This is a genomic window from Pseudomonas sp. Marseille-Q7302, from assembly GCF_965111925.1.
Map to the genome: position 1 here is coordinate 724,718 of NZ_CBCOPK010000001.1, position 226,987 is coordinate 951,704.

Here is a 226,987-nt window from a genome sequence, read left to right on the forward strand (position 1 = left end):
GGCCTGCACCGTAGCGGTGCTGCCCGAGCCCGACGAGCAGCAGGCCATCGAGATCAATCCGGCCGACCTGCGGGTCGACACCTATCGCTCCTCCGGCGCGGGCGGTCAGCACGTCAACAAGACCGACTCGGCAGTGCGCATCACCCACCTGCCCACCGGCATCGTGGTGGAATGCCAGGAAGAGCGCTCGCAGCACAAGAACCGCGCCAAGGCCATGGCCTGGCTGTCGGCCAAGCTCAACGACCAGCAGGATGCGGCGGCGCACAAGGAAATGTCCGACACCCGCCGGCTGCTGGTGGGATCGGGTGACAGATCCGAGCGCATTCGCACCTACAACTTCCCCCAGGGCCGGGTGACCGATCACCGCATCAACCTGACCCTCTATTCCCTGGGCGAGGTGGTCAATGGCGATGTCCAGCAGGTCATAGATCCGCTGTTGCAGGAATACCAGGCCGACCAGCTGGCCGCACTGGGGGACTGACCCATGGCTACCATCGGCGCCCTGTTGCGCGAAAGCCAGCTACCGGACTCCCCCAGCGCCCGCCTCGACGTGGAGCTGCTGCTGGCCGCCGCCCTGGACAAGCCGCGCAGCTACCTGCGCACCTGGCCGGAAAAGCTGGTGCCGCGCGAGGCCCTGGCGCGCTTTCGGACCGACCTCGAGCGGCGCCAGCAGGGTGAGCCGGTAGCCTACATCCTTGGCCAGCAGGGCTTCTGGTCGCTGGATCTGGAAGTGAGCGCCGACACCCTGATTCCCCGGCCCGACACCGAGGTGCTGGTGGAGACTGCCCTGGCACTGCCGCTGTCCGACGAGGTGCGGGTGCTGGATCTGGGCACCGGTACCGGTGCCATCGCCCTGGCCCTGGCTCATGAGCGGCCGCGCTGGCAGGTCAGCGGCGTGGATCGCATCCCGGCGGCGGTGGCGCTGGCCCAGCGCAATGCCGAGCGCCTGCGCCTGGGCAATGTCACCTTTCAGCAGAGTCACTGGTTCGCCGCCCTCGCCGGGCAGCGCTTCGAGCTGATCGTCAGCAACCCCCCCTATATCGCCGGCAGCGATCGCCATCTGGAGGAGGGCGACGTGCGCTTCGAGCCGCGCAGCGCCCTGGTCGCTGGAGTCGATGGCCTGGACGATATCCGCGAGCTGATTTCGGCAGCGCCCGACTACCTGTTTCCCGGTGGCTGGCTGTGGCTGGAACACGGTTTCGAGCAGGCCGGCGCGGTGCGGGAATTGCTGGCCCGCCAGGGCTTCACCGAGGTCGAGAGCCGCCATGATCTGGGCGGCCACGAGCGTATCAGCGGAGGCCGCTGGCTATGCTGAGCGATGGCGAACTGCTGCGTTACAGCCGGCAGATCCTGCTGGCCCAGGTCGATATCGCCGGACAATTGCGGCTGAAAGAAGCCAAGGTGCTCATCGTCGGCCTTGGCGGCCTGGGATCGCCGGCGGCGCTCTATCTGGCGGCAGCCGGCGTTGGTGAATTGCATCTGGCCGACTTCGATCGGGTCGACCTGAGCAATCTGCAACGCCAGGTACTGCACGATGAAACCCTGATCGGCCAGACCAAGGTGGATTCCGCGCTGCAGCGGCTGACGGCGCTCAATCCCGAGGTGCGTCTTGTGCCGCTGCGCGAGGCGCTGGACGCCGACAGCCTGGCGGCTCGGATCGCGGCGGTGGATCTGGTGCTGGACTGCTCGGACAACTTCACCACCCGAGCGGCGGTGAATGCCGCCTGCGTGGCCACGGGGCGTCCGCTGGTCAGCGGCGCGGCCATTCGCCTGGAAGGCCAACTCAGTGTCTTCGATCCACGCCGCGCTGACAGTCCCTGCTACCACTGTCTCTATGGCGAGGGCAGCGAAGCCGAACTCAGTTGCAGCGAGGCCGGGGTGCTCGGGCCCGTGGTAGGGCTGGTCGGCAGTCTGCAGGCGCTCGAAGCGCTCAAGCTGCTGGCCGGCTTCGGCGAACCCCTGATCGGTCGCCTGCTGCTGGTGGACGCGGCGGGCAGTCGCTTCCGTGAATTGCGGGTCAAGCGCGATCCGGGTTGCCCGGTGTGCGGCGCCCGTCATGGCTGACGAGGCACCGGTCGGGGTCTTCGACTCGGGCGTCGGCGGCCTGTCGGTGCTGGCGGAGATCAGGCGGCTATTGCCGGCGGAAACCCTGCATTACGTCGCCGATTGCGGCCATATCCCCTATGGCGAAAAGACTCCGGCCTTTATCCGTGAGCGCTGCCAGCTGATCGCGGCGCGACTGTATGAACAAGGGGCCAAGGCGCTGGTGGTGGCCTGCAATACCGCTACCGTGGCGGCGGTCGCCGATCTGCGCGAGCGCTATCCCCGGTGGCCCATCGTCGGCATGGAGCCGGCGGTAAAGCCCGCCGCGGCGGCCACCCGCAATGGTCGGGTCGGCGTCCTGGCGACCACGGGAACGTTGCAGAGCGCCAAGTTCGCCGCCTTGCTGGACAGATTCGCCCTGGGCATTCAGGTCCTGACCCAGCCCTGTCCGGGGCTGGTGGAGCAAGTCGAGCGTGGCGATCTGCTGGGCCCCGAGACCCGAAGGTTGCTGCAGGGTTTTCTCGAACCGCTGCTGGCGGCGGAGTGCGACACCCTGATCCTGGGCTGCACCCACTATCCCTTCCTGCGGCCCCTGCTGGCCGAGCTGGTGCCGCCAGAGGTCATCCTGGTGGACACCGGTGCCGCCGTGGCGCGCCGTCTGCAAAGTCTCCTTCTGCTGGAGGGGCGTCTGGCAAGCGGGCCGGCCGAGCCGACGCGCCTCTGGACCTCGGGCAGCCCCGCCGAGCTGAGGGCGGTGCTACCGCCGCTGTGGCCGGAAGGGGCCGTAGTACAGGCGTTCGTCTGACGTTTCCACATCCTTTTCACTCGCCAAAGCCCTATTCAGCGACTAGCATTCAGCCCTGTAGGTAAAAAGTCGAAGCCTGTGAACCCCTTCACGACTTCGGGGTCAATGCTGGCGGTTAGAAAAAACTAGAAACATTCACAAGGGCACTCTCATGAACAAATTGCTTTCCTTCGCAGTAGCCACCGCGCTTTCGCTGGGTGGAGTGGCGTCGGTGCAGGCCGTGGAGCTCACTGGTGCGGTCGGGGCAACCAGCCAGAACGGCATGACCTATCGCATCGGGGCCGGCTGGAACTGGGACAAGAGCTGGTGGGAAAGCTCCACTGGCCGCCTGACCGGTTATTGGGACGCCGGTTACACCTACTGGGAAGGCGACAATGGCCGTTCTTCAGATCAGCATTCGCTGTCCTTCGCCCCGGTATTCGTCTACGAGTTCGGCCAGGGTCATGTGAAGCCCTTCGTCGAGGCCGGTATCGGCGTCGCCGTATTCTCCAGCACCAAGGTCGGTGAGCAAGACCTAGGGTCGGCCTTCAACTTCGAAGACCGCATCGGCCTAGGTCTGAAGATCGGCGATACCCAGCGCGTCGGTATCCGTGCAACTCACTATTCCAACGCCGGCATCAAGCAGCCCAACGATGGCATCGAGTCCTATGCGCTGTTCTACAGCCACACGCTCTGATTCCGAGCTGGTATGAAAAAAGCCGGACCTAGTCCGGCTTTTTCGTTTCCGCCTTGCGCGCCATGCCGCGGTATGTGGCTAGCGCCCGTTGGCGGCTTTCGCCCAGATCCACCAGCGGTGGCAGATAGCGCTCCCCCGGGGTGTGCACGGCCTTGCCCCTGAGCCCGGCCAGCTCCGGCACCCAGGTGCGCACATAATCACCGCGTGCATCGATCTTCATGGCCTGGGTATGGGGATTGAACACCCGGAAGTAGGGTACTGAATCGGTACCCGTCGAGGCGCTCCACTGCCAGCCGCCATTGTTGGAGGCTAGGTCGCCATCGATGAGATGACGCATGAACCAGCGCTCGCCCTTGCGCCAGTCGATCAGCAGATTCTTGCAGAGGAACATGGCGGTCAGCATGCGCATGCGATTGTGCATCCAGCCCGTCTGCAGCAGCTGACGCATGGCCGCATCGATGAGGGGAATGCCGGTGCGCCCCTGTTGCCAGGCGGCGAGGCCTTCGGGGTCATCACGCCAGGGCAGGGCGGCAAGGTCCCGATTGAAGGGTTGGTTGCGCGAAACCCAGGGATAGCCCACCAGGACATGGCGATAGAATTCGCGCCACAACAATTCGGTGATCCAGGTAGCCGCACCCTGGCGACCGCCACTGAGCAGGCCGTCGTTGGCGTTGACCGCGGCTTGGAGGCACTGCCGTGGTGTCAGCACTCCTGCATTCAGATAGGCCGACAGCTGACTGGTACCCGGTTCGAACGGGATGTCCCTGGCCTGGTGATAGTCTTCCAGATCGTCCCGGATGAAGGCCTCCAGCCGCTGGAGCGCCGCCTCTTCACCTGCCGGCCACAGCTGTCGTACCTCGGGCGATGTCTCGGCGAAGCCGTCGACCCCGGTGGGCAGCTCATCCGCCTGAATGGTGACGGCCTGCTGCCGGTCCGGCGCCGGCAGGGGCATTGGCAAGCCCGTTTCCAGGCGCGCAAGGCACGTCTTCCTGAATTGCCCGAAGACCTTGAAATAGCCACCGCTCTTGGTCAATACCGTACCGGGGGCGAACAGGGTCTGGTCCAGATAGCGATGGGCAGCGAGGCCTGCCTGCTCGAACGCCTCAGCCACGGCGTCATCCCGGGCGGCTTCGTTCACCCCGTATTCGTCGTTGAAATGCAGGTGTTCGAGACCCTGTTCCCTGGCCAGGTCGAGCAGCACCTGGGGCGCTTGCTCCCAGCGCTCCGCACGCCGGATCAGCAGAGGGATGCCCAGTGTCTTGAGCGTCTCGCGCAGCTTGGCGAGGTTGCGCAACCAGAAATCGACCTTGACCGCGGCCTCGTCATGTTGCCGCCACTGGGCAGGACTCAGCAGAAAGACGGCGACGACCTGTCCCTGTTCAGCGGCAGCATGCAGGGCGGGATGATCATGGGTACGCAGGTCGGTACGAAACCAGACGAGCTGGCTCATGCATAGCGTTCCTGACGCAACAAGCCGGCACTCTGCAGGCGATCGAAGGCCTCACCCGGACCGCGTGCCGGTGCGGCATCGGCGGTAAGGGATTCACCCAGCGCGCCCAGGGTCAGGCAGGGACGGGCGTGGCGATTGGCAAAGGCCTGCAGCTGACGACGCAGCTCGCTGTCGGGGCGACTGTCGCGGCAAAGCACCAGCGCCCTGGGATCGAGCCGTTCGACCAAGCGATCCAGGTTGCCGACGGGAAGCGACCACTCGATGAGTTCGACGGGGCAGTCCGCTGCGCTGATCAGCCAGGCACAGAGCCAGAGCGAGACGTTCATCGGCGTATCGTCGAGATTGAGCAACACCAGTGGCGCCCCTCGCAGGTTGTGCTGGCTGTGATAGATCCGCGCGCCCAGCTTGCTGCGCAGCCAGGATTGGAAGAACACCTGCTGCAGACGGCCATCGTCGGTGGCTTGGCTGAGTCGCTCTAGCTCGCGCAGCAGGGGCGATAGCAACTGGTCCAGCAGTACCCGAGGTGGATAGAGGGAAGCCGCGCGATTGTAGGCTTCGTCCAGGGCGCGTGAGGCGAGTCGGCCAGTGGCGTCCATCATCTCCTGGTGGATGCCCTGCCAGGGCGTGTCGCTGGGCACCACCGCCGGCCGCTGCTCATCGAGCAGGCCCTTGACCTGGCTGACCGCCACGCCTCGGGCGATCCAGGCCAGGATCTGCTGCACCCGGACCACGTGGGCCTCGCTGTACAGCCGATGCCCCTTGGGTGTGCGCTTGGGGACCAGCAGGCCGTAACGCCGCTCCCAGGCTCTCAGGGTCACGGCGTTGACCCCGGTCCGTCGGGCAATTTCCCGGATGGGCAGCCAGCCCTCGTGCAGGGCCGATTGATAGTCCTGCTCTTCATCGCGTGGCGGTGAAGGCAAGGGGGTGGCGCTAGATGGCATTTCGCAGACTCAGACGTTCAGGATGCGGTTGTAGATAGGCCTGCTCGTTCACATAACGATCCGGATGCTGGCGGAAGTGGTGCTTGAGCAAGGTCAGGGGCACCACCAGGGGGACGATGCCCTCATGGTATTGCTCGATCAGCTGCTGCATCTCCTGCTTCTCGCTGTCGCTCAGTGCGCGGCGCAGGTAACCGAAGAGATGGTAGAGCACATTGCAGTGGGTGCCGCGGGTGGCGCACTTCTTCAGTGCAGCCATCAGGCCGCTGAAATACTCCTGGCCCAGCTCGTCCAGATTACGCTGGCCGATACTGCCCACCAGTTGCCCAAGGGCTCGAGCGCGATGAGCATCATGGGCCATGAGCTGGTACTTGTAGCGCGAATGATAGGACAGCAGGGCCCGTGCCGTCAGACCCTGTTGCACCAGCTGCAGCCAGTGAGCATGGGCGAAGACACGGGTGACGAAGTTTTCCCGCAGGACCGGATCGTTCAGGCGACCCGCCTCTTCGACCGGCAGGTCCGGTCGTAGACGCATGATGGCGGCGGCGAACAGGCCACGGCCGTCGGTTTCGCTGCCCTGGCCGTTGGCGTGATAGACCTTGACCCGCTCCATGCCGCAAGAGGGTGACTTTTGCATGAAGATGAAGCCGGACAGGTCAGCGAGTTCGCCCGCCATCTTTTCGCCATAGGCAGTAAGGGCGGCGGTCACGTCCAGGCTCGGATCGAGCGTGCCCACGGCGCGTGGCGCCTGGGAGTCGCCGACCAGACGGATGGGTTCGCGCGGGGTGCCGAGGCCGATGGCCATCTCCGGGCAGACCCGGACGAAATCGAAGTGCTCGGCGAAGGTCTGGCTACAGAGCCGGGATTCCTTGTGTCCACCGTTGTAGCGGACTTCGTCACCCAGCAGGCAGGCACTGATACCCAGGCGCGGACGGGGCAGGCTGGAGGGAGAGGTGTAAGGCATGGAGATCCCCTGTCGTGTATTTTCTTGTACAAGGTTTTTCTATTTGTACAAGTTTCGTGCAACTTTCGACAGGGGCCTACACCAAAAGATTCGCCGCAGGTTACAAACGGCGTGCGCTTCGTCGCTTAGTCCAAACTGCCCAGGAGTTGCTGCGCTGCCTCATGACCACTCAACCAGGCTCCTTCCACCCGACCGCTGGAGCACCAGTCGCCACAGACGAAGACGCCCATGTCGGGATCGGCCAAGGCGCCCCACTGGTGCGGCTGCGCCGGTCGGGCATAGAGCCAGCGATGCGCCAGGGTAAAGCTGGGGGCCGGCAGCGGGCAGCCGATCAGCTCGGCAAAGGCGCCATGCAGGCGTTCGATCACCTCCTCCTTGGAGGCATCGAGGCGCGCCTTGCTCCAGGCGCTGGTGGCGTGCAGCACCCAGGTGTCCAGGGTGGTGTCGCGCTCGGGCTTGCAGCGATTGCGTGCCAGCCAGTCCAGTTCGCTACCCTGCACGAAGCAGCCTTCCACCGGCGTCTGCAACGGCGTGGCGAAGGCCAGGGCCACCGACCAGGTCGGCTCCATGCTCACCCCCGCCACGGTCGCTGCCAGCTTGGGCACGCTGGACAGCAGGGCAGTAGCCTGGGGCGCCGGCATGGCGATGACGACCTGGGCGAAGGGACCGTGGGTCTCGCCGCTGGCATCCAGCAGGTGCCAGTGCTGGGCACCGCGAAAGACCTCGGTGATGCGGCAGTCGAAGCTGACTGGCAGATCGGCCAGCAGGTGACGGGTGATGGCGCTCATGCGCGGTACCCCGACCCAGCGGGGTTGTTCGTCCTGGGACGGACTCAGACGCCCTTCGCGGTACTGGTAGAGCACCGGATTCCATTCGGCCGCGCAGCCGGCCCGCCGCCACTCGTTGAGGGCGTCGATGAAGCGGCGGTCGCGTGCGGTGAAATACTGGGCACCCAGGTCGAGGGCGCCGGCCTCGCTTCTCTTGCTGGCCATGCGGCCGCCGCTGCCGCGGCTCTTGTCGAAGATCTGGACCTGCTGCCCGGCGCGAATCAGCGTTTGAGCAGCGGCAAGTCCGGCTATTCCTGCGCCAACGATGGCGATAGGGGCAGTCATGATGGACCTCGCTTGTCTGACGATGCGCCCTTGTCGAACGTTTGCGCGTGCAAGGGCTCTACGGCTACGACTGGCAACCGTTCTGGATCTTTCGACCCACGACCATACCAAACAATCCTCTTCCCTTCGTTCAGATGCATACGGGCGGCAGGGCAATACGAGAAGGAAGTGACGACATGCATATCCTGCTGACAGGTGGTACCGGACTGATCGGCCGCGCGCTGTGCCGCCAATGGGCCGCCGCCGGCCACCAGCTGACCGTCCTTAGCCGCGACCCCACCCGCGTGGCGCGCGAATGCGGGCCAGAGGTACGCGGCATCGCTCAACTGGAGGTGCTGGACGGCGAACACCTGGATGCGGTGGTCAACCTGGCCGGAGCGCCCATCGCCGACAAGCCCTGGACCCGTAGCCGCAAGGCCGAACTCTGGCGGAGCCGGATCGACACCACCGAGCGCCTTATCGAATGGCTGCGCGGGCGCAGCCAGAAGCCCAGGGTACTGCTGTCGGGCTCGGCCATCGGCTTCTATGGTGACAGTGGCGAGAAGCCGGTAAGTGAAGCTGACAGCGTGGCCGGCCCCGATTTCGCCGGTGAACTGTGCCTGGCCTGGGAGCAGGTGGCCAACGAGGCTGAGAAGCTGGGTATCCGCGTGGTCAATCTGCGCACCGGGCTGGTACTGGCGGCCGACGACGGCTTCCTGCTGCGGCTGTTGCCGCCGTTCCGCTTCGGGCTCGGCGCGCGCCTGGGCAGCGGACGCCAATGGATGCCCTGGATTCATTTACAGGATCAAATCGGGGCCATCGATTTTCTTCTCAACCGAAGCGATGCCCAAGGTCCTTATAATCTCTGTGCCCCCGAGCCAGTGCGCAACCGGGACTTCACCGAGGCGCTGGGACGGGCCTTGCGGCGCCCGGCGCGATTGCTGATTCCCGCCTTCGCCCTGCGCCTGATGGGAGAGCTGTCCATCCTGCTGTTGGGTGGCCAGCGCGCCCGTCCCGAGCGTCTGCTCGCGGACGGATACGTCTTTCGCTATCCCGAGCTGGACACGGCCCTGGCCGACCTGCTCGCTGCCAAGGATTCACGATGACTGCCAACGCTCTGCTGCTCGCCAACCTGGGTTCGCCCGACTCGCCCCACGTTCCCGACGTGAAGCGCTATCTGAACCAGTTCCTGATGGATCCCTACGTGGTCGATCTGCCCTGGCCACTGCGCCGGCTGCTGGTGTCGCTGGTGCTGATCAAGCGGCCAGCGGCCTCGGCCGAGGCCTATGAGTCGATCTGGTGGGACGACGGCTCGCCATTGATCGTGCTCAGCCGCCGCCTGCAGGAAGCCGTACGACCCCTCTGGCGCCATGGCCCGGTCGAGCTGTGCATGAGATACGGCGAGCCTTCGGTGGAGTCGGTGCTCAAGCGACTGGCCAGCCAGGGCATCCGCGAGGTGACCTATGCGCCGCTCTATCCGCAATTCGCCGACAGCACCACCACTACCGCCATCGTCGAGGCACGGCGGGTGATCGAAGCCCACCAGCTGCCATTGACACTGAAGATCCTGCCGCCTTTCTACGATCGCCCGGAATACCAGGCAGCGTTGGCGGCCAGTGTCGAGCCCTATCTCGAGGAGCCCTACGACCACCTGCTGCTGTCCTTCCATGGCCTGCCCGAGCGGCACATCCGCAAGCTGGTCAAGGATCGCACCCATGACCTGCGCGCACCCGACAGCAGCAAGGTCAGCACCAAGGCCCTGGCTGTCTGCTACCGCAGCCAGTGCCAGCGCACCGCCGAGCTGGTGGCCAAGCGCCTGGGCATTCCCGACGGCAAGTGGTCGGTGTCCTTCCAGTCGCGGCTGGGCAAGGACAAGTGGATCGAGCCCTATACCGAGGCGCGGCTGGACGAGCTGGCCAAGGCGGGGGTCAAGCGGCTATTGGTGATGTGCCCGGCCTTCGTCGCCGACTGCATCGAAACGCTGGAGGAGATAGGCGATCGCGGCCGCGAACAGTTCATCGAAGCCGGCGGTCGGGAGCTGGTGCTGATTCCCTGCGTCAACGACGACCCGGCCTGGGCGCAGGCGCTGGTGGAACTGTGCGAGGAGGTGGCGGAGCTGCCGCCGCAGCGCCTGGAGCAACCGCGGATGCCGGCCTAGACCGGCATCCGCCGCAGGGCCGTCAGAGCAGCGGGCGCTCTGGCGGTTCGGCGTCCTTCTTCCAGGCGTTGTGCCCTGGCAGGACCAGGTTGAGGCCGATGGCGATCAGGCCGCACAGGGAGATGCCCTTGAGGCCGATCTCGCCGTTGCCGAAGACGATGCCGCCAATGCCGAACACCAGGGTCACGGACACGATCACCAGGTTGCGCGCCTCGGACAGATCCACCTGGTGGCGGATCAGGATGTTCAGGCCCACCACCGCGATGGAGCCGAACAGCAGGCAGAGAATGCCGCCCATGACCGGCACCGGAATGGTCTGCAGCGCCGCGCCGAACTTGCCGACGAACGCCAGCACCATGGCGAAGCCCGCCGCCCACAGCATGACCCGCGGATTATGGTTCTTGGTCAGCATCACCGCGCCGGTCACCTCGGCATAGGTGGTGTTGGGCGGACCGCCGAACAGGCCGGCGGAGGAGGTGGCCAGGCCGTCACCCAGCAGGGTGCGGTGCAGGCCGGGCTGCTTGAGGTAGTTCTGACCGGTTACCCCGCCCACCGCGATCACCCCGCCGACGTGCTCGATGGCCGGCGCCAGGGCGACCGGGACCATGAACAGGATGGCACCCCAGTGGAATTCCGGCGCGACGAAGGCCGGGATCGCCAGCCAGGGCGCGGCGCCTATCCCCTCGGTATGGACGATGCCGAAGACGAAGGCCAGCGCATAGCCGACGAAGACGCCGGCGAGGATGGGCACCAGGCGGAACATGCCCTTGCCATAGATGGCCACCAGCAGCGTGGTGACCAGCGCCGGCATGGAGATCATCATCGCCGTGGCATAGGGCACCAGCTGGGCACTGCCGTCACCGGCCTTGCCCATGGCCATGTTGGCTGCCACCGGCGACAGGCCCAGGCCGATGGAGATGATCACCGGGGCGATCACCACCGGCGGCAGCAGGCGATCGATGAAGCCCACGCCACGCACCTTCACCGCCAGGCCCAGGAAGGTGTAGACGAAGCCCGCCGCCACTACCCCACCCAGCACCGCCGGCAAGCCGAATTCAGCCTTGGCAGCGATGATCGGAGCGATGAAGGCGAAGCTCGACGCCAGGAACACCGGCACCTGGCGACCGGTGACCAGATGGAACAGCAGGGTGCCGAAGCCTGCGGTGAAGAGGGCGACGTTGGGGTCCATGCCGGTGATCAGCGGCATCAGCACCAGGGCGCCAAAGGCCACGAAGAGCATCTGGGCGCCAACCACGATCTCCCGCCAGAGCGGTTCCCGCGCAGTCACGCTCAGGCGTCCTTCTGCTTGGTGCCGAAGATCTTGTCACCGGCATCGCCCAGGCCCGGAAGGATGTAGCCATGCTCGTTGAGGCGCTCATCGATGGAGGCGGTGTAGAGGCGTACGTCCGGGTGAGCTTCCTCGACCGCGGTGATGCCTTCGGGCGCGGCCACCAGGACCAGGGCGCGAATTTCCTTGGCCCCCGCCTTCTTCAGCAGGTCGATGGTGGCGATCATGGAGCCGCCAGTGGCCAGCATGGGGTCGATGATCATAGCCATCCGCTGGTCCAGTTCACCCACCAGCTTTTCCAGGTAGGTATGGGCCTGCAGGGTGGATTCGTTGCGGGCAAGGCCCACCACGCTGACGCGGGCGCTGGGAATCAGGCTGAGCACGCCGTCGAGCATGCCGATGCCGGCGCGCAGGATGGGCACCACGGTGACCTTCTTGCCAGAGATCTTTTCCACCTGCACGGTGCCGCACCAGCCTTCGATGTCCACCGTTTCCACCGGCAGATCCTTGGTCGCTTCATAGGTGAGCAGGGCGCCGACTTCCTGGGCCAACTCGCGGAAGTTCTTGGTGCTGATGTCGGCACGCCGCATCAGGCCGAGCTTGTGACGGATGAGCGGGTGGCGGATTTCGTGGACGGACATGGGATTCTCCAGAGACGGTAGGGCAGCGGATCGCCGTGAAAAGGGATGGCTTCGGTACGATCGGCAGCCCAAAGGCCTGCCGCAGGATAGGGCAGGCGATCGAAAAACCGCGGTACATTAAAGCATCCGGCCCGAGGTGGGCAGTACCCTGCGACAATAGTAGCCGCCTGGCGGCGCTTGAGATCGGTCCGCGGTGTCTGTACCTTTGCCGCCTTTTATCCGCGCCGTTGGTAAAGCAGGCGCCCCGTCCCCCGGAGAAGCCCCATGCCCGCCGATCTCGCCCATATCCGTCAGGTCATGCAGGAAGCCGATTGCCTCTATGACGAAGCCCAGGTCGAGGCAGCCATCGATCGGATCGCCGCGGCGATCACCACCGATCTCGCCGAGCGCAATCCGGTGGTCTTCTGCGTGATGAATGGCGGCCTGATCCTGACCGGCAAGCTGGCCACCCGGCTGAATTTCCCGCTGGAGATGTCCTACCTGCACGCCACCCGCTATCGCAACGAGACCACCGGCGGCGAGCTGTTCTGGAAGGCCAAGCCCGAGGTCTCCTTCATCGATCGCGATGTGCTGATCGTCGACGACATCTTCGACGAGGGCCATACCCTCAAGGCCATCATCGACTTCTGCCGCCACGCCGGTGCTCGCGAGGTCCATACCGCCGTGCTGATCGACAAGACCCACGACCGCAAGGTCAAGGGCCTGGAAGCGACCTATGTCGGCCTGCCCTGCATCGATCGCTACATCTTCGGCTACGGCATGGATTACAAGGGCTACTGGCGCAACGCCCCCGGCATCTATGCCGTGAAGGGGCTGTGACCGCCCGGCTGTTCGATCAGGACCTGTTCGCCGACCTGCTCCGGCAGGCGGCGAACAGTCCGCGCAGGCGCGCCCATCACAGCCTGCATAGCATGGACGAGCCCTGCCACCGGCTGGTCGTCGGCATGTGCGAGGACAGCTACATCCCGCCCCATCGGCACCTGGATCCGCGCAAGGCCGAGAGTCTGCTGGTGCTGCAGGGTCGGTTGGGACTGCTGACCTTCAATGAGGACGGGCAGGTACTGCTGCGCCGTGAACTGTCCCAGGCCGCCGGTTGCCCGGGCGTCGATCTCGCCCCCGGGCACTACCATGCGCTGGTCGCCTTGGGCGGCGACTGCCTGTTTTTCGAATGCAAGGCCGGGCCCTTCCTGCCCCTGGGTGAAGGCGAGCGCCCTGCCTGGGCGCCACTGGAAGGCGCGGCGGAAGCCGAGCGCTATCGCACCTGGATGCGTGCGCAATTCGATTGAACCTTTGATCGGTGTCGCGGTATTGCCTTGGTTTTGTCACTGGCGGGCGGGCGAAGGGCAGGGTTAGAATCGGCCCTCCTTTTCTCCAAAGAATCCCCCAGCACAGGTAGCCAAAGGATGCGCAAGGATAAAAAGCAGGTCATCGGTGAAGAGATCAGCGACGAGCAGATCAAGCTGTTTCTCGCGGTCGAGCCGGCGGACGATACTCCCGCGTCTCTGCACAAGCTGGTCAAGGCTTATCGCGGCCTGCGCCCGGACGACTTCGAGCGCTTCGTCGGCTTCTTCGTTGAAGCCGGCTACGACCTGGATGCCCGTAACGACCAGGGTGAAGACTTCATCGAGCTGATCCGTAGTCATCGCCAGGCCGAGCCCTACATCGACGCCCTGCGCGCCGCCCACGCCTAAATGGCCGCATAAAAAAGAAACCCCGCCATGGCGGGGTTTCTTTTTGCCTGGTGAACGGACCGCCTGAGCGGCCCGTCGGCCATCAGGCGTCGCGGTTGCGGGTCAGCAGCGCGGGCTTCTCGCTGCGCGGCCGGCTTGGCATCTCTTCCAGCTGCTCCAGGGTCGGCAGGCGATCGGCCCGCGACGGCTTGTGCACGATCTTCGGTTGCGGCTTGTTCGACGCCCGCTCTTCCGTGGCATAGGCGCGCGGCTCGCTGGGCGCGGCTTCATAGGGCCGGGCGGCACGGGGCTGGCCGTTCTGACTACGCCGCTTGCCGGGCTGCTGCTGTTGCTGGCTGCGTGGACCGCGGGCAGCGCCCTGGCCTTGACCCTGACGGGGCTGGCCCTGGCCGCCGCTCGTGGCGGCGCGCGGCGCGCTGCCGCCGTTGCCACTGCGCGGACCCTTGCGGCCCTTGCCCTGGTAGGGGCTCACGTAGTCGACGCTGTTGCCGAAGTTGTCGTAGGCGTCATCCAGAAATTCTTCCGGATCACGATTGCGCGGCTGCTGGGCAACGGCCTGGCCGGGTTGCACGGCGGCCTTTTCCTGGCTGGCGTCATCGCGATCGCGGCGGTCGCGACGATTGCGGGAACGCCCCTTGCGCTCGCCCTGGGGCTGAGCGCCGGACTGCTCGCCACCGGCGGCCTTGCCCGGATTCTGGGCTTGACCCTGACCCTGACCCTGGCCTCTGCCTTCGCTGCGCGCCGGCTTGTCGGCCTTCTTCTGGCGATTTTGCTGCGGCTTGCCGCGAGGCTCGCGCGGGGCGCGCACTTCCGGCTGCTCCGGCGGGACGGACTGGGGATCGAAGCCCTGCATGTCACCGTCCGGGATGCTCTGCTTGGTCAGGCGCTCGATGGCCTTGAGCAGCTTCTCCTCGTCCGGCGCCACCAGCGAGATGGCCTCGCCATTGCGTCCGGCCCGGCCAGTACGGCCGATGCGGTGTACATAGTCTTCCTCGACATTGGGCAGCTCGAAGTTGACCACGTGGGGCAACTGATCGATGTCCAGGCCGCGGGCAGCGATGTCGGTGGCGACCAGCACGCGAATGTCGTTGCTCTTGAAGTCGGCCAGGGCCTTGGTGCGGGCGTTCTGGCTCTTGTTGCCATGGATCGGCGCTGCCGGCAGGCCATGCTTGTTCAGGTACTCGGCCAGGCGATTGGCGCCGTGCTTGGTACGGGTGAACACCAGGACCTGTTCCCAGGCGCCGAGGGTGATCAGGTGGGCGAGCAGGGCACGCTTCTGATTGGCCGGAATGCGGAACAGTCGCTGCTCGATACGCTCGACGGTGGTGTTCGGCGGGGTGACCTCGATCCGCTCGGGATCCTGCAGCAGCTTGCCGGCGAGGTCGGTGATGTCCTTGGAGAAGGTGGCCGAGAACAGCAGGTTCTGGCGCCTCGCTGGCAGACGGGCCAGGACCTTCTTCACGTCATGGATGAAGCCCATGTCGAGCATGCGGTCAGCTTCGTCCAGTACCAGGACTTCGACGGCGGACAGGTCGACGCTCTGCTGACCGGCGAGGTCCAGCAGGCGACCCGGGCAGGCCACGAGAACGTCCACACCCTTGGCCAGGGCGGTGACCTGCGGCTTGAGGCCGACGCCACCGAAGACGCAGGCACTGCGCATGGGCAGGTCGCGGGCATAGACCCTGAAGCTTTCGTGGACCTGAGCCGCCAGTTCGCGAGTGGGGGTCAGAACCAGCACCCGCGGCTGCTTGGCGACATAGCCACGGCCATCGGGATGACCATTGGGGAACAGGCGCTCGAGCACCGGCAGCGCGAAGCCGCCGGTCTTGCCGGTACCGGTCTGGGCAGCCACCATCAGATCGCGACCCTGCAGGACGGCCGGGATGGCACGTTGCTGAACAGGCGTGGGATTCGTATAGCCAGCGTCTTCCACGGCGCGGGCAAGGGCCTCGGAGAGACCGAGGGAAATGAAGGACATGCGGGGTTCCTGTCTCTGTCGGCGTCCCGCCGACGTGGGGGCGCGGTTGCGCTTCCGGTTGACGTCCGAAAGGTTTCAGACGTCTCGCCCACCCTCGTCATCCTGCGCTGGATGAAGAGTCGGGCGATGACCGGTAGCGGTAATCACGATTGGGTGAAGTCGCCGCCAGTTCGCGTGGCCGACTTCAAAAGCCGAGATTTCGCCAGATGGCGATGCAAGGCTCCGCTTGGTTCAGGGTATAGAAGTGCACACCGGGTGCCCCGCCTTCGAGCAGTCGCTCGCAGAGGGCGGTCATGACTTCTTCGCCAAAGGCCTGGATGCTCTGGGTGTCGTCACCGTAGGCTTCCAGTTGCTTCCGCAGCCAGCGAGGCAGTTCAGCGCCACAGGCATCGGAGAAGCGTGCCAACTTGCTGTAGTTGGTGATCGGCATGATGCCAGGGATCACCGGGGATTCGACTCCCAGTTTGCGGACACGTTCCACAAAATGGAAGTAGCAGTCGGCGTTGAAGAAGTACTGGGTGACCGCACGGTCAGCTCCGGCCTCCATTTTGTACACGAAATTGCGCACGTCGTCCGTAAAGCTGCGTGCCTGCGGATGGGTTTCCGGATAGGCGGCGACTTCGATATGGAAGTGATCACCGGTTTCCTCTCGGATGAAGGCGACCAGGTCACTGGCATAGCGCAGCTCGCCACCCCCGGACAGGCCCATGCCGGAGGGCAGGTCGCCGCGCAGGGCGACGATACGGTTGATGCCGGCTTCACGGTATTGCTGCAGCAGTTCGCGCAGCTTGGCCTTGCTGTCGCCGACGCAGGACAGGTGCGGCGCGGTCGGCACCCCGACCTCGTCGTTGAGCTGGCGCACGGTGCGATAGGTGCCGTCACGGGTGGACCCGCCGGCGCCATAGGTGCAGGAGAAGAACTCCGGCCCGTAGCCTGCCAGCTGTCGCGCCGTGGCGATCAGCTTCTCGTGGCCCACTTCGGTCTTGCAGGGAAAGAATTCGAAACTCAGACTGGGTTTCACGGCGTCTCTCTCGTGAGCGGCCCCACCCTTGCGGGCGGGGCTGGCCATCAGTAGCGGTAGCTGTCGGGCTTGAAGGGGCCTTCCTGGGTCACGCCGATGTACTTGGCCTGGGACTCGGTCAGACGGGTGACGACGCCACCGAAGCCCTTCACCATTTCCAGCGCAACCTCTTCGTCCAGCTTCTTGGGCAGGACCATGACGGTGACGTTGGCGGTCTTCTCGGCGACCGGCAGGTCGGCGAACTTCTCCTGGTACAGGTGAATCTGTGCCAGCACCTGGTTGGCGAAGGAGCCGTCCATGATGCGGCTGGGGTGGCCGGTAGCGTTACCCAGGTTCACCAGACGGCCTTCGGCCAGCAGGATCAGGTAGTCGTCGTTGGCGGGATCGACGGTCAGGCCGGTGCGGTGGATCTTGTGCACCTGCGGCTTCACCTCTTCCCAGCCCCAGTGCTGGCGCATGAAGGCGGTGTCGATCTCGTTGTCGAAGTGACCGATGTTGCACACCAGGGCGCGCTTCTTCAGGGCCTTGAGCATGTTGGCGTCACAGACGTTGACGTTGCCGGTGGTGGTGACGATCAGGTCGATCTTGCCCAGCAGAGCGCGATCCACGGAGGCTTCGGTGCCGTCGTTCAGACCGTCGACATAGGGCGAGACCAGCTCGTAGCCGTCCATGCAGGCCTGCATGGCGCAGATCGGGTCGACTTCCGAGACCTTGACGATCATGCCTTCCTGACGGAGCGAGGCCGCCGAGCCCTTGCCCACGTCACCGTAACCGATCACCAGTGCCTGCTTGCCGGACAGCAGGTGGTCGGTGGCGCGCTTGATGGCGTCGTTGAGGCTGTGGCGGCAGCCGTACTTGTTGTCGTTCTTGCTCTTGGTGACCGAGTCGTTGACGTTGATCGCCGGGACCTTGAGGGTACCGTCCTTGAGCATGTCCAGCAGGCGGTGCACGCCGGTGGTGGTCTCTTCGGTGATGCCGTGCACGCGCTCCAGCACCTGCGGGTACTTGTCGTGCAGGATCTGGGTCAGGTCACCGCCGTCGTCCAGCACCATGTTGGCGTCCCAGGGCTGGCCGTCCTTGAGGATGGTCTGCTCGATGCACCACTCGTATTCGGCTTCGGTCTCGCCCTTCCAGGCGAATACCGGGATGCCGGCCGCGGCGATGGCGGCAGCGGCCTGATCCTGGGTGGAGAAGATGTTGCAGCTGGACCAGCGCACTTCGGCACCCAGGGCCACCAGGGTCTCGATGAGCACGGCGGTCTGGATGGTCATGTGGATGCAGCCGAGGATCTTGGCACCAGCCAGGGGTTGTTCACCGGCGTACTTGCGGCGCAGGCCCATCAGGGCAGGCATCTCGGATTCGGCGATGATGACTTCGCGACGACCCCAGTCGGCCAGGGAGATGTCGGCGACCTTGAAATCGTTAAAAGCGGCAGGCGTGAGGACAGCGCTCATTGAAGAGTCTCCATTCGTTAGGTGCGAATGGGCGCCGTTGATGCGTTCTGACAACGCTCCGTTCGAGCCTGACAACGTCTGGCGTCATGCCCGCCGAGGGTCCCGCGCCAGGGGCGGGTCGGCTAGGATGGGATAACGCAGCGTGCTGCAGCGCCCCTCGAACGGAAGGCGGAGCGGCCTGGTGGCCGCGATGCGCGGGCAGTATAACGAGGATCGCGATAAACCCAAAGGGTGGCGCTCTGCCTCATGTCCACCGGAATCTCCCGCCCGCCCCCTGATCTGATGTCCCAACCCCCCTAGACCTTCAAGGAGCCCCGATGAACTTCCATACCCGCAAATGGGTGAAACCCGAGGACCTCAACGCCAATGGCACCCTGTTCGGCGGCAGCCTGCTGAAGTGGATCGACGAAGAGGCGGCGATCTACGCCATCGTGCAGCTGGAAAATCCCAAGGTGGTGACCAAGTACATCTCGGAGATCAACTTCATCAGCGCCTCGCGCCAGGGCGACATCATCGAGCTGGGCATCACCGCCACCGAGTTCGGCCGTACCTCCATCACCCTGAGATGCGAGGTGCGCAACAAGATCACCCGCAAGAGCATCCTCACCATCGACAAGATCGTCTTCGTCAACCTGGACGAGGACGGCAATCCGGCCCCGCACGGCAAGACCGAGATCACCTACGTCAAGGACAGGTTCAAGGATTCGCCTTGAGGCCCGTGCGAGTCACGTCCAGGCGGCGGCGCTCGGCCCAGTAGAGCAGCAGCTCGCGCAGCTGGGAGAGTTCGATGGGCTTGCCCATGTGCCCGTCCATGCCGGCCTCCTGGGCGCGATCCTTGTGCTCGGCGAGGATATGGGCGGTCAGGGCCACCACCGGGGTACGGGAGCGGTGATTCTGCTGTTCCCAGGCACGTAGCCGGCGCGTGGCGCCGAAGCCGTCCAGCAGCGGCATCTCGCAATCCATCAGGATCAGGTCGTAGGTGTTCTGCTGGAGCTTTTCGAAGGCCTCCAGGCCGTTGCCCACGGTGTCGGGTTCCACCCCGAGCTTCTTGAGCATGCCGCGGATCACCTTGACCGAAATGCTGTTGTCCTCGGCCACCAGGACCCGGAAGTCGCCTGGTATGCCGCTCGGCTGCTCCTGAGGCTCGGGCTCGCTCACCCGCTGGCCGCGGCGCGACAGTTCGTCGGCCAGGGTAGCCCTGAGGGTATAGCCGGCCACGGGCTTGGCCAGCACCCGCTTGATGCCGGCGTTGCGGGCGATGACCTTGCTCGGCGCATTGCTCAGGCCGGTCAGCATGATCAGCAGCAAATCATGGTTGAGGTTCTCGTCTTCGTTGATACGTGCCGCCAGCTGCATACCGGTCATGCCCGGCATCTGCTGGTCGAGCAGCACCACGTCGAAGTATTCCCGCAGGTGCGACTGGGTACGCAGCAGGGCCAGGGCCTCGCGCCCGGAGGCGGCGGTGACCGCCTGCATGCCCCAGGCGCTGCACTGCTGCTGCAGCACCTTGCGGCAGAGTTCGTTGTCGTCGACCACCAGTACCCGCACGTCCTGCAGCGGGTAGTCGCTGTCGCCGCGCGAGAGCACCAGGGCCTGAGCCGGGACGGGCAGGCTGATCCAGAAGCTGGAGCCGCCCTCGGCGTTGTTCTGGATGCCGAAGTCGCCCTGCATCAGCAGCACCAGCTGGCGGGCGATGATCAAACCGAAATCCAGGCTCTCGGTGTCGCTGGTGAGGAAGTCGCGGCTGTCGAGATGGGTGGAGAGCAGCTGCCGGCTCAGGGCGGCATCCAGCGGGGTGCCGCTGTCCTGTACCGAGATGCGCAGCCGCGGCGGCTGGCCGGTGGCCTCCTCCAGGGAGATCACCAGGAGGATCTCCCCCTCTTCGGTGCGCTGGAAGGCGTTTTCCAGGAGGTTGAGCAGGATCTGCCGCAGGCGCGTGGGATCGCCGATGAAACGTCGCGGCACCTGGGGCTGGATGAAGCTGAGCAGTTCGACCCGGTGCTCTTCGGCGCGCGGCCGGAAGATGTCCAGGCAGTCGTCGAGCAGGGCATTGAGGTCGAAAGTGACCTCTTCCAGCTCGATCTGGCCGCTTTCCAGGCGAGTGATGTCGATGATCTCGTTGATCAGGTTGAGCAGTTCGGCACCGGCGCTGTGGATGGTCTGCACATAGTCGCGTTGCTTGGCCGACAGCGCCGTGCCCTGCAACAGCTCGGTCATGCCCAGCACTCCGTTCATGGGCGTGCGAATTTCATGGCTGATGCGCGAGAGGAATTCGGCCTTGCCCTTGAGCTCCGCGTGGTTGGCAGCGCGATCGCGAGTCCGGGTGAAATGCTCCTCGCGCAGGTAGCGGCGGCGTTCTTCCAGGGCCAGGGTGAGCAGGATGCCACTGAACATGCAGCTGCTGATCAAGGCGCGGCCCAGCCAGATGGGCGCGTTGGCATAGCCGGCCAGGACCGGTAGCGCGAGCATGCCGGCGACCGCCAACAGGGCGCAGCTCACTACTAGCAGGCGCGCATAGTGGGCGCCCTGGTGCCAGCGTTCCAGGGCGATGCCCAGGCAAACGAGCAGAGCCAGCCCATTGATCGCCATCAGCCAGTCGCCAATGTAGACATCGCCGGCCACGAAGCGGACCGCGGCGCCAAGGCCCACCAGCACCAGCAGGGTACCAATCAGGCGGCGGCTCCAGAGCGGCAGGCGGCGCCAACCAAAGAAGGCACCGATCAGGTTCAGGCCGGCGGCGCTGCAGCCCAGGACCGACAGATCGGTCAGCAGCGGCGCCTGGCTCTTGAAGGCGCCGAGCAGGAATTTGCTCAGCCCGAACAGGTTCAGCGCCACGCAGACCAGCATCACCAGCAGCAGGGTCAAGGCACTGGTGGCACGACTGCGGTGGTAGAGCAGTTGCACACCGTTGTACAGCGCCAGCATGGCCAGGCAGCCGAGCAGCACGCCGAACAGCACCAGGCGGTGCGTCACCTCGGCTTCGGCACTGCTGCTGAGGTTCAGGGAGATGCGCATCGGCTGGGGCGATTCGAATCTCAGGAACAGGTCCAGCGGCTGATCGCTCGCCGGGATCGGAAAGACAAAGTCGCGGCTGACTTGCAATGGATTGAGCAGGGGGCGCGACAAACCATCGCGAATCTCGCTGAGCAGCTGGTCGTCGCGGTAAGCGAAGAAATCCAGGTAGCCCACATTGGGCGAGACGATGCGCAGCAGGCGTTGCTGGGTGTCGGGCTGGATGCGGGTGTGCAACCAGAGTGCGCCTGGGCCAGCCGGGCGATGGGTCTTGGCCGCGGTCAACGGCTTGAAGGCGGAGAGCCGGTCGCGGACCTCGTCGAGGGTGTATTCACCCGTGACGTCTTCGTATTGAGCCCAGCCGGCGTCCGGCGAATTCTCGGCCTGCACGGAGTTGGCCACCAGCAGCAACAGCAGCCAGCCGATCACAAAGCCTATGGCGATCCAGAGCCGGTGCACGAGAGTTCCCTTCGCGGATGCGGACGTCGAGTATAGATCAGCCCGTCACGTCTGTTGACGTAACAGTGTAACAGGCTGATCCCAGGGTGAGCTTCACTGTCGCTCGCGGGCGATGGCGCGGTAGCCGATGTCGCTACGGTAGAAGCAGCCATTCCAGGAGACTTCCTGGGCCAGGGCATAGGCATTCTGCTGGGCGGCGGAGACCGTTTCGCCCAGCGCCGTGGCGCAGAGTACCCGACCGCCGGCTGTCACCACCTGACCATCGCGCAGCGCGGTACCGGCCTGGAACACCTTGCCCGGCAGGGTCGCGGCAGCGTCGAGACCGGCGATGACATCACCCTTGGCGTAGTCACCCGGATACCCGCCCGCGGCGAGGACGATGCCCAGGCTCGGTCGTGGATCCCAGCAAGCCTCGATCTTGTCGAGGGCCTCGGCCAGGGCGGCCTCCACCAGCAGCACCAGGCTGGACTGCAGGCGCAGCATCACCGGCTGGGTCTCGGGATCACCGAAACGGCAGTTGAATTCGATGACCTTGGGTGCACCGCTCTGATCGATCATCAGGCCGGCATAGAGGAAGCCGGTATAGACGTTGCCTTCACTGGCCATGCCGGCCACGGTGGGCTCGATGATCTCGCGCATGACCCGGGCGTGGACCTCGGGGGTGACGACCGGCGCGGGGGAGTAGGCGCCCATGCCGCCGGTGTTGGGACCGCTGTCGCCGTCGCCGACGCGCTTGTGGTCCTGGCTGGTGGCCATGGGCAGCACGTTCTTGCCGTCGACCATGACGATGAAGCTGGCTTCCTCGCCGTCGAGGAACTCCTCGATCACCACCCGCGCACCGGCATCGCCGAAGGCATTGCCGGAAAGCATGTCCCGCACGGCTTCCTCGGCTTCGGCCAGGGTCATGGCGACGATCACGCCCTTGCCGGCAGCCAGGCCGTCGGCCTTGATCACGATGGGCGCACCCTGCTCGCGCAGATAGGCCAGGGCCGGCTCCACCTCGGTGAAGTTGGCATAGGCGGCGGTGGGGATCCGGTGCCGGGCCAGGAAGTCCTTGGTGAAGGCCTTGGAGCCTTCCAGCTGGGCAGCGCCGGCGGTGGGGCCGAAGCAGGGCAGGCCGCGGCTGCGGAACAGGTCGACCACCCCGGCCACCAGCGGCGCCTCGGGGCCGACGATGGTCAGCTCGACATGGGCGGCGGCGAAGTCGGCCAGTTGCTCAAGGGCCAGGACGTCGAGGGCGACGTTCTCGCACTTGGCCTCGGTGGCGGTGCCGGCATTGCCGGGGGCGACGTAGACCTTGGTCACTCGCGTGTCCTGGGCGACTTTCCAGGCCAGGGCGTGTTCGCGGCCACCGCTACCGATGATGAGTACGTTCATGAAGCTTTCCTCTGGGCGGACCGCACGCAGCCGTCCACCCTTGACAGTGGGATCGACGGCCAGGGCGCAGGGCCCGGCCGTGGCGGACCTTAGTGGCGGAAGTGGCGCATGCCGGTGAAGACCATGGCGATGCCCGCTTCGTCCGCGGCGGCGATGACTTCGGCGTCGCGCATGGAGCCGCCCGGCTGGATCACCGCAGTGATGCCATTGGCCGCGGCGTTGTCGATGCCGTCACGGAAGGGGAAGAAGGCGTCCGAAGCCATGACCGCACCCGCCACCGCCAGGCCGGCGTGCTCGGCCTTGATGGCGGCGATACGCGCCGAGTTGACGCGGCTCATCTGGCCGGCGCCGATACCGACGGTCTGCTGGCCCTTGGCGTAGACGATGGCATTGGATTTGACGAACTTGGCCACCTTCCAGGCGAAGATCAGGTCCTGCAGTTCCTGTTGGCTGGGCGCGCGCTGGGTCACCACCTTGAGGTCGTCGGCGGTGATCATGGCGATGTCGCGGCTCTGCACCAGCAGACCACCATTGACGCGCTTGAGGTCCAGGCCGGGCTTGCGCTCGGCGGGCCACTCGCCGCACTCCAGCAGGCGGACGTTGGCCTTGGCCGCTACTACGTCGCGGGCTTCGGCGCTGACGCGCGGCGCGATGATCACCTCGACGAACTGGCGCTCGACGATGGCACGGGCGGTGTCGGCGTCCAGCTCGCGGTTGAAGGCGATGATGCCGCCAAAGGCCGACTCGCTGTCGGTGGCATAGGCCAGTTCATAGGCCTGGCGCAGGTCACCGGCCACGGCCACGCCGCAGGGGTTGGCGTGCTTGACGATGACGCAGGCCGGCTGGTCGTAGCTCTTCACGGTTTCCAGGGCAGCATCGGTGTCGGCGACATTGTTGAAGGAGAGCTCCTTGCCCTGCAGCTGGGTGGCGGTCGCCACGCAGGCTTCGCTGGCGTGCTCGACATAGAAGGCCGCCTGCTGGTGCGGGTTCTCGCCGTATCTCATGTCCTGCGCCTTGATGAACTGGGCGCTGAAGGTGCGCGGGAAGGCGGCACGGCCTTCGGTGGACAGGGTCTCGGCCTGCTGGTCGATGCTACCCAGGTAGTTGGCGATCATGCCGTCGTAGGCGGCGGTGTGTTCGAAGGCCTTAAGCGCGAGGTCGAAGCGCTGGGCGTAGGTCAGGCCGCCGGCCTTGAGGTCGTCGAGGATCGCCGCGTAGTCGCTGGCGTTGACTACGATGGCGACGTCCTTGTGGTTCTTGGCCGCGCTGCGGACCATGGTCGGACCGCCGATATCGATGTTCTCGATGGCATCGGCCAGGCTGCAGCCGGGTTTGGCCACGGTGGCGGCGAAGGGATAGAGGTTGACCGCGACCAGGTCGATCGGGCGAATACCGTGTTCGCTCATGACCTCGTGGTCGACGCCGCGACGACCGAGGATGCCGCCGTGGATCTTCGGGTGCAGGGTCTTGACGCGGCCGTCCATCATTTCCGGGAAGCCGGTGTAGTCGGCGACTTCCAGCGCCGGGATGCCCTCGTCGCGCAAGAGCTTGTAGGTACCGCCGGTGGACAGGATTTCCACACCGATGGCCGCGAGTTCACGGGCGAAGTCGACGACGCCCGTCTTGTCGGACACGCTGATCAGCGCACGGCGGACGGGGAGGCGAGAGGTCTGGTCGGTCATGGTCATGTCCATCAGGAGGAGAAAGACCGCCGGTCAAGCCCTCTGGGCCGCCGGCGAGGAGGCGGATCAGAGCAGGTCGTACTGCTTGAGCTTCTTGCGCAGGGTGCCGCGATTGAGCCCGAGCATCTCCGACGCCTTGGTCTGGTTGCCCTTGACGTAATTCATCACGCTTTCGAGCAAGGGTGCTTCCACTTCGCAGAGCACCATGTTGTAGACGTCGGTCACCGGCTGCCCATCGAGATGGGCGAAGTAGCTGCGCAGCGCCTTTTCCACGCTGTCGCGCAGCGTCTGGCCCTCTTGCAGGGGGGCGGTCAGGTGCTGCTTGAGGTCGCCGTTGTCACTCACGGGCGCTGTTCCAGTCAAAGTCTCGGTCATCGAATTCATGCCACCTGCTTCCCGATCGGGGGCTGCGCGAAAAACGCGCGAATGCTGGCGTGCTGGGCTTGAGTGTCTTGTAGTCGGTTGAACTGGGCGCGCGATTCCGCTGCGCCCGGACGGTCGGCCAGGTACCAGCCGACGTGCTTGCGGGCGATGCGCACGCCCATTTCCGGGCCATAGAAGGCGTGCAGGGCGTCCAGATGCTCCAGCAGGATGGCTGCCACCTCGGCATCGCTGGGCGCTGCCAGGTGTTCACCGGTCGCCAGGTAATGGGCGATCTCGCGAAAGATCCAGGGCCGGCCCTGGGCCGCGCGGCCGATCAGCAGGCCGTCGCAGCGGGTATGCTCGAGCACCGCCCGAGCCTTTTCCGGGCTGTCGATGTCGCCGTTGGCGAACACCGGGATGCCTACCGCCTGCTTGATGGCCGCGATGGTGTCGTACTCGACGGCGCCGAGGAACCTATCGTCCCGGGTGCGGCCATGTACGGCCAGTGCCTGGATGCCGGCCGCCTCGGCCAGCTGCGCGATGCGCAGGCCGTTGCGATTCTCGGGATCCCAGCCGGTACGGATCTTCAGGGTCACGGGTACATGCACCGCGGCCACCACGGCGGCGAGGATCTCGGCCACCAGGGCCTCGTCCTTCATCAGCGCGGAGCCGGCGGCCTTGTTGCAGACCTTCTTCGCCGGGCAGCCCATGTTGATGTCGATGATCTGGGCGCCCAGTTCGACATTGCGCTGCGCCGCCTCGGCCAGCATCGCTGGGTCGCCGCCGGCGATCTGCACCGAGCGTGGCTCCTGCTCGCTGGCATGGATCAGGCGCAGCCGCGACTTGCGGCTGTCATAGAGACGCACGTCACTGGTCACCATTTCCGACACGGCCATGCCGGCGCCGAGCGCGAGGCACAGGCGGCGGAAGGGCAGGTCGGTGACCCCGGCCATGGGCGCGAGAATCAGCGAGTTGGGCAAGGTATAAGGGCCGATGCGTACCATCGACATATCTTTTTCCCTGGCGAATAGGCGCCTGTTCCGCCTGCGCCGGAAACCGGCCGCGGACAGGGGCTGCTGTGCTTGAAAAGGGTTGGGAATGATACCCGCTCGACGCCTCCGGATAAAGCGCGAGTTGGCTAGTTTATGAGCAATTCACCCCGGGCCTACTCTGGCGAGAAGAAGCTCAGACTATAGTTCACCGCCCGCGGACCAGGGTCGAGAATGTCCAGGGCGATGTGGATCGGCGTCTGCGGCGGCATCTCGTCCTGGCCCTTGAGCTCGCCGTTCAGGTACTCGCCCGGCTTGAAACGACGGCTCGCGAGCAGCTGGCCGTTGAGGTCGGCGAAGCGCAATTCGAGCAGCGGGAACGGCTGGGAGAAGGGCGCGCGGTTGTAAAGGATGGCATCGACGCGCAGGGCGCCGGAAAACTGCGGATGGCTGCGTACCACCAGGTTGCTGCTGCGGATCTGCTGGACATCGACCTTGGACGGCACCTTGCAGCCCAGGCTGGCGCAGGCCTGGACGAACAGCGGTCGATAGCTGTCCTGCCGCGCCAGCTCGTCGAAGTGGTAGTAGACATACTGACCAGCCAGCCCGAGCAGTGCCAGCAGGCAGAGCAGCGCCCACAGCAGGCGCCGGCCCCAGTGGGGGCGCTCCTGGCGACTGTCCAGCTGCAGCGGCTCGTCGTGCAGGTCGACCAGAGGGTCGTCCTGCCACTCCGGCTCACTGCGAAGAGCGGTCGCCGACTTGGCCGGCAGCGTCTCGTCTTCGGTATCGCGGTCGGCGCTGAGCGGCTCGGGTGTGGGCTCCTGCCAATCGTCCAGGCGGCCCAGGCCGGGCTCGGCCCGCTCGTCCTCGTCAGCCTCGACCGCGCCGAGTGCCGGCTCCTGGCGTTCGCGAGCGGGCGCGGTTAGGGGAGCGGGCGGCGGTGCCGGTGCGGGTTTCAGCGGCGCCGCCAGAGCCGCGGCAGGCCGTGGGCTGATGACGGGCTCAACGGGTTCGGGCTCCGGGGCCAGCTCTGGTTCTGGTTCTGGCTCGAAGGTCGATGCGGGCACCGACTCGGGTTCCGCGTCGAGCGAGAGATCAGATTCGGCCTGCAGCCTCAAGGGTTCCGGCTCCGGGTCGCGTGCGGTGGACAGCGCGCCGAGCGACGGCAGTTCGAAGGCGTCCTCGTCTTCCTGGGAGCGACGGGCGGCCAGCCCTTGTGCCGGTGCGGGCTCTTCCCGCGGGGCTATCACGGCCGGTGGTGCTGCCGGCGCGACGGGCGTGCGGCGCTGCTCTTCCAGGGCGCTCAGGCGAGCGACCTCGGCATCCAGCTCCAGGTGGCTCAGGTCCAGTTCGTCGTGCGGCCAGGCGGCTTCGCTCGACGTCGGCGTGGGCTCGGCCATCGGGACGGGTGCCACCGGGGCGGCTTCCGGCGCCGTCAGCGGCGCGGCCTGGTTGCTGGCATTGAACACTTCCAGGCAGACGCCACAGCGTACGTCGCCGTCCGCGGCGGCCAGGTGTTCCTGGGTGACGCGGAAGCGGGTATGGCAATGCGGGCACTGGGCGACGAGGGATTCGGTCATGGCGAGGCGACAGCCAGGGAATTTAAGCGCGCTAGTGTACCCGAAGGCCCTGGCGAAAGAAGGGCCTCTACCGGGCCGCCGGTTGAGCGGACCGGTAGAGGCGCAGGCGGTCAGCGGCGACGAGTGCCGCTGATGCGGACCCAGCCATCCAGGGTGGCGGTAGGTTCCAGGTCGAAGCAGCCGGCGTAGGCGGCACGCACGTCCTCGGCTTGCTCGGCGAGGATGCCGGAGAGGGCCAGGCGGCCACCGATGCGGGTCAGGCGGGTGATCTGCTCGGCCAGGCCGACCAGTGGACCGGCGAGGATGTTGGCCACCACCACGTCGGCCTGCTCGCCTGGCAGGTCGGCGGGGAGATAAAGAGGAAAACGCGCCGGGTCGATGCCATTGCGGTTGGCATTCTCCCGCGAGGCTTCCAGGGCCTGGACATCGATGTCGGTGCCCACCGCGCGCTCGGCGCCCAGCAGCAGGGCGGCAATGGCGAGGATGCCCGAGCCGCAGCCGAAATCCAGCACCTGGCGCCCCTCGACCGGCTCGCCGTCCAGCCATTGCAGGCACAGCGAGGTGGTGGGGTGGGTGCCGGTGCCGAAGGCCAGGCCCGGGTCGAGCAGCAGGTTGACCGCCGCCGGCTCCGGCGCCTCGTGCCAGCTGGGCACGATCCACAGCCGCTGGCCGAAGCGCATGGGCTGGAAGTTGTCCATCCAGCTGCGCTCCCATTCCTGGTCTTCCAGGCGCTCCACCTCGTAGACGAGGCCGTTGGCCAGGAGCTGCACGCGCTGTTCCAGCGCCTTGGCGTCGGTATCGCCTTCGAACAGCGCCAGCAGATGGGTCTGGGACCACAGCGGGGTGGTGCCGAGGTCCGGCTCGAAGATCGGCTGGTCCTCGGCGTCCATGAAGGTCACCGAGACGGCACCCAGTTCGAGCATGAGGTCTTCGTAGGTTTCCGCCTGGGCGGGGGTGAGGGCGAGGCGGACTTGCAGCCAGGACATGGTGGGCTACCTGAATCGGGTCAAAGCGGGGAGGGTAAATGAAAACGGGCTGCCCGAGGGCAGCCCGTTCGCTGAATCAAAGGTCGTCATGCACTCAGTGGCGCATGCCGAGCTTCTTCTCCAGATAGTGGATGTTCACCGCGCCCTGGCCGAAGGCCTGGTCGCGGGTCAGCATCCGGTGCAGATCGGCGTTGGTCTTGATGCCGTCGACGATCAGCTCGTCCAGGGCGTTGCGCATCCGGGCCATGGCCTCTTCGCGCGTCTTGCCCCAGGTGATCAGCTTGGCGATCAGCGAATCGTAGTTCGGCGGAACCTTGTAGCCGCTGTACAGGTGCGAATCCACCCGTACGCCGTTGCCGCCCGGCGCATGGAAATGCTTGACCAGGCCCGGGGAGGGCATGAAGGTCTTGGGGTCTTCGGCGTTGATCCGGCACTCGATGGCGTGGCCGGTGATCTTGATGTCTTCCTGCTTGATCGACAGCGGGTTGCCAGCGGCGATGCTGAGCATCTCCTTGACGATGTCGACGCCAGTGATCATCTCGGTCACCGGATGCTCCACCTGTACGCGGGTGTTCATCTCGATGAAGTAGAAGCGACCGTCTTCGTAGAGGAACTCGAAGGTACCCGCGCCACGGTAGCCGATGTCGATGCATGCCTTGACGCAGCGCGCCAGGACTTCCTCGCGAGCCTTTTCGTCGATCTGGGGCGCAGGCGCCTCCTCGATCACCTTCTGGTGACGACGCTGCAGCGAGCAGTCGCGATCGTAGAGGTGCACGGCATTGCCCTGGCCGTCGGAGAGGACCTGGACTTCCACGTGACGCGGATTGCCGAGGAACTTCTCCATGTAGACCATGGAGTTGCCAAAGGCGGCGCCGGCTTCGGTCTGGGTCAGCTTGATCGACTTGATCAGCTCGGCCTCGTCCTCGACCACGCGCATGCCGCGACCACCACCGCCACCGGCGGCCTTGATGATCACCGGATAGCCGACTTCGCGGCCGATGCGCAGGCACTCGGCCTCGTCATCCGGCAGGGCGCCGTCGGAGCCCGGTACGGTGGGCACGCCGGCCTGCTTCATGGCGTTCTTGGCGGATACCTTGTCGCCCATCAGGCGAATCACGTCGGCGGTGGGGCCGACGAAGGCGAAACCGGACTGCTCCACCTGCTCGGCGAAGTCGGCGTTCTCGGCGAGAAAGCCGTAGCCGGGGTGGATGGCAGTGGCACCGGTGACTTCCGCGGCACTGATGATGGCCGGGATGTTCAGGTAGGACAGGGGCGAGGGGGCCGGGCCGATGCACACCGATTCGTCGGCGAGGGACAGATGCATCAGTTCGCGGTCGGCGGTGGAGTGAACCGCCACCGTCTTGATGCCCAGCTCCTTGCAGGCACGCACCACGCGCAGGGCGATTTCTCCGCGGTTGGCGATCAGGACTTTTTCCAGCATCGTGGGCTCCACGGGCTTAGACAATGGTGAACAGCGGCTGGTCGAATTCGACGGGCTGGCCGTTCTCGACCAGCACCTGGCCGATGGTGCCGCTGGCTTCGGCTTCGATGTGGTTCATCATCTTCATGGCTTCGACGATGCACAGGATGTCGCCTTTCTTCACCTGCTGGCCGACTTCGACGAAGGCCGGAGTGGTGGGCGAGGACGCGCGGTAGAAGGTGCCGACCATGGGCGAGCGAGCCACGTTACCAGTCAGTTGCGGAGCGGCAGCTTCGGTCGCAGGGGCGGCAGCGGCCGGAGCGGCAGCCGGAGCCGGCGCGGCGACCGGCGCGGGGGCGGCGGCGTAGACGGTCTGCATGCCCTGGTTGCGGCCGGTGTTGCGGCTGATGCGGACGGACTCTTCGCCTTCGCGGATTTCCAGCTCGTCGATACCGGACTCTTCCAGCAACTCGATCAGTTTCTTGACTTTACGGATGTCCATTGGCGTTGGCTCTCCCCTCGGGTTCAGGTGATGTTCTGGATATTGGGTCGCGCTCAGCCGCGGGCGGCGAGCTGTTCGCAGGCGGCTTCCAGCGCCAGGCGATAGCCACTGGCGCCGAGTCCGCAGATGACACCGACCGCCACATCGGAAAAATAGGAGTGGTGGCGGAAGGCTTCGCGCTTGTGCACGTTCGACAGGTGCACTTCGATGAATGGGATGCTCACCGCGAGCAAGGCGTCACGTAGGGCGACGCTGGTATGGGTGAAGGCAGCCGGATTGATCAGGATGAAATCCACCCCTTCGTCGCGCGCGGCGTGGATGCGCTCGATCAGCAGGTGCTCGGCGTTGCTTTGCAGGTGGTCCAGGCGATGCCCTGCCGCGCTGGCGCGGGCTTCGAGATCGGCGTTGATCTGCGCCAGGGTGGTAGCCCCGTAGACGCCCGGCTCGCGGGTTCCCAGCAGATTCAGGTTGGGCCCGTGCAGTACCAGCAGATGCGCCATAGCCACTTGCCTCGCGATTTCGCAACCAGATTGGCCGCGGACTATGCCGCAACCTGAGGTGACTGTCCAGTCGCTAGACGTTTGCCGGAAATGCCAGCACGTTGGGCGAAATTCTTTTTAATCGCTGGCGATAAACCTTTTCACCTCGCCCAGTCGTGCAAGAAAGCCCGTAGCGTCGATTTCGCCGACGATGCGACCCTTTGCCTGTTCCTGGCCGTTGGCAGCATAGAACAGGATCGCGGGTGGGCCGAACAGGCCTCGCTGTTGCAGCCACTGCCGCTGTTCCCGGGTGCTTTGCGTCATATCGAAGCGGATCAGCTCGAAGTCCCTGAGTTGCGCCTGGACCTCGGGGTTGCCGAATACCTCGCGCTCGATGACCTTGCAGCTGATGCACCAGTCGGCGTAGACGTCCACCAGCACTGGGCGGCCTTGGCCGACGCTGGCAGCCAGGGCCGCCGGATCGCTCAGGCTACGCAGGCCATCCTCGCGTGCGACCACCGCCGGCCGGGCGGACTCGCCCAGGGGGCGCAGCGGATCGCTGGCACCACGCAGGGCCCCGATACCCGCCGCCACGCCGTATACCACCAGTGCCAGGCCGGCCAGTTGCAGCAGGCGTTGGCGAGGGGGCTTGGGTACGAATTCCAGCGCACCAAGAAACAGCCCGCCCCCGGCGGCCAGCAGGCCCCAGGCCGCCAGTGCCAGCGGCCCGGGCAGCAGCCGTTCGAGCAGCCATAGCGCCACGGCCAGCAGGAGCACTCCGAAGGCATTGCGCATGCCCACCAGCCAGCCCCCGCTACGCGGCAACAGGGCCCCGCCGCCGGCAGCGATCAGAATCAGCGGGGTGCCCATGCCCAGGCCCAGGGCGAAGAGGGCCAGTCCGCCGCCAAGCCAGTCGGCGGTGCTGCTGATATAGAGCAGCAGTCCCGCCAGGGGCGCCGAGACGCAGGGCGAGACGATCAGGCTGGACAGCACGCCGAGGGTAGCCGCGCCGCCGAGGGAGCCGCCCCGGGTACCACTGGCCAGGTGCTCCAGGCGATCGCGCAGGACCGCCGGCAGGCGCAGCTCGAAAAGGCCGAACATGGCCAGGGCGAACAGCAGGAACAACAGGGCGAAGGGGACCAGCACCCAGGCCGACTGCAGTTGCGCCTGCAGGTTGAGGCTGGCGCCGAAGACCCCCATGAGCGCGCCCAGGGCGGCGAAACTCAGCGCCATGGGTATCACATAGGCCAGCGCCAGCAACAGGCCACGACCCGGGCGCGCCTTGCCGGCCAGGACCACGGCCGAGACGATGGGCAGCATCGGCAGTACGCAGGGGGTGAAGGTCAGACCGAGGCCAGCCAGGAAGGCCAGCAGGATTCTTTTCCACCACCCCTGGTCGAGAACGGGGGTCTCACCCGCTGGGCTCGCGGCGGGCGAGGCCACGGGGCCGGTAACCTCGAGGGTGCGGGTTTCCGGTGGATAGCAAAGACCGCGATCGGCGCAGCCCTGGTAGGTGACCCTTATCCGACCGCCGCGGTCGGGCGCCAGGGACAGGGGGATGTCGACGCCCGCGTGATAGACCTGGACGTCGCCGAACCATTCGTCGTGCTTGGGCTCGCCGGGCGGTAGGACCACCGGCGTGGTCAGCAGGCCGGGGTCGGCGTCGAAGGCGAAGCGCTGGCGATAGAGGTAGTAGCCCTCGGCGATGGTGAAGCGCACCACGCTGCGGCCGTCGGCGTCACGCCGCTGCTCCAGGCGAAAGGCCTGATCCACCGGCAGGAACTGCTGGTTGGGGCGCTGGCCGCCGAGGCCCAGGTCCGCCGCCGGTCGTGGCGCGTCGAACAGGCCGGCGGTGGCGGGCAGGGTCAGCAGCAGGGTGAGCAGGAACAGCAGGGCACGCATGGTCATCTCGATGATCGGCAGCGGCCGATCATAGCAGAGGCATCCGGCCCGCCAGACTAGCCCTGGCCGTACTGGCGCACGCAGTTGCGTCCGGCATGCTTGGCGGCGTAGAGGGCTTCGTCCGCCTGCTTGGCCAGCAGCGACATCTCCTGATCGGGCTGCAACTGCGCCACGCCAGCGCTGAAGGTGCAGCTGAGTTCCTTGGGCGGCGCCGGGTAGTGGATCTCGGCGAAGCGCTGGCGGATCTCGTCGATCAGGCGGGTGGCGGTGGCCAGGTCGGTGTCGGGCAGGACGATGGCGAATTCCTCGCCGCCATAACGGCCGATGTGGTCGGACTTGCGCAGCCGCTGCTTGAGAAACAGCGCCAGACTCTTGATCACCCGATCGCCCATGGGGTGACCATAGTGGTCGTTGACCTGCTTGAAATGGTCGATGTCTAGCATGGCGAAGGTGATTGGCCGCTGGCTGCGCCGGGCGCGGAAGCAGGCGTCCTCCAGCAGCTGCAGGGTGTGGGTGTGGTTGTACAGGCCGGTAAGGCTGTCCTGGACGATGCGCGCTTGCAGGCTGCGCGCCCTGGCGGCGCGGGTGCGCACCGTGGCGATCAGGTGGCGCGGCTTGATCGGCTTGGTGAGGAAGTCGTCGCCTCCTTCGCTCATGGCATCCAGCTGCTTGTCGAGGTCGTCCTCGGCCGACAGGTAGATGATGGGCACGCTGACGTAGCGCTCGTGCTGGCGGATGACCTTGGCCAGTTCGGTGCCGGTGCACTCGGGCATGTACATGTCGAGGATGATCAGGTCGGGTACGAATTCGGCCAGGTGCGCCATCACCGCGCCGGGCTGCATGAGGGTGCGGGTGACGATGCCGGCGCTATTGAGCGCCATCTCCGTGGCCATGGCCTGGGCGCGGGAGTCGTCCACCACCAGGGCGCGGATCGGATCGTAGTAGACGGTGCGGGTGAGGGTCTCGATCTTTTCCAGCAGGCGCGCCGAGTCCAGGGTGCCGGTGTAGAACTCCTGGCCGCCGGCGCGCACCGCCGCCAGGCGAAAGGGGGTGTCGGCCTCCTGGTGGCTGTAGAACAGCACCGGCAGCTTGCGCTCGAGACCGTTCTGGGCCTCCAGGGCCAACCGGATGCCGACGCCCGGGCCACCGAAGTCCACGTCCATGACGATGACCGCCGGGTGGCGGCTGTCCATCATCGACCGGAAGTCGTCGGCGTTGTGGATGATCTGGATGGTGACGCCGAAGTATTCCATCTGCGGCGCCAGGCGCTCGGCGCGTTCGGTGTCGAGCAGCGCGATGTAGATCGGCTTGCGCAGCGGTGGCAGGTTGGTGGTTTCGAGCTGATCGCCCTGGCGCAGGCCGGTGCGCGACAGGCTCTGCATGGCCTGGCTGAGTTCGGTGATGGCCTGGCTGTTGAGACGCCCGCGATTGGCGGCGACCTGGGCCAGGGTCCCGCCAATGGTTTCGGCGAGATCGGCATGCCCCTGCTGTTCGAAGCGCTTCGCGTATTGCAGGAGGCGGGCATTGGCGTCGCTCAGCTCGGCAAGGCTGCCATTCGTCCATTCGTCCCGTTGCAACCGCTGCCAGATCTCCAGCACCTGGCGCGACTGATGGATGACCCGCTGGGCGAAGTGCAGCTTGAGGCGGTCCCGGTTCGGATCATCTGGTTCGCTCACGAATTGTTCCGTCATTCTTGAGGTGGTGGCCCTATGCTACCAATTGAAACCTGGCAGGGTAGAGGCGATACCCTGGTTAGCGGCGGCTATGCCGCTTGCACGGACACTGTCTGTCGCTTCTGGAGTAGCGTCTGTCGCCTGTTACCCTAGTCTCGGAAGCGGCTGCGCACGCGCATCGTGTCCGCCTTGCCAGCGAGGGCCGCGCAACCGGCGCCGGCGGCAGGGGTCCAAGCGCCAACACCTTTGAAATCATTGCAAGGAATTGCCCATGCGGGAGTGGAACTTGAGATCGGGATGGCTCCGGCTGGTGGCAGTGCTGGTAGCGCTCTACCTGCTGGTCACCCTGGCGATAGGCTGGTACTGGAGTCGCGAGCCGGACTTCTTCCCGGTTCAGCAGCATGCCCAAGAGGCAGCTGCGGCCAGCGGTCGCAAACTGGTGCTCGGCTACACCACGGTCGAGACGCTCAAGCAGGTCGCTGGAACCCTGCTGGACAAGCCGGGCGGTTATCTCTCCAACGACATCTTCCCGCCCGGCCTGTGGCTGGACGACATGCCGTCCTGGGAATACGGCGTACTGGTGCAGACCCGCGACCTGGCCCGCGCCCTGCGCAAGGACTTCGCCCGCTCTCAGTCGCAGTCCACCGAAGACGTCGACCTGGCCCAGGCCGAGCCGCGCTTCAATTTCGACAACCACAGCTGGGCCATGCCCTCGTCGGAATCGGAATACCGCGCCGGCATCGTCTCCCTGGACCGCTACCTGGCGCGCCTGGGTGGCCAGAACACCCAGGGCCAGCAGGCTGCCTACTTCTATTCGCGCTCGGACAACCTGCGCAACTGGCTGGGTGACGTCGAGACCCGTCTGGGCTCGCTGTCCCAGCGGCTTTCCGCCAGCGTCGGTCGCGTGCGCCTCGACGCCGAAGTGCGGCCGAACCAGGACATCCCCGCCGGCCAGGTGCCGGAGGTGCACGAACAGCGCGTCGAGACGCCTTGGCTGCAGATCGACAACGTCTTCTACGAGGCCCGCGGTCAGGCCTGGGCGCTGACGCATATCCTGCGCGCCATCGAAGTGGACTTCGCCGATACCCTGGCCAAGAAGAACGCCACGGTGAACGTGCGCGAGATCATTCGTGAGCTGGAAGCGGCGCAGCAACCGGTCTGGAGTCCGATGATCCTCAACGGCAGCGGCTTCGGCATCCTGGCCAATCACTCGCTGGTGATCGCCAACTACATCTCCCGCGCCAACGCCGCCATCATCGACCTGCGCCAGCTGCTGGAACAGGGCTGATGACGATAGGGGCGCGCGAGGCGGCGCATCGTGCCGCCTCCGACCAAGAGATGGTGCTCTGGGTCGATCGCGACGATCGGATCCAGGGCCAGTTGCCGCGCGCCGAGTTGCGCGCCCGCGGCCTGATCGGGCGCTGCACCTTCATCCTGCTGTTCAACGCCGCTGGTGAGCTGTGCGTGCACCAGCGGACCCTGAGCAAGGCGCTCTATCCGGGCTACTGGGACGTCGCCGCTGGCGGCATGGTGGCGCCGGGCGAGAGCTATGCGGAGTCGGCGGCGCGGGAGCTGGCCGAGGAGCTGGGCGTCAGCGGTATAGCGCTGCGCGAGCACGGCACCTTCTACTTTGAAGAGCCCGGCAATCGACTCTGGGGCGGAGTGTTCAGCGCCTGCTGGAAGGGTCCGCTGCGCTTGCAGCCGGAAGAGGTGCTGGAAGCGCGCTTTCTCCTGCCTGCGATGATTCTCGACGAGGCACGGCGCCTGCCGTACTGTCCTGATTCCCTCGAAGCCCTGCGGCTGGTCCTCAGCCAAACGGATGTCGCATCCCTGCCTTAATTTCTCGCATTCGCGCCTTAGCATCCGGGGGCGATACTGCTACATTGCGCGGCCCCGGAATAGCGCGGCCCGTACTGGCTGGCGCTGCATCCAAGGTTTCCTCCAGGCGCCTGGCGCCTGAACCCGAACTGGGAGGACCACCCCTTGAGCAAGAAAGCCTCGTCCCTGTCGGACCTCAGCCGCCTGGTGTATTCCACCGACGTCGGCCGCATCCGTCCGGAAGAACCCCAGGCGCCGGTACCGGCCGGTGACGGCATCGCCCGGGTCCGGCGTGAAACCAAGGGGCGTGGCGGCAAGACGGTCACCACGGTCAGTGGCGTACCCCTGGGCGAGGAAGAGCTCAAGGACCTGGCCAGTGCGCTCAAGCGCCGCTGTGGGACGGGTGGGGCGCTCAAGGATGGCGTCATCGAGATCCAGGGTGACCATGTCGACCTGCTGCTCGGCGAACTCGAAAAGCGCGGCTTCAAGACCAAGCGCTCCGGCGGCTAGGCCAGGCCTTCCCGCCTCCGCGTACAACTTACCGCCCCTGGCGGCGGTCCATCCAAAGCAAGATTCCCTACAGGAGATTCCCGCGAATGTCCCCACGACGCACGCGCAAAGATGACGGCAGCCAGTGGACCGTGGCGGACAGCCGCAGCGTCTATGGTATTCGCCACTGGGGTGCCGGCTACTTCGCCATCAGCGATGCCGGCAACGTCGAGGTCCGGCCCCACGGCCCGGACGGCCAACCGATCGACCTGCACGTATTGGTCGGCCAGCTACGCGAAGCGGGACTGTCGCTGCCGCTGCTGGTGCGTTTCCCCGACATTCTCCAGGGCCAGGTGCGTCACCTGACGGGCGCCTTCGATCGCAACATCGAGCGCCTCGACTACCAGGGCCGCTACACCGCCCTCTATCCGATCAAGGTCAACCAGCAGGAGGCGGTGGTGGAAAACATCATCGCCACTCGCGACGTCTCCATCGGCCTGGAAGCCGGCTCCAAGCCGGAGCTAATGGCGGTGCTGGCGCTGGCGCCCAAGGGCGGCACCATCGTCTGCAACGGCTACAAGGACCGCGAATTCATCCGTCTGGCGCTGATGGGGCAGAAGCTCGGTCATAGCGTCTTCATCGTCATCGAGAAGGAATCCGAGGTCCCGTTGGTGATCGAGGAGGCGGCCGAGCTCAAGGTCACGCCCCAGGTTGGCCTGCGGGTGCGACTGTCGTCCCTGGCATCGAGCAAATGGGCCGATACCGGTGGCGAGAAGTCCAAGTTCGGCCTCTCCGCCGCCCAGCTGCTGTCGGTGATCGAGCGCTTCCGCGCCGCCGGCCTGGAGCAGGGTGTGCGCCTGCTGCACTTCCACATGGGATCGCAGATCGCCAACCTGGCCGACTATCGCCAGGGCTTCCGCGAGGCCATCCGCTATTACGCCGAGCTGCGTGCCCTGGGCCTGCCGCTGGATCACATCGACGTCGGCGGCGGCCTGGGCGTGGACTACGACGGCACCCATTCGCGCAACGCCAGCTCCATCAACTACGACATGGATGACTACGCCGGTACCGTGGTCGGCATGCTCAAGGAATTCTGCGACCAGCAGGAATTGCCGCATCCGAACATCTTCTCGGAAAGCGGCCGTGCCATGACCGCCCACCACGCCATGCTGGTGATGCAGGTCACCGACGTCGAGCGCCACAACGACAGCGTGCCGGCCAGCGAGCGCTTCGAAGGCAAGGCCGAGGTGGTGCAGTGGCTGGCCGAGCTGCTGGGCGATACCGATCCGGAAATGGTGACCGAGACCTACTGGCGTGCTACCCAGTACGTCAGCGAAGCCGCTGCCCAGTACGCCGCAGGCAGCCTCAGCCTGGGCGACAAGGCCCTGGCCGAACAGTGCTACTTCGCCATCTGCCGTCGCCTGTACAACCAGCTCAAGGCGCGTCAGCGTTCCCATCGCCAGGTGCTCGACGAGCTCAACGACAAGCTGGCCGACAAGTACATCTGCAACTTCTCCGTGTTCCAGAGCTTGCCGGACACCTGGGCCATCGACCAGATCCTGCCCATCGTGCCCCTGACCCGGCTCGACGAGGAGCCGGTGCGCCGCGCCGTGCTGCAGGACCTCACCTGTGACTCCGACGGCAAGATCAAGCAGTACGTCGACGAGCAGAGCATCGAGACCAGCCTGCCGGTGCACGAGGTGCGCGAGGGCGAGGACTACCTGCTGGCGGTGTTCCTGGTAGGTGCCTACCAGGAGATCCTCGGCGACATGCACAACCTGTTCGGCGACACCGACTCGGTGAACGTCTACCAGGATGCCGATGGCAGCGTGCGCCACGGTGGTATCGAGACTCACGACACCATCGAGGACATGCTCAGGTACGTGCACCTCTCGCCGGAAGAGCTGATGACCTACTACCGCGACAAGGTCGCCAGTGCCCGCCTCACCGCGCGCGAGCGTACCCAGTTCCTCGACGCCATGCGCCTGGGGTTGACCCGTTCCTCCTATCTCGCCAGCTGAGAAAGCGAACCCTGACGGCCGGGCGGGCTCTATAGCCTTGCCGTCAGGATGGAGGAGGCAGGTATGAAGTGGCGCATGGCGCTGTTGCTGGTGGGCAGCCTGATACTGGCCGGGTGCGGCAAGGTGACCCAGGAAAACTATTCCCGGCTCAAGGCCGGACAGACCAAGGCCGAGGTGGAGCAGATCCTGGGTGCGCCCACGGAATGCGCGGGCGCCCTGGGCGTCACCACCTGTACCTGGGGTGATCGCGGCTCCTTCATCAGTGTGCAGTATCTCAACGATAAGGTGGCGATGTTCGCCGGGCAGGGTCTGCGATGAAAACCTCTACCAAATTGTTGCTGTTGGCGGGTGCCGCTGGACTGCTCGCGGCCTGCGCCAGCGGTCCGCGTGAAGTCCCGCCGCTCACCGCCGGCAATGTCGATCTGCAGCGTTATCAGGGACACTGGTACGAACTGGCGCGGCTGCCGATGTTCTTCCAGCGCAAGTGCGCCCAGTCCGAAGCCAATTACCACGTCATGTCCGATGGCTCGGTGGCGGTGTTCAATCGCTGCCGCACCCTGAACGGTAAGGTCCAGGAGGCTACCGGTACCGCCACCCCGATCAAGCCGGGTGTGACCGACCGCCTGGAAGTGCGCTTCGACACCTGGTTCAGTGGCGTCCTGCCCAATGTGGCCAAGGGGCCCTACTGGATCCTCTACGTCGATGACGATTACAAGACCGCCCTGGTCGGCAGTCCGGATCGCAAGTACCTCTGGTTACTGGCCCGCAAGCCCGATATCTCCGCGGCGCAGAGCGAGAAGCTGCTGCGCATCGCCCGCGAGAAGGGCTACAACCTCAATCGTCTGGTCTGGCGCGAGACCGACGCCCACATGCCCTAGCCAGGAGGAGCCCGCTCGTGAAACTCTGGACCGACGCCTTTGCCGACAATGGTTTCATGCCCAAGCGCCACGAGTTCGACGTGGCCGACTTCGGCGCCCACGGCGAGAACATTTCGCCCGCCTTGCAGTGGTCCGATCTACCCGCCGATACCAAGAGCCTCGCGCTGACCGTCTATGATCCCGATGCCCCCACCGGTAGCGGTTTCTGGCACTGGGTCGTGGTCAACATCCCGGTCGGCACCCAGGGGCTGGCGGAAGACGCCGGTCGCGCCGATGGTTCGGGCCTGCCCGCGGGTGCGCTGCAACTGATCAACGACTATGGCACCCGCGGCTTTGGTGGCGCTGCGCCGCCCAAGGGCGACAAGCCGCACCGCTACATCTTCCAGCTGCATGCGCTCAAGGTCGAGCAGCTACCGGTGCCGGCCGAGGCGACCAATGCCGTCGGGCGCTTCATGCTCCACCTCAACCAGCTGGCCTCGGCGACCTATACCGGTCTCTACGAGATCAAATAGGCCAGGCGACGGGCGAGCTACAGCTCGTCCGTCGACGCTGCCAGCCGAACACCGGCAGCGCGCATCTCAGCCAGGAAGGCCTCGCCCTGCGCCTCGAAACCGGGCACCGAATGGCTACAGTCGGTCAGCAGCACGAGGTCCTGGCGCCGGTTCGTCGGCCAGAATTCCAGCAGGTCACGCAGGGTGCTGGCCACGCAGTGCGACAGGGCTTCGCCCGCCACCAGCAGCGTGCCAGCCGCCTGTAGCCGGGCGATCAGCCTGGCGTCTACGGCGGTATCCGGGTCGCTCGGATCCACCACCTCGGCGCGCAGTGCCGAATAGTGCTCGGTGTGCGGATTGCCACCCTTGGCGATGAAGTCCACCTGGCGACCCTGCGCTCGGCCCCAGGCATTGAGCGCCTGGTGGACATCCTCCTGCACCCCATGGCCCCAGCCGCCTACTAGGCAGTGTTCCGGCCAGATCACCAGTCGATAACGGCCCCCGGCTTCCAGCGCCCGCACATAGGCCAGCCCGCGGGCGCGCTCGGCCGGATCCCGGGTCTGCCAGCGACCGCTGGCCACCTCGTCCGCGTCGATCTGGGTAAAGGGTGCCGGTGGTTGCCCGTTGGCATCCTGCCACCCATGGGGATGAGCGATGTGCAGCGGCTGGTGGGAATCCAGGGTCACATGCACCCCGGTGAGCCGGGGTCCAAGACGCCCGATCAAAGCGGCGACGCGTTGCAGTCCGGCCACGGCGCCAGGCACCGGCAGGGCGGCGCCCGGCAGGTCGCAGAAGTCGTTCTGCGGATCGATCAGCAACAACTGCAGCGTGGACTCGGACATGCGGGGGCTCCTTGGGCGACAGGCCGATGATGGTGCGGCCAGGTGCGGATGCGAGGCAAGCCCGAGCAGCGTGGAAACCAGGTAAGGTGCAGGTCTATGATGAAGAAGCCGACCCTGCCCTGCGGAGCGCGACATGCTGAATCTGTACCCGGAAATCAAGCCCTATGCCCGCCACGAGCTGGCCGTCGAAGCGCCCCATGTACTCTACGCCGATGAGAGCGGCTCGCCCGACGGCCTGCCGGTGCTGTTCCTTCATGGCGGGCCTGGTTCCGGCTGCGATCGCCTGAGTCGGCGCTTCTTCGATCCCAACCTCTATCGCATCGTCACCTTCGACCAGCGCGGCTGCGGTCGCTCCACGCACTATGCCAGCCTGGAAAACAACACCACCTGGCACCTGGTCGAGGATATCGAGCGACTGCGTGAGCACCTGGGCATCGAGCAATGGGTGCTGTTCGGCGGCTCCTGGGGGTCGACCCTGGCCCTGGCCTATGCGCAGCGGCATCCCGAGCGCGTGCGGGCGCTGATCCTGCGCGGCATCTTTCTCGCGCGGCCGGTGGATCTGCAGTGGTTCTACCAGGAAGGCGCGAGCCGGCTGTTCCCCGACTTCTGGCAGGACTATCTGCACCCCATCGCCGAGGAGGAGCGTGGCAACCTCATCCAGGCCTACTATCGACGCCTGACCGGGCCGGACGAACTGGCGCAGATGTCCGCGGCGCGCGCCTGGTCCTGCTGGGAGGGGCGCACCGTAACCCTGAGGCCCAATCCCGACGTGCTGGAAAAATTCAGCGAGCATGCCCTGGCCATCGCCCGCATCGAATGCCACTACTTCGTCAACGACGCCTTCCTCGAGCCCGACCAGTTGCTGCGCGACATGCCGCGTATCGCCCATCTCCCGGCGGTGATCGTTCATGGCCGCTACGACATGGTCTGTCCCCTGGACAATGCCTGGGCCCTGCACCATGCCTGGCCCGGCAGCGAATTGCAGATCATCCGTGATGCCGGCCATGCGGCGAGCGAGCCTGGCATCTGTGACGCCCTGGTACGGGCGACCGATCAGATCGCCCGCCAGTTGCTCGATCTGCCCCAGGAGGCCGAGTGAAGGCGCTGCTGCAACGGGTCACTCGCGCCAGCGTGGAAGTGGAGGGGGAGACGATAGGCGCCATAGGCCCGGGCCTGCTGGTATTCGTCGGTATCGAGCCCGCGGATGACGAGGCGGCCTGTGGCCGGATGCTCAAGCGGTTGCTGGAGTATCGGGTGTTCGCCGACAGTGAGCAGCGCATGAATCTGTCCCTGCAGGATGTGGCGGGCGGTCTGCTGCTGGTCTCCCAGTTCACCCTGGCCGCCGACACCCGCAGCGGGCGGCGGCCGAGCTTTTCCACTGCCGCCCCACCCGCCCAGGGCGAGCAGCTGTTTAATCACCTGGTGGCTATCGCTCGTGATCTGCATCCCGCGGTGCAGACCGGTCGGTTCGGTGCCGACATGCAGGTTTCCCTGGTCAACGATGGACCAGTGACATTTTTATTGTCGATTTAGTGAGGGCGCCCCTTACAGCGCCCTGCCAAGTGTCTATGATTGCGCAGTTCGAGTTTGAACGGTCGTCCAACTGGGGAATCATTGGCCCCTGAGGGAGTCGGACCACTGCTTATCCGTTTCGCGACCACCTGTTGCCAAACGTATTCGTACGCTGATTTAGGAGGCTGCGTGTTATCTCATTCCAAAGTTAAACCGGGCAAACAGGGCTTCGCCCTTGTCGGGCTCTCCATCGCACTGGGCCTGTTCAGTGCCCAGGCCCTGGCCTTCAGCCTGGACGACGTGGCTGCCAAGGCCAAAGAGCTCTCCGGCCAGAAGTTCGTCGCGCCCAAGAGCAACCTGCCCGCATCCTTCAGCGGCATGAAGTATGCCGATTATCAGCAGATCACCTTCAATCAGGACAAGGCCTACTGGAAGGACGCCAAGACGCCCTTCCGCCTCAACTTCTATCACGAGGGCATGCACTATAGCGTGCCGGTGAAGATCAACGAGGTCACCGCCAACAACGTCGAAGAGATCAAATACGATCCCTCGATGTTCAACTTTGGCAACCTGCAGATCGACCAGGCCCAACTCAAGGATCTCGGCTTCGCCGGTTTCAAGGTGCTCTATCCGCTGAACAAGGCGGACAAGCATGACGAGCTGATGACCATGCTCGGTGCCAGCTATTTCCGCGTGATCGGCAAGAATCAGGTCTATGGCCTGTCTGCCCGCGGTCTGGCCATCGACACGGCGTTGCCGTCCGGCGAGGAATTTCCCCGCTTCACCGAATTCTGGGTCGAACAACCCCAGTCGGATCGCCGCAACCTGGTGATCTATGCCCTGCTCGATTCGCCCCGGGCCACCGGTGCCTATCGCTTCGTGCTGACTCCTGGCAAGGACAGCACCGTCGACGTAGAAGCCAAGGTGTTCCTGCGCGACAACGTCAACAAGCTCGGCATCGCTCCGCTGACCAGCATGTACCTGTTCGGCCCCAACCAGCCGAGCGCCCAGGTCAACTACCGGCCCGCTCTGCACGACTCCAATGGCCTGGCCATCCATGCCGGCAATGGCGAGTGGCTGTGGCGCCCGCTGAACAACCCGCGTCGCCTGTCGGTCAGCACCTACACCATCGAGAATCCGCGCGGTTTCGGCTTGCTGCAACGCGGCCACGAGTTCTACAAATACCAGGATCTGGACGAGCGTTACGACAAGCGCCCAAGCGGCTGGGTCGAGCCCAAGGGCGACTGGGGCAAGGGTCACGTCGAACTGGTGGAAATCCCCACGCCGGACGAGACCAACGACAACATCGTGGCTTTCTGGACGCCGGATACGCTGCCTGAGAAGGGGCAGCCGATCGACGTCAGCTATCGCCTGCACTTCACCACCGACGAACCCAACCTGCACACCAAGGACCTGGCCTGGGTCTCCCAGACTCGCCTGTCCACCGGCGACGTGCGCCAGTCCAACCTGGTTCGTCAGACCGATGGCAGTCTGGCCTACGTCATCGACTTCGAAGGTCCGAACCTCGATGATCTGCCCGAGGATTCGCAGGTCGGCTCCCAGGTCAGCCTGGATGCCAACGGTGAACTGGTCGAGAACTCTGTGCGCTACAACCCGGTTACCAAAGGCTATCGCCTGACCTTGAGACTCAAGGTCAAGGATCAGACCAAGCCGGTGGAAATGCGCGCCAACCTCGCCCAGGGTGACAAACCGCTCAGCGAAACCTGGACTTACCAGCTACCTGCCAATGAATAACACCACCCGCGATACCTCGGTCGCCGCTGCTGGCGACTACCTCGAACACCTGCCGTTGCCCTCCGGGCAGCGGCAGGCGCTGGACCAGACGGCCGACATCGAGTCGCTGCACCGGCAACTGGCCGGTGCCCGCGGCGAGGGCGCCCAGGGCGCCGATGCGGTGATCGCCTCCACCGAAGCGCGCCTCGCCGCCGGTTGGGACGACACCCTGGAAGACGGCGAACTGCTGGGCAGCGATGCTCAGGGCCGGGTTTTCATCAAGGCCACCCCGCCCATGACCCGGTCCATGATGGTGCCCGATCCCTGGCGCACCAACCCCGTGACCCGGAGCTGGAAGCGTCTGCTCGGCCGCAAGGACCACAGCCGCTGGCAGCCCGATCCCGAGGCCGATGCCCACGCGCATTGGCGCAAGGTAGGTTCCTTCCGCCGCTTCATCCTGTTGATCCTGATGCTGGCGCAGACCGGCATCGCGACCTGGTACATGAAGGCGGTGCTGCCCTATCAGGGCTGGGCGCTGGTCGATCTTGGCGAGGTCTATCAACAGGGCTGGGGCGAATCCGTCCGCCAGGTCCTGCCCTATGTGGTGCAGACCAGCATCCTGCTGCTCTTCGCCCTGCTGTTCTGCTGGGTCTCCGCTGGTTTCTGGACCGCCCTGATGGGCTTCTGGCAGCTGCTCAGCGGTCGTGACAAGTACAGCATCTCCGCCAGCTCCACCGGGACCGAGCCGATCGATCCGCAGTCGCGTACCGCCCTGGTGATGCCCATCGCCAACGAGGACGTGCCGCGGGTCTTCGCCGGTCTGCGAGCGACCTACGAGTCGGTCCGTGCCAGTGGCGAGCTGGAGCACTTCGACTTCTTCATCCTCAGCGACAGCAACGATCCGGACAAATGCGTGGCCGAAGAGAAGGCGTGGCTGGAGCTGTGCCGTGAAGTCGGTGGCTTCGGTCATATCTTCTATCGCCGCCGTCGGCGTCGGGTGAAGCGCAAGAGCGGCAACATCGACGACTTCTGCCGTCGCTGGGGCAGCCAATACAAGTACATGGTAGTGCTCGACGCCGACAGCGTGATGAGCGGCGAATGCCTGTCCAGTCTGGTCCGGCTGATGGAAGCCAATCCCCGTGCCGGCATCATTCAGACCGCGCCCAAGGCGTCCGGCATGGATACCCTGTACGCGCGCCTGCAGCAGTTCGCCACCCGGGTGTATGGTCCGCTGTTCACCGCCGGCCTGCACTTCTGGCAGCTGGGTGAATCCCACTACTGGGGCCACAACGCCATTATCCGGGTCAAGCCGTTCATCGATCACTGTGCCCTGGCGCCTTTGCCAGGCACGGGCTCGTTCGCCGGCGCCATCTTGTCCCACGACTTCGTCGAGGCGGCGCTGATGCGGCGTTCCGGCTGGGGCGTGTGGATCGCCTACGACCTGCCAGGCAGCTACGAAGAACTGCCGCCCAACCTGCTGGACGAGCTCAAGCGCGACCGCCGGTGGTGCCATGGCAACCTGATGAACTTCCGGCTGTTCCTGGTCAAGGGCATGCACCCGGTGCACCGTGCGGTGTTCCTGACCGGGGTGATGTCCTACCTGTCGGCGCCGCTGTGGTTCCTCTTCCTGGTGCTGTCCACGGCGCTGCTGGCGATCCACAAGCTGCTGGAGCCCCAGTACTTCTTCCAGCCACGGCAGCTGTTCCCGGTCTGGCCCCAGTGGCATCCGGAGCAGGCTATCGCGCTGTTCTCCACCACCCTGATCCTGCTGTTCCTGCCCAAGCTGCTCAGCGTGGTGCTGATCATCGCCAAGGGCGCCAAGGAATTCGGCGGAGGTCTGCGGCTGTTCCTCTCCATGATGCTGGAAATGCTCTTCTCGGTGCTGCTGGCACCGGTGCGGATGCTGTTCCACACGGTGTTCGTGACCGCTGCCTTCCTTGGCTGGTCGGTGCAGTGGAATTCGCCCCAGCGTGACGACAACGACACGCCCTGGAGCGAAGCCTTCCGCCGTCATGGTTCGCAGATGCTGCTCGGCCTGATCTGGACCGCCGGCGTGGCCTGGCTTGACCCGCGCTTCCTCTGGTGGCTGTCGCCCATCGTGGTGTCGCTGATCCTGTCGGCTCCGGTGTCGGTGATTTCCAGCCGTACCAACCTGGGTCTGGGCAGTCGCCGGCATCATCTGTTCCTGATCCCGGAAGAATACGCACCGCCGCGCGAGCTGGTGGCTACCGACGAGTACCTGCACCTGAACAACCGCAACGCCCTGACCAAGGGCTTCCTGCGCGCCACTGTCGATCCGGTGCTCAATGCCCTGGCCATCGGCATGGCCCGCGGTCGCCACGGCAAGGCGGTGGAGCCGGCCCGTCGGCTGCGCGAAGAACGGGTGGCGCGGGTCCTGGCCGCTGGTCCCGAGAAGACCAAGGGCGACGACCAGTGGCGTCTGCTCAGCGATCCGGACGGCATGGCGCAACTGCACCTGCAGGTCTGGAAAGCCGAAGAGCACCGCAACTGGCGGGACGCCTACGCCACCCTGCGGCCGCGCTCCCACAGCGATTCGGCGGCGGATGCCGCGGCCAGTCCTGCCAGCCTGACCCCGCGACCCGCCTCCTGAGGAGGCGTTCCGCGCATGAAAAAGCCCCGGTGTCGCGAGACGCCGGGGCTTTTTCTTGTCCGTGATCGAGCTAGAACAGGCGGGCGAGCAGGGCGGGTACGGCGTTCTCGACGCGCAGGATGCGCTCACCGAGCTGTACGGGCGCCAGGCCGGCCTCCTGCAACTTCTCCACCTCGTAAGGTATCCAGCCACCCTCGGGACCGATCGCCAGCGTCACGGGCTCGTCGAGGGCACGAGGGCAGGCGGGATAGCTGCCCGGATGGCCGACCAGGCCGCGGGTGCCGGCTGCCAGTGCGGGCAGGCGATCCTCGACGAAGGGCTTGAATCTCTTTTCGATCAGTACCTCCGGCAGCACCGTGTCCCGCGCCTGCTCCAGCCCGAGGCGCAATTGCTCCTCGATGGCCTGGGGTTCCAGGAACGGGGTCTGCCAGAAGCTCTTTTCCACCCGATAGCTGTTGAGCAGCACCAGGCGCGCGACGCCCATGGCGGACACGGTCTGCAACACCCGCCGCAGCATCTTGGGGCGGGGCAGGGCGAGCAGCAGGGTGAGCGGCAGCTTGGCCGGTGGTGATTGGTCGAGGGTGACGTTGAGACAGGCCTGGCCGGCATCGAGGGACTCGATCTGACCGGACCCCATCAGGCCATTCAGCAGGCCGACGCGCATCCGGTCGCCCGCGGCCGCCTGGTGGACCTCGCGCAGATGGGCGAGACGGCGCGGATCGCGCAGCACGACCCGGTCAGCGGCCGTGAAGTCGGCCGCTTCGAGCAGGATCAGATTCACGGGCGTTCGGCGGGCGGCTGGGCTTCGGGACTGGCGTCGTCATCGTTGACCGGGCGCTCGCGCTTCTGCACGAAGCGGCCGAACAGCAGGCCGATCTCGAACAGCAGCCACATGGGCACGGCCAGCATGGTCTGGGAGAAGACATCCGGTGGCGTCAGGATCATGCCGACCACGAAGCAGCCGATGATGACGTAGGGGCGGACCTTCTTCAGGTAGGTCACGTCGACCACGCCCATCCAGATCAGCAGCACGGTGGCCACGGGAATCTCGAAGGCGACGCCAAAGGCGAAGAACAGCGTCAGGATGAAATCCAGATAGGCGTTCAGGTCCGGCATCATCATGGCGCCTTCCGGCGTGATGCTGCTGAAGAAGTGGAAGATGATCGGGAACACCAGGAAGTAGGCGAAGGCCATGCCGGCGTAGAACAGCACGATGCTGGAGATCAGCAGCGGGATGGCGACTTTCTTTTCATGGCGATACAAGCCGGGTGCCACGAACCCCCAGACCTGATGCAGGATCACCGGCATGGCGATGAACAGCGACACCACCAGGGTCAGCTTGAAGGGCGCAAGAAAGGGCGAGGTGACGTCCGTGGAGATCATGGTCGCGCCTTCGGGCAGCACGCGGCGGATCGGCTCGGAAGCGAAGGCGTAGATCTTCTGGGCGAAGTAGAACAGCCCGAGAAAGATCAGAAAGGTCGCCAGTACGCATCTCAGGATGCGCGTACGCAGTTCGGTCAGGTGCGAGACCAGGGGCATTTCCTGGTCATCATGTTCGGAAGGCTTGTCGCTCATGGTGCTCTTGGCGGCGTCTGGGGCGGATCCTGCGGGCGTTCGGCAACCACGTCCTGAGGCATGGGCGGGGCAGCGGCGGTAGGCGGCATCTGGGCTTCCGGGACGGAAGCGGCAGGTTTGGGCCGGTTGTCGCGCTGTTCCATGGACAGGATATGCTCGTTGCGCAGCTGCTGGCGAATTTCGTCAGCGCCGATCTCGCGCTCCACTTCCTGGCGGATGCTGTTGAAGCTGCGCCGCAGCCGACCGATCCACAAGCCTGCGGTGCGCGCCGCGCCTGGCAGGCGCTCCGGACCCAATACCAGCAGGGCGACGAACCCTACCAGCATCATTTCGGGAAAGCTGATTCCGAACATGAGAGGGCCTTAGTCCTTGCGCACCACCGGCTCTTCGACCTTGCGGTGCTCGGCGTCGAAGGTCTGGGGACGGCTCAGGGGGGCGTTCGGATTGGCCGTGCCGGTGGTCGACGGCTGCTCGGCCTTGTCGTCCTCGTCGGTATGCATGGCCTTGCGGAAGCCCTTGATGGCCTCGCCCACATCGGAGCCGAGGTGCTTCAGGCGTTTGGTGCCAAAGACGATCACCACGACGAGCAGGATGACGATCCAGTGTTTCCAGTCGAAGATACCCATGGTTTTTCCTCGTTGCGAAGCTTGGGGTCAGGATTGAGTGCGGGCGGCCTTTTCGGCATGCCCGGAGAGGCCGAAGCGGCGGTCCAGTTCGTCCAGCACGGCCTGGGGATGCTGGCCGAGGGCCGAAAGCATGATCAGGCTGTGGAACCAGAGGTCGGCGGTCTCGTAGATGACGTCGTCGTACTGCTGGCTGATGGCGGCGTCCTTGGCGGCGAGAATGGTCTCGACGCTTTCTTCGCCCACCTTTTCCAGGATCTTGTTCAGGCCCTTATGGTAGAGACTGGCCACATAGGAGGAGTCCGGGGCGGCCTGCTTGCGTTCTTCCAGCACCTGCGCCAGGCGCGCGAGGGTGTCAGTCATGGCCGTGGCCTCCGGCATAGATGGCACTGGGATCCTTGCGGACTGGGTCGACAGTCTCCCACTGGTCATCGCGCAGTACCCGATAGAAGCAGCTTTCCCGGCCGGTGTGGCAGGCGATGCCGCCCAGTTGCTCCACCTGCAGCACTACCACGTCGGCGTCGCAATCCAGGCGCAGTTCCAGGACCCGCTGCACGTGGCCGGATTCCTCGCCCTTGCGCCATAGGCGGTTGCGCGAGCGCGACCAGTAGACCGCGCGGCCTTCGGCGGCGGTCAGGGCCAGGGATTCGCGGTTCATCCAGGCCATCATCAGGATACGCCCCGTGGCGGGGTCCTGGGCAATGGCCGGTACCAGGCCGTCGCTGTTCCAGTGGATCTCGTCTAACCAGTCGCTCATCGGTCTGTTCAGTACTTCGAATTTAGGGTACCAGCCTCGCACAAGACGCAACGTGAATACAGCGGCAGGGCACCAGTGGCTGAGGGCGTGTATTTCGCCCGATAAAAGTGACAGGACGGTTACAGCTTAAGGAGTTCAGCGCCTGATCACCAGAACCAGGCCGCCGACCAACATGGCCCAGGCCGGCCAGGCATGGGGCTGGGGTTCGAGCCCCAGCTGGGCTGCGCCGACCAGCATGACCGCGCCGATCACTCGGACGATCCAGTCGTCGCGGCGGCCTCCCCAGGGATTGGGCGGATCCTTGCGATGCGGCTGGGTGATGCGTTCCAGGGTATCGCGAGCCATCTGCGCCAGATGAGGAATCTGTTCCAGTTGCTGCTGAATGTTGCGGGCGACCTGCGGCGGGCTGAGCCGCTTGCGCATCCACTTTTCCAGATAGGGCTTGGCGGTGGACCAGAGATCCAGGTCCGGATAGAGCTGGCGACCCAGGCCTTCGATATTCAGCAGGGTCTTCTGCAAGAGCACCAGTTGCGGCTGGATCTCCATGTTGAAGCGTCGCGCCACCTGGAACAGCCGCAGCAGCAGCTGGCCGAAGGAGATGTCCTTGAGCGGCTTCTCGAAGATGGGCTCGCAGACGGTGCGGATGGCCCCTTCCAGCTCGTTGACCTGGGTGTTGGCAGGCACCCAGCCAGAGTCGATGTGCAACTGGGCGACCTTGCGGTAGTCGCGCTGGAAGAAGGCCCAGAGGTTGCGCGCCAGGTAGTCCTGGTCTTCGGGGGTCAGGCTGCCGATGATGCCGCAGTCCACGGCGATGTAGAGCGGATCCCAGGGCTTGGCGGTGCTGACGAAGATGTTGCCCGGGTGCATGTCGGCGTGAAAGAAGCTGTCACGAAACACCTGGGTGAAGAAGATCTCCACGCCGCGCTCGGCCAGCAGCTTGAAGTCGGTGCCCTGGTCGCGCAGGGCCGCCAGATCGGTCACCGGGATGCCGTAGATGCGCTCCATGACCAGTACCCGCTCGCGGCACCAGTCCCAGTACACCTGGGGCACATAGAGGCGCTCGGAACCCTCGAAGTTGCGTCTCAGCTGGCTGGAGTTGGCTGCTTCGCGCAAGAGGTCCAGCTCGTCGTAGATGGTCTTCTCGTAGTCGCTGACCACCTCCATCGGGTGCAGGCGACGCGCCTCCGCGGAGAGCTTTTCAGCGGTGCGGGCCAGCAGGAACAACCAGGCGATGTCCTGGCTGATGATGCCTTTGAGACCCGGCCGTACTACCTTGACCACCACTTCTTCGCCGGTGCGCAGCTGGGCGGCATGGACCTGGGCCACCGATGCCGAGGCCAGCGGCTGGTGATCGAAGCGGGCGAAGGCTTGCTTGATGGGCATCCCGAGCTGGGCTTCGATGAGCGCCACGGCCTTTTCGGGCGGGAAGGGCGGTACCTTGTCCTGCAGGAACATCAGTTCGTCGGCGATATCCTCGGGCATGAGGTCGCGACGGGTGGAGAGGATCTGGCCGAACTTGATGAAGACCGGTCCCAGGCCTTCCAGCGCCAGGCGCAGCCGGGCACCGCGCGGTAGCGTCTTGCTCGGCCGCGGCAGCCAGCGCCAGGGCAGCACGTAGCGGGTAGCACGCAGGTACCAGGGCAGCGGCAGGGCGTAGACGATGTCGTCCAGCCGATAGCGGATGATGACGAAGAGGATCCGCAACAGGCGGTTGAGGGCAGCGAACAGCTTCATTCGTCGGGGTTATCCCTGGCGTTGCGGGCGGCGCCCAGGCGGGCAAGACGGGCGTCGAGACGGTCCACGTCCAGGCGCAGGGCATCGATCTCGGCGAAGCGGGCCTCGCCTTCGAGGCGCCCGACCAGTTGGCGGCTCTCCTCGTTCAGCCAGTTGGACAGCGTCATTTGCAAGCTGTCCCGGCTCTGTTCGCCAAGGACCTGACCGCGACGGGCGAGATCGCCCAGCAGTGCTGCCGGCAGGGGGCCAAGCCAGCGACTGACCTCGTGCTGCCAGTCCAGCTCCAGCTTCTGCAGGATGTCGGCCAGTTCGATCAGCAGGGTGCTGTCGCCTTCCAGGCGCACGTCCGGCTGGTGCAGGACCCGCTGCTTGTCGCGGGCCAGAGCCAGCTCGGCCAGACGCGTAACCGGGGCCTTGAGGGTGCAGTCGATATCCCCCTCGTGATGGGCGGCGAAGTGCAGGCCGTCACCCGCTGGCAGGATGTAGAGGCGCAGCGCGGGTTGCCGGGTCTGCACGGCGATCACCCGGCCGGTCAGGGCCGCCAGGCGTGGCAGCGCCACCGGATCGAGCGCCAGCAGTGGATTCAGACCGCGTTCCAGCGCGGCCAGCAACGCCTGGGTGACGAGGGCCATCAGGGCTTGATGCCGCGATGCAGGGCAACCACGCCGCCGGTCATGTTGTGGTAGGAGACCCGGGCGAAACCGGTCTCTTCCATCATGGCCTTGAGGGTCTGCTGGTCGGGATGCATGCGGATGGATTCGGCCAGGTAGCGGTAGCTCTCGGCATCGCCGGCCACCAGCTTGCCCATCAGCGGCAGAAAGCCGAAGGAGTAGGCGTCATAGGCCTTGGACACCAGCGGGTTGGTGGGTTTGGAGAATTCCAGCACCAGCAGCCGGCCACCGGGCTTGAGCACGCGCAGCATGGACGCCAGGGCCTGATCCTTGTGGGTGACGTTGCGCAGGCCGAAGGCGATGGTGATGCAATCGAAATGGTTGTCGGGGAAGGGCAGCTTCTCGGCATCCGCCTGGACGAAACGCACATTGCTGGCGACGCCCTGGTCGAGCAGGCGATCGCGACCGACCCGGAGCATGGAGTCGTTGATGTCGGCGAGGACCACCTCGCCGGTGGGGCCGACCAGGCGGGCGAACTGCTTGGTCAGGTCGCCGGTACCCCCGGCGATGTCCAGCACCCGATTGCCGCGCCGCACGCCGGAGAGCTCGATGGTGAATCTCTTCCACAGCCGGTGGATGCCCGCCGACATCACGTCGTTCATCACATCGTACTTGGCGGCGACCGAGTGGAAGACTTCCGCGACCTTGTAAGCCTTCTGGCTCTCCGGAACGCTCTGGTAGCCGAAGTGGGTCTGGGATTCGGCCTCGGGGCCTTTGCGCGGATCGCTCATGGGGCTACACCTGGGACAGGGACAAGAGGGCATTCTAGCAGGCCGATCACCCGACTTGCCTGGCTAAAACCGGGGCCGACCGCTCGGTTCTCACGATTGGCGACGTGGCGGGCCCTCGCTATAGTCATGGCCCTTTATCCGGAGTTCCCCGATGTCCCAGATCACCATCGAACGCAGCCATTCGCTTGGCTTGGAAGGCGTTCGCCAGAAGGCCGATCAACTGGCCGAAAAACTCACGCGCGACTATGGGGTGGCCTGCGCCTGGGAGGGCGATACCCTGAGATTCACGCGCAGTGGCGTGGATGGGCGGATCGAGGTGGCGGAAGATAAGGTGCGGGTGCTGGCGACCCTGGGGATGATGTTCTCGATGCTCAGCGGCCAGATCGAGAAGGAGATCGAGCGCAAGTTGGACAAGGCCCTGGCAGCCTAGTCCGGGCTAGAGCATCAGCTTGACCGCACTGACATGCGGGTCCCGCGTCTTGCCGGCGCGGGCCAGCTGCTCCAGGTAGTCGGCCCAGAGTTCGTCACGGCGACTGCCCAGTTCGTAGAGATAGTCCCAGCTGAACAGGCCGCTGTCGTGGCCATCGTCGAAGGTCAGCTTGATGGCGTAGCGCCCCGCTGCTTCCACGGCGGTGATCCCGACCTGCTGCTTGCCGAACTGCAGCACCGGATTACCATGTCCCTGCACCTCGGCCGAGGGCGAATGCACCCGCAGGAATTCGGCGGGCAGCTCGAAGGTTTCCGCGCCGTAGCTGACGCTGAGGGTCTTGGAGGCCTTGTGGAGCTGTATGGCGGTGGGGATACGCATGCTGAGGTTCTCTGGACGGCGATTCAGTCTTTGCTTGAGGCCAACGCGGCCTTGGCGGTCCGTCGATGTGGCCGCTTCTACCGGTCGCCGTAGGTTGGGCTGAGCACAGCGAAGCCCAACATGGGCGCAGGGCGCAGGCAATGTTGGGCTTCGACTATAGAGCTGTCTCAACCCAACCTACGGTCTATTGCGGCCATGGCCGCGATCAACCAGGCATCAGGCCTACCGTCACAGTATATAGCGCGACAGGTCTTCGTCCTGGGCCAGTTCGCCCAGATGGCCGTTCACATAGGCCGCGTCGATGACGATGGGCTCGCCATTCTGCTGGCCAGCCAGGTCGGCGGCGCTGAAGGACACCTCTTCCAGCAGGCGCTCCAGCAGGGTGTGCAGGCGACGAGCCCCGATGTTCTCGGTCTTCTCGTTGACCTGCCAGGCGATCTCGGCAATGCGGGTGATGCCATCGGCGGCGAATTCCACGTGCAGCCCCTCGGTCTTGAGCAATTCGCGATACTGCTCGGTGAGGGAGGCGTGCGGCTCGGTGAGGATCCGCTCGAAGTCCTGCGGGGTCAGCGCCTTGAGTTCCACGCGAATCGGCAGGCGACCCTGCAGCTCCGGTACCAGGTCGCTGGGCTTGGACAGGTGGAAGGCGCCCGAGGCGATGAACAGGATGTGGTCGGTCTTGACCATGCCCAGCTTGGTGTTGACGGTGCAGCCCTCGATCAGCGGCAGCAGGTCACGCTGCACCCCCTCACGGGAAACATCGGCACCGCTGGTGCTGCCACGCTTGGCAACCTTGTCGATCTCGTCGATGAAGACGATGCCGTGCTGCTCGACGGCTTCCAGGGCGCGGCCCTTGAGTTCTTCCTCGTTGACCAGGCGGGCGGCTTCTTCGTCGCGCACCAGCTTGAGCGCTTCCTTGACCTTGAGCTTGCGCTGCTTGGTCTTGCCCTTGTGCATGCCGGCGAAGAGATTCTGCAGCTGGCTGGTCATCTCCTCCATGCCGGGCGGGGTCATGATCTCGACGCCAGCCGGCGTGTCAGCCACCTCGATGTCGATTTCCTTGTCGTCCAGCTGGCCTTCGCGCAGACGCTTGCGGAACAGCTGACGAGTGTTGCTATCGGTGGCGGTCGGCTGTGGTTCGTTGCTGAAGCCCACCGAAGGACGCGCCGGCGGCAGCAGGGCATCGAGGATGCGCTCTTCGGCAGCGTCTTCGGCGCGATGGCGGTTAAGCACCATCTCCTGTTCGCGCAGCATCTTCACGGCGGCGTCGGCGAGATCACGGATGATGGACTCGACGTCGCGGCCGACATAGCCGACCTCGGTGAACTTGGTCGCTTCCACCTTGAGGAAGGGCGCATTGGCCAGCTTGGCCAGGCGCCGGGCGATCTCGGTCTTGCCCACGCCGGTCGGGCCTATCATCAGGATGTTCTTGGGCGTGACCTCGGGGCGCAGCTCGGCGGGCAGCTGCATGCGCCGCCAGCGGTTGCGCAGGGCGATGGCCACGGCGCGCTTGGCGTCGTCCTGGCCGATGATATGGCGGTTGAGTTCGTGGACGATTTCGCGGGGGGTCATGGACATGGGCAGTCTCTAAACCGGATCACGCCTGAGGCGCGTCCAGCTCCTCGATGGTCAGGTTGCGGTTGGTGAACACGCAGATGTCACCGGCGATATTCAGGGAGGTCTCGGCGATCTCGCGGGCACTGAGGTCGGTGTGCAGGAGCAGGGCGCGGGCGGCGGCCTGGGCATAGGCACCCCCGGAACCCATGGCGATCAGGCCCTCCTCGGGTTCCACCACGTCGCCGTTGCCGGTGATGATCAGGGAAGCGTCCTTGTTGGCGACCGCCAGCATGGCTTCCAGGCGGCGCAGGGCACGGTCGGTGCGCCAGTCCTTGGCCAGCTCGACGGCGGCACGGACCAGATGGCCCTGATGCTTTTCGAGTTGCGCCTCGAAGCGCTCGAAGAGGGTGAAGGCGTCGGCGGTACCGCCGGCGAAACCGGCCAGCACCTCGCCCCGGTACAGCCGCCGGACTTTCTTGGCATTGCCTTTCATGACGGTGTTGCCCAGGGAAACCTGGCCGTCGCCGCCGATCACGACCTTGCCGTTGCGGCGTACAGAAACGATGGTGGTCAAGGGAATCTCTCCGCGTTGCTTGGGCCGTCGGCCCCGGTTACGCGGAGATATGGGGATGGCCGCGGCGCCCTTCAAGCGTCGCGGCGAGGGGATTCGGCAGGTGAGCGTCTGTTCACGGCCTCGCGAGCTAGAACCAAACAAGACGAAAACGCTCGAGGAAGCGCGGTTTACGCGTGGTAAATGAGCATTCCGGCTGGACCGCCTAGGTGGGGCTGGCGATCCAGAGGGTTTTCAACGCCGTTTGGCCGGCACGTAGCAGGCCGTGGGCAGACTCCTAGTGACCGCGGCGTTGCTGCAGCAACAGATTCTTGAAGCCGCTGCCGGCGAGCTGCTTCTGTGCCTGGGTCAGCTGGTCACGATCGCTATAGGGACCGACCAGCACCCGATACCAGGTGTCGTCCTTGACCTTGCCCGATTCCACGCGCACGTCCTGGCCGAGCATGATGATCTGGGCGCGGACCCGGTCGGCATCGGCCTGGGTGCGGAAGGAGCCGGCCTGGAGGAAGAACAGGGTCACTGGCGGCTGGGCCTTGGTGGTCGCTTCCTTGGGTGGCGTCGCAGCGGGCTGGCCCGGAGCGGTACCTGGCGTGGTCGGGGTCGCGGTGGTCGGCTGGCCGGGCTGCGCCGGCGTCGCCGCGGCATCCGGCTTGGCCGGGGTGGTCGGCTTGGCGGCCGGCGTGCGTGGCACGGCGTCCGGCGGCACGATCACCTCGGATTCGGGCAGCAGGGTATAGAAATCGTACTTGGGCTTGATGGGCGTAGGCGGCGTGCCTTCGGTCTTGCCGGCAGCGGCCGACTTGCCATTGCCCGCCGTGGCGGCCGGGCGACCTTCCTCCGGCTTGGCGCGCTGCACCGACTTGTTGCCCGGTTCGAGCTTCATCAGGAATACGACGAAGGCGCCGATGGCCAGACCCGACGCGAGCCAGACCCAGCCGGGCAGGGGCTGTTTCTTGGGAGCCGAGGTGTTGCGACTGGCGCCGCGCTTGGGTGGGGCTTTCTTGGCCATCAGGCGGTGATCCGTCTCTTACATGCGTTCCAGGGTGTGCAGGCCGAGCAGTTCCAGACCCTGCTTGAGGGTGCGCCCGGTGAGGGCGGCCAGCCGCAGGCGGCTCTGGCGCAACTCGGGATCCTCGGCGGTCAGGATCGGGCAGTTCTCGTAGAAGCTGGAGAACAGCCCGGCCAGGTCGTAGAGGTAGCTGCACAGCAGGTGGGGGGTGCCCTTGTCGGCGACGCTGGCAAGGATCTCGCCGAATTGCGCCAGGCGACCCCCCAGATCCTGCTCCTGCGGGGCGTCCAGGCGGATGCTACCGGCGGGTTCGCTCTGCTCGGCCTTGCGCAGCACGCTGGCGACCCGGGTGTAGGCGTACAGCAGATAGGGCGCGGTGTTGCCCTCGAAGCTGAGCATCTGCTCGAAGCTGAAGCTGTAGTCGCTGGTACGGTGCTTGGACAGGTCGGCGTACTTGACCGAGGCGATGCCTACCACGCGGCCGATATGGCGCAATTCGTCTTCGCTGAAGGGTGCCTCGCCACGCTCGGCGCGACCGGCATTGCGCTCCTTGACCAGCTGATAGGCGCGCTCCTCGGCTTCGTCGAGCAGGTCCACCAGCTTGACGGTGCCGCCGTCGCGGGTCTTGAAGGGGCGGCCATCGGCGCCGTTCATGGTGCCGAAACCCATGTGTTCGAGTTGCATGGCCGGATCGACGAAGCCGGCGCGGCGCGCCACCTCGAAGGCCATCTGGAAGTGCAGGGCCTGGCGCTGGTCGACGAAGTAGAGCGCGCGGTCGGCGTGCAGCTGGCGGCTGCGGTAGCGCATGGCGGCGAGGTCGGTGGTGGAATAGAGATAGCCGCCACCGGCCTTCTGCACGATCACCGGCAGGGGGTTGCCCTCGGCGTTCTTGAGTTCATCGAGGAAGACGCAACGGGCGCCATCGCTCTCGGTGAGCAGGCCGGCGGCGTCCAGATCGGCGACCACCTGGGCCAGGTCGTCGTTGTAGGCGCTCTCGCCCTTGACGTCGGCCGGAGTCAACTTGACGTTGAGGCGGTCATAGACCTCCTGGCAGTGGGACAGGGAGACGGCGTTGAATCGCTCCCAGAGGCGCAGGCAGTGGGCATCGCCCGCCTGCAGCGCCACCACCAGTTCGCGAGCACGGACGGCGAACTCCGGCGAGGCGTCGAAGCGGCCCTTGGCCGCGCGGTAGAACACCTCAAGATCCGCCAGTTCGCCCTCGGCGGCCTGGGGTTGTTCTTCCATGTAGGCCAGCAGCATGCCGAACTGGGTACCCCAGTCACCCACGTGGTTCTGGCGGATCACCTCGTCGCCGAGGAACTCCAGCACCCGCGCCACCGCATCGCCGATGATGGTGGAGCGCAGGTGACCGACGTGCATCTCCTTGGCCAGGTTCGGCGAGGACAGGTCCACCACCACACGCTGGCGTGGGCCGCCCTTGTGCACGCCCAGCTGCGGATCGGCAAAGGCCGCATCCAGCCGCGTGGCCAGTTGCGCGTGGTTCTGAAAGAAGTTGAGGAAGCCGGGGCCGGCGATCTCCACCTTGCTTACCGCCGGGTCGGCGGGGAGGGCGGCCAGCAGCTTCTCGGCCAGTTCGCGTGGCTTGGCGCGGGCCGGCTTGGCCAGCAGCAGGGCGACGTTGCTGGCGAAGTCGCCGTGGCTCTTGTCCTTGGTGTTCTCGACCTGGATGGCCGGCGCCACGTCGGCCGGCAGGGTGCCGTCGGCGATCAGGCGGTCGAGGGCGTGCTGGATGAGCTGGCGGATGCTGTCTTTCATGGTCATTGGCCTTCGGCGTGCGCCGAGCGCGCACTGCGATGAAAACCCGGCATTATCCGTGGCAAGCCCGGCCTTGCCAATGGTAAGCCAGTGCCACTAGAACAGATCGATGGGATCGACGTCCAGGGACCAGCGCACCTGGCGCGCTTCCGGCAGGCTTTCCAGTTGGGCCACCCAGATGCCCAGCAACCGGTGCAGGGGCGCGCGACTGCTGCTCTGCAGCAGCAACTGGGCCCTATGGCGACCGGCACGGCGTTCCATCGGCGCCGGTACCGGGCCGAGCAGCTCTACCTGGGGCAGGGCGAGATTGACCGCCAGGCCTTCCGCGACGTGATAGGCCGCCTCCAGGAAATTTTCCACCTGATCCTGGCGATGGGCATCGGCGCGCAGCAGTGCCAGATAGGCGAAGGGCGGCAGACCCGCGGCGCGGCGCTCCTGCAAGGCCTGGCGGGCGAAGGCTGGATAGCCTTCCTCGGCCAGTTGCACCATCAGCGGGTGATCGGCCAGGTGGGTCTGGATCAGTACCTGCCCGGGCTCCTCGGCGCGGCCCGCACGTCCGGCCACCTGGACGATCTGCTGCGCCATGCGCTCACTGGCGCGGAAGTCGGCGGAAAACAGCCCGCTGTCGGCATCGAGCACGGCCACCAGGGTCACCTTGGGGAAGTGGTGGCCCTTGGCGAGCATCTGGGTGCCGACCAGGATGCAGGGCACCCCGCTATGAATGGTGCGCAAGAGCTTGCCCAGGGCGTCCTTGCGCGCGGTGGTGTCGCGGTCGATGCGCAGCACCGGGATGTCCGGAAAGAGCAGCTGCAGGCGTTCCTCGGCGCGCTCGGTGCCGGCACCCACCGGACGCAGGTCGAGCTTGCCGCAGGAAGGGCAATGACGCGGCGGCGCCTGGCGGTGATCACAGTGATGGCAGCGCAGCTCACCGGAGCCGCGGTGGTAGGTCATGCGCGCATCGCAGCGCGGGCACTGGGCCAGCCAACCGCAGTCGTGGCAGAGCAGGGTAGGGGCGAAACCACGCCGATTGAGGAACACCAGCACCTGCTGCCCGCGCTCCAGGGTCGCGCCCATGGCCTTGAGCAATGGCTGGGACAAACCGCTATCTAGCGGGCGACTGCGCACGTCAAGGCGCTCGAAGCGTGGCGGCTGGGCGCCGCCGGCGCGCAGCGACAGGCGCAGATGGGCGTAGCGTCCTTGGTCGGCGTTGTGCAGGCTCTCCAGCGAAGGGGTGGCCGAGCCCAGCACCACCGGCAGATTCTCGAAGCGTGCGCGGACGACCGCTAGGTCACGGGCGTGGTATCTCAGGCCTTCCTGCTGTTTATAGGAGGCATCGTGTTCTTCGTCGACGATGATCAGCCCGGGGTGCTTGAGCGGGGTGAACAGCGCCGAGCGGGTGCCCACCACGATATCCAGTTCGCCGTCGCGGGCGGCCAGCCAGATGTCCATGCGCTCGCGATCGGTCAGCGCCGAGTGCAGCAGGGCGATGCGGGCATTGAAGCGTTGCTCGAAGCGGCCCAGGGTCTGGGGGCCCAGGTTGATCTCGGGGATCAGCAGCAGCGCCTGGCGTCCCGCTTCCAGGGTGGCCCGGATCAGCTGCAGATAGACCTCGGTCTTGCCGCTGCCGGTCACCCCCTCCAATAGATAGCAATGGAAGCCGCTGCCGCTGCGGATCGCTTCGTAGGCCAGCCGCTGCTCGCTGTTGAGCGGCAATTCGGCCTGGGCGAGCCAGGAGCCCTGGTGCCGGGTCGGCTGGTGATAGCGGGTCTCCACCTGGACCAGGCCCTTGGCCTGCAGGAGATCGAGACTGTCCTTGACCAGGCCGAGCTGGCCGAGCAACTCGTGCAGCACGCCATGGGGGTGCTGGCGCAAGGTCTTGAGCGCCTCGCGCTGGCGCGGTGCCCGGGCCAGGCGCGGGTCTTCCGGGCGGGCGTCGGGCTGGGCGATCCAAAAGCGCTGTAGCCGGCGCTCTGCCGGCTCCCCCTGACGCAAAAGGGCAGGAAGTGCCCAGCTCAGAGTGTCGCCGAGGCTATGCTGATAGTACTGGGCGGACCACTGGCAGAGTTCGAACAGCGCGCTCGGCAGCGGCGGGCGCTCGTCGAGCAGTTGCAGGGCCTTGCGCAGTTTGTCCGGCGGTACCTCGGTTTCCTGGGCGACCTCGATCAGTACCCCGACCACTTCGCGCCGGCCGAACGGCACCCGCAGTCGTACGCCCGGCCGCAACTGTTCCTCGGCCGCCCCCTTGGGCGGCAGGTAGTCGAACAGGCGGCGCAGTGGGGAAGGCAGCGCCAGGCGCAGGATCAGGGGCACGGCAAGGCTCGCAGGCGTAAAGCCCGATGGTAGCAGACAGGCGGTGTGGGGGTTGCTTGCACGTCCTATCCGCTCTGGTATGATTCGCAGCCGCAAATCTGTGCGGTATCCGGCAATGGCGCCGGGTGGCGGCACAGCTAGACCCCGAGGATAGTTCCATGAAAGCTGATATTCATCCGCAGTACGATGCTATCGAAGCCACCTGCAGCTGCGGTAACGTCATCAAGACCCGCTCGACCCTGAGCAAGAACATTCACCTGGACGTCTGCTCCGAATGCCACCCGTTCTATACCGGCAAGCAGAAGGTCCTGGACGCTGGCGGTCGTATCGATCGCTTCAAGCAGCGCTTCGGCGTGTTTGGCAGCAGCAAGTAATGCGCTGCCGTCGACCATCTCCGTATGGCTCGACACTGAAAAAGGCGTCCCTCTGGGGCGCCTTTTTTATTGGTGCTCTCGTTGGCGCACCACTGGTTCTAGGGGCGGAGTGCCCGCTGCTGCCTGGTGGGCAGGAGGTCACGGTGCGCCAGGTGGTGGACGGCGATACCCTGCGCCTGGCCGATGGCCGCGCGGTGCGCCTGATCGGCGTCAATGCTCCGGAGCTGGGCAAGTCCGGCGGTACTCCCCAGCCCTATGCCGAAACCGCGCGCCGTCGCCTGCAGGAACTGGTCGCGGCCAGCGACGAGCGCCTGCGCCTGGTGCCGGGCAGCGAAGAAACCGACCACTATGGCCGTACCCTGGCGCACCTCTATGATCGCCAGGACAGCAACCTGGAAGCCCGGCTGATTGCCGAGGGGCTCGGTTACGCGGTGGCCATCGCCCCCAATACCCGGCTGGCCGCCTGTCAGGCCGCCGCGGAACGCCAGGCGCGCCGGGCGCGATTGGGCATCTGGAAACAGGATCCGACCATCGCCGCCACCCGCGTCGAAGAAGGGGGCTTCGCCGTAGTGCAGGGGCGCCTGCGGGAGGTCGAGCGCAACCGCGGCGGACTCTGGCTGCAGTTGGAAGGAGACCTGGTGGTCAATGTCCCCGATCGCTTCGTAGACGCCTTCGACGAGGTGCCGCTGCAGCAATGGATAGGTCGTGACCTCGAGGTGAGGGGCTGGATTTCCGACCGCAATCGCCGCAGGGAACCTGGCCGGGCGCGTTGGCAGATGACCCTGAACGACCCGCACATGCTGGGTTTGCGGGTTGAATCGTTTTAGCCGAAAGTCGTATTGCGATTGATTTCAGGCATATGGCCGATTGCTTGTGGCACCTTGAGTCTTTGCGTATTCTCGCCCGACCCAAGACCCACACCACGCGGATATACCAATAATGTCTGATCTCAAAACCGCCGCCCTCGAATACCACGCCCAGCCGCGCCCCGGCAAACTCAGCGTCGAACTGACCAAGCCCACCGCCACCGCCCGCGACCTGTCCCTGGCCTACAGCCCCGGCGTCGCCGAGCCGGTCCGCGAGATCGGTCGCGATCCCGAATTGGCCTACCGTTACACCGGCAAGGGCAACCTGGTTGCCGTGATCTCCGACGGTACCGCCATCCTCGGCCTGGGCAACCTCGGCCCGCTGGCCTCCAAGCCGGTGATGGAAGGCAAGGGCGTGCTGTTCAAGCGCTTCGCCGGTGTGGACGTCTTCGACATCGAGGTGGATGCGGAGAGCCCCCAGGCCTTCATCGACACCGTCAAGCGCATCTCCATCACCTTTGGTGGCATCAACCTGGAAGACATCAAGGCGCCCGAGTGCTTCGAGATCGAGCGCGCCCTGATCGAGCAGTGCGACATCCCGGTCTTCCACGATGACCAGCACGGTACCGCCATCGTGACCGCCGCGGGCATGCTCAACGCCCTGGAAATCGCCGGCAAGCGCCTGGAAGATGCCAAGATCGTCTGCCTGGGCGCCGGTGCTGCCGCCATCTCCTGCATGCGCCTGCTGGTGAGCATGGGCGCCAAGGTCGAGAACATCTACATGATCGACCGTCAGGGCGTGGTCCACAGTGGCCGCAACGACCTGAACCAGTACAAGTCGGCCTTCGCCACCGAAACCAGCAAGCGCACCCTGGACGACGCCCTCGAAGGGGCCGACGTCTTCGTGGGTCTGTCCGGTCCGAATCTGCTTTCGGCCGAAGGCCTCAAGCGCATGGCGGCCAACCCCATCGTCTTCGCCTGCTCCAACCCGGATCCGGAAATCACCCCCGAGCTGGCCCACGCCACGCGCGATGACGTGATCATGGCGACCGGTCGTTCCGACTACCCGAACCAGGTCAACAACGTCCTGGGCTTCCCCTTCATCTTCCGTGGTGCCCTGGACGTCCGCGCCCGCGTCATCAACGAAGAGATGAAGATCGCCGCCGCCCTGGCCCTGCGCGACCTGGCCAAGCTGCCGGTGCCCAAGGAAGTCTGCGAGGCCTACAACGTCGACAGCCTGAGCTTTGGTCGCGAGTACATCATTCCCAAGCCCATGGATGCGCGCCTGATCACCCTGGTATCCGATGCCGTGGCCAAGGCCGCCATCGAGACCGGCGTGGCCACGCTGCCCTATCCGGCGAACTACCCGCTGAAGTCGGTGGACGACGTCTTCGCCAAGTAAGTCTTGGCGCAATAAAAAACCCCGCCAAGGCGGGGTTTTTTATTGGCTGGAGATCAGAAGATATCCATGGGCACGTTTTCGCTGGAGGGCAGCGGCGTACCCGGCGCCACGCCCGGCGGCAGCTCGTCCAGGCTCGGCGGGGTGTCCTCGCTCTTGAACAGCTCGAAATAGGCGTTGGGCGTACCGGGTGGCGCGGCGCGACCAGTAGTGGGGTCGACGCGGATGGAGACGATGCCGTCCGGCTCCTTGAGCTGATGCGGCGGCTTGTCCTTGAGCGCGGCACCCATGTATTTCATCCAGATCGGCAGGGCCACGGTGCCGCCGAATTCCTGGCGGCCCAGGGTCTCGGGCTGGTCGAAGCCGGACCATACCGTGGTCACGTAGTCGCCGTTGTAGCCAGAGAACCAGGTGTCCTTGGATTCGTTGGTGGTACCGGTCTTGCCGGCCAGGTCATTGCGACCCAGTTCCAGGGCCTTGCGTCCGGTACCGCGCTTGATCACGTCCTGCAGCATGCTGTTCATGATGAAGGCGTTGCGCGGGTCGATGACCTGGGGCGCGAACACGGGCGCCGGATTGGCCGGGTCGGCGGACGCGGTATCGGCGGCAGGTGTCACCTCGACGCCCGGGGCGGCCTTGGCCTGCTCCTGCTGGGGTACACGCGGCGGTGCGGCGCGATAGACCACCTTGCCATCGCGGTCGGTCACGTGGTCCACCACGTAGGGCGTCACCTTGTAGCCCTCGTTGGCGAACACCGACCAGCCAGTGGCCACCTCCAGCGGTGTCAGACCGGGTGTCCCAAGGGCCAGGGACAGGTTGCGCGGCAACTGGTCCCGCTCGAAGCCGAAGCGGCTGACATAGTCCAGTGCATAGTCGATGCCGATGGCCTGCAACACGCGAATGGACACCAGGTTGCGCGACCGGTAGAGCGCTTCACGCAGGCGGATGGGGCCGAGGAAGGTGTTGTTGTCGTTCTTCGGGCGCCAGGCTTCGTCGGGGTTCTCGTCCATGAAGACGATGGGGGCGTCGTTGACCAGGCTGGCCGCGGTGAAGCCTTTTTCCAGCGCCGCGCTGTAGATGAACGGCTTGAAACTCGAGCCGGGCTGACGGCGGGCCTGGGTCGCACGGTTGTAATTGCTCTGCTCGAAGGAGAAACCGCCGATCAGGGCGCGGATGGCGCCATCTTGGGGGTCCAGCGATACCAGTGCGCTCTGCGCCTTGGGCACCTGCGAGAACTTCAGGCTGCCATCGTCCTGGCGCTCCACCCGCACCAGGTCGCCGACCTTGACCACGTCGGCCGGACCGTTCGGCCGCGGCCCCAAGCTATTGGCGCTGAGGTAGGGACGGGCCCACTTCATCGACTCCCAGGCGACGGCCTCTTCCTTGCCGTCGCGGGTCAGCACGAGGATGCCACTCTTTTCCACCTGGGTGACGACGGCCGGATCCTGGCCGCCGACGATGCGCTGCTTCTGCAGCAGGGCACTCCATTCGGGCTGGCTGCGGTTGGGCCACTGGGCCTCGGGGCCACGGTAGCCATGGCGCTGATCGTAGTCGGTCAGGCCGTCACGCACCGCCTCGAAGGCGTCCGTCTGCAACCGGCTGTCGATGGTGGTGTAGACCTGATAGCCATCGGTATAGGCATCGCCGCCATAGCGACCGACCATTTCCGCCCGCGCCATCTCGGCGATGTAGGGGGCGTTGAGTTCGGGTACGGCGACGTGGTGATAGGCCTCGAGCGGCTCGGCGATCCCGGCCTGGTAGGCCGCCTGATCGATATAACCGAGCTTGAACATGCGTTCGAGAATCCAATTGCGTCTTTCCAGGCTACGCTCAGGATTAGCGACCGGGTTGTAACGCGACGGCGCCTTGGGCAGGCCGGCGATCATCGCCATCTGGGCGACGGTCAGGTCCTTGATGGATTTGCCGTAGTAGACCTGGGCGGCGGCCTCGATACCGTAGGCGCGGTTGCCCAGGTAGATCTTGTTGACATAGAGCTCGAGGATCTCGTCCTTGGTCAGTTGGCGCTCGATTTGCAGTGCCAGGAGGATCTCGGTGAATTTGCGCGAGAAGCTGCGCTCGCTGGTCAGGAAGTAGTTCTTCGCGACCTGCATGGTAATGGTGCTACCGCCGGTCTGGATGTGTCCGGTCCTGACCAGCTGGCTCACCGCACGCGCCAGGCTCTTCACATCCACGCCATAGTGATTGGCGAAGTTGTCATCCTCGGCGGAGAGCAGGGCATGGATGAAGTTGGGCGGTATCTCGTTGAAACGCAGTGGCGAGCGGCGCATTTCCCCGAATTCGGCGATGAGCTTGCCGTCCGCGCTGTACACCCGCAAAGGGATCTGCAGTTGCACGTTACGCAGGGCATCGATGGACGGAAGGCTGGGGCTGAGGTAGAGGAAGGCACCGCTGAGACCCAGCAACAGGCTGCAGACCAGGGCGACCAACGACCACCAGAAAAACTTCAGAACACGCATCAAGAGACTTTTCGAATGGAAAGAAGGAAAGGGCGACAGGTGACGGTCAGCCTACACGGCGTCGCCATTATAGGCGCGTTTGGCGGTTGGCCGCTATTTGCTCGGGTGTCAAGTCTGTTATCTAATGCCCGTCTACGGAATACCACCGTCGCTCATAGGGAACTGATGTGCTAGGGCTATTCAGAAAGAAGGCGAATACGCTGCTGGGTATCGACGTCAGTTCGACATCCGTGAAACTCATCGAGTTGAGCCGTGCAGGCGGTCGCTATCGGGTGGAAGCCTATGCGGTCGAACCCCTCCCGGCCAACGCCGTGGTCGAAAAGAACATCGCCGAACTCGAAGGCGTGGGCCTGGCCATCGGCCGGGTGCTGGTCAAGGCCCGCACTTCCGCGCGTAGCGCCGCCGTGGCTGTTTCTGGCTCGGCAGTGATCGCCAAGACCATCGAGATGGATGCCGGCCTGTCTGATGACGAGCTGGAAAACCAGATCAAGCTGGAAGCCGACCAGTACATTCCCTATCCGCTGGACGAGGTCGCCATCGACTTCGAGGTGCAGGGGCCGTCGCCGCGCAATGCCGAGCGCGTCGAGGTGCTGCTGGCTGCCTGCCGAAAGGAAAACGTCGAGGTCCGCGAGGCGGCCCTGGCGCTGGCCGGCATCTCGGCCAAGGTGGTCGACGTCGAGGCCTATGCGCTGGAGCGGGCCTACCAGCTACTGGCCAATCAGCTGGGCGGGCATGTCGACGACCTGACCGTGGCGGTGGTCGACATCGGCGCCACCATGACCACGCTGAGCGTGTTGCACAACGGCAAGACCATCTACACCCGCGAACAGCTGTTTGGCGGGCGCCAGCTTACCGAGGAGATCCAGCGACGCTATGGTCTGTCGGTGGAAGAGGCCGGTCTGGCCAAGAAACAGGGCGGGCTGCCGGACGACTATCAGAGCGAGGTGCTGACGCCTTTCCGCGAGGCCGTGGTACAGCAGGTGGCCCGTTCGCTGCAGTTTTTCTTCGCGGCTGGGCAATACAATGATGTGGACTACATCTTGCTTGCGGGTGGGACCGCGTCAATTTCCGGACTCGACCGCTTGATCCAGCAGAAAATCGGCACCCCTACCGTCCTGGCCAATCCCTTCGCTGACATGACCGTCAGCAACAAGGTCAATGCGGCGGCCCTGGCCGGCGATGCCCCGGCGCTGATGATCGCCTGCGGCCTGGCCATGAGGAGTTTCGACTAGATGGCCCGCATCAACCTCTTGCCCTGGCGGGAACAGCTGCGCGAAGAAAGGCGCAAGCAGTTCCTGGTGATCTTGGGCGCCATCTTCGTGCTCTCGTGCGGCGCCGTATTTCTCGGGGATCAATACCTGTCCGGCGAAATCGCCCGCCAGGAGGCCCGCAATGCCTTCATCCAGCAGAACATCGCCCAGCTCGACGTGCGCATCAAGGAAATCAGCGAACTCAAGACCCGCCGTCAGCAGCTGCTGGCGCGGATGAAGATCATCCAGGACCTGCAAGGCAATCGGCCGGTCATCGGTCATGTCTTCGACCAGCTGGTGCGGACGCTGCCGGACGGCGTGTATTTCCGCGAGCTGAAGATGCAGGGCGATACCCTGTCGATCAGTGGCGAGGCGGAATCCAACAACCGGGTCTCCAACCTGATGCGTAATCTTGACGCCTCCGACTGGTTCACGTCGCCAACGCTGATCGAGGTGAAGGCGACCACCGCCGGTGCGGTGGATCAGGCCAATACCTTCCAGCTCACCGTCAAGCAGACCCAGCCCGGTGCTCCGGCGACAGCCCCGCTCGCCAAGGGAGGCAAACCATGAGTCTCGCCGATTCCCTGGCCAGCCTGCGCAAGGTCGACATCAACGAGCTCAGCCTGGAGAATCTCGGTTCCTGGCCCAAGCCGGTCAAGGTCATCGCCTGCCTACTGATCGTGCTGGTGGTGATGCTGCTTGGCTATCAGTTCCATCTCAGCGACATGCAGGCGCAGCTGGACAATCAGCGCACCCAGGAAGAAACCCTCAAGCAGCAGTACGCCAGCAAGGCCTTTCAGGCCGCCAACCTGGATGCCTACAAGCAGCAGATGGTCGAGATGGAGGAGTCCTTCGGGGCCCTGCTGCGGCAATTGCCCGGCGATACCGAGGTGCCGGCGCTGCTCGAGGACATCACCCGTACCGGTCTCGGTAGCGGCCTCGAGTTCGAGCAGATCAAGCTGCTGCCGGAAGTCACGCAGCAGTTCTATGTCGAGTTGCCGATCCAGATCACCGTGGTGGGCAACTATCATGACCTGGCGACCTTCGTCAGCAGCGTTTCCAGCCTGCCGCGCATCGTGACTCTGCACGACTTCGATCTCAAACCGGTGGATGACAAGAACGCTAACGGGGGCGGCTCGGTGTCAGGTACCGGCGGCAAGTTGCGCATGAACGTCCTGGCCAAGACCTACCGCTACAATGATAAGGGGCTCAGCAAATGAAGACGCCCCTGTTGCTCTGCCTGTTGACCAGCGTGCTGGTTGGCTGTGGTTCCAGCGATACCAGCGACCTGCAGGCGTTCATGGACGAAACCCGCGCCAAGCCGCGTGGGTCCATCGAGCCACTGCCGCAATTTCGCGCCTACGAACCTTTCACCTATGCCGCCTCGGCGATGCGCAGCCCCTTCCAGGCGCCGGTACGCATCGACCCCACGGTGCGCCAGCGCGGGACCGGCAACATCAAGCCTGACGTGAATCGGCCGAAGCAGTTTCTCGAAGGCTTCAACATCGAGACCTTCAGCATGGTGGGCATCTTGGCCAACGCCAGTGGCCGCTATGCGCTGGTCAACGGCGCCGGGGGCGTGCATCGCGTCAAGGTGGGTGACTACCTGGGGCGTAATGACGGGCGCATCACCAAGATCACTGACGGTGAGATCGACGTGATCGAAATCGTCCCGGATGGCGAGGGTGGCTGGCTGGAGCGGCCGCGCACCATCACCTTGAAGGAAAAGACTTAATGGGCGGGGCAAGTACAGTGAAGACGAATAGCGCAAGACGGCTGGGACTGGGATTGGCCTTGTTGCTGGGCAGCCTGGCCGGCCAGGCCCTGGCAGCCGATCTGCAGGCCTTGAACGTCGCCTCCCTGCCCGGGGATCGCATCGAGCTCAAGCTGACCTTCGATCAGCCGGTCCCGGTACCCAAGGGCTACACCATCGAGCAGCCGGCGCGGATCGCCCTGGATCTGCCCGGCGTCGCCAACAAGCTGGGTACCAAGAGCCGCGAGCTGGGCAATGGCAATGCTCGCAGCGTGACGGTGGTCGAGGCGGGCAACCGGACCCGGCTGATCATCAACCTCACCAACCTGGCCAGCTACGACACCCGGGCCGACGGCCGCAACCTGTTCGTCACCATCGGCGGCACCGCCGGTCGCCAGACTGCCAGCGCCCAGGCCAACCTGACGCCCAACCTGCCGCGCGCCGCCGCGCCGGCCACCGTGACCGCACCTTCGTCCGCCCCCCTGCCTGGCGCGGTCGCCCGCACGCCGCTGCCGCCGACCCAGGCCACTTCCACCGTGGCGGCCATGACCGCGCCGCGGCCGCAACTGCGCGGCAAGGCGATTCGCCATATCGATTTCCAGCGGGGTCCCCAGGGCGAGGGCAACGTGGTCATCGACCTGAGCGAGACTGGCATCAACCCGGACATCCAGGAGCAGGGCGGCAAGATCCGCCTGACCTTCGCCGGTACCCAGCTGCCCGAAGAGCTGCGCGTGCGCCTGGACGTCAAGGACTTCGCCACTCCCGTGCAGTTCGTCAACGCCTCCGCTGACAGCGGCGGGGCGTCCATCGTCATCGAGCCGACCGGGACCTACGACTACCTGGCCTACCAGACCAACAATCGTCTGACCCTGAGCGTCAAGCCGCTCACCACCGAGGAAAAGGAAAAGCGCGCAGCCGATCGCTTCACCTATACCGGTGAAAAACTGTCGCTGAATTTCCAGGACATCGACGTCCGCTCGGTGCTGCAGCTGATCGCCGATTTCACCAATCTCAACCTGGTGGCAAGCGACACCGTGCAGGGCAACATCACCCTGCGCCTGCAGAACGTGCCCTGGGACCAGGCGCTGGATCTGATCCTCAAGACCAAGGGTCTCGACAAGCGCCAGATCGGCAACGTGCTGCTGGTGGCGCCGGCCGACGAGATCGCCGCCCGCGAGCGTCAGGAGCTGGAGTCGCAGAAGCAGATCCAGCAGCTGGCGCCGCTGCGCCGTGATCTGATCCAGGTCAACTACGCCAAGGCCGCTGATATCGCCAAGCTGTTCCAGTCGGTGACCAGTGCTGACAAGACCGCCGACGAGCGCGGCTCCATCTCGGTGGACGAGCGCACCAACAGCATCATTGCCTACCAGACCCAGAATCGCCTGGACGAACTCCGGCGCATCGTCTCGCAGCTGGATATCCCGGTGCGCCAGGTGATGATCGAGGCGCGGCTGGTGGAGGCCAACGTCGACTACAGCAAGCAGCTGGGCGTGCGCTGGGGCGGTAACGCCAGTTCGGGCAACTTCGCGGTCTATGGTAAGGACGGCGCCACCACCGTCGATTCCACGACCGGTCAGGTGTTCCTGCCGGGGACCAGTACCGTAGGCAGCTTCACCTCCGCCAGTGGTGTGGCGCCCACGCCCTTCGTCGACATGGGCGTTTCCGGTAGCACCTCGGGCATCGGCGTCGGCTTCATGGTCGGTGGCAAGATGCTCGACCTGCAGCTGTCCGCGCTGCAATCCAGTGGCAATGGCGAGATCATCTCCCAGCCCAAGGTGGTGACCTCGGACAAGGAGACCGCCAAGATCCTGCGCGGTACCGAGATCCCCTACCAGGAAGCCAGCTCCAGCGGTGCCACCAGCACCAGCTTCAAGCAGGCCGCCCTGTCGCTGGAGGTCACGCCGCAGATCACCCCGGACAATCGCATCATCATGGAGGTCAAGGTCAACAAGGATGCGCCTGACTACCAGAACGCCTTGAATGGTGTGCCGCCGATCAGCAAGAACGAGGTCAATGCCAAGGTGCTGGTGAGCGATGGCGAGACCATCGTGCTGGGTGGGGTGTTCTCCAATACCCAGACCAAGTCCACCACCAAGGTGCCGATGCTGGGGGACATTCCCTATGTCGGCCGGCTGTTCCGCCGGGATTCGGTCACGGACAGCAAAGTCGAGCTGCTGATCTTCCTCACGCCGCGTATCATGAACAACCAGGCGATAGCGGTTGGTCGATGACATAAGTGCGTAATCTGTTTCTCGTAGGACCGATGGGCTCGGGCAAGAGCACCATCGGTCGGCTCCTGGCGAAGGAATTGCGGCTGCCGTTCAAGGATTCCGACAAGGTAATCGAAGAGCGCACCGGTGCCGACATCCCCTGGATCTTCGATGTGGAAGGCGAGCAGGGCTTTCGCGAGCGTGAACACGCCGCGATCGCCGAGCTATGCGCGGAGAACGGTCTGGTGATGGCCACCGGGGGCGGCGCCGTGCTGCGCGAAGACAATCGCCAGGCACTCAAGCATGGCGGGCGGGTCATCTATCTGCATGCCTCCATCGAGCAGCAGATCGAGCGGACCTCGCGGGACCGCAATCGGCCGCTGCTGCAGACTGCCGATCCCGCGGCCGTACTGCGCAATCTCATGGCCATGCGCGATCCGCTGTATCGCGAGATCGCCGACATCATCATCGAGACCGACGAGCGGCCACCGCGGCTGGTTGTGTTGCAGATACTCGACCGTCTGAAAGCCCTGGCACCACATTAAAGCCGCGGGCGTTCTGCGCTATGCTAGGCGCCCTTTGAATCAAGGTGATGGCATGCGGACTCTTCACGTCGAGCTCGGTGAGCGCAGCTACCCGATCTACATCGGCCAGGGCCTTCTGGATCGACCGGAATGCTTCCTGCCCCATCTCGCCGGACGCAAGGTGGCGATCGTCACCAATGACACCATCGCGCCGCTTTATCTGGAGCGCCTGCTGCGCACCCTTGGCGATCGGCAGGTCAGCGCCATCGTGCTGCCCGACGGCGAGGCGCACAAGAACTGGGAAACCCTGCAGCTGATCTTCGATGGTCTGTTGCAGGATCGCCATGACCGCAAGACCACCCTCATCGCCCTGGGCGGCGGGGTGATCGGCGACATGGGCGGCTTTGCCGCGGCCTGCTATCAGCGTGGGGTGGATTTCATCCAGGTACCCACCACGCTCCTGTCCCAGGTGGATTCCTCGGTGGGCGGCAAGACCGGCATCAACCACCCGCTGGGCAAGAACATGGTCGGCGCCTTCTATCAGCCGAAGGCGGTAATCATCGACACCGACAGCCTGGCGACCCTGCCGGCGCGCGAGCTGTCGGCTGGCCTGGCCGAGGTCATCAAGTATGGCCTGATCTGTGACGAACCCTTTCTCGGCTGGCTCGAAGAGCACGTCGAGGCGCTGCTGGCACTGGATCAGACCGCGCTCACCGAAGCCATCGAGCGCTCCTGCGCGGCCAAGGCCCAGGTGGTGGGCAGCGACGAGCGCGAGTCGGGCCTGCGGGCGATCCTCAACCTCGGCCATACCTTCGGACATGCCATCGAGACCCACCAGGGCTATGGCGTCTGGCTGCATGGCGAGGCGGTCTCCGCCGGCATGGTGATGGCGCTGCAGATGTCCCTGCTGCTGGGCTGGTTGAGTCCTGCGCAGCGTGACCGGGCGATCCGCCTGCTGGTCAAGGCCAAGCTGCCCGTGGTGCCCCCGGCCGATATGCAGCCGGCCGATTTCGAACGCCTCATGGCGGTGGACAAGAAGGTCCTGGACGGACAACTACGGCTGGTGCTGCTCAGTGACCTGGGCCAAGCCGTGGTGACCGCTGACTTCGCCCGCGACATTCTCGAGCAGACGCTGCGTACCGATTACCAAGCGCTGACCGCCCAGTAAGGAGAACAAGAGAGTCCCATGTCCAATCTGCATGCCGACGAAGCCTTTCTCGGTCACTATCAGTTCACTCATGACCCGTTCGCTGCCCGCGTTCCCGGTTTCAAATTCTTTCCGGCGCAGCGCAAGCCGGTACTTGGCCAGTTGCATCACCTGGCTCGCTACAGCCAGTTGCTGCTGGTGGTCAGTGGTCCCGAGGGCAGTGGCAAGACCTTGCTGCGCCAGGCGCTGGCGGCCAGCACCAAGAAGGAAGCCGTGCATTGCGTGGTGATTTCCGCGCAGAACGGCGGCGACGTCCGCACCGTGCTGGCCCAGGTAGCCAAAGGCGTGGGCGCTGACAGCCAGACGCCGGCGGCCATTCTCGAACAGGCTGCGGAAGTGCGCCTGGCGGGGCAGGAGGTCTACATCCTGGTGGACGATGCCGAGGCGCTGGCGACCCCCGCGCTGGAAGCCCTGCTGGAGTTGGCTGGCGGCACCGAAAAGGAGCGCCTGCACGTCTTCCTGTTTGGCGAGGCGGAAGTGGTGATGCGCCTGGAAGATATCGCTCAGGGCGAAGAGCGCTATCACGCCATCGAATTGCTGCCCTACAGCGAAAGCGAAGCCGAAGAGTATCTGGCCCAGCGCCTGGAAGGTGCCGGTCAGGGGCTGGAGATCTTCACCGACGAGCAGCTCGCGACCATTCACGAGCGCTCCGGTGGCTGGCCCGGTCGCCTTAACGAAGAGGCTCGCGAGGTCTTGGTGGCGGGTATGAGCGCCCGTCGCAAGAAGGCGGCTGCGCCGGCGAAAGGATCGCGCAACCTGCTGGCGGCCCTGCCGCGCAAGCATCTGATCATCCTGGGCGTTGTGGTGGTGGCGGTAGGTGCCGCGGCCCTGTCGCTCAAGGGTGGCAAGAGCGAAGCACCGACCACCGCGAACGAGCAAAACCTGCCCCTGGGCGGCCAGAGCACAGCCGGCACCAGCCGGGATGCCCAGGGCGCGCCCATCCAGTTCGACGGTTCCTCCAAACCGCTTCCCCTGCCGCTGGTGGGTGATTCGCAACCGGTCATTCGCGAGCCGTTGGCGGAAGCAGCGGGCGGTCGCCAGGCCGGAACCGCGGCGGGCAACGACATGGAAGCCGGCGGAGTGCCGCCTACCGTGAGCACCGAGGCCCCGCCCGTGAGCGATGAGGACGAGCTGCCCAGCCGTACACCGGCCCGCTCCTCCGCGCCCAGCGCCCCAGCGGTGACCGCGCCGACTCCGGCACCGACCAAGCCAGCCCCAGCCGCAGCGCCTGCCCATTCGGCTGGCACGGCGGCAGGTTGGTATGGCAGCCAGTCGGGCAGCAAGTACGCCCTGCAGGTAGTGGGCACCAGTACCGAGAAGGCAGCGCAGGACTTCATCGCCCGCCAGACCGACAGTGGCAGCTTTCACTACTTCAAGAAAAGCTACCAGGGCAAGGCGCTCTATGTAGTGACCTACGGCAGCTTCGCCAATCGTGCGGCAGCCGAGGCGGCGGCCAAGCAGTTGCCGGCCAAGGTGCAGGCCAGCAAGCCCTGGCCACGGACCTTCGCCAGCATCCAGCAGGACATCGCCACCAGCCGTTAATTCTTGCCTGCCGCGAAAGAAAGCCCTGGCGCTATCACGAGAGTGACGCCGGGGCTTTCTATTTTGCGTCATGGAATTTTCATCAGGTGTCATCAGTGTTTGTCGAAGGCGTTTTTTTCGCTACACTGGTCAGCCTTTGACTGTCCGAAAAAAGTTCAAATAAGCGGACAGTTTTGTGATGCCTTCGCAATAACCTGATTGCCGGTGAGAGCGCTATGAAAGCAGGCCTGTTCAATCCCGATAGCTTCAAGGACAACTGCGGCTTCGGCCTGATCGCCCATATGCAGGGCGAGCCCAGCCACGACCTGCTGGAAACGGCCATCGAAGCCCTGACCTGCATGACCCACCGGGGCGGTATCAACGCGGACGGCAAGACCGGCGACGGTTGCGGTCTGCTCATGCAGAAGCCGGATGCCTTCCTGCGCGCCATCGCCCAGGAGCAGTTCGGCGTCGACTTGCCCGAGCAATATGCCGCGGGCGTGGTGTTCTTCAACCAGGACGAAGCCCGTGCCGAACAGGCTCGCGCCAACATGAACCTGGAGATCGAGGCTGCTGGCCTGACCCTGGTCGGTTGGCGCAAGGTGCCCATCGATACTTCCGTGCTGGGTGAACTCGCTCTGGCGCGACTGCCGCGCATCGAGCAGGTGTTCGTCGCTGGTCCCGGTCTCGACGACCAGCAGTTCGCCGTCAAGCTGTTCTCCGCCCGCCGCCGTTCCTCGGTGCGCAATGCCGAGGACGCCGAACACTACATCTGCAGCCTGTCGTCCCGGGTCATCGTCTACAAGGGCCTGATGATGCCGGCGGACCTCGCTGCCTTCTATCCGGACCTCGGCGATCCGCGCCTGGCTACCGCCATCTGTGTATTCCACCAGCGCTTCTCCACCAACACCCTGCCGAAGTGGCCGCTGGCGCAGCCCTTCCGCTATCTCGCCCACAACGGCGAGATCAACACCATCACCGGCAACCGCAACTGGGCCCAGGCGCGGCGGACCAAGTTCGTCAATGAACTGATCCCGGATCTCGACCAGCTCGGTCCGCTGGTCAATCGCGTCGGGTCCGACTCCTCCAGCATGGACAACATGCTGGAGCTGCTGGTGACCGGCGGCATGGACCTGTTCCGGGCCGTGCGCATGATCATTCCGCCGGCCTGGCAGAACGTCGAGACCATGGACGCCGATCTGCGCGCCTTCTACGAATTCAACTCCATGCACATGGAGCCCTGGGACGGTCCGGCCGGCGTGGTGCTGACCGAGGGTCGCTATGCGGTCTGCCTGCTCGATCGCAACGGCCTGCGTCCGGCGCGCTGGGTGACCACCAAGAACGGCTACATCACCCTGGCCTCGGAAGTGGGTGTCTGGAACTATCAGCCCGACGACGTCATCGCCAAGGGCCGGGTCGGCCCGGGCCAGATACTGGCCGTGGACACCGAGACTGGTGAGGTGCTGCAGACCGACGACATCGACAATCGCCTCAAGGCGCGTCATCCCTACAAGCAGTGGCTGCGCAAGAACGCCATGCGCATCCAGGCGACCCTGGACGACAACGATCACGGTTCGGCCTTCTACGACCAGGATCAGTTGCGCCAGTACATGAAGATGTTCCAGGTCACCTTCGAGGAGCGTGACCAGGTCCTGCGCCCGCTGGGCGAGCAGGGTCAGGAAGCCGTGGGTTCCATGGGCGACGACACCCCCATGGCGGTCCTGTCGCGGCGTATCCGTTCGCCCTATGACTACTTCCGCCAGCAGTTCGCTCAGGTCACCAACCCGCCGATCGACCCGCTGCGCGAGTCCATCGTCATGTCCCTGGAGACCTGCCTGGGTGCCGAACGCAACGTCTTCGAGGAAACCGCCGAGCACGCCGATCGCGCCATCCTGAGCAGCCCGGTGGTCTCGCCGGCCAAGTGGCGGACCATCCTCAACATGCCCAAGCCTGGCTTCGAGCATGTCAAGATCGACCTCAACTACCCCGAGTCCATGGGCCTTGAGGCGGCGCTGCGCAACATCGTCGAGCAGGCCGAGGAGGCCGTGCGTGCCGGCAAGGTGCTGCTGGTGCTGACCGACCGTCACATCGAGCCGGGCAAGCTGCCGGTGCATGCGGTGCTGGCCACCGGCGCCGTGCATCACCACTTGGTCAACCTGGGCCTGCGTACCAGCAGCAACATCCTGGTGGAGACCGCCACCGCCCGTGATCCGCACCACTTCGCCGTGCTGCTGGGCTTTGGCGCCACCGCGGTCTATCCGTTCCTGGCCTATGAGGTGCTGGGTGACCTGATCCGCACCGGCGAGGTGCTGGGCGACCTCTACGAGGTGTTCAAGTACTACCGCAAGGGCATCACCAAGGGCCTGCTCAAGGTGATCTCCAAGATGGGCATCTCCACCGTCGCCTCCTATCGCGGCGCCCAGCTGTTCGAGGCCGTGGGCCTGGCGGACGAGGTCACCGACCTTTGCTTCCCCGGTGTCACCAGCCGCATCAAGGGCGCGCGCTTCGTCGACCTGGAAGCCGAGCAGAAGCTGCTGGCCGGCGAGGCCTGGAACAACCGCAAGCCGATCCAGCCGGGTGGCCTGCTCAAGTTCGTCTATGGCGGCGAGTACCACGCCTACAACCCGGACGTGGTCAATCTGCTGCAGGCCGCCGTGCAGCAGGGCGACTACGCCAAGTTCCGCGAATACACCGCGCTGGTGGACCAGCGTCCGGTGGCCATGATCCGCGACCTGCTCAAGGTCAAGACCAGCGACCAGCCCCTGGCGCTGGACGAGATCGAGCCGCTGGCCAACATCTTCACCCGCTTCGATGCGGCCGGCATCTCCCTGGGCGCCCTGTCGCCGGAGGCCCACGAGGCCCTGGCCGAGGCCATGAACCGCCTGGGTGGACGCTCCAACTCCGGTGAGGGCGGCGAGGATCCGGCGCGCTACGGCACCATCAAGAGCTCCAAGATCAAGCAGGTGGCCACCGGCCGCTTCGGCGTCACCCCCGAGTATCTGGTCAATGCAGAGGTCCTGCAGATCAAGGTGGCCCAGGGCGCCAAGCCGGGCGAGGGCGGTCAGCTGCCCGGTGGCAAGGTCAACGGCCTGATCGCCAAGCTGCGCTATGCGGTACCTGGCGTGACCCTGATCTCGCCGCCGCCGCACCACGATATCTATTCCATCGAAGACCTGTCGCAGCTGATCTTCGACCTCAAGCAGGTCAACCCCAAGGCGCTGGTATCGGTCAAACTGGTGTCCGAGCCTGGCGTAGGTACCGTGGCCGCCGGTGTGGCCAAGGCCTATGCCGACCTCATCACCATCTCCGGCTACGACGGCGGTACCGGTGCTTCGCCGGTGACCTCCATCAAGTACGCCGGCTCGCCCTGGGAATTGGGCCTGGCCGAGGCGCACCAGACCCTGCGCGGTAACGATCTGCGCGGCAAGGTGCGGGTGCAGACCGACGGCGGCCTGAAGACCGGCCTGGACGTGATCAAGGCGGCCATCCTCGGCGCCGAGAGCTTTGGCTTCGGCACCGCACCGATGATCGCCCTGGGTTGCAAATACCTGCGCATCTGCCACCTGAACAACTGCGCCACCGGTGTCGCCACCCAGAACGACCGACTGCGCAAGGAGCACTTCATCGGCACGGTGGAAATGGTGATGAATTTCTTCACCTTCATCGCCGAGGAGACCCGCGAATGGCTGGCCAAGCTGGGCGTACGCAGCCTGGGCGAGCTGATCGGCCGTACCGACCTGCTGGAAATCCTGCCGGGCGAGACCGCCAAGCAACAGCACCTGGACCTCACCCCGCTGCTGGGTAGCGACCACATCCCGGCGGAGAAGCCGCAATACTGCCAGGTGGAAAAGAACCCGCCATTCGACCAGGGTCTGCTGGCCGAGGAAATGGTGCGTCTGTCCCTACCGGGCATCGAGCAGCTCGAAGGCGGTGAATTCAGCCTCAGCATCGGCAACTGCGACCGCTCCATCGGGGCCCGCGTCTCTGGCGAAATCGCCCGGCGCCACGGCAACCAGGGCATGGTCAAGGCACCGGTGACCTTCCGCTTCAAGGGCACCGCCGGCCAGAGCTTTGGCGTCTGGAACGCCGGTGGCCTGCATCTGTATCTGGAAGGCGACGCCAACGACTACGTGGGCAAGGGCATGACCGGCGGCAAGCTGGTCATCACCCCGCCCCAGGGCGCGGGCTTCAAGAGCCAGGAGTCGGCCATCATCGGCAACACCTGCCTCTACGGCGCCACCGGCGGCAAGCTGTTCGCCGCTGGCACCGCCGGTGAGCGCTTCGGAGTACGCAACTCCGGGGCCCACACCGTGGTGGAAGGCACCGGTGACCACTGCTGCGAATACATGACCGGTGGTTTCGTCTGCGTCCTGGGCAAGACCGGCTACAACTTCGGCTCGGGCATGACTGGCGGCTTCGCCTATGTGCTGGACCTGGACAACGGCTTCTATGACCGGGTCAACCACGAACTGGTGGAAATCCAGCGCATCAACAGCGAGGCCATGGAGGCTTATCGCAGCCATCTGGAAGGGGTACTGGCCGAATACGTGCGCGAGACCGGCAGTGCCTGGGGCAGCCATCTCCATGAGAACCTGGACGACTACCTGCGCAAGTTCTGGCTGGTGAAGCCCAAGGCCGCGAGCCTGGCTTCGCTGCTGGTCAGCACCCGCGCCCGTCCTGAATAACGACTTCGATGCCGGCTCCCTCAGGCGCCGGTTTCACCGTGATAGCTCGTGGCGCCCATCTGAAGGGGCGTCGCTTCAAGAGGTTTGGAAATGGCTGAACGTCTGAACAACGACTTCCAGTTCATCGAGGTCGGTCGCAAGGATCCGAAGAAGAAGCTGCTGCGCCAGCGCAAGAAGGAATTCGTCGAGATCCACGATCCCTTCAAGCCGCAGCAGGCCGCCGAGCAGGCGCACCGCTGCCTGGGTTGCGGCAACCCCTATTGCGAATGGAAGTGCCCGGTGCACAACTTCATTCCCAACTGGCTCAAGCTGGTGTCCGAAGGCAATATCCTGGCGGCGGCGGAGTTGGCGCACCAGACCAACACCCTGCCCGAAGTCTGTGGTCGCGTCTGCCCGCAGGATCGTCTCTGCGAGGGTGCCTGCACCCTCAACGACGGCTTTGGCGCGGTGACCATCGGCTCGGTGGAGAAGTACATCACCGACACCGCCTTCGCCATGGGCTGGCGTCCGGACATGTCCAAGGTCAAGCCTACCGGCAAGCGTGTCGCCGTGATCGGCGCCGGTCCGGCCGGGCTCGGCTGCGCCGACATCCTGGTGCGTAACGGTGTGACCCCGGTGGTGTTCGACAAGCATCCCGAGATCGGTGGCCTGCTGACCTTCGGCATCCCCGAATTCAAGCTGGAAAAGACCGTGCTCAGTCGCCGTCGCGAAGTCTTCGGCGGCATGGGCGTGGAATTCCGCCTGAACACCGAAGTGGGCAAGGACGTGACCATGGATCAGTTGCTCGAGGAATTCGATGCGGTCTTCCTGGGCATGGGCACCTACACCTACATGAAGGGTGGCTTCCCCGGCGAAGATCTGCCTGGCGTGCACGACGCCCTGGATTTCCTGGTGGCCAACGTCAATCGCAACCTGGGCTTCGAAAAGGATGCGGCCGACTTCGTCGACATGAAGGGCAGGCGTGTGGTGGTCCTGGGGGGTGGTGACACCGCCATGGACTGCAACCGCACCTCCATCCGCCAGGGCGCCAAGAGCGTGACCTGCGCCTATCGCCGCGACGCCGCCAACATGCCCGGCTCGCGCAAGGAAGTGAAGAACGCCAAGGAAGAAGGCGTGAAGTTCCTCTTCAATCGCCAGCCCATCGCCATCATCGGCGAGGACAAGGTGGAAGGCGTCAAGGTGGTGGAGACCCGTCTGGGTGAGCCGGACGCCCGTGGCCGCCGCAGCCCCGAGCCGATCCCCGGCTCCGAGGAGATCCTGCCGGCCGATGCAGTGGTCATCGCCTTTGGTTTCCGCCCAAGTCCCGCGCCCTGGTTCGAGCAGTTCAACATCGACCTCGACAGCCAGGGCCGCGTCGTCGCGCCGGGGCTGCACGAGTTCAAGCACCAGACCAGCAACCCGAAGATCTTTGCCGGTGGCGACATGGTGCGTGGCTCCGACCTGGTGGTGACCGCCATCTTCGAAGGCCGCAACGCCGCCGAGGGCATCCTCGACTACCTGGGCGTCTGAGCCCAGTCCGCTGGACAGGAGCCGACCGGTGCAAGCCGGTCGGCTTTTTTATGCCTGAAGGATTATCGCGCCCATGGGGCGCTTTTACAGGACACCCTGATCCTTTAGGAGGGGCCGCCAGCGATACGTAGGGTGGAAAACCGCACAGCGATTTCCACGCGGCTGCCATTTCGCGAAGACAACTACCACCCCATCACCCCGATAGACAAAAGGCACGACCCCCTGCCGTGCCTTTTGCCAGCCGCTTTGCGACAATGCCGGCACTTTTGCTGCCGGATGTCGCCATGACTGCCCTGAAGAACGACCGTTTCCTGCGTGCCCTGCTCAAGCAGCCGGTGGACGTCACCCCGGTGTGGATGATGCGCCAGGCCGGGCGCTACCTGCCCGAATACCGCGCCAGCCGGGCCCGCGCCGGTGACTTCATGAGCCTGTGCAAGAACCCGCAATTCGCCTGCGAGGTGACCCTGCAGCCGCTGGAGCGCTATCCCCTGGATGCGGCCATCCTCTTCTCCGACATCCTCACCATCCCCGATGCCATGGGCCAGGGGCTCTACTTCGAGACCGGCGAGGGCCCGCGCTTTCGCAAGGTGATCGATACCCCGGCGGACATCGAAGCCTTGCCGATTCCCGATGCGGAATCCGACCTGGGCTACGTGATGGACGCCGTGCGCACCATCCGCACGGCGCTGGACGGCCGGGTACCCCTGATCGGCTTTTCCGGCAGCCCCTGGACCCTCGCCACCTACATGATCGAAGGCGGCTCCAGCAAGGATTTCCGCAAGGCCAAGGCCATGCTCTACGACACCCCCGAGGCCATGCACCTGCTGCTGGACAAGCTGGCCCAGGCGGTCACCGCCTACCTCAACGGCCAGATCCGCGCCGGTGCTCAGGCGGTGCAGATCTTCGATACCTGGGGCGGCAACCTGTCCGCCGCGGCCTACCAGGAATTTTCCCTGGCCTATATGCGCAAGATCGTGGCCGGGCTGATCCGCGAGCATGAAGGACGGCGGGTACCGGTGATCCTCTTCACCAAGAATGGCGGTCTCTGGCTGGAAAGCCTGGCCGACAGCGGTGCCGAGGCCCTGGGCCTGGACTGGACCTGCGACATCGGCGAGGCGCGCCGTCGTGTCGGCGGCAAGGTCGCGCTGCAGGGCAACATGGACCCGAGCGTGCTCTATGCCAAGCCGGCGGCCATCCGTGCCGAGGTGGGGCGCATCCTGGAAAGCTACGGCCAGGGCAGCGGTCACGTCTTCAATTTGGGTCACGGCATCACTCCCGAGGTGGACCCGGCCCATGCCGGCGCCTTTATCGAAGCCGTGCACGAGTTGTCGGGACGCTACCACCAGGGCTGACTGTGCCGGGATCGGCGTGCCCGCTCCCAAGTCGAACGAGCGGGTAGCGGCCGGTTGCGGCATAGTCGGGGTTTTCCCGATGGAGCGCCGCCATGGCCCAGATGACCCCGGAAGAGCTGCAGCAACTGGCCGAGGAGGTGCTCGCGGCCCAGGGTTTCAGTCAGCCACAAGGCGCGGCCATCGCCGCCATGATGGTGGCCGGCCAGCGCGATGACTGTGCCTCCCATGGCATCTACCGACTGCTGGGCATCGTCAAGACGCTGAAGGCCGGCAAGGTGGTGCCGGATGCCGTTCCCCGCGTCGAGGACGTGGCACCGGCCATCGTCCGGGTCGATGCCGGGGGTGGCTTCTCGCCGCTGGCCTTTCACGCCGGTCTGCCACTGCTCGATGCCAAGGCGCGCACCTGCGGCCTGGCGGCCCTGGCGATCAACAACTGCGTGCATTTCTCGGCGCTCTGGGTGGAAATGGAAGCCATCACCGCCCGCGGCCTGGTAGCTCTGGCGTGCAATCCCACCCAGGCCTATGTCGCGCCGGCGGGTGGGCGGCGGCCGCTGTTCGGCACCAATCCCATCGCCTTCGGCTGGCCACGGCCGGAAGGGCAGCCCTTCGTCTTCGACTTCGCCACCAGTGCGGTGGCTCGCGGCGAAATCGAATTGCATCGTCGCGCCGGCAAGGCCCTGCCCGAGGGCTGGGGAGTGGATGCCGAGGGCGCCCCGAGCAACGATGCCCGCACCGTGCTGGAGGAGGGTGCCATGCTGACCTTTGGTGGCCACAAGGGCTCGGCGCTGTCGGCCATGATCGAGTTGCTCGCCGGACCGCTGATCGGCGATCTCACTAGTCCGGAGTCCTCGGCCTTCGACGCCGGAGCGGGCGGATTGCCCTATCACGGCGAACTCATCCTGGCCTTCGATCCCCAGCGGTTTCTCGGCGCGGCGGTGGCCGACTATCAGCAGCGTGCCGAACAGCTGTTCGCCGGCATTGAGGCCCAGGGCGCCCGCTTGCCGTCGCAGCGCCGCTATGCAGCGCGCGCTCTTAATACCACCCGTGGCTGGTTGGAGGTGCCGGACGAAATGCTCGCCGAGGTGCGGGCGCTGCTGCCCGGCTGATCCAGGGCGCGATTCGCATCACCTGGCGGAGACTGCGACAACGCGGTCTCTGAACCCCATGCCAGACGCAGGGTCCACGACTGGCCCCCTTCGTGCCAGCCCTGGGTCTTCATGTACGCCGACGACACCGATCGCCCCCATCACCGCGGCCTGCTGCTGCTGAGCATCACCCTCATGGTGCTGGTGTACTTTCTCGACAATCTCTCCATCGCCCTGGCCAATCGCTATGTCTACGGCGGCCTGGGCATCGACCAGCGCAGCTACAGCCTGGCAACCGCCTGCTACAGTGCCGCCGTCATCGTCACCAGCGCCCCGCACCAGTGGTTCGCCCAGCGCCTGGGCTATCGCAACCTGATCTTCACCGCCGTCGGCATCCACCTGGTCGGCCAGGTGTGCTGCCTGGTCGCGAGCGACCTGCCGACCTTCATCGTCGGTCGGGTACTGATGGGCGCCGGCGCCGCCACCTTCTTTGCCGGGGCGCGGGTACTGGTGCAGATGTATTTCTCCGGTCCCCAGTTGCCGACCGGCATTCGTGCCTTTGCCTCGGGCGTGCCCCTGGGGGGTGCGCTGGCCTCCTTTACCACCGCGGAATTGCTGGAAGGCCATCAGTGGCGCGCCATCTTCTTGGTGCCGGCGCTGGCCTGTGGGTTGGTCGCGCTAGGTGCCTGGCTGTCGCTACCCCGACGCTCCCATCCGCTGGAGAATTCCGGCGCCCCCTCGCTGCTGTCCATGTTGCTGCTGGCCGGTGGCAGCCTGCTGCTGACCACCACCACCCAGCGGCTGGCCTTCGACTTCTTCAGCGACGGCCTATGGCTGGCGCTGGAGCTGCTGTTGGGAGTCGCCATCCTCGGGCTGTACGTCTATTACGAGCGAGGCCTCGCGCGGCCGACTCTGGACTTCAAGCACGCCAGCACCCCCGGGTTTCTCGCCGGCATGCTGTTCATGATGCTCAACTACTTCCTGCTCGGGGCCTACAACTTCATCATCCCCCAGTACGTGGTCAACGGCCTGCAGCTGCCGGTCTATACCGCCGGTGGGGTCATGGCGCTCGGTTGGCTGTGCGGTCTGGCGCCCCTGCTGATGATCACCTCGGTGCGGCTGCGCGAGCGCTTTCCCTGGGGCGGCTTTCGCAAGTACCTGGTGGCGGGCTATCTGCTGCTGGCCGGCTACGGCTTCTGGATGGTGCGGCAGCACGCCGACGTGCCCCTCTATCAGCAACTGGTGCCGGGTCTGATGATGCATGGCACCTACCTGATCGGCACCTTCGCGGTGATCATCATGTACACCTTCATGCGCGTCGAACCGGCCTATTTCAGCCAGGCCTACCAGATCAAGAACATGACCCAGCAGTTGGTGATGCCCATGGGCATCGTCCTGTCCAACGTCTTCCTGCAATGGCGGGATGCCTTCCATGCCTCGGTGCTCAGCGCCTCGGTCAATCCCTACGCCCAGACCTACCAGGCCTATGAGGAACGCTATCGGCAGGCCACCGGTACCGATAGCGCCCTGGCGCAGATCTCCAGCCTGGTCACCCGCCAGAGCCAGGTGCTGGGCTATCTCGACTATTTCTGGCTGGTTGGCTGGATCGGTCTGGCGCTGGCGGTCTACATGGCCGTGCAGCGGCATTTTCGCTAGCGCGCGACGATTGCCTGCCTTTAAGCCGATGTTCAGCTAGCGGCCACCATAATGCGGGCTTTTGCAGGCCGCGCCGTTCCCCCGGACCCTGCGCCGGTCGGCCGCGCCCCGGTCGGTCCGGAGCTTGCATTGCTGGGCTGTCGGGCTTTGTGGAACAATGCGGGCAACGATATTTTTCAAGGGTGGCAGCCGTGATCGACGCTGATGGTTTTCGCCCCAATGTCGGCATCATTCTCGCTAACGATGCCGGCCAAGTACTGTGGGCCCGCCGGATCAACCAGGATGCCTGGCAGTTTCCCCAGGGTGGGATCGATGACCGGGAAACGCCCGAGGAGGCGCTGTACCGGGAGCTGAACGAAGAAGTGGGGCTGAGCCCCGAGGATGTCCGTATCCTGGCCTGTACCCGGGGCTGGCTGAGGTATCGACTGCCGCAGCGTATGGTGCGTACCCACAGCCGTCCGCTGTGCATCGGCCAGAAGCAGAAGTGGTTTCTGTTGCGTCTGACCGCGGAAGAGCAGCGGGTGCGGATGGATGTGACGGGCAAGCCTGAATTCGATGGCTGGCGCTGGGTAAGCTACTGGTACCCCCTGGGCCAGGTGGTGACCTTCAAGCGTGAGGTCTATCGGCGGGCGCTCAAGGAGTTGGCACCCCGCTTGCTGGCCTGATTACCGGTACGGCCGGTGCGAAAGTGGTGAGGAGAAGCTGTGGTCATGCAGGATGAACGACACGTGATGCACGCCGGCGGCTCCGCCGGGCGTCGGCTGCGGAGGCGCTAGATGCTTGCAGTTCTGCGCAAGATCGTCCAAGAGGTCAATGCCGCCAAGGATCTGGGGTCGGCACTGTCCATCATCGTGCAGCGCGTCCGTGCGGCCATGCAGTCGCAGGTCTGCTCCGTCTATCTGCTGGATCCGGATACCAATCGTTTCGTGCTGATGGCCACCGAAGGCCTGAACAAGAAATCCATCGGCCGGGTCAGCATGGCGCCCAACGAAGGCCTGGTCGGCCTGGTCGGGACGCGTGAAGAGCCGCTCAACCTCGAAGACGCCGCCAGCCACCCGCGCTTCCGCTATTTCGCTGAAACCGGTGAGGAACGTTATGCGTCCTTCCTCGGCGCACCCATCATTCACCACCGACGCGTCATGGGCGTGCTGGTGGTGCAGCAGAAGGAACGTCGTCAGTTCGACGAGGGCGAGGAAGCCTTCCTGGTCACCATGAGCGCCCAGCTGTCCGGGGTGATCGCCCATGCCGAGGCCACCGGGACCATTCGTGGCCTGGATCGGCAGGGCAAGGGTATCCAGGAAGCGCGCTTCGTCGGCATTCCCGGCTCGCCCGGGGTCGGCGTCGGCAAGGCGGTGGTGGTCCTGCCGCCAGCCGACCTGGAAGTGGTCCCCGACAAGACCGTGACCGACATCGACGCCGAGCTGCAGCTGTTCCGCACCGCGCTGGAAGGCGTACGGGCGGACATGAAGGCGCTCTCCAAGCGGCTGTCCACCCAGCTGCGCAAGGAAGAGCAGGCGCTGTTCGACGTTTACCTGATGATGCTCGACGACGCCGCCCTCGGTAACGAGGTGACCACCATCATCAAGAGTGGCCAGTGGGCCCAGGGCGCCCTGCGCCAGGTGGTGATGGAGCACGTCCAGCGCTTCGAGCTGATGGACGACGCCTATCTGCGCGAACGGGCCGCCGATGTACGGGACCTGGGCCGCCGGCTGCTCGCCTATCTGCAACAGGCGCACCAGGCCTGCCTGATCTATCCGGAAAACACCATCCTGGTCAGCGAGGAACTCTCGCCGGCCATGCTGGGCGAGGTGCCCGAGGGGCGTCTGGTCGGCCTGATCTCGGTACTGGGTTCGGGCAACTCCCACGTGGCCATCCTGGCGCGCGCCATGGGCGTGCCCACCGTCATGGGCGCGGTGGACCTGCCGTATTCCAAGGTGGACGGCATCGACCTCATCGTCGATGGCTACCACGGCGAGATCTTCACCAACCCTTCGCCGACGCTGATCAAGCAGTATGGCGACGTGGTGGAGGAGGAGCGCCAGCTGACCCAGGGCCTCGACGCCTTGCGCAGCCTGCCCTGCGAGACCCTCGACGGCCATCGCATGCCGCTGTGGGTCAACACCGGCCTGATGGCCGACGTAGCCCGTGCCCAGCAGCGCGGGGCCGAAGGGGTCGGGCTGTATCGCACCGAAGTCCCCTTCATGGTCAACGAGCGTTTTCCCAGCGAGAAGGAGCAGCTCTCGATCTACCGTGAGCAGCTGGCCGCCTTCCATCCGGCGCCGGTGACCATGCGCACCCTGGATGTCGGCGGTGACAAGGCCCTGTCCTATTTCCCGATCAAGGAAGACAACCCCTTCCTGGGCTGGCGCGGTATCCGCGTCACCCTGGATCATCCGGAAATCTTCCTGGTACAGACCCGCGCCATGCTCAAGGCCAGCGAGGGGCTGAACAACCTGCGCATCATGCTGCCGATGATCTCCGGTGTGCACGAGGTAGAGGAATCCCAGCACCTCTTGCACCGCGCCTGGTGCGAAGTACGCGACGAAGGCGTCGACATTCCCATGCCGCCCGTGGGTGTGATGGTCGAGGTGCCCTCGGCGGTCTACCAGGCCCGCGATCTGGCGCGCCAGGTGGATTTCATCTCGGTGGGCTCCAATGACCTGACTCAGTACCTGCTGGCGGTGGACCGTAACAATCCGCGGGTGGCCGATCTCTACGACTACTTCCACCCTGCGGTGCTGCAGGCGCTGCAGCAGGTGGTCGACGGCGCCCATGCCGAAGGGGTGCCGGTGAGCATCTGCGGGGAAATGGCTGGCGATCCGGCGGCAGCGGTGCTGCTCATGGGCATGGGCTTCGACACCCTGTCGATGAACGCCACTAACCTGCCCAAGGTGAAATGGCTGCTGCGCCAGGTCACCCTGGAGAAGGCCCGGGAGCTGGTGCAGCAGATGCGCCAGATCGACAACCCCCAGGTCATCCACAGCGCCTTGCATCTGGCCTTGCGTAACCTCGGACTGGGCCGGGTGATCAACCCGGCGGCCAGCGTCCAGAGCTGAGCGTGCCCGGCGGGAAGGCCGCTTTCCGCCGGGCAGGCAGCGGCGTACCATGCCGCCTCCTGCGCCCGAGGTGATGATGGATCTCTTGCTCTTCCTGGTGCCTGGCGTCTGCGTCGGGTTGCTGGCCGGTCTGATCAGAGGCAATGGCGGCCTGATCATCATGCCGGTGCTGGCCTACCGTTCTACCGCCACGGAACTCGATCCGCACATCCCTGCCCACCTGGCGGTGGGTGCCTCGCTGGCCACCAGCGTCTCCACTTCGCTCCCTTTCGTCTGCGCCCATCATCAGCTCGGCGCCGTGTGCTGGCGGCTGTTCGCTCGGATGGCCCTGGGCAGCGTCTTCGGTAGCGTCCTGGATGGGCTGAACGCCGCGGCTGCTCAAGCATCCACTCGCCTTGCTGTCTGGCGTCGGCCTCAATTTTCTACTCTCATCCCTGTCAAGGAGGCACCATGCTGCCGTATCCGCAAATAGACCCGGTGGCCCTGTCGCTGGGGCCGCTGAAGATCCACTGGTACGGCCTCATGTACCTGGTGGGCATCGGCGGTGCCTGGTGGCTGGCCAAGCGCCGGCTCAATCGCTTCGATCCGCGCTGGACCAGCGAAACCCTGTCGGATCTGGTGTTCTGGGTGGCGCTGGGGGTCATCGCCGGGGGACGGCTCGGCTATGTGCTCTTCTACAACCTGGCGGAGTACATCGCCAATCCGACGCTGATCTTCGAGGTCTGGAAGGGCGGCATGTCCTTCCACGGCGGCCTGCTCGGGGTGATCCTGGCGGTCTGGTGGTTCGGCAAGCGCCACAACAAGGGCTTCTTCGAACTGATGGACTTCATCGCGCCACTGGTGCCCATTGGCCTGGGTGCCGGTCGCATCGGCAACTTCATCAACGCCGAACTCTGGGGCAAGCCTACCGATGTGCCCTGGGCGATGATCTTCCCGCCCTACAGCGACCCGGCCCAGTTGCCGCGGCATCCCTCGCAGCTCTACCAGTTCGCCCTGGAAGGCGTGGCGCTGTTCGTGATCCTCTGGCTGTACTCGCGCAAGCCGCGGCCGACCATGGCCGTGTCCGGCCTGTTCGTACTCTGCTACGGCATTTTCCGCTTCATCGTCGAATTCGTGCGGGTGCCCGATGCCCAGCTCGGCTATCTGGCCTGGGGCTGGCTGACCATGGGCCAGGTGCTCTGCGTGCCCATGGTGCTGGGCGGTATCGCACTCATGGTCTATGCCTACCGCCGCGCACCGCAGCCGGTCGTCCGCGCCGAATGACGTCTGGGGACCGCCCGCATGACAAGTGCGGGCGGCCTGTTATAGTTCAGGGACCACCATCACAACCGCGCAAGGGATCAGCCGTATGAATCCGTTCCGTAGCCTGGCTGCCGTGCTGGCGCTGGCCCTGACGATGCAGGTCCTGCCGGCGCAGGCGCAGCAGACTCAGGGTGACGTCACCGAGTATCAGACCGCCGACCAGGCGTTCGGTGAAGCCCAGGCTCCCGCCGCCTTTTCCATGATCGGTGATCTCCTGATCGCGCGGCCGCTGCTGATCGCCGCCACCGTGATCGGGGCGGGGGTTTTCGTGGTCAGCCTGCCATTCACCGCCGCGGGCGGTAACATCGGCAAGGCCGGCAAGGCCCTGGTGGTCGAGCCTGGCAAGGCGGCCTTCGTGCGCTGCCTCGGCTGCACCCAGAGCGGGTACGGTCGTACCGAATAGGCCCTGGTGCCAGGCCTGGCTGCTTAAGGTTGGCCGCTGATCTTCAGATACTTGTCGTGCAGCTGCTCCTTGGTCTCGACGTGGTTATCGTCGAGAGGGATGCAGTCCACCGGGCAGACCTGCTGGCATTGGGGTTCGTCGTAGTGCCCCACGCACTCGGTGCACAGGTTCGGATCGATCACGTAGATCTCCGTGCCCTGGGAAATGGCGCCGTTCGGGCACTCTGGCTCGCACACGTCGCAGTTGATGCAATCGTCGGTAATGATGAGGGACATCGTCGGCTCCTCGCCACGCGAACGCGCAGCGATCCAAAAGTCAGGCGCGCATTTTGCCCCATCCGCGTGCCGGCTGCACCCGACAGTCCTTGGGGTTAATCAGCTTGCCGGCGCAAAACGCTCCAGCAGTGCCTGATGCACGATGGGATGGACGAACTTGGTCACGTCGCCACCGAGGGCCGCGATCTCCCGCACCAGGGTGGAAGACAGGTAGGAATAATGTTCCGACGGGGTCAGGAACATGCTTTCCGCCTGAGGCGCCAGTACCCGGTTCATGTTGGCCAGCTGGAATTCGAACTCGAAGTCCGACACCGCGCGCAGGCCGCGCAGGATGATGGTCGCCTTCTGCTGTTCCACCAGATTGGCCAGCAGGCAGCTGAAGCCGATCACCTCGACATTGGGCAGGTGCGCGGTTACCGCCTTGGCCAACTCTACCCGCCGCTCCAGCGGAAACAGGGGGTTCTTCTTGGGGCTGGCCGCCACCGCCACCACGACTTCGTCGAACAGCCGCGAGGCGCGCTCCACCAGATCGCCATGGCCCTTGGTGATGGGGTCGAAGGTGCCGGGGTATAGCACTCGGTTCATGACGCTGTCCTGGGGGCAAAGCTATTGGGGCTTGGATGGTAGCTCAGGGGCGGGGTGAGGCCAAGGCGACAGGGGGCGGGATCGCCGACCCGTGGGCGTTTATCGGCCGGATGGCGAGGTCTGCTGGCTGACCAGCCAGTCGGGAATGCGTCTTTCCAGATAGTAATCGGGGTGGCGGAAGGTGCCACCGATGAAACCCACGTGTCCGCCATGGGGCAGGCGCTCGAACAGGGTGCCGGGCGCCAGTTCGGCGCGTGCTGGCAAGGCGTCGGTGCCGATGAAGGGGTCGTCCTCGGCCTGGATCAGCAGGGTGGGGATGCGGATACCACTCAGGTAGTAGCGGCTGGAAGCCTGGCGGTAATAGTCCTGGGCATCGCGAAAGCCGTGCAGCGGCGCGGTGTACTTGTCGTCGAAATCCCAGAAGGTCTTGAGCCCTTCGGGCGGCCCCAGGCGCGCGAGGATCTCGTGCTGCTCGGGGTGGCGCTCCTGATCGAACAGCGCCTGCTTGTCGCGCACGTAGCGCGCCAGTTCATGGATGAAGTGCCGCTGATAGATACGCGAGAAGCCGATGCCGATGCGATCGGCGCAGAGGTCCAGGCGAAAGGGCACCGAGACCGCCGCCGCGGCCCTCAGTCCGCTTTGCGCGCCGTGTTCGCCCAGGTATTTGAGCAGGACATTGCCGCCCAGGGAGAAGCCCACGGCATACAGCGGTGCGTCCGGGCGGCTGATCTGCAGGTGGCGGACCACCGCCGCCAGGTCGTCGCTGACGCCGGAGTGATAGCCGCGCGGCAGGCGGTTGGGCTCGCCGGAGCAGCCACGCCAGTTGAGGCCGACGCTGGCCCAGCCACGGGCGGCGAGGGCGAATTGCAGCCCGAGCACATAGTGGGAGCCGGAGCTGCCGGTGAGCCCATGGGCGATCAGCACCAGCGGCGCCCGTGGGTCCTCGGCGTGGTACCAGTCCAGATCCAGGAAGTCGCCATCCTCCAGCCACAGCCGTTCGCGTGGTCGGGTGATGGGCGGCAGACGCCGCCACAACGAGCCCCAGAGGGTCTGCAGGTGTGGGCCGGGTAGCCAGCGTGCCGGCCGAAAGGGTGCGCCGCTCACGCCTGGCGGTGCCAGAGGGCGTAGTGGACGTTGCCGGTCTTTTTCTCGCGGTGCAGCTGCCAGGTCGCGGGCAGGGTCAGCCGGGAGGGCTGGGTTTCGCTCTCGGTGTAGATCCAGGCGTCTGCGGCGAGCCAGCCCTGGGTTTCCAGCGCCGCGCAGGCCGGCTCCAGCAGGTCCTTGCCAAAGGGCGGGTCGAGAAACACCAGGTCGAAAGGCGTCTCCGCCGGCTTGGCCAGCGCCTGGAGGGCATCGGTCTGGCGTACCTCGGCGTGCGCGCAGCCCAGGGTCTGCAGATGACCGCGCAGGGCATTGACTGCCTGGGCGTTGAGGTCGAAGGCCAGGGCCTGACCGGCGCCGCGGGAGAGGGCTTCTAGCAGCAGCGCACCGCTGCCGGCGAAGGGGTCCAGGACTCGGGCGCCGGGCGTCACCACGGCCAGCCAGTTGAACAGGGTCTCGCGCACCCGATCCGGGGTGGGCCTCAGGCCCAGGGCATCGGGAAAGGCGAAGCGCCGGCTGCGCCAGTCGCCACCGATGATGCGCAGTTGGTTGGCGGGCTTCTGGGCCATGCTAGTGCTCCGGAACGCCGCTGGGCGGCAAGGTGGGAAGGGGGCGAGGCGGCGGCAGCGGTTGCTGGGCGACCCGGGGGCCGGCGGTGACCACCACGAAGTTGGCCGGATCCAGGTGACGCTGCAGGGCGGCATGCACCTGGGCCACCGTTAGGCTGCGGACCTGCTGGAGGAAGTCGTCCAGGTAGCTGCTGGGCAAGTCATAGAAGCCGATATTGCCCAGCTGGGCGACGATGGCGCCGTTGCTGGCATTGGTCAGCGGAAAGCTGCCTTCGATCTGCCGCTTGGCGCGGTCCAGTTCGGCCTGGGTCGGGCCCTGGGCCAGGTAGTCGCGCAGCAGGTCGCGGACCAGCGCCAGGGTGGCATCGCCCAGTTCGGCGCGGGTCTGCAGGCCGATGGTGAAGGGGCCCGGCTGGCGCATCGGTGTAAAGCCCGAGCTGACGCCATAGGTGAGGCCACGGCGTTCACGCAATTCGGTCATCAGGCGACTGCCGAAACCGCCGCCGCCAAGGATCTGGTTGCCGACGAACAGGGCCGCGTAGTCGGGATCACGGCGGGTGATGCCGAGCTGGCCGAGCAGCAGGCGGGTCTGCTGGGCCGGGACCTCCAGCGCCACTTGTGCCGGTACGGTGGGGACCGGCGCGGGCAGCGGCGGCAGCGCGGGGCCGCGGGGCAGGGCACGCGACAGCTGGGCGGCGATCCGTTCGGCCCGGGCGCGATCCAGATCGCCGGTGATGGCGATCACGGCATTGCCGGCGGCATAGGCCCGGCCATGGAAGGCCTGCAGGCTGGCGGCATCGAGGCGTGCCAGGCTGGCTGCCGTACCGAGCGGTGAGTGGGCATAGGGGTGGCTGCCATAGAGGTGCTGCTGCAGGGCCTCGCCGGCAAGGCTCGCCGGTTCACGGCGACTGGTGGCGATCAGGGTCAGCAGCTGGTCGCGGATGCGCTGGATGGCCTCGGCAGGAAAGGTCGGGCGGCCGACCACGTCGGCGAGCAGTGCCAGGGCCGGCTCGCTGTGGGCGGGATCGGCAAGGGTGCGCAGGCCGGCTACGGCCTGGTCGCGATAGGCGCCGTTGCTGAAGTCGGCGCCCAGGCGCTCGAAGCCATCGGCGATGGCGCCGGCATCGCGTCCCGGGGTGCCTTCGTTGAGCAGGCCGTTGGTCAGCATGGCGAGGCCTGGGCTGGCGCCGTCCCGGCTGCTGCCGGCGGCAAAGATCAGGCGCACATCGAACATCGGCAATTCCGGCGCCGGCACGAACAGCACCTGGGCGCCCTCGGCGGTACGCCAGCGCTGGATATCCAGCTGGCGGCCCAGGGGCGGCGCCGCCTTGAGGGTCTTCAGGCTATCCACGGCGGGATAGGCGCGCGCCAGGTCGCCCACCGGCGAAGGGGCCTGGCAGCCCGCGAGCAGGCACAGCGAAAGGCTGAGCAGGCGTTTCATCGACGGGCCTCCGCGGCGGGTTCGGGACGCAGCTGACCCAGGGTCAGGCGCTCGCGGGTGAAGTAGGTGCGGGCCACCCGGCGGAGGTCATCGGGGGTGACCTTGCCCAGCTCATCGAGCAGCAGATCCCCCTGGCGCCAGCCGAGGCCGACGCTTTCCAGCTGACCGATGCTGCTGGCCTGGGCGGTGATGGAGTCGCGGCCATAGACCAGCCCGGCCACCAGCAGGGCACGGACCCGTGCCACCTCCTCGGCGCTGGGTGGTTCGCGCTTGAGGGTGTCCAACTGGTCCCAGAAGGCTGCTTCCAGCTGCTCGAGGGTCTTGCCGCGCTGGGTATTGGGCATGCCGCTGAGCAGGAACAGACTGTCGCCGCGGGTGTAGGCGCCATAGGCGGCGCGCACGCTGCTGGCCACTTTTTGCCCCCGTTCGAGGCGACTGGGCAGACGTGCGCCCGAACCGCCGCTGAGCAGGGCGGCAAGCAGTTGCAGGGCATAGGCGTCGCGCGGCTGGGTGGCGGTGGCCAGGCTGGGCACGTTGAAGCCCATCAGCAGGCTCGGTACCTCGCGGGCCTGCAAGGCCAGGCGGCGCTCACCTGGCGCAGGCAGTTCCAGTGGACGCCTGGGTGCGGGCAGATTGCTGCGGGGGATGGCGCCGAACCAGCGTTGCACCTCGGCGCGGATCGCCGCGGGTTCGACATCGCCCACCACCACCAGGGTGGCGTTATTGGGCGCATACCAGGTGTGGTACCAGCGTCTGAGGTCATCCACGGTCAGGCGCTGCAGGTCCTGGGGCCAGCCGATGGTGGGGTTGCGATAGCCGCTGGCAGGGTAGGCCGCCGCCTTGAAGCGCTCGAAGGACAGTGCCTCCGGGCGGTCATCGGTGCGCAGCCGGCGTTCTTCCTTGATCACTTCCAGTTCCCGGGTGACCTCGTCGGGCGCCAGGCGCAGATGAGCCATGCGATCGGCTTCCAGCTCCAGAGCGACCGGCAGGCGGTCGCGGGCAAGCAGCTGGTAGTAGACGGTGTAGTCGTCGGTGGTGAAGGCGTTTTCCTCGGCGCCCAGGTCGCGCAGCAGGTGCGAGGCTTCGCCCGCGTCCAGCTTGCGGCTGCCCTTGAACATCAGGTGTTCCAGGGCATGGGAGAGCCCGGTCGCGCCGGGCGCCTCCAGGCTCGAACCCACGCGATACCAGAGCTGCACCACGGCGACCGGTGCCCGATGATCTTCGCGGACCACCAGCTTCAGGCCATTGTCGAGGGTGAACTCCTCGGTGCGCTGCTGGCTGGCAGCCGCGAAGGCGAGGGTAGGAAGCAGGCCGAGCAGGGCGACCAGGGTGGTCCGACGGGAGCGGGAGGCGGGCATTGCGAGAGCAGGCCTTGTAGCGCGGTAGGGGACGAAGCGGCTGCGTCCTGGGGACGGTCGCGCGTTTTTCGCCGACGGGGAGGTCTTCCGCCCGGCAGGCTGCTAGGATACGCATCCCTTTTCCCGACGGCCATGCCTGACGGTCGAGCGCCGCCTGGCGGAGCTCCCGCAGCCTGATCGTCCGTTCGATACAGAGCCCCGCATGTTTGGATCCGACGACAAGAAGTCTCCCCCCACGGAGAAGAAAGGCCTGTTCGGCTGGTTCCGCAAGAAGACCGCCGAACCCGTAGAAACGCCTGCCGAAGTGCCCGTAGCCACGCCGGAAGAGCGCTTGCCCGAGCCGCTGGCCAGCGAGCCGGTGCAGCATCCGGAGCCAGTGCCCGAGCCGCCTGAGGCGATTCCCTCGATGTCACCGGTACCGGTGGCCGAAGAGGAGGCGCCGTCGCCGGTCGCCCTGACGGCGCTGGTCGAGCCCCTGGTGGCCGATCCCATCGTGCCGCCGGTCGAACTAGAGCCGTTCGTGGAGCCTGAGCCGGTCGCCGAGCCCGCCCCGGCACCAATTGCACCAATTGCACCAGTTGCACCCGTCACGCCGCTGCCTCCGGTTGTTCCGGAGCCCGTCGCAGAGCCCGCATCTGCGCCAGTCGTGCCCGCTGCCCCGTTGCCCCCGGTTCCCGAACCGGTCGTGGCTTCTGAACCCGAGCCGGAGCCCGAGCCTGCTCCGCACGTGGTCGCGGCAGCCGCCGAACCGGCCAAGCTGGGTTTCTTCGCCCGCCTGCGCCAGGGCTTGTCCAAGACCAGTGCCAGCCTCGGCGAAGGCATGGCCAGCCTGTTCCTTGGCAAGAAGGCTATCGACGACGACCTGCTCGAAGAGCTGGAGACGCGTCTGCTGACCGCCGACGTCGGCGTCGAGGCCACCGGCGTCATCATGCGCAACCTGACGCAAAAGGTGGCGCGCAAGCAGCTGGCCGACAGCGAGGCGCTGTACCAGGCCCTGCAGCAGGAGCTTACCGAGATGCTGCTGCCGGTGGAGCAGCCGCTGGTGATCGATACCTCGCACAAGCCCTACGTCATCCTGGTGGTCGGCGTGAACGGCGCCGGCAAGACCACCACCATCGGCAAGCTGGCCAAGCGCCTGCAGAACGAAGGCAAGAAGGTCATGCTGGCCGCTGGCGACACCTTCCGCGCCGCTGCCGTGGAGCAGCTGCAGGTCTGGGGCGAGCGCAACCGCATCCCGGTGATCGCCCAGCACACCGGCGCCGACTCCGCCTCGGTGATCTTCGACGCCGTGCAAGCCGCCAAGGCCCGGGGCGTCGATGTGCTGATCGCCGACACCGCCGGCCGCCTGCACACCAAGGACAACCTCATGGAAGAGCTGCGCAAGGTACGCCGGGTGATCAGCAAGCTGGATGAGGCAGCGCCCCACGAGACCTTGCTGGTGCTGGATGCCGGTACCGGCCAGAACGCCCTCAACCAGGCCAAGCAGTTCCACAATGCGGTCCCCCTGACCGGTCTGGCGCTGACCAAGCTCGACGGCACCGCCAAGGGCGGGGTGATCTTCGCCCTGGCCAAGCAGAGCGCCCTGCCGATCCGCTATGTCGGCGTCGGCGAAGGCATCGACGACCTGCGGCCCTTCGAGGCGCGTCCCTTCGTCCAGGCCCTGTTCGCGGAGCGTGGCGTCTCATGATCCAGTTCGACCGCGTCTCCAAGCGCTATCCCAACGGTCACGTCGGCCTGCAGGAGCTGAGCTTCCGTGCCGAACGCGGCGAGATCCTCTTCGTCACCGGTCACTCCGGCGCCGGCAAGAGCACCCTGATGCGGCTGATCCTGGCCATGGAGCGCCCCACCGGTGGCAAGCTGACCCTGGCCGGCCAGGACATCTCGCGCATCACCAATGCGCAGATTCCCTTCCTGCGGCGGCAGATCGGCGTGGTCTTCCAGAATCACCAGCTGCTGTACGACCGCACCGTGTTCGACAACGTCGCCCTGCCGCTGCAGATCCTTGGGCTGTCCAAGCCCGAGATCGCCAAGCGTGTGGCCGCCGCCCTGGAGCGGGTCAGCCTCAAGGACAAGCTCGACGACTATCCGGCCGAGCTGTCCACCGGCCAGCAGCAACGGGTCGGCATCGCCCGTGCCGTGGTGCATCGCCCGGCCCTGCTGCTCGCCGATGAACCCACCGGCAACCTCGATCCGCGCCTGGCCTCGGAAATCATGGGTGTCTTCGAAGACATCAACAGCCTGGGCACCACGGTACTGATCGCCAGCCACGACCATGCCCTCATCGCCCGCCTGCACCATCGCATGCTGACCCTGCAGCGCGGCCGCCTGATCGGCGACGAAGAGGAGAGCCAGCCATGAGCGCCACTGAACTGCCCCGTGGCCAGGAGCAGGGCGGCAAGCCCCAGCGTCCGCAGCGCCAGGCCCCGAAGAAACCCAAGAGCGACTGGCGCAGCCCGCTGCACGCCTACCTCGAAGCCCACCGCACCGGCCTGAGGGACAGCCTCAGGCGCATGGTGCAGCAGCCCATAGGTACCTTTCTCACCTGCCTGGTGATGGGCATCGCCCTGGCGCTGCCCATGGGCGTGTCGCTGCTGCTGAAGAACGTCGAGCGCCTGGGTGGCTCCTGGCAGCGCGCGGCACAGATCTCGGTGTTCCTCGACCTGCGCACCGGTCAGGACCAGGCCGAGGTGCTGATGAGTCAGATCAAGGTCCTGCCCGATGTGGCCGAGGCCCGTTGGATCAGTCCGGACGATGCCTTGAAGGAATTGCAGCAGGACGCCGGCCTTGGCGAGGCGCTGCGCGAATTGCCGCAGAACCCGCTGCCTGGCGTCATCGCGGTGACGCCCAAGGAAGTCGACAAGAGCCGCCTCGACATGCTGCGCAGTCAGCTGGCCGAAATGAACGGCGTGCAGCAGGTACAGCTGGACATGCAGTGGGTCGAGCGTCTCACCGCCATCCTCAAGCTGGGCGAGCGCTTCGTCTTCGGCCTGACCGTGGTGCTGGTGATCGCCCTGTTGTTGGTGATCGGCAATACCATCCGCCTGGCCATCGAGAATCGCCGTACCGAGATCGAGGTGGTCAAGCTGGTGGGTGGCACCGACGGCTACGTGCGCCGGCCCTTCCTCTACATGGGCGCGTTGTTCGGCCTGGGCGCCGGCATCGCCGCCTGGGCGCTGCTGGTGTTTGGCCTCAATTGGCTCAACGCCGCGGTGCTGGATCTGGCCGGCCTCTATGGCAGCGATTTCGCCTTGGGCAGCGTTGCCGTCGAAGACGGGCTACAGTTGCTGATCGGCGCCGTGCTGCTCGGCTACATAGGCGCCTGGTTGGCCGTCGCCCGCCATCTGCGCGAGCTCGCTCCACGCTGACGAACGACCGTTTCCGACATCTCCGGAAACGGTCTAAACCCCTGATGAGACAGGCCTTTCAGGGCGGTCTTCAGCTGGGGTTAAGGGAACCTCGGCTAGTCTGGCGCTGTCCAAAAAATCAGTGTTAGACTGTCCAGTGCTTAGTGAATCGGAGGATTCGCATGACCACTTCGTTGCAACCTGTTCCTACATTGGTTCCCGGCGCCAGCCTGGAAGCCTATGTGCATTCGGTGAACAGCATTCCGCTGCTCACTCCGGAGCGGGAGCGTGAACTGGCCGAGCGCCTCTTCTACAAGGAAGACGTCGAGGCCGCCCGCCAGTTGGTGCTCGCGCATCTGCGTTTCGTGGTGCATATCGCCAAGAGCTATTCTGGCTATGGGCTGGCTCAGGCCGACCTGATCCAGGAAGGCAATGTCGGCCTGATGAAGGCCGTGAAACGCTTCAATCCCGAAATGGGTGTACGCCTGGTGTCCTTTGCCGTGCATTGGATCAAGGCCGAAATCCATGAATTCATCCTGCGCAACTGGCGCATCGTCAAGGTGGCCACCACCAAGGCGCAGCGCAAGCTGTTCTTCAACCTGCGCAGCCAGAAGAAGCGGCTGGCCTGGCTGAACAACGACGAGGTCCATCGCGTGGCCGAAACCCTGGGCGTCGAACCCCGGGAAGTGCGCGAGATGGAAAGCCGCCTGACCGGTCAGGACATGGCCTTCGATCCGGCTAGCGATGCCGACGACGACGCGGCCTATCAGTCGCCGGCCCAGTATCTGGAAGACAGCCGTTACGATCCGGCCCGTCAGTTGGAGGAAGCCGACTGGACCGACAGCTCCACGGCCAATCTGCACGAGGCCCTGGAACGCCTGGACGATCGCAGCCGCGACATCCTCTACCAGCGCTGGCTGGCCGAGGAAAAGGCGACGCTGCATGAGTTGGCGGCCAAGTACAACGTTTCGGCGGAGCGTATCCGCCAGCTGGAAAAGAACGCGATGAACAAGCTCAAGGGCAACATCGCTGCCTGATCCGCGCCTTGCTCGAAGAACCGCACCTCAGGGTGCGGTTTTTTTATGTCTGAGAGAAAAGCCGTCGCGGCTATCGCGGTTCGTCGAAGCAGCCAAGTTTGCCGGCCCCACGCTGCTGTAGGAGCGGCCCATGGCCGCGATAAACCGCAGGTAGGGTGGAAAGTCGCGCAACTTTTCTTGCGCCGGTTCGAGAGGGCGCGATCGTCTAGCTCTGTTACCAGCTACATCATGATCGCGGCCATGGGCCGCTCCTACAGGTGCTGGTGAATCCGTAGGAGCGGCCCATGGCCGCGATTAAACGCAGGTAGATGGAAAGCTGCTCAGCGTTTTCCAGGCGTGAGCTTCAGCGTTACCTAGGCAGCTCGCTGGGGCCAGGTATCCCGCTGGAAAAGGCGGCGCCGTCTTCCACCCTGCGGCGCCTGGCGCTACTGCCCGGTCATCCGCCGCAGGTAGTCGCTGCCGCCCAGCTGGCGCTCCTGCTGGCGGATCCAGGCGGCGCGTTCGGCGACGTAGGCGCTCGGACGACTCGGGCTCCATTCGCGTGGATTGGGCAGCACGGCGGCCAGCAAGCTGGCCTGGCGGTCGGACAGGTAGGGCGCGCCTATGCCGAAATGGTGGCGGGCCGCAGCCTCGGCGCCAAAGACGCCATCGTCCCATTCCACGCTGTTGAGATAGACCTCGAGGATGCGCTGCTTGGACCAGAAGGTCTCCAGCAGCACGGTGAACCAGGCTTCGAAGGCCTTGCGCAGGTAGCTGCGCCCGCTCCAGAGAAAGAGATTCTTGGCGGTCTGCTGGCTGATGGTGCTGGCGCCGCGCAGGGAGCCGCCGGCCTCGTTGTGGCTGAAGGCCTGGCGGATCGCCGCCATGTCGAACCCCCAGTGCTCGGCGAAGTGCTGGTCTTCACCCGCGATCACCGCCATCTTGAGATCGTCCGGCAGCTCCTTCCAGGGGCGCCAGTCGCGCTGCAGGTCGATGGGCTTGCCGTCGATCCAGGAGTCGACCTTGCGCTCGACCATCAGCATGCTGCCCGGTGGGGGCACCCAGCGCAGGACCAGCACCAGGGCGGTACTGAGGACGGCGAACCAGAGGGCGATACGCAGGAGACGGCGGAGGAGGGTGAGCAGCATCGGCTTGGTCTTTGGCGGTTAGCGGGCCATTATAACCAGCGCTTCTCTTCCATCGCCCGGTAAAACCCATGTTGCGTCTCTTCCTGCTGTTCGCCGCCCTGGCCGGCTTCACCGGCGTCGGGCTCGGAGCCTTCGCTGCCCACGGTCTCAAGGGGCGACTGTCCGCCGACTACCTGGCCGTGTTCCAGACCGGCGTGCTCTACCAGCTCATCCATGCCCTGGCGCTACTCGGCGTCGCCCTGTTGTCGCTGCACTTCCAGGGCCGGCTGGTAACCTGGGCGGGTGGCTTCTTCATCGCCGGCATCCTGCTGTTTTCCGGCAGTCTGTATCTGCTGACGCTGACCGGCATCTCGCGGCTGGGGATCATCACCCCCTTTGGCGGGTTGTGCTTTCTCGCGGGCTGGGCCTGCCTGGCCATACTGGCCTGGCGCCTGAGTAGCCTCTAACCGAGCGCAGGCCGTCGTTCCCAGCCCGGCGCCGCTGCAATGAACGCCCGACCGGCGTAGAATGCCGGCTCACCCCGCGACGATGCCTTTGCCATGCAGATCCTGTTGAACGGCGAATCCCTTGAATTGCCGGACGGTGCCACCGTCGCCGACCTGCTCGTGCGTCTCGACTTGACCGGACGGCGGGTAGCGGTGGAGCGCAACCTCGACATCGTGCCGCGCAGCCAGCACGCCACCACCGCTCTGGTGGATGGCGACCGGCTGGAAGTGGTCCACGCCATCGGCGGCGGCTAGCCGCGAAAGAGGAATCCAGATGAAAGACACTCCCTTGACCCTGGCCGGGCGCACCTATGAGTCGCGCCTGCTGGTCGGCACCGGCAAGTACCGTGATCTCGAAGAGACCCGGCTGGCCATCGAGGCCTCCGGTGCCGAGATCGTCACCGTGGCGGTGCGCCGCACCAACATCGGCCAGAATCCCGACGAGCCCAACCTGCTCGACGTGATCTCTCCCGAGCGCTACACCATCCTGCCCAACACCGCCGGCTGCTACGACGCGGTGGAAGCGGTGCGCACCTGCCGCCTGGCCCGAGAGCTGCTCGACGGCCACAACCTGGTCAAGCTGGAAGTCCTGGCCGACCAGAAGACCCTGTTCCCCAATGTCATCGAGACCCTCAAGGCGGCCGAGACCCTGGTGGCCGACGGCTTCGACGTCATGGTCTACACCAGCGACGACCCCATCGTCGCCCGCCAGCTGGAAGCCATCGGCTGTATCGCCGTCATGCCGCTGGCCGGTCTGATCGGCTCGGGTCTGGGCATCTGCAATCCCTACAACCTGCGCATCATCCTCGAAGAGGCCAAGGTGCCGGTGCTGGTGGATGCCGGGGTGGGTACCGCCTCCGACGCCACCATCGCCATGGAGCTGGGTTGCGAAGCCGTGCTGATGAACAGCGCCATTGCCCACGCCCGCGAGCCGGTGCTGATGGCCGAAGCCATGAAGCACGCCATCGTCGCCGGCCGCCTGGCCTATCTGGCCGGGCGCATGCCGCGCAAGCTCTATGCGACCGCGTCCTCGCCGCTGGATGGCCTGGTCAACTAAGGCCTGGAGCTATCCTCCATGCGCCCGGCCCCTGCCGGGCGTCTCTTTTTCTCACTATCGATAATGCCATGACCGATCATCAAGACGACCAGACCCCCGACCGCCCCCTGCGCACCATCAAGAGCTTCGTGATGCGCGCAGGCCGCATGACCGAAGGCCAGCAACGTGGCCTTGACCAAGGTTGGCCGCGGTTCGGTCTGGACCTGGCCGACGGCCTCCAGGATTTCGACCAGGTGTTCGGGCGTCAGGCACCGCGCACCTTCGAGATCGGCTTCGGCATGGGCCATTCCACCCTGAAAATGGCCGCCGCCGCACCTGAGCAGGATTTCATCGGCGTCGAGGTGCATCGTCCGGGCGTCGGTGCGCTGCTTAACGGGGCCATGACCCAGGGCCTGACCAATCTGCGGGTCTACAGCTGCGATGCGCTGGAAGTGCTGCGCCAGGGTGTGGCCGATGCCAGTCTGGACCGGGTGCTGCTGTTCTTTCCCGATCCCTGGCACAAGAGTCGCCATCACAAGCGTCGGATCGTCCAGCCGGCCTTCGCCGAGCTGGTGCGGCAGAAGCTCAAGATTGGCGGGGTGCTGCACATGGCCACGGATTGGCAGGCCTATGCCGAACACATGCTCGAGATCATGAACGCCGCCCCGGGTTTCCGTAACCTTGGCGACGCCTCGGGCTACGTGCCGCGACCCGAGGAGAGACCCATCACCAAGTTCGAACGTCGTGGCGAACGACTGGGGCACGGTGTCTGGGATTTGAAGTTCGCACGCCTCGACTGACCGCGTGTCGCTGATGAGCAGTGGTTGAGCCGTCGACAGGCTCTTGGCATGATGGCGTTTTGCCTTGATGGGCCCAGCCTGTCGTAATGTGCATGGACAAGCGAGATGTCAGTCGATAAGCACGAGCTGCCAGGGCTTGGGCGGTGATCCGCCCGTCGGACGGCACGCTGGCCGAAATGGACGCCCTGCGCCAGCTAGAGGTCGAGCGAAGCGCCCGCCAGCGTACCGAGCGCTCGCTGAACCTGATGGCCTCGGCTTTCGCGCTGTGCCGCGATGCCATGGCCGTGCTGAGCGAAAGTGGCCAGATCATCGAGGCCAACGAGGCGCTGTGCAGACTGATGCTCAGCGCTGGCAAGAGTGTGTCCGGTCAGTACCTGTCGCATTACATCAAGCTGCCGGAGGCGGCCATCCAGGCCTTCGAGCGCCATGGCTATGCGCTGTCCGAGGCCAGTTTCCATGTCTCGGCCAAGCGTGCGACGCCGATGGAGATCAGTCTCAGTCGTTTCGCCGGCGAAGGCGGAGCCGAGGGCTATGTCATCGCTAGCCTGCGTGACATCACCGAGCGCAAGCGTGCCGAGCAGGCGCTGGAGCGTCTGGCGCTGAGCGATGGCCTGACCCAGCTGCCCAACCGTTCCGGTTTCTATCGCCGTTTCGAAGACTGCCTGCGCGGCCTGGCGCCGGACCGTAGCCTGGCCGTGCTGTTCATTGACGTGGATGGGTTTAAGGAGGTCAACGACTCCCTGGGCCACGAGACGGGTGATGAGCTACTCAAAACCCTGGGCGCCTCTTTGCAGGACAGTCTGGGGGAGGGCGAACTCCTGGCGCGTTGGGGTGGCGATGAATTCGTCGCCGCCGTCGCGGTGGACGGTCGCAGTCAGGCCCGCCAGATCGCCGAGCGTCTGTTGCAGGTGGTCGGCCGGCCGCAACGTATCACCGAGCACGATATCCGGGTATCCGCCAGCATAGGCCTGAGCTTGAGCCCCGAGGACGGGCAGAACGCCGAGACCCTGCTCAGCAATGCCGATGCCGCCATGTACGCGGCCAAGAGCGCCGGCAAGAGCCGGGCACGCTTCTACGATCCGGAATTCACCGCCGAGGCGTTGCGCAAGGTCACGCTGCTGGCCCACCTGCATGCCGCCATCGAGGCGGAAGAAATCAAGTTCGTCCTGCAACCCAAGTTCGATGCCCAGCGGCGCCTGGTCAGTGCCGAGCTGCTGGCGCGCTGGGAGTGTCCCGGCGTGGGGGTGGTGCTGCCCAGCGTCTTCGTTGCCCTGGCCGAGCAGAATGGCATGGCGTCTTCCCTGGGCCGCCTGGCGATCCGGCGTGCTGCTGCCTATGCCCGTGACTTGCAGCGGGCGGGGGTGAACATTCCGGTGGCGGTGAACATCTCCGCACGTCAGGTGGCGGATGACGAGCTGGGCCTGGTGCTGGAGCGCGCCTGCACCGAGTTTGGCGTGCGGCCGCGGGCCCTGGAGCTGGAGGTGACCGAGTCGGTGTTCCTGCAGCGCGGCACGCCGGAACGGCGCCTAGGCCGGCTGCGCGACCAGGGCTTCCGCGTGGCCATGGATGACTTCGGTACCGGTTACTCGTCGCTGAGCTATCTGCACCGGCTATCGTTCGACACCATCAAGATCGACCGTAGCTTCCTGCTGTCGGTGGATCGTGACGCGCGCTCGCGGCAATTGCTGGCCGGTATCGTCAGCCTGTGCCGGGCGCTCAACATGCAGATCGTCGCCGAGGGCGTGGAGACCCAGGCGCAGTTCGAACTGCTCAAGAGCCTGGGCGTGGATACCTTTCAGGGCTTCCTGCTCGGCCGACCACAGTCGCTGGAAAGTCTGCTGCTGCTGGCTGGCGCCACGGACTATGCGCCGGTGCTCTATTAGCCTCTGCGCTCGGCCAGCACGCCCAGCAGGCAGACGCCGATCAGCAGCACCGGGGCCAGGGCGTAGTTGTTGAACTGCGCGAGTCCCTTGACCACCCAGGGCGTCAGGAAGGTCATGGCAGCGCCATAGAGGGCCAGGCTCGCCAGGGCGAAGGCCGGGACACGGATGGCCGTCGGCAGGCTGCCCAGGCGGGCCTGGATGAAGCCATTGACCTGGCTGCCGAACAGCACCAGCAGGGTGGCGGTGACCGCCAGGGCCACCTCGTCCAGGTGGCTGCGGCTCCAGCGGGAGAGGTCGGCGATATGGTCGAGCACGAAGTCCAAGGCAGAGCTCCTCGTCAGTCAGGTAGAAAGGATTGCAAGAGGTCGTTCAGGAACAGTTGGCCGCGGGCGGTGGGACGCAGACGCTCCGCGTCCTCCGCCAGCAGGCCGGTCCGCCGCGCCGCCGCCAGCGCGGGTGCCAGGCTGTCCAGCGACTGGCCGGTCCGCTGCGGATACCAGGCGGCGGGTACCCCATCCACCAGGCGCAGGGCGTTCATCATGAAATCGAAGGGTAGGTCGGCCGGCTCCAGTCGCTTCGCACCGGCCTGGAAAGCCCTGGCCGGATCGAGATAGTCCTTGGGCAGACGGGTCTTCCAGGTACGCATCAGGCTGCCATCCGGCGCGCTGAGCTTGGCGTGGGCACCGGCGCCGATGCCGAGGAAGTCGCCAAAGCCCCAATAGTTGAGATTGTGCCGCGCCTGGCGCCCGGGCTGGGCATAGGCGGAGGTCTCGTACTGCTGGTAGCCGGCGGCCGCTAGGCGTGCCTGGCCGGCTTCCTGGATGTCCCAGAGGGTGTCGTCTTCGGGCAGCTCGGGCGGCTGGCTCCAGAACACCGTATTGGGCTCCATGGTCAGCTGGTACCAGGACAGGTGCGTGGGCGCCAGGGCGATGGCCTGATCGAGGTCGCCGAGGGCATCGGCGACGCTCTGCTCCGGCAGGCCGTGCATGAGATCCAGATTGAAATTGTCGAAGCCGGCGGCGCGGGCCCGATCGGCGGCGCGGATGGCTTCGTCGCGCCCATGGATGCGCCCCAGGGCCTTGAGCTTGGCGTCCTGGAAACTCTGGATGCCGATGGATAGCCGATTGATGCCCAGCCCACGATAGGCGACGAACTTGGCCTGCTCGAAGGTGCCGGGATTGGCCTCCAGGGTGATCTCGATGTCCGGCGCGAAGGCCAGCCGCCGGGCCACGCCCTCTAGCAGTCGGCCCAGGGCGTCAGCGGAAAACAGACTGGGTGTGCCGCCCCCGAAGAAGATCGAGGTCAGCGGCCGGCCATGGATGTGGATCAGGTCGTTGTCCAGATCCGCCAGCAGGGCGTCGACGTACTCCGTTTCCGGTAGCGTCGGGCCAGCGGCATGGGAGTTGAAGTCGCAATAGGGACACTTGCGCACGCACCAGGGGATATGGACGTAGAGCGCCAGTGGCGGCAGGGCGAAGGTATCGGTCACAGCTGGAGCCGTTGCTTGAGCTGGGCCATGGCGCGGGCGCGATGGCTGCGCTGGTTCTTTTCCGCCGGGGCCAGTTCGGCCGCGGAGACCGCTTCGCCGTCGGGCTGGAACAGCGGGTCGTAGCCGAAGCCGTGTTCGCCCTGGGCCGCGTGCAGGATACGGCCAGGCCAGAGACCTTCGCAGAGGATCGGCAGCGGGTCATCGGCGTGGCGCACCAGGGCCAGTACGCAGACGAACTGGGCGGTGCGCTCGGCGTCGGGGACGTCACGCAGGGTGTCGAGCAACTTGGCGTTGTTGGCCGCGTCGCCCTGACCATCGGCGTAGCGCGCGGAATAGATACCGGGGGCGCCGCCGAGGGCGTCGACCGCCAGCCCCGAATCGTCGGCCAGGGCCGGCAGGCCGGACAGACGCGCCGCGTTGCGCGCCTTGAGGATGGCATTCTCGACAAAGGACAGGCCGGTTTCCTCGGGTTCCACCTGACTGAACTCACCCACCGAGCGCACCCGCACCCGGTCGCCGAGCATGGCCTGGAGTTCCTTGAGCTTGCCGGCGTTGTGGCTGGCGAGGACCAGTTCGGTAAGGTCGGACATGAGGGCACCGTGTCACGTTGGGAAGGGCGGCGTATTGTACGCGAAGCCACGCCCAGGCTGGGCGCGCCACCCATGCCTTACGTCATATGGCGACGTGATGCTCGTGCAGGCGGGGGGCGCTGACCCGGTAGATGCCAATCTCGCCGAGCAGATTGGGCCACAGGCGACTGGCCCAGCCATGGCGATGCAGGCGGTCCACGGCGAGGCGATCCAGTACCCGGGCGCGCTGTTCGCGGCAGAGGCGCTCGAAGTCCTCGAAGGTGCAGAAGTGGATGTTCGGCGTGTTGTACCAGGTGTAGGGCAGGAAGTCCGAGACCGGCATCCGCCCCTTGCCCCCCAGGTACAGCCGGCAACGCCAGTGGCCGAAATTGGGAAAGGTGATGATGCACTGGCGCCCGACCCTGAGCATCTCCTGGAGGATGCGGTCAGGGTACTGCATGGCCTGCAGCGACTGGGTCATCACTACCACGTCGAAGCTGTCGCTGGCGAAGTTGGCCAGGCCGCCGTCGAGGTCCTGCTCGATGACGTTGACGTCCTTGAGCAGGCATTCGGCGATCTTGTCCGGGTCGATCTCCAGGCCGTAGCCAGTGACCTGCTTGTGATCACGCAGCCAGGCGAGCAACTCGCCGGTGCCGCAACCGAGGTCGAGGACCCGGCTGCCAGCGGGGATCCATTCCTGAATGATGTCCAGATCGGCGCGCACGGCAGCTATACCTCGATGCGGGTCATGTAGTGGGAGAAGGCCTGCAGGTAGCGCGGGATGGGAATGAGGAAGGCGTCATGGCCCTGGGGTGCGTCGACCTCCAGGTAGCTGACGTCCTTGCGCGCGGCCATCAGGGCGTTGACGATTTCCTTGGAGCGCGCCGGCGAGAAGCGCCAGTCGGTGGTGAAGGAGACGATCAGGAAGCGCGCCTGCACCCCGGCCAGGGTCTTGGCCAGGTCGCCGCCGTGGGCGTGGGCCGGATCGAAGTAGTCCAGCGCCTTGGTCATCAGCAGGTAGGTGTTGGCGTCGAAGCGGCCGGAGAATTCCTCGCCCTGGTAGCGCAGGTAGCTCTCCACCTGGAATTCGACGCTGTGGAAGTCGTAGTTGAGCTGATCGGTCTTGAGTTCGCGACCGAATTTCGCGCCCATGGCCTCGTCGGACAGGTAGGTGATGTGGCCGACCATGCGTGCCAGCATCAGGCCGCGCTTGGGGATCACGCCCTTTTCCTGGAAGTGGCCCGCATGGAAGTCCGGGTCCGAGAGGATGGCCTGGCGCGCCACCTCGTTGAAGGCGATGTTTTCCGCCGACAGCTTGGACGCCGAGGCGATGGCCAGGCAGTGGCGGATGCGCTCGGGATAGCTGATGGTCCACTGCAGCGCCTGCATGCCGCCCAGGCTACCGCCGATCACCGCCGCCCACTGCCCGATGCCCAGGCGATCGGCCAGCCGCGCCTGGCTGTTAACCCAGTCCTCCACGGTGAGCACCGGGAAGTCCGCGCCGTAGGCCCGGCCGGTCTCGGGATTGGGGCTGCTCGGGCCGGTGGAGCCGTTGCAACCGCCCAGGTTGTTGAGGGCGACCACGAAGAACTTGCGGGTGTCGATGGGCTTGCCGGGGCCGATGCAGCTGTCCCACCAGCCGGGCTTGCGGTCGTCGAGGCTGTGGTAGCCGGCCGCGTGATGGTGACCGGAGAGCGCGTGGCAGATCAGTACGGCATTGCTGCGGCTGGCGTTGAGCTCGCCATAGGTCTCGACCATCAGGTCGTAGGCCGGCAGGGTGCGGCCACAGGCCAGGGCCAGGGGCTCGCTGAAGTGCAGCAGCTCGGGGGTGACCAGGCCGACGGAATCTTCGGGAATGACGCTGGGCATTGACGGCTCGTCCGGGGCGGGGTTCGCCAGTCTAAAGAGCGTCGCCAGGAGCGGCAAGGGCAGGCACGGCGCGGCGGTCAAGGGCCGCGCCATGGGTGTCCGGCAGGGCTAGCCGACCCGCGCCAGCGGCAGCGCGACCACGTTGTCGTGGCGCTGGGAGGGCGCCGGCCGGCTGATCTGCTTGAGCATGTCGCTGACCTCGCTGAGCTGGCGATGCAGAACGTCCTCGTGCACCTGCAGCCGCCGCACCTGCTCCTGGCTGTTGAGGTTCTGCTGGGTCAGCTGCTTGAGCGCCAGCATGCTGGTTTCCAGCAGCTGCTTCTGCTCGCGGGTGTGCTGGACCAGCGGGGTCAGGGCGCCGTCGTTCCAGCGCAGCACCTGGGCATGGGCGCCTTCCTGCAGCGCCTGGACCTCCTGGGCCACGGTGGCGAAGAAGCGACGGGCCAGGGCGCTCTGCTCGGTGAGCAGGGTCTTGACCTGGCGCTGCACCTCCTCGGTCTTGAGTTGCAGCTGGCGCAACTCGCGGACATAGGGGCGGATGCGCAACCGCGGCGCTTCCAGCGGATGCAGGGGGTTCTCCGCATTGTGCCGCTGGTAGACCGCGCCAAGCACCTTGTTGGCCCGGTCCGCCTCGTTGTCCAGGGCCAGCAGGTCATGCTCGACCACGCGAAAGAAGCGGGCGATGGACTGGTTGATGCCGACGGTGGTCAGGCTGCTGCGGAATTCCCGGCGGGCGGTTTCCAGATGGGCGTCCAGGCGATCGGTGGCGACCAGGTCGGTCAGCAGCTTGCGCTGGCCGGCTAGCATGTTCTGGGTGGTGCGCAGGTCCAGCAGGCGGCGGTGGTACAGGTCGTACTCCTGGCGCGTACGGGCGGTCTGCAATTCCAGTCCGGCGCCGGGCAGTTCTTCGTCGGCCAGTTGCGCATACTGCGCACGAATGGCTTCCAGCCGCTGCTCGATGAGCGTCCGGCTGGCACCCAGCAGACCACTGGCCTGCTGCACGATGCGCTGCTGCAGGAGACGCTCGCGGGCGCCGACGATGCGTTCGGCGAGCAGCTGTTCGAGGCTGTCCAGCTGGCTGCGCGCCAGCAGTTCCAGGTCGCCACGGACCTTGCCCAGCAGTGCCTGCTTGGCCGACAGCGGCAGGATGTGATCGGCCGGCAGCGCCAGTTGCCGGGCGCTGGCCTGGCGGACGTTTTCTAGGGACTGGGCGACATGGGCGACGCCGCCGAGGTCGTCCCAGAGGCTGTCGATCTTGTTCATCACCGCGAACAGGCGCTCGGGCGCATCACCCAGGGAGGGCTTGACGCACTGCTCCCAGAGCGCCAGGTCCGATGCGGTTACCCCGGTGTCGGCACCGATGAGAAAGAGCACGGCCTGGGCATGGGGCAGCAGCGACAGGGTCAGCTCGGGTTCGGCGCCCAGGGCGTTGAGGCCGGGGGTATCGAGGATGCGCAGGCCCTGGCGCAGCAAGGGATGATCGATGCTGATGAGGGCATGGCGCCAGGCCGGGACGCTGACCAGGCCGGCGTCATCGATCTGCTCCAGTTGTTCTGGATCGAAACCCAGCTGCACGGCAGTGGCGGTTTCCACCTCGCGCGTCTCGGTGACCTTGGCCAGCAGGGTGGCCATGGCGTCCGGGTGGCGGTCATCCAGGGCGAAACGCTGCCAGGCCTCGGGCGCCTGGCGCCAGGCGCCCAGGCTGCGCTCGTCCAGACGGCTGTCGATGGGCAGCAGCTGCAGATAGGGGCCGTCGGCCTGGGCGTCGAAAAAGATCTCGGTGGGGCACATGGTGGTGCGCCCGGCCTGGGACGGCAGCATGCGCTGGCCGTAGTCGGCGAAGAAGAGGGCGTTGATCAGCTCGGTCTTGCCGCGGGAGAACTCACCGGCGAAGGCCAGGGTGATGCCATCGGTTTGCAGTTCGTTCTGACAGTTGGCCAGGGCGGCGTCCAGGGCAGGGGAGGCCAGACGATTACGCTGCAACCAGTCGCGGTAGCGGCCCAATTGGGTATCGAGTTCGGCTTTCCACGTGGCATAGGCATCGACGTGGCGGAACAGGCGTTCCATAGGGGACTTCCTTGACCTGAACAGCAAAGGCTGGACGGTGCCCCAGCGTCCAGCGGGACGTCAATGCCGTCTCCGCCACGACGCGGCAGGCGGTCGTGGCGGGTGCGCGAGTGGTGCTGCTGTTCTGACGTCAGAGGAAGGGAGCGAGGATCTGCGGCATGCCAGTGGCCGCGGCCAGCTGGCCGATGACGAAGCGATCCAGCAGGTTGATCACGATGAAGGCGAAGATCGGCGACAGATCCAACCCACCCAGGTTCGGCAGCAGACGGCGGAAGGGCGCCAGCAGTGGCTCGCAGATCTGGTTGACCAGCTCGGCGGCGGGGTTGTGGGTCTGGGGCGCGACCCAGGAGAGGATGACGCTGACGATCAGGGCAAAGAAGAACACCTTGAGGAACAGCGACGCCACGCCCAGCAGGGCCCAGATCAGCAGGGCGGGGAACAGGCCGCCGATGCTGGCGCCGAGCAGCACCACCACGACCATCATCAGCGCCAGCTGGACCAGGATCGCCAGTACCAGGGCCGCCAGATCGACGCCACCGAAGCCGGGAATGATGCGCCGCACGGGCTTGAGCAGCGGCTGGGTGGCGCGCACGGTGAATTGCGACAGCGGATTGTAGAAGTCGGCCCGGACCAGCTGCAGGATGAAGCGCAGCAGGATGATCAGCAGATAGAGGCTGCCGAGGGTCTGGATGACGTAGACGAGAGCTTGGGCGAAAGCGGACATGGATACTCCTTATCGATCCGGCAACTGGGCCAGTTCCGCAGCCCGGTCGGCCGCGGCGGTGAGGGCTTCTTCCACCAGGTCCTCGAAGGCCCCGGCTTGGAAGGTTTCGATGGCGCGTTCGGTGGTGCCCTTGGGCGACATCACCGAGCGACGCAATTGTTCGGGGCTGCGCTCGCCCTGGCAGGCCATGGCGGCGGCGCCGCGGGCGGTGTGCAGGGTCAGCTGTTCGGCCACCGCGGCCGGCAGGCCGAGCTTGGTGCCGGCCTGGGTCATGGCTTCCATCAGCAGGAAGAAATAGGCCGGACCGCTGCCGGAAACGGCGGTGACCGCGTCCAGTTGCTGTTCTTCGTCGACCCAGAGGGCCAGGCCGACCGCGGCGAGGATTTCCTGGGCACGGTCGCGTTGCTCCGGGCTGACCTGCTCGTTGGCGAACAGGCCGCTGGCACCCAGGCGCAGCTGCGAGGGCACGTTGGGCATGCAGCGCACCAGCGGCCGCTCGCCCAGCCAGCGCGTCAGGCTGGCGCAGGTGATGCCGGCCGCGACCGAGACGATCAGCTGCTCCGGACGCAGGTGAGGGGCCAGTTCCTGGCAGACCTCGCCCATTACCTGGGGCTTCACGCCCAGCACCACCACGTCGGCGTTGTCGAGCACAGCGCTGTTGCTGGCCTCGACGCGGATGCCGTGGTCCCGGGCCAGCGCCTCGCGCTTGGCCGGGTTGCGATTGCTGGCGCTGAGCTGCCGGGCCGGCACGCCCTGGGCGAGCAGCCCGCCGATGATGGCACCGGCCATGTTGCCGGCACCGATGAAGGCGATGCGGGTATCGTTCATCGAGACTTCCTAGGTTGAAGAGGCGGCGGCGCCATAGTCGCGGGCGCCGAAGAGAGCGGTACCGATGCGGACCCAGGTGGCGCCCTCGGCGATGGCGGCTTCCAGATCCTGGCTCATGCCCATGGACAGGGTGTCCAGGCCCAGGTTCAGCGCCTCGCCCAGGGTGCGCAGCCGGGCGAAGGCGGCGCGCTGGCTGGCAGGGTCGTCGGTGGGTTCGGGAATGGCCATCAGGCCACGCAGACGCAGGTTAGGCAACTGGCTCACCGCGGTGGCCAACGCTGGGAGTTCGTCGGGGTGGCAGCCGGACTTGCTGGCTTCGCCGCTGACGTTGACCTGCAGGCAGATGTTCAGTGGCCCGCGCTCGGGTGGACGCTGTTCGGCGAGGCGCTGGGCGATCTTCAGGCGATCCACCGAATGCACCCAGTCGAAGTGGCTGGCGATGGCGCGGGTCTTGTTGGACTGGATGGGACCGATGAAATGCCACACCAGTGGCAGGTCGGCCAGCTCCAGTTGCTTGTCCAGCGCCTCCTGCAGATAGTTCTCGCCGAAGTCGCGCAGGCCGGCGCCAGCGGCCTCCCGCAGCGCCGCGGCGGGCTTGGTCTTGCTCACCGCCAGCAGGCCGACGGTCGCGGGATCGCGGCCTGCCGTCCGGCTGGCGGCGGCGATGCGTTCGAGTACGGTTGCGCTATTCTCGGCTATCGTGGACATTCAGCCCCTGCTTGCGTCGGCGCACCCGGCAGGCCTTGGCGTACCGGATGAAGGAGTGGCGGTGACCAGGTCAGACCGCCAGTGCTGCGCGGCATTCTACCTGCTTGCTCGACATCTGGGAGTCCCATGGATATCACCGAATTGCTGGCCTTTTCCGCGCGGCAAGGCGCCTCCGACCTGCACCTGTCCGCCGGCCTGCCGCCGATGATCCGCGTCGACGGCGACGTGCGCCGCATCAACCTGCCGGCCTTCGAGCACAAGCAGGTGCACGCGCTGATCTACGACATCATGAACGACAAGCAGCGCAAGGACTTCGAGGAATTCCTGGAGACCGACTTCTCCTTCGAGGTGCCGGGCGTGGCGCGCTTCCGGGTTAACGCCTTCAATCAGAATCGTGGCGCTGGCGCGGTGTTCCGGACCATCCCTTCCAAGGTGCTGAGCATGGAGGAGCTGGGCATGGGCGAGGTGTTCAAGAAGATCACCGACGTGCCGCGTGGGCTGGTGCTGGTGACCGGACCGACCGGTTCGGGCAAGTCCACCACCCTCGCGGCCATGCTCGACTACCTCAACAACACCAAGTACCACCACATCCTCACCATCGAGGATCCCATCGAGTTCGTCCACGAGTCCAAGAAGTGCCTGGTCAACCAGCGCGAGGTGCATCGCGACACCCTGGGCTTTTCCGAAGCCCTGCGCTCGGCGCTGCGCGAGGACCCGGACATCATCCTGGTGGGCGAGCTGCGCGACCTGGAAACCATCCGCCTGGCACTGACCGCGGCCGAGACCGGGCACCTGGTGTTCGGCACCCTGCACACCACCTCGGCGGCCAAGACCATCGATCGGGTGGTGGACGTCTTTCCGGCGGAAGAGAAATCCATGGTGCGTTCCATGTTGTCCGAATCCCTGCAGGCGGTGGTCTCCCAGACCCTGCTCAAGAAGGTCGGCGGCGGTCGGGTAGCCGCTCACGAGATCATGATCGGCACCCCGGCCATCCGTAACCTGATCCGCGAGGACAAGGTGGCGCAGATGTATTCCTCGATCCAGACCGGTGGCGGCCTGGGCATGCAGACCCTGGACATGTGCCTCAAGGCGCTCCTGGCCAAGGGGCTGATCAGCCGCGACGCGGCCCGCGAGAAGGCCAAGACGCCGGAGAACTTCTGATGGATTTCGACAGGTTCCTGCAGCTGATGGTGGACAAGGGGGCGTCCGACCTCTTCATCACCACCGGCGTGCCCCCTTCGATGAAGATCAATGGGCGCATGACGCCGGTCACCAAGGATTCGCTGTCTCCCGAGCAGTGCCGGGCCCTGGTGCTGGGGGTGATGACCGACGAGCAGCGGCAGGAATTCCAGCAGAAGCGCGAGTGCAACTTCGCCATCAGCGCCCGGGGCATCGGTCGCTTCCGGGTCAGTGCCTTCTACCAGCGCAATCTGGTGGGCATGGTACTGCGCCGCATCGAGGTCAACATTCCCACGGTCGAGCAGCTGCGCCTGCCGGAGATCATCAAGAAGCTGGCCATGACCAAGCGCGGCCTGGTGATCTTCGTTGGCGCCACCGGCACCGGCAAGTCCACCTCGCTGGCGGCCATGATCGGCCATCGCAACAAGAACTCGGCGGGGCACATCATCTCCATCGAGGATCCCATCGAGTACATCCACCAGCACCAGGGCTGCATCGTCACCCAGCGCGAGGTAGGGATCGACACCGAGTCCTTCGAGGTGGCGCTGAAGAACACCCTGCGCCAGGCGCCTGACGTGATCATGATCGGCGAGATCCGCAGTCGGGACACCATGGAGCATGCCCTGGCCTTCGCCGAGACCGGCCACCTGTGCCTGGCCACCCTGCACGCCAACAACGCCAACCAGGCGCTGGATCGCATCATCCACTTCTTTCCGGCCGATCGACACAGCCAGACCTGGATGGACCTGTCGCTCAACCTCAAGGGCATCGTCGCCCAGCAGCTGGTGCCGACCATCGATGGTCAGGGGCGCCGCGCGGTGATCGAGGTGCTGCTCAACACCCCGCTGGCCACCGACCTGATCCGCAAGGGCGAGGTGCACGAACTCAAGACGCTGATGAAGAAGTCCGGCGAACTGGGCATGCAGACCTTCGACCAGTCGCTCTACAGCCTCTATCGCGACGGCGAGATCAGCTACGAAGCGGCCCTGGCCCACGCCGATTCCGCCAACGACCTGCGGCTGATGATCAAGCTGGGGTCGGAGACGGATGCCGATCACCTCAATCAGACCACCCGCAATCTCTCGGTGGACATGGGCGACGACCCACCCAGGCGCTTCCGCTAGCTCTCGCCGTCGGCTGCCAGGGTCCTGGCCTCGCGCAGGGCAGCGACCAGCGCCTGGCGTGCCTGCTCCTGCTGCCCTGCGTCCGGGGTGCGCAGGATGTAGGACGGATGATAGGTGGCGATGATCCAGCGCTCGTCCAGCCGCAGGGGCCGACCCATGAATTGCGCGAGGCCCCGTGGCTTGCGCTTGAGCAGGGCTTCCAGGGCCGTCGACCCCAGAGCCACCACTACCGTCGGCTGGATGTCGCGCAGCTCCTGCTCCAGCCAGTAGCGGCAGGGGGCGATTTCCGGTCCTGGGGTGACGTGCTTGCGTCTCCGGCCCTGGGGAATCCACTTGAAGTGCTTGACCGCATTGGTGAGGAATACCTCGCTGCGGTCGAGACCTGCCTCGGCCAGTGCCGCCATCAGCACCTGCCCGGCCGGCCCGACGAAGGGGCGACCCGCCAGGTCTTCCTGGTCGCCGGGCTGTTCTCCCAGCAGCAGGATGCGCGCCGTGCGTGGGCCTTCGCCGGCCACCGGCTGGGTGGCCTTCTCCCAGAGTTCGCAGCGGCGGCATTCGTCGAGGGTGGTGGGCAGCGGTCGCTCCGGCTGGGCGCGTTCCGCGGCGATCAATACCTCGCGACCGCTCTGACGACCCACGGCCTCGGCCTGGGCCAGGCGCTGGGCGCCGGCTCGGGCCTCGCTAAGCAGTGCCGGAATCAGCGGCCCTTCCGGCAGATCCTTCCAGAACCGCGCCGGCATGTTTCCGCGCAAGGTACGCGGATTGGCCCGTGCTGGATTGAAGGTACTGCGGTAATAGGCGCGCCAGAGTTCGTCACCGGCGTTGCGGTCATCGTCTTCGGGGGTCTGGCGGGCCAGTTGCTGCAGCTCGGCGGGACAGGGCTCCACCAGTTGCAGCGCCTGACCATCCCAGAGCGCGGCGGCCTCCGGGGTCGCGATCAGCCAGCTGCTGTTGCCCATGCGGTCGCAGAAATGCGGCGCCGCCAGGGCCAGGACATCGTGGGCCGGCTGGTGCCAGGCCACCCAGGCCGGCGGACCGGCGCTTTCCGCACGCGGGCGGAATCTGAGGAAGGCATGTACGTGGTGGATCTCGCGGCGGATCGCCTTGACCCGACGCTGTAGTTCGCTGCCGTCTTCATCGCCGGCCAGCATGGCCGCGCGCTCGCCCTGGGCGACCCGCCAGAGCACCTGATAGAGCAGTGCCCAGCGATCGTCACTGCGAAAGCAGGCGGCATAGGTCAGGGCCTCGGCCAGTTGCGGCGGGATGCGCACGGCGCCACTGGGTGGCGTCGCCACCGCCTCAACCGGTTCGTCGAACAGGTCGCCCAGGCCACGGCTCTCATGCCAGCTCACCAGAGCAGGCGCGATACCGGCCTGAAGCAGCCGGCGTGCCTCCTGGCGCCAGCCGGCGAAGGTGCCGTCGAAATCGACCCTGTGCATCTAGAGCAGGGCGAGCTGGGCGGGAGGTTCGGCCAGCTGCCGACGCAGGTCGAGGGATTCGGCCAGGCGCGGCTGCGGCCGGTAGTCCTGGGTGATGATGAAGGGTCGCGCCTTCTCCACGCTGCATTTCAGGCGGATCAGGTCGGCGTAGCGAATGCGCCGCTCGCGTCTGAGTTCCACCAGGCGCTTGGCCGAGAGCACACCGATACCGGGTACCCGGGCGATCAGTGCCTGGTCGGCGCGATTCAGATCCAGCGGGAAGATGGCGCGATTGTGCAGCGCCCAGGCGAGCTTGGGATCAACGTCCAGCGGTAGCTGGCCGTCTTCGGTGGGCAGCTCTTCCGCCTGGAAGCCGTAGCCGCGCATGAGGAAGTCGGCCTGGTACAGGCGGTGCTCACGCAGCAGGGGCGGCGGTTGCAATGGCACCGTGCCCGGGCTTTCCGGAATCGGACTGAAGGCCGAGTAGTAGACGCGCTTCAAGCGATAGGCGCCATAGAGTGTCTGGGCGGTATCGAGAATGGTGCGGTCGTCGGTGGCGTCGGCGCCCACGATCATCTGGGTGCTCTGGCCGGCCGGTGCGAAGCGCGGCGCCTTGGCTTCGGCCTCGGCTTCCTCCAGGCCCAGGCGGATGTTGCCCATGGTCTTGCGGATGCTGCTGCCGTTCTTTTCCGGCGCCAGCTTGATCAGGCTGCTCTCGGTGGGCAGTTCGATGTTCACCGACAAACGATCGGCATAGAGACCGGCCTGGGCAATGATCTCGGGATCGGCGTCGGGAATGGTCTTGAGATGGATGTAGCCGCGGAACTGGTGCTGTTCGCGCAGCAGCTGGGCCACCCGGGTCATCTGCTCCATGGTGTAGTTGGAGGAGCGGATGATGCCGGAGCTGAGGAACAGCCCGCTGATGACGTTGCGCCGATAGAAATCGAGGGTCAGCTGCACCACTTCCTCGGGCGTGAAGCGCGCCCGCGGGACGTTGCTGCTGCGGCGATTGACGCAGTACTGGCAGTCGTACTGGCAGAAGTTGGTCAGCAGCACCTTGAGCAGCGCCACGCAGCGCCCGTCGGGGGTGAAGCTGTGACAGATGCCCATGCCGTCGGTCGAGCCCAGGCCGTCCTTGCCCTTCGAGCTGCGCTTGGGCGCACCGCTGCTGGCGCAGGACACGTCGTACTTGGCGGCATCGGCGAGAATGATCAGCTTGTCGGCGAGCTCCATCGAGATCTCCTGTACTGTGATTGCATACAGTATCCAGGAAGCGGAGCGTCGTTCAATGGCTTTGCGCCGGGCGGCGCCGAGTGGAGCGACACTCCGCCGAGCGGTAGCAGCCCGGCGGAGCGAGGGGAGGGATCAGGACTTGCGGGTACGCTTGGTACGCGGCTTGTCCGCGACGGGGCTGGTTTCCGCCGCCAGGGTGGGCTGCTGCAACACACGCTTGGCCGACGCGAACCTTTTGGTCCAGTAGGGCTTGCTCAGGTGATCGACCCGCACGCTTTCGCCGCTGCGCGGGGCATGAACGAAGCGATCGTTGCCCAGGTAGATGGCGACGTGATCGATGCCGCTGCGCTGACCGGTCTTGAAGAATACCAGGTCACCAGCCTTGAGGTCGCCACGGGCGACCTTGGGGCCCTTGAGCTGGGACAGCTCACGGGAGGTGCGCGGCAGCTTGACGTTGTGCACGTCACGGTAGACGTAGTTCACCAGGCCGCTGCAATCCAGGCCGTTCTGCGGATTGGTCCCGCCGTAGCGATAGGGGGTACCGACCAGGTCCATGGCACGGGTCGCGACTTGGGCGCCGACGTTGCGGGTGGCGGCCTGAGCGGTGGCCTGTTTGCGGTGCATAGCACTGGTGGCCCGGGCTGCGCGCTTGGCGCGGGCCGCGGAAGCCGCCTGGGTATGGTCCACGGCGGCAACGTGCCGAGTCGCGGCCTTGCGAGCCGGAGTGGCGGCTACATGCCGAGCGGCGGTCTTAGGAGCTGAAGCGGCGGTGACATGCCGGGCTGCGACCTTATGGACCGGAGCGGCAGTGCGCGCTGCAGAGTTCTCTTTCGCTTGTACTGCCGCGGGCAGCACAAGACAGGCGGAGAGCCATGTCAGAAGAAATAGACGCATTGTCGTAGGGGTGTCTGAAGATCGAAGCGAGGGATTCTATACCAACCCTGTGGATATTTTGTGCACCTCTCATCAAGAAATTATGTAATTTTTAGAGGAAAGTGAGGTCCCTAAAGCGCCAACCAGTGAGACTCCCTGGGCATTCATCCAGTTTTCGACATAAAGTCACGGTGAAGGTAAGGGTGTAGGTAAGGCGGGTCTTTTCCCTAAGTCGCGAGGTCGTAGGCATGCGGTATCAGGACACCCACAGCAAGGTCATGGGCTATCTGCTGTGGATCTTCGGTTTTCTCGGCGCCCATCGCTTCTACTATGGCAAGCCGGTCACCGGCACGATCTGGTTCTGCACCCTGGGCCTGCTGGGCATCGGCTGGCTGATCGATCTCTTCCTGATCCCCGCCATGGATCGCGAGGCGGACCTGCGCTTCCAGTCCGGTTCGCTGAACTACAGCCTGGGCTGGATCCTGCTGACCTTCCTGGGCATCTTCGGCGTGCACCGCCTCTATATGGGCAAGTGGATCACTGCCATCCTCTATTTCTTTACCGCCGGTTTCTTCCTGCTCGGCGTGCTCTACGACTTCTGGACGCTCAATTCGCAGATTTCCGAAGAGAATCGTCGACGGCTGGTGCGCTAAGACCGGTTGAGAGGCAAAGAAAAGGGGCTCCGCGGAGCCCCTTTTCTATTCAGGCGCCGCGCTGGTAGGTCGCGCGCCCCCCTACCAGGGTGCGTTCGATGCGGCCGGGCAGGATGAGGCCATGGAAGGGGCAATTGCGGCCACGGGAGAGCCAGGGCGTAGCGGCCTGGGCGGTCGGCTGCTGGGCGAACAGCACCAGGTCCGCCGGCAGCCCCTTGGCCAGACGACCCGCCTGGAGGCGCAGGGCCTGGGCCGGGCCGCTGGTCAGGCGGGCCAGGAGGGTCGGCAGATCCAGCAGGCCGTCCGCCACCAGGGTCAGGGCCAATGGCAGGAGCAATTCGACGCTGCTGATGCCTGGTTCGGTGGCGGCGAAGGGCGCCAGCTTGGCGTCCGCCTCATGGGGCTGATGATGGCTGGAAATGGCGCCGATCACGCCGTCACGCACCCCGGCACGCAAGGCGTCGCGGTCACGGGCGGTCCGCAGCGGCGGTTTGACGTGATAGAGGCTGGAAAAGCCCTGCAGGGCTTCATCGGTGAGCAGCAGTTGATAGAGCGCCACGTCGGCGGTCACCGGCAGGCCGCGCGCCTGGGCTGCGGCGATCATCTCCACCGCGCGTGCGCTGGTCAGCTGGCCGAAGTGGGCGCGCACGCCGCTCTGTTCCACCAGCAGCAGGTCGCGGGACAGGGCGATGGTTTCCGCCGTCTCTGGAATTCCGGTGAGACCCAGGAAGCTGGCGGTGGGGCCTTCGTGGGCCAGGCCGCCCTCGGCCAGATCGGCGTCCAGGGCAGTAAAGACCACGGTGAGATCGAAGGTGGCGGCGTATTCCAGGGCCCGCCGCTGTACCCGCAGGTTTTCGAAGCGCTGCAGGCCGTTGGTGAAGGCGACGCAGCCGGCATCGCGCAGCGCCATCAGTTCGGAGAGCTGTTCGCCACCCAGGCCCTTGGTCAGGGCACCGATGGGGTGAACCCGGGCATGATCGGCGGTACGCGCTCGGTCGAGGATGAGTTCGGCCACCGCGGTGGTGTCCAGCACCGGGCGGGTGGTCGGCGGACAGCACAGGCTGGTGACGCCACCGGCCGCGGCGGCGCGGGTCTCGCTGTCGACGTTGCCCTTGCGGGTCAGGCCCGGCTCGCACAGGGCGACGTCCAGGTCGACCAGGCCGGGTGCCAGGATGAGGTCGCGGGCGTCCAGCTGCTCGGCGGCCTGGAAGCCCTGGGGCGCCTCGCCGATGGCCAGGATGCGACCCTCGTCGACATGGACGTCGCTGATCTGGTCGAGGCCAGAGGCCGGGTCGATCACCCGGGCGTTGCGGATGCTCAGGCTCACTGCGCATTCTCCTGTAGCTGACGCTGGGCCGTCTGCCCGCTCATGGTCATCGACAGCACCGCCATGCGGACCGCGATGCCGTAGGTGACCTGATTCAGGATGACCGACTGCTCGCCATCGGCGACCGCCGATTCGATCTCCACGCCGCGATTGATCGGCCCCGGGTGCATGACGATGGCGTCGGGTTTGGCACGGGCCAGGCGCTGGCGGGTCAGGCCGAACAGCCGGTAGTACTCGCCCTCGCTGGGCAGCAGGCCGCCCTGCATGCGTTCGCGCTGCAGGCGCAGCATGATCACCACGTCCACCCCTTCCAGGCCCTCGGCCAGATCGGTGCAGGTGCGCACGCCATAGAGGTCTTCCAGGCCGACCGGCAGCAGGGTGCGCGGCGCGACCACGCGGATGTCGCGGCAGCCCAGGGTACGCAGCGCCAGCATGTCGGAGCGGGCCACCCGCGAGTGCAGGATGTCGCCGACGATGGCTACCGACAGGTTGGCGAAGTCGCCCTTGTGCCGGCGGATGGTCAGCATGTCGAGCATGCCCTGGGTGGGGTGGGCATGGCGGCCGTCGCCGCCGTTGATGATGGCGACATCGGGGCAGACGTGTTCGGCGATGAAGTGGGCCGCGCCGGAATCGGCATGGCGCACCACGAACATGTCGGCGGCCATGGCCTCCAGGTTGCGCAGGGTGTCGAACAGCGTCTCACCCTTGCTGGTTGAGGAGGTGGAGACATTGAGGGTGATGACGTCCGCCGACAGCCGCTTGGCCGCGAGCTCGAAGGTGGTACGGGTGCGGGTCGAGTTCTCGAAGAAGACGTTGCACACCGTCTTGCCGCGCAGCAAGGGCACCTTCTTCACCGCCCGGGCGCCGACTTCCAGAAAGGAGTCGGCCGTATCGAGCAATTCGGTGAGGAGTTCGGCGGGCAGGTCGTCGAGCGAAAGGAAATGGCGCAATTCGCCCTGGGCGTTGAGTTGCAGCGAACGCGTAGCGTCGGTCATGGCAGCGAATCCAGGTCAGGCGGCGGGGACGTCGCGGTATTCGAGGGCGAGCGGAACGGGGCCGGTCAGCTTGACGCGCTGGGTGGCGGCGAGCGTCAGGGTGGCGCCCACCACGTCGGGCTGGATCGGCAATTCGCGGGCATTGACGTCCAGCAGGCAGACCAGGGTCACACTGGCCGGGCGGCCATAGTCGAAGAGTTCGTTGAGCGCCGCGCGCACGGTGCGACCGCTCATCAGGACATCGTCCACCAGCACCAGGTGCCGACCGTCGACCTCGAAGGGCAGGGCCGAGGGGCGCACCTGGGGATGCAGGCCCTTCTGGGTGAAGTCGTCCCGGTAGAAGGACACGTCCAGGCTGCCCAGCGGGGTGTCCAGGCCGAGTTCGGCCAGCAGAGCCTCGGCGACCCACAGGCCGCCGGTGTGGATGCCGACGAAGCCGGGATCGGTGATGCCACGACGATCCAGCGACAGGCGCAGGTCGGCGGCCAGCCGTGGCAGAAGCTCGGCGGGAGAGGGCAGGTGCATGGCTACTCCGATTGCGGGCGCGCGGCCCGTTCCAGTTGTTGGGTCAGCCAGCCTTCCAGGAGGAGGGCGGCGGCGAGGGCGTCCACCGGGCGTTCGCGATAACCGTCGCGCTGACCGCCCTGCATTCGCTCGCCCTTGGCGGCATAGGTGGTGAGGCGTTCGTCATGGGTATGCACGGGCAATCCGTAGCGACCCTGCAGGCGGCGGGCGAAACGTTCGGCGCGCTCGCTCATCTCGCTGGGCGTGCCGTCCATGTTCAGCGGCAGGCCGATCACCAGCGCAGTGGGGCGCCATTCGTCCAGCAGGCGCTGGATCTGCTGCCAGTCGGGCACGCCGTTCTGTGCCTTCAGGGTGAGCAGTTCGCGGGCCTGGCCGGTGACGGCCTGGCCGACGGAGACGCCGATCTGCCGGGTGCCGTAGTCGAAGCCCAGATAGAGACCGCTGGGCGCGCTCATGCATGACCCGCCTGGCGCGAGAGCAGGCGCAGGTCGACGCCCAGCAGGGCGGCCGCTGCGCCCAGACGCTGGTCGCTGGGCGTCTCGAACAGCAGGGCGCTGGTGGCCGGGGTGGTGAGCCAGAGATTGGCCGCCAGCTCTTCTTCGAGCTGGCCGGGACCCCAGCCGCTGTAGCCCAGGGTGATCAGGTGGCGGGCCGGGCCGGTGCCGTCGGAAATGGCGAACAGCACGTCTGGCGACGTGGTCAGGCTCAGTTCCTCGAGCTCCAGGGTGTTCTGGAAGGTGGGGCCGGCATCGTGCAGCACGAATCCGCGGTCGTTCTGCACCGGACCGCCGGAATAGAGGGCGATGCTGGCGTCGTCCGAGGTGGCCGGTACGTCAGGGCGCAGCTGTTCGAGCAGGTCGTCCAGATGCAGGCCGTTGGGGCGGTTGATCACCAGGCCCATGGCGCCATCGGGGCCGTGGTCGACGAGGTAGATGACCGTTTCGGCGAAATTGGGATCGTCCATCTGCGGCATGGCGATCAGGAGTTGGTGCTGTAGGGTGGTGCTGGAGGTCGGCTTCATGACCGGCAAGTTTCCCGGTTGCGCGGTCCGGCTTCAAGTCCAACGGCGCGTCGGGCTATTGGCTGGACAGGCGGTCGCCGCGCTCGAAGCGCCAGGTACGGATGATCTCCAGTCGGTCGATGTCGGTCAGATCGCCACTGAAGGGGGCAAAGGGCGCCGCCAGCCGGACGATGCGCAAGGCGGCCTGGTCCAGCACCGGACGTCCCGAGGACTCCAGCACCTGGACCTCGTAGAGCGAGCCGTCCTTGTTGATGGCCACCAGCAGCCGCAGGCTGCCATAGAGCCGGTCGCGCTTGGCCTGCTCGGGGTAGTTGAGGTTGCCGATACGCTCGATCTTGCGCCGCCATTCTTCCTTGTAGCGGGCGCCCTTGTCCTTTTGCGTCGAGGCGGCGTTGATCCGCCAGATTTTCGGGCGCTTGGCGTATTGCTGGCGCTCCTCGGCGAGCTGGGCTTCCAGGCTGGCGAGTTCGGCGGCCTGGCTGTCGGCCTCGGGGCTGGGCGCGTCACGCTGTTCCCGCTCGGGCGTCTCGCGGCTGGGCTCGGCCTTGGTCGGCCGAGAGGCGCGGGTGGTCACCGCGGCCTTGGGTGCCTGGGCCCGATCCGCCGCGGGCGGGCGGGCAGGCGGTGCGGCCTGGCGGATCTCGCTGTCATGGAAGGGCGCCTGCACCGGGGTACTCGGCGCGGCTGCCTTGTCCAGGGTGCCACTGCCCTGCTGGTTTTCCTGGGCGAGAAAATCGGCTTGCTTGGGCGCCTCGTCGCTCTTGAAGCTGGCCAGCGTCACCTCCAGGGTGCGGCTGATCTGGGTAGGTTCGGGCAGCGAGAAGCCGACGCCGAGGATCAGCACGACATGCAGCAGGGTCGCGATGAGCAGCGTGAAGCCCAGGCGGTCGGCGGGACGGACCTGGGGAGCGGGGGACGGGGCGGTGCTGGGCATTGACTGGGTCGGCAAGGGCAGAGGACGCGCGGCAGGGCTGGCGCCAGTCTGCGGATTGTGTCCGCGGTTGTCCATGCCGCCGCGGGCGGCATGGACGTTCGCCTCAGCTCGCGCGTTTCTGCGCGATGACATCCATGAGGCGCTCGGCGATACGGGTATCGTAGGCCGCATCGATCTCGCGGATGCAGGTCGGGCTGGTGACATTGATCTCGGTGAGGTGCTCGCCGATCACGTCCAGGCCGACGAAGAGCAGGCCGCGCTTGCGCAGCTCCGGCCCTACCGTGGTGGCGATCTCGCGATCCCGCGCCGACAGTGGCTGGGCGACGCCACGGCCGCCGGCAGCCAGATTGCCGCGGGTTTCGCCCTGCGCCGGAATTCGCGCCAGGCAGTAGTCCACCGGTTCGCCGTCGATCATCAGGATGCGCTTGTCACCGTCCTTGATGCCCGGCAGGTAGCGCTGGGCGATGATCTGCTGGGTGCCGTGGGCGGTGAGGGTCTCCAGGATCACCGAGAGATTGGGATCGCCCTCCCGGTGGCGGAACACCGAGCTGCCACCCATGCCGTCGAGCGGCTTGAGAATGACGTCACCATGGGTACGCGCGAATTCGCGGATGATGTCGGCGCGGCGGCTGACCAGGGTCGGCGGGGCCAGTTCGGGAAACAGGGTGGCGAAGAACTTCTCGTTGCAGTCGCGCAGGCTGGCGGGACGATTGACCACCAGGGTGCCGCCACGCTCGGCCTGTTCCAGCAGGTAGGTGGCATAGACGAATTCGTTGTCGAAGGGCGGATCCTTGCGCATCAGGATGACGTCCAGGTCGCGCAGGGGCAGATCGACGCCTTCGCCAAAGGCGAACCAGCGTTCCGGATCCTGGAACACGTCCAGCTGTCGACCGCGGCCGCGGGCTTCGCCATCGACCTGGTACAGGTCCTGCATCTCGAAGTAGTGCAGTGTCCAGCCGCGGGCCTTGGCCGCCCACAGCATGGCCATGGAGCTATCCTTTTTATAGGAGATGCGTTCGATGGGATCCATGACGATCCCCAGGCGGATACTCATTGACGCTAGACCTCGGTTTTACGTGGGCAAGGCGTCAGAATAGCCCTTCGATCCCCTCCAGTGCCAATGCTTGCGCGATCGTCGTGGCGGGCGGGCCGGTGGTCCGCCGCCAGGGGATCTGCGTGGTACGTCACGGTATTGTGTGCTACAAAGAGGCGCCGCCAAAGTGCCCGGATCGACATCATTCACGTTTCATCGACGATGAGCTGGTAGCTTGAACATGGAACAGTATTCGGAAGGGCTCAAGGTCATGGTGATCGACGATTCGAAGACGATTCGTCGCACCGCCGAGACCCTGCTCAAGAAGGTTGGCTGCGAGGTCATCACCGCCATCGATGGATTCGATGCGCTTGCCAAGATCGCCGATAGTCACCCCCACATTATTTTCGTGGACATCATGATGCCGCGACTGGATGGCTATCAGACCTGCGCACTGATCAAGAACAACAGCGCGTTCCGCGCGACCCCCGTCATCATGCTGTCCTCCCGTGACGGGCTCTTCGACAAGGCCAAGGGCCGCATCGTCGGCTCTGACCAGTACCTCACCAAACCTTTCAGCAAAGAAGAGCTGATCGGTGCGATCAAGACCCACGTCCCCAGCTTCACTCCGCTCGAACAAGCGTCCTGAGTGTCCTGAGGCGGGCGATTCAATCTAGTAGGAAATTTTCATGGCTCGAATTCTGATCGTCGACGACTCTCCCACCGAGATGTACAAGCTCACCGCCATGCTGGAAAAGCATGGGCATCAGGTGCTCAAGGCCGAGAACGGCGCCGATGGCGTCGCCCTGGCGCGCCAGGAGAAGCCGGATGCGGTCCTGATGGATATCGTCATGCCCGGTCTCAACGGCTTCCAGGCCACCCGACAGCTGACCAAGGATGCCGAGACCAGCCACATTCCGGTGGTCATCGTCACCACCAAGGACCAGGAAACCGACAAGGTCTGGGGCAAGCGTCAAGGCGCCAAGGACTACCTCACCAAGCCCATCGACGAAGACACCCTGTTGCGCACCCTGGCGGGTGTCCTGCAAGGCTGAGGCCTCACGTCCGTTTCTCGCGGCAGCGCCCCAATCGGCAGGGAATCCTATGAGCGACGCCACCACGCCCTACGAACTCTTGCGGCTGATCGATCTGCGCTGCCGCGAACGGGCTGCGGGCCTACCGGCGCAGCAGGAAAACCAGCGGAGCTGGAGCGGCATCGGCTTTCGCCTTGGGGAACTGCGCTTCGTGATTCCCATGGGCGAGGTCAGCGAGATCCTGCCCGAGCCACGCTTCACCGCGCTACCCGGCGTCAAGCCATGGCTCAAGGGCGTGGCCAATGTGCGCGGTCGGCTGTTGCCGATTGCCGACCTGGGGCAATTTCTCGGCGTGAAGGTCCAGGCGCTGCGCAAACAGCGGCGCATCCTGATCGTCGACCATGGCGACCTCTTCGTCGGATTGGCGGTTGACGAAGTCCTGGGCATGCAGCATTTCGACATCGAGGCCTATCGCGAGCACGCCGACAGCGTGCCAGCGGGTCTGCACTTCTTTCTGGAAGGCGTCTTCCAACGTGACGTGCCGTGGCTGGTCTGCAGCCCGCGCGCCTTGGTCGAGCATCCCGAATTCAAGGACGTCGCGGCCTGAGCCACTAGGCGCAGCGGCGCGACGTACCGGGTCTGGGTCGGGATGGCAGGAGCTGTCGCCGACGGTTGGGGGTAGGGCGACGAACACCGACTTCAAGCGAAGCGATGCGTCGACCGACAAGGATAGAACTAAAGGAACCAAGGTCCAGGCGGGGGCCGCTGATGAACAAACTCAATACCGGGAAGCTCAACGCGTGGGTCGCGGGCATGTTCGTGGTGCTGATCGTCGCGATCGTGCTGCTGTTCGCCAACTTCGCGTACCTGGGCACCCAGACCAACTACGACAACCAGTACCAGGGCCAGGCCACCGAGCTGCGCATCCTCTCGCAGCAGCTGGCCAAGAGCGCCAGTGAGGCCGCCACCGGCAAGGCCGGGGCCTTCAAGGACCTGCGCCAGGCGCGTGCCGAGTTCGAACGCCGCCTGAACATCCTGCGCAGTGGTGATCCGCAGACCGGTTTGCCGCCCTCGCCCGCGATCCTCGGTCCGCGGCTGGACACCTTGCAGGCGCAGTGGGACATCCAGCGCAAGCAGGTCGACAGCATGCTCGGCAGCGAACAGACCGTGCTGTCTCTGCACCAGCTGTCCGGCGCCCTGGCCGATACCATTCCCCAGCTGCAGGTCGAGAACGAGGAGATCGTCGATATCCTGATCGAGCGCGGCGCGCCGGCCAGTCAGGTGGTGGTGGCCCAGCGTCAGGCGCTGCTCGCCGAGCGGATCCTCAGTGCCATCAACAAGATCCTCACGGGTGACGAGGCCGCGGTACAGGCCGCTGACAGCTTTGGTCGCGACGCCAGCCTCTATGGACGGGTGCTCAAGGCCATGCGCGAGGGCAACGCTTCCATGGGCATCGCCAAGATCACCGATCCTGAAGCGGTCGGCCGGTTGAACGAAGCCAACAAGCTGTTCGAATTCGTCGCCGGCAACGTCGACGAGATCCTCGCCACCTCGCCCGAACTGTTGCAGGTCCGCTCCGCCGTGGGCCAGATCTACAGTGGTTCTCAGGCGCTGCTTGGTTCCGCTTCGGAGCTCGGCGCCGGTTACGCCGCGCTGGCCCAAAGTCGCAAGATCAACACCGTGGGCAGCTATCTCCTGGTGTTCATCGCCCTCGGCGCCATCCTCTGCATCGGCTACATCCTGGTCCGCGACACCCGCCGCCGGCTGGCCGAGACCGACGAGAAAAACCAACGCAACCAGACCGCCATTCTGCGTCTGCTGGACGAGATCGCCGACCTGGCCGATGGTGACCTGACCGTGCAGGCCACGGTGACCGAGGATTTCACCGGCGCCATCGCCGACTCCATCAACTACTCCATCGACCAGCTGCGCGAGCTGGTGGAAACCATCAACCAGACCGCCGTGCAGGTGGCCGCCGCCGCCCAGGAATCCCAGGACACCGCCACCGTGCTGGCCGAGGCCTCGGAACACCAGGCCCAGGAAATCGCCGGGGCTTCCGCGGCCATCAACGAAATGGCCGTGTCCATCGACCAGGTATCCACCAACGCCTCGGAATCCACCGCGGTGGCGGAGCGCTCCGTGGCCATCGCCAACAAGGGCAACCAGGTGGTGCACAACACCATCATCGGCATGGACAACATCCGCGAGCAGATCCAGGACACCGCCAAGCGGATCAAGCGCCTGGGTGAGTCCTCCCAGGAGATCGGCGACATCGTCGGCCTGATCAACGACATCGCCGACCAGACCAACATCCTGGCGCTGAACGCCGCCATCCAGGCTTCCATGGCCGGTGACGCCGGCCGTGGTTTCGCCGTGGTCGCCGACGAGGTCCAGCGCCTCGCCGAGCGTTCGTCCGGCGCCACCAAGCAGATCGAGGCGCTGGTCAAGGCGATCCAGACCGATACCAACGAGGCGGTCATCTCCATGGAGCAGACCACCTCGGAAGTGGTCCGCGGCGCCGCCCTGGCCCAGGACGCCGGTGTGGCCCTGGAAGAGATCGAAAAGGTCTCCCAGAGCCTGGCTGGCCTGATCCAGAACATCTCCAACGCCGCTCGCCAGCAGTCGTCGTCCGCCAGCCATATCTCCAGCACCATGAACGTGATTCAGGAGATCACCTCGCAGACCTCGACCGGTACTACCGCCACCGCGCGCAGCATCGGCGAGCTGGCCAAGCTGGCCAGCGAGATGCGGCGTTCGGTATCGGGCTTCAATCTGCCGAACGAACAGCCGTTGAGCTGAGTACAACAGCCATATCGCGGTGTGGCGAGGGGGAGATGGCGTGAGGGAGTCGAGTTGGGCGTTGCGCCGTGCTCCCGAGCTGCCGGATGCGGACTTCGAACGCTGGCGCCAGTTGCTCGAAACGCGCGCCGGAATGGTGCTGGACGAACGCCAGCGCGGTTTTCTGCAGATCCAGCTGGCTGCACGCATGCGCGAGCTGGAGATCGCCGACTACGACGGCTACTACCGTACCGTCTGCGCAGGGGTCAGTGGCCGGATCGAATGGGTCCGACTGCTGGATCGGCTGACCATCCAGGCGACCCGCTTCTTTCGTCATCCACCGTCCTTCGCCCTGCTGGAAGCCTATGTGAATGAGTTCGCCCGGACCGGGGAGGGCAGGAGCCTGACCCTGTGGAGTCTGGGTTGCGCCAGTGGAGAGGAAGCGTTTTCGATGGCCATCAGCACCGCCGAGGTCTTGTCCCGGCAGGAGCAGCCCCTGACGTTCGCGCTGACCGGTACGGATATCAGCAGCGAGGCCCTGCGCCAGGCGCGGCAGGGCACCTATAGTTTGCAGCGGCTGGCCGGGGTGCCGGCCGCCCTGCGCGAGCGCTACTTTCACGCCCGCGAGGACGGCAGCTTCGAGATCTGCTCCCGCTTGGCGGAGCGGCTGTGCTTCGCCCGGCTCAATGTGCTGGAACTGGGCCAGGCCCCCTTGCAGGGACTCAATGTCATTTTTTGTCAGAACTTGCTGATTTATTTCCGCCGCTGGCTGCGTCGAGATCTGCTCAACCAGCTGGTCCAGCGGCTTGCACCGGGTGGTTTGTTGGTCCTGGGTGTCGGTGAGGTGAGCAATTGGAGCCATCCGCAACTGATACCCGTCGATCATCCCGAAGTCCTGGCGTTTACCCGCCAGGTGGAACGCCCGGTATGACAGGAGCCGAAATGATCGATCGACACGACTACGTAGCCCTCGAGTGGGTCAAGGGAGAGATCGCCGAAACCTTGCAGCAGGCCCGCAAGGCGCTCGAGGCGTTCGTCGACAACCCACACGACCGTAGCCGCCTGGGGTTTTGCCGGACCTATGTGCACCAGGTCTATGGCACCTTGCAGATGGTGGAGTTCTACGGTGCCGCGCTGCTTGCCGAAGAGATGGAGCTGCTCCTGCAGGCGCTCCACGAAGAGCGGGTAGGCAGTTCGGACGAGGCACTGGAAGTGCTGATGCAGGCCATCCTGCAGGTCCCGCCCTATCTGGATCGGGTCCTGGAGGCCCGTCGCGATCTGCCGCTGGCCATCCTGCCGTTGCTCAACGACCTGCGTTCGGCCCGAGGCGAAAAGCTGCTGTCGGAAACCAGCCTGTTCTCGCCGGATCTGTCGGCCACGCCGCTGTCGCTGAGCGACGACGAGCTGGCCGACCGTGCCTCGCCGGACTGGCTGCCGCGCCTGCGCAAGCTGCGCCAGGCCCTGCAGGGGGCTCAGGTCGGCCTGTTCCGCGACCGAGACGTCCAGTTGCACCTGGATTACTTGCTGCGCGTTTTCGAGCACCTGGATCAGCTCTGCGCCGGTTCCCCCTTTGGCGCCCTCTGGCCGGTCGCGGCCGGGCTGACCGAATTGCTGCAGGCCGGCGAGCTGGACAACAGCAGTTCGATCCGCGGGCTGTTGCGACAACTCGATCGGGAGCTGAAGCGGCTCATCAGCGATGGCGTGGCGACCCTCAACCAGCCAGCGCCGGCCGATCTGCTGAAGAACCTGCTGTTCTATCTGGCCAAGGCGCCGGTGCAGAGTCCGCGCATCGCCGCGCTCAAGGCCCGCTATCGCCTCGACGAAGCGCTGCCGGACGCCGAGTTGGTGGGCGTCGAACGTTCGCGCATCGTTGGCCCGGATCGCGAGGCCATGCGTTCGGTGGTGACCGCGCTCTGCGAAGAACTGGTGCAGATCAAGGACAGCCTGGATCTGTTCGTGCGCAGTGATCGCCAGCAGACCGCCAGCCTGCGCAGCCAGCTGGCGCCGCTCAAGCAGATCGCCGATACCCTGGCGGTGCTGGGCTTCGGTCAGCCGCGCAAGGTGGTGCTGGAACAGCACGAAGCCGTCGCCGAACTGGCCGATGGCGCGCGTGAGGCCAGTGACGCCGCCCTGATGGACATCGCTGGCGCGCTGCTCTACGTCGAGGCGACCCTGGCCGGTATGGTCAGCGGCAACGAGGTGGGCGATGCCGAGGAAAGCCGGCTGCCGACCACCGATATCGACCAGTTGCACCGGGTGGTGGTGCGCGAGGCGCGCAATGGCCTGGAGCAGTCCAAGGACGCCATCATCGAATTCATCGCCTCCCAGTGGAACCATGACCACCTGGAGCCGGTACCCCTGCTGCTGACCCAGGTCCGTGGTGGCCTGGCGATGATTCCGCTGGAGCGGGCCGCCGCCCAGGTGCAGGCGGCCAACGACTACATCGGCCAGCAGCTGCTGGGCAAGCAGGCCGTACCCGACTGGCAGAGTCTGGATACCTTGGCCGACGCCATCACCAGCGTCGAGTACTACCTGGAGCGCCTGGCGGAAGATCCGTCCACGCCCCACGACATGATTCTCGACATCGCCGACGAGAGCCTCATCGCCCTCGGCTATCCGCCCAAGGCGGCCAGTGAAGGGGACGTGGTGGAGGTGCCCTTGGCGCCCAGCGCGGTCGAGCCGCCCTTTGAGTCCATGGACGAGGAGCCGGTGCCTGAGGAGTCGCTGGAGCTCACGGCCTTGCCGGTCGAGGAGCCCAACGACGCAGGGGAAAGTACCCTGTATGAGGCCGAACCCATCGTCGAGGACGAATTTTCGACCTTCGATCTCCAGGCTGACGCCGAGACGACGGCAGATGCCAGCGATGACGCCTTACCCGCCGCGCTGGAGGCTGCCGACGAAGAATCCGAAGAGCGGCTGGCGGCTAGCGAGCTGGACAGCCAGGCGCCCGTGACCACCGATGCGGAGGCGATCGCCGAGGTGCTGGCCGCACCGGTCGACCCCATCAATCCGCCCGCGGCGCAGGTGCCGAAGGCGCTGTTGCCCCCTGCGGCCGATGCCGAACCGGTCGAGGAAGAACTGCGCGAGGTCTTTATCGAGGAGGCCGGCGAGGTCCAGGCGGAGCTGGAGCGCTGGTTGCCGACCTGGCTGGCCGATCCCGAGCAGCGCACCGCGCTGAGCGAATTGCGGCGCAACTTCCATACGCTCAAGGGCAGCGGCCGCATGGTCCAGGCGCTGGTCATCGGCGAATTGGCCTGGGCACTGGAGAATCTGCTCAATCGCCGGTTGGATCATAGCGTCGATCACGGTCCCGCCTTGCAGGCGGTGGTCGAGCAGACCTGTGCGCTGCTGCCGGAGCTGGTCGAGGAATACGCCGAAGATCGGCAGCGGCAGCGTGACGACGTCGACTGGCTGGCCCACGCCGCCCACGCCTTGGCACGCAACGAAGCCCTGCCCGAACGTATGCCGGCCCCTGTCGAGACCTTGGTCGAAGCGGAGCTGTCGCCGATGGAGGTCGTCGATCAGGCCCCTTCCTCCGGCGCGGGTGGCGAAGCCGATACCCAGTTGCTGGACATCTTTCGCACCGAGGCCCAGGCCCATCTGGAGACGGTGCGGCGTTTCCTGGAGCAGGCCGACGCGGGCCATCCCCAGCCGGTTTCCGACAATCTCCTGCGCGCCCTGCATACCCTCAAGGGCAGTGCCCATATGGCGGGCAGTTCGCCGCTGGCCGAGTTGGCCTCGGCGCTGGAAAGCCTGGCCAAGGAATACAAGCTCGTCCATGTCCCCTTCGCCGAGCCGGAATGCGCCTTGCTCGCCCAGGGTGCGGAATTGCTGGAACAGCGACTCGCTGATCTCGACGAAGCGTCACTGGCCGCACCGCTGGCCGGTTCGGCGGCGCTGATCGAGCAATGCGAGACGCTGCTGGAGCAATTGAATCCCCAGTTACCGGTTCCGGAAGCACCCTTGCCGGAGCAGCGCGACGTGCTGCGCCTGGCCGATTTCCTGATGCCGGCGATGGAGCTGCTGCTGGAGGCCGACGAACGCCTGGGCGCTTGGCGCACCCAGGGCGAGCGGGCGGCCTGCCCGGATCTGCTGGCCGAGCGCCTGAACACCTTCGCCGATGGCGCAGCCCGGGTCGGGCTGGTCGATGTGGAGCAACTCGCCGAGGCGCTGCAGGTGGTCTATGCAGCGGTGGCGAGCGGTTCCTTGCCGGCCGACGAGGCCTTCTTCCGTGAGGCCGAAGAGGCGCAGGAAGCCCTGATCAGCATGCTCAACCAGTTGGCCGGCGGCATGCGCGCGACCCCGGCTGAAGAGCGTATCCAGGGCCTGCGAGCGCTGCTGGCGGGCATCCTGGCCGGACTGCCCATGGCGGCGAGCACCCTGCTGGCCGAGCCGGAGCCCGAAGCCCTTTTCGATCCGGAAGTGGCCACTCCAGTGGCCCCCGACCTCGCGCTCGACGTCGATCTGCCAGTCGAAGCCGAAGCCGAAGCCGAAGCCGATCCCGAGACACCGAACGAGCCTCGGGAGGCGCTGCCACCTGCAGCGGACGGCTCCAGCGAAGCCCAGCCGGAGCTCGCAAGCGGGGCAGACGAGTCAGTGCCCGTCGATGCGGTCGATCCGGAAATGCAGCTGATCTTCCTCGAAGAGGCTCAGGACCTGCTGGACAGCGCCGATCGGGCGTTGGAGCGCTGGCTGGTCGAGCCTCAGCAGAGCTTCCACCTCGGCACCCTGCAGCGCGATCTGCATACCCTCAAGGGCGGCGCCCATCTTGCCGGGGTCGTGCCCGTCGCGTGCCTGGCTACGGAACTGGACGCCATCTACGAAGGCCTGCTCGACGGTCGTCTCGCTGGCGGTGCCGAACTGGCCGCGCCTCTGCGTGACGCCCATGGATGCCTGGCCGCGCAACTGGAAGAGCTGGCGGCGGGTGAGCCGATCAGTGAGCATGCCGATCAAGTCGAGCGCCTCCAACGCATCCGCATGGGGCATCTCGATGACCTGGCAGAAACGACCGAGGCCGAGTCGGAGCGCCTCCAGGGCGAGCCTGATCTCACCGCCGAATTGGGCGAGCCGGTCGCGGATGCCACGCCAGACGACGAGTCCCAGGCTGCAGTGTCGATGCCCGAGGCCGTCGCGCCAGGCACGGACGAAGGTCCGGACGCCGAGTTGCTGGCCATCTATATCGAAGAGAGTCGCGACCTGCTCGACAGCATGGCGACCTCGTTACGTGCCTGGGAAGCCGAGCCGCGCAACAGCCTGGAACTGGAATCGCTGTTGCGCGACCTGCACACCTTGAAGGGTGGGGCTCGCCTGGCTGAGGTGGATGCCATCGGCGATCTCGCCCATGCCCTGGAAGCCTTCTATGAGGGCTTGGCGCGAGGGCGAATCAAGCCAGGTGCCGAGCTGGGCGGTTTGCTGCACCGCTGCCACGACCGACTGCACCAGCAACTCGAAACCCTGGCTCAGGGGCAGTCCCCGGCGGCAGCCGAGGACCTTGTCGAGGCCCTGCGTGACTACCGTGGAGAGCCGCAGGCGGCAGGTGAAACCCCGACCGCTCTGGTGACGCCCGCGCCGATCTTCGATGAAGATACCGACGCGGAAATCCTCGAGATCTTCATCGAGGAAGCCCAGGACCTGCTGGCCAGCATGGATGAAGCGCTGGCCCGCTGGCCGGCCGCACCCGAGGCGGCGGTAGACGAATTGCTGCGCTGCCTGCACACCCTCAAGGGCGGCGCGCGCCTGGCCGGTCTCCATGGGCTGGGTGAGCAAGCCCACGCCCTGGAGCAGCAGCTGGCCGAATTGAGGTCGCTGGCGGTAGGACTGGGCGAGGGCGATCGCGAGCGCGTCCATGACCTGGCGACCCAGGGGGTCGACGAGCTGCAAGTCGCGGTGGCCCAGTTGTCGCTGCCCGCGCCGGCTCAACCAACCGCGCCAGAGATACAGGAAGCGGCCGTCCAGACCGAACAGGACATCCAGGGGCTTGGCGACCTCCCGCTGGAGACAGACAGCGCCACCCGTGCGGAATCCGCCAGCACCGATGCCGAGGGCGAGGTAGAACTGCCGGCGGAAAACGCGGCGGTGGCGCCAGTCATGGTGGCGGACGCGGCGCCCGCGGCAGCCGTTGCCCCGCTGCCTTTCGTCCAGCGCCTGCAGCAGGTCCGCCAGCAGGCGGCGCAGCGGCGTTCCTCCCAGGAGCTGGTGCGGGTGCCGGCCGCGTTGCTGGAACAGCTGGTCAACCTGGCCGGCGAGACCTCGATCTTCCGCGGTCGCGTCGAGCAGCAGGTCAATGACATCGGCACCACCCTGGGTGAGATGGAAGCCACCATCGAGCGGGTGCGCGATCAGCTGCGCCGGCTGGATACCGAGACCCAGGCACAGATCATCAGCCGTCACCATGAGGACGTGGATCGCGCCGGCTACGAAGATTTCGATCCCCTGGAGCTGGACCGCTATTCCCAGCTGCAGCAGCTGTCCCGGGCGCTGTTCGAGTCGGCTTCCGACCTGCTGGACCTGAAGAACACCCTGGGCCAGCGCAACAGAGACGCCGAAACCCTGCTGCTGCAGCAGGCGCGGGTCAACACCGAGCTGCAGGAAAGCCTCATGCAGACGCGCATGGTGCCCTTCGAGCGCATGGTGCCGCGCCTGCACCGGGTGGTCCGCCAGGTCAGCGGCGAGCTGGACAAGCCGGTCGAGCTCAGGGTCGACAACGCCGAAGGCGAGCTGGACCGCACGGTGCTGGAGCGGATCATTCCGCCGCTGGAGCACATGCTACGCAACGCCATCGACCATGGCGTCGAGGACGCCGCCGGACGCCAGCGCGCCGGCAAGCCGGCCGAGGGCGTCATCAGTCTGGATCTGCGTCGCGAAGGCGGCGACATCATCCTGACCCTGGCGGACGACGGTCGTGGCATCGACCTGGATGCGGTTCGTCGCAAGGCCATCGAACGCGGCCTGATGACGGAAGACGCGGAACTCTCCGAGACGGAAGTGCTGCAGTTCATCCTCGAATCCGGTTTCTCCACGGCGCCGACCGTGACCCAGATTTCCGGGCGCGGCGTGGGCATGGACGTGGTGCACCAGGAGGTGAAGCAGCTCGGCGGCAGCATGGACATCCATAGCGTGCCGGGGGCGGGAACACGCTTCACCATTCGCCTGCCATTCACCGTGTCGGTGAACCGGGCGCTCATGGTGCACGCCGGCGACGACCTCTACGCCGTGCCACTCAACACCATCGAGGGCATCGTGCGGGTGACCGCGGCCGACCTCGAGCGCTATTACCGCCCGGGGGCGGGGACCTTCGAATACGGCGGCCAGCATTATGACCTGCGCTATCTCGGCCATCTGCTCGGCAATGGCCAGCAGCCCAAGCTGAGCGGCCAGAGCCTGCCGCTACCGGTGGTGCTGGTGCGTGCCGCGGAATACGCCGTGGCCGTGCAGGTGGATGCGGTGGCCGGCTCGCGCGAGATCGTGGTGAAGAGCCTCGGGCCGCAGTTCGCCGGGGTACCCGGCCTGTCCGGCGCCACCCTGCTGGGTGACGGCCGCGTGGTGGTGATTCTCGACCTGCTGGCCATGATCCGCAGTCGGCGCCTGTCCGGCGAAGACCTGCCGCGCCCGAGTCCGACCCCGGCGATCCTGCCGGAGAACGCCCGGCCGCCCCTGGTCATGGTGGTGGACGATTCGATCACCGTGCGCAAGGTCACCAGCCGCCTGCTGGAACGCCATGGCATGGAGGTCTTCACCGCCAAGGACGGGGTGGACGCCATCACCCAGCTACAGGAGCGCCAGCCGGACATCCTCCTGCTGGACATCGAGATGCCCCGCATGGACGGCTTCGAGGTGGCGACCCTGGTCCGCCACGACGCGAACCTCAAGGATCTGCCCATCGTGATGATCACCTCCCGTACCGGGGAAAAGCACCGCGACCGGGCCCTGAGCCTGGGCGTGAACGAATACCTGGGCAAGCCCTATCAGGAAAGCGAACTCCTGGCCCATATCCATCGGTTGGTCGGGGATCATGACTGAAACACACAATGCCCGCGTCGCCATCCTGGCCGACAGTCCGCTGCAGCGCCATGTGCTGCAGCAGGTGCTGGCCGACAATGGTTATCACGTCGTCCTCAACAGCGATCCGGAGCGCTTCGACGAAGCGACCTGGGCCACGGTCGCGACCGATCTGTGGCTGATCGACCTCAGCCAGACGGAAGAGTCGTCACTGGTGGACGCGCTGCTGGATGGCGCCGAGGTGCCCATCCTGTTCGGCGAAGGCCAGGCGCCCGAGCGCTTCACCGATCCCTTCGCCCAATGGGAAAAGCGCCTGATCGGCAAGCTCAAGCGCCTGATCGGCGATCCGGTGGCCGCGGTCGGCCCGGCGTTGGAGACCCTGCTGCAGGATCAGCCGCGGCCCCCGCGCCTAGCCCTGCCCGAGCCCCTGGCCAACTTGCCGCTGCCGGCGGGCGATCCCGCACCTGAGGTCTGGTTGCTGGCGGCGTCCCTGGGTGGTCCAGCGGCGGTGAAGGCCTTTCTCGATGCCCTGCCCGGCGGTCTGCCGGTTGGCTTCCTCTATGCCCAGCACATCGGCGACGGCTTTGCCGCCAACCTGCTGCGCGCGGTGGGCCGCCACAGTCAGTGGCACATCCAGAATGTGCGTCCGGGGGAGCCGGTGCGCTGCGGCGAGGTGGTGGTGGTGCCGACCCAGCAGGAGCTCACCTTCCGCGCCAATAGCGCCCTGGACATCGTCGAGCGTGCCTGGCCCGAGCCCTATACGCCGTCGATCAGCCAGATGATGCTCAACCTGGCGCAACACTTCGGTACGCGCTGCGGCGTCATCGTCTTCAGCGGCATGGGTAACGACGGTACCGCGTCTGCGCCCTATGTACGGCGTCGCGGTGGCACCCTCTGGACGCAGTCGGCGAGCACCTGCATCGCCCCGAGCATGCCGGAAAGCCTGCGCGAATCGGGTCTTACGACCTTTACCGCCGATCCCCGTGGCCTGGCCGAAGCCCTGGTGGCTCGCCTGGCCGAGCAGCGAAGCTAAAGGAATTCCCGATGTCGACCACCACACCCGGCGCCGAACACCTGACCGGTCTGCTGCTGACCCTGGCCGATCGCACCCTGCTGCTGCCCAATGCGGCGGTGGCCGAACTGGTGCCATGCCGCGAGATTCGCCCCTTGCCGGTGCAGCCGGAGTGGTGCCTGGGTCAGGTTGCCTGGCGTGATCTGCGTCTGCCGCTGATCAGCTTCGAGGCATTGTCCAGTGGCAGTGCCGCGCAATTCGATGGCGACCGCCACGCACGGGTAGCCATCCTCAACGCCCTAGGGGGGCGCGACCGGGTACGTTTCCTCGCCCTGCTGATTCGGAGCATTCCGCGCTCCCTGCGCATCACCCCAGACCTGGTCGCCGCCAAGGTGCCCCTGGCGGCCCTGGAGCTGGGCGCCGTGGCCTACGAAGGCGGCACGGCGCGTATCCCCGATCTGATCGGGGTGGAAGAACGGCTGGCCGCTGCTGGCGTGTTCTAGTCCTGCCGGGTCAGGCGCATCCCGCCGTTTTCATCCAGGCTGACAGCGACTCCGCGATAATCCGCCAGGGTCGGCAGGCCCAGCTCCAGTGGCTCGCGATGGGTGGCGGTGATGGCCACCGCATCGGCGCCGGCCGCCTTGGCGGCGGCGAAGCCGGCGTGGGCATCCTCGAACACCAGGCAATCACCGATCTCCACCCCCAGCTTGCGCGCCCCGGCCAGGAAACAGTCGGGCGCCGGCTTACCCTGGGTGACGTCTTCGGCGCAGACCATCACGGGCGGCAGGGCCATGCCCGCTGCGGCGAGCCGGACCTCGGCCAGACGGCGCGAGGCGGAGGTCACCAGCGCCCAGCTGCCGGCCGGCAGGCTGGCGAGAAAGGCCGCGGCACCAGGGATTTCCTGGATGTCGGCGACATCGGCGATCTCCAGTTCGGTGATGGCGCGGGTCTCGGCCTCGATGTCGGCGCCGGCGGGCGCGAAGCGCTTCACCGTCTCCACCGCTCGCACGCCGTGCATGACTGCCAGGACGTCCGCCGGGTCGAGGCCGTGGCCGCGTGCCCAGATGCTCCAGGCGCGTTCGGCGGAGGCCACGCTGGTGAGCAGGGTGCCGTCCATGTCGAACAGGAAGGCGGCGTAGGGGCGAGAGGGCAGGGTCATCCAGGGCTCCAAGAACTATCCGTAGGAAAGGGGGCAGGCCGCCGCAGCGGCCCGTTAGGCCGGTCAGGGGGTTTGGAAATCACCCCAGAGTTGCTGGGCGACGCTCAGGGCCACCACCGGGGCGGTCTCGGTGCGTAGCACCCGCGGGCCCAGGCGCGCCGGCTGGAAACCGGCAGCGCGGGCGGCCGTGACTTCGGCATCGCTCAGGCCGCCTTCGGGGCCGATCAATAGCGCCAGACGGGCGGGGCGGGCGTGGCTCTCCAGCGGCTCGGCAATCGGGTGCAAGACCAGCTTGAGATCGGCGTCCACCCCGGCCTGCCAGTCAGCCAGCAGTTGCGGCGGATGGATCAGGGGCACGCTGGAGCGACCGCACTGTTCACAGGCGCTGATGGCCACCTGGCGCCAGTGCTGCAGGCGCTTGTCGGCGCGTTCGTCCTTGAGGCGGACCTCGCAGCGTTCGCTGACCAGTGGGGTGATCTCGGCCACACCCAGCTCGGTGGCCTTCTGGATCGCCCAGTCCATGCGCTCGCCGCGGGACAGGCCCTGGCCGAGGTGGATCTGCAGGGGCGAATCCGGCTGGCCGGGCAGCGCTTCGGTGAGTTCGACGCTGAGGGTCTTCTTGCCCACCTCGACGACCTGGCCGAGGTACTCCTGGCCGCTGCCGTCGAACAGTTGCACGGCATCCCCCGGTGCCAGGCGCAGCACGCGGCCCAGGTAATGGGCCTGGGCCTCGGGCAGGTCCAGGCGGCCGAGGGCCAGGGGCAGGTCGAGGTGGCAGCGGGTGAGACGCATGGCGGACTCCAGATCAGCCGGGATCGCGGTGGTTGGGGTGCAGGTCGCTCAGGGCGACACTGACCGAGGTACGGGTGGCGAGGTCGATGCCCTGGGTCGCTACCTCGGCAAGGAAATCGATCTGCTCGGGGGTGATGACATAGGGCGGCAGGAAGTAGACCACGTTGCCCAGCGGCCGTAACAGGGCGCCACGGGAGAGGGCGTGCTGATAGACCGCAAGGCCGCGTCTTTCCTGCCAGGGGTAGGGCGTGCGGTGGGCCTTGTCGGCGGTCATCTCGATGGCCAGGGCCATGCCGGTCTGGCGCACTTCGCCAACGTGGGGATGATCGACCAGGTGCGCCGTGGCCTCGGCCATGCGCCGCGCCAGCGGCTTGTTGGCTTCGATGACGTCGTCCTGTTCGAAGATGTCCAGGGTCGCCAGGGCGGCGGCGCAGGCCAGCGGATTGCCGGTGTAGCTGTGCGAGTGCAGGAAGGCGCGCAGGGTGTCGTAGTCGTCGTAGAAGGCCTGGTAGACGGCGTCGGTGGTCAGGCAGGCGGCCAGCGGCAGGTAGCCGCCGGTGAGGGCCTTGGACAGGCAGAGGAAGTCCGGACGGATGCCAGCCTGTTCGCAGGCGAACATCGTACCGGTGCGGCCGAAGCCCACGGCGATCTCGTCATGGATCAGGTGCACGCCATAGCGGTCGCAGGCCTCGCGCAAGAGGCGCAGATAGACCGGGTGGTACATGCGCATGCCGGTGGCGCCCTGGATCAGCGGTTCGACGATGACCGCGGCGACACTGGCGTGGTGCTCGGCCAGGGTGCGCTCCATGTGCGCGAACATCTGCCGTGAATGCTCTTCCCAGCCCATGCCCTCGGGACGCAGGTAGCAGTCCGGGCTCGGCACCTTGAGGGTGTCGAGCAACAGGCCCTGGTAGGTCTCGGTGAACAGCGCCACGTCACCCACCGACATGGCTGCCACCGTCTCGCCGTGGTAGCTGTTGGTCAGGGTGACGAAGCGGCGCTTTTCCGGCTGCCCCACGTTGCGCCAGTAGTGATAGCTCATCTTCAGTGCCACCTCGATGCACGAGGAGCCGTTGTCGGCATAGAACACCCGGTCGAGACCGGCCGGGGTCAGGGCGACCAGGCGCTCGGACAGCTCGATCACCGGCTGATGACTGAAGCCGGCGAGGATGACGTGCTCCAGCTGATCGACCTGGGCCTTGATGCGGTCGTTGATGCGCGGATTGGCGTGGCCGAAGACGTTTACCCACCAGGAGCTGACGGCATCCAGGTAGCGGTTGCCGTCGAAGTCCTCCAGCCAGACACCTTCGCTGCGGCGGATCGGGATCACCGGCAGTTGCTCGTGATCCTTCATCTGGGTGCAGGGGTGCCAGAGCACCTCCAGGTCACGGCGCATCCAGTCGTGATTGGTCATTGGCGGTCTCCTGGCGGCGGGCCCGGCGATAAAAAGGGGGCGCAAGCCTAAGCCAGGGCGCGCGACGGGAGCAAGGCGCGGGCCGATTGCCGGTCGTGGCGGCAGCTAGTGGCCCCGTGGCCGCTGGCGTATGCTGCGCCACCGCTGTTCCCCGGTCCCAGGAGTCTAGAAAAGATGTCGTCGCGTTGGACAGGTTTTACCGTCTGCTTGGCAGCCGGCGTATTCGCTACCAGCCTGAGCGCAGGCGCCGCCGAGAAGGCGCATAAGGAGACGCACAAGGCGCCGGAAAAGGCCGCCGCGGCGCCCGTCGCGCCCAGTGGTCCCTCGGTGATCGTGGTCGGCGCCGGCATGGCCGGGCTGGCCTCGGCCTATGAACTGCAGCAGGCGGGCTGGAACGTGACCCTGCTGGAAGCCGGCCCGCGGGTTGGCGGCCGCTCCGGTCTCGCCTCCAGCGAGTGGATCGGCGACACCAAGGCCCAGCCGCTGCTCAACCACTACCTGGATACCTTCAAGCTCAAGACCGTGGACGCGCCGTCCTTCGTGCGCACCCCGGGCTACCTGATCGAAGGCCAGTACTATTCCCAGGACGACCTGGCGCAGAAGATGCCGGCCGTGGCCGATGCCCTGAAGCGCGTCGACAAGTCCCTGGACGATCTGGCCGCCGCCATCAACGATCCGCTGCAGCCGACCGCCACCCCGACTCTGCACGCCCTCGACCAGATCAACGCCGCCACCTGGCTGGACAAGCAGAACCTGCCGCCGGTGGCGCGCCAGCTGATCAACCAGCGCATCCGCGTCCGCTACGACGAGCCCTCGCGTCTGTCGCTGCTCTATCTGGCCCAGCAGACCCGCGTCTATCGCGGCGTCGACGACAAGGACCTGCGCGCCTCCCGTCTGCCCGGTGGCAGCGAGGTGCTGGCCCAGGCCTTCGTCAAGCAGATCAAGACGATCAAGACTGACAACAAGGTCTCCAGCATCGTCCAGGACAAGGACGGCGTCGTGGTCAAGGCCGGTGCCACCGGCTACAAGGCCGACTATGTGGTGATGGCGGTGCCGCTGCGCGCCCTCGGCCAGGTGCAGATGACGCCGGCACTGGATGCTACCCAGCAGGCGGCGATCAAGGGCACCACCTATGGCTGGCGCGACCAGATCCTGCTCAAGTTCAAGACCCCGGTGTGGGACAGCAAGTCGCGCATGAGCGGCGAAATCTACAGCGACCAGGGCCTGGGAATGCTGTGGGTGGAGCCGGACGTGAAGGGCGGCGCCAATGTGCTGGTCAACCTGGCCGGTGACAGCGCACGCCTGGTGCAGGCCTTTGGCGACAAGCAGATGGTCGACCAGGTGCTGATCCGCTTCCATGCCTTCTATCCCAAGGCGCGCGGGGCCTTCTCCGGCTACGAAGTCCGTCGCTACAGCCGCGATCCGGGGCTGGGCGGCGCCTATCTGGCCTATGGTCCGGGCCAGATCACTCGCTACTGGCGGCTGTGGGAAAAGCCGGCCGGCCGGGTGATCTTCGCTGGCGAACACACCGATCCGCTGCATCCGGGCACCCTGGAGGGCGCCCTGGCCAGCGGTCAGCGCGCCGCCGGCCAGGTCCGCGACCTCAAGGCCGGCAAGGCCGTGGTGCCGGTCGTGGCCAGTGCCAAGACCGCCGCCCAACCGGTCGCTGCGCCCAAGGCTGGTGACGCCGCGCCGGCCAAGGCCAGTGGCGAGCACGGCTTCTTCTGGAAGCTGTTCCACTGGTCGTTCTGATCGCGACCTGAGCCCGGACGCTGCCGCTGCGCAGCGTCTGGGCCGGACCGGACGAGGCGCTCGCGCGTCCTCCGATCCATCGAATCCTTCGATATTGATTCGACACTTTTTCCGCTTTCCATCGATACGTTTGCGGCTAGGCTTAGGCAAAGCTTTTTCAGGAGAGAAAAGCGATGCACTGGCGCAACGACGGCCTTCGCTACGGTCTGGTAAGTCTGGTTCTGCATTGGGTCATGGCCCTGGCGATTATCGCCATGTTCGCCTCCGGCCTGTGGATGCGGACCCTGGACTACTACGACACCTGGTACCACACCGCCCCCGAGCTGCATAAGAGCGCCGGCATCCTCTTGCTGATCGCCCTGGTGCTGCGTCTGCTCTGGCGCCTGGTCAGCCCACCGCCGCCGGTGGAAGGCAGCCCCCTGGTGCGCCGCGCCGCGGGTGCCGGGCACTTCCTGCTCTATGGGCTGATGCTCACCGTGATGGTGGCCGGCTACCTGATTTCCACCGCCGATGGCGTGGCCATCGATGTCTTTGGCTGGTTCAAGGTCCCGGCGACCCTGAGCGGTCTGCCGGAGCAGGCCGACACCGCTGGCAAGATCCATCTCTGGTTCGCCTGGACGCTGATCGTCCTGGCCGGCCTGCACGTGGTGGCCGCCCTCAAGCACCACTTCGTCGACCGCGACGGCACCCTGGTCCGCATGCTCGGCCGGGTCCATATCCCGCACTGATCGCCTTTCCCACCACCACATGGAGCTTCATCCAATGCTGAAGAAAACCGTTGCCGCCCTGGCCCTGGGTACCGCTCTGCTGGGCGCTGGCCAGGCCATGGCCGCCGATTACAAGATCGACAAGCAGGGCCAGCACGCCTTCATCCAGTTCCGTATCCAGCACCTGGGCTACAGCTGGCTGTATGGCACCTTCAAGGACTTCGACGGCAACTTCAGCTTCGATGCCAAGGATCCCTCCGCCGACAAGGTCAAGGTGACCATCAACACCGACAGCGTCGACACCAACCACGCCGAGCGTGACAAGCACCTGCGCAGCGCCGACTTCCTCAACGTCGCCGCCCATCCCCAGGCCAGCTTCGAATCCACCAAGGTCACCCCCACCGGCGACGGCACCGCCGACGTCACCGGCAACCTGACCCTGAACGGCGTGACCAAGCCGGTCACCATCAAGGCCCACTTCATGGGCGAGGGCAAGGACCCGTGGGGTGGCTACCGCGCCGGCTTCGAGGGCACCACCACCCTCAAGCTCAAGGATTTCAACATCCAGAAGGACCTTGGTCCCAAGTCCCAGGAAGTGGAATTCATGCTGTCCTTCGAAGGCGTGCGCCAGTAACGGGACGCCCTCAGGTTGTAACCAAAAATGCCGGATTCGTCCGGCATTTTTGTGGCTGGTCGTTTTTGGCGATGGAGTGGACGCCAGGGAAATTTCCCGGCAGAACTCGGCTCCTGCCTCATGGTCTGCTACCGAGGTCGTCGCACGGGCCCGGTTTTGTCAGCATGGCCTTTTTCACGAGCGTCGGAGCACCCGGCGAGATACCCGAGCATTGCACTTGGGTTATTTACAAACAGTCGTGAACGTAAGTATATTTGTCTGATAATAATTCCTATGCTCGAGCCGGTGCGGATCCACAAGGCGCGCTGCGCATGCTCATTTCCCAGCTTTCAAGGACTTTTGATATGCAGATCAAGCCGGCGCATGCCTTTTTCGCTCCCGCCCTGCTGGCCGTAGCCTTGGCCCTGGGTGCCTGCGGCAAGCAGGACAACAAGGACCAGCAGCAACAGCAGCAGAAGCCCGCGGAAGTCGGGGTGGTGACGATGGAACCTCGCACCGTGACCCTGACCGATGAACTTCCCGGGCGTACCGCCGCCTTCCGCATCGCCGAGGTCCGTCCCCAGGTGAGCGGCATCCTGCTCAAGCGCTATTTCACCGAAGGCGCCGACGTGAAGGCCGGCACCCAGCTCTATCAGATCGATCCGCGCACCTACGAGGCCAACGTCAATTCCGCCAAGGCCTCCCTTGCCCAGGCGCAGGCTACTCTCGCCTCCAACCGGCTCAAGGCCCAGCGCTATGGCGCCCTGGTCAAGGAGCAGGCGATCAGCAAGCAGGAAGCCGACGATGCGCTGTCCATGCAGCGGCAGAACGAAGCCCAGGTGGAATCGGCCAGGGCCGCCCTGCGCAACGCCGAGATCAACCTGGCCTACACCAAGGTCGCCGCGCCCATCTCCGGGCGCATCGGTCGCTCGATGATGACCGAAGGCGCCCTGGTCACCGCCGACCAGACTACCGCCCTGACCAGCATCACCCAGCTGGACCCCATCTATGTCGACGTGACTCAGTCCGCCACCGACCTCTTGCGCCTGCGTCGCGAGCTGGACAGCGGTCAGCTGCAGAAGGTGCAGGGCGAGAACGCCGCCGAGGTCAAGCTGATGCTGGAGGACGGTAGCGCCTATAGCCGTCCCGGCAAGCTCAAGTTCGCCGAGGTGTCGGTGGATCAGGGCACCGGCTCGGTGACCATCCGCGCCGAATTCCCCAACCCCGACAAGCTGCTGCTGCCCGGCATGTTCGTGCGTGCCCAGCTGCAGTCCGGAGTGCGCCAGAATGCCCTGCTGGTACCGCAACAGGGCGTGACCCGCAACCTCAAGGGCCAGCCCACCGCCATGGTGGTCAACGGCGAGGGCAAGGTCGAGCAACGGGTACTCAAGACCGAGCGTACCGTTGGTTCCGACTGGCTGGTCACCGATGGCCTCAAGGCCGGTGACAAGGTCATCACCGAGGGCCTGCAAAAGATCAAACCGGGTGCCACCGTCACCGCCAAGCCGGCGAGCAACATCGCCTCCGCCGAGCAGAAGCCGGCGGGTCAGGGTCAGTAAGGGGAGCGCCCGATGTCCAAGTTCTTCATCGACCGGCCCATTTTCGCCTGGGTAATCGCCCTGGTGATCATGCTCGCCGGCATCCTGTCGATCCTCAATCTGCCGATCAACCAGTACCCGAACATTGCCGCACCGGCGGTCTCGATCCAGGTGTCCTATCCGGGCGCCTCGGCGCAGACGGTGCAGGACACCGTGGTCCAGGTCATCGAACAGCAGATGAACGGGATCGACAACCTCAGGTACATCTCCTCGGAGTCCAACTCCGACGGCAGCATGACCATCATCGTGACCTTCAACCAGGGCACCAACCCCGATATCGCGCAGGTCCAGGTGCAGAACAAGCTGCAGCTGGCGACGCCGCTCCTGCCGCAGGAAGTCCAGCAGCAGGGCATGCGCGTCGCCAAGTACCAGCGCAACTTCATGATGGTGGTGGGCCTGGTGTCCATGGATGGCTCCCTGACCAAGGAAGACCTGTCCAACTACATCGTCTCCAATATGCGTGATCCCATCGCCCGGACCACCGGTGTCGGCGACTTCCAGGTGTTTGGCGCCCAGTACGCCATGCGCATCTGGCTCGATCCGCAGAAGCTGGTGAAGTACCAGCTCACCCCGGTCGATGTCAGCGCCGCCATCCAGAGCCAGAACGTGCAGATCGCCTCCGGTCAGCTCGGTGGCCTGCCGGCGGTGCCGGGACAGCAGCTCAACGCCACCATCATCGGCAAGACTCGTCTGACCAGCGTCGAGGAATTCGGCAAGATCTTCCTCAAGGTGGACCAGAGCGGGGCCCAGGTCCGGCTACGCGACGTGGCGCGGGTGGAGCTGGGCGGCGAGAACTACTCCATCGATGCCCAGTTCGACGGCAAGCCGGCGTCCGGCATGGCCCTGCGTCTGGCCACCGGGGCCAACGCCCTGGACACCGCCAAGGCGGTCCATGCCACCATCGACCGCCTCAAGCCGTTCATGCCTCCGGGCATGGAAGTGGTCTATCCCTATGACACCACCCCGGTGGTGACCGCCTCCATCCACGAGGTGGTCAAGACCCTGGGCGAGGCGATCCTGCTGGTGTTCCTGGTGATGTTCCTGTTCCTGCAGAACTTCCGGGCCACCCTGATTCCCACCATCGCCGTGCCCGTGGTCCTGTTGGGCACCTTCGCGGTGCTGCTGGCCGCCGGTTTCACCATCAACATCCTGACCATGTTCGGCATGGTGCTCGCCATCGGCTTGCTGGTGGACGACGCCATCGTGGTGGTGGAAAACGTCGAGCGGGTGATGGCCGAGGAGGGCCTTTCGCCCAAGGAGGCGACGCGCAAGTCCATGGGCCAGATCCAGGGCGCCCTGGTGGGTATCGCCATGGTGCTGTCGGCGGTGTTCGTGCCCATGGCCTTCTTTGGTGGCTCCACTGGGGTGATCTATCGCCAGTTCTCCATCACCATCGTCTCCTCGATGGTGCTGTCGGTGCTGGTGGCCCTGATCCTGACGCCGGCGCTGTGCGCCACCATGCTCAAGCCGGTCAAGCAGGGGCACCACGAGAAGCGCGGTTTCTTCGGCTGGTTCAACCGCAAGTTCGAAAACGGTCAGCACCGTTACGAGCGCAGCGTGGCCGCCGTGATCCGCCACAAGGTGCCCTTCCTGCTGCTCTATGTGCTGATCGTCGGCGTCATGGTGTTCCTGTTCACCCGTATCCAGTCGTCCTTCCTGCCGGAAGAGGACCAGGGCGTGATCTTCGCCCAGGTCACCACGCCGCCGGGCTCCACTGCCGAGCGGACGCAGAAGGTGCTCGACACCATGCGCGAGATGATGATGAAGAACGACTCGAGCGCGGTCAGCTCGATGTTCACCGTCAACGGCTTCAACTTCGCCGGTCGCGGCCAGAGTTCGGGCCTGGCGTTCATCCAGCTCAAGCCCTGGGAAGAGCGCCCGGATGCGCGCGACGGGGCCAGCGCCGTGGCCGGTCGGGCCATGGGCTACCTGTCGGGCATCAAGGACGCCATCGTCTACGCCATCGTGCCGCCGGCGGTACTGGAGCTGGGTAACGCCACCGGCTTCGACTTCTATCTGCAGGATCAGGGCGGCATCGGTCACGAGGCGCTCATGGCCGCCCGTAACCAGCTGCTCGGCATGGCCGCGCAGAATCCCAAGCTGATGCAGACCCGTCCCAACGGCCTCAACGACGAGCCGCAATTCAAGCTCATCGTCGATGACGAGAAGGTGCGGGCCCTGGGTCTGTCGCAGAGCGACGTGAACCAGACCCTGTCCATCGGCTGGGCCTCCAGCTACGTCAACGACTTCATCGACCGCGGTCGGGTGAAGAAGGTGTACCTGCAGGGCGAAGCCAGCGCGCGGATGAACCCCGAGGACTTCAACAAGTGGTACGTGCGCAACGGCTCAGGTGAGATGGTGCCGGTGTCGGCCTTCGCCCGCGGCGAATGGATCTACGGGTCGCCCAAGCTGGAGCGCTACAACGGCATCTCCTCGCTGGAGATCCTCGGTTCCGCCGCGCCTGGCTACAGCACCGGTGACGCCATGGCCGAGATCGAGCGCATGGCCAAGGACCTGCCGCAGGGCGTGGGCATCGCCTGGACCGGTCTGTCCTACGAGGAACGGCTGTCCGGCTCCCAGGCGCCGGCGCTCTATGCGCTGTCGCTGCTGGTGGTGTTCCTTTGCCTCGCGGCGCTGTACGAGAGCTGGTCGATCCCGATCGCGGTCATCCTGGTGGTGCCGCTGGGGGTGGTGGGGGCCTTGCTGGCTACCTACTTCCGTGGCCTGGCCAACGACGTCTTCTTCCAGGTCGGTCTGTTGACGACCATTGGCCTGGCGGCGAAGAACGCCATCCTGATCGTGGAATTCGCCAAGGAGCTGCACGAGGGCGGCAAGAACATCGTCGATGCGGCGGTGGAAGCCTCGCGCATGCGCCTGCGGCCCATCATCATGACCTCCATGGCCTTCATCCTGGGCGTGGTGCCCCTGGCGATCTCCTCGGGCGCCAGCTCCGGCAGCCAGCACGCAGTCGGTACCGGCGTGATCGGCGGCATGCTCACCGCCACGGTCCTGGCGATCTTCTGGATTCCCATGTTCTACGTGGTGGTCAGCAGCCTGTTCAAGGACAAGGCCAGCAAGGACCAGGAAGCCCATGGCAAGGAAGGACACTGATATGAAGAAGTCTGTCTTGGCAGTGGTGGTGGGCATGCTGGCCGTCTCCGGCTGCAGCCTGATCCCCGATTACCAGCGGCCCAATGCACCAGTGGAGAATGCCTGGCCCCACGGCCAGGCCTACGATGCCCTCACGGTCAATCGCGACCAGCAGGCGGCGGACATCGGCTGGCGCGATTTCTATCGCGACCCGGCGCTGCAGCGGCTGATCCAGCTGTCGCTGGACAACAACCGCGACCTGCGCCAGGCCGCCCTGAACGTGCGGCTGTACCAGGCGCAGTACCGCGTGCAGCGTGCCGAGCTGTTTCCCGATATCGGTGTCAGCGGCACCGGTACCCGTTCCCGTCAGCCGGAAGACCTGAGCCAGGTCTCCGCCATCCGCGAACTGCTCGCCGGCAACAGTGCCAACGGCGCGGGCGGCGGGGGGGGTGGCAGCATCAGCAGCCAGTACAGCGTGACCCTGGGCTTCACCTCCTATGAGCTGGACCTGTTCGGCCGCCTGCGCAGCCTCAGCGAGCAGGCGCTGCTCAACTACTTCGCCACCAGCGAAGGGCGCCGCAGCACCCAGATCTCGCTGGTGTCCGAAGTGGCCAATGCCTACTACGCCTGGCTCACCGACCAGCGCATGCTGCAGGTGACCCGCGAGACCCTCGCCGCCTACCAGCGCTCCTACGACCTGACCCGGCAGACCGTCGAGAACGGCGTGGCCAGCGGCCTGGACTTGCGTCAGGCGCGTACCGCCCTGGAAGGAGCGCGGGCGAATCTGGCGCAGTACACCCGCCAGGTGGCTCAGGATCGCAACGCCCTGACTCTGCTGCTGGGCACCTCGATCCCGGCGGACCTGCCACAAGGCAAGGGCCTGGATGGCAAGGACCTGCTCGCCGACCTGCCGGCCAACCTGCCGTCGGATCTCTTGCAGAAGCGTCCGGACATCCTCCAGTCCGAGCTGCAACTGCGCGCCGCCAATGCCAACATCGGCGCGGCCCGGGCGGCCTTCTTCCCGCGCATCAGCCTGACCGCCCAGGGCGGCACGGCCAGCCGGGATCTCAATGGCCTGTTCGACGCCGGCTCCGGCTACTGGACCTTCTCGCCGAGCATCAACATCCCGATCTTTACCGCCGGCAGCCTCAAGGCCAGCCTGGATGCGGCCAAGATCCAGAAGGACATCAACGTCGCCACCTACGAGAAGGCGATCCAGACCGCCTTCCGCGAAGTGGCCGATGCCCTGGCGGCGAAGGGCACCTACGACGACCAGCTGCAGGCCCAGCAGGACCTGGTGCAGGCCAGCCAGGAGTACTACGACCTGGCCAACCTGCGCTATCGCCAGGGCATCGACAACTACCTCACGGTACTCGACGCCCAGCGTTCGCTGTACAGCGCTCAGCAGCAGTTGATCACCGACAGACTCAATCAGCTCAACAGCGAGGTCACCCTGTACAAGGCCCTCGGCGGTGGCTGGCTGGAACGCAGCCAGACCCGGCCGCCATTGGCGGCCAAGCCATAACCCCTGGTCTGAGCGACGCCGGCCCCGTGCCGGCGTTTCTTTGTCCAGAGGCCCGGTCTATCGACGCCGGTGAGGGGCTGGGTATACTGCCCCCTGTCCCTTTCTTCCGGAGTCTCTGCATGCGCTATCGCCTGTTGCTCGGCCTGCTCGCCGCCACTGGTCTGACCCTGGTCGGTTGTGCCAGCAGCCCCCAGCAATTGAGTCCGCAACCCCAGATCACCGCGCCCATCGCCCCGGTCGGCCAGGGCCAGCCGGTCTCGGTCCGGGTGGTCGATGGTCGTTCCTCCTTCACCCTGGGCACCCGCGGCGGTCTCTATCCCGACACCAGCGTGGTGGTGGTGCAGACCCAGGACGTGATTCCCAAGCTGCAGGCCGAAGCCGAGAAGGCCGTACGCCAGATGGGCTTCACCCCGTCGCCCAATGCCGGCCCGGGTGCGCCCCAGCTGACCCTGACCCTGGCCGAGCTGAACTACCAGTCGCCCAAGGAGCTGTACGTCACCGCGTCCGACGTCGCGGCGGCCTTCCAGGTCGAGGTGCGCAACAGCCAGCGCGGCTACAAGGGTCGCTATGGTGCCAGTCTCAACCAGCGCTTTGGCATGGCGCCCAATGCCGAGGCCAACACCAAGCTGGTCAGCGATGTCCTGAGCGATGCCCTGACCCGGGTGTTCAAGGATCCGACGGTGGTGCAGGTGCTCAGCGGCCATTGAGCCGCGACCGTCCACAAAAAAGCCCGGCTCGTGCCGGGCTTTTTCATGAGCGCGCGTGGGCTATTCCAGACCGGCCAGGACGCGGTACTTGTTCAGCACCGGCTGGGCGTACTGGCGCACCAGCTGGGCGCGGTGGTCCGCCGGGCATTCGGCCAGGCGTCTTTCCCACTCGGCACGGGCGACCTCGATCTCCTCGGCCGGAAACAGGGCGTCCACGGCGGGTACGGCCAGCTCCGCATCGCGGCCATCCCAGGCGGCATAGGCCAGATAGCTGGCAGGGAACAGCCGGTAGTTGCCGAGGATCTGCCGATCCATCTCCTGGGCCAGCGCCTTGGCATCCTCGAACTCGCCACTGACCGGCTCGCCGAAGGCAACGTGCACCCGCCCCTTGTAGCCGGTGATGCCCAGCGCGATGCTGACGTCATCCTCGCCCGGCGCCTTGGTATAGCTGCCGGTGGTGGCGCGGATGTGCAGTTCGCGGGCCTTGGCCTGGTCGCAGGGATCGAATTCGTAGCTGATGGATACCGGCACGATGTTGAGCGCCTTGACCAGCTCGGCGAAGGGCTCGTCCTTGCAGCTCATGTGGAACATCTTGAGGATGGCCGAATCGGTGCGGTCGTCGCCATCCTTGGCCCGGCCCTCGGCCTGGGCGATCCAGATGGACTGGCCGTCCTGGCGGATCGAATGATTGATGTAGGCGGACAGGTTCTGGTACGCCGCCAGCTTTTCGCGCCGGCCGCTGATGGAGCGGTGCACGATGAAGCTCTTGTTCAGCCGCATCAGGTCGCTGACGAAGGGCTTCTGCAGGAGGTTGTCGCCGATGGCGATGCGCGGCGTTGGCAGGCCGGCGTGGTAGACGGCATAGTTGACGAAGGCCGGGTCCATCACGATGTCGCGGTGGTTGGCCAGGAACAGATAGGCGCGGCCGCTGCGCAGCTGGTCGATGCCCGAGTAGGTGACGCCGTCCGAGGCCTTCTCGATGGCGCGATCCACATAGGGTTCGAGCTTGTCCTGCAGCGCCGCGACGCTCTGGATACCACTCAGTTCCTGGCGCAGGCGCGTGCGCAGCAGGGGGCGCACTACCCAGCCGAGTCCCTTGGACAGGCGCGGGAACCGGTAGCCGGCAAGGATGCCGATGAAGTGGTCGTCGTCGATCAGGCGGGCCAGAACCCCGGGGACTTCCGCGTCGTTATAGGGTCGAATGGCTTCGAACTCGCCCATGGTGTTCTCTTGTAGAAATTCCGGCGGCCATAGTAGTGGGCGTGGCGCCAGATGCAAGCGCCAGGGGCCGGATGGGCGGCAGGTTGGCGGTCAAGGAGTACAGGCAGATGCTGGAAAGCCAGGAATACGATTGCCCTTATTGCGGCGAACCGGGCGAGGTGGTGCTCGACCTCAGCGGCGGTGATCAGGACTACTACGAAGACTGCGAAGTCTGCTGCCGACCGATCCGCTTCGGGCTGCACACCGACGGCGAGGACTGGAATCTCGAGGTTCGGCGGGAGGATGACTGATGCGCCGCATCTATGAGCCGGGGTCGCTGCACGAGGGCGAACTGCTCCTGGCCGTGCTCGCCAGCGAGGGCATCAGTGGTTTCCTCGCCGGTCGCCATCTGCTCGGAGGCATCGGTGACCTGCCGGCGGTGGGGCTGCTCGGTCTGCTGGTCGAGGACGAGGAAGCCCAGCGCGCGCAGGCACTGATCGCCGCGTACAATGCCGCCACGCCCCTGCCGGGAGAGGATCCCTCCCCCGAGCAGGGCATCCTCATCTGTTGAAAGGTTTTCATGTCCGGACGCTACGCCCTGTTCCGCTGGCCCACCGAATTCGCCGCGCTGCCGGGGTTGCCTGAACGGCATCCGCCGCGCTGGAACATCTCCCCCCATCAGCAGGTGCTGCTGCAGCGGCGCACGGAGGAGGGCGAGCGTCTCGACAGTGGCCGCTGGGGACTGACGCCCCCCTGGCTCACCGATCTTTCCCGCACCCCCACCCATGCCCGTGCTGAAAGCCTGGCTACCCAGCCGATGTTTCGCGAGGCCTTTCGCCTGCGGCGCTGCCTGCTGCCGGCCAATGGCTTCTATGAATGGCGTGGCAACCACCGCAAGCGACCCTACTGGATGCTTAATGGCGAGCCCCTGGCCTGGTTCGCCGCGCTCTGGGAGGCCTATCCGGCCGGCGATCAGCTCTGGCTGTCGGTGGCCATGGTCACCCAGGCGGCCGGCCCGCTGCGCCGCCCCATTCTGCTCGACGAGGCGGGCCGTGCCCTCTGGCAGGATCCGGAGAGTTCTCCCGAGGCCCTGCAGGAAGTGCTGGCGACCGGCGGCATGCCGCTGCGCGAGCGGGTGCTGGCGGACATCGTCAACCGGCCCGAGGTGGATGGGCCGGAGTGTTTGACGCCGCTGTAGTCAGACCTTGAAGCGCGCCGCCAACTGGTGCTGTCGCTCGGCCAGTTCGCTCAGATGACCGCCGGCACGTGAAGCCTGATCCGCCTGGTCGTGTACGCCATTGGCCGCCTGGCCGATGTTGACCACGTTGCGGTTGATGTCCTCGGCCACGGCGCTCTGTTCCTCGGCCGCGCTGGCGATCTGCAGATTCATCTCGGTGATCTCGCCGACAGCCGCGAGAATGACCTCCAGAGCCCGGCTGGCGGCCTGGGTCTGTTCCACCTGATTGTCGGTCTGGGCATGACTGTCCTGCATCAGCGCCACGGCATCGCGGGTGCCGCTCTGCAGGCGCTGGATCATGCTCTGAATCTCGCCAGTGGCGATTTGGGTCTTTTGCGCCAGGGTACGCACCTCGTCGGCCACCACGGCGAAGCCGCGGCCCTGTTCGCCAGCCCGGGCCGCCTCGATGGCCGCGTTGAGCGCCAGCAGGTTGGTCTGTTCGGCGATACCGTTGATGGTGGTGAGGATGGAGCCGATATTCTCGCTGTCGTCCGCCACCAGGCGTACCTGAGTCACGGCACGCTCGATTTCCTCGGCCAGCCTGGTGCAGTCACGAACGTTCTGCTGGACCACGCGCTGGCCTTCGCCGACCGCCTTGTCGGCCTGGGTGGCGGCTTGAGCGGCACGGCCGGCATTGCTGGCGACGTCCTGGGCGGTAGCCGTCATCTCCTGCATGGCGGTGGCCACCTGATCGATTTCCTGCAGCTGACGCTGGACGCCGTCGCGGGTGCGCTGGGCGATGTCGGTGGTCTGGCTGGCAGCCGCGTTCACGTCGCCAACCGAGTGCACCAGCTGACCGATAAGGTGCTGCAGGGAGCCGAGGAAGGCATTGAAGCCAGTCGCGATGGCGCCAAGTTCGTCCCGGCGATTGACCGTCAGCCGCTGGGTCAGGTCCCCATCGCCCTTGGCGATGTCGTCGAGCATGGCCACCATCTGCCGCAGGGGTCGGGCGATACGCAGGCTGATGAGCCAGAGCAGCAGCAGGCCGCCGCCGGCTACCAGCAGGCCCACCAGCAGCATGCCGATCATGTCGGTGCGGCGTTGCTCGCCGAGGGCCTGTTGCAGGAGCTGCAGGTCGCTGAGCACCGCGGCACGGGGCAGCTGCAGGATCAGTGTCCAGGTGGTGGCATCGCTGCCCAGGCGCAGGGGTAGATACACCTGGTAGAGGTCGTGCTGGCTGTCGAAGCGGCGGGTCACGCCGTCGCCGAGTTGCGCCAGGCCCTGGGCGGCGTCGCCGAGAATCTGTGTAGCCGGCTCGCCAAGTGCCTTGGGATCCCGGGTATAGGCCACCAGGGTGCCGCGGTTGGCGACCAGTGCCATGCTGCCGGCGCCGTCGTAGAGTCCGGCATTGGCCTGCTTGAGCTGTTCCTGGATGAAGGCCAGGGACAGATCGGCGCCGACCACGCCCTTGAAAGCGCCCTTGACCAGGATGGGCACATTGAAGGAGGACATCAGGATCTTCTGCCCATTCATCTCGTAGGGTGCCGGGTCGACGATGCAGGGTTTGAGACGCTGCCGCGGGCAGAGATAGTACTCACCCTCGCGGACCCCGGTAGGCAGGATGGTCTGGCTCTCCATGGTCGGTCCCAGCGGTTCCACCTTCAGCCCGCCCTCGGGCGTGCGATACCACCAGGGCATGAAGCGACCCGTGGCGTCATAGCCGGCTTCGCTGCGTCCGGCGTACTGGGCATCCGCGCCGTCGAAGGCATTGGGCTCCCAGCCCGCATAGACATCGAGCAGTTCGGGATTGTCGAGCAGGGTTTCCTGAAGCAGGTTGGAGAGGCCGTCGCGGTCGATCTTCAGGTGTCGTTCGGCACTGCTGTCGGCCTGGGCATTGAGCTGGGCGATGCCGCGGGCGACGATGAGCGGCAGATCCAGCTTCTGCATCAGGTTGCCGGCGATCGCCTGGGCCTGGGCGTCCAGTCGGGCCTGGGCGGCACGTTCGGCAAGCTGGGCGGTATGGGTGTCGACCAGACTCTGGGTACGCATGCCGGCAAAGAGCACATAACCGACGAGCGCCATGACGACGGCCAGGATGCAGCTCCCCGAGAGCAGCGTGATGGTCGTACGAACTGAGCGGAAAGACATCGAGAGCACTCCAGTGCTTGGGTGGCGCCAGGCTATCGGCAGTGCACCGCTCCCCCTTTAGGGTTTTGGCCGGGTAGCCCTGCCGACGAACGCCAAGGTGTCGAGGGGGCCGGGTGGGTTACCCGGCCTTGACCCCAGCCCTCGCCCAAGGGGAGAGGGGGCACGAGGGTCGCGCTGCTAGACGCGGAAACGTCCCGCCAGCTGGCGTTGCTGCTCGGCCAGCTCGCGCAGCTGCTGGCCGGCGCGCGAGGCGCTGTCGGCTTCGCCGTGGACCGCCTGGGCGCTCTGGCCGATGTTGACCACGTTGCGATTGATGTCCTCGGCTACCGCGCTCTGCTCTTCCGCCGCGCTGGCGATCTGCAGGTTCATGGTGGTGATCTCGCTCACGGCCGCCAGGATGGTGTCCAGGGCGCGACGGGTGGCCTCGGTCTGGGCGACCTGCGTGCTGGTCTGGGCGCCGCTGCTCTGCATCACCGTCACCGCCTCGCGGGTGCCCTGCTGCAGACGCTGGATCATCGCCTGGATCTCGCCAGTGGCGACCTGGGTCTTCTGTGCCAGGTTGCGCACCTCGTCGGCCACCACCGCGAAGCCACGGCCCTGTTCGCCGGCCCGCGCCGCCTCGATGGCGGCGTTGAGCGCCAGCAGATTGGTCTGCTCGGCGATGCCGTTGATGGTGGTGAGGATGGAGCCGATGTTCTCGCTGTCCTCGGCGACCCGGCGGACCTGGTCCACCGCGCGTTCGATCTCCTGGGCGAGGGCGGTGCTGCTGGCGACGTTCTGCTGCACCAGCCGCTGACCTTCGTTGACCGCGCCGTCCGCCTCGGTGGCGGCGCGCGCTGCGCGGCCGGCATTACCTGCCACGTCCTGCGCGGTAGCGGTCATCTCCTGCATGGCGGTCGCCAGCTGGTCGATCTCCTGCAACTGCCGCTCCACGCCGTCGCGGGTGCGCTGGGCGATATGGGAGGTGTGGTCGGCCGCCGTGGCCACTTCGCCCACCGAGCGGACCAGCTGGCCGATGAGGTTCTGCAGCGACGCCAGGAAGCTGTTGAAGCCGCCGGCCATGGCCCCGACCTCGTCACGGCGATCAGTGGCGAGGCGCTGCGTCAGGTCGCCATCGCCCTGGCCGATGGCGTCGAGCATGGCGACCATCTGCCGCAGCGGACGGGCAATGCGCAGGCTGATCAACCAGAGCACCAACAGGCCGGCGCCGGCGACCGCCAGGCCCACCAGCAGCATGCCGATCACGTCCTGGTGTCTCTGCGTGCCCAGGGTTTCCTTGAGGCTGTAGAGATCGGCCAGCACCGCTTCGCGGGGCAGCTCGATGATCAGTGTCCAGACCTGACGGTCGTCGCCGGTGAAGCGCAGCGGCAGATAGACCTGGTAGCGCTCGCTTTTGGCATCAAAACGGCGCGTGACGCCCTCGCCAAGGTCCTTGAGACCGGCCAGGGTTGCGCCCAGCACCGGTTCGGCCGGCTTGCCCAGCTGGGCGGCGTCGGCAGTGTAGGCGACCAGGGTGCCCTTGCCGGCCACCAGGGCCATGCGCCCCACGCCGCCATAGAGACGGCCATTGGCCTTGACCAGCTGGCGCTGGATGAAGTCCAGTGGCACGTCGGCGCCGACCACGCCCTTGAAGGCGCCACCGACCAGGATGGGTACGTTGAAGGAGGCGATCAGCACCTGTTGTTCGTTGACGGTATCGGGCATGGGGTCGAGCACGCAGGTGGTACGGGACTCCCGCGGGCAGAGGTAGTACTCGCCTTCGCGCACGCCCGAAGGCAGCCGGGTCTGGCTTTCCACGGTCGGGCCGATCGGCTCCACCGTCACGTCGCCATCGAGGGTCTTGTGCCACCAGGGGGTGAAGCGGCCCTGCTCATCGTAACCGGCCGCGGCGTCGCCGCGATGGCGCTCGTCCTGGCCATCGATGGCATTAGGCTCCCAGACGGTATAGAGGCTGAGCAGGCCGGGCTGGCGCTTGAGGGTCTGGCCCAGCAGCCGGACCAGACTCTGGCGATCCAGGTCGACCTGTTGGTCGCCACCGCTGCCCATGGCCACGTTGAGCTGCGCCAGCTGGTTGGCGAGTTGCAGGGGGACGTCCAGCTGGCGCTGCAGCTGGTTGCCCACGGCTTCGGCTTCCGCGGTCAGCTGGGCCTCCGCGGCATTGGCGGCCAGGGCCTCGGTATGGGTATCGACCAGCGTGCGGGTCCGCTGACCGGCGAGCAGGGTATAGGCGATCAGGGCGATCACCACCACCAGGATGCAGGCGCCGGCCAGCAGGGTGATAGAGGTGCGGATGGATCTGGAACTCATCGGGGACTCCGGAGGGCATTCAATGCCGTGGCTATCGGCGGCGCTGACGATCCATTGAGGCCTCCGGTCGCCTGCGCACGAACGTTGCCGCGCGTGACGCCCCTCTCTATGCTGTATCCGCCTCGATACCTGGAGATTCCCATGCGCCGTGTTCTTCCCCTCGCGGGCCTGTCCTTGAGCCTGCTACTGGTCGCCTGCCAGACCGTCAACACCACCTCGGGTGGCGCGGTCGGGGTGCAGCGCAAGCAGTACATGTTCAGCATGCTGTCCGAGCAGCAGGTCAACCAGATGTACGCCCAGTCCTATGCCAAGACGGTCAGCGAAGCCAAGTCCGCCGGCAAGCTGGCCAATGACAGCGCCGACGGCAAGCGCGTCGCGGCCATCGCCAAGCGCCTGATCCCGCAGACCGCGGCCTTCCGCCCGGACGCGGTGAGCTGGGACTGGCAGGTCAACCTGGTGCAGAGCGACGAGCTCAACGCCAACTGCGGCCCGGGCGGCAAGATCTTCGTCTACAGCGGCCTCATCGATCAGCTCAAGCTGACCGACGACGAACTGGCGGCGGTGATGGGCCACGAGATCGCCCACGCCCTGCGCGAGCACAGCCGTGAGCAGATGTCGCGGGCCTATGCCATCCAGATGGGCGAGAACCTCGGCGGCGCCCTGCTGGGTGTCGGCCAGGGCGGCATGCAACTGGCCGACCAGGTGTCCCAGGTGGCCCTGACCCTGCCGTTCAGCCGTGGCAACGAGAACGAGGCCGACCTCATTGGCCTGGAGCTCTCGGCCCGCGCCGGCTACAACCCCAACGCCGCCATCACCCTCTGGCAGAAGATGGCCCAGGCCAGCCAGGGCAAGCAGCCGGCGGAATTCCTCAGCACCCACCCGTCCGACGCCAACCGCACCAAGGCGCTGCAGGCGGCAATTCCCAAGGTGATGCCGTTGTATGAGGCGGCGAAGAAGGGGTGAGGTTTTGGCTAGGGGTGGCGGTTTCCCTCACCCCAACCCTCTCCCAAGGGGAGAGGGTGCTGGTTGGGTACTACGGGGGTAACATTGCCGCGGTTCGGCCGCGCCTGCTGGGCTTCGACAATGAAGCCGTCTCAACCCAACCTACGGATGCCGCATAGGTTGGGTTGAGCGCAGCGAAGCCCAACAGCGTTACCGCCGCCGCGCGCTATAGACCTTGAAGCCGTCCCGCTCGGCCAGGGTGCGGCAGTTGCCGAAGGCAGCCTCGATCAATGGGGGATAGCGCAGAAAGCTGTTGGCCACCAGGCGCAGCTCGCCGCCGGGGCGCAGATGGTATACCGCGTCAGCCAGCAGGGTCTCGGTGGTGCGATAGTCGGTCTTCACGCCACTGTGGAAGGGCGGATTGCTGACGATGGCGGCGAGCCCGGTGGGCGCCGCGGCGATGCCATCACCCGCGATCACCGTTCCAGTCAGGCCGTTGGCCGCCAGGGTCTGACGACTGCTGGCGACGGCGAAGGCGTCCACGTCCAGCAGATGCAGGGTACTGGCGGGATAGCGGCGGGCCAGGGTGGCGCCGACCACGCCCGCGCCGCAGCCGAAGTCGAGCACCGCACCTTCGGGCAGGCCATCCAGTTGCTCCAGCAGCAGCGCCGTGCCCACGTCCAGCCGCCCATGGCTGAACACCCCCGGCAGGCTGAAGATCTCAAGGCCCACCCCGGCCCGGGCCAGCTGCTGGCGTTGCAGCCAGGCGTCCGGACGCGGGTCGGCCTCGGTATGCGGGCCTTGCACCACCCACAGTTGGCAGTGACGAGCACTGTCGAGCTTGCTGGCCTTGCCGAAGGCACCCAGCTGGCGCGCAGCGCGTTCGATACCGGCCTTCTTTTCGCCGACCAGATAGAGGCTGCCGTCGGCCGGCAGGCAGCGAGCCAGGGCGGTGAGCAGGAAGTCGGTGGCCTCGCGGGACTTGGGCAGGAACAGCACGGCGCCAGCGAAGTCGCCCGGGGGCGGTTCGATGCCTAGATGAGAGCGTCCCGGATAGCGCCGGGCCAGTTGCTCGGCCTCGCCGGCGTGCCAACTCCAGCCACTGGCCGCGGGCAGGACGCCGAGCAGGTCGTCAGCCGGTAGCCCTGCCAGCAGCAGGGGGCCGCCGAAGCGCTCGGGATGACGGAGGAGGACTTCGCTGCGCGGATCCATGGGGCTACCTGGCGAAAAAAGCGCGAACTTTAGCAGACCACCCGCTGCGGTGTGCCGGCGAAATGGCCTTGGGCGTTGTCGGCCAACTGGCCGATGATCCGCTGGCGCGCCTCGCGACTGCCCCAGGCGTTGTGCGGGGTGACGATCAGTCGCGGAATGTCGCTGGCCAGCAGCGGATTGCCGTCGCGCGGGGGCTCCACGCTGAGCACGTCGGTAGCGGCGCCGGCCAGGTGGCCGCGTCTCAGGCAATCGGCCAGGGCCTGTTCGTCGACGATGCCTCCGCGTGCGGTGTTGACCAGGAAGGCCGTGGATTTCATCGCCGCCAGTTCCGCCGCACCAATCAGGCCGCGGGTCTGCTCGGTCAGCGGGCAGTGCATCGTCAGGGCGTCCACCTGGGGCAGCAGTTCGGCCAGCGGCAGGCTGCCAGGGCGCGCCGGACGGCCGGGCAACTGACCCACCAGGGTCTGCATGCCGAAGGCCTCGCCCAGGCGCTTCACCGCGCTGCCTAACTCGCCCAGGCCGAGCAGGCCAAGGGTCTTGCCCTCCAGCTCGACGATGGGGTGATCAAGCAGGCAGAACTGGCTGGCGGTCTGCCAGCGCCCAGCGCGGATATCCGCTTGGTAGTCCGGCAAGCGGGTGGCCAGGGCCAGCAGCAGCGCCAGGGTGTGCTGGGCGACCGAGGCGGTGCCGTAGCCCTGGCAGTTGCAGACGCGCACGCCCTGGGCGCGCGCGGCTTCCAGGTCGATGTTGTTGGTACCGGTGGCGCTCACCAGCACCAGTTTCAATTCCGGGCAGGCGGCCAGGGTCTGGGCGTCCAGCACCACCTTGTTGACGATGGCGACCTGGGCGCCGGCTAGTCGCGCGGTGATCTCGTTCGGGGCGGTGGCGGGGTACAGCTCCAGCTCGTCGAACACCGCACGCAGCGGGGCCGGGTCCAGATCGCCCAGGTCGAGGGAGGCATAGTCGAGGAACACGGCGCGAGCGGGCATGACGACTCCAGCGGAGAAGGAAAGGAGGTCCGAGCCTAGCAGCCGCGGGTCGTCCAGGAAAACCGCCCGGTTGCGGCTGGAGTATGCTGGTGGGATGAATTATCTCGCTCACCTGCACCTGGGCGGCCCTGGCCGCGAAGACCGTCTTGGCAGTCTCTATGGCGATTTCGTCAAGGGCTCGGCGGACGCCTGGCCAACCGGAATCGCCGCCGGCATCCGGCTGCATCGGCGCATCGACGTATACACCGATGACCATCCCCTGGTGATCCGGGCCAAGGCCCGGCTGCCCGCAGCGCGGCGGCGAGTGGCCGGTCTGCTGGTGGACGTCTTCTTCGATCACTGTCTGGCGCGCCTCTGGCCCGACTACGCCGATCAGCCGCTGCCGAGCTTTGTCGCGGATTGCTACCAGACCCTGCTGGACGAGCCGGAACTGCCGCCGCGACTGGCCTCCATCGCCCCGCTGATGGCGCGCCAGGACTGGCTGGGCAGCTACACGGACTTCGCCGTGCTGGAAAGGGTGGTAGAAGGCATGGCGCGGCGGCTGTCGCGTCCGGAATTGCTGGCCGGTGCCTTCGCCGAACTGGACGCCACCTATGACGGCCTGCTGGCAGATTTTCGCGACTTCTATCCGCAGCTGCAGGCCTTTGCCGCCGCCGAGCGTGCGGCGCGCGTTTCCAGCTGAATCCCGAAGCAGTCGGCGATGGCCGCCTGGCATTCACCTGCCAGCACCTGGCGCGGCCGACCCTGGGGCAGGATCGGCGGCAGCAGCTCGATCCTCAGGGTGGTGCCGCCGTTGTCCAGCAGCCGCAGCAGGTGGCTGACCAGATCGTCCTCGCCGATGAAGGCGGCCGTCTGGTCGCGCTTGCCCTGGCGCCAATAGCTCAGGGCGACGGGTTGCAGCGGCGTGCTGGTGGCGATGGCCGGACTCAACAGCCGGCCATGAAAGGTTCGGAGTCCGCTGCCATCGGTGGTGGTGCCCTCGGGAAAGAGCGCCAGCGACAAGCCCTGGGTCAGCCGCGTGGTCAGCGCCTCGCCCAGGGCGTCACCGCGTTCGGCCCCACGGCGGATGAACAGGGTGCCGGCCTGGCGCGTCAGCCAGCCGGCGAAGGGCCAGTCCGCCACCTCGGCCTTGGACAGGAAACTCAGTGGTCTTAGGCTGCCGAGACCGACGATGTCCAGCCAGGACACATGATTGGCCAGCCAGAGATGGGTGCCGCGCGGTACCTCGCCACTCACCTCCAGGCGCAGCCGCAGCGCCTGGGCCAGCGCCTGGAAGAAACACCGCGTCAGTCGCTGGCGCAGCATCAGGCAGGGCCGGCCACTGAGGGCGGACGCCAGCGCCACCGTCAGGGCGAACAGCGCCCCGAGCAGCAGCGCAGCCAGGACCGGCATGAGGCGCAGGGCGAGACGCAGTCGCCTCATACCGCGGCCTTGAAGTGGCGTGCATAGCGCGGGCAGAGGTCTTCGCGCTTGAGCAGGATGAAGACGTCGGCCACGCCGAACTCCGGATCCCAGCAGGGTGCACCGCAGACCTGGGCGCCCAGGCGCAGATAGGCCTTGAGCAGGGGCGGCAGTTGCACCACCAGGTTGTCCGGCACGGGGACGAAGGGCAGTGGCCGCCGCGGCGTGGCGCGGATCGCCGGGGTGCGCTCGTCCCGCGCGGCCTGGCGCAGCAGGGCAGCGGCCTGCAGGCCACCGTCGGCCATGGGCACGCTGGCGCAGCCCATCAGGTAGCGGTAGTCGCCGCAGGCCATGATCTCGGCCAGTTCCGCCCACAACAGGGCGATGGCTGCGCCGGTGCGATGCCCGGGCGCCACGCAGGTGCGGCCGATTTCCAGCAGCGGGCCCTGCAGGGTGTCCAGACCCTCCAGCTGGAATTCGCTTTCGCTGTAGAGGCTACCCAGGTGCTCGCGCCGACGGCCGTCGAGCAGGCGCGTGGTGGCGATCAGTTCGCCGTTGCGCAAGTCACGCACCCCCAGATGCAGGCAGTGGGCATCGAAGGCATCCTGGTCGAGATTGTCGGCGAAATGCACGCCGTAGGTACTGCCGAAGACCGAGGCCCGCAGGCGCTGGGCGGCGCGGATGTCCGCGGCGGTCGACAGGCGTTCGGCGCGCAGCGCGGGTGGAACGGACACTGGAATCGGCATGGCAGGGCTCCGGCAGTGGGTATGCAGCAAACCCTAGGTAGCCGGGATGACAGCCCCGTGAAGCGGCCATGGCGATTGCGTGACGAGCGGTCGAGCACCGTTGCAGGGGCGCCCTCCAGATGCCTCCGGGCGCCAGGGGACTGACCGAACGCATTCGCAATTGCTAAGTTGGACGCGTAGACTGATGCGTCATCCTAAATTTTTCCCAGCATGAAGGTTCTGGCCATGCAGATCGCGGCGAACACGGCAGTATCCATCGACTACACCCTGACCAACGACGCCGGCGAAGTCATCGACAGCTCCGCTGGTGGTGCTCCGCTGGTGTACCTGCAAGGCGCAGGCAACATCATTCCGGGTCTGGAGCGTGCTCTGTCCGGCAAGCAGGCCGGTGACGAGCTGAAAGTGGCCATCGAGCCGGAAGACGCCTATGGCGAATACACTCCGGAGCTGGTCGCCACCCTGGGCAAGGAAATGTTCGAAGGCGTGGACGAGCTGGAAGTGGGCATGCAGTTCCATGCCTCCGGCCCGGACGGCGCCATGCAGATCGTCACCGTGCGTGACATCGACGGCGACCAGGTCACCGTCGATGGCAACCATCCCCTGGCCGGTCAGCGCCTGAACTTCGATGTGAAGGTGGTCAACGTGCGTGCCGCCAGCGACGAAGAAATCGCCCATGGTCACATCCATGGCGAAGGTGGTCACCAGCACTAAGCCTGGCAACAGGCTCCTACAACGCCCGTGTCCGGCCTTGCCGGCACGGGCGTTGTCGTTTCTGGAGTCCGTGAAGGGCGGCCCTTACCCCAACCCTCTCCCAGGGGGAGAGGGGGCTGGTTTGTTGGTGTGGGCGGGACGTGTCGTAGGTTGGGTTGAGGCGGCTCCGTCGCCGAAGCCCAACAGCTGGAAACTGTAGTATCCGGCGTGGTGGTCCGGAATTGTTGGGCTTCGCTGCGCTCAACCCAACCTACGCGGAGGATAGCCGTAGGTTGGGTTGAGGTGGCCTTATCGCCGAAGCCCAACGATCCGGGCGATCAAGAGCGCACCACCAATGCCTTGTCGCCCCCTTCACGCACCCAGAACAGCGTCGCCCCGGCCACGGCGGCCGGCATGAACAGGGCGTTCAGGCCGGGCACCAGCAGCGCCAGGTAGGTCACGCCGCCAAAGCCCAGGCAGCGCAGGCGGCGGGTGCGCAGCCAGGCGAGCATGCTGCGGAAATCCAGCTTGTGGTTGTCAGCCGGGAAGTCGATGTACTGCACCGCCATCATCCAGACGCCGAACAGGATCCACAGCGGCGCGGCGATCAGGTTGACGCCCGGGATGAAGGTCAGCACCAGCAGCCCCAGGGCGCGTGGCAGGTAGTAGCCCAGCTTGCGCACTTCACGCTGCAAGGTGCGCGGCACCATGGTGACCAGCTCGGTGAGATTGAAGGATGGGAAATCATCCTGCCCGCGCACCAGCACCTCGACCTTTTCCGCGAGAAAGCCGTTGAAGGGCGCCGCCACCAGATTGGCCAGCATCGTGAAGGTGAAGAAGATGATCGCCAGCAGCAAGAGCACGAACAGCGGCCAGAGCAGCCATTCGACGAATCCGGCCCAGGCGGGCAGGCTCGGCATCAGTTGGTCCAGCCAGCCCTCGAAGCCCCGTACGGCGAAGGTGAGGATGGCGGCGTAGAGCAGCAGATTGATGGTGAGCGGGATGACCACGAAGCGGCGCATGCCGCGGCGGGTCACCAGGCGCAGGCCTTCGGCGAAGTAGGCGGAGCCGGACAGGGGAGCGACAGCCATGAACATTCCTGACGAGTGGCGGGAAGGCACAGCTTACCTCAGGGCGCCATTGGCGAAGCGGTCGACATAGGCGCGCCCTATGGTCTGGATTTAGAATGCTCGCTTCTATGGAAGGGCCATGCCCGTTAGGCTGAGCCCATCCTTGGACCCGGTGTCTGCCCGTCGACACCGGTCGCGCCCTCGCCAGGAGCGATGAGCGCTGCGGAACGGCTCCGCACGAACACCGGCCGGTGCGCCCCAGCGGCGCGCGGGCCACTTTACTCTTTGGTCTGCCGGAGACCCCGGCAGGGAGAATGTCATGTCTGAAGCCAGCACCACGCGCCATTCGCGTCTCATCATCCTTGGTTCCGGTCCCGCCGGTTACACGGCCGCGGTCTACGCCGCTCGTGCCAACCTCAAGCCGCTGCTGATCACCGGTATGCAGATGGGCGGCCAGCTGACCACCACCACCGAGGTCGACAACTGGCCTGGCGATCCCCATGACCTGACCGGTCCGGCACTGATGGAGCGGATGCGCGAGCACGCCGAGCGCTTCGAGACCGAGATCGTCTTCGACCATATCAATGCCGTGGACTTCGGTGGCAAGCCCTACACCCTCAAGGGTGACAGTGCCACCTACACCTGCGATGCCCTGATCATCGCCACCGGCGCCAGCGCCCGCTACCTGGGTCTGGCCAGCGAAGAGGCCTTCATGGGCAAGGGCGTGTCCGCCTGCGCCACCTGCGACGGCTTCTTCTATCGCAATCGCGAGGTGGCGGTGGTCGGTGGCGGCAACACCGCGGTCGAGGAAGCGCTGTACCTGGCCAACATCGCCAGCAAGGTCACCCTGATCCACCGTCGCGAGACCTTCCGCGCTGAGAAGATCCTGCAGGACAAGCTGCGCGCCCGGGTCGCCGAAGGCAAGATGGTGCTCAAGCTCAACGCCAGCGTCGACGAGGTGCTGGGTGACAACATGGGTGTCACCGGGGTGCGCCTGAAGAACAACGACGGCAGCACCGAGGAGCTGCAGGTGGCCGGTCTGTTCGTCGCCATCGGCCATACGCCCAATACCGCGCTGTTCGAAGGCCAGCTGGACAGCCACGATGGCTACCTGGTGGTGAAGGGCGGTCGCGAGGCCAATGCCACCGCCACCAACGTGCCGGGTGTGTTCGCTGCCGGTGACGTGGCCGACCACACCTACCGCCAGGCCATCACCTCGGCCGGTGCCGGCTGCATGGCCGCCCTGGACGCCGAGCGCTATCTGGATGGGCTGGGCGATCTGCAGGTCCTTTAAGGCCTGATTGTCGCCTGACAACGAAAAACCCCGGCACTGGCCGGGGTTTTTCGTTTCCGGGGTCTTCCGGCCTGCGGCAAGAACAGGCTTGGCTGCCTTGACGATCTTCCTGGAAGTGCAACGAGCCCCGGCCGATTGGTCGGGGCTCGTTCTTTGGGTTTTCCCTCACCCCGACCCTCTCCCCGGGGGAGAGAGGAGGCGTGCATCTTACTTGCCGTACACCGGCAGGCGGGCGCAGACGGCCTTGACCTTCTCGCGCACTGCGTCGATCACCGACTCGTCGCCCATGTTGCCGAGGATGTCGCAGATCCAGCCGGCCAGTTCACGGCACTCGGCTTCCTGGAAGCCACGGGTGGTGACGGCCGGGGTGCCGATACGCAGACCGGAGGTGACGAAGGGCGAGCGCGGATCGTTCGGCACCGAGTTCTTGTTCACGGTGATGAAGGCGCGACCCAGGGCGGCGTCCGCGTCCTTGCCGGTGATTTCCTGCTTGATCAGGCTGAGCAGGAACAGGTGGTTGTCGGTGCCACCGGAGACCACGTCGAAGCCGCGCTCGATGAAGACACTGGCCATGGCCTGGGCGTTCTTGATCACCTGCTGCTGGTAGGTCTTGAACTCGGGCTGCAGGGCTTCCTTGAAGCACACCGCCTTGCCGGCGATGACGTGCATCAACGGACCACCCTGGGCGCCGGGGAAGACCGCCGAGTTGAGCTTCTTCTCGATGGCTTCGTTGGCCTTGGCCAGGATCAGGCCGCCGCGCGGGCCGCGCAGGGTCTTGTGGGTGGTGCTGGTGACCACGTCGGCGAAGGGCACCGGGTTGGGGTAGACACCGGCGGCGACCAGGCCGGCGAAGTGGGCCATGTCGACGAACAGATAGGCACCCACGGCATCGGCGATGGCGCGGAAGCGGGCGAAGTCCAGCACCTGGGAGTAGGCGGAGTAGCCGGCGACGATGACCTTGGGCTTGTGCTCCTGGGCCAGGCGCTCGACCTCGGCGTAGTCGATCAGGCCTTGCTCGTCGATGCCGTACTGGACGGCGTTGTATAGCTTGCCGGAGGAGGACACGGTGGCGCCGTGGGTCAGGTGGCCGCCGTGAGCCAGACTCATGCCCAGGATGGTGTCACCGGCTTCGATCAGCGCCAGGTACACGGCCGAGTTGGCCTGGGAACCGGAGTGCGGCTGGACGTTGGCGTAGTCGGCGCCGAACAGCTGCTTGGCGCGATCGATGGCCAGTTGCTCGACCACGTCGACGTATTCGCAACCGCCGTAGTAGCGCTTGTGGGGATAGCCTTCGGCGTACTTGTTGGTGAGCACCGAACCCTGGGCTTCCATGACCGCCGGGCTGGTGTAGTTTTCCGAAGCGATCAGCTCGATGTGATCTTCCTGACGCTGGGCTTCCTGCTGCATGGCGGCATACAGGTCGGCGTCGAAGCGGGCGAGGGTGGTTTCACGGCTGAACATGGCGGCAGGGTCCCCTGAGGCATGGCGAAGAGCGAGCCCGGTCGGGCTCGCGAGGGGCAACATTCTACCCCATCGCGGGAACTCAGAGGTATGAGCGCCGGTCATGCAGCGCCGCTATCGGTCTCATGTCAGGACGGGGAACAGACCCTGGTGCTCCAGGCGCTGGCGCAACTGCTCCGGCGGCAGCGGGCGATCGAACAGATAGCCCTGGACCTCGTCGCAACCATGGGTGCAGAGGAAGTCCAGCTGCGCGGTTTCTTCCACCCCCTCGGCGATCACCGAGAGATTGAGGCTGTGGGCCATGGCGATGATGGCGCGGGCGATCTGGGCGTCCTGCTCGCCATGGGGCAGGCCGTCGACGAAGCTGCGATCGATCTTGAGGATGTCGATGGGGAACTGCTTGAGGTAGTTGAGCGACGAGTAGCCGGTACCGAAGTCGTCCACCGCGATGCACAGCCCCAGCCCCTTGAGTTCGCCGAGCAGCTGCAGGGCCTCGCCGACGTCGCGCATCAGGATGCTTTCGGTCAGCTCCAGTTCCAGGCAGGCCGGCGCCAGGCCGGTCTCGGCGAGGATCTGGGCGATGCGCTGGCCGAGCTGGCCGTCGCCGAACTGGCGGCCGGACAGGTTCACCGAGACCTTGGGGATACGCACCTTGGCCGCGTGCCACTCGCGCATCTGCCGGCAGGCCTCGCGGATCACCCAGTCACCTACCTGGACCACCAGGCCGATCTCTTCCAGCACCGGAATGAATTCCGTTGGCGGAACGTTGCCGCGCACCGGGTGCTCCCAGCGCAACAGGGCCTCGACCCCGGTCAGGCGGCGGGTATCGCAGCGATACTGCGGCTGGTAGTGCAGGCGGAATTCGCCCTGCAACAGGGCGTGGCGCAGGTCGGCCTCCAGTTCCAGGCGCTCCAGGGCGCGGGCGTTCATCTCGGCCTGGTAGAACTGGAAGTTGTTCTTGCCCATCTCCTTGGCGTGGTACATGGCGGTGTCGGCGTTCTTCATCAGCTGGCTGAGCTCCTTGCCGTCCTGGGGCGACAGGGCGATGCCGATGCTGGCGGAAACGAAGAATTCGCGGCCTTCGAGAATGAAGGCCTCGGACAGCTGGGCGAGGATCTGCTCGCCGACACGGATCGCCTGGGCGAGGGCCGTTTCGCGGGTCTCCAGGCCCGACAGCAGCAGGGTGAATTCGTCGCCGCCCATGCGCGCCACGCTGTCCTCGGTGCCAACGCAGGCGGTCAGGCGCATGGCCACTTCCTTGAGCAGGCGGTCGCCGGCGGCGTGGCCGAGGCTGTCGTTGATCGGCTTGAAGCGATCCAGGTCGAGGAACATCAGCACCACCCAGCTCTCGTTGTGGCGGCTCTGCTGCAAGGCGTTGTGCAGGCGGTCCTGGAACAGGGTGCGGTTGGGCAGCAGGGTCAGGGCGTCGTAGTAGGCCAGGCGGTGGATACGCCTTTCGCTGGCCTTGCGTTCGCTGATGTCGACGAAGAAGCAGACGTAGCTCATCAGGTCGCCGTCGTCGTCGCGGATGGCGGTGATGCCGACCCAGGAGGGATAGGGCTCGTTGTCCTGGCGGCGCTGCCAGAGTTCGCCTTCCCAGCTCTCCTCGGTGCGCAGTTGCTGCATCACGTGTTGCAGCTGGTTGGCCTCCTGCTTGTCGGCGCAGAGCATCATCGGCTGCTGGTCGAACACCTCTTCGGGGCTGAAGCCGGTGATGCGGGTGAAGGTGCGGTTGACCCGCACGATGTAGCCGGCCGGGTCGGTGACTAGGATGGCGCCGGCCGAGTGATCGAACACCGTGGCCGCCATGCGCATGTCCTTGTCCGTACGACGCTGGGCGGAGATGTCGCGGCAGATGCCGAGCAGGCCGGCGAAGCGCTCGTGGTCGTCCCACAGCGGCTTGAGGCGCAGCTCGATCTGCAGGGTATGACCCTGGGCGTGCAGGCAGTCGAGCACCAGCGGCGCGAAGCGCTCGCGGCGCAGTTCGGCCAGGGCGCGGGGGTCGTCCAGGCTGCGCAGCAGCCGCTGCAGGGTCCGGCGGACCTCCTGCAGCTGACGCGAGTGGACCACCAGCTCGGCCAGGGTGCGCTGCTGCAACTCGGCGAGCGGATAGCCGAGCAGCTCCTCGACCGAGGGGCTGAGGTAGTTGAGCACCAGCTGGGCATCGGTGGTGAAGATGACGTCACTGATGCTTTCCGCTAGCTGGCGGTAGCGATTCTCGCTGTCGCGCAGGCGATCGCTGGCGCGCACCATGTCGGTGACGTCCAGGGCCAACCCGACCACGCTGGCGGCGGTGCCGTCCGTGTGGCTGGCGAGACGCTGCTCGCGCACGTCGAACCAGCGCCAGCCACCGTTGCGGTGCTGCCAGCGCAAGAGGCTGCTGCAGGGGCGATCGGAGAGCGTGGGCCGCATGCTCACCACCCGGGCATGCAGTTCGACGTCGTCCGGGTGCAGGCGCGCAGGGCCGAAGCTGACGAAGGCTTCCGGCGGATAGCCGAGCTTGCGTGCCAGCGAATGGCTCTCGTAGGTGAGTTCGCCGCTGGTCACGTCATAGGTATAGAGGGTGTCGGGAATGGCGCTGATCAGGTTGGACCAGAAGGCGTCGCGCTCGAGCAGGCGCAATTCGCCGAGCTTGCGCTGGGTGATGTCGTTGAGGCTGAGCAGGGTGGCGTCGAGGTGCTGGGGATCGGCCGGCAGGTGCATGCTCAGCCAGAAATGGCGATCGCCTTCGGCGGTGCTAATGCGGGTCTCCAGTTCCAGCACCTGCTGGCCGGAGAGCAGGCCGGCCAGCAGGCGGTAGCGCTTGCCGCCGACCTGGACACGGGACTCGCCCACCAGCCGGTCCCAAGCCTGGTCGAGGTGGTCGATGCCGAGCATTTCCAGGGCGCGCTGGTTGATCTCGGTGATGCGCACCTGGCGACCCAGGGCATCCAGCGCCTCGGGCTGGCGGGCGAACAGCTCCGCCAGCTGTTCGGGCCGCTCCAGGCCCAGGGCGGTCATGCAGGGCTGCACGGCGCTCAGGTCCACCACGCAGATGCCGGTGTGCACCCCGTTGAAGATGTTCTCGTAGCGCTGGCGGGTGGTCTGGATGGTTTCCAGGTTGCGCTGCTGTTCGGTGACGTCGCGCAGCACCCAGACGAAGCCGTCCTGCGTCTGGGTGCGGTCGCGCAGCACGCGCACGCTGGACTGGCTGTCCGCCAGGGCATGGCAGCTGACCGCGAAGCGACGCGGCTGGCTCGCCACCCGGAGGGTGATGAGGGCACCGCCGTCCCGCTCGGCCGGCGTCAGGGCAACCAGCTGGGGGAGCAGGCTGGCGAGGAAATATTGCTGGGCGTCGTCCGCGGCGATGCCCAGCAGGCGGGCGGCGGTGGCGTTGACATAGACCAGGCGACCGTCGGCCTGGGTCATGCAGACGAATTCCTCGATACCGTTCAGTGCCGTGCTCGCCAGGCGCAGGCTACGTCGCGAGGCCAGGGTCAGGGCCCGCAGACCCTGCTCTTCGCGCAGGAGCAGGTAGATCAGGATGGCGGTCACCAGGCCGGACAGGCTGAACAGCAGCAGCCGGCCCGAGGAGGCCTCCAGCAGCGACTCCGACGGCGTCTCGGGGGGATAGGCGCCCACCACCTGCCAATCGCTGTAGGCCAGCGGCTGGATCACCTCGCCGGCGGTGGCGGCGGTCGCGCCTCTGTGGAACAGTAGGGTGCCACGGGTGCGATCCTCCAGGCGCCAGTCGAGGCCCGTGGGCACGCGGGTCGACCGCCAGAGCGGTTCGAGCCGCGGGGCGCTGGTCAGTACCCACCAGCCCTGCTGCAACTCCGGATCACCGGCCAGCAGGACATAGAGGGGCGCGGTGGTAGCCGCGGCGTTGTAGCCATAGCTGAAGTCAGCCTGGCCGCTGCGTGCGATCAACTGCTGGATGAAGGCGGCATCCGCGGAGTCGTCCAGCCGCGCGGTACGCAAGGCGGCATTGGCCGGCAACCAGCGCACCTGCTGCAGACCGGGAAAGAAATCCTTGAGGCTGAGCAGCAGATTGGGTGCCAGCGGCAGGGTGGGGTCCAGCGACCAGCGCAGGGTGCTGCGCACCGCCTGGGCCTTGAGCGCCAGGCCGAATTCGAGGGTGTTGGCCAGTTGCCGGGTCAGGCCTTCCAGCTGTTCGCGGCGCAGGGCTTCACGCTCGGCCATGCTGGCGAAGGCCTGCCAGAACATCAGCGCGAGCATGGCCACCAGCGACAGGATCAGCAGGCCGCGGGTCAGGCGTCGCGAGGAGGGGGCTACCGGCTCTTCCGGCAGCGTGGAGGGCGGGCTGTTCACGACGGACTGCGTTCCTGCAGAGGCGATGGCCATTCGACTGCGCCCGGTTCCGCGGGGCAGGGATGGCCTATGATAAGGGGCCGGACGGTCTCTCCGCCGGTTTTTTCCAGGTGTCTACCGCGTGCGCTTTCGTCGCCCGGGGTTTCGACAGCGTTCGCCGCTGACGCCATACTGTGTCCCCTGTTTTTCATTCCGGTCCCAAGGTTCCCTCATGGCTCAATACGTCTACACCATGCATCGGGTCGGCAAGGTCGTGCCGCCCAAGCGTGAAATCCTCAAGAACATCTCCCTGTCGTTCTTTCCCGGCGCCAAGATCGGCGTGCTCGGTCTGAACGGTGCGGGCAAGTCGACGCTGCTGCGCATCATGGCCGGCGTCGATACCGAGATCGAAGGTGAAGCGCGTCCGATGGCCGGTATCAATGTGGGTTATCTGCCGCAGGAGCCGAAACTTGATCCCGAGCAGACGGTTCGTGACGTAGTCGAGGAAGCGGTCGGCCAGATCAAGCAGGCCCAGGCCCGTCTGGACGAGGTCTATGCCGCCTACGCCGAGCCGGACGCCGACTTCGACGCCCTGGCCGCCGAGCAGGCCAAGCTGGAGGCCATCCTCCAGGCCGCCGATGGCCATAACCTGGATCGTCAGCTGGAAGTCGCCGCCGATGCCCTGCGCCTGCCGGCGTGGGACGCCAAGGTCGGCGTGCTCTCCGGTGGCGAGAAGCGCCGCGTGGCGCTGTGCCGCCTGCTGCTGTCGGCCCCCGACATGCTGCTGCTGGACGAACCCACCAACCACCTGGACGCCGACTCGGTGGCCTGGCTGGAGCACTTCCTGCACGACTTCCCCGGCACCGTGGTGGCCATCACCCACGACCGCTACTTCCTCGACAACGTCGCCGGCTGGATCCTGGAGCTGGACCGTGGCCAGGGCATCCCCTTCGAGGGCAATTACTCCGGCTGGCTGGAATCCAAGGCCGCGCGCCTGACCCAGGAAGCCAAGCAGGAGGCGGCCCACGCCAAGGCCATGAAGGCTGAACTGGAATGGGTGCGCTCCGGCGCCAAGGCCCGCCAGTCCAAGTCCAAGGCCCGTCTGCAGCGCTTCGAGGAAATGCAGTCCCAGGAATTCCAGAAGCGCAGCGAGACCAACGAGATCTACATCCCTGCCGGCCAGCGGCTGGGCGACAAGGTCATCGAGTTCAAGAACGTCAGCAAGGGCTATGGCGATCGCCTGCTGATCGACGACCTGAGCTTCGTGGTGCCCAAGGGCGCCATCGTCGGCGTGATCGGCGGCAACGGCGCCGGCAAGTCGACCCTGTTCCGCATGATCATGGGCAAGGAGCAGCCGGACTCGGGCACCATCGAGATCGGCGACACCGTGCAACTGGCCAGCGTCGACCAGAGCCGCGAGAACCTGTCCGACACCAAGACCGTCTGGGAGCAGGTCTCCGACGGTTCCGACGTGATCAAGATCGGCAACTACGAGGTGCCTTCGCGCAGCTACGTCGGCCGCTTCAACTTCAAGGGCGCCGACCAGCAGAAGTTCGTCAAGGACCTCTCCGGCGGTGAGCGCGGGCGCCTGCACCTGGCGCTGACCCTCAAGCAGGGCGGCAACGTGCTGCTGCTGGACGAACCCTCCAACGATCTGGACGTGGAAACCCTGCGCGCCCTGGAAGACGCCCTGCTGGACTTCCCCGGCGCGGCCATCGTGATCTCCCACGACCGCTGGTTCCTCGACCGCATCGCCACCCACATCCTCTCCTACGAGGACGACTCCAACGTGGTGTTCTTCGAAGGCAACTACACCGAGTACGAAGCCGATCGCAAGAAGCGCCTGGGTGAGGCCGCGGCCCAGCCCAAGCGGGTCAAGTACAAGAAGCTGGCGTAAGCGTCCGCCGAAACGCCGCTGGGGAAACCCAGCGGCGTTTTCTTTTGTCTCGTTGCTGCGGAAGGCCTGAACGTTGTTTTCAGCGCCGCCAGCCTCCCGCCGACCTCTGATGGAGAGAAGCCCGATGATCGCTACTCGCTCCCGCCTGCTGCTGGCCCTGGTCGCCGGCGCCCTGGCTACCCCCGTCCTGGCCGACGAGGTCCAGGTGGCCGTGGCCGCCAATTTCAGCGCGCCGCTCAAGGCCATCGGCGAAAGATTCGCCCAGGACACCGGCCACCACCTGCTGATCTCCAGCGGCGCCACTGGCCAGCTCTATACCCAGATCAAAAACGGCGCGCCCTTCGCGGTCTTCCTGTCCGCCGACGACAGCACCCCGGCCAAGCTGGAAGCCGAAGGTGCGGCGGTCAAGGGGTCACGCTTCACCTATGCCATCGGCACCCTCGCGCTCTGGTCGCCCAAGGCGGGCTATGTGGACGGGGAGGGCGCGGTACTCAAGCAAAACACCTTCAGCCACCTGGCCGTGGCCAATCCCAAGACCGCGCCCTATGGCCTGGCTGCCACCCAGACCCTGGCCAAGCTGGGGCTGACCGAGGCGGTCGCGGCCAAGCGGGTCGAAGGCCAGAACATCACCCAGGCCTACCAGTTCGTCGCCACCGGCAATGCCGAGCTCGGCTTCGTCGCCCTGTCGCAGATCTATCAGGACGGCCAGGTGAAGGAGGGCTCGGCCTGGATCGTGCCGGCCGCGCTCTACGAGCCGATTCGCCAGGACGCGGTGCTGCTGGAGAAGGGTGAGGACCAGGCAGCGGCCAAGGCGCTGCTGGCCTATCTCAAGGGGCCCCAGGCAGCTGCGGTACTCAAGGCCTACGGCTACCGGCAGTGATCCCATGACCCTGACCGCGGCGGACTGGGCGGCGATCCGCCTGACCCTGGAGCTGGCCAGCGTGACCACGCTGCTGCTGCTGGTGCTGGGCACGCCCCTCGCCTGGTGGCTGGCGCGTACCCGGTCCTGGCTCAAGGGCCCCCTCGGAGCCCTGGTGGCCTTGCCGCTGGTGTTGCCCCCCACGGTGATCGGCTTCTATCTGCTGCTGGCCATGGGGCCGGAAGGCTGGGTCGGGCAGCTCACCGAAGCATTGGGCCTGGGCCGGCTGCCCTTCACCTTCGCTGGGCTGGTGGTGGGCTCGCTGTTCTATTCGCTGCCCTTCGTGGTGCAGCCGCTGCAGAACGCCTTCGAGGCTATCGGTCCGCGCCCCCTGGAGGCGGCTGCCACTCTCAGAGCCAGCCCCCTGGACACCTTCTTACATGTCGTCCTGCCGTTGGCGCGGCCGGGCTTCATCACCGCCGCCATCCTCGGCTTCGCCCATACCGTGGGCGAATTCGGCGTGGTGCTGATGATCGGCGGCAACGTGCCCGGGCGCACCCAGGTCGTCTCCACCCAGATCTTCAATCATGTGGAAGCCATGGAATATCCCCAGGCGCATCTCCTGGCCGGCGGCATGCTGGTCTTCTCCTTCGTGATCCTCCTGTTGCTCTATGGGCGCCGCGGGCGGTCGGCCTGGACATGAGTCTGACGGCGAGATTCGAACTCTCGCACCCTGGCTTCGCCCTGGATGTGGACCTCGCGCTGCCTGGCAGCGGCGTCACCGCGCTGTTCGGGCCTTCGGGCTCAGGCAAGACCTCCTGCCTGAGGTGCGTGGCCGGCCTGGAGCGTGGCGCCCGCGGGCGCCTGGTGGTGGCCGGCGAGACCTGGCAGGACAGCGAGCGCGGGCTGTTCCTGCCGCCGTACCGGCGTGCCCTGGGTTATGTCTTCCAGGATGCCAATCTGTTCGAACACCTGGACGTGCGCCGCAACCTGCTGTTCGGCTGGCAGCGGGTCGCGCCGGGCGAGCGGCGTCTGGCACTGGAACAGGTCGTCGAGCTGCTGGGCATCGCGGGGCTTCTGACCCGAATGCCGGCACGCCTTTCCGGTGGCGAGCGCCAGCGGGTCGGCATCGCCCGGGCGCTGCTGAGCAGTCCGCGTCTCCTGCTCATGGACGAACCCCTGGCGGCGCTGGACGCCGAGCGCAAGGCCGAGATCCTGCCCTACCTGGAACGCCTGACCCGGGAGCTGGCGCTGCCGATCCTCTACGTCAGCCATGCTCCCGACGAGGTGGCGCGGCTGGCCGATCACCTGGTGCTGCTGGAGCAGGGGCGGGTACTGGCCAGCGGGCCGACCAGCGCGGTGCTGGCGCGGCTTGACCTGCCCATCGCCCTGGCCGAGGACGCCGGGGTGGTACTGGAAGGGCGGGTGCTGGGCCATGACCCGGATTACGGCCTGCTCAGTCTGGGCCTGCCGGGCGAGCAGCGCGTGCTGCTCGCCCATGCGCCGCTGCCGCCTGGCCAGGCGCTGCGCATCAAGGTGCTGGCGCGAGATGTCAGCCTGAGCCTGGAGCGCCAGCACAGCAGCATCCTCAACGTGCTGCCCGCGACCGTCGCGGAGATCGCCCCGACCCGCTCGCCCGCCCAGGTGCTGTTGCGCCTGGACCTGGGTGGTACGGCGCTACTGGCGCGGATCACCCGCTACTCGCTGGAACGCATGTCGCTGCAGCCGGGCAGCCAGGTCTGGGCGCAGTTGAAGTCGGTGGCCGTATTAGCTTGAAGCTGCCGCAGGCCTGAGCCGCTCCAGCAGAAAATCCACCAATACCCGTACCGCTGCCGGCAGCTGCCGATCCGGCGGATAGAGCAGCCAGGCGGTGCCCTGGTAGGGGCCGAGGTATTGCCAGTCGGGCAGTACCCGCAGCAGCCGGCCTTCGGTCAGAGCGGCCTCGGCCGCGAAGGCGGGCAGGCAGGCGATGCCGAGGTCGGCAAGGGTGGCCTCCAGGCGCACGCCGCTGTGGTTGCAGGCCAGGCGCCCGCGCACCGTCACGCTTTCCACCCGGTCGCCACGGCGCAGTTGCCAGCGCTGGTCGCCCGGGGTTTCGCCCAGGTAGAGACACTCATGTTCAGCCAGCGCCTGGGGCTGCTGCGGCAGGCCGTGGCGCCGGAGATAGGTGGGGCTGGCGCAGAGCACGAAGTCCATCTCGCGCAGCGGTCGGGCGACAAAGCCGGCGGGGGGCTGTTCGGTGATGCGCACCAGCAGATCCTGGTCGTCGGCGATGGGGTCCAGCGGGCGGTCGTCCAGGCGCAGTTGCAGATCCACGTCCGGATAGCGTTGGAAGAAGTCCGGCAGCAGTGGGGCGATCAGCCGGTAGCCGACTGCCTTGGGCATCGCCAGGCGGACCTGGCCGCGGGGCTCCTCGAGGTGCTGCAGGCCACTGTCCAGCGCCGCGCCGGCGGCGGTCAGCAGCTGGCGGCAGTGGCCAAGCACCTCGCGCCCGGCCTCGCTTAGCCGCAGCTGGCGAGTGGTGCGCTGCAGCAGGCGTACCCCCAGCTCCCGCTCCAGCCGCGCGACCTGGCGACTGACCGCCGAAGGCGTGGCGTCCAGCAGCCGGGCGGCGGCGGTGAAGCTGCCGGTCTCCACCACCTTGGCGAAGGCGACCATGCAGGGCAACAGGGGAAGAGCGCGCAGGAGATCCATGCCGATATCCGCAGGAAGCAATGGGGTCGGAAATGCTGGCATTGCTTCCCTGGGGGAACAAGAGCTATGCGTGGCGACTGGCTTATGGTGATCACTGCCAGCGTGCACACTGGCAGCCGAATGTACGGAGACGCTGTCATGACGCAACGCCCCACCTTCGGCCTCGCCGAAGGCCTGCTGCTCGCCACCGCCCTGGTCTGGGGCACCAGCTACGCCGTGGTCAAGGACGCCGTGATGCTCTATCCGGTGCTTGGCTACCTGGCGCTGCGCTTCTGTCTCACCGCACTACTGCTGGCGCCCACCCTGAGGGGCGCGGGCCGGCGGGCCTGGCGACCGGGGGTGCCGACCGGCCTGCTGCTGCTGGCGATCTTTCTCAGCGAGACCTTTGGCGTGGCCCTGACCAGCGCCAGCAACGCCGCCTTTCTCATCAGCCTCTGCGTGGCCCTGACGCCCTTTGCCGAGTGGTGGCTGCTCGGCCAGCGACCCGAGGCCCGCGCCCTGGGCGCTGCGGGTCTGGCAGTGGTGGGCGCCGGCCTGCTGACCCGCGGGGTGACCCTGAGCTTCAACCTGGGCGACGGTCTGATCCTGCTGGCAGCCGTGTTGCGGGCGATCAATGTCTGCGTGGTACGCCGCCGGTTGAGTCGTGCCACCGCTCCGGTGCCGGCCCTGGCCCTGACCGCCGTGCAGACCGGCGTGGTGGGCCTGGCCTGCCTGCTGCTGTTCGCCCTGGGGCCGGGGCTGGCGCCGCTGCCCCTGCAGCCGGGCTTCTGGTTCGCCACCGGCTATCTGGTGCTGTTCTGCACCCTGGGCGCCTTTCTCGCTCAGAACTACGCCCTGGGCCGCGCCAGCGCCACCCGCGTCGCCCTGCTGATGGGCGCCGAACCTCTGTTCGGCGCGCTGTTCGCCAGCTTCTGGCTGGATGAGCGCCTGGGCCTCTGGGGTTGGCTGGGCGGCCTGCTGATCGTCATCGCCTCGCTATGGGGGACGTTGCCGCGGCGGGCACCAGACTATTCGGACCCGGCTATTCGAACACGATCCGCGGAAAATAGAAGCTGACCACCCAATTGGGCACGTCGACGATCTCGCTGATGCGCAGATCGCCGCAGACCGAGCAGAGCAGATAGGCCTGTTCCGCCGGCAGGTTGCGGGTCTGCCCGAGCCAGTCGATGGCGCCGCTGACGGCCATGCGCGCTGCGGCCAGCAGGTCGGGTCCGACCCCGGTGAAGACCTCGTAACCGGCGCCGTCGAGGTGTCGGGTGACCGGCCCCGGGGTGCTGAAGCGCGGCATGGCCAGCGGTTGCTGCTTGATTAGTTCGAAGGTGGCGGTGACCGCCATGGCCGTTTCGATGGCGGTGCCGCAGACTTCGCCATCGCCCTGGGCGGCATGGGTGTCGCCAATGGAAAACAGCGCCCCCGTCACTTCCACCGGCAGGTAGAGGCTGGTGCCGGCGGCCAGGTCGCGGATGTCCAGATTGCCGCCCACCCGTCGTGGCGGTACTACCGAGTGCAGACCCGGCGCAGCCGGGGCCACTCCGAGGGTGCCGGCGAAGGGCTTGAGCGGGACCCGCGCCAGCTCGCCGAAGGCGGCGGGCACCTGGCCTGAGCTGTCGTAGTGCCAGAGCTGCAGCACTGGCGCGGGAAACTGATCGGCGAGCAGACCGAAGCCGGGGATGTTGGCCGTCCAGCCAAAGCCGCTGGGGGTAAAGCTGTCCAGCGTCACCTTGAGGACGTCGCCCGGTTCGGCACCCTCGATCCACAGGGGGCCGCAGACTGGGTTTACCCGCTCGAAGGGCAGGGTGGCGATATCGGCGGCGCTGGAGTGGGCATGAAAGTGGCCATCCGCCGCATCGCGGCAGGCGAAGCTCACCGTTTCGCCCGGCGCGACCTCCAGCGCCGGAGTGAGGCTGTGATCCCAGCCGCAGTGGCAGTGCTGACTGTGCAGGGTCTTGATCATCTGAAGCCTCCGCGGGCAGGTGATGCTTAGTGGACGGCGTCGTTGGCCTTGAATTCCGTGGTCCGGCCGCTGAGCGTGAGGAAGGCCAGCACGGCCAGTCCCAGCAGCATCCAGCAGCTGCCGCCGACCTTGGCGTAGACGTCGGCGTTGAACAGCACATAGGCCAGCACGATGAAGCCGAGCAGCGGGACCAGCCCATGCAGCAGAGGGCGCCCGGCGCCGCGGTGGTGCCAGGCCACTGCCACATGCAGGAGCAGGAAGGCGGTCAGCGCACCGAAGTTGCACATGGAGGCCAGCAGATTGATCTGACCGACAAAGAACAGGCCCAGTCCCAGGCTCAGCGCTGCCACCAGCAGGATGGCGCGCTGGGGCACTCGGGTCACCGGATGGATCTGGCGCAGGAACTGCGGCAGTTGGCGGTCACGGGCCATGGCGAACAGCAGCCGGGAGGTGGCGGCCTGGGCCACCAGGGCATTGGCGATGGCGGAACCGATGGCTACCGCCAGGGCGATCACCACCTGCAGCCAGGGCCCGGCGATTAGCCGACCGATCTCGTAGAAGGCGTTGTTGGAGGCATCGGCGTCAGGGTACTGGACCAGGTTGGGTTGCAGCAGGGCGGCCAGCCAGGTCTGCACCATGAACAGCACGGCCACCAAGGCCAGGGCCAGCAGGGTGGCGCGGCCCACCACGCGGCTGCCGCCACGGGTCTCCTCCGACAGGGTGGAGATGGCATCGAAGCCAAGGAAGGACAGCACCGCCACCGACAGGGCGCTGAAGATCAGCGGCAGGGAGAACTCCTCGGGGTTGTACAGCGGCTTCATGGTCCATTCGGCGCCGTTGACCCCACGGCTGATGGCCAGCGAGGCCAGCACCACGAACACCAGCAGCACTGCCAGCTGGCCATAGAGGAACAGGCGGTTGGCGCGGGCGGTGGTCTCGATGCCGCGCAGATTGACCAGGGTGTTGAGGGCGACGAAGAAAACGATCCACAGCGGCTGGGGAATCGCCGGGATGACATTGGCCATGGCGTTGGCGCCGATCACATAGAGCAGGGTGGGCACCAGCAGGTAGTCGAGCAGAATGGCCCAGCCCGCGAGAAAGCCCAGCGCCGGATGCAGGCCACGACCGACGTAGGCATAGACCGAGCCGGCCACCGGAAAGGCGCGCGACATCTGCTGATAGCTGACGGCGGTGAACAGCATGGCGACGAAGCCGATCAGGTAGGTGAGGGGCACCATGCCGTGGCTGGCGTCGAATACTCCGCCAAAGATGGAAAAGGGTGCGATGGGCACCATGAACACTAGACCGTAGATCAGCAGGTCCTTCAGCCCGAGCTGGCGCTTGAGCTCCTGGGTGTAGCCGAAGCGAGCGAGGTCGGCGCTGTCGCCGGACGGAGCGTGCTGAGTCATGGGGGCTTCCTCGAAGGGGCGGGGGTAGACTCGACTCTAGTCCAGGGGCGGCGACGGCCCCATCCACAAAAGTGCTAGGTTTGCAGGAAACCCGCGATGACTGGCAGAGCCTTTGCTTCGCGTTCCCTATCGTGATCCAGGGAGGAGCTTCAAGATGCATGCCGATCTGTTCGCCGTCAGTAGCCGACTCGCCGGGTTGCCCACGCTCGACGCCTGTCTGGATACCGTCCAGGACGTCGCCGAGCGTCTGGGCTGCAAGGCGCTGATCTACGACTACGCACCGGTTCCGCTCAGTCATGACGGGGTACTCATCACGCCGTCGGTGTTCAAGGTGCGCAACACCCCGGCGGACATGCAGGCCTTCTGGTGCGAGCGCGGCTACTACCAGATCGATCCCGTGCAGCAGTGCGCCAGCCGCCGCGCGGCGCCCTTCGTCTGGTCGTTTCGCAGCGAAACCCGCAGCGCGCTGCGCGAGTACCTGGGTGACAGTCATCTGCCGGTCACCTGCTATGTGCGCGACAGTGGCCTCGCCACCGGGGTAACAGTGCCGCTGCACCTTCCCGGCGGCGCCTTCGCCACCCTGACCGGCATCCTCGATGCCGATGCCGATGCCCGCGATGCCGAGGCCACTGGCGAAGCCTGCCTGAGTGCCTTCCTGGTGCTGGCCCATGCCTTCCAGGCCCGCGCCGATGAACTGCTCGCGCCCGCCGAGCGATGCTGCGGCCAGATCCGCCTGACGCCACGGGAGCGCGAATGCCTCCAGTATTCAGCCAAGGGGCTGACCGCCAAGCGCATCGCCGCGACGCTCCATCGCTCCACTGCCACGGTCAACCTGCACCTCAATTCCGCCGCCCGTAAATTGGGTGCGCGCAATCGGGTGGAGGCGGTGGTGCGTGGCCTGCACTATCGGCTGGTGGAAGTCTGAACGAGTTGGCCAGATCCGTGGGGCGATCGACCTTGCGACGATGACACGCCACCCGGACACTGGGGCCTCACCTGCCTAGGAGTGTCCCATGAGCGCTGCCCGTCCCCCCGTACCGCCTTTCACCCTGGAATCCGCCCGGCAGAAGGTCCGCGCCGCCGAAGACGGCTGGAACAGCCGCGATCCGGCCAAGGTGGCGCTGGCCTATACCGTCGACAGCCGCTGGCGTAACCGTTCCGAATTCCTCCAGGGGCGGGCCGCCATCGAGGCCTTTCTAACCCGCAAGTGGCAGCGCGAGCACGATTACCGGCTGATCAAGGAACTCTGGGCCCATGACAGGGCGCGCATCGCCGTGCGCTTCGCCTACGAATGGCAGGACGAAAACGGCCAGTGGTATCGCTCCTATGGCAACGAGAACTGGCAGTTCAACGACCAGGGCCTGATGGCCGAGCGTCACGCCAGCATCAACGACCTGCCCATCAGCGAAACCGAGCGGCTGTTTCTCTGGCCCCAGGGCCGGCGGCCGGACGATCATCCGGGCTTGAGCGACCTGGGGCTCTGACCGGCGGCGGATGGCTATCCCGGACGGGGCAGGGTCCTGTACAAGGACCTCTGGCCGCCAGGACCTGCTGACGATGCACTACCGCAACCTGCTCCGCCGCCTCGATCTGGTTTCGCTGCAACTGCTGCTGGCGGTGCACGAGGAGGGCACCCTGACCCGCGCCGCCGAGCGCGAGATGATCGCCCTGTCCGCCGCCAGCAAGCGCCTGCACGACCTGGAGCGCTCGCTCGACATCGAGCTCTTCGAGCGCAACGCCAAGGGCATGACCCTGACCCCGGTCGGCGAGACACTGCTCTACTACGCCAAGCGCATCCTCGCCGACGTCGAGCGCATCAGCATCGACGTCGGCGAGCACCTGCAGGGGGTGCGCGGCTACGTGCGGATGATGGCCAACATCTCCGCCATCATCGAATTCCTGCCCGAGGATCTGCAGGCCTTCGCGGTCGGCCATCCCCAGGTCAAGGTCAGCCTGGACGAACGACCCAGCGCCGGCGTGGTGAAGGGCGTGCTGGAAGGCGCCGCCGACCTGGGCATCTGCTCCTCGGACACCGACACCCGTGGCCTGCTGGCCGTGCCCTACCGGCAGGACACCCTGGTGGTGGTGATGCGCCCGGATCATCGCCTAGCTGGAGCCTCGCGGCTGGCCTTCGCCGAGACCCTGGACGACGACCACGTCGGCCTGCACGCCGACAGCTTCATCAACCTGCGTACCAAGGCGGCCGCACGCAGCCATGGCAAGGCCTTGCGGCTGCGCATCCATGTGCCCGGCTTCGATGCCGTGTGCCGCATGGTGCAGACCGGCTTCGGCCTGGGGGTGCTGCCGCTGCAAGCCTTCGAACTCATCGGTCGGCCGCTCGGCCTGGTCGCCGCCGCCCTGGAGGACGACTGGGCGCAACGCAGCCTGGCGCTGGTAGTGCGCGACGTGGACTCCCTCTCACCGGTCAGCCGGTTGCTCTACGAGCACCTGCTGCAGGTCTGAATCCAGGCCTTCGTGTTTCGCGAAGGCCTGTTGCCGAAAGACGTTTATCCCCGGCTGACCGATTGTCCTAGCATCGGTGCATTCCAATAACAACGAGGCTAGTCCGCATGACGGCTCTTACCGGACTGCGTGTCATCGAGATCGGCACGCTCATCGCCGCCCCCTTCGCCGCGCGCCTGCTGGCCGAATTCGGCGCCGAGGTGATCAAGATCGAAGCCCTGGACAAGGGCGATCCCCTGCGCAAGTGGCGCAAGCTGCACGAGGGCACCTCGCTGTGGTGGTACCTGCAGTCGCGCAACAAGAAGTCCCTGGCGCTGAATCTCCGCTCCGCCGAGGGCGTGGCCCTGGTCAAGCAGCTGGTCGAGGGCGCCGACGTGCTCATCGAGAATCTGCGCCCGGGTGCCCTGGAAAAGCTGGGTCTCGGCTGGGACGTCCTGCACGCGCTCAACCCCAAGCTCACCCTGGTGCGCATCTCCGGCTACGGCCAGACCGGCCCCTATCGCGATAGACCCGGCTTCGGCGCCATCGGCGAGGCCATGGGCGGTATCCGCTACACCACCGGTACTCCAGGTACGCCGCCGGCACGGGTCGGGGTCAGCCTGGGCGATTCCCTGGCCTCCATGCATGCGGTGATCGGCGCGCTGATGTCGGTGCTGCGGGTCAAGACCGGCCAGGGCGACGGCCAGGTGGTCGATGTCTCCCTGGTCGAGAGCGTATTCAACGTGATGGAGAGCCTGGTGCCGGAGTACTCCATGCTCGGCCATGTGCGCGAGCGCACCGGTGGGGCGCTGCCGGGCATCGCGCCGTCCAATACCTATCCCACCCGTGATGGCGCCTATGTGGTGGTCGCCGGCAACAGCGATCCGATCTTCGTGCGGCTGATGCAGGCCATCGGCCGACCAGATCTCGCCGAGCGGGCGGACCTGGCGCAGAACGATGGGCGTGCCCGCCACAGCGAGCTGATCGACGACGCCATCGCCGCCTGGACCGGCAGCCTGGGGATCGACGAGGTGCTGGCGGTGCTGGAAGGCGCCGAGGTGCCGGCCGGGCGCATCTATTCCGCCGCCGACATCGTCGCCGATCCCCACTACCAGGCGCGGGACATGCTGCTGGACACCACCTTGCCCGATGGAGCCACCCTGAAGATGCCGGGCATAGTGCCCAAGCTGTCGGCAACGCCGGGCCAGGTGAACTGGCAGGGTCCGACCCTCGGCCAGCACACCGATACCTTGCTGACCGAACTGGGGCTGAGCGAGGCGGACATCCAGCGGCTCAAGAAGGATGGGGTGGTGAAATGAGTGCCGAGCGCCTGATCGTCCAGGAAGTGGCACCCCGTGATGGCTTGCAGATCGAGCCGAGCTGGGTGGAAACCGCTGACAAGATCGCCCTGATCGACCAGCTGTCTGGCCTGGGCTTCTCGCGGATCGAAGCCGGCTCCTTCGTCTCGCCCAAGGCCGTGCCTATGCTGCGCGATGGTGAGGCGGTGTTTCAGGGCATCGCCCGCCGGCCCGGGGTGACCTATGTCGCCCTGGTGCCCAATCTCAAGGGTGCCCAGCGCGCCCTGGCAGCGGGTGCCGATGAATTGAATCTGGTGCTCTCCGCCAGCCAGACCCACAACCAGGCCAACATGCGCATGAGTTGCGAGCAGTCGCTGGCCAGCTTCGCCGAGGTGGTGCAGCTGGCCAAGGGGCAGGCGGTCTCGCTCAACGGCACGGTGGCGACCACCTTTGGTTGCCCGTTCGAGGGGCGCATCGACGAAGGCTGGGTGTTCGAACTGGTGCAGCGCTACCTGGCGCTGGGCATGACCGGCATCACCCTCGCCGACACCACCGGCATGGCCAATCCGCGGCAGGTCGCGCGGATCGTCCGTCAGGTGCTGGAACTGATCCCGGCGTCCGCCCTGACCCTGCATTTCCACAATACCCGCGGCCTGGGCCTGAGCAACGTGCTGGCCGCCTACGAGGCCGGCGCCCTTCGTTTCGACGCCGCCCTCGGCGGGCTCGGCGGCTGTCCCTTCGCGCCCGGCGCGTCCGGCAACATCTGCACCGAGGACCTGGTGAATCTCTGCATGGAAATCGGGGTGGAGACCGGCATCGATCTGGAGCAACTGATCGCGCTGTCGCGTACCTTGCCGGCGCTGCTCGGCCACGACACCCCTGGCCAGGTGGCCAAGGCCGGGCGCAACTGCGACCTGCATCCGCCGCCTGCGGCGAGTGGCTAACCCCCGCCCACCCTTCGTTCGCCCTGACTACAACAACAAAGGAGTGCCAGCCTGGCCGCTCCCGGGAGATCGCTATGCATCCGTCCGCCACCCCCGCCGCCGCTGAGCACACCCTGGTCCGCAAGGTCGCCTGGCGGCTCATGCCGTTGATCATGGTCTGCTACCTGTTCGCCTTCTTCGACCGCATCAACATCAGCTTTGCCAAGTTCCAGCTGCAGGCCGACCTGTCACTGAGCAACACCGCCTACGGCCTGGGCGCGGGGCTCTTCGTGGTCGGCTATGTGCTGTTCGAGGTGCCCAGCAACATGATGCTGTACAAGGTCGGCGCACGGCGCTGGATCGCCCGCATCATGATTTCCTGGGGCATCGCCACGGCGCTGATGATGTTCGTCACCGCCGAATGGCAGTTCTATGTGCTGCGCTTCCTGATCGGCGCCATGGAAGCCGGCTTCGCCCCGGGCATCCTCTACTACCTGACGCTCTGGTTTCCGCAGAGCTACCGCGGCCGCATCACCTCGACGCTGTTCCTGGCCTCGGCCTTTGCCGGGCTGATCGGCGCCCCGGTCTCGGGACTGATCCTCGGCCAGCTGGACGGCCTGCTCGGCATGCGCGGCTGGCACTGGCTGTTCCTGCTCGGCGGCCTGCCCTGCGTGCTGCTGGGCGTGCTGGTGCTGCGCCTGCTGCACGACCGCATCAGTGATGCGCCCTGGCTCAGCGGCGAGGAAAAGACCTTTCTGGCCAGCCGCATCGCCCGCCATGAAAGCAACGCCCACGGCTCGCTGCTGGCGGCGATCCGGCTGCCGGGTTTCCTGCTGCTCGGACTGATCTACTTCCTGATCCAGGTCGCCTCCTATGGCCTCAACTTCTGGGCGCCGCAGCTGATCCGCAGCGCGGGCACCGAGAGTCCCACCATCATCGGGCTATTGACCGCCGTGCCCTATGTCTTCGGCGCCATCAGCATGGTGGTGGTAGGGCGGTTGTCGGACGCCAGCGGCGAGCGGCGCAAGTTCGTTTGCGGCCTGGTGATCGCCGGGGCATTGGGATTCTTCAGCGCAGGTCTCTTCGCTGACCACACCACCCTGCTGATCCTCTCCCTGGCGCTGATGGGCGCCGGCATCATCGCCTCCATTCCGGCCTTCTGGGCGCTGCCGCCGAAACTGCTCGCCGGCGCGGGAGCCGGTGCCGCGGGCGGTATCGCCCTGATCAACACCCTGGGACAGTTCGGCGGCATCGTCAGCCCGGTGATGGTGGGCTACATCAAGGACGTGACCGGCAGCACCACCCCGGCGCTCTATCTCATCGGCTGTACCAGCCTGCTGGCCGCCGGCCTGCTGTTCTGGGCACTGCCGCAGAGTCTGCGGACTTCGGACCGGGTGGGTGCCCAAACGCCAGAACCCGCACCGGTCGAGGACGTCGCGCTGCTGGGGGACAAGCGTCCCCTCAACTCCTGAGGCTAGCGGTCCGGCGCGCGCCAGCGCCGGACCAGCCTGAGCACCAGCACGAAGAACACCGGCACGAAGACCAGCGCTAGGGTGGCGCTGAGCATGCCGCCGATCACCCCGGTGCCCACCGCCTGCTGGCTGGCCGAGCTGGCGCCGGTGGCCAGGGCCAGCGGTACCACACCGAGGATGAAGGCCAGCGAGGTCATGACGATGGGCCGCAGGCGTAGCCGGACGGCACGGCAGGTGGCCTCGTACAGGTCCATGCCGCCGTCGTGCAGGCTCTTGGCGAATTCGATGAGCAGGATGGCGTTTTTCGCGGTGAGACCTATCACCGTGATCAGGCCGACCTTGAAGAAGACGTCGTTGGGCATGCCTCTCAAGGTCACCGCCAGCACCGCGCCGAGTACCCCTAGAGGCACCACCAGCAGCACCGCGGTGGGAATCGACCAGCTCTCGTAGAGCGCTGCCAGACAAAGGAACACCACCAGCAAGGACAGCCCCAGCAGCACTGGCGCCTGGCCGGCGGAGAGGCGTTCCTGCAGCGACAGTGCCGTCCATTCCAGGGCGAAGCCCCGCGGCAGCTCCGCGGCCAGGCGCTCCAGTTCGGCCATGGCCTCGCCAGTGGTATGACCGGGCAGCGGCTCACCGGACAGGCTGATGGCCGGATAGCCGTTGTAGCGCGACAGCTGCGCCGCACCCTGGGTCCAGTCGGCGCTGACGAAGGCGGAGAGCGGCACCATGCGCCCGCGCTCATTGCGCACTTCCAGCCGCAGCAGGTCGTCCACCTGGCTGCGGGTGCCCAGTTCGGCCTGGACGATCACCTGCTGCATCCGTCCGCGATTGGGGAAGTCGTTGACGTAGCTGGAGCCCAGGGCGGTACCCAGCGTCTCGCCGAGGGCGGCGAAACTTACCCCCAGGGCAGCGGCCTGGCGGCGATCCACCACCAGTTGCACCTGGGCACTGTCGGCCAGGGCCGTCTCGCGCACATAGGCGATGATCGGATTGCCGGCGAGCTTCTCCTGCAGTTGGTCCCGCGCCGCCTTGAGCGCGGCCTGGCCGCGATTGGACCGGTCCTGCAGGCGCACCTCGAAACCGCTGGAGGTACCCAGGCCTTCCACCGGCGGAGGCAGCACGGCAAAGCCCTGGGCCTCGCTCTCGCCGGCCAGGGCGGCATTGGCGCGCTCGGCGATGGCTGCGGCGGAATCCGCCGCGCCGCGGGCGGACCAGTCCTTGAGGGTGGTGAAGGCCAGGGCGGCGTTCTGGCCGCTGCCGGAAAAGCTGAAGCCGAGCAGGACGAGGTCGTTGGCCACGCCCGGCTCCTCGGCGTAATGGCGCTCCAGGCGCTCGATCACCTTGAGGGTGCGCTCCTGGGTGGCCCCGGGCGGCAGCTGGATGTCGGTGATCAGATAGCCCTGATCCTCGGTGGGCAGGAAGGCGCCGGGCAGACGGCCATAGAGCACCACCAGCCCCACCAGCAGGGCGGCGAACAGCACGAGGTTCGGCAGCAGTCGGTGGATGGCACGGGCCACCCAGCCTTCGAAGCTGCCGGTCAGCCGCTCGAAGCCGCGGTTGAAGGCGCCAAAGAAGCCGCCGCGCGCATGAGTGCCCGTGGCGATCGGCCTGAGCAGGGTGGCGCACAGCGCCGGGGTCAGGCTCAGGGCGAGAAAGGCGGAGAAGAGGATGGCCACCGCCATGGACGCCGAGAACTGGCGATAGATGACGCCGACCGAGCCGCTCATGAAGGCCATGGGCACGAAGACCGCGGTGAGCACCAGGGTGATGCCGACGATGGCGCCGGAGATCTCGCCCATGGCCTTGCGGGTGGCGGCGCGTGGGTCGAGGCCCTCGCTGGCCATCAGTCGCTCGACGTTCTCCACCACTACGATGGCGTCGTCCACCAGGATGCCGATGGCCAGCACCATGCCGAACAGGGTCAGCACATTGATCGAATAGCCCAGCGCCAGGAGCACGGCGCAGGTGCCCAGCAGCGCCACCGGCACCACCAGGGTCGGGATCAGGGTGTAGCGCAGATTCTGCAGGAACAGGTACATCACCGCGAAGACCAGCGCCATGGCCTCCAGCAGGGTATGGATGACCTGGGTGATGGAGATCTTGACGAAGGGCGCCGTGTCGTAGGGGATGTCGTATTTCATCCCGGGTGGAAAATACTGGGACAGCTCGGCCAGCTTGGCGCGCACGGCCTGGGCGGTGGCCAGGGCGTTGGCGGTGGGCGCCAGCTGCACCCCGACCGCCACCAAAGGCTTGCCGTCCAGCCGCGTGCCAAAGTTGTAGCTCTGGCTGCCCACCTCGACCCGGGCCACGTCGCCCAGGGTCACGCTGGAACCGTCGGCCCCGGCGCGCAGGAGGATGCCGGCGAACTCCGCCGGATCGCTGAGCTGGCCCTTGATCAGCACCGGTGCGGTCAGCTCCTGGCCAGCGGGGGCGGGCAATTCGCCAAGGCTGCCGGCCGCCACCTGGACGTTCTGCTCGGCGATGGCCCGGGTCACGTCCGCCGGGGTCAGGCCGAAGGCCACCAGCCGACTGGGATCGAGCCAGACGCGCAGGGCGTGCTCGGCCCCGAACAGCTGGGCCTTGCCCACGCCGTCCAGGCGGCGCAGTTCGTTGACCACGTTGCGCGCCAGGTAGTCGCTCAGGGCGGTGGTGTCGAGGCGCTCATCGGTCGCGGAGAGGGTGACGAACATGAGGTAGCCGGCCGAGGTTTCCTCGATCTGGATGCCCTGCTGGGTGACCGCCCGCGGCAGGCGTGGCTCCACCACCTTGAGACGATTCTGGATGTCCACCTTGGCCAGCTCCGGATCGGTGCCGGGCTGGAAGGTCACGGTCAGGGTGGCGCTGCCCTGGCTGCTGCTGGAGGAGAAATAGAGCAGGTGATTGACGCCATTGAGCTCCTGCTCGACGAGGCTGACCACGCTCTCGTCCAGGGTCTGCGGCGAGGCGCCCGGATAGGTCAGGTACAGCTCGATCTGCGGCGGCGCCACATTGGGGTACTGGGCCACCGGCAACTGGGGGATGGCCAGCAGCCCGGCGAGCAGGATGAACAGCGCCACCACCCAGGCGAACACCGGGCGGTCGATGAAGAAGTTGGCCATCAGCGCACCTCCGCCGCGGCGGCCTGGGCTTCTTCGGGCTCCACCACCAGTCCCGGCTGGGCCTGTTGCAGGCCCGAGAGCAGTACCCGCTCACCGGCGGCGAGGCCGGACTCCACCACCCAGCGGCCTTCGACCACCGGGCCCAGGCGTATCTCGCGCAGGGCCACCCGGTTCTGGGCGTCCACCACCCAGACCTGGGCCCCGCCGTCGACGCTGCGCTGCACCGCCCGCTGCGCCACGCTCAGGCCCTGGTCGATGCGCGCCTGCTCCAGGCGCACCCGCACGAAGCTGCCAGGCAGGAGGTCGTGCCGCGGATTGGGAAACCGGCTGCGCAGGGTGATCTGCCCGCTGTTGGTGTCCACCGCGAGATCGGCGAACAGCAGGCGGCCTTCTTCGGGATAGGGGCTGCCGTCCTCTTGCAACAGGGTCACCCGCGCCTGATCCGGCGCCACCTGCTGTAGCCGGCCGTCCCGCAGCGCATCGCGCAGGGCCTTGAGCTGGCGCGTCGACTGGGTGACATCGGCATGAATGGGGTCCAGTTGCTGGATGATCGCCAACGGCGTGGCGTCGCCCTGGCCGACCAGGGCGCCCTCGGTGACCAGCGCCTTGCCGATGCGCCCGGTGATGGGGGCGGTGACCGTGGCGTAGCCCAGGTTCAGCCGCGCCCGCTTGAGCGCCGCCTGGGCGGCTGCCACCTCGGCCTCGGCCTGCAGGCTGGCACCGCGGGCGTTGTCCTGCTCCTGGCGGCTGATCGCCTCGCTCTCGACCAAGGCCGCGTAGCGTTCGGCCAGGCGCCGCGCCTGGAAGGCACTGGCCTCGGCCTTGCGCAGGGCGGCGGCGGCACTGTCCACCTCGGCCTGCAAGGGCGCCGGGTCGATGCGGAACAGCACGTCACCGGCCTTGACCTCACTGCCTTCGCGAAACACCCGCTGCAGCACGATACCGGCGACCCGCGCCCGCACCTCCGCGGTCCGCGGCGCCACCAGGCGGCCCGTGAGTTCGCTGGCGATGGCCAGGGGCATGGTCCGCAGCCTCTCCACCTGCACCCTGGGCGCGGGCGGGGCGGCGGCTTCCTCGGCCGGACGGTCGCAGGCGGTGAGGAGCAGACAGAGCAGCACGAGGCTGCCAAGGGCAGGGCGGGTCAGGGACATCGGGACTTCCTCCAGGAGAGCGCCATGGTAGGCGGCGCGCGCTCGCGGTCCTGTAAACGTCTGTAGCGCTCTTGTGAAAGAGTGTTAAGGCAGGCGCCGGCCGGCCCGCTGCTCGGCTATGCTCGGGCTTTCCCCGCGTGAAGACCTGCCGTGATCCCCTTGCTTATCGTCGAAGACGACGCCGCCCTGGCCGAGCTCATCGCCACCTATCTGGGCCGCCAGGGCTATGCCGTGACCGTCATCGGTCGCGGCGACGAGGCCCTGGCCGCGGTGCGGCGGCTGCGCCCGCAGCTGGTAGTGCTCGACGTCATGCTGCCCGGGCTGGACGGCCTGCAGGTCTGCCGTCAGCTGCGCGCCGCCCAGCCCGGTCTGCCGATCCTGATGCTCACCGCCCTGGACGACAGCCACGATCAGGTGCTGGGGCTGGAGATCGGCGCCGACGACTACGTCAGCAAGCCCTGCGAACCGCGAGTGCTGCTGGCGCGCATCCGCACCCTGCTGCGCCGCTGCCAGCTGGGTGACACGTCCCAGGACGACGGCCTGGTCATTGGCCAACTGCGGCTGCTGCCAGGCGAACGCCAGGTCTGGTGGCGGGACCAATTGGTGGAGCTGTCGTCCACCGAATTCAACCTGCTGGCGATCCTCATGGACCATGCCGGCGAGGTGCTCAGTCGTGACCAGCTGATCCAGCAGCTGCGCGGCATCGAATTCAACGGTGTCGACCGCTCGGTGGACGTGGCCATCTCCAAGTTGCGCCGCCGCTTCGAGGAACATCCCGGCGAAGCCCGGCGGATCAAGACCGTCTGGGGCAAGGGCTATCTCCTCAGCCGCGCCGAGTGGGATTAGCGTGGTGTCTCGAACGTCAACTGCACGATGTTGGCGGCACTTCTTGTTTCAGGGCGTCGTTGCCACTTCTTGCCATTGCCCTGCTATGGCGAGGAGTGGCGCCTGGCCCATCCGGAGCGCCGAACCGAGCGAAACCACTCGCCAATTCTTGCGAACTTCTGAGGCGCCACACTAGATGTTCAAGATCCTCGTCCGGCTCTACCTCATCCTGCTGGTGACCTACGGCGCCGCCAGCTACCTGGTGCCCGAGGCGCTGCTCAAAGTGTTCGACGAGCGTTACAGCCGCTATACCCTGGAGCAGCTGCACGGCCCACTCAGCCTGGTACAGCGCGCCTTCGCCACCACGCCGGTGGAACGCTGGCCGGCGTTGCGAGACGAACTGGCCACGGAGCTGGCGCCCATCAGCCTGCGCCTGGTCGCACCTGATGATCCGGCCCTCACCCCGGAGGAGCGCACGGCCCTGGCCGCTGGCAAGCGGCGGGTGCGGCTGGGTGACTATGGCGAACCCAGCGCGGCCCTGGTCCCACTGTCGGGCGAACGCCTGCTGTGGATCGGCATTCCCGAGGCGCCCACCGACATCGCCCTGACCTATTGGGCGATGAACGCCCTGATCGGCGCCGCCTTGCTGATCTGTCTCTATGTCTGGCTGCGCCCGCACTGGCGCGACCTGGAACGGCTGCGGCGTACCGCGGCACGGCTGGGCAAGGGCCATCTCGGCGAGCGTACGGCCATCTCGCCACGCTCGGACATCGGCGAGCTGGCGCGGGCCTTCGATGACATGGCTCAGGAGCTGGAGGCGCTGATCGTCCAGCAGCGCGACCTGCTCAACGCCGTCTCCCACGAATTGCGCACGCCCTTGTCGCGTCTGGAATTCGGCCTGGCGCTGCTGCAGGCCGATCCGCTGCCGGCCGAGACCCAGCGGCAGCTGGAGCAACTGGTCCGCCACGTCCGCGAACTGGATGCCCTGGTCGACGAACTGCTGTCCTTCGCCCGGCTGCAGAGCAGCCAGCAGCCCCCCGAGCGCCTGAGCCTGGACCTGAGCGCCTTTCTCGACAGCGTGCTGGCCGACTTCACCGAAGAACAGGAACGCCGCGGCGTCGAGGTGCACCTGGAATTCGCCGCCGCCCCGGCCCGCGCCGAACTGGCACCGCGCCTCACGGCGCGCGCCCTGCAGAATCTGCTGGGCAATGCCTTGCGCTATTGCCAGCGCGAGGTCTGGGTGACGGTTCGCGGTGAGGGCCATGAGCTGCTGATCGCGGTCGAGGACGACGGTGAAGGTATTCCGGCAAGCGATCGCGAGCGGGTCTTCGAGCCCTTCTACCGGCTGGATCGCAGTCGTGATCGCGCCACCGGCGGCTTCGGCCTGGGCCTGGCCATCAGCCGTCGCGCGGTGGAAAACCAGGGCGGTCGCCTGGACCTGGCCGCCGGCACGCGGGGCGGTGCCCGCTTCGAGATCCGTCTGCCTCTGCCGCCGCGCGCGGGGCTCGCCTGAGGGCGCCGCGGCCCCTACACTGGCGCCCCCGTCCGCTTCGGAATCGCTATGCCAGAGCCCTTCGATCGCCATCAGCTGCAGCCTCTGCTCGACCGCATCGCCGCCGCCGCGCCGCACCATTTCGGCGAAGGCAAGGTGGCCGACTACATCCCGGCCCTGGCCGAGGTGGAGCCGGATCACTTCGGCATCGCCGTCTGCGATGTCAACGGCCAGGTCTGGCGTGCCGGAGCGGCTGACACGGCCTTTTCCATCCAGTCCATCTCCAAGGTGCTCAACCTGGTGATCGCCATGCAGCGCCTGGACGAGCCGGACATCTGGACCCGCGTCGGCCGCGAACCCTCCGGCCATGCCTTCAACTCCATGGCCCAGCTGGAAGAAGAGAAGGGCGTGCCGCGCAATCCCTTCATCAATGCCGGTGCCGTGTTGGTCTGCGAACTGCTGGTGTCCCGCATCATGTCGATCCACTGGATGATGCGCGAACAGGCGCGGCGCCTGGCCGGCAATCCGGCGATCAACTTCGACGACCGGGTAGCCCGTTCGGAGATGGACCACAAGGCGCGCAACGCCGCCCTGGCCTATCTGATGAAGGCCTACGGCAACCTCACCAGCGAAGTGGACGACGTCCTCGACGTCTATTTCCACGGCTGCGCCCTGGCCATGAGCTGCGTCGACGTAGCCCGCGCCTTCGCCTTTCTCGCCAACGGTGGGGTCAACCCCCAGGACGGCCAGCCGGTGGTGACACCCCAGCAGACTCGGCAGCTCAATGCCCTGCTGCTGACCTGCGGCCTCTACGACGCCGCAGGCGACTTCGCCTGGCGCGTCGGCCTGCCGGGCAAGAGTGGGGTAGGGGGCGGCATCGTCGCCATCGTGCCGGGGCAGATGAGCATCTGCGTCTGGTCCCCGCGGCTGGACAGCTACGGCAACTCGGTGGCCGGCCTGCGTGCGCTCGAAAGCCTGGTGGAAGGCCTGGGGGTCGCGCCGCTGGGCTGAGGGGCCTAGTAGGCCATGGACAGGCTGAGCGTCACCTGGGGCACCACACCATCGGTTTCCCCTTCCGGACCGCTCAAGTCGCGCAGGGCGCCGTCGCGATAGAGCGCCAGGGCCTCGGCGCGGGCGCTCCAGCGCGTCTCGCCCCAGCGGAACGGTTGCTCCAGGGCCAGGCCGGTGCGGGCATAGAGGCGGTCGCCGGAATCCGGTCCGTAGAAGCCATTCCAGCCCACCCCCAGGGCACTGGGGAAACTCAGGCGCAGACCGCCAGAGGTGAGATCCAAGCCGGGTTCAAGGCTGCCCTGGGTATAGAGGCCACCGTCGCCCTGGGTGCGGGTAGTCACCGCCAGCCCTGGTCGCCAGGCGCCCAGACCCGACTCGGCCTGGTACGCCAGGGTCAGGCTGGCCTCCTGGGTAGTGGCGGCGACATCGTTGGGGCTGCTCTTGACCGTATAGACGAAGCCGACCCTCAGACCTTCCGCCGGCGACACCACCAGGCCGAGCAGGTTGTTGCTCTCGTACCAGCGTCTCGGGCTGACCCGCTCGTCAGCCGATGGGGTGTGAAAGCCGTTGCTGCTGCTGAACACCAACCAGGCATCGGCTGCGCCATCGGCACCCTGGTGCAGATCCAGGGCGAAGCCAGCCTGAACATGCAGGGGGATGCGGTCGAGACTGGCCGCATCGTCGTCATAGTTGCCGCGGGAGAAATCGCCATTGCGGGCATCCACCCCCAGTTGCGGGTGGAAGCGCCCGGAGGTCTCGCTAACCTCCACGCTGCTCAGCGCGGCGTCTTCGCTGTCGAGGGAGGGCACGCTACGCGGCGCGGCGGTGGCATCCAGGACCAGAAAGCCCGCCAGCAGACAGAAACAACGCAGGGGCGAGGGGGATGGCATGGCGGGCGACTCCGGGGACACGGGGCGCTCCGGGCGTGGCGCCATGGGGCATCGGACCGGACCGTCCCAGAGCGGGTTCCGGGGTCTACAGCACCGGCGAGAACACCCGCGCTACCCGCATGGCTACCCGCCGCCAGCGGCGCAGAGCCACGTTGTCCTCGGGCGTGAGTTCGCGAGAGCGGCTGAAGTCGTGTTCCAGCATCTTGCGCACCTCCCAGGCGAAGGGGACGTCCATCACCATCACCATGACCTCGAAGTTGAGGCGGAAGGACCGATTGTCCAGGTTCGCGCTACCCACCGCGGCGACGTCCTCGTCGATCAGCACCACCTTCTGGTGCAGGAAGCCAGGGCCGTAGCGAAACACCCGCACTCCCGCATGTACCGCCTCGAAGGCATAGAGGTAGGAGGCGGCATAGACCACCTTGTGATCCGGCCGCGAGGGCAGCAGGATGCGCACGTCCACTCCGCGCAGGGCGGCCAGGCGCAGGGCCGCCGACACGGCTTCGTCGGGGATGAAGTAGGGGGTGGTGATCCAGATGCGATGACGCGCCGAATGGATGGCCTCGACGAAGAACAGCGAGCAGGTCTCCTGGTCATCCGCCGGCCCGCTGGGCACCACCTGGCACAGCACCCCGCCTTCTTCGTAGCGTTCCGGCAGCAGCAGGGTGGGCAATCGGCGGGTCACCCAGTACCAGTCCTGGGCGAAGGTCTCCTGCAGGGTGGCCAGGGCGGGGCCACGCAGCTCCAGGTGGGTGTCGCGCCAGGGCGCCAGGGGTGGCTTGAGCCCCATGTATTCGTCGCCGACGTTGAGGCCGCCGGTGAAGCCCACCTCGCCATCCACCACCACGATCTTGCGGTGGTTGCGGAAGTTGACCTGGAATCGGTTGATCAGTCCGCGGCGGTTGCTGAAGCCCTTTACCTCGCAGCCGGCTTCGCGCAGCGTTTCCACGTAGGTCCGCGGCAAGGCATGGCTGCCGATGGCATCGTAGAGCAGATAGACCTTGACCCCGGCGCGGGCACGGTCGAGCAGGGTGTTCTGCAAGGCCAGGCCGAGGGCATCGTCGTGGATGATGAAGAACTGCACCAGCACCACCTTCTGCGCGCCGCGGATGGCACCGAGGATGGCGGCGAAGGTTTCCTCACCGTTGATCAGCAGCCGCACCTGATTGTTGGCCACGCAGGGGGTGCCGGTGAGGGCGGTCATGGCCCGGAGCTTGCGATTGGCCGCACTGCACTGCTGGGCGGCCATGGCTTCGGCGATCCAGGGCCGCCAGTCCAGTTCGGCGGCCTGGCGCGCCATCTCCTCGTCGGCCTGGCGCCGCGCCTTCACATAGCTGTCGAAGCGTCGCCGGCCAAACACCAGGTAGGGAATCAGGCTGAGGAAGGGCATGAACACCAGCGCCATGGCCCAGGCCATGGCGCCCTGGGCGGTGCGCACCGTGACGATGGCATGCACCGCCGCGCTGATGCCGATCAGTTCGAGGACCAGGGCGACGTAGTGGAGATCGAGGGGCAGGGAAGGCACGCGGGCAGCTCTCGCTCCTGGGTGGATGTCAGAGAGGTTGGACCGCCCTCAGCACCACGAATTTCGGCGTGGCCGCGATCTGTTCGACGCGCTTGAACAGTCGCTTGAGCTTGACGTGGTAACCCAGGTGGCGATTGCCCACCAGCCAGAGTTCGCCCTGCTCGCTCAGCGCCGCCCGTGCCTGCTGGAACATGCGCCAGGCAAGGAAGTCGCCCACCACCTGCTGCTGGTGGAAGGGCGGATTGCACAGGATCAGGTCCAGCGAGCGCGCTGGCTGTTCGGCCAGCCCATCGGCGGCGAGGATGGCGGCTGGCCGCTCGGGGAAGGCCGCCGTCCAGTTCTCCCGTGCCGACTGCACCGCCATGTAGGACTCGTCCACCAGGGTGAACCGCGCCTCGGGATTGGCCAGGGCACAGGCCAGGGCCAGCACGCCGTTGCCGCAGCCCAGATCGGCCACCCGGGCCTGGCCCAGGCCCTGGGGCAGGTGCGGCAGGAAGGCGCGGGTGCCGATGTCCAGGCCTTCGCGGCAGAAGACATTGGCATGGTTGACCAGGGTCAGCGGTGGTGCGTCCAGCCGATAGCGACTGGGATAGGGCGAGGCCACTGCCGGCCGCGACTCGGGCGTGGCAAATAGCAGTCGGGCTTTCTTCACCGCCAGCGAAGCCTGCACCGGGCCGATATGCCGCTCCAGCAGGTCGCCGGCGGCGCGGGGCAGGTGCTTGAGCATGCCAGCGGCGATCACCCGCGCACCGGGCGCCAGCTGGCCGTGCAGGCGGATCAGTTGTTCCTCCAGCAACGCCAGGGTCTTGGGCACCCGCACCAGCACCAGGTCGAAGGGACCGCTGGTCGCCTCACTGGCCGGAACGAAGGTCACGGCATCGGCGGCGATGCCGTTGCGCGCCAGATTCGCCGCCAACGCCAGGGCCGCCAGGTGCGAATCGCCACTGGAGGTTACCCGGGCATGGGCGGCGAGGCTGGCGGCCAGGGCGCCGAAGCCGTCGTTGAGCACCAGCACCCGGGCGGCGGGGTCCAGGCCGTGCTCGGCGACCTGCTGCAGGAGGTACTCGTCGGCGGCGTCGAAGGCCTGCAGGGGATCGTCGCGGCGCGGTGGCTGACGGTCGAGTTCGAGGGTGGCGAAGGGCGAGACGAGAGAAGGCATGGTTTCTGTCGGTGTTTATCGGCGGCCCAGTGCGGGACAATGGCGCAAAGATCCTTTTTACGATCTGCTGCGCGTCGGCCAAACGGCGTTGAAAATGGCTTCGGAATGCTCATTTACCACTCGTAAACTCCGCTTCCTCAGCCATTTTCGCCTTGTTTGGCTCTAGCTCGCGAGATCGTAAACAGGCTCTAAGCAATCGGGAAAAAGAGGCCAGTATGACCGCCACCGAAGACAAGTTCACCCGCGAGACGATCACTGCCGTCTGGCCCTGGAGCGACAACCTCTTCAGCCTGAGGACCACGCGTGACTCGCGCTATCGCTTTCGCGCCGGCCAGTTCGCCCGGCTGGGCGTGCGCAAGGCCGATGGCGACATCGTCTGGCGCGCCTACTCCATGGTCTCGGCACCTCATGATGAATTCCTCGAATTCTTTTCCATCGTGGTGCCTGGCGGCGCCTTTACCAGCGAGCTGAGCCGCCTGCGCGAGGGCGACGAGCTGCTGGTGGAAAAGCAGCCCTATGGCTATCTCACCCTGGAGCGCTTCGGCGGCGGGCGCGATCTCTGGCTGCTGGCCACCGGTACCGGTCTCGCGCCCTTCCTGTCGATGCTGCAGGAGCCCGATACCTGGGAGCGCTTCGAGCGCATCGTGCTGGTCTACAGCGTGCGCGAGGCCCGCGACCTGGCCTACCAGGACGTCATCAACGGCTACGGCCAGGTGGAACACCTCGAAGGCCTTACCGACCGCCTGGTCTATGTGCCCGTGGTGACCCGCGAAGACCATCCGGGTGCGCTGCGTGGCCGCATCACCACCCTGATCGAGAACGGCGAGCTGGAGCGCGCCGCCGGCGTCACGCTGTCGCCCGAGCACTCGCGGATCCTCATCTGCGGCAATCCGGAGATGGTCGATGACACCCGTCAGCTGCTCAAGACCCGTGATCTGCAGCTGGCCCTGAGCCGCCGGCCCGGTCAGGTGGCCGTGGAAAACTACTGGTAATTGTGGGGCTACAGGGGCGTCTTTACGTTTTCTTCACAATTGGAAAAGGTTGGGCCTTTAGCTTTGGGCCCGCCTTGCTCTAGGATCGGAAATTCCAAGGCTACCTTTCGAGTTCCGATGAGCAGTGACAGATCCGAGCCGCCCCCGGCCCCCTGGCCGGGTGCGGCTGACACCCCCTCCCGCTTTCTTTCCTCCGTGGCCGTTCGGCCCGCTCATACGGAGGTCCGCTGCTGATGGAATGGATCGCCGATCCCACCGCCTGGTTGGGCCTGCTCACCCTGATCGTCCTGGAAATCGTCCTGGGCATCGACAACCTGGTCTTCATCGCCATCCTCGCCGACAAGCTGCCGCCCGCGCAGCGTGACAAGGCGCGGGTCATCGGCCTGTCACTGGCGCTGATCATGCGCCTGGGCCTGCTGGCCAGCATCTCCTGGATGGTGACCCTCACCGAACCGCTGTTCGAGGTGTTCGGCAAGGCCTTCTCCGGCCGCGACCTCATCATGCTGTTCGGCGGTATCTTCCTGTTGTTCAAGGCCACCACCGAGCTGCACGAGCGCATCGAGGGCCACACCCACAAGACCGGGGGCAATCGCGCCTATGCCGCCTTCTGGCCGGTCGTGGCGCAGATCGTGGTGCTCGACGCCGTGTTCTCGCTGGACGCCGTCATCACCGCCGTGGGCATGGTCGAGCACCTGAGCGTGATGATGATCGCCGTGATCATCTCCATCGGCCTGATGCTGGTGGCGAGCAAGCCGCTGACCGCCTTCGTCAACGCCCACCCCACGGTGATCATGCTGTGCCTGGGCTTTTTGATGATGATCGGCCTGAGCCTGACCGCCGAGGGCCTGGGCTTCCACATTCCCAAGGGCTATCTCTACGCCGCTATCGGCTTCTCGATCCTCATCGAGATAGCCAACCAGGTGGTGCGCTGGAAGCGCAAGCGGCAGATGCACGAGCGTCTCGGCATGCGGGCGCGCACCTCCCAGGCCGTACTGCGCCTGCTGGGTGGTCGCCTGCGCGAAGACGAGGTGGATGAAGACATCGCCGAACTGCTGGATGGCGAGAAGGGGGAGAGTCCGGTTTTCGATCGGCGCGAACGCCTGATGATCAGTGGCGTGCTGCAACTGGGCGAGCGTCCGGTGCGTGCGGTGATGACCGCCCGCGCCGACGTCGACATCCTCGATGCCGACGCCCCGCCGGAACGGCTGCACGAGCAGCTGCTGGCCTCGGCCCACTCGCGCCTGCCGCTAGTGGTCAACGGCAACATCGATGAACCCCTGGGCTACGTGCACAAGAAGGAGCTGTTCGCCGACATCCTCCAGGGCCAGTCGCCTGACCTGCGCGCCCGGGTGCGGATGCCCATCCATCTGCCGGCCCAGGCCACGGTGCTGGGCGCCCTGGAACAGCTACGTGCGGCATCCACCCACGTGGCCTTCGTGGTCAACGAGTTCGGTGGCTTCGAAGGTCTGCTGACCCTGACCGACATCCTCGAGGCCATCGCCGGCGAATTGCCGGACGCCAGCGAGGACAGCCTGCCGGAGCTGGAGAAGGTGGAGAACGGCTATCGCGCCAGCGGCGGCCTGAATCTGCATCCCCTGGCTCAGCGCACCGGTTTCCAGATCCCGGAAAACGAGGACTACCAAACCTTGGGAGGATTGGTGGTGGACCTGTTGGGGCGCTTGCCGATGGCAGGTGACCGTCTGGAGTACCAGGGCTGGCAGTTGACGGTGGAGTCGGTCAAGGATCGGCGGATCGGCTGGATCCGCCTGGAGCGACCCGCCTCCTAGCGAGGCGGGATCTGGCAAGGTTCTACTGCGGGGTGATCGGCGGTTCCTGCTTGACGACGGGAGCCACGGGCGCCTGGCTGTTCTGCGCTTTCAGCAGATCACGGATCTCGGTCAGCAGCACCTGGTCCTTGGTAGGGCCCGAGGGGGCGGCGTCCTGATGCAGGCGCAGGCGATTGAGCACCTTGATCGCCATGAAGATGGCGAAAGCGATGATCACGAAGTCGAAGATGGTCTGCAGGAACTTGCCATAGGCGATCACCACCGCCGGCTGGTCGCCTATGGCCGCTCTCAGCGTGATCGCCAGCTGCGAGAAGTCCACGCCTCCCAGCAGCAGGCCCAGCGGCGGCGTGATGATATCGGCCACGAAGGACGACACGATCTTGCCGAAGGCCGCGCCCAGGATGATGCCGACCGCCAGGTCGACCACATTGCCTCGCATGGCGAACTTCTTGAACTCGGCGATGATACTCATGCTGTACTCCTTTGGATGGTTTCGAAGAGACGATAGCCGATTGTGATCGCTTCGCTCGGGTTTGGAACCTCAGGGACGGTCTTCAGGTTCCCCAGGCGCGGCAAATCGCCCGGAAAGAGGCAACTGGTCGTGGCTGTCGCACTTTGTCGAAGGCCTCGGGTCCACCCTGTAAGACGATGGCTACGGCCTTCGCGCTTCAAACCCACTGCGCCCAAGGAGCCTCTGATGGTTGCCAAACACGACCTGCACAAAGACTTTCCCGAGTACGCCGAACAGCTGGACAGTCGTCCGCAGTCCGATCCGGATTTCGCCAAGCTGCTGGAGGACTACCAGAAGCTCGATCAGCAGATCCTCGCTCTGGAAGAGGTGGAGGAATCCAGTGGCGATGAAGATCTAGGTCGCCTGCGTCGGGAACGTGTCCTGCTCAAGGACAAAATTGCCCAGCAGCTGAAATACCCGTCCTAGCCGGCCCGGGCTCTGCCTGCCGCGTCGAGCCGCGCTCGGCGCGATTGGCAAGGGCTGTCGACGTTGCCATCATGGCCTCCCTCAGGAGAGGGCCGATGACAGACGAAGTGGCGATGTACCAACAATGGCACCTGTGGATCACCGAAGCGGCCGTGGAAGACCAACGCCGCCGGGTGCAACGGGAATTCGCTGAATACAGCCGGCTGCTCGCCTGTCTGCAGCATCTCGAACAGGAGCGCTGGCAGCAGGCGTTGCCGGTCTGGCTCCGGGGTGATTCGGGCCTGATCTCGACGCTCAAACACTAGTGTCAGAGCCCTTTGTCGGAGAGCTGGATGACATTTTGCTGAACGACGAGCGGCGCCTGGCGGTCAATGGGATACCCCAAAGGAATTTCGCGGGGTGAGCGAGGTTAATCCGGCCTACCTGGCCCTCTCAACGAGGATGTCCCCATGAAGCGTACCGCCCTGATCGCCCTGATGATGTTCGCCACCGCACCCGTGTTTGCCCAGGATCTCTGTGCGGTTCAGCTGCAGAAGTTGGACGATGCCAGCAAAATGAAGACCAATATGATCGGGCCGGGCAGTTCCCAGGCCAAACAGATTGCCGAATTCCGCAAGAACGCCATGGCCGCTCAGAAGGCCGGCGACGAGAAGACCTGCATCGCTCAGGCCAACCAGGCCCTGACCATGCTGCGTCAGCCAGGTGGCGAGGGCAACTAGTCCTCGAGGCCGTAAATCCCGGAGGCGCGCTTCGCGAGAAGCGCGCCTTTTTACTGTCTATGCATCCAGTCGTGGTATGCTGGGAAACTCTTTCCTTCTCGACTGGAGCACTCCGCCATGGCCAAGGCCAAGCGTCTCTACGGCTGCACCGAGTGTGGCGCCACCTTTCCCAAGTGGGCGGGCCAGTGCGGCGAGTGCGGTGCCTGGAATACCCTGGTGGAAACCGTCGTCGAGACCTCCGCCGTGCCCTCCGGTCGCGCCGGCTGGGCTGGAGCCCAGGCGACCATCAAGACCCTGGCCGAGGTCAGCGTCGAGGAAACCCCGCGCTTCACCACCGACTCCACCGAACTCGACCGCGTACTGGGTGGCGGTCTGGTGGATGGCTCCGTGGTGCTGATCGGCGGCGATCCGGGCATCGGCAAATCCACCATCCTGCTGCAGACCCTCTGCCACCTGGCCGCGCGCATGCCGGCGCTCTATGTCACCGGTGAGGAGTCCCAGCAGCAGGTGGCCATGCGCGCCCGGCGGCTGGGCCTGCCGGAAGACAAGCTCAAGGTCATGACCGAGACCTGCATCGAGACCATCGTCGCCACCGCGCGCCAGGAAAAGCCGCGGGTCATGGTGATCGACTCCATCCAGACCATCTTCACCGAGCAGCTGCAGTCCGCACCCGGCGGGGTGGCCCAGGTGCGCGAGAGCGCGGCGCTGCTGGTGCGCTTCGCCAAGCAGACCGGTACCGCCATCTTCCTGGTCGGCCACGTCACCAAGGAAGGCGCCCTGGCTGGCCCCCGGGTGCTGGAGCACATGGTCGACACCGTGCTCTATTTCGAGGGTGAGTCCGACGGGCGCCTGCGCATGCTGCGCGCGGTCAAGAATCGCTTTGGCGCGGTCAACGAGCTGGGCGTGTTCGGCATGACCGACAAGGGCCTCAAGGAGGTTTCCAACCCCTCGGCGATCTTTCTCAATCGCGCTCAGGAGGCCGTGGCCGGCAGCGTGGTCATGGCGACGTGGGAGGGTTCGCGGCCCATGTTGGTGGAGGTGCAGGCGCTGGTGGACACCAGTCACCTGGCCAATCCGCGGCGGGTCACCGTGGGCCTGGACCAGAATCGCCTGGCCATGCTGCTGGCCGTGCTGCACCGTCATGGCAGCATTCCTACCTACGACCAGGACGTCTTCATCAACGTGGTCGGCGGGGTCAAGGTACTGGAGACGGCGGTGGACCTGGCGCTGATGTCGGCGGTGATCTCCAGTCTGAGGGACCGCGCCTTGCCGCATGATCTGCTGGTGTTCGGCGAGATCGGCCTGTCCGGCGAGATCCGGCCGGTGCCCAGTGGCCAGGAGCGCCTCAAGGAGGCCGCCAAGCACGGTTTCAAGCGTGCCATCGTGCCCAAGGGCAATGCGCCCAAGGATCCGCCGCCCGGTCTGCAGGTGGTGGCGGTGACCCGGCTGGAGCAGGCGCTGGATGCGCTGTTCGAATAGCCTGGAGCGGCTTTTGTAATATTTTTTAAAACTCTGGGCGGGCGAGGGTGGTCTATCAGGCGCTTCCATGACCCTGGATACCCGCCATGCCTCGTCTGCTCTCCTTGTCCGTACTCATCGCCGGCCTTGTCTCCAGTGCCCTGGCCCAGGCTTCCGATCCCAATGGCACCGCCCCGGCCAGTCTGGAAGTGGATCAGCTCGAATGGCAGCACGCCGATGAAGGCAGCGTCTTCAACTGGGACCTGGAGGGCTGGGCCTTTGGCGGCGGCGCCAATCGCCTGGATTTCCGCAGCCAGGGCGAGCGTACCAATGGCCATACCGAGCAGGCCGAGGTGCAGGCGCTCTGGGGCCATGTCCTGACCCAGGGCTGGGGCACCGTCGCCGGTATCCGCCAGGATTTCAAACCGGGTTCGCCACAGACCTGGGCTGCCCTGGGTATCCAGGAGCACGATCCCGAGGATCTCGACGTCGAGATCACCGCCTTCATCGGCGAGAACAACCAGACGGCGTTGCGCCTGGAAGCCGAATACGACTGGGCGCTGACCCAGCGGCTCATCCTGCAGCCTCACACCGAACTCAACTTCTATGGCCGCAACGACGAGTCACGCGGCCAGGGCGCGGGCTTCGCCGAAAGCGAAGCCGGGCTGCGCCTGAGATACCAGGTGACGCCGGAAGTGGCGCCCTATGTCGGGGTGTCCTGGAATGCCACCCATGGCAACACTGCCGCCATGGCGCGGGAAGAGGGTGAAGACACCCACGATGCCCGGCTGGTGGTGGGTCTGCATCTGGAGTTCTAACAGTAAGGTCGAGAAGACGAACCTTCCCGTAGGTTGGCGCTGAGCGCAGCGAAGCCCAACGCCGTCAACCTGGTGAAAAAGGCTGTGCCGTTTTCCACCGGCTTCACCGATCGCGGCCATGGCGGTCCGCCGCTGCGGCCGCTCCTACAGGTTCAGCTACTCCGGTAGGAGCGGCCCATGGCCGCGATCAAATTGACCTACCGCTCCCCCAGCGCCGCCAACTCGCGCTCCAGCAGGGTCTCGTCACCAAGGTTCAGCTCCACCAGTCGGCGCAGGTGGCTGATGGAATCCAGGTCGATCTGCCGGCAGGCGAAGGCCAGCTGTTCCGGGGTTTCCCGCACCAGCTCCACATCCATGCTCACCTGGGTCTCGTCGTTGAGCAGGACGCGCAACTGATAGTCCGCGCCCGGCTGGGCGGACCAGTCGGCAGGTCTCGCCAACAGCACGCCCTTGAGCGAGATGTCGTCCACGGGCGCTGCCCACTGGCGCTCACCCTGGTGCAACTGCGCGGGGGCATCGAAGGTGAAGCGGGTAAAGCGGCGACGCTCGTTGGTGTCGTTCATGGAAGGCTTCCTGAGGTTTCCTGATCACTGTAGACGACAGCCGTCGTCCCGTATCGACTTCTCCTGCGAGGGTAGCGGTCCCGGCCCGTCGGAGCCAGAACGAGACGGCTCATTGGTCGCCTGGGTGCGAGCAGCGGCCTTTTGGTCAAGCTTTGGAGGCGTCCTCGGGGCGCCAGCCGTACTCGCGCGCATGGCGGACCAGATCCGCCGGCTTCTGGATGTCCAGCTTGCGGCGGATGCTCAGGCGGTGGGTCTCCACCGTACGCACGCTGAGGTTCAGTTGCTGGGCCATGGTCTTGTTGTTGAGCCCCTGGGCCATCAGCAGCAGCACCTGGCGCTCGCGCGGGGTGAGTTCGCCTTCGCTGGCGCCGCCTTCACCCAGGCGGGCGGCGATGGCGCTGCTGTAGAAGCGTCCGCCCACCGCCAGTGCCTCGACCGCGGCGATGATCTCTTCGGAAGGGGCATCCTTGAGTACGTAGCCGGCCGCGCCCACCCGCAGCGAGGTACTGACGTATTCACGATTGTCGTACATGCTCAGGATCAGCACCCGGGCGCGCGGCGCCCGCGCGGCGATCTGGGCGGTCAGCTCCAAGCCGTTGATGTCCTTGAGGCCGATGTCCACCAGCAGGATGTCGGGGTCGAGGCGCGCCAGCAGGTCGAGGGCCTCCGCGCCGCTGCCGGCTTCACCGACCACGGTGAAGCGCTCGATGGTGCCCAGTAGCGCCCGCACCCCGGCGCGGACCAGGGCATGATCGTCGACCAGGACGATGCGGATCGGCGTCATGTCGGGCTCTCCTCGTCGGCGGCAAGGTCCGAGCGTAGCAGAACCACGTCCAGGGTCGTGCCGCCGGGTCCGGACTGGATGGCGCAGCGGCCGCCGAAGAGCTCCACCCGTTCGCGGATGTTGCGCAGGCCGATGCCGCCGCTGAGGCGTTCCACCTGGCCGGTGTCGAAGCCGCGACCGTCGTCGTGCACGGTCAGGCAGATCCAACGACCGCGCCGTTGCAGATCGATCACCACGTGCCGCGCCGCGGCGTGGCGTTCGATATTGGTCAAGGCCTCCTGGACGATGCGAAACAGGGCGACGTCCATGTCGCCGCCGGCGGGGCTGTCATCCAGGGTCTGCCGGTAATCCACCGCCAGATCGCTGCGCTGGCGAAATTCCTCCACCAACTGGCCGAGGGCGGCCGGCAGACCAAGGGTATCCAGCAGCGAGGGATGCAGGTCGTGGGAGATGCGGCGGATCTCGCCGATGGCCGCGGCCAGGCGCTGGGTGCCCTCACGCAGGGTCTCACCGGCGCTGGGCTTGCTCGCGTCCAGTTCGCGGCTGGCCAGTTCGAACTGGAACTTGATGGACACCAGCAACTGGCTGATACCGTCGTGCAGCTCGCGTGACAGCCGCGAGCGCTCTTCCTCCTGGGAGGTGATGAGACGCTGGGTCAGCTGCTTGAGCTTGCGATCGGCCTGGCGGTGCTCGCTGACGTTGAGCGTCAGGCCGCCGGCGAACACCAGCAATACCGCCACCAGCGCCACCGCGGCGCTGGCCAGCAGGGTGGTGCGGATACCGGCGGCCACGTCGTGGCGCACCTGGGCGAGGGCCGCGTCGACGTCGTCCAGGTAGAGGCCGGTGCCCAGCACCCAGCCCCAGCGCTGCAGCTGGGTCACGTAGGCGAGTTTCGCCGCCATCTGGCCGGTGGAGGGCTTCTGCCAGCCGTAGCGCTGGAAGCCATCGCCCGTGCGGGCGCTTTTGAACAGCGCCTGGATCACCAGCAGACCGTTGCCATCGGTGAGCTGCCAGAGGTCCTGACCGACCAACTCGGGCTGGCGCGGATGCATGAGATTGCGTCCGTGCTGGTCGTAGACGAAGAAGTAGCCGTCGCTGCCGAAATTCAGGCTGGCCAGCAGCGCCAGTACCTTGGCCTTGGTTTCCTCGTCGTCACGGCCGCTGCCGTACAACGGCTGGATGGCGCTGACGCCCATCTCCACATAGTTGCGCAGCTCGGTCTTCTTGCTGTTGAGGATGCTGTGTTCGAGCAGATGTGCCTGCTGCTCGCCCAGGCGCTGACTCTGTTCCAGCACCACCAGGCAGACCGCTGCCACTGCCAGCAGCAGGGGCAGGAGACCGAGGGCGACCATCTTGTATTTGAGCTGCATCGGGACCTGTCTGGGGCGGGTGTCTACGTAGAACTACGTAGCGGGCCTTGGGTAGTTCTGCGAATTTCGCTGTCGCGTCGCGCCGCCGATAGTAATATGGCTCCGCTGTGGGCTCTCACAATAACAAGTATCGTCGCGGCCACTGGCGCGCGGCAGGAGAACAAGCATGACCCGAATGGCCAGCCATCTAGCCTGGTTCGCCGTTGCTGTACTGGGCGCCTTCGCGCTGGGTACCGTGGCGCTGAGTCGAGGCGAAGCGATCAACGCCCTCTGGATCGTGGTCGCCGCCGTGGCGATCTACCTCGTTGCCTATCGTTACTACAGCCTGTTCATCGCCACCAAGGTGATGGGGCTCGATGCCAAGCGTGCCACGCCTGCCGTCCTCAACAACGACGGCCTGGACTACGTGCCCACCAACAAGCACATCCTCTTCGGCCACCACTTCGCCGCCATCGCCGGTGCCGGTCCGCTGGTCGGCCCGGTGCTCGCCGCCCAGATGGGCTACCTGCCCGGCACCCTCTGGCTGATCGCCGGGGTGGTCTTCGCCGGTGCGGTGCAGGACTTCGTGGTCCTGTTCCTCTCCACCCGCCGCAATGGCCGCTCCCTGGGCGACATGGTGCGCGAGGAGATGGGACGCATCCCCGGTACCATCGCGCTGTTCGGCTGCTTCCTGATCATGATCATCATCCTCGCAGTGCTGGCGCTGATCGTGGTCAAGGCCCTGGCCGAGAGCCCCTGGGGCATGTTCACGGTGATCGCCACCCTGCCGATCGCCATGTTCATGGGCGTCTACATGAGATACATCCGCCCCGGTCGCATCGGCGAGATCTCGCTGATCGGCGTGGTGCTGCTGCTGGCCTCCATCTGGGCCGGTGGCCTGGTCGCCGCCGATCCGGTCTGGGGCCCGGCCTTCACCTTCACCGGCATACAGATCACCTGGATGCTGATCGGCTACGGCTTCGTCGCCGCCGTGTTGCCGGTCTGGCTGGTACTGGCCCCGCGTGACTACCTGTCCACCTTCCTCAAGATCGGCACCATCATCGCCCTGGCCATCGGTATCCTGGTGACCATGCCGATGCTCAAGATGCCGGCCCTGACCCAGTTCGTCGACGGTACCGGCCCGGTCTGGAAGGGCACCCTGTTCCCCTTCCTGTTCATCACCATCGCCTGCGGCGCGGTGTCCGGCTTCCATGCCCTGATCAGCTCAGGCACCACGCCCAAGCTGATCGCCAAGGAAACCCATGCCCGCTACATCGGCTACGGCGCCATGCTGATGGAGTCCTTCGTCGCCATCATGGCCATGGTCGCCGCCTCGGTGATCGAGCCGGGCGTCTACTTCGCCATGAACAGTCCGGCCGCCGTGGTCGGCGCCGACGTGGTGTCGGTGGCCGCCAAGATCAGCACCTGGGGCTTCGTGGTGACGCCTGAGATGCTGCAGGCCACCGCCACCGAGATCGGTGAGCACACCATCCTGGCGCGTGCCGGTGGTGCGCCGACCCTGGCGGTGGGCATCGCCCAGATCATGCACAACGTGCTGCCGGGCGAGAACACCATGGCCTTCTGGTACCACTTCGCGATCCTGTTCGAGGCGCTGTTCATCCTCACCGCGGTGGACGCCGGTACCCGTGCCGGGCGCTTCATGCTGCAGGATTTGCTGGGCAGTTTCGTGCCATCCCTGAAGCGGACCGACTCCTGGACTGCCAACGTCATCGGTACCGCCGGTTGCGTCGCCCTCTGGGGCTGGCTGCTGTACCAGGGCGTGGTCGATCCGCTGGGCGGCATCAACACCCTCTGGCCGCTGTTCGGTATCTCCAACCAGATGCTCGCCGGTATCGCCCTGATGCTGGGCTCCGTGGTCCTGATCAAGATGAAGCGCCAGCGCTATGTCTGGGTCACCCTGGTGCCAGCCGTCTGGCTGCTGATCTGCACCACCACCGCCAGCCTGATCAAGCTGTTCGATTCGAATCCGGCGGTCGGCTTCCTGGCCCTGGCCAAGAAGTACAGCACCGCCATGGACCAAGGCCAGGTGATCGCCCCGGCCAAGAGCATGGAGCAGATGCAGCACATCGTCTTCAACGCCTACACCAACGCCACCCTGTCGGTACTGTTCCTGGTGGTGGTGATGAGCATTCTGTTCTTTTCCATCAAGGTCGGTCGCGCCGCCCTGGCCAAGCCCGAGCGCAGCGATCGCGAAACCCCCTTCCAGCCGGTAGCGGGTTCCTAAAGGAGCACTCTCATGTTCAATGACCTGGGTCGCATGGGCAAATACCTCGGGCAGGCCGCCAAGATGCTGGTGGGCATGCCCGACTACGACACCTATGTCGAGCACATGCGTGGCAAGCATCCTGATCAGCCGGTGATTAGCTACGAAGCCTTCTTCCGCGAACGCCAGGAAGCGCGCTACGGTGGCGGCAAGTCCGGCGCCATCCGCTGCTGCTGACCATGGGTCACCCAAGGCCGGGCTCCATGCCCGGCCTCTTTCTGTCTGGAGTTTTCCATGCGTGAACCTATTCCCGTCACCGTCCTGACCGGCTTTCTCGGTGCCGGCAAGACCACCCTGCTCAAGCACATCCTGCAGGCCGAGCACGGTCTCAAGATCGCCGTGATCGAAAACGAATTCAGTGCCCTGGACGTCGATGGCGAACTGCTCGAAGACGCCGGCGCGGTACAACTGATGAAGGTGGCCAACGGCTGTGTCTGTTGCACCGGCAGCAAGGACCTGGCCTATGCCCTGACCGTGCTGCTGGAGCGGCTGGACAGCGGAGAGCTGGATTTCGAGCGTCTGGTGGTGGAGTGCACGGGCCTCGCCGATCCCGGTCCGGTGGCCCAGACCTTCTTCACCGACGACCTCTTGCGCGAACGCTACCTGCTCGACGGGGTACTCACCCTGGTGGACGCCGTCCATGCCAGCGAGCAACTGAGCGATCCGCTGTTGCAGGCGCAGATCGGGTTCGCCGATCGCCTGCTGCTGACCAAGCTCGACCTGGCCGAACCGGCGGCCGTCGAGGCGCTGGAGAACCGCCTGCAGCGCATCAACCGCCGCGCGCCGATCCGCCATGTCGATCATGGCCGGATCGAGTTGGCCGAGCTGCTGGATATCCGCGGCTTCAACCTGCACGACGAAGACCTGGCGCCGCCCACGCTGTTCCGGCCGCTGCGACCGGTGTCGGAAGCCGTCAGTCTTACCGAGCGCATCCAGTCCATTGCCATCCGTGAGGCGCGCCCCTACGACCAGGACAAGATCGGCAAGGTCATGGAGATGCTGCTCGATACCCTCGGCTGCGACCTGCTGCGCTACAAAGGGCTGCTGAACATCGCCGGCGAGGATCGCCGCCTGCTATTCCAGGGCGTACAGCAGATCTATGCCGCCGACTGGGAGCGTGACTGGCTGGCGGACGAGGAGCGCGAGAGTCGCGTCGTGCTGATCGGCATGGATCTGCCGGAAGACCGCATCCGCGCGGCCTTCGACCGGGCGGTGGCCAAGGGGTAAGGCCTATTCCGCAGGCTGGCCGGTACGACTGGCCAGCCGCTCCAGGGCGGCCTTGAGCTTGGGATCGCGGATCCCGGCCGCGACCTCGCGCAGGCTGTCGGCGCCCACCTGGCTGACCTGCCGCACGGGGCGAGCCCGGGTGGCGACGCCAGGACTCGGCTGCATCTTGAACTGCACCCGCATGAGGCCGGCGAACTCCGGCGCCTGTTGCAAAAGCCGGAGCAGGCGGCGCTGCTGATAGCGCAGTCGCGTCGCCCAGTGGGCGTCGTTGACCACCAGCAACAGGGTGCCCTCGCGCCAGCTGGCCACCCGGCAGTGGGGGCGAGCGGCCGGTTGCAACTGCTCTTCCAGCAACTGTTGCAGACGCCCCAGTCGCTCGGCCTCGCGAAACAGCGCCTTGAGCGGTTTGGCCTGGCGCAGCAGGGCAGCGGGAGCGATGGCAGGAAGCGGGCGAAAGGCCATGCGCAGGACTCGCGATGGGCGAAGAGAGGACGCCGATGGTAACAGATCGCTCTGGCGTCCTGGCGGCTGGTGCCCCGTCGTTCTTTCCTCATCGGCATTTCCGAGTAGAATGCCCGATTACCATTGCGGGACACCGCGGGCTTCAACCCCCGCGCCTAGGCGTCTGGCCAGGCTCTGTAGAGGCCTTGCCGCCCGTTTCGCTCCTCTCATTCCAGCGGAAGAATTCCAGTCGATATGTTTGCGCCTTTGTTGAAGAAATTCTTTGGAAGCAAGAACGAACGAGATGTCAAACGCCTAGGCAAGGTCGTGGTGGCCACCAATGCGTTCGAATCCCAGATTGCCTCCTTGAGCGACGAGCAACTGCGCGCCAAGACCGAGGAATTCAAGCAGCGCGTAGCCAAGGGCGAGTCCCTCGATGCGCTGATGCCCGAAGCCTTCGCCGTGGTCCGCGAGGCGGGCAAGCGCGTCATGGGCATGCGCCACTTCGATGTCCAGCTGATCGGCGGTGCCGCGCTGCACGAAGGCAAGATCGCCGAGATGCGTACCGGTGAGGGCAAGACCCTGGTGGGAACCCTGCCGGTCTACCTCAACGCGCTGTCCGGCAAGGGCGTACACGTGGTCACGGTGAACGACTACCTGGCCCGCCGCGACGCCAACTGGATGCGGCCGCTGTATGAATTCCTCGGGCTGTCGGTGGGCATCATCCTGCCGTTCCAGCCGCCGGAAGAGAAACGTGCCGCCTACGCCTCGGACATCACCTACGGCACCAACAACGAGTTCGGCTTCGACTACCTGCGCGACAACATGGCCTTCAGCATGGCCGAGAAGTACCAGCGCGAGCTGAACTTTGCGGTGGTCGACGAGGTGGACTCCATCCTCATCGACGAAGCCCGGACCCCGCTGATCATCTCCGGCCAGGCCGAAGACAGCTCCGAGCTCTATCAGAAGATCAACCTGCTGATTCCGCGCCTGCAACAGCACATCGAGGAAGAGGAAGGCAATCCGACCCAGGTCGGTCACTACACCATCGATGAAAAGACCCGCCAGGTGGAAATCACCGAGCTGGGTCACCAGTTCATCGAGGAAATGCTCACCGAAACCGGTCTGCTGGCCGAAGGCGAGAGCCTCTACTCCGCGCACAACCTGGGCCTCCTGACCCACGTGTTCGCTGGCCTGCGTGCCCACACCCTGTTCCATCGCAACGTCGAGTACATCGTCCAGCAGGACCAGGTGCTGCTGATCGACGAGCACACCGGCCGTACCATGCCGGGCCGCCGTCTTTCCGAAGGCCTGCACCAGGCCATCGAGGCCAAGGAAGGACTGCCGATCCAGCCCGAGAGCCAGACCCTGGCCTCGACCACCTTCCAGAACTACTTCCGCCTCTACAACAAGCTCGGTGGCATGACCGGCACCGCCGATACCGAGGCCTTCGAGTTCCGCCAGATCTACAACCTCGACGTGCTGGTGATCCCGACCCACCGCGAGGTCGCCCGTAAGGACTTCAACGACCTGGTCTACCTGACCCAAGCGGAGAAGTACCAGGCGATCATCGAGGACGTGAAGCAGTGCCAGGCCGAAGGCCGTCCGGTGCTGGTGGGTACCGCCTCCATCGAGAGCTCCGAGTACGTCGACCAGCTGCTGACCCAGGCCGGCATCGAGCACAAGGTGCTCAACGCCAAGTACCACGAGCGCGAAGCCGAGATCATCGCCCAGGCCGGTCGTCCGGGCGCCGTGACCATCGCCACCAACATGGCCGGTCGCGGTACCGACATCCTGCTCGGCGGCAACTGGGAAGTCGAAGTCGCGGCCCTGGAAAATCCCACCGAGGAGCAGATCGCCGCGATCAAGGCCGCCTGGCAGGCACGTCACAAGCAGGTCATCGATGCTGGCGGCCTGCACGTGATCGCCTCCGAGCGCCACGAATCCCGCCGGATCGACAACCAGCTGCGTGGCCGTGCCGGTCGCCAGGGCGACCCGGGTTCCAGCCGCTTCTACCTGTCGCTGGAAGACAGCCTGATGCGCATCTTCGCCTCCGACCGGGTGAAGAATTTCATGAAGGCCCTGGGGATGCAGGGCGGCGAGGCCATCGAGCATCGCATGGTCACCAACGCCATCGAAAAGGCGCAGCGCAAGGTCGAAGGCCGCAACTTCGATATCCGCAAGCAGCTGCTGGAATACGATGACGTGGCCAACGAGCAGCGCAAGGTGATCTATCACATGCGCGACACCCTGCTGGCCAACGAAGACGTCGGCGACACCATCAAGGGCTTCCGCGAGGAAACCCTGACCCAGGTGATCAACGAGCATATCCCGCCGCAGTCGTTGCCCGAGCAGTGGGACGTGCCCGGTCTGGAAGCCGAGATCTACAGTGTCTTCGGCCTGCAACTGCCCATCGGTCAGTGGCTGGACGAGGATGACAAGCTGTACGAGGACACCCTGCGGGTGAAAATCCTCGACCAGCTCGAAGCCGCCTACCTGGAAAAGGAAGACATGGCCGGTCGCGAGGCCCTGCGCAACTTCGAGAAGCAGATGCTGCTGCGGGTGGTCGACGACCTCTGGAAGGACCACCTCACCACCATGGATCACCTGCGTCACGGCATCCATCTGCGCGGCTACGCTCAGAAGAACCCCAAGCAGGAATACAAGCGCGAGTCCTTCAACCTGTTCCAGGAGCTGTTGGAAAGCATCAAGCGCGACACCATTCGCGTGCTGTCCCACGTTCAGGTCCGCCGCGAAGATCCGGCCGAGGAAGAGGAGCGCATGCGCCGCGAGGCCGAGGCCCTGGCCGAGCGCATGGAGTTCCAGCATGCCGAGGCGCCTTCGCTGGTCGACCCCGAGGTGATCGAGGACGAGCAGGGCGAGGACACCGTGGTGCCCTTGCAGCCCCAGCGCAACGATCAGAAGATCGGGCGCAACGAGCCGTGCCCCTGTGGGTCCGGCAAGAAGTACAAGCAGTGCCACGGCAAACTCGACTAAGGTTTTGCCGAAACGGCCGAGGCGACGGCAACCTGTCGGCATAGCCGCCGACAGGTTGTAAACTCTCGCTAGGCTGTCTGCGCCCCTTGCCCAGGCTGGGCGAAGCGGGTGCTGGAATCCCGATTTCCACGCCGCGACCGGTTTTCCGCTCGCGGCGTTTCCTTTTCTTCCACTGGAGTTTTCCCATGGCTGTCGGTCTCGGTCCGCTCTCCACGCTGCACCCGGTTCCCGGTTTCGAACTCGGTATCGCCTCCGCCGGCATCAAGCGTCCCGGGCGCAAGGATGTGGTGGTGATGCGTTGCGCCGAAGGCTCCAGCGTGGCCGGTGTCTTCACCCTCAATGCCTTCTGCGCGGCGCCGGTGATCATCGCCCGGCAGCGTTTCACCGGTCCGGTACGCTATCTGCTGACCAACACCGGCAATGCCAACGCCGGTACCGGTCAGCCTGGCCTGACCGCGGCCGAACGCACCACCAAGACCCTGGCGACCCTGGCCAGCGTGGGCGAGGAGGCGGTACTGCCGTTCTCCACCGGCGTGATTGGCGAGCCGCTGCCCGTGGAGAAGATCGAAGCCGCGCTGCCGGCCGCCCTGGCCGATCTGGCCGAGGACAACTGGGCCGCCGCCGCCAGCGGCATCATGACTACCGATACCCTGCCCAAGGGCGCCAGTCGGCAGTTCCAGGTGGACGGCACCACCGTCACCGTGACCGGCATCAGCAAGGGCGCCGGCATGATCAGGCCGAACATGGCCACTATGCTCGGCTACGTGGCTACCGACGCCAAGGTCGCGCGGGGCCTGTTGCAGGACCTGCTGGCCGATGCCGCCAACCGCTCCTTCAACCGCATTACCATCGACGGCGACACCTCCACCAACGACTGCTGCATGCTGGTGGCTACCGGTCGCGCGGCCATGGCGGAAATCGCCCAGCCCAGCGGTGAAGCCTTCGAGCAGCTGCGCGACGCGGTCTTCTCGGTGTTCGCCGAACTGGCCCAGGCCATCGTGCGCGATGGCGAGGGTGCCACCAAGTTCGTCACCGTGCAGGTCAATGGCGGTGCCAACGCCCAGGAATGCCTGGACGTCGGCTATGCCGTCGCCCATTCGCCGCTGATCAAGACCGCGCTGTTCGCCTCCGATCCCAATTGGGGCCGCATCCTGGCCGCCGTTGGCCGGGCTGGAGTGCCGAGCCTCGACGTCAGCCTGATCGACGTCTTCCTCGGGGATGTCCAGATCTGCCAGCAGGGCGGTCGTGCGGCCACCTACACCGAAGCGCAGGGCGCGCGGGTCATGGGCCAGGCGGAGATCGAGATCCGTATCGAGTTGGGCCGTGGCAGCCATGCCGAGACCATCTGGACCACCGACCTGTCCCACGACTATGTGAAGATCAACGCCGAGTACCGTACCTGACGGCTACCCGGCGCTTCGGCGTCCGCCGTCTGGCGGGCGCCTGCGCGCGGTCCGCCGGGGCCGCATCGTTCCGAGGAATTCCCGCATGTCCCAGCTGCAACTCGTGATCGGCAACAAGAATTTCTCCTCCTGGTCGCTACGGGCCTGGCTGGCCATGGAGCTCAGTGGTGCTGCCTATGAAGAGCTGCCGGTTCCGCTCTATGCGCCCAACAGCCGCGCCTTGCTCAAGGCCCAGTCGCCGACCGGCAAGGTGCCCGTGCTCAAGCTGGAAGAGGGCACCATCTGGGACTCCCTGGCCATCGTCGAGTATCTCGCCGAGACCTATCCCGACGCCGGGCTATGGCCCGTGGATACCCTGGCGCGCGCCCATGCCCGAGCCCTGTGCGCCGAGATGCACAGTGGCTTCCTCGCCCTGCGCCGCGAGCTGCCCATGGACCTGCGTCGTCGGCAGCGGCTGAAGTCCACCACGGCCGAGGCGGTGGAAGATATCCAGCGCATCCAGCGCCTGTGGCGCGAATGCCGCGAGCGCTATGGCCAGCAGGGCCCCTATCTGTTTGGTACGCCGACCATCGCCGATGCCTTCTATGCGCCGGTGGCGAGTCGTTTCCATAGCTACGGGGTGGAGCTGTCGGCCGAAGCGGCCGCCTATGTCGAAACCATCTACGCCTGGCCGGCCTTTCAGCGCTGGCTGGCGGAGGCAGAAACGGAGGAGCAGAGCGCATGACTCGTCTGCATGTCGTCGCGGCGGTGATCCGCGATCCCCAGGGGCGGATCCTTATCGCCCAGCGCCCGGCACACAAGCACCAGGGTGGACTCTGGGAGTTTCCGGGAGGCAAGGTCGAGGCTGGTGAAGCTCCGGCCGTGGCGCTCGAGCGCGAGCTGGCCGAGGAGCTGGGCATCAGGGTGACAGCGGCCCGCCCGCTGTTGCAGGTCCGCCACGACTATCCCGACCAGGCGGTGCTGCTGGACGTCTGGCAGGTGGATGCCTTCACCGGCGAGGCCCATGGCGCCGAGGGCCAGCCGCTGGCCTGGGTCGCCCCGCGCGCGCTGCTCGACTATGACTTTCCCGCGGCCAACCGGCCCATCGTCCAGGCCGCGCGCCTACCGGAGCGCTACCTTATCACCCCCGGCGAGTTGACCACCGCGGAATTGCTCAATGGCCTGCACCGGGCGCTGGACAGTGGCATCCGCCTGGTCCAGCTGCGTACGCCGGACAACTTCGATCCCCAGTACCGCGACCTGGCTGGCGACGTCCAGGGGCTCTGCACCGGTCGCGCCCAGCTGATGCTCAAGGGTCCGCTGGAATGGCTGGGGGATTTCCCCGCCGCCGGCTGGCACCTGACCGCCGAACAGTTGCGCCGCTATGCGCCCAATGGCCGACCCTTTCCGGAACAGCGCCTGCTGGCAGCTTCCTGCCACGACGCCGAAGAGCTGGCCCTGGCCCAGCAGATGGGCGTGGATTTCGTCACCCTGTCGCCGGTGATGTCTACCACCAGCCATCCCGGCGCTCCGACCCTGGGCTGGGTCAAGGCCCAGCAACTGCTGGCCGACTGCAATCTGCCAGCCTATCTGTTGGGTGGTCTCGGCGAGGATGACCTCAGCGGTGCCTGGCAGGCCGGCGCCCAGGGCGTGGCGGCGATCCGGGCGTTCTGGCCCACCCCGGCGCAGGTTGAGCCGTAGGTTGGCGCTGAGCGCAGCGAAGCCCAACACGGTGGCCCGTGCTCGTGGCTGTTGGGCTTCGACGATAGAACCGTCTCAGCCCAACCTACGGTTGATGCCTGGACGTTAGGGGCATCACTGCCATGACGGTCCGCCAATGCGGTCGCTCCTACAGGTTCAGACATCACTGTAGAAGCGGCCCATGGCCGCGATAAACCTGAATCCCCATGAAAAAGCCCGCCAATCGGCGGGCTTTTCCTGTCGGCGGGAAAATTACAACCGCGGATAGTCTATGTAGCCTACCGGACCTTTGCTGTAGAAGGTATCCGGGTGCGGCTCATTGAGCGGGGCATCCTGCTCCAGGCGTTGCGGCAGGTCCGGGTTGGCGATGAAGGGCACGCCGAAAGCCACGGCATCAGCCTTGCCCTCGTCCAGCCAGGCGTTGGCCTGGTCCTTGTCGAACTTCTCGTTGGCGATATAGACGCCGCCGAAGGCTGCCTTGAGCTCCGGGCCGAGGCTGTCGCTGCCCGCCGCTTCGCGGATGCAGATGAAGGCCACCTGGCGCTTGCCCAGTTCGCGGGCCACGTAGCCGAAGGTGGCAGCGGGGTCGCTGTCACCCATGGTGTGCATGTCGCCGCGGGTGGACAGGTGCATGCCGACGCGATCGGCGCCCCAGACGTCGATGCAGGCATCGGTTACCTCCAGCAGCAGCCGGGCACGATTCTCGATGGAGCCGCCGTAGGCATCGTTACGCTGGTTGGTGTCGCTCTGCAGGAACTGGTCGAGCAGGTAGCCATTGGCACCATGAACCTCGACGCCATCGAAGCCGGCGCGCTTGGCGTTTTCGGCGCCACGGCGGTAGGCGGCGACGATACCCGGGATTTCCTCGGTTTCCAGCGCCCGTGGGGTGACGTAGTCACGCTTGGGACGTAGCAGGCTGACGTGGCCCTGGGCGGCGATGGCGCTCGGTGCCACCGGGAGTTCGCCATCGAGGTAGCGGGGATCGGAGATACGGCCAACGTGCCAGAGTTGCAGGACGATACGGCCGCCAGCCTTGTGCACGGCGGTGGTTATGCGCTGCCAGCCGGCCACCTGCGCATCGGACCAGATACCAGGGGTGTCGGGATAGCCCACGCCCATGGGATCCACCGAGGTGGCTTCGGTGATGATCAGGCCCGCCGAGGCGCGTTGCACATAGTATTCGACCATCAGGTCGCCCGGGACCCGGCCTGGCTCGGCACGGCAGCGGGTGAGGGGCGCCATGATGACGCGGTTGGGCAGTTCCAGGGCGCCGATCTTGATCGGCTCGAACAGCTGAGTCATGGCTAGCTCTCTTGATTAGCTGGCGGTCGCCAGGCCGCTCTTGCGGGCCTGGCTGGCAGTCAGCAGGGTGGCGATTAGGGCCAGCAGGGCGAGCCCGCTGGCGGCGAGGGGTACCGCGGTAAGACCCAGGCCGTGATCGATCACCAGGCCGCCGACCCAAGCACCGAGGGCATTGCCCACGTTGAAGGCGCCGATGTTGAGGGTCGAGACCAGGTTTGGTGCGTCCTTGCCGAAGGTGACCACATTGATCTGCAGGGCGGGGACCGCGGCGAAGGCGGCGGCGGCCCAGAGGAAGAGGGTGATTTCGGCCGGCAGGAAGGCATGGCCGGTCCAGCGCAGGGCGGCGGAGGTCAGCGCCAGGGAGATGAAGATGCCCACCAGGCTGGTAGCCAGGCGCCAGTCGGCCAGCCGGCCCCCGATGAAGTTGCCCAGGGTGAGGCCCAGGCCGATCAGCAGCAGGGTACCGGTCACGCCGCGGGGCGAGACGCCGGTGACTTCCTGCAGCAGGGGCGCCACATAGGTGAAGAGGGCGAACATGGAGGCGGCGAAGAACACCGTCATCGACAGCGCCAACCAGAAGCCCAGGCCGCGCAGGGCGAGCAACTCCCGACGCAAATCGGCGCGTGGCTGGTTGCGATCGGCTGGCAGGACCCGCCAGAGGCCGATCAGGGCGACCACGCCGATGGCTGCCACCGCCCAGAAGGTCGAGCGCCAGCCAGCGGCCTGACCCAGGGCGGTGCCCAGGGGCACGCCCAGCACATTGGCCAGGGTCAGGCCGGTGAACATCAGGGCCACCGCCGAAGCGCGGCGATTCTCGGGAACCAGGCTCGCCGCCACGACGGCGCCGATACCAAAGAAGGCGCCGTGGCAGAGGGCGGTGACCACCCGGGCCAGCATCAGCATGTTGTAGCCGCTGGCCACCGCGCAGAGCAGGTTGCCGAAGATGAAGATGCCCATCAGGGCGAGCAGGGCACGCTTGCGCGGCCAGTGGGCGGTGGCCAGGGCCATGAAGGGTGCGCCGACGGCCACGCCCAGGGCATAGCCGGTGACCAGCCAGCCGGCGCTGGGAATGGACACGCCCAGGTCGGCGGCGACGTTGGGCAGGAGCCCCATGATGACGAACTCGGTGGTGCCGATGGCGAAAGCGCTCAGCGCCAGCACGATGAGAGAAGCGGGCATGAAAATTCCTTGCAGACTAGAGGTCGCGGGCGAGGCGTTGCAGGAAGGCCTGGATGGCGGCCTCGTCGCGTTGGTAGAACACCCATTGGCCGATTCGCCGCGTGGTGACCAGCCCGGCCCGGGTCAGCACCGCCAGATGCGCCGACACCGTGGACTGCGACAGCCCGGCTCGGGCCTCAATCTGGCCGGCACAGACGCCCGTGCCCAGGTCGTGTTCCTGATGCGGGAAGTACTGCTGGGGATCACGCAGCCAGCCTAGGATCTGGCGGCGCAAGGGATTGGCCAGGGCTTTGAGGATCTCGTCCATCGCGGTCGTATCGTCATATTGGGTTGTTACGAACCTTAGATCGTAAAAAATCGATGTGCAAGCTATCGATATTTGATTTCTTCAATCGCTTGGTTAGAGCCTTGCTATTGCGATAAGTGTCCGGGCGTACCGCTTCGTTCAGTTGCGATTCAGATCACGCAGCTAGAATTGCAAGGTGCGGCCCTGTCCGCCGCAATGGATTTTCAAGGAGTAAAGACATGGCGCTGCCCACTCGTATGCTTCTCGCCAGCCTGGCCTTGGCCACCCTGGCGGGATGCGCATCCCCCAATCCCTACGAAAACCAGGGTCAGGCCAGCGGTGGCACTTCCAATACCGCCAAGTACGGTGGCCTGGGTGCCCTGGCCGGTGCGGTCGCCGGTGCCGCCATCGATCACAACCATCGGGGCAAGGGCGCGCTGATCGGTGCCGCTGCCGTGGGCGCAGCCGCCGCCGGCTATGGCTACTATGCCGATCGCCAGGAAGCCGAACTGCGTCGGCAGATGGAAAATACCGGTGTCGAGGTGCAGCGCCAGGGCGACGACATCAAGCTGATCATGCCGGGCAACATCACCTTCGCTACCGATTCCGCCGATATCGCCAATAGCTTCTACAAGCCGCTGAACGATCTGGCCAATTCCTTCAAGCAGTTCGATCAGAACAGCATCGAGATTGTCGGCTACACCGACAGCACCGGCAGCCGTGCCCACAACGTCGAGTTGTCCCAGCGGCGGGCGCAAAACGTCGCTGGCTACCTGACCGCTCAGGGCGTGCCCGCGGCCCGGCTGAGCACCCGCGGTGCCGGTCCCGACGCGCCCATCGCCAGCAATGCCACCGCCGATGGTCGCGCGCAGAATCGCCGCGTCGAGGTCAATCTGCGTCCGCTTCCCGGCGCGACTGGCGCCCCCGCCCAGTAGCGACCGCTCGTCGTCCGCGACCCGCAGTTTCCGCGCCCTGGTGAAGGGTTGCGGAAACTGCTTTTTCATTTTGCGCTCTGATAGACGTCGCGAAGGCTTCCTCCTGTCAAATTGCAGGCGGCAGGCGCCTGTCCGGCTGCTACGCTAGTAGGGTTGGAGCGACACATCGCATAACGGACACGAAGGGAAGGGGTAGCCAGCCGCTTATGGCTGCTGCACGGCGGCAGAAGCCGCGGGGAGAAAGGCTTGATGGAGTGCCCGTTGCCGCAGACAGAGCAAGGCCCGGTATTGCTGGTGGTGGACGACCGCCAGGAGAACCTGTTCGCCATGCAGGCTGTGCTGGAGGTCGGAAATTGGCGGGTGATCACGGCTGCCTCGGGTGAGCGCGCCCTGCAATACCTGCTGGACGAAACCGTCGACCTGGTGCTGCTCGACGTCCAGATGCCGATCATGGATGGCTTCGAGGTGGCGCGCATCATGCGCAGCAACCTGCGCACCCGTTTCACCCCGATCATCTTCGTCTCCGCCGAAGCCCACTCCTACGAATCGGTGCTGCGTGGCTATGCCACCGGTGCGGTCGACTACCTGCTCAAGCCGGTCGATCCCAACATCCTCCGGCACAAGGTGCGCTCGCTGCTCGATCACGAGCGCAATCGCCGTGAACTGCTGCAGGCCACCCAGCAGCTGGAGCTGGCCAAGTCCTTCAGCGATTCGCTGCTCGACAATGCCGCCGAGGGTATCCTCACCGTCAACGAACAGGGGCGGGTGACCTTCGCCAATGCCGCCATCGCCCGCATGCTCAGATGCAGCGTCAGCGATCTGGTGCACGCCAACTTTCTCGATTTCCTCGAAGGCGGCAACGGTCTCGACGACTGGCAGACCTCGCCCTTCATGGAGCACTACGACCGCCGCGAGACCTATCGCCTGCACGACGCACGCCTGCGGACTAACCGCGGCGACAGCCTGCCGGTGGCGCTGTCCTGCGCGCCGCTGCCACGCATGCAGCGTGCCATGGTCATCATCGCGCTGGACATGTCGCGCATGCGCGAGCTGCAGGATCAACTGGAATCCCAGGCCGTCACCGATGCCCTGACCGGGCTGCTCAACCGCCGTGGCTTCAACCAGACGCTGGAAGCGGCGCTGGCGCGCAGCGGTCGCAACGGCAAGCGCATGGCCGTGCTCTACATCGACCTCGACGGCTTCAAGCGCATCAACGATTCCCTCGGCCACGAAGCGGGTGACCGGGTGCTGTGCATCGTCGCCGAGCAGCTCAAGAGCTGCATGCGGCCCTACGACATCCTGGCGCGCATGGGTGGCGACGAATTCACCGCCCTGCTCGATTCCCTGGAGCATCCCGAGGATGCCGCCCGGGTCGCCGAGAAGCTGCTGGAGCTGTTGGCCACGGTGCATCGCATCGACGGCATGGAAGTCAGTCTGGGCGCCAGCATCGGCATCGCCAGCTATCCCGATTGTGGCCATACCGTGGACGGCCTGCTGCGCTCGGCCGACATCGCCATGTACGAGGCCAAACGCGGTGGGCGCCAGCAGTACCGCTTCTTCTCGCCGGAAATGAATGGCCGTGCCCGCTCACGACTGATGCTTGAAGAGAGCGTGCGCAATGCCATCGACAACAAGGATTTCGTCCTCGCCTACCAGCCGCAGGTCTATCTGCGCGATGGTCGCCTGCGCGGCTTCGAGGCGCTGCTGCGCTGGGAGCACACGGTGGCCGGCAAGGTCTCGCCCAGCGTCTTCATCCCGCTGCTGGAAGAGACCCGGCTGATCAATCGCATCGGCGACTGGATCTTCCGCGAAGGCGCGACCAAGCTGCAGTCCCTGCAGGAGATCTATGGCGACGAGCTGCTGCTGAGCATCAACCTCAGCCCGGTGCAATTCGGCATGCCGCAACTGGCGGAAAGCCTGCGCCAGATCATCGAGACTCACCATCTGCGGCCCGAGCAGATGGAAATCGAGGTGACCGAGTCGGCGCTGATGCACGACATCGACTACACCCGAGCGCAGCTGTCGCAATTGCGTGCCCTTGGCGTGCGCATCGCGGTGGACGACTTCGGTACCGGCTATTCCTCGCTGGCCTACCTGCGTCACTTCGAGCTGGACACCCTGAAGATCGATCAGCTGTTCATCGCCAACATGCTGGACTCCTCGCGTGATGCTGCGATCGTCAGCACCATCCTCGAACTGGGTCGCAACCTGGATCTGGAAGTCATCGCGGAAGGGGTGGAGACCCTGGAGCAGCGCGACTGGCTGATCGAGCACGGCTGCGAAATCATGCAGGGCTTCCTGGTCTCGCGGCCACTGAGCGCCGAGGTGACCGGACGTTTCCCTCAGCAGGTGGACTGGACCGCGCGGCGACCCGAGCCAACGCTCTAGGATGCGCTGATACCCTGCACCGACCGGTGCCCGTCCATCGGGCCCGGGGGCCTAGCCATGCCCCATCCAGAGCTTGCCGAGGTGCGCCGACCAAGGCCCGGTTAGCCAAACCGCGAACCTCACTGAACGAACCCACGCGCGTGCCTTCTTATGCAATGGCCACAGGCACGGAGTAGGAAGCATGCGGGGCGCCGTCTTTCCATGGCGGGAAAACAACAGGTTCGAATTGCTGGTGGACGGCGGTCGGTTCTTTCCGGCCATGCTCGAATCCATTGCTGGCGCCAGTCGCCAGATCGATGTCGAACTTTATCTGGTGGAAGCCGGGAGCTGCTCCGAACAGCTGCTCGTGGCGCTAACCGAGGCGGCCCGCCGGGGCGTTGCGGTGCGCTGTCTGTTCGATGGCTTCGGCACTCTGCGGATGGACGCCGGCTTGCGCCGTCAGCTGGAAGAAGCGGGCGCCGAACTGCGCCTCTTCAATCCCGTGCGCTTCGGCCACGGCCTGCACAATCTGCACCGCGATCATCGCAAGATCTTCATCATCGACGGTGAAGAAGCCTTTGTCGGTGGCAGCGGCGCGACCGATGACTTCTGGGATCCGGCCAAGAGCGACTGCAACTGGCACGAGGTGATGGTGCGCATCCAGGGGCCGCTGGTGGAAGACTGGCTGACGCTGTTCGAGCGGCAATGGGAGGCGGTCGGTCGCCGCCGCGCCTGGAAGCCGCGTCCGCGCCGTGGCCGCGAACGCCCACCGCCGCCACCGGCCGTCCAGGAAGGGCAGGGCCGGGTGGCCTATGCCGATGCCCGCCAGCACCGCGATATCCTCCAGGCGCTGATTCGTGCCCTGGTAGGGGGCCGCGAGCGCATCTGGTTCGCCACTCCCTATTTCCTGCCGACCTGGCGCGTGCGCTGGGCGTTACGGCGCGCCGCACGCCGCGGCGCCGACGTACGCCTGTTGCTCACCGGCCGGCATACCGACAACCCGCCGGTACGTTTCGCCGGGCAGCGTTACTACCGCAGCCTGTTGCGCGCCGGTGTGCGCATCTACGAATACCAACCCAGGTTCATCCACGCCAAGATGGTGCTGGTGGACAACTGGGTCAGTGTCGGCTCCTGCAATTTCGATCACTGGAATCTGAGATTCAATCTGGAAGCCAACGTCGAAGCGGTCGATCGCGGCCTGAGCCAGGCGGTGGCAGCCAGCTTCGTCAAGGATTTCGCCCAGAGTCGCGAGATCACCCTGGAGTTCTGGCGCAGTCGTCCCTGGTGGCGGCGCGCCCGCGAATGGCTATGGGGCTCGCTGGATCGTTTGGTGATTGGTGTACTGGGGCGCGGTTAGCAGCCCCAGATGTCAGGTGCGGGTAACATAACCGATCCGGTGCGGTAGGCCGGACCCATCGTCCCGCGGACGAGGCCAGACGAGTAACGCCTTAGTGCAGAATTTAGATAAACACCGCTTCATTGGTCTGGAGTGGCTCAGGTTCCTGATGGGTTTCTATGTGGTCGTCTACCACACCATCCATTTCTATCCCGAGCGCAAGACCATTCCCCTGCTGGACGAAATCACCAGCATGGGCTTCTTCGCCACCAGCACCTTCTTCGTGCTCTCCGGTTTTCTGCTCGCCCATGTCTATTGCGGTCGCGGCAGCCTGCGTGAGCCGGCGCGCAGCTTCTGGGTCAAGAGATTCGCCAACCTCTATCCGATCCACATCTTCGCCCTGCTGCTGGCGATGGCGGTGGTGACCTGGATCGGCAACCTCGGCATACCGCCAGGCGCGGCCACGGCCAGCATTCGTTTCGTGGTGTTCGACACCAACGAGCCCCTGGCGCGCACCAACCCCGAGTTGTTCCAGCACTTCATGAGCAATGGCGAGCTGGCCTTCAACGCCGTGTTGCAGCTGTTCATGCTGCAGGCCTGGAATCCCTATTACCTGACCTTCAACGCGCCGCTCTGGTCGATCTCCGCACTGTTCTTCTTTTACCTCACCTTTCCCAAGCTGGCCCCGCGCCTGATGACCAGCGAGCGGCCCTGGCAGCTGTTGCTGCTGGTATGGGTGCTCTACCTGATCCCGCCGCTGCTGGTGATCGCCAACCAGAACTACGGCATGCCCTTCACCGGTCTCCTGCAGCGGGTACCGCTGTTCCGTCTGCCCGAGTTTCTCGCTGGCATCCTTCTGTATGCGATCTTCCGGCGCCAGTACCAGCGCGGCTGGACGCCGTCGGAGCGGCAGCGGGTGCTGTTGGCGAGCTACCTGATCCTGAGTTTCGCCGTGGGGACTGCGCTGTTCACCCATGGACCCAAGTTCTGGTATTTCCTTTTCCACAACGGCCTGTTCCTGCCGTCGCAGCTGATCCTGGTCTACCTGGCCGCCCTGGCGAGGGAGCCTGCCAGTGAACTCATCCGCCATTGGTCGCCCCGGCTGGGGGCGGCGTCACTGTCCATGTTCGCCCTGCATGTACCCCTGTCGGGCATCTACATGACCCTGGAACAGCTGATCGGTGGGAATCTCAAGGCGTGCCTGAGCGGCAATCGCGAGGTCTGCATCGCCGCGGCGGGGGCCTATACCAATTCCATCGTCTGGTATTGGCTGTTCCTGTTTGCGGTAGTGGTGCTTTGCGTACTGTTCCAGGAGCGGCTGGTGGTGCCGACTCGCAAGCGCATCCTCGCGGTGCTACTGCCACGGCTGGCGCCGCAGTAGAAGCCACCTGCGCCAGGCTAGCGGCGAAAACCTTCGGCCATGACGAAGAAGCGGGCGTTCAGCGCCGCCAGCGGCTCGCGTAGCTGCTCCAGCTGATCGGCCGCGCCGAATACCTCGAAGCGTTCCAGCGTCGCGATGGCCTGGGCCTGTTCCAGCAGATCGCCGACATTGTCCAGGTGAGCGAGCAGCGCCTGGGCGTCGCGATAGCCCTCGCGGCAACGCGCCGTGGCGCCGT

At 66.1% G+C, this 226,987-nt stretch carries 204 protein-coding genes, 1 pseudogene and 1 riboswitch (2 of these 206 cut by a window edge); of the genes and pseudogenes, 110 read left to right on the forward strand and 95 right to left on the reverse strand.

Going from position 1 to position 226,987, the window contains the following annotated elements; translation table 11 throughout:
- The 5 genes from prfA to ACWPW1_RS03485 all read left to right on the forward strand — a co-directional run.
- Positions 1-481, forward strand: the 3' portion of a protein-coding gene (prfA, locus tag ACWPW1_RS03465; protein WP_059313450.1) for a peptide chain release factor 1. It extends 602 nt beyond the left edge of the window; the window shows 481 of its 1,083 coding nt (coding positions 603-1,083); the start codon falls outside the window, past its left edge; the stop codon is at positions 479-481.
- 3 nt (positions 482-484) lie between these two features.
- A complete protein-coding gene (gene prmC, locus ACWPW1_RS03470) occupies positions 485-1,315 on the forward strand; it encodes a peptide chain release factor N(5)-glutamine methyltransferase (RefSeq protein ID WP_454252362.1) in 831 nt (276 codons plus the stop codon).
- The gene (locus ACWPW1_RS03475) at positions 1,309-2,064 is read left to right on the forward strand and encodes a molybdopterin-synthase adenylyltransferase MoeB (protein ID WP_454252363.1); all 756 of its coding nucleotides are present in this window, start codon (positions 1,309-1,311) and stop codon (positions 2,062-2,064) included. The genes prmC and ACWPW1_RS03475 overlap by 7 nt, the downstream gene beginning before the upstream one ends.
- Positions 2,057-2,848, forward strand: coding sequence for a glutamate racemase (murI, locus tag ACWPW1_RS03480; protein ID WP_454252364.1), 792 nt, complete (start codon positions 2,057-2,059; stop codon positions 2,846-2,848). The genes ACWPW1_RS03475 and murI overlap by 8 nt, the downstream gene beginning before the upstream one ends.
- 151 nt (positions 2,849-2,999) lie before the next feature.
- Positions 3,000-3,524: an acyloxyacyl hydrolase gene (locus tag ACWPW1_RS03485; RefSeq protein WP_059313454.1), complete on the forward strand. Its 525-nt coding sequence runs from the start codon at positions 3,000-3,002 to the stop codon at positions 3,522-3,524.
- Between the two features lie 28 nt (positions 3,525-3,552).
- Here ACWPW1_RS03485 and ACWPW1_RS03490 read toward each other — a convergent pair whose 3' ends face one another.
- From ACWPW1_RS03490 to ACWPW1_RS03505, 4 genes are all read right to left on the reverse strand, one after another.
- The gene (locus ACWPW1_RS03490) at positions 3,553-4,974 is read right to left on the reverse strand and encodes a cryptochrome/photolyase family protein (RefSeq protein ID WP_454252365.1); all 1,422 of its coding nucleotides are present in this window, start codon (positions 4,972-4,974) and stop codon (positions 3,553-3,555) included.
- Complete coding sequence (locus ACWPW1_RS03495) at positions 4,971-5,915, reverse strand: MerR family transcriptional regulator (protein ID WP_454252366.1); 945 nt, start codon at positions 5,913-5,915, stop codon at positions 4,971-4,973. The genes ACWPW1_RS03490 and ACWPW1_RS03495 overlap by 4 nt, the downstream gene beginning before the upstream one ends.
- Positions 5,905-6,876, reverse strand: coding sequence for a YbgA family protein (locus tag ACWPW1_RS03500; RefSeq protein WP_271653812.1), 972 nt, complete (start codon positions 6,874-6,876; stop codon positions 5,905-5,907). The genes ACWPW1_RS03495 and ACWPW1_RS03500 overlap by 11 nt, the downstream gene beginning before the upstream one ends.
- A gap of 125 nt (positions 6,877-7,001) precedes the next feature.
- A complete protein-coding gene (locus ACWPW1_RS03505) occupies positions 7,002-8,099 on the reverse strand; it encodes an NAD(P)/FAD-dependent oxidoreductase (protein WP_454252367.1) in 1,098 nt (365 codons plus the stop codon).
- 65 nt (positions 8,100-8,164) lie between these two features.
- Here ACWPW1_RS03505 and ACWPW1_RS03510 point away from each other — a divergent pair, with 65 nt between their 5' ends.
- Together ACWPW1_RS03510 and ACWPW1_RS03515 are read left to right on the forward strand one after the other, a co-directional pair.
- Positions 8,165-9,073 carry a TIGR01777 family oxidoreductase gene (locus tag ACWPW1_RS03510; protein ID WP_454252368.1) on the forward strand — a complete coding sequence of 303 codons (909 nt, stop codon included), beginning with the start codon at positions 8,165-8,167 and terminating at the stop codon, positions 9,071-9,073.
- Positions 9,070-10,125, forward strand: coding sequence for a ferrochelatase (locus ACWPW1_RS03515; RefSeq protein ID WP_059313460.1), 1,056 nt, complete (start codon positions 9,070-9,072; stop codon positions 10,123-10,125). Before ACWPW1_RS03510 ends, ACWPW1_RS03515 begins: the two co-directional genes overlap by 4 nt.
- Before the next feature lie 22 nt (positions 10,126-10,147).
- Here the strand turns inward: ACWPW1_RS03515 and ACWPW1_RS03520 are convergent, their stop codons facing one another.
- Both ACWPW1_RS03520 and upp read right to left on the reverse strand, forming a co-directional pair.
- A complete protein-coding gene (locus tag ACWPW1_RS03520; protein ID WP_082696271.1) occupies positions 10,148-11,413 on the reverse strand; it encodes a uracil-xanthine permease family protein in 1,266 nt (421 codons plus the stop codon).
- 2 nt (positions 11,414-11,415) lie between these two features.
- On the reverse strand, positions 11,416-12,054 hold the full coding sequence (gene upp, locus ACWPW1_RS03525; RefSeq protein WP_059313461.1) for a uracil phosphoribosyltransferase: 639 nt from the start codon (positions 12,052-12,054) through the stop codon (positions 11,416-11,418).
- A gap of 264 nt (positions 12,055-12,318) precedes the next feature.
- On the opposite strand from upp, the gene ACWPW1_RS03530 reads away from it, so the two are divergent.
- From ACWPW1_RS03530 to ACWPW1_RS03540, 3 genes are all read left to right on the forward strand, one after another.
- Entirely contained in the window at positions 12,319-12,873 is a 555-nt protein-coding gene (locus tag ACWPW1_RS03530; protein ID WP_059313462.1) for a hypoxanthine-guanine phosphoribosyltransferase, read from the forward strand.
- Positions 12,870-13,340 carry a WbuC family cupin fold metalloprotein gene (locus tag ACWPW1_RS03535; protein ID WP_454252369.1) on the forward strand — a complete coding sequence of 157 codons (471 nt, stop codon included), beginning with the start codon at positions 12,870-12,872 and terminating at the stop codon, positions 13,338-13,340. Before ACWPW1_RS03530 ends, ACWPW1_RS03535 begins: the two co-directional genes overlap by 4 nt.
- Positions 13,341-13,457: 117 nt before the next feature.
- Positions 13,458-13,745, forward strand: a complete 288-nt coding sequence (locus ACWPW1_RS03540; protein WP_007161573.1) for a PA4642 family protein — start codon at positions 13,458-13,460, stop codon at positions 13,743-13,745.
- An 82-nt stretch (positions 13,746-13,827) separates the two neighbouring features.
- On the opposite strand, the gene ACWPW1_RS03545 is transcribed toward ACWPW1_RS03540, so the two are convergent.
- From ACWPW1_RS03545 to ahcY, 3 genes are all read right to left on the reverse strand, one after another.
- Entirely contained in the window at positions 13,828-15,723 is a 1,896-nt protein-coding gene (locus tag ACWPW1_RS03545; RefSeq protein WP_454252370.1) for a DEAD/DEAH box helicase, read from the reverse strand.
- Between the two features lie 184 nt (positions 15,724-15,907).
- Positions 15,908-16,744, reverse strand: coding sequence for a methylenetetrahydrofolate reductase [NAD(P)H] (metF, locus tag ACWPW1_RS03550; protein WP_454252371.1), 837 nt, complete (start codon positions 16,742-16,744; stop codon positions 15,908-15,910).
- A 47-nt stretch (positions 16,745-16,791) separates the two neighbouring features.
- Complete coding sequence (ahcY, locus tag ACWPW1_RS03555) at positions 16,792-18,198, reverse strand: adenosylhomocysteinase (protein ID WP_059313466.1); 1,407 nt, start codon at positions 18,196-18,198, stop codon at positions 16,792-16,794.
- 22 nt (positions 18,199-18,220) lie between these two features.
- Positions 18,221-18,363: riboswitch (S-adenosyl-L-homocysteine riboswitch) on the reverse strand.
- Between the two features lie 152 nt (positions 18,364-18,515).
- Here ahcY and ACWPW1_RS03560 point away from each other — a divergent pair.
- A complete protein-coding gene (locus ACWPW1_RS03560) occupies positions 18,516-18,911 on the forward strand; it encodes an acyl-CoA thioesterase (protein ID WP_059313467.1) in 396 nt (131 codons plus the stop codon).
- Here the strand turns inward: ACWPW1_RS03560 and ACWPW1_RS03565 are convergent.
- From ACWPW1_RS03565 to ACWPW1_RS03620, 12 genes are all read right to left on the reverse strand, one after another.
- Complete coding sequence (locus ACWPW1_RS03565) at positions 18,895-21,669, reverse strand: response regulator (protein ID WP_454252372.1); 2,775 nt, start codon at positions 21,667-21,669, stop codon at positions 18,895-18,897. The two genes, ACWPW1_RS03560 and ACWPW1_RS03565, sit on opposite strands and share 17 nt — an antisense overlap.
- A 93-nt stretch (positions 21,670-21,762) precedes the next feature.
- Positions 21,763-23,046 (reverse strand): phosphoribosylamine--glycine ligase, encoded by a 1,284-nt coding sequence (gene purD / locus ACWPW1_RS03570; protein WP_454252373.1) that lies wholly within the window; start codon positions 23,044-23,046, stop codon positions 21,763-21,765.
- An 89-nt stretch (positions 23,047-23,135) separates the two neighbouring features.
- Complete coding sequence (gene purH / locus ACWPW1_RS03575) at positions 23,136-24,728, reverse strand: bifunctional phosphoribosylaminoimidazolecarboxamide formyltransferase/IMP cyclohydrolase (protein WP_454252374.1); 1,593 nt, start codon at positions 24,726-24,728, stop codon at positions 23,136-23,138.
- A 66-nt stretch (positions 24,729-24,794) separates the two neighbouring features.
- Positions 24,795-25,112, reverse strand: coding sequence for a DNA-binding transcriptional regulator Fis (fis, locus tag ACWPW1_RS03580; RefSeq protein WP_059313470.1), 318 nt, complete (start codon positions 25,110-25,112; stop codon positions 24,795-24,797).
- Positions 25,109-26,101, reverse strand: coding sequence for a tRNA dihydrouridine synthase DusB (gene dusB, locus ACWPW1_RS03585; protein WP_454252375.1), 993 nt, complete (start codon positions 26,099-26,101; stop codon positions 25,109-25,111). Before dusB ends, fis begins: the two co-directional genes overlap by 4 nt.
- Positions 26,102-26,256: 155 nt before the next feature.
- Positions 26,257-27,660: a DUF3426 domain-containing protein gene (locus ACWPW1_RS03590; RefSeq protein ID WP_454252376.1), complete on the reverse strand. Its 1,404-nt coding sequence runs from the start codon at positions 27,658-27,660 to the stop codon at positions 26,257-26,259.
- A 110-nt stretch (positions 27,661-27,770) separates the two neighbouring features.
- Positions 27,771-28,646: a 50S ribosomal protein L11 methyltransferase gene (gene prmA / locus ACWPW1_RS03595; RefSeq protein ID WP_323148329.1), complete on the reverse strand. Its 876-nt coding sequence runs from the start codon at positions 28,644-28,646 to the stop codon at positions 27,771-27,773.
- 94 nt (positions 28,647-28,740) lie between these two features.
- Positions 28,741-30,087, reverse strand: a complete 1,347-nt coding sequence (accC, locus tag ACWPW1_RS03600; RefSeq protein ID WP_059313474.1) for an acetyl-CoA carboxylase biotin carboxylase subunit — start codon at positions 30,085-30,087, stop codon at positions 28,741-28,743.
- A 16-nt stretch (positions 30,088-30,103) separates the two neighbouring features.
- Positions 30,104-30,568 (reverse strand): acetyl-CoA carboxylase biotin carboxyl carrier protein, encoded by a 465-nt coding sequence (gene accB / locus ACWPW1_RS03605; protein ID WP_187980397.1) that lies wholly within the window; start codon positions 30,566-30,568, stop codon positions 30,104-30,106.
- Positions 30,569-30,621: 53 nt separating this feature from the next.
- Complete coding sequence (aroQ, locus tag ACWPW1_RS03610; RefSeq protein ID WP_059313476.1) at positions 30,622-31,068, reverse strand: type II 3-dehydroquinate dehydratase; 447 nt, start codon at positions 31,066-31,068, stop codon at positions 30,622-30,624.
- 117 nt (positions 31,069-31,185) lie between these two features.
- A complete protein-coding gene (gene dsbD, locus ACWPW1_RS03615; protein ID WP_454252377.1) occupies positions 31,186-32,949 on the reverse strand; it encodes a protein-disulfide reductase DsbD in 1,764 nt (587 codons plus the stop codon).
- A 56-nt stretch (positions 32,950-33,005) separates the two neighbouring features.
- Positions 33,006-34,625 (reverse strand): PleD family two-component system response regulator, encoded by a 1,620-nt coding sequence (locus ACWPW1_RS03620; RefSeq protein ID WP_313647483.1) that lies wholly within the window; start codon positions 34,623-34,625, stop codon positions 33,006-33,008.
- A gap of 268 nt (positions 34,626-34,893) precedes the next feature.
- On the opposite strand from ACWPW1_RS03620, the gene ACWPW1_RS03625 reads away from it, so the two are divergent.
- The 7 genes from ACWPW1_RS03625 (at position 34,894) to ACWPW1_RS03655 (ending at position 40,340) form a co-directional block, all read left to right on the forward strand.
- Positions 34,894-35,910, forward strand: coding sequence for a DUF2333 family protein (locus tag ACWPW1_RS03625; protein ID WP_454252378.1), 1,017 nt, complete (start codon positions 34,894-34,896; stop codon positions 35,908-35,910).
- Positions 35,910-36,461, forward strand: coding sequence for an NUDIX hydrolase (locus tag ACWPW1_RS03630; RefSeq protein WP_454252379.1), 552 nt, complete (start codon positions 35,910-35,912; stop codon positions 36,459-36,461). Before ACWPW1_RS03625 ends, ACWPW1_RS03630 begins: the two co-directional genes overlap by 1 nt.
- 144 nt (positions 36,462-36,605) lie before the next feature.
- On the forward strand, positions 36,606-36,950 hold the full coding sequence (locus tag ACWPW1_RS03635) for a translation initiation factor Sui1 (protein ID WP_059313480.1): 345 nt from the start codon (positions 36,606-36,608) through the stop codon (positions 36,948-36,950).
- A gap of 86 nt (positions 36,951-37,036) precedes the next feature.
- Entirely contained in the window at positions 37,037-38,950 is a 1,914-nt protein-coding gene (gene speA, locus ACWPW1_RS03640; protein WP_059313481.1) for an arginine decarboxylase, read from the forward strand.
- 63 nt (positions 38,951-39,013) lie between these two features.
- The gene (locus ACWPW1_RS03645) at positions 39,014-39,268 is read left to right on the forward strand and encodes a hypothetical protein (protein WP_059313482.1); all 255 of its coding nucleotides are present in this window, start codon (positions 39,014-39,016) and stop codon (positions 39,266-39,268) included.
- Positions 39,265-39,828: a lipocalin family protein gene (locus ACWPW1_RS03650; protein ID WP_313647480.1), complete on the forward strand. Its 564-nt coding sequence runs from the start codon at positions 39,265-39,267 to the stop codon at positions 39,826-39,828. The genes ACWPW1_RS03645 and ACWPW1_RS03650 overlap by 4 nt, the downstream gene beginning before the upstream one ends.
- A 17-nt stretch (positions 39,829-39,845) precedes the next feature.
- Positions 39,846-40,340, forward strand: coding sequence for a YbhB/YbcL family Raf kinase inhibitor-like protein (locus ACWPW1_RS03655; RefSeq protein WP_271653829.1), 495 nt, complete (start codon positions 39,846-39,848; stop codon positions 40,338-40,340).
- Positions 40,341-40,357: 17 nt separating this feature from the next.
- Here ACWPW1_RS03655 and ACWPW1_RS03660 read toward each other — a convergent pair whose 3' ends face one another.
- Entirely contained in the window at positions 40,358-41,161 is an 804-nt protein-coding gene (locus tag ACWPW1_RS03660) for a hypothetical protein (RefSeq protein ID WP_454252380.1), read from the reverse strand.
- Positions 41,162-41,294: 133 nt separating this feature from the next.
- Between ACWPW1_RS03660 and pip the strand changes: the two genes are divergently transcribed.
- From pip to mdoH, 4 genes are all read left to right on the forward strand, one after another.
- Positions 41,295-42,260, forward strand: a complete 966-nt coding sequence (gene pip / locus ACWPW1_RS03665) for a prolyl aminopeptidase (protein WP_454252381.1) — start codon at positions 41,295-41,297, stop codon at positions 42,258-42,260.
- Complete coding sequence (gene dtd / locus ACWPW1_RS03670) at positions 42,257-42,694, forward strand: D-aminoacyl-tRNA deacylase (RefSeq protein ID WP_454252382.1); 438 nt, start codon at positions 42,257-42,259, stop codon at positions 42,692-42,694. The genes pip and dtd overlap by 4 nt, the downstream gene beginning before the upstream one ends.
- A gap of 228 nt (positions 42,695-42,922) precedes the next feature.
- On the forward strand, positions 42,923-44,428 hold the full coding sequence (locus ACWPW1_RS03675; protein WP_313647509.1) for a glucan biosynthesis protein G: 1,506 nt from the start codon (positions 42,923-42,925) through the stop codon (positions 44,426-44,428).
- Positions 44,421-47,018: a glucans biosynthesis glucosyltransferase MdoH gene (mdoH, locus tag ACWPW1_RS03680; RefSeq protein WP_454252383.1), complete on the forward strand. Its 2,598-nt coding sequence runs from the start codon at positions 44,421-44,423 to the stop codon at positions 47,016-47,018. The genes ACWPW1_RS03675 and mdoH overlap by 8 nt, the downstream gene beginning before the upstream one ends.
- Before the next feature lie 70 nt (positions 47,019-47,088).
- Here mdoH and ACWPW1_RS03685 read toward each other — a convergent pair whose 3' ends face one another.
- From ACWPW1_RS03685 to ubiE, 9 genes are all read right to left on the reverse strand, one after another.
- A complete protein-coding gene (locus ACWPW1_RS03685) occupies positions 47,089-47,799 on the reverse strand; it encodes a 16S rRNA (uracil(1498)-N(3))-methyltransferase (protein WP_454252384.1) in 711 nt (236 codons plus the stop codon).
- Positions 47,796-48,593, reverse strand: a complete 798-nt coding sequence (gene tatC / locus ACWPW1_RS03690; RefSeq protein WP_454252385.1) for a twin-arginine translocase subunit TatC — start codon at positions 48,591-48,593, stop codon at positions 47,796-47,798. Before tatC ends, ACWPW1_RS03685 begins: the two co-directional genes overlap by 4 nt.
- Entirely contained in the window at positions 48,590-48,946 is a 357-nt protein-coding gene (tatB, locus tag ACWPW1_RS03695; protein ID WP_454252386.1) for a Sec-independent protein translocase protein TatB, read from the reverse strand. The genes tatC and tatB overlap by 4 nt, the downstream gene beginning before the upstream one ends.
- 9 nt (positions 48,947-48,955) lie before the next feature.
- On the reverse strand, positions 48,956-49,219 hold the full coding sequence (locus ACWPW1_RS03700) for a twin-arginine translocase TatA/TatE family subunit (RefSeq protein ID WP_059313492.1): 264 nt from the start codon (positions 49,217-49,219) through the stop codon (positions 48,956-48,958).
- Between the two features lie 27 nt (positions 49,220-49,246).
- On the reverse strand, positions 49,247-49,579 hold the full coding sequence (locus ACWPW1_RS03705) for a phosphoribosyl-ATP diphosphatase (protein ID WP_007161606.1): 333 nt from the start codon (positions 49,577-49,579) through the stop codon (positions 49,247-49,249).
- Positions 49,572-49,973: a phosphoribosyl-AMP cyclohydrolase gene (gene hisI, locus ACWPW1_RS03710; RefSeq protein WP_271653837.1), complete on the reverse strand. Its 402-nt coding sequence runs from the start codon at positions 49,971-49,973 to the stop codon at positions 49,572-49,574. Before hisI ends, ACWPW1_RS03705 begins: the two co-directional genes overlap by 8 nt.
- A 135-nt stretch (positions 49,974-50,108) precedes the next feature.
- Positions 50,109-51,707, reverse strand: a complete 1,599-nt coding sequence (ubiB, locus tag ACWPW1_RS03715; protein ID WP_059313494.1) for a ubiquinone biosynthesis regulatory protein kinase UbiB — start codon at positions 51,705-51,707, stop codon at positions 50,109-50,111.
- Complete coding sequence (locus ACWPW1_RS03720; protein ID WP_454252387.1) at positions 51,704-52,339, reverse strand: ubiquinone biosynthesis accessory factor UbiJ; 636 nt, start codon at positions 52,337-52,339, stop codon at positions 51,704-51,706. The genes ubiB and ACWPW1_RS03720 overlap by 4 nt, the downstream gene beginning before the upstream one ends.
- Positions 52,339-53,109, reverse strand: coding sequence for a bifunctional demethylmenaquinone methyltransferase/2-methoxy-6-polyprenyl-1,4-benzoquinol methylase UbiE (gene ubiE / locus ACWPW1_RS03725; protein ID WP_059313496.1), 771 nt, complete (start codon positions 53,107-53,109; stop codon positions 52,339-52,341). The genes ACWPW1_RS03720 and ubiE overlap by 1 nt, the downstream gene beginning before the upstream one ends.
- Positions 53,110-53,260: 151 nt before the next feature.
- Here ubiE and ACWPW1_RS03730 point away from each other — a divergent pair, with 151 nt between their 5' ends.
- Complete coding sequence (locus ACWPW1_RS03730) at positions 53,261-53,539, forward strand: polyhydroxyalkanoic acid system family protein (RefSeq protein WP_059313497.1); 279 nt, start codon at positions 53,261-53,263, stop codon at positions 53,537-53,539.
- A 6-nt stretch (positions 53,540-53,545) separates the two neighbouring features.
- Here the strand turns inward: ACWPW1_RS03730 and ACWPW1_RS03735 are convergent, their stop codons facing one another.
- The 6 genes from ACWPW1_RS03735 to ACWPW1_RS03760 form a co-directional block, all read right to left on the reverse strand.
- Positions 53,546-53,917: a DUF971 domain-containing protein gene (locus tag ACWPW1_RS03735; RefSeq protein WP_271653839.1), complete on the reverse strand. Its 372-nt coding sequence runs from the start codon at positions 53,915-53,917 to the stop codon at positions 53,546-53,548.
- Between the two features lie 228 nt (positions 53,918-54,145).
- Complete coding sequence (gene hslU, locus ACWPW1_RS03740) at positions 54,146-55,495, reverse strand: ATP-dependent protease ATPase subunit HslU (protein WP_454252388.1); 1,350 nt, start codon at positions 55,493-55,495, stop codon at positions 54,146-54,148.
- Positions 55,496-55,514: 19 nt separating this feature from the next.
- Positions 55,515-56,048 (reverse strand): ATP-dependent protease subunit HslV, encoded by a 534-nt coding sequence (gene hslV, locus ACWPW1_RS03745; RefSeq protein ID WP_059313500.1) that lies wholly within the window; start codon positions 56,046-56,048, stop codon positions 55,515-55,517.
- Between the two features lie 274 nt (positions 56,049-56,322).
- Complete coding sequence (locus ACWPW1_RS03750; RefSeq protein ID WP_454253895.1) at positions 56,323-57,057, reverse strand: SPOR domain-containing protein; 735 nt, start codon at positions 57,055-57,057, stop codon at positions 56,323-56,325.
- Positions 57,058-57,072: 15 nt separating this feature from the next.
- Positions 57,073-58,830, reverse strand: a complete 1,758-nt coding sequence (gene argS / locus ACWPW1_RS03755; RefSeq protein ID WP_454252389.1) for an arginine--tRNA ligase — start codon at positions 58,828-58,830, stop codon at positions 57,073-57,075.
- Between the two features lie 96 nt (positions 58,831-58,926).
- Complete coding sequence (locus ACWPW1_RS03760; RefSeq protein WP_434775728.1) at positions 58,927-61,140, reverse strand: primosomal protein N'; 2,214 nt, start codon at positions 61,138-61,140, stop codon at positions 58,927-58,929.
- A gap of 158 nt (positions 61,141-61,298) precedes the next feature.
- Between ACWPW1_RS03760 and rpmE the strand changes: the two genes are divergently transcribed.
- From rpmE to ACWPW1_RS03775, 3 genes are all read left to right on the forward strand, one after another.
- Positions 61,299-61,514, forward strand: a complete 216-nt coding sequence (rpmE, locus tag ACWPW1_RS03765) for a 50S ribosomal protein L31 (protein WP_007161618.1) — start codon at positions 61,299-61,301, stop codon at positions 61,512-61,514.
- Positions 61,514-62,341 (forward strand): thermonuclease family protein, encoded by an 828-nt coding sequence (locus ACWPW1_RS03770; protein ID WP_059313503.1) that lies wholly within the window; start codon positions 61,514-61,516, stop codon positions 62,339-62,341. Before rpmE ends, ACWPW1_RS03770 begins: the two co-directional genes overlap by 1 nt.
- A 112-nt stretch (positions 62,342-62,453) precedes the next feature.
- Entirely contained in the window at positions 62,454-63,722 is a 1,269-nt protein-coding gene (locus ACWPW1_RS03775; protein ID WP_434775730.1) for a malic enzyme-like NAD(P)-binding protein, read from the forward strand.
- Positions 63,723-63,775: 53 nt separating this feature from the next.
- Here the strand turns inward: ACWPW1_RS03775 and ACWPW1_RS03780 are convergent, their stop codons facing one another.
- Positions 63,776-66,196 carry a penicillin-binding protein 1A gene (locus ACWPW1_RS03780; protein WP_271653842.1) on the reverse strand — a complete coding sequence of 807 codons (2,421 nt, stop codon included), beginning with the start codon at positions 66,194-66,196 and terminating at the stop codon, positions 63,776-63,778.
- Positions 66,197-66,363: 167 nt separating this feature from the next.
- Here ACWPW1_RS03780 and ACWPW1_RS03785 point away from each other — a divergent pair, with 167 nt between their 5' ends.
- From ACWPW1_RS03785 to ACWPW1_RS03870, 18 genes are all read left to right on the forward strand, one after another.
- On the forward strand, positions 66,364-67,428 hold the full coding sequence (locus tag ACWPW1_RS03785) for a pilus assembly protein PilM (RefSeq protein WP_059313506.1): 1,065 nt from the start codon (positions 66,364-66,366) through the stop codon (positions 67,426-67,428).
- Positions 67,429-68,016 (forward strand): PilN domain-containing protein, encoded by a 588-nt coding sequence (locus ACWPW1_RS03790; RefSeq protein WP_454252390.1) that lies wholly within the window; start codon positions 67,429-67,431, stop codon positions 68,014-68,016.
- On the forward strand, positions 68,013-68,666 hold the full coding sequence (gene pilO / locus ACWPW1_RS03795) for a type 4a pilus biogenesis protein PilO (RefSeq protein ID WP_454252391.1): 654 nt from the start codon (positions 68,013-68,015) through the stop codon (positions 68,664-68,666). Before ACWPW1_RS03790 ends, pilO begins: the two co-directional genes overlap by 4 nt.
- Positions 68,663-69,181 carry a pilus assembly protein PilP gene (locus tag ACWPW1_RS03800; RefSeq protein ID WP_059313509.1) on the forward strand — a complete coding sequence of 173 codons (519 nt, stop codon included), beginning with the start codon at positions 68,663-68,665 and terminating at the stop codon, positions 69,179-69,181. Before pilO ends, ACWPW1_RS03800 begins: the two co-directional genes overlap by 4 nt.
- Entirely contained in the window at positions 69,181-71,430 is a 2,250-nt protein-coding gene (gene pilQ / locus ACWPW1_RS03805; RefSeq protein ID WP_454252392.1) for a type IV pilus secretin PilQ, read from the forward strand. Before ACWPW1_RS03800 ends, pilQ begins: the two co-directional genes overlap by 1 nt.
- Before the next feature lie 5 nt (positions 71,431-71,435).
- Positions 71,436-71,954, forward strand: a complete 519-nt coding sequence (aroK, locus tag ACWPW1_RS03810; protein WP_059313511.1) for a shikimate kinase AroK — start codon at positions 71,436-71,438, stop codon at positions 71,952-71,954.
- A gap of 52 nt (positions 71,955-72,006) precedes the next feature.
- On the forward strand, positions 72,007-73,101 hold the full coding sequence (aroB, locus tag ACWPW1_RS03815; protein ID WP_059313512.1) for a 3-dehydroquinate synthase: 1,095 nt from the start codon (positions 72,007-72,009) through the stop codon (positions 73,099-73,101).
- Between the two features lie 18 nt (positions 73,102-73,119).
- A complete protein-coding gene (locus tag ACWPW1_RS03820) occupies positions 73,120-74,682 on the forward strand; it encodes an AAA family ATPase (protein WP_454252393.1) in 1,563 nt (520 codons plus the stop codon).
- A 215-nt stretch (positions 74,683-74,897) separates the two neighbouring features.
- The gene (gene gltB / locus ACWPW1_RS03825; protein ID WP_313649788.1) at positions 74,898-79,346 is read left to right on the forward strand and encodes a glutamate synthase large subunit; all 4,449 of its coding nucleotides are present in this window, start codon (positions 74,898-74,900) and stop codon (positions 79,344-79,346) included.
- Between the two features lie 90 nt (positions 79,347-79,436).
- Positions 79,437-80,855 (forward strand): FAD-dependent oxidoreductase, encoded by a 1,419-nt coding sequence (locus ACWPW1_RS03830; RefSeq protein WP_454252394.1) that lies wholly within the window; start codon positions 79,437-79,439, stop codon positions 80,853-80,855.
- A 284-nt stretch (positions 80,856-81,139) separates the two neighbouring features.
- Positions 81,140-82,207 (forward strand): uroporphyrinogen decarboxylase, encoded by a 1,068-nt coding sequence (gene hemE / locus ACWPW1_RS03835; RefSeq protein ID WP_313649787.1) that lies wholly within the window; start codon positions 81,140-81,142, stop codon positions 82,205-82,207.
- A 92-nt stretch (positions 82,208-82,299) separates the two neighbouring features.
- On the forward strand, positions 82,300-83,313 hold the full coding sequence (locus ACWPW1_RS03840) for an Ldh family oxidoreductase (protein WP_454252395.1): 1,014 nt from the start codon (positions 82,300-82,302) through the stop codon (positions 83,311-83,313).
- Between the two features lie 111 nt (positions 83,314-83,424).
- A complete protein-coding gene (locus ACWPW1_RS03845) occupies positions 83,425-84,948 on the forward strand; it encodes an MFS transporter (protein ID WP_454252396.1) in 1,524 nt (507 codons plus the stop codon).
- 191 nt (positions 84,949-85,139) lie between these two features.
- Positions 85,140-85,613 (forward strand): RNA pyrophosphohydrolase, encoded by a 474-nt coding sequence (locus ACWPW1_RS03850; RefSeq protein ID WP_059313519.1) that lies wholly within the window; start codon positions 85,140-85,142, stop codon positions 85,611-85,613.
- Positions 85,614-85,724: 111 nt separating this feature from the next.
- Positions 85,725-88,004, forward strand: coding sequence for a phosphoenolpyruvate--protein phosphotransferase (gene ptsP / locus ACWPW1_RS03855; RefSeq protein WP_059313520.1), 2,280 nt, complete (start codon positions 85,725-85,727; stop codon positions 88,002-88,004).
- 49 nt (positions 88,005-88,053) lie between these two features.
- Positions 88,054-88,476 carry a sulfite exporter TauE/SafE family protein gene (locus ACWPW1_RS03860; protein ID WP_454252397.1) on the forward strand — a complete coding sequence of 141 codons (423 nt, stop codon included), beginning with the start codon at positions 88,054-88,056 and terminating at the stop codon, positions 88,474-88,476.
- On the forward strand, positions 88,455-89,267 hold the full coding sequence (gene lgt / locus ACWPW1_RS03865; RefSeq protein WP_059313521.1) for a prolipoprotein diacylglyceryl transferase: 813 nt from the start codon (positions 88,455-88,457) through the stop codon (positions 89,265-89,267). Before ACWPW1_RS03860 ends, lgt begins: the two co-directional genes overlap by 22 nt.
- Before the next feature lie 85 nt (positions 89,268-89,352).
- Positions 89,353-89,709, forward strand: a complete 357-nt coding sequence (locus tag ACWPW1_RS03870) for a multidrug transporter (protein ID WP_271653850.1) — start codon at positions 89,353-89,355, stop codon at positions 89,707-89,709.
- Between the two features lie 23 nt (positions 89,710-89,732).
- On the opposite strand, the gene ACWPW1_RS03875 is transcribed toward ACWPW1_RS03870, so the two are convergent.
- From ACWPW1_RS03875 to ACWPW1_RS03900, 6 genes are all read right to left on the reverse strand, one after another.
- Entirely contained in the window at positions 89,733-89,984 is a 252-nt protein-coding gene (locus ACWPW1_RS03875; RefSeq protein WP_454252398.1) for a YfhL family 4Fe-4S dicluster ferredoxin, read from the reverse strand.
- Between the two features lie 99 nt (positions 89,985-90,083).
- A complete protein-coding gene (coaD, locus tag ACWPW1_RS03880; RefSeq protein WP_454252399.1) occupies positions 90,084-90,569 on the reverse strand; it encodes a pantetheine-phosphate adenylyltransferase in 486 nt (161 codons plus the stop codon).
- 99 nt (positions 90,570-90,668) lie between these two features.
- A complete protein-coding gene (locus ACWPW1_RS03885) occupies positions 90,669-91,673 on the reverse strand; it encodes a hydrolase (RefSeq protein ID WP_454252400.1) in 1,005 nt (334 codons plus the stop codon).
- Positions 91,670-92,239 (reverse strand): 16S rRNA (guanine(966)-N(2))-methyltransferase RsmD, encoded by a 570-nt coding sequence (rsmD, locus tag ACWPW1_RS03890; protein WP_454252401.1) that lies wholly within the window; start codon positions 92,237-92,239, stop codon positions 91,670-91,672. Before rsmD ends, ACWPW1_RS03885 begins: the two co-directional genes overlap by 4 nt.
- A 1-nt stretch (position 92,240) precedes the next feature.
- Entirely contained in the window at positions 92,241-93,680 is a 1,440-nt protein-coding gene (locus ACWPW1_RS03895) for a M16 family metallopeptidase (protein WP_454252402.1), read from the reverse strand.
- Positions 93,677-95,038: a M16 family metallopeptidase gene (locus tag ACWPW1_RS03900; protein WP_454252403.1), complete on the reverse strand. Its 1,362-nt coding sequence runs from the start codon at positions 95,036-95,038 to the stop codon at positions 93,677-93,679. Before ACWPW1_RS03900 ends, ACWPW1_RS03895 begins: the two co-directional genes overlap by 4 nt.
- A gap of 202 nt (positions 95,039-95,240) precedes the next feature.
- Here ACWPW1_RS03900 and ftsY point away from each other — a divergent pair, with 202 nt between their 5' ends.
- From ftsY to rpoH, 4 genes are all read left to right on the forward strand, one after another.
- Entirely contained in the window at positions 95,241-96,725 is a 1,485-nt protein-coding gene (gene ftsY / locus ACWPW1_RS03905) for a signal recognition particle-docking protein FtsY (RefSeq protein ID WP_454252404.1), read from the forward strand.
- The gene (gene ftsE, locus ACWPW1_RS03910) at positions 96,722-97,396 is read left to right on the forward strand and encodes a cell division ATP-binding protein FtsE (protein WP_007161647.1); all 675 of its coding nucleotides are present in this window, start codon (positions 96,722-96,724) and stop codon (positions 97,394-97,396) included. The genes ftsY and ftsE overlap by 4 nt, the downstream gene beginning before the upstream one ends.
- Positions 97,393-98,403, forward strand: coding sequence for a permease-like cell division protein FtsX (gene ftsX, locus ACWPW1_RS03915; RefSeq protein WP_059313530.1), 1,011 nt, complete (start codon positions 97,393-97,395; stop codon positions 98,401-98,403). Before ftsE ends, ftsX begins: the two co-directional genes overlap by 4 nt.
- Before the next feature lie 161 nt (positions 98,404-98,564).
- Positions 98,565-99,419, forward strand: coding sequence for an RNA polymerase sigma factor RpoH (rpoH, locus tag ACWPW1_RS03920; protein ID WP_026083834.1), 855 nt, complete (start codon positions 98,565-98,567; stop codon positions 99,417-99,419).
- A gap of 425 nt (positions 99,420-99,844) precedes the next feature.
- Here rpoH and mtgA read toward each other — a convergent pair whose 3' ends face one another.
- A complete protein-coding gene (gene mtgA / locus ACWPW1_RS03925) occupies positions 99,845-100,546 on the reverse strand; it encodes a monofunctional biosynthetic peptidoglycan transglycosylase (protein WP_454252405.1) in 702 nt (233 codons plus the stop codon).
- A gap of 68 nt (positions 100,547-100,614) precedes the next feature.
- Here mtgA and ACWPW1_RS03930 point away from each other — a divergent pair, with 68 nt between their 5' ends.
- The 5 genes from ACWPW1_RS03930 (at position 100,615) to ACWPW1_RS03950 (ending at position 104,750) form a co-directional block, all read left to right on the forward strand.
- Positions 100,615-100,992 carry a DUF423 domain-containing protein gene (locus ACWPW1_RS03930; RefSeq protein WP_454252406.1) on the forward strand — a complete coding sequence of 126 codons (378 nt, stop codon included), beginning with the start codon at positions 100,615-100,617 and terminating at the stop codon, positions 100,990-100,992.
- 93 nt (positions 100,993-101,085) lie between these two features.
- Positions 101,086-101,286 (forward strand): sulfur carrier protein ThiS, encoded by a 201-nt coding sequence (thiS, locus tag ACWPW1_RS03935; RefSeq protein WP_017640999.1) that lies wholly within the window; start codon positions 101,086-101,088, stop codon positions 101,284-101,286.
- 19 nt (positions 101,287-101,305) lie between these two features.
- Positions 101,306-102,088: a thiazole synthase gene (locus ACWPW1_RS03940; protein ID WP_454252407.1), complete on the forward strand. Its 783-nt coding sequence runs from the start codon at positions 101,306-101,308 to the stop codon at positions 102,086-102,088.
- A 107-nt stretch (positions 102,089-102,195) separates the two neighbouring features.
- Positions 102,196-102,867: a tRNA (guanosine(46)-N7)-methyltransferase TrmB gene (gene trmB, locus ACWPW1_RS03945; protein ID WP_454253896.1), complete on the forward strand. Its 672-nt coding sequence runs from the start codon at positions 102,196-102,198 to the stop codon at positions 102,865-102,867.
- A gap of 143 nt (positions 102,868-103,010) precedes the next feature.
- Positions 103,011-104,750, forward strand: coding sequence for a putative bifunctional diguanylate cyclase/phosphodiesterase (locus tag ACWPW1_RS03950; protein WP_454252408.1), 1,740 nt, complete (start codon positions 103,011-103,013; stop codon positions 104,748-104,750).
- Here the strand turns inward: ACWPW1_RS03950 and ACWPW1_RS03955 are convergent.
- The 9 genes from ACWPW1_RS03955 to ACWPW1_RS03995 all read right to left on the reverse strand — a co-directional run bounded on the left by ACWPW1_RS03955 (position 104,747) and on the right by ACWPW1_RS03995 (position 113,004).
- The gene (locus tag ACWPW1_RS03955; protein WP_454252409.1) at positions 104,747-105,073 is read right to left on the reverse strand and encodes a DUF3392 family protein; all 327 of its coding nucleotides are present in this window, start codon (positions 105,071-105,073) and stop codon (positions 104,747-104,749) included. The two genes, ACWPW1_RS03950 and ACWPW1_RS03955, sit on opposite strands and share 4 nt — an antisense overlap.
- Positions 105,074-105,087: 14 nt before the next feature.
- Positions 105,088-106,239, reverse strand: a complete 1,152-nt coding sequence (gene hemW, locus ACWPW1_RS03960; RefSeq protein WP_454252410.1) for a radical SAM family heme chaperone HemW — start codon at positions 106,237-106,239, stop codon at positions 105,088-105,090.
- Positions 106,236-106,829 (reverse strand): RdgB/HAM1 family non-canonical purine NTP pyrophosphatase, encoded by a 594-nt coding sequence (rdgB, locus tag ACWPW1_RS03965; RefSeq protein ID WP_017640993.1) that lies wholly within the window; start codon positions 106,827-106,829, stop codon positions 106,236-106,238. The genes hemW and rdgB overlap by 4 nt, the downstream gene beginning before the upstream one ends.
- Before the next feature lie 82 nt (positions 106,830-106,911).
- Positions 106,912-107,532 carry a methionine biosynthesis protein MetW gene (metW, locus tag ACWPW1_RS03970; RefSeq protein ID WP_059313539.1) on the reverse strand — a complete coding sequence of 207 codons (621 nt, stop codon included), beginning with the start codon at positions 107,530-107,532 and terminating at the stop codon, positions 106,912-106,914.
- A 5-nt stretch (positions 107,533-107,537) separates the two neighbouring features.
- Positions 107,538-108,677 carry a homoserine O-succinyltransferase MetX gene (gene metX / locus ACWPW1_RS03975; protein WP_059313540.1) on the reverse strand — a complete coding sequence of 380 codons (1,140 nt, stop codon included), beginning with the start codon at positions 108,675-108,677 and terminating at the stop codon, positions 107,538-107,540.
- Between the two features lie 108 nt (positions 108,678-108,785).
- On the reverse strand, positions 108,786-110,744 hold the full coding sequence (locus tag ACWPW1_RS03980; protein WP_454252411.1) for a dynamin family protein: 1,959 nt from the start codon (positions 110,742-110,744) through the stop codon (positions 108,786-108,788).
- Between the two features lie 130 nt (positions 110,745-110,874).
- Complete coding sequence (locus ACWPW1_RS03985; RefSeq protein WP_059313542.1) at positions 110,875-111,468, reverse strand: YggT family protein; 594 nt, start codon at positions 111,466-111,468, stop codon at positions 110,875-110,877.
- A 9-nt stretch (positions 111,469-111,477) separates the two neighbouring features.
- Positions 111,478-112,296 (reverse strand): pyrroline-5-carboxylate reductase, encoded by an 819-nt coding sequence (gene proC, locus ACWPW1_RS03990; protein WP_271653867.1) that lies wholly within the window; start codon positions 112,294-112,296, stop codon positions 111,478-111,480.
- 9 nt (positions 112,297-112,305) lie between these two features.
- On the reverse strand, positions 112,306-113,004 hold the full coding sequence (locus ACWPW1_RS03995) for a YggS family pyridoxal phosphate-dependent enzyme (protein ID WP_313648456.1): 699 nt from the start codon (positions 113,002-113,004) through the stop codon (positions 112,306-112,308).
- A gap of 126 nt (positions 113,005-113,130) precedes the next feature.
- Here ACWPW1_RS03995 and pilT point away from each other — a divergent pair, with 126 nt between their 5' ends.
- Both pilT and ACWPW1_RS04005 read left to right on the forward strand, forming a co-directional pair.
- A complete protein-coding gene (pilT, locus tag ACWPW1_RS04000; protein WP_007161666.1) occupies positions 113,131-114,165 on the forward strand; it encodes a type IV pilus twitching motility protein PilT in 1,035 nt (344 codons plus the stop codon).
- Positions 114,165-115,307 (forward strand): PilT/PilU family type 4a pilus ATPase, encoded by a 1,143-nt coding sequence (locus ACWPW1_RS04005; RefSeq protein ID WP_454252412.1) that lies wholly within the window; start codon positions 114,165-114,167, stop codon positions 115,305-115,307. Before pilT ends, ACWPW1_RS04005 begins: the two co-directional genes overlap by 1 nt.
- Here ACWPW1_RS04005 and ACWPW1_RS04010 read toward each other — a convergent pair.
- From ACWPW1_RS04010 to ACWPW1_RS04020, 3 genes are all read right to left on the reverse strand, one after another.
- On the reverse strand, positions 115,304-116,746 hold the full coding sequence (locus tag ACWPW1_RS04010; RefSeq protein ID WP_454252413.1) for a UdgX family uracil-DNA binding protein: 1,443 nt from the start codon (positions 116,744-116,746) through the stop codon (positions 115,304-115,306). The two genes, ACWPW1_RS04005 and ACWPW1_RS04010, sit on opposite strands and share 4 nt — an antisense overlap.
- A complete protein-coding gene (locus ACWPW1_RS04015; RefSeq protein ID WP_017640984.1) occupies positions 116,747-117,958 on the reverse strand; it encodes a putative DNA modification/repair radical SAM protein in 1,212 nt (403 codons plus the stop codon). It lies immediately after the preceding gene.
- Between the two features lie 132 nt (positions 117,959-118,090).
- On the reverse strand, positions 118,091-118,645 hold the full coding sequence (locus ACWPW1_RS04020; protein ID WP_059313547.1) for a C40 family peptidase: 555 nt from the start codon (positions 118,643-118,645) through the stop codon (positions 118,091-118,093).
- 434 nt (positions 118,646-119,079) lie between these two features.
- Here ACWPW1_RS04020 and ACWPW1_RS04025 point away from each other — a divergent pair, with 434 nt between their 5' ends.
- Positions 119,080-119,484: an NINE protein gene (locus ACWPW1_RS04025; protein ID WP_434775751.1), complete on the forward strand. Its 405-nt coding sequence runs from the start codon at positions 119,080-119,082 to the stop codon at positions 119,482-119,484.
- A gap of 49 nt (positions 119,485-119,533) precedes the next feature.
- Here ACWPW1_RS04025 and ACWPW1_RS04030 read toward each other — a convergent pair whose 3' ends face one another.
- The 7 genes from ACWPW1_RS04030 to gshB all read right to left on the reverse strand — a co-directional run bounded on the left by ACWPW1_RS04030 (position 119,534) and on the right by gshB (position 125,340).
- Positions 119,534-120,811 (reverse strand): dihydroorotase, encoded by a 1,278-nt coding sequence (locus ACWPW1_RS04030; RefSeq protein ID WP_434775752.1) that lies wholly within the window; start codon positions 120,809-120,811, stop codon positions 119,534-119,536.
- Positions 120,808-121,806: an aspartate carbamoyltransferase catalytic subunit gene (locus tag ACWPW1_RS04035; protein WP_454252414.1), complete on the reverse strand. Its 999-nt coding sequence runs from the start codon at positions 121,804-121,806 to the stop codon at positions 120,808-120,810. Before ACWPW1_RS04035 ends, ACWPW1_RS04030 begins: the two co-directional genes overlap by 4 nt.
- Before the next feature lie 15 nt (positions 121,807-121,821).
- Positions 121,822-122,331: a bifunctional pyr operon transcriptional regulator/uracil phosphoribosyltransferase PyrR gene (gene pyrR / locus ACWPW1_RS04040; protein ID WP_271653871.1), complete on the reverse strand. Its 510-nt coding sequence runs from the start codon at positions 122,329-122,331 to the stop codon at positions 121,822-121,824.
- A 2-nt stretch (positions 122,332-122,333) separates the two neighbouring features.
- Complete coding sequence (gene ruvX, locus ACWPW1_RS04045) at positions 122,334-122,786, reverse strand: Holliday junction resolvase RuvX (RefSeq protein WP_454252415.1); 453 nt, start codon at positions 122,784-122,786, stop codon at positions 122,334-122,336.
- Positions 122,783-123,352, reverse strand: coding sequence for a YqgE/AlgH family protein (locus tag ACWPW1_RS04050; RefSeq protein WP_059313552.1), 570 nt, complete (start codon positions 123,350-123,352; stop codon positions 122,783-122,785). Before ACWPW1_RS04050 ends, ruvX begins: the two co-directional genes overlap by 4 nt.
- A 55-nt stretch (positions 123,353-123,407) precedes the next feature.
- Positions 123,408-124,286, reverse strand: coding sequence for an energy transducer TonB (locus tag ACWPW1_RS04055; RefSeq protein WP_059313553.1), 879 nt, complete (start codon positions 124,284-124,286; stop codon positions 123,408-123,410).
- A 103-nt stretch (positions 124,287-124,389) separates the two neighbouring features.
- Positions 124,390-125,340 carry a glutathione synthase gene (gshB, locus tag ACWPW1_RS04060; RefSeq protein ID WP_271653875.1) on the reverse strand — a complete coding sequence of 317 codons (951 nt, stop codon included), beginning with the start codon at positions 125,338-125,340 and terminating at the stop codon, positions 124,390-124,392.
- 220 nt (positions 125,341-125,560) lie between these two features.
- On the opposite strand from gshB, the gene pilG reads away from it, so the two are divergent.
- The 8 genes from pilG (at position 125,561) to ACWPW1_RS04100 (ending at position 138,644) form a co-directional block, all read left to right on the forward strand.
- Positions 125,561-125,968, forward strand: coding sequence for a twitching motility response regulator PilG (gene pilG / locus ACWPW1_RS04065; protein ID WP_007161679.1), 408 nt, complete (start codon positions 125,561-125,563; stop codon positions 125,966-125,968).
- Positions 125,969-126,008: 40 nt separating this feature from the next.
- On the forward strand, positions 126,009-126,374 hold the full coding sequence (gene pilH, locus ACWPW1_RS04070; protein WP_007161680.1) for a twitching motility response regulator PilH: 366 nt from the start codon (positions 126,009-126,011) through the stop codon (positions 126,372-126,374).
- Between the two features lie 49 nt (positions 126,375-126,423).
- Positions 126,424-126,960, forward strand: a complete 537-nt coding sequence (locus tag ACWPW1_RS04075; protein WP_059313555.1) for a chemotaxis protein CheW — start codon at positions 126,424-126,426, stop codon at positions 126,958-126,960.
- Between the two features lie 161 nt (positions 126,961-127,121).
- Entirely contained in the window at positions 127,122-129,152 is a 2,031-nt protein-coding gene (locus ACWPW1_RS04080; protein WP_059313556.1) for a methyl-accepting chemotaxis protein, read from the forward strand.
- A gap of 40 nt (positions 129,153-129,192) precedes the next feature.
- Entirely contained in the window at positions 129,193-130,062 is an 870-nt protein-coding gene (locus tag ACWPW1_RS04085) for a CheR family methyltransferase (RefSeq protein WP_059313557.1), read from the forward strand.
- Between the two features lie 11 nt (positions 130,063-130,073).
- Entirely contained in the window at positions 130,074-137,150 is a 7,077-nt protein-coding gene (locus tag ACWPW1_RS04090) for an Hpt domain-containing protein (protein WP_454252416.1), read from the forward strand.
- Positions 137,143-138,162, forward strand: coding sequence for a chemotaxis protein CheB (locus ACWPW1_RS04095; RefSeq protein ID WP_454252417.1), 1,020 nt, complete (start codon positions 137,143-137,145; stop codon positions 138,160-138,162). Before ACWPW1_RS04090 ends, ACWPW1_RS04095 begins: the two co-directional genes overlap by 8 nt.
- An 11-nt stretch (positions 138,163-138,173) precedes the next feature.
- Complete coding sequence (locus tag ACWPW1_RS04100; RefSeq protein WP_454252418.1) at positions 138,174-138,644, forward strand: chemotaxis protein CheW; 471 nt, start codon at positions 138,174-138,176, stop codon at positions 138,642-138,644.
- On the opposite strand, the gene ACWPW1_RS04105 is transcribed toward ACWPW1_RS04100, so the two are convergent.
- The 3 genes from ACWPW1_RS04105 to ACWPW1_RS04115 form a co-directional block, all read right to left on the reverse strand.
- On the reverse strand, positions 138,641-139,300 hold the full coding sequence (locus tag ACWPW1_RS04105) for an HAD-IA family hydrolase (protein WP_454252419.1): 660 nt from the start codon (positions 139,298-139,300) through the stop codon (positions 138,641-138,643). The genes ACWPW1_RS04100 and ACWPW1_RS04105 overlap by 4 nt on opposite strands.
- Before the next feature lie 63 nt (positions 139,301-139,363).
- On the reverse strand, positions 139,364-140,092 hold the full coding sequence (locus tag ACWPW1_RS04110) for a 16S rRNA (uracil(1498)-N(3))-methyltransferase (RefSeq protein WP_313648448.1): 729 nt from the start codon (positions 140,090-140,092) through the stop codon (positions 139,364-139,366).
- A 13-nt stretch (positions 140,093-140,105) separates the two neighbouring features.
- Complete coding sequence (locus ACWPW1_RS04115) at positions 140,106-141,506, reverse strand: adenosylmethionine--8-amino-7-oxononanoate transaminase (RefSeq protein ID WP_454252420.1); 1,401 nt, start codon at positions 141,504-141,506, stop codon at positions 140,106-140,108.
- Between the two features lie 174 nt (positions 141,507-141,680).
- Between ACWPW1_RS04115 and ACWPW1_RS04120 the strand changes: the two genes are divergently transcribed.
- From ACWPW1_RS04120 to ACWPW1_RS04150, 7 genes are all read left to right on the forward strand, one after another.
- Positions 141,681-143,258 (forward strand): FAD-dependent oxidoreductase, encoded by a 1,578-nt coding sequence (locus tag ACWPW1_RS04120; protein WP_454252421.1) that lies wholly within the window; start codon positions 141,681-141,683, stop codon positions 143,256-143,258.
- A 173-nt stretch (positions 143,259-143,431) separates the two neighbouring features.
- Positions 143,432-143,986: a cytochrome b gene (locus ACWPW1_RS04125; protein ID WP_059313565.1), complete on the forward strand. Its 555-nt coding sequence runs from the start codon at positions 143,432-143,434 to the stop codon at positions 143,984-143,986.
- A 34-nt stretch (positions 143,987-144,020) separates the two neighbouring features.
- Positions 144,021-144,599 (forward strand): YceI family protein, encoded by a 579-nt coding sequence (locus ACWPW1_RS04130; protein ID WP_059313566.1) that lies wholly within the window; start codon positions 144,021-144,023, stop codon positions 144,597-144,599.
- A gap of 344 nt (positions 144,600-144,943) precedes the next feature.
- Entirely contained in the window at positions 144,944-146,137 is a 1,194-nt protein-coding gene (locus ACWPW1_RS04135) for an efflux RND transporter periplasmic adaptor subunit (protein WP_271653883.1), read from the forward strand.
- A 12-nt stretch (positions 146,138-146,149) separates the two neighbouring features.
- Positions 146,150-149,287, forward strand: a complete 3,138-nt coding sequence (locus ACWPW1_RS04140) for an efflux RND transporter permease subunit (RefSeq protein WP_434775762.1) — start codon at positions 146,150-146,152, stop codon at positions 149,285-149,287.
- 1 nt (position 149,288) lies between these two features.
- Positions 149,289-150,791, forward strand: a complete 1,503-nt coding sequence (gene adeC, locus ACWPW1_RS04145; protein ID WP_454252422.1) for an AdeC/AdeK/OprM family multidrug efflux complex outer membrane factor — start codon at positions 149,289-149,291, stop codon at positions 150,789-150,791.
- Between the two features lie 119 nt (positions 150,792-150,910).
- Positions 150,911-151,498 carry a YajG family lipoprotein gene (locus tag ACWPW1_RS04150; RefSeq protein WP_271653885.1) on the forward strand — a complete coding sequence of 196 codons (588 nt, stop codon included), beginning with the start codon at positions 150,911-150,913 and terminating at the stop codon, positions 151,496-151,498.
- A gap of 60 nt (positions 151,499-151,558) precedes the next feature.
- Here the strand turns inward: ACWPW1_RS04150 and ACWPW1_RS04155 are convergent, their stop codons facing one another.
- Entirely contained in the window at positions 151,559-152,719 is a 1,161-nt protein-coding gene (locus ACWPW1_RS04155) for a 1-acyl-sn-glycerol-3-phosphate acyltransferase (RefSeq protein WP_323148798.1), read from the reverse strand.
- Between the two features lie 107 nt (positions 152,720-152,826).
- Here ACWPW1_RS04155 and ACWPW1_RS04160 point away from each other — a divergent pair, with 107 nt between their 5' ends.
- From ACWPW1_RS04160 to ACWPW1_RS04170, 3 genes are read left to right on the forward strand one after another with little or no spacing between them, the layout of a single operon-like run.
- On the forward strand, positions 152,827-153,009 hold the full coding sequence (locus tag ACWPW1_RS04160; protein WP_017639858.1) for a CPXCG motif-containing cysteine-rich protein: 183 nt from the start codon (positions 152,827-152,829) through the stop codon (positions 153,007-153,009).
- Positions 153,009-153,269: a putative signal transducing protein gene (locus ACWPW1_RS04165; protein WP_017639857.1), complete on the forward strand. Its 261-nt coding sequence runs from the start codon at positions 153,009-153,011 to the stop codon at positions 153,267-153,269. Before ACWPW1_RS04160 ends, ACWPW1_RS04165 begins: the two co-directional genes overlap by 1 nt.
- 9 nt (positions 153,270-153,278) lie before the next feature.
- Positions 153,279-153,896, forward strand: coding sequence for an SOS response-associated peptidase (locus ACWPW1_RS04170; protein ID WP_271653887.1), 618 nt, complete (start codon positions 153,279-153,281; stop codon positions 153,894-153,896).
- On the opposite strand, the gene ACWPW1_RS04175 is transcribed toward ACWPW1_RS04170, so the two are convergent.
- The 3 genes and pseudogenes from ACWPW1_RS04175 to ACWPW1_RS04185 all read right to left on the reverse strand — a co-directional run.
- Positions 153,897-156,023 (reverse strand): methyl-accepting chemotaxis protein, encoded by a 2,127-nt coding sequence (locus ACWPW1_RS04175; RefSeq protein ID WP_434775763.1) that lies wholly within the window; start codon positions 156,021-156,023, stop codon positions 153,897-153,899.
- 177 nt (positions 156,024-156,200) lie between these two features.
- Positions 156,201-157,085 carry a methyl-accepting chemotaxis protein gene (locus tag ACWPW1_RS04180; RefSeq protein WP_420480503.1) on the reverse strand — a complete coding sequence of 295 codons (885 nt, stop codon included), beginning with the start codon at positions 157,083-157,085 and terminating at the stop codon, positions 156,201-156,203.
- A pseudogene (locus ACWPW1_RS04185) lies at positions 157,059-158,330 on the reverse strand (HAMP domain-containing protein); the annotation flags it as partial. The gene ACWPW1_RS04180 and the pseudogene ACWPW1_RS04185, both read right to left, overlap by 27 nt.
- Before the next feature lie 141 nt (positions 158,331-158,471).
- On the opposite strand from ACWPW1_RS04185, the gene ACWPW1_RS04190 reads away from it, so the two are divergent.
- The gene (locus tag ACWPW1_RS04190; RefSeq protein WP_434775764.1) at positions 158,472-159,293 is read left to right on the forward strand and encodes a M48 family metalloprotease; all 822 of its coding nucleotides are present in this window, start codon (positions 158,472-158,474) and stop codon (positions 159,291-159,293) included.
- 189 nt (positions 159,294-159,482) lie between these two features.
- On the opposite strand, the gene ACWPW1_RS04195 is transcribed toward ACWPW1_RS04190, so the two are convergent.
- Both ACWPW1_RS04195 and ACWPW1_RS04200 read right to left on the reverse strand, forming a co-directional pair.
- Positions 159,483-160,484, reverse strand: a complete 1,002-nt coding sequence (locus ACWPW1_RS04195; protein WP_454252423.1) for a methyltransferase — start codon at positions 160,482-160,484, stop codon at positions 159,483-159,485.
- A gap of 29 nt (positions 160,485-160,513) precedes the next feature.
- Positions 160,514-161,473 (reverse strand): 2-hydroxyacid dehydrogenase, encoded by a 960-nt coding sequence (locus ACWPW1_RS04200; RefSeq protein WP_434775766.1) that lies wholly within the window; start codon positions 161,471-161,473, stop codon positions 160,514-160,516.
- A 94-nt stretch (positions 161,474-161,567) separates the two neighbouring features.
- On the opposite strand from ACWPW1_RS04200, the gene ACWPW1_RS04205 reads away from it, so the two are divergent.
- On the forward strand, positions 161,568-162,155 hold the full coding sequence (locus ACWPW1_RS04205) for an ACP phosphodiesterase (protein WP_434775767.1): 588 nt from the start codon (positions 161,568-161,570) through the stop codon (positions 162,153-162,155).
- On the opposite strand, the gene ACWPW1_RS04210 is transcribed toward ACWPW1_RS04205, so the two are convergent.
- Entirely contained in the window at positions 162,098-162,895 is a 798-nt protein-coding gene (locus ACWPW1_RS04210) for a 1-acyl-sn-glycerol-3-phosphate acyltransferase (protein ID WP_434775768.1), read from the reverse strand. The two genes, ACWPW1_RS04205 and ACWPW1_RS04210, sit on opposite strands and share 58 nt — an antisense overlap.
- Positions 162,892-163,620, reverse strand: coding sequence for a GNAT family N-acetyltransferase (locus ACWPW1_RS04215; protein ID WP_454252424.1), 729 nt, complete (start codon positions 163,618-163,620; stop codon positions 162,892-162,894). The genes ACWPW1_RS04210 and ACWPW1_RS04215 overlap by 4 nt, the downstream gene beginning before the upstream one ends.
- A gap of 225 nt (positions 163,621-163,845) precedes the next feature.
- Between ACWPW1_RS04215 and ACWPW1_RS04220 the strand changes: the two genes are divergently transcribed.
- Entirely contained in the window at positions 163,846-164,331 is a 486-nt protein-coding gene (locus tag ACWPW1_RS04220; RefSeq protein ID WP_017639847.1) for an FKBP-type peptidyl-prolyl cis-trans isomerase, read from the forward strand.
- A 317-nt stretch (positions 164,332-164,648) separates the two neighbouring features.
- On the opposite strand, the gene cysZ is transcribed toward ACWPW1_RS04220, so the two are convergent.
- The gene (gene cysZ, locus ACWPW1_RS04225) at positions 164,649-165,401 is read right to left on the reverse strand and encodes a sulfate transporter CysZ (RefSeq protein ID WP_434775770.1); all 753 of its coding nucleotides are present in this window, start codon (positions 165,399-165,401) and stop codon (positions 164,649-164,651) included.
- Positions 165,402-165,699: 298 nt separating this feature from the next.
- Between cysZ and trxB the strand changes: the two genes are divergently transcribed.
- Positions 165,700-166,674, forward strand: a complete 975-nt coding sequence (gene trxB / locus ACWPW1_RS04230) for a thioredoxin-disulfide reductase (protein WP_068382920.1) — start codon at positions 165,700-165,702, stop codon at positions 166,672-166,674.
- Between the two features lie 207 nt (positions 166,675-166,881).
- Here trxB and glyA read toward each other — a convergent pair whose 3' ends face one another.
- Both glyA and ACWPW1_RS04240 read right to left on the reverse strand, forming a co-directional pair.
- The gene (gene glyA / locus ACWPW1_RS04235) at positions 166,882-168,135 is read right to left on the reverse strand and encodes a serine hydroxymethyltransferase (RefSeq protein ID WP_017639070.1); all 1,254 of its coding nucleotides are present in this window, start codon (positions 168,133-168,135) and stop codon (positions 166,882-166,884) included.
- 123 nt (positions 168,136-168,258) lie between these two features.
- Positions 168,259-172,446: an EAL domain-containing protein gene (locus tag ACWPW1_RS04240; protein ID WP_434775771.1), complete on the reverse strand. Its 4,188-nt coding sequence runs from the start codon at positions 172,444-172,446 to the stop codon at positions 168,259-168,261.
- A gap of 211 nt (positions 172,447-172,657) precedes the next feature.
- Here ACWPW1_RS04240 and ettA point away from each other — a divergent pair, with 211 nt between their 5' ends.
- From ettA to modC, 4 genes are all read left to right on the forward strand, one after another.
- Entirely contained in the window at positions 172,658-174,322 is a 1,665-nt protein-coding gene (ettA, locus tag ACWPW1_RS04245; RefSeq protein ID WP_059313584.1) for an energy-dependent translational throttle protein EttA, read from the forward strand.
- A 124-nt stretch (positions 174,323-174,446) separates the two neighbouring features.
- The gene (modA, locus tag ACWPW1_RS04250; RefSeq protein ID WP_434775772.1) at positions 174,447-175,202 is read left to right on the forward strand and encodes a molybdate ABC transporter substrate-binding protein; all 756 of its coding nucleotides are present in this window, start codon (positions 174,447-174,449) and stop codon (positions 175,200-175,202) included.
- A gap of 4 nt (positions 175,203-175,206) precedes the next feature.
- Positions 175,207-175,884: a molybdate ABC transporter permease subunit gene (modB, locus tag ACWPW1_RS04255; protein ID WP_434775773.1), complete on the forward strand. Its 678-nt coding sequence runs from the start codon at positions 175,207-175,209 to the stop codon at positions 175,882-175,884.
- A complete protein-coding gene (modC, locus tag ACWPW1_RS04260; protein WP_454252425.1) occupies positions 175,881-176,957 on the forward strand; it encodes a molybdenum ABC transporter ATP-binding protein in 1,077 nt (358 codons plus the stop codon). Before modB ends, modC begins: the two co-directional genes overlap by 4 nt.
- Here the strand turns inward: modC and ACWPW1_RS04265 are convergent.
- On the reverse strand, positions 176,949-177,875 hold the full coding sequence (locus ACWPW1_RS04265; protein ID WP_434775775.1) for a LysR substrate-binding domain-containing protein: 927 nt from the start codon (positions 177,873-177,875) through the stop codon (positions 176,949-176,951). The two genes, modC and ACWPW1_RS04265, sit on opposite strands and share 9 nt — an antisense overlap.
- 138 nt (positions 177,876-178,013) lie before the next feature.
- On the opposite strand from ACWPW1_RS04265, the gene ACWPW1_RS04270 reads away from it, so the two are divergent.
- The gene (locus ACWPW1_RS04270) at positions 178,014-178,931 is read left to right on the forward strand and encodes an EamA family transporter (RefSeq protein WP_434775776.1); all 918 of its coding nucleotides are present in this window, start codon (positions 178,014-178,016) and stop codon (positions 178,929-178,931) included.
- Here ACWPW1_RS04270 and ACWPW1_RS04275 read toward each other — a convergent pair.
- Both ACWPW1_RS04275 and ACWPW1_RS04280 read right to left on the reverse strand, forming a co-directional pair.
- Positions 178,897-179,829 carry an acetamidase/formamidase family protein gene (locus ACWPW1_RS04275; protein WP_434775777.1) on the reverse strand — a complete coding sequence of 311 codons (933 nt, stop codon included), beginning with the start codon at positions 179,827-179,829 and terminating at the stop codon, positions 178,897-178,899. The genes ACWPW1_RS04270 and ACWPW1_RS04275 overlap by 35 nt on opposite strands.
- A gap of 26 nt (positions 179,830-179,855) precedes the next feature.
- The gene (locus tag ACWPW1_RS04280) at positions 179,856-181,238 is read right to left on the reverse strand and encodes an APC family permease (RefSeq protein WP_059313591.1); all 1,383 of its coding nucleotides are present in this window, start codon (positions 181,236-181,238) and stop codon (positions 179,856-179,858) included.
- A gap of 154 nt (positions 181,239-181,392) precedes the next feature.
- On the opposite strand from ACWPW1_RS04280, the gene ACWPW1_RS04285 reads away from it, so the two are divergent.
- The 6 genes from ACWPW1_RS04285 to ACWPW1_RS04310 all read left to right on the forward strand — a co-directional run bounded on the left by ACWPW1_RS04285 (position 181,393) and on the right by ACWPW1_RS04310 (position 187,373).
- The gene (locus tag ACWPW1_RS04285) at positions 181,393-182,163 is read left to right on the forward strand and encodes a LuxR family transcriptional regulator (RefSeq protein ID WP_454252426.1); all 771 of its coding nucleotides are present in this window, start codon (positions 181,393-181,395) and stop codon (positions 182,161-182,163) included.
- 88 nt (positions 182,164-182,251) lie between these two features.
- Complete coding sequence (locus tag ACWPW1_RS04290; RefSeq protein ID WP_454252427.1) at positions 182,252-182,722, forward strand: nuclear transport factor 2 family protein; 471 nt, start codon at positions 182,252-182,254, stop codon at positions 182,720-182,722.
- A 73-nt stretch (positions 182,723-182,795) separates the two neighbouring features.
- The gene (locus ACWPW1_RS04295; RefSeq protein WP_434775780.1) at positions 182,796-183,701 is read left to right on the forward strand and encodes a LysR substrate-binding domain-containing protein; all 906 of its coding nucleotides are present in this window, start codon (positions 182,796-182,798) and stop codon (positions 183,699-183,701) included.
- Between the two features lie 107 nt (positions 183,702-183,808).
- Complete coding sequence (locus ACWPW1_RS04300) at positions 183,809-184,999, forward strand: CoA transferase (RefSeq protein WP_434775781.1); 1,191 nt, start codon at positions 183,809-183,811, stop codon at positions 184,997-184,999.
- Positions 184,996-185,922 carry a hydroxymethylglutaryl-CoA lyase gene (locus tag ACWPW1_RS04305; protein WP_434775782.1) on the forward strand — a complete coding sequence of 309 codons (927 nt, stop codon included), beginning with the start codon at positions 184,996-184,998 and terminating at the stop codon, positions 185,920-185,922. Before ACWPW1_RS04300 ends, ACWPW1_RS04305 begins: the two co-directional genes overlap by 4 nt.
- A 74-nt stretch (positions 185,923-185,996) precedes the next feature.
- Complete coding sequence (locus ACWPW1_RS04310) at positions 185,997-187,373, forward strand: MFS transporter (protein ID WP_434775783.1); 1,377 nt, start codon at positions 185,997-185,999, stop codon at positions 187,371-187,373.
- Positions 187,374-187,375: 2 nt separating this feature from the next.
- Here ACWPW1_RS04310 and ACWPW1_RS04315 read toward each other — a convergent pair whose 3' ends face one another.
- Together ACWPW1_RS04315 and ACWPW1_RS04320 are read right to left on the reverse strand one after the other, a co-directional pair.
- Complete coding sequence (locus ACWPW1_RS04315; protein ID WP_454252428.1) at positions 187,376-190,474, reverse strand: multidrug efflux RND transporter permease subunit; 3,099 nt, start codon at positions 190,472-190,474, stop codon at positions 187,376-187,378.
- The gene (locus ACWPW1_RS04320; RefSeq protein ID WP_434775785.1) at positions 190,474-191,625 is read right to left on the reverse strand and encodes an efflux RND transporter periplasmic adaptor subunit; all 1,152 of its coding nucleotides are present in this window, start codon (positions 191,623-191,625) and stop codon (positions 190,474-190,476) included. Before ACWPW1_RS04320 ends, ACWPW1_RS04315 begins: the two co-directional genes overlap by 1 nt.
- Before the next feature lie 150 nt (positions 191,626-191,775).
- On the opposite strand from ACWPW1_RS04320, the gene ACWPW1_RS04325 reads away from it, so the two are divergent.
- The 3 genes from ACWPW1_RS04325 to glsB all read left to right on the forward strand — a co-directional run bounded on the left by ACWPW1_RS04325 (position 191,776) and on the right by glsB (position 194,953).
- Positions 191,776-192,471, forward strand: coding sequence for a response regulator (locus ACWPW1_RS04325; protein WP_423815123.1), 696 nt, complete (start codon positions 191,776-191,778; stop codon positions 192,469-192,471).
- Positions 192,472-192,646: 175 nt separating this feature from the next.
- Positions 192,647-193,963, forward strand: a complete 1,317-nt coding sequence (locus ACWPW1_RS04330; protein WP_434775786.1) for an ATP-binding protein — start codon at positions 192,647-192,649, stop codon at positions 193,961-193,963.
- Positions 193,964-194,038: 75 nt separating this feature from the next.
- A complete protein-coding gene (glsB, locus tag ACWPW1_RS04335; protein WP_217265993.1) occupies positions 194,039-194,953 on the forward strand; it encodes a glutaminase B in 915 nt (304 codons plus the stop codon).
- A 5-nt stretch (positions 194,954-194,958) separates the two neighbouring features.
- Here glsB and ACWPW1_RS04340 read toward each other — a convergent pair whose 3' ends face one another.
- The 3 genes from ACWPW1_RS04340 to ACWPW1_RS04350 all read right to left on the reverse strand — a co-directional run bounded on the left by ACWPW1_RS04340 (position 194,959) and on the right by ACWPW1_RS04350 (position 198,527).
- Complete coding sequence (locus tag ACWPW1_RS04340) at positions 194,959-195,843, reverse strand: hypothetical protein (protein WP_454252429.1); 885 nt, start codon at positions 195,841-195,843, stop codon at positions 194,959-194,961.
- A gap of 85 nt (positions 195,844-195,928) precedes the next feature.
- Positions 195,929-197,368, reverse strand: coding sequence for a cardiolipin synthase (gene cls / locus ACWPW1_RS04345; protein ID WP_434775788.1), 1,440 nt, complete (start codon positions 197,366-197,368; stop codon positions 195,929-195,931).
- Positions 197,369-197,396: 28 nt separating this feature from the next.
- Positions 197,397-198,527 (reverse strand): methyltransferase, encoded by a 1,131-nt coding sequence (locus ACWPW1_RS04350; protein ID WP_434775789.1) that lies wholly within the window; start codon positions 198,525-198,527, stop codon positions 197,397-197,399.
- A gap of 215 nt (positions 198,528-198,742) precedes the next feature.
- Between ACWPW1_RS04350 and ACWPW1_RS04355 the strand changes: the two genes are divergently transcribed.
- Entirely contained in the window at positions 198,743-199,519 is a 777-nt protein-coding gene (locus ACWPW1_RS04355) for a ferredoxin--NADP reductase (protein WP_059313605.1), read from the forward strand.
- Between the two features lie 233 nt (positions 199,520-199,752).
- On the forward strand, positions 199,753-201,306 hold the full coding sequence (locus tag ACWPW1_RS04360; protein WP_059313606.1) for a TerC family protein: 1,554 nt from the start codon (positions 199,753-199,755) through the stop codon (positions 201,304-201,306).
- Between the two features lie 22 nt (positions 201,307-201,328).
- On the opposite strand, the gene mscL is transcribed toward ACWPW1_RS04360, so the two are convergent.
- Positions 201,329-201,778: a large-conductance mechanosensitive channel protein MscL gene (mscL, locus tag ACWPW1_RS04365; protein ID WP_434775790.1), complete on the reverse strand. Its 450-nt coding sequence runs from the start codon at positions 201,776-201,778 to the stop codon at positions 201,329-201,331.
- Positions 201,779-202,003: 225 nt separating this feature from the next.
- On the opposite strand from mscL, the gene ACWPW1_RS04370 reads away from it, so the two are divergent.
- The 5 genes from ACWPW1_RS04370 to ACWPW1_RS04390 all read left to right on the forward strand — a co-directional run bounded on the left by ACWPW1_RS04370 (position 202,004) and on the right by ACWPW1_RS04390 (position 205,238).
- Positions 202,004-202,243, forward strand: a complete 240-nt coding sequence (locus ACWPW1_RS04370; protein ID WP_059313608.1) for a YdcH family protein — start codon at positions 202,004-202,006, stop codon at positions 202,241-202,243.
- Between the two features lie 95 nt (positions 202,244-202,338).
- Positions 202,339-202,548: a hypothetical protein gene (locus ACWPW1_RS04375; protein WP_059313609.1), complete on the forward strand. Its 210-nt coding sequence runs from the start codon at positions 202,339-202,341 to the stop codon at positions 202,546-202,548.
- 144 nt (positions 202,549-202,692) lie between these two features.
- Entirely contained in the window at positions 202,693-202,962 is a 270-nt protein-coding gene (locus ACWPW1_RS04380) for a hypothetical protein (protein WP_271653917.1), read from the forward strand.
- Between the two features lie 117 nt (positions 202,963-203,079).
- Positions 203,080-204,441 carry a DNA repair protein RadA gene (gene radA, locus ACWPW1_RS04385; protein WP_017639095.1) on the forward strand — a complete coding sequence of 454 codons (1,362 nt, stop codon included), beginning with the start codon at positions 203,080-203,082 and terminating at the stop codon, positions 204,439-204,441.
- 86 nt (positions 204,442-204,527) lie between these two features.
- Positions 204,528-205,238, forward strand: a complete 711-nt coding sequence (locus ACWPW1_RS04390; RefSeq protein WP_271653918.1) for a copper resistance protein B — start codon at positions 204,528-204,530, stop codon at positions 205,236-205,238.
- Between the two features lie 197 nt (positions 205,239-205,435).
- Here ACWPW1_RS04390 and ACWPW1_RS04395 read toward each other — a convergent pair whose 3' ends face one another.
- From ACWPW1_RS04395 to ACWPW1_RS04405, 3 genes are all read right to left on the reverse strand, one after another.
- The gene (locus ACWPW1_RS04395) at positions 205,436-205,801 is read right to left on the reverse strand and encodes a PilZ domain-containing protein (RefSeq protein WP_323149193.1); all 366 of its coding nucleotides are present in this window, start codon (positions 205,799-205,801) and stop codon (positions 205,436-205,438) included.
- A 145-nt stretch (positions 205,802-205,946) separates the two neighbouring features.
- Positions 205,947-206,585, reverse strand: coding sequence for a response regulator (locus ACWPW1_RS04400; RefSeq protein WP_059313613.1), 639 nt, complete (start codon positions 206,583-206,585; stop codon positions 205,947-205,949).
- On the reverse strand, positions 206,582-207,955 hold the full coding sequence (locus ACWPW1_RS04405) for a cache domain-containing protein (RefSeq protein ID WP_434775791.1): 1,374 nt from the start codon (positions 207,953-207,955) through the stop codon (positions 206,582-206,584). The genes ACWPW1_RS04400 and ACWPW1_RS04405 overlap by 4 nt, the downstream gene beginning before the upstream one ends.
- Positions 207,956-208,121: 166 nt before the next feature.
- Here ACWPW1_RS04405 and ACWPW1_RS04410 point away from each other — a divergent pair, with 166 nt between their 5' ends.
- The 3 genes from ACWPW1_RS04410 to yjiA are packed head-to-tail and all read left to right on the forward strand — an operon-like array spanning position 208,122 to position 211,445.
- Positions 208,122-210,179, forward strand: a complete 2,058-nt coding sequence (locus ACWPW1_RS04410; RefSeq protein WP_059313615.1) for a carbon starvation CstA family protein — start codon at positions 208,122-208,124, stop codon at positions 210,177-210,179.
- Between the two features lie 12 nt (positions 210,180-210,191).
- Complete coding sequence (locus ACWPW1_RS04415; protein ID WP_454252430.1) at positions 210,192-210,395, forward strand: YbdD/YjiX family protein; 204 nt, start codon at positions 210,192-210,194, stop codon at positions 210,393-210,395.
- Between the two features lie 57 nt (positions 210,396-210,452).
- The gene (gene yjiA / locus ACWPW1_RS04420; protein ID WP_059313616.1) at positions 210,453-211,445 is read left to right on the forward strand and encodes a GTPase; all 993 of its coding nucleotides are present in this window, start codon (positions 210,453-210,455) and stop codon (positions 211,443-211,445) included.
- 3 nt (positions 211,446-211,448) lie between these two features.
- On the opposite strand, the gene ACWPW1_RS04425 is transcribed toward yjiA, so the two are convergent.
- A complete protein-coding gene (locus ACWPW1_RS04425; protein WP_434775792.1) occupies positions 211,449-211,907 on the reverse strand; it encodes a DciA family protein in 459 nt (152 codons plus the stop codon).
- Positions 211,908-212,141: 234 nt separating this feature from the next.
- On the opposite strand from ACWPW1_RS04425, the gene secA reads away from it, so the two are divergent.
- The 4 genes from secA to ACWPW1_RS04445 all read left to right on the forward strand — a co-directional run bounded on the left by secA (position 212,142) and on the right by ACWPW1_RS04445 (position 217,966).
- Entirely contained in the window at positions 212,142-214,883 is a 2,742-nt protein-coding gene (gene secA, locus ACWPW1_RS04430) for a preprotein translocase subunit SecA (RefSeq protein WP_059313618.1), read from the forward strand.
- A gap of 185 nt (positions 214,884-215,068) precedes the next feature.
- The gene (gene argJ, locus ACWPW1_RS04435) at positions 215,069-216,286 is read left to right on the forward strand and encodes a bifunctional glutamate N-acetyltransferase/amino-acid acetyltransferase ArgJ (RefSeq protein ID WP_434775793.1); all 1,218 of its coding nucleotides are present in this window, start codon (positions 215,069-215,071) and stop codon (positions 216,284-216,286) included.
- Positions 216,287-216,371: 85 nt separating this feature from the next.
- Positions 216,372-217,010, forward strand: a complete 639-nt coding sequence (locus tag ACWPW1_RS04440; protein ID WP_434775794.1) for a glutathione S-transferase N-terminal domain-containing protein — start codon at positions 216,372-216,374, stop codon at positions 217,008-217,010.
- Positions 217,007-217,966: a Nudix family hydrolase gene (locus ACWPW1_RS04445; protein ID WP_454252431.1), complete on the forward strand. Its 960-nt coding sequence runs from the start codon at positions 217,007-217,009 to the stop codon at positions 217,964-217,966. Before ACWPW1_RS04440 ends, ACWPW1_RS04445 begins: the two co-directional genes overlap by 4 nt.
- 252 nt (positions 217,967-218,218) lie before the next feature.
- Here ACWPW1_RS04445 and ACWPW1_RS04450 read toward each other — a convergent pair whose 3' ends face one another.
- From ACWPW1_RS04450 to ACWPW1_RS04460, 3 genes are read right to left on the reverse strand one after another with little or no spacing between them, the layout of a single operon-like run.
- Entirely contained in the window at positions 218,219-219,268 is a 1,050-nt protein-coding gene (locus ACWPW1_RS04450; RefSeq protein ID WP_434775796.1) for an oxidoreductase, read from the reverse strand.
- A 15-nt stretch (positions 219,269-219,283) separates the two neighbouring features.
- Positions 219,284-220,447, reverse strand: coding sequence for an MFS transporter (locus tag ACWPW1_RS04455; protein ID WP_454252432.1), 1,164 nt, complete (start codon positions 220,445-220,447; stop codon positions 219,284-219,286).
- Positions 220,448-220,463: 16 nt separating this feature from the next.
- Positions 220,464-220,754 (reverse strand): ArsR/SmtB family transcription factor, encoded by a 291-nt coding sequence (locus tag ACWPW1_RS04460; RefSeq protein WP_059313624.1) that lies wholly within the window; start codon positions 220,752-220,754, stop codon positions 220,464-220,466.
- A 218-nt stretch (positions 220,755-220,972) separates the two neighbouring features.
- Between ACWPW1_RS04460 and ACWPW1_RS04465 the strand changes: the two genes are divergently transcribed.
- The 4 genes from ACWPW1_RS04465 to ACWPW1_RS04480 all read left to right on the forward strand — a co-directional run bounded on the left by ACWPW1_RS04465 (position 220,973) and on the right by ACWPW1_RS04480 (position 226,752).
- Positions 220,973-221,668 carry an OmpA family protein gene (locus tag ACWPW1_RS04465; RefSeq protein WP_271653926.1) on the forward strand — a complete coding sequence of 232 codons (696 nt, stop codon included), beginning with the start codon at positions 220,973-220,975 and terminating at the stop codon, positions 221,666-221,668.
- A gap of 249 nt (positions 221,669-221,917) precedes the next feature.
- Positions 221,918-224,056, forward strand: coding sequence for a putative bifunctional diguanylate cyclase/phosphodiesterase (locus tag ACWPW1_RS04470; RefSeq protein WP_174523124.1), 2,139 nt, complete (start codon positions 221,918-221,920; stop codon positions 224,054-224,056).
- 181 nt (positions 224,057-224,237) lie between these two features.
- Positions 224,238-225,392 (forward strand): phospholipase D-like domain-containing protein, encoded by a 1,155-nt coding sequence (locus ACWPW1_RS04475; protein WP_454252433.1) that lies wholly within the window; start codon positions 224,238-224,240, stop codon positions 225,390-225,392.
- Positions 225,393-225,540: 148 nt separating this feature from the next.
- Complete coding sequence (locus ACWPW1_RS04480; RefSeq protein WP_454253897.1) at positions 225,541-226,752, forward strand: acyltransferase family protein; 1,212 nt, start codon at positions 225,541-225,543, stop codon at positions 226,750-226,752.
- A gap of 17 nt (positions 226,753-226,769) precedes the next feature.
- On the opposite strand, the gene ACWPW1_RS04485 is transcribed toward ACWPW1_RS04480, so the two are convergent.
- On the reverse strand, positions 226,770-226,987 hold the 3' portion of the coding sequence (locus ACWPW1_RS04485; RefSeq protein ID WP_059313629.1) for a putative quinol monooxygenase. 151 nt of this gene lie beyond the right edge of the window; 218 of the gene's 369 nt are visible here — the last part of the coding sequence; the start codon falls outside the window, past its right edge; its stop codon occupies positions 226,770-226,772.

Bases quoted from the DNA above. Each gene is read 5' to 3' on its own strand.
- prmC (WP_454252362.1), top strand. From the start codon at position 485: ATGGCTACCATCGGCGCCCTGTTGCGCGAAAGCCAGCTACCGGACTCC.
- ACWPW1_RS03475 (WP_454252363.1), top strand. From the start codon at position 1,309: ATGCTGAGCGATGGCGAACTGCTGCGTTACAGCCGGCAGATCCTGCTG.
- murI (WP_454252364.1), top strand. From the start codon at position 2,057: ATGGCTGACGAGGCACCGGTCGGGGTCTTCGACTCGGGCGTCGGCGGC.
- ACWPW1_RS03485 (WP_059313454.1), top strand. From the start codon at position 3,000: ATGAACAAATTGCTTTCCTTCGCAGTAGCCACCGCGCTTTCGCTGGGT.
- ACWPW1_RS03490 (WP_454252365.1), bottom strand. From the start codon at position 4,974: ATGAGCCAGCTCGTCTGGTTTCGTACCGACCTGCGTACCCATGATCAT.
- ACWPW1_RS03495 (WP_454252366.1), bottom strand. From the start codon at position 5,915: ATGCCATCTAGCGCCACCCCCTTGCCTTCACCGCCACGCGATGAAGAG.
- ACWPW1_RS03500 (WP_271653812.1), bottom strand. From the start codon at position 6,876: ATGCCTTACACCTCTCCCTCCAGCCTGCCCCGTCCGCGCCTGGGTATC.
- ACWPW1_RS03510 (WP_454252368.1), top strand. From the start codon at position 8,165: ATGCATATCCTGCTGACAGGTGGTACCGGACTGATCGGCCGCGCGCTG.
- ACWPW1_RS03515 (WP_059313460.1), top strand. From the start codon at position 9,070: ATGACTGCCAACGCTCTGCTGCTCGCCAACCTGGGTTCGCCCGACTCG.
- upp (WP_059313461.1), bottom strand. From the start codon at position 12,054: ATGTCCGTCCACGAAATCCGCCACCCGCTCATCCGTCACAAGCTCGGC.
- ACWPW1_RS03530 (WP_059313462.1), top strand. From the start codon at position 12,319: ATGCCCGCCGATCTCGCCCATATCCGTCAGGTCATGCAGGAAGCCGAT.
- ACWPW1_RS03540 (WP_007161573.1), top strand. From the start codon at position 13,458: ATGCGCAAGGATAAAAAGCAGGTCATCGGTGAAGAGATCAGCGACGAG.
- ACWPW1_RS03545 (WP_454252370.1), bottom strand. From the start codon at position 15,723: ATGTCCTTCATTTCCCTCGGTCTCTCCGAGGCCCTTGCCCGCGCCGTG.
- ahcY (WP_059313466.1), bottom strand. From the start codon at position 18,198: ATGAGCGCTGTCCTCACGCCTGCCGCTTTTAACGATTTCAAGGTCGCC.
- ACWPW1_RS03560 (WP_059313467.1), top strand. From the start codon at position 18,516: ATGAACTTCCATACCCGCAAATGGGTGAAACCCGAGGACCTCAACGCC.
- purD (WP_454252373.1), bottom strand. From the start codon at position 23,046: ATGAACGTACTCATCATCGGTAGCGGTGGCCGCGAACACGCCCTGGCC.
- purH (WP_454252374.1), bottom strand. From the start codon at position 24,728: ATGACCGACCAGACCTCTCGCCTCCCCGTCCGCCGTGCGCTGATCAGC.
- fis (WP_059313470.1), bottom strand. From the start codon at position 25,112: ATGAATTCGATGACCGAGACTTTGACTGGAACAGCGCCCGTGAGTGAC.
- dusB (WP_454252375.1), bottom strand. From the start codon at position 26,101: ATGTCGATGGTACGCATCGGCCCTTATACCTTGCCCAACTCGCTGATT.
- ACWPW1_RS03590 (WP_454252376.1), bottom strand. From the start codon at position 27,660: ATGACCGAATCCCTCGTCGCCCAGTGCCCGCATTGCCATACCCGCTTC.
- prmA (WP_323148329.1), bottom strand. From the start codon at position 28,646: ATGTCCTGGCTGCAAGTCCGCCTCGCCCTCACCCCCGCCCAGGCGGAA.
- accC (WP_059313474.1), bottom strand. From the start codon at position 30,087: ATGCTGGAAAAAGTCCTGATCGCCAACCGCGGAGAAATCGCCCTGCGC.
- accB (WP_187980397.1), bottom strand. From the start codon at position 30,568: ATGGACATCCGTAAAGTCAAGAAACTGATCGAGTTGCTGGAAGAGTCC.
- aroQ (WP_059313476.1), bottom strand. From the start codon at position 31,068: ATGGCGCATCTGCTGGTACTGCACGGGCCCAACCTGAATCTGCTGGGA.
- dsbD (WP_454252377.1), bottom strand. From the start codon at position 32,949: ATGCGTGCCCTGCTGTTCCTGCTCACCCTGCTGCTGACCCTGCCCGCC.
- ACWPW1_RS03625 (WP_454252378.1), top strand. From the start codon at position 34,894: ATGCGGGAGTGGAACTTGAGATCGGGATGGCTCCGGCTGGTGGCAGTG.
- ACWPW1_RS03630 (WP_454252379.1), top strand. From the start codon at position 35,910: ATGACGATAGGGGCGCGCGAGGCGGCGCATCGTGCCGCCTCCGACCAA.
- speA (WP_059313481.1), top strand. From the start codon at position 37,037: ATGTCCCCACGACGCACGCGCAAAGATGACGGCAGCCAGTGGACCGTG.
- ACWPW1_RS03645 (WP_059313482.1), top strand. From the start codon at position 39,014: ATGAAGTGGCGCATGGCGCTGTTGCTGGTGGGCAGCCTGATACTGGCC.
- ACWPW1_RS03650 (WP_313647480.1), top strand. From the start codon at position 39,265: ATGAAAACCTCTACCAAATTGTTGCTGTTGGCGGGTGCCGCTGGACTG.
- ACWPW1_RS03660 (WP_454252380.1), bottom strand. From the start codon at position 41,161: ATGTCCGAGTCCACGCTGCAGTTGTTGCTGATCGATCCGCAGAACGAC.
- pip (WP_454252381.1), top strand. From the start codon at position 41,295: ATGCTGAATCTGTACCCGGAAATCAAGCCCTATGCCCGCCACGAGCTG.
- mdoH (WP_454252383.1), top strand. From the start codon at position 44,421: ATGAATAACACCACCCGCGATACCTCGGTCGCCGCTGCTGGCGACTAC.
- tatC (WP_454252385.1), bottom strand. From the start codon at position 48,593: ATGAGCGACAAGCCTTCCGAACATGATGACCAGGAAATGCCCCTGGTC.
- tatB (WP_454252386.1), bottom strand. From the start codon at position 48,946: ATGTTCGGAATCAGCTTTCCCGAAATGATGCTGGTAGGGTTCGTCGCC.
- ACWPW1_RS03700 (WP_059313492.1), bottom strand. From the start codon at position 49,219: ATGGGTATCTTCGACTGGAAACACTGGATCGTCATCCTGCTCGTCGTG.
- ACWPW1_RS03705 (WP_007161606.1), bottom strand. From the start codon at position 49,579: ATGACTGACACCCTCGCGCGCCTGGCGCAGGTGCTGGAAGAACGCAAG.
- hisI (WP_271653837.1), bottom strand. From the start codon at position 49,973: ATGAGCGACTGGTTAGACGAGATCCACTGGAACAGCGACGGCCTGGTA.
- ubiB (WP_059313494.1), bottom strand. From the start codon at position 51,707: ATGAAGCTGTTCGCTGCCCTCAACCGCCTGTTGCGGATCCTCTTCGTC.
- ACWPW1_RS03720 (WP_454252387.1), bottom strand. From the start codon at position 52,339: ATGGCCCTCGTCACCCAGGCGTTGCTGGCCGCGCTGGAACGCGGTCTG.
- ubiE (WP_059313496.1), bottom strand. From the start codon at position 53,109: ATGAGCGATCCGCGCAAAGGCCCCGAGGCCGAATCCCAGACCCACTTC.
- ACWPW1_RS03730 (WP_059313497.1), top strand. From the start codon at position 53,261: ATGTCCCAGATCACCATCGAACGCAGCCATTCGCTTGGCTTGGAAGGC.
- ACWPW1_RS03735 (WP_271653839.1), bottom strand. From the start codon at position 53,917: ATGCGTATCCCCACCGCCATACAGCTCCACAAGGCCTCCAAGACCCTC.
- hslU (WP_454252388.1), bottom strand. From the start codon at position 55,495: ATGTCCATGACCCCCCGCGAAATCGTCCACGAACTCAACCGCCATATC.
- argS (WP_454252389.1), bottom strand. From the start codon at position 58,830: ATGAAAGACAGCATCCGCCAGCTCATCCAGCACGCCCTCGACCGCCTG.
- rpmE (WP_007161618.1), top strand. From the start codon at position 61,299: ATGAAAGCTGATATTCATCCGCAGTACGATGCTATCGAAGCCACCTGC.
- ACWPW1_RS03770 (WP_059313503.1), top strand. From the start codon at position 61,514: ATGCGCTGCCGTCGACCATCTCCGTATGGCTCGACACTGAAAAAGGCG.
- ACWPW1_RS03775 (WP_434775730.1), top strand. From the start codon at position 62,454: ATGTCTGATCTCAAAACCGCCGCCCTCGAATACCACGCCCAGCCGCGC.
- ACWPW1_RS03780 (WP_271653842.1), bottom strand. From the start codon at position 66,196: ATGCGTGTTCTGAAGTTTTTCTGGTGGTCGTTGGTCGCCCTGGTCTGC.
- ACWPW1_RS03790 (WP_454252390.1), top strand. From the start codon at position 67,429: ATGGCCCGCATCAACCTCTTGCCCTGGCGGGAACAGCTGCGCGAAGAA.
- pilO (WP_454252391.1), top strand. From the start codon at position 68,013: ATGAGTCTCGCCGATTCCCTGGCCAGCCTGCGCAAGGTCGACATCAAC.
- ACWPW1_RS03800 (WP_059313509.1), top strand. From the start codon at position 68,663: ATGAAGACGCCCCTGTTGCTCTGCCTGTTGACCAGCGTGCTGGTTGGC.
- pilQ (WP_454252392.1), top strand. From the start codon at position 69,181: ATGGGCGGGGCAAGTACAGTGAAGACGAATAGCGCAAGACGGCTGGGA.
- aroB (WP_059313512.1), top strand. From the start codon at position 72,007: ATGCGGACTCTTCACGTCGAGCTCGGTGAGCGCAGCTACCCGATCTAC.
- ACWPW1_RS03820 (WP_454252393.1), top strand. From the start codon at position 73,120: ATGTCCAATCTGCATGCCGACGAAGCCTTTCTCGGTCACTATCAGTTC.
- gltB (WP_313649788.1), top strand. From the start codon at position 74,898: ATGAAAGCAGGCCTGTTCAATCCCGATAGCTTCAAGGACAACTGCGGC.
- ACWPW1_RS03830 (WP_454252394.1), top strand. From the start codon at position 79,437: ATGGCTGAACGTCTGAACAACGACTTCCAGTTCATCGAGGTCGGTCGC.
- hemE (WP_313649787.1), top strand. From the start codon at position 81,140: ATGACTGCCCTGAAGAACGACCGTTTCCTGCGTGCCCTGCTCAAGCAG.
- ACWPW1_RS03840 (WP_454252395.1), top strand. From the start codon at position 82,300: ATGGCCCAGATGACCCCGGAAGAGCTGCAGCAACTGGCCGAGGAGGTG.
- ACWPW1_RS03845 (WP_454252396.1), top strand. From the start codon at position 83,425: ATGTACGCCGACGACACCGATCGCCCCCATCACCGCGGCCTGCTGCTG.
- ptsP (WP_059313520.1), top strand. From the start codon at position 85,725: ATGCTTGCAGTTCTGCGCAAGATCGTCCAAGAGGTCAATGCCGCCAAG.
- ACWPW1_RS03860 (WP_454252397.1), top strand. From the start codon at position 88,054: ATGCCGCCTCCTGCGCCCGAGGTGATGATGGATCTCTTGCTCTTCCTG.
- lgt (WP_059313521.1), top strand. From the start codon at position 88,455: ATGCTGCCGTATCCGCAAATAGACCCGGTGGCCCTGTCGCTGGGGCCG.
- ACWPW1_RS03870 (WP_271653850.1), top strand. From the start codon at position 89,353: ATGAATCCGTTCCGTAGCCTGGCTGCCGTGCTGGCGCTGGCCCTGACG.
- ACWPW1_RS03875 (WP_454252398.1), bottom strand. From the start codon at position 89,984: ATGTCCCTCATCATTACCGACGATTGCATCAACTGCGACGTGTGCGAG.
- coaD (WP_454252399.1), bottom strand. From the start codon at position 90,569: ATGAACCGAGTGCTATACCCCGGCACCTTCGACCCCATCACCAAGGGC.
- rsmD (WP_454252401.1), bottom strand. From the start codon at position 92,239: ATGGCCCAGAAGCCCGCCAACCAACTGCGCATCATCGGTGGCGACTGG.
- ACWPW1_RS03895 (WP_454252402.1), bottom strand. From the start codon at position 93,680: ATGAAACGCCTGCTCAGCCTTTCGCTGTGCCTGCTCGCGGGCTGCCAG.
- ACWPW1_RS03900 (WP_454252403.1), bottom strand. From the start codon at position 95,038: ATGCCCGCCTCCCGCTCCCGTCGGACCACCCTGGTCGCCCTGCTCGGC.
- ftsY (WP_454252404.1), top strand. From the start codon at position 95,241: ATGTTTGGATCCGACGACAAGAAGTCTCCCCCCACGGAGAAGAAAGGC.
- ftsE (WP_007161647.1), top strand. From the start codon at position 96,722: ATGATCCAGTTCGACCGCGTCTCCAAGCGCTATCCCAACGGTCACGTC.
- ftsX (WP_059313530.1), top strand. From the start codon at position 97,393: ATGAGCGCCACTGAACTGCCCCGTGGCCAGGAGCAGGGCGGCAAGCCC.
- rpoH (WP_026083834.1), top strand. From the start codon at position 98,565: ATGACCACTTCGTTGCAACCTGTTCCTACATTGGTTCCCGGCGCCAGC.
- mtgA (WP_454252405.1), bottom strand. From the start codon at position 100,546: ATGCTGCTCACCCTCCTCCGCCGTCTCCTGCGTATCGCCCTCTGGTTC.
- ACWPW1_RS03930 (WP_454252406.1), top strand. From the start codon at position 100,615: ATGTTGCGTCTCTTCCTGCTGTTCGCCGCCCTGGCCGGCTTCACCGGC.
- thiS (WP_017640999.1), top strand. From the start codon at position 101,086: ATGCAGATCCTGTTGAACGGCGAATCCCTTGAATTGCCGGACGGTGCC.
- ACWPW1_RS03940 (WP_454252407.1), top strand. From the start codon at position 101,306: ATGAAAGACACTCCCTTGACCCTGGCCGGGCGCACCTATGAGTCGCGC.
- rdgB (WP_017640993.1), bottom strand. From the start codon at position 106,829: ATGTCCGACCTTACCGAACTGGTCCTCGCCAGCCACAACGCCGGCAAG.
- metX (WP_059313540.1), bottom strand. From the start codon at position 108,677: ATGCCCAGCGTCATTCCCGAAGATTCCGTCGGCCTGGTCACCCCCGAG.
- ACWPW1_RS03980 (WP_454252411.1), bottom strand. From the start codon at position 110,744: ATGGAACGCCTGTTCCGCCACGTCGATGCCTATGCCACGTGGAAAGCC.
- ACWPW1_RS03985 (WP_059313542.1), bottom strand. From the start codon at position 111,468: ATGTCCGCTTTCGCCCAAGCTCTCGTCTACGTCATCCAGACCCTCGGC.
- proC (WP_271653867.1), bottom strand. From the start codon at position 112,296: ATGAACGATACCCGCATCGCCTTCATCGGTGCCGGCAACATGGCCGGT.
- ACWPW1_RS03995 (WP_313648456.1), bottom strand. From the start codon at position 113,004: ATGTCCACGATAGCCGAGAATAGCGCAACCGTACTCGAACGCATCGCC.
- pilT (WP_007161666.1), top strand. From the start codon at position 113,131: ATGGATATCACCGAATTGCTGGCCTTTTCCGCGCGGCAAGGCGCCTCC.
- ACWPW1_RS04005 (WP_454252412.1), top strand. From the start codon at position 114,165: ATGGATTTCGACAGGTTCCTGCAGCTGATGGTGGACAAGGGGGCGTCC.
- ACWPW1_RS04010 (WP_454252413.1), bottom strand. From the start codon at position 116,746: ATGCACAGGGTCGATTTCGACGGCACCTTCGCCGGCTGGCGCCAGGAG.
- ACWPW1_RS04015 (WP_017640984.1), bottom strand. From the start codon at position 117,958: ATGGAGCTCGCCGACAAGCTGATCATTCTCGCCGATGCCGCCAAGTAC.
- ACWPW1_RS04025 (WP_434775751.1), top strand. From the start codon at position 119,080: ATGCGGTATCAGGACACCCACAGCAAGGTCATGGGCTATCTGCTGTGG.
- ACWPW1_RS04035 (WP_454252414.1), bottom strand. From the start codon at position 121,806: ATGACCGACGCTACGCGTTCGCTGCAACTCAACGCCCAGGGCGAATTG.
- pyrR (WP_271653871.1), bottom strand. From the start codon at position 122,331: ATGCACCTGCCCTCTCCCGCCGAGCTTCTGCCACGGCTGGCCGCCGAC.
- ruvX (WP_454252415.1), bottom strand. From the start codon at position 122,786: ATGAGCGCGCCCAGCGGTCTCTATCTGGGCTTCGACTACGGCACCCGG.
- ACWPW1_RS04050 (WP_059313552.1), bottom strand. From the start codon at position 123,352: ATGAAGCCGACCTCCAGCACCACCCTACAGCACCAACTCCTGATCGCC.
- ACWPW1_RS04055 (WP_059313553.1), bottom strand. From the start codon at position 124,286: ATGCCCAGCACCGCCCCGTCCCCCGCTCCCCAGGTCCGTCCCGCCGAC.
- gshB (WP_271653875.1), bottom strand. From the start codon at position 125,340: ATGAGTATCCGCCTGGGGATCGTCATGGATCCCATCGAACGCATCTCC.
- pilG (WP_007161679.1), top strand. From the start codon at position 125,561: ATGGAACAGTATTCGGAAGGGCTCAAGGTCATGGTGATCGACGATTCG.
- pilH (WP_007161680.1), top strand. From the start codon at position 126,009: ATGGCTCGAATTCTGATCGTCGACGACTCTCCCACCGAGATGTACAAG.
- ACWPW1_RS04075 (WP_059313555.1), top strand. From the start codon at position 126,424: ATGAGCGACGCCACCACGCCCTACGAACTCTTGCGGCTGATCGATCTG.
- ACWPW1_RS04080 (WP_059313556.1), top strand. From the start codon at position 127,122: ATGAACAAACTCAATACCGGGAAGCTCAACGCGTGGGTCGCGGGCATG.
- ACWPW1_RS04090 (WP_454252416.1), top strand. From the start codon at position 130,074: ATGATCGATCGACACGACTACGTAGCCCTCGAGTGGGTCAAGGGAGAG.
- ACWPW1_RS04095 (WP_454252417.1), top strand. From the start codon at position 137,143: ATGACTGAAACACACAATGCCCGCGTCGCCATCCTGGCCGACAGTCCG.
- ACWPW1_RS04100 (WP_454252418.1), top strand. From the start codon at position 138,174: ATGTCGACCACCACACCCGGCGCCGAACACCTGACCGGTCTGCTGCTG.
- ACWPW1_RS04105 (WP_454252419.1), bottom strand. From the start codon at position 139,300: ATGACCCTGCCCTCTCGCCCCTACGCCGCCTTCCTGTTCGACATGGAC.
- ACWPW1_RS04110 (WP_313648448.1), bottom strand. From the start codon at position 140,092: ATGCGTCTCACCCGCTGCCACCTCGACCTGCCCCTGGCCCTCGGCCGC.
- ACWPW1_RS04115 (WP_454252420.1), bottom strand. From the start codon at position 141,506: ATGACCAATCACGACTGGATGCGCCGTGACCTGGAGGTGCTCTGGCAC.
- ACWPW1_RS04120 (WP_454252421.1), top strand. From the start codon at position 141,681: ATGTCGTCGCGTTGGACAGGTTTTACCGTCTGCTTGGCAGCCGGCGTA.
- ACWPW1_RS04125 (WP_059313565.1), top strand. From the start codon at position 143,432: ATGCACTGGCGCAACGACGGCCTTCGCTACGGTCTGGTAAGTCTGGTT.
- ACWPW1_RS04130 (WP_059313566.1), top strand. From the start codon at position 144,021: ATGCTGAAGAAAACCGTTGCCGCCCTGGCCCTGGGTACCGCTCTGCTG.
- ACWPW1_RS04135 (WP_271653883.1), top strand. From the start codon at position 144,944: ATGCAGATCAAGCCGGCGCATGCCTTTTTCGCTCCCGCCCTGCTGGCC.
- ACWPW1_RS04140 (WP_434775762.1), top strand. From the start codon at position 146,150: ATGTCCAAGTTCTTCATCGACCGGCCCATTTTCGCCTGGGTAATCGCC.
- adeC (WP_454252422.1), top strand. From the start codon at position 149,289: ATGAAGAAGTCTGTCTTGGCAGTGGTGGTGGGCATGCTGGCCGTCTCC.
- ACWPW1_RS04150 (WP_271653885.1), top strand. From the start codon at position 150,911: ATGCGCTATCGCCTGTTGCTCGGCCTGCTCGCCGCCACTGGTCTGACC.
- ACWPW1_RS04155 (WP_323148798.1), bottom strand. From the start codon at position 152,719: ATGGGCGAGTTCGAAGCCATTCGACCCTATAACGACGCGGAAGTCCCC.
- ACWPW1_RS04160 (WP_017639858.1), top strand. From the start codon at position 152,827: ATGCTGGAAAGCCAGGAATACGATTGCCCTTATTGCGGCGAACCGGGC.
- ACWPW1_RS04165 (WP_017639857.1), top strand. From the start codon at position 153,009: ATGCGCCGCATCTATGAGCCGGGGTCGCTGCACGAGGGCGAACTGCTC.
- ACWPW1_RS04170 (WP_271653887.1), top strand. From the start codon at position 153,279: ATGTCCGGACGCTACGCCCTGTTCCGCTGGCCCACCGAATTCGCCGCG.
- ACWPW1_RS04175 (WP_434775763.1), bottom strand. From the start codon at position 156,023: ATGTCTTTCCGCTCAGTTCGTACGACCATCACGCTGCTCTCGGGGAGC.
- ACWPW1_RS04180 (WP_420480503.1), bottom strand. From the start codon at position 157,085: ATGGCCGGCGGCTTCAACAGCTTCCTGGCGTCGCTGCAGAACCTCATC.
- ACWPW1_RS04190 (WP_434775764.1), top strand. From the start codon at position 158,472: ATGCGCCGTGTTCTTCCCCTCGCGGGCCTGTCCTTGAGCCTGCTACTG.
- ACWPW1_RS04195 (WP_454252423.1), bottom strand. From the start codon at position 160,484: ATGGATCCGCGCAGCGAAGTCCTCCTCCGTCATCCCGAGCGCTTCGGC.
- ACWPW1_RS04200 (WP_434775766.1), bottom strand. From the start codon at position 161,473: ATGCCCGCTCGCGCCGTGTTCCTCGACTATGCCTCCCTCGACCTGGGC.
- ACWPW1_RS04205 (WP_434775767.1), top strand. From the start codon at position 161,568: ATGAATTATCTCGCTCACCTGCACCTGGGCGGCCCTGGCCGCGAAGAC.
- ACWPW1_RS04210 (WP_434775768.1), bottom strand. From the start codon at position 162,895: ATGAGGCGACTGCGTCTCGCCCTGCGCCTCATGCCGGTCCTGGCTGCG.
- ACWPW1_RS04215 (WP_454252424.1), bottom strand. From the start codon at position 163,620: ATGCCGATTCCAGTGTCCGTTCCACCCGCGCTGCGCGCCGAACGCCTG.
- ACWPW1_RS04220 (WP_017639847.1), top strand. From the start codon at position 163,846: ATGCAGATCGCGGCGAACACGGCAGTATCCATCGACTACACCCTGACC.
- cysZ (WP_434775770.1), bottom strand. From the start codon at position 165,401: ATGGCTGTCGCTCCCCTGTCCGGCTCCGCCTACTTCGCCGAAGGCCTG.
- trxB (WP_068382920.1), top strand. From the start codon at position 165,700: ATGTCTGAAGCCAGCACCACGCGCCATTCGCGTCTCATCATCCTTGGT.
- glyA (WP_017639070.1), bottom strand. From the start codon at position 168,135: ATGTTCAGCCGTGAAACCACCCTCGCCCGCTTCGACGCCGACCTGTAT.
- ettA (WP_059313584.1), top strand. From the start codon at position 172,658: ATGGCTCAATACGTCTACACCATGCATCGGGTCGGCAAGGTCGTGCCG.
- modA (WP_434775772.1), top strand. From the start codon at position 174,447: ATGATCGCTACTCGCTCCCGCCTGCTGCTGGCCCTGGTCGCCGGCGCC.
- modB (WP_434775773.1), top strand. From the start codon at position 175,207: ATGACCCTGACCGCGGCGGACTGGGCGGCGATCCGCCTGACCCTGGAG.
- modC (WP_454252425.1), top strand. From the start codon at position 175,881: ATGAGTCTGACGGCGAGATTCGAACTCTCGCACCCTGGCTTCGCCCTG.
- ACWPW1_RS04265 (WP_434775775.1), bottom strand. From the start codon at position 177,875: ATGGATCTCCTGCGCGCTCTTCCCCTGTTGCCCTGCATGGTCGCCTTC.
- ACWPW1_RS04270 (WP_434775776.1), top strand. From the start codon at position 178,014: ATGACGCAACGCCCCACCTTCGGCCTCGCCGAAGGCCTGCTGCTCGCC.
- ACWPW1_RS04275 (WP_434775777.1), bottom strand. From the start codon at position 179,829: ATGATCAAGACCCTGCACAGTCAGCACTGCCACTGCGGCTGGGATCAC.
- ACWPW1_RS04280 (WP_059313591.1), bottom strand. From the start codon at position 181,238: ATGACTCAGCACGCTCCGTCCGGCGACAGCGCCGACCTCGCTCGCTTC.
- ACWPW1_RS04285 (WP_454252426.1), top strand. From the start codon at position 181,393: ATGCATGCCGATCTGTTCGCCGTCAGTAGCCGACTCGCCGGGTTGCCC.
- ACWPW1_RS04290 (WP_454252427.1), top strand. From the start codon at position 182,252: ATGAGCGCTGCCCGTCCCCCCGTACCGCCTTTCACCCTGGAATCCGCC.
- ACWPW1_RS04295 (WP_434775780.1), top strand. From the start codon at position 182,796: ATGCACTACCGCAACCTGCTCCGCCGCCTCGATCTGGTTTCGCTGCAA.
- ACWPW1_RS04300 (WP_434775781.1), top strand. From the start codon at position 183,809: ATGACGGCTCTTACCGGACTGCGTGTCATCGAGATCGGCACGCTCATC.
- ACWPW1_RS04305 (WP_434775782.1), top strand. From the start codon at position 184,996: ATGAGTGCCGAGCGCCTGATCGTCCAGGAAGTGGCACCCCGTGATGGC.
- ACWPW1_RS04310 (WP_434775783.1), top strand. From the start codon at position 185,997: ATGCATCCGTCCGCCACCCCCGCCGCCGCTGAGCACACCCTGGTCCGC.
- ACWPW1_RS04315 (WP_454252428.1), bottom strand. From the start codon at position 190,474: ATGGCCAACTTCTTCATCGACCGCCCGGTGTTCGCCTGGGTGGTGGCG.
- ACWPW1_RS04320 (WP_434775785.1), bottom strand. From the start codon at position 191,625: ATGTCCCTGACCCGCCCTGCCCTTGGCAGCCTCGTGCTGCTCTGTCTG.
- ACWPW1_RS04330 (WP_434775786.1), top strand. From the start codon at position 192,647: ATGTTCAAGATCCTCGTCCGGCTCTACCTCATCCTGCTGGTGACCTAC.
- ACWPW1_RS04340 (WP_454252429.1), bottom strand. From the start codon at position 195,843: ATGCCATCCCCCTCGCCCCTGCGTTGTTTCTGTCTGCTGGCGGGCTTT.
- ACWPW1_RS04350 (WP_434775789.1), bottom strand. From the start codon at position 198,527: ATGCCTTCTCTCGTCTCGCCCTTCGCCACCCTCGAACTCGACCGTCAG.
- ACWPW1_RS04355 (WP_059313605.1), top strand. From the start codon at position 198,743: ATGACCGCCACCGAAGACAAGTTCACCCGCGAGACGATCACTGCCGTC.
- ACWPW1_RS04360 (WP_059313606.1), top strand. From the start codon at position 199,753: ATGGAATGGATCGCCGATCCCACCGCCTGGTTGGGCCTGCTCACCCTG.
- mscL (WP_434775790.1), bottom strand. From the start codon at position 201,778: ATGAGTATCATCGCCGAGTTCAAGAAGTTCGCCATGCGAGGCAATGTG.
- ACWPW1_RS04370 (WP_059313608.1), top strand. From the start codon at position 202,004: ATGGTTGCCAAACACGACCTGCACAAAGACTTTCCCGAGTACGCCGAA.
- ACWPW1_RS04375 (WP_059313609.1), top strand. From the start codon at position 202,339: ATGACAGACGAAGTGGCGATGTACCAACAATGGCACCTGTGGATCACC.
- ACWPW1_RS04380 (WP_271653917.1), top strand. From the start codon at position 202,693: ATGAAGCGTACCGCCCTGATCGCCCTGATGATGTTCGCCACCGCACCC.
- radA (WP_017639095.1), top strand. From the start codon at position 203,080: ATGGCCAAGGCCAAGCGTCTCTACGGCTGCACCGAGTGTGGCGCCACC.
- ACWPW1_RS04390 (WP_271653918.1), top strand. From the start codon at position 204,528: ATGCCTCGTCTGCTCTCCTTGTCCGTACTCATCGCCGGCCTTGTCTCC.
- ACWPW1_RS04395 (WP_323149193.1), bottom strand. From the start codon at position 205,801: ATGAACGACACCAACGAGCGTCGCCGCTTTACCCGCTTCACCTTCGAT.
- ACWPW1_RS04400 (WP_059313613.1), bottom strand. From the start codon at position 206,585: ATGACGCCGATCCGCATCGTCCTGGTCGACGATCATGCCCTGGTCCGC.
- ACWPW1_RS04405 (WP_434775791.1), bottom strand. From the start codon at position 207,955: ATGCAGCTCAAATACAAGATGGTCGCCCTCGGTCTCCTGCCCCTGCTG.
- ACWPW1_RS04410 (WP_059313615.1), top strand. From the start codon at position 208,122: ATGACCCGAATGGCCAGCCATCTAGCCTGGTTCGCCGTTGCTGTACTG.
- ACWPW1_RS04415 (WP_454252430.1), top strand. From the start codon at position 210,192: ATGTTCAATGACCTGGGTCGCATGGGCAAATACCTCGGGCAGGCCGCC.
- yjiA (WP_059313616.1), top strand. From the start codon at position 210,453: ATGCGTGAACCTATTCCCGTCACCGTCCTGACCGGCTTTCTCGGTGCC.
- ACWPW1_RS04425 (WP_434775792.1), bottom strand. From the start codon at position 211,907: ATGGCCTTTCGCCCGCTTCCTGCCATCGCTCCCGCTGCCCTGCTGCGC.
- secA (WP_059313618.1), top strand. From the start codon at position 212,142: ATGTTTGCGCCTTTGTTGAAGAAATTCTTTGGAAGCAAGAACGAACGA.
- argJ (WP_434775793.1), top strand. From the start codon at position 215,069: ATGGCTGTCGGTCTCGGTCCGCTCTCCACGCTGCACCCGGTTCCCGGT.
- ACWPW1_RS04440 (WP_434775794.1), top strand. From the start codon at position 216,372: ATGTCCCAGCTGCAACTCGTGATCGGCAACAAGAATTTCTCCTCCTGG.
- ACWPW1_RS04445 (WP_454252431.1), top strand. From the start codon at position 217,007: ATGACTCGTCTGCATGTCGTCGCGGCGGTGATCCGCGATCCCCAGGGG.
- ACWPW1_RS04450 (WP_434775796.1), bottom strand. From the start codon at position 219,268: ATGACTCAGCTGTTCGAGCCGATCAAGATCGGCGCCCTGGAACTGCCC.
- ACWPW1_RS04455 (WP_454252432.1), bottom strand. From the start codon at position 220,447: ATGCCCGCTTCTCTCATCGTGCTGGCGCTGAGCGCTTTCGCCATCGGC.
- ACWPW1_RS04460 (WP_059313624.1), bottom strand. From the start codon at position 220,754: ATGGACGAGATCCTCAAAGCCCTGGCCAATCCCTTGCGCCGCCAGATC.
- ACWPW1_RS04465 (WP_271653926.1), top strand. From the start codon at position 220,973: ATGGCGCTGCCCACTCGTATGCTTCTCGCCAGCCTGGCCTTGGCCACC.
- ACWPW1_RS04470 (WP_174523124.1), top strand. From the start codon at position 221,918: ATGGAGTGCCCGTTGCCGCAGACAGAGCAAGGCCCGGTATTGCTGGTG.
- ACWPW1_RS04475 (WP_454252433.1), top strand. From the start codon at position 224,238: ATGCGGGGCGCCGTCTTTCCATGGCGGGAAAACAACAGGTTCGAATTG.
- ACWPW1_RS04480 (WP_454253897.1), top strand. From the start codon at position 225,541: ATGGGTTTCTATGTGGTCGTCTACCACACCATCCATTTCTATCCCGAG.